Below are 225,912 nucleotides of genomic sequence, written 5' to 3' on the forward strand. Positions count from 1 at the left end.
CGCGGCGTCGACTGCTCCGGCAATTCGCCAAAAAATCCGTCGTCAGCCATCTCTCTCCCCGGCAATCAATCTGCCTAGAGAATCACATTCGCCCGACGCGCGGTACAAAAAGATTCACAGTCTCGTAGGATGGGTAGAGCGAAGCGAAACCCATCCCACAGGAGGCAGTCTGAGCTCTCAGCCGGCGCGCAGCCGAACGATCGATTGCGGCAGCGAGGCGAGAAACAACACTGCGCAGACGCAGAGCAAGACGATATCCTTGAACAGAAACTCGCCTGTCAGGTTCCACGCCATTGGATCGGATGAAAGGCTCCATTTGACGACGCCCGGCGTCGTGAAGAAGAACGACCAGGTGACTGCAAAGGTCACCATGCCCATCAATGAACCGAGCGCGGACAAGACTGGACTGAACGCGCCGGCGACGAGCAACGCCGCAATCGCGAATTCGGCAACGCCGAGGACATACGCCTCCCCTCTCAGGCCAAATACCGACAGCCAGGAGATGAATGGGCTGTTGCTGATGAACTGGGCGATGCCGTGCGCGGATTGCGGCGTGAATTTCTGCATCCCGAACGAGATGAAGATCACCACCATCACCCAGCGGAGAATGGCGAGCGGACGGTAAGAACCATCGCCCTTTTCGGCGACGTTGAATTCCTTCATGTGACGATTTCTCCCCGGCTTGCGCATATGTTTGCTGGCGAACGCAACGTTCGCTACGTGCTCTACGGCGAGGAGTTTCCGTCGTTACCCGCGGCCGGGGTTCCCCCGATCACAGCTGCGTGCAATTTAAGTGTCTGCGTCAGCAGGCCCGCATGCCGGACAGACAGGTCCTACGCCTCGCCGGGCCACGCCGCCATCGCCGCCTTGGCTGCGCCTCTGAGCTCCGCTGGCGTCGCGCCGTCCTTGGCCTGGATCGCCATGCCCTGGAAGACGCTCAGGTAAAACCGGCTTAGCGCATCGATGTCGGTTGTCGCCGGCAGTTCGCCGCTGGCGACCGCGCCTTCGATCCGCGCGCGCAGATTGCCGAGCATATCGAGGCGGACCTTCCTGATCGCGCGGGCGATGGTGGCCGGCCATTCGTCACTGACGGCGCCCAGCACGGCCATGCAGCCGGCCGGCGCGGTCCGGGATTTCGGCAGGGTCTCGGTCGCCCCGATCAGCAGGTTTTCGATGCCCTCACGCGCGGTTTTTCCGTCCGCGAGCTTATCCCACACCGGAGGTCCCTGGGTCCGGACGTAGTGCTCGATCGCCGCGAGATAGAGCGCTTCCTTGCTCTCGAAGGCCGCATAGAGGCTCGGCGAGCGGACGCCCATGGCCTCGCACAGGTCGTGCATCGAAGCCGCCTCGAACCCCTTGCGCCAGAACAGGAACATGGCGGCTTCGAGTGCTGCGTCGCGATCAAATTCCCGTGGCCGACCTGCCATCGCCCGCCTTTCTGTAATGATCAACACATAATTCACTTGACCATCGCGATCAAGACTCCACATATTCTGTGCCGATCATTACAGAATTGGAGAGATCAGATGACGCTGGCAGGAAAACGGGCCCTGGTGACGGGCGCTAGCAGGGGTATCGGGGCCGCCATCGCGAAGGCGCTCGCAGCCGAGGGCGCCGATGTCGCCATCACTTACGAGAAGTCCGCGGAGAGCGCCGCCAAGATCGTGGACGCCATCAAGGCGTCGGGGCGGAAAGCCGTCGCGATCCAGGCCGACAGCGCCGATGTCGCCGCCGTTCAGGCCTCGGTCGACAAGACCGTCAAGGAGCTCGGCGGGCTCGATATCCTGGTCAACAATGCCGGCATTCTCAGGCTGGGCGGCCTCAACGACATCTCGCTCGCCGACATCGATGCGCAGCTGAACGTCAATGTCCGTTCGCCGATCGTCGCAAGCAAGGCGGCGCTGCCCCATCTCGGCAAGGGCGGCCGCATCATCACCATCGGCAGCTATTTCGCCGACCGTGTCCCCTCGCCGGTGCTCGGTGTCTACGCCGCGACGAAGTCGGCGCTGGCAGCGTTCACGAAGGCGCTGGCGCGCGAGCTCGGTCCCCGCGATGTCACGGTCAATCTGGTGCAGCCGGGCTCGATCGACACCGACATGAATCCGGCGCACGGCCCGACCGCCGAGACCCTGAAGCAATTCATGGCGCTCGGCCGCTACGGCGCGACGGATGACATCGCGAGCGCCGTGGCGTTCCTCGCCAGTGCGAAAGCCAAGTATATCACCGGCACGACATTGACCGTCGACGGCGGCGCGAACGCCTGAGTATCCCATTCAGTTGCAAGAGGCCGCCCCCAAGGCGGCCTCTCGCTCGTGGCCGGTGTCGGATCGCTTTGTGCCGTCTGATCTAGCGTGGCCTTATTTCGTGTAGCCTTACTTCGTGTAGCCTTGGCTCGTACACCACCACATGGCGTCAGCCGAGGTTGCGGGTCTTGCCACAAGCGACAGCGACCCGGATTACGCTGCGCTCCATCCGGGCTACGAGAGCCTTACCTGAAATATCCCAGCACGAGATCGACATCCGAATTGCTGGCGGCGGTGCCGTTCAGCTCGGCGTCGATGACGCGGCGGCAGGCTGCGATCGCGGCCTGGTCGCCGAGATCGTTGGCGGCTTCCAGCACGAGCCAGGCGGCGTCGACGGACGCCTTCTCGGGAGCGGATCCGCTCGTGTCGGCAGTGAGGTTCTTGTTCTTGCGAACGGCGGTGCCGAATTGAGGCAACATTGCAAATACTCCCTCGATTTCCCGCTCAGTGGACCTGGAGCTCGGGCTGACGGCCCCCGGGGGCTTCGGCACCCGCGTTGTTCTTGCGCGACTGGTAGAACTTCAGAATGCTGCGCGAGGTCTCGATCTTGAGCCGGCCGAACTCGCGCTCATTGTCCTGGAGCTCCCGCGCCGTGATCAGGTGATCCTTGGCGCCGAGGAACAGCAGCGACATGGTCGTGTCCCAGGAGAAGTCGAGCGCCTTGCACAGCACCAGCAGCATCTCGCGGTTGCGGTCCATCAGCGCGCGCTCGATCACGTCGACCGGCAGCGCCGACAACAGCGACAGGCCGATCTGCACCTCGTCGAAGCGATGCTGGCGCGCATAGTTCGAGATCGAATCCTGGTTGAGGTTGCCCTGGCGATACTGCGTCGTCACCACGCGCTTGGCGACGAAATAGCTGCGCGAGGACGGGCCGAACTTGGATTGCAGATCGCCGGTGACCTCGGTCACCGAGCTCTGGATCTGCGCCATCATCTCGGGGCGCTCGGTCTCGAGCCGGCGGCGGACGTCTTCCGACGCCTTCGCGATCAACTGCTGGAAGATGTGCCGCGGCACGTCCTTGCGCAGGCCAAGCTGCTCGGCAAGGATCGAATCGCCTTCGGCGCGACGGACCATGTGCAGCAGGCCCGAGCCGGAGAAGCGCGCGCCCTCGTTCCTGGCGACCGAGGTCACGACCTCCTGGTCGCCGCGCTTGACCAGCACGTCGGTCACGGCCTCGCCGATCGACTGGCGCTGGGAGATCGCGAGCAGATGCGCCTGGCCCTTGGTCATGGCGCTCTTGACCAGCATCTTCTCGTCGATGCGGGTGGAGTCGCGCAGCACAGGACCTGCGACCTCGATCTCGTCGTCGAGCGCGAGCTTTTCGATGACGTTGAGCGGGGCGTGATCGCAGGCCGACATCAATTCGGAGAGCTGCGTCCGCGCGGCAACCTCGATCTCGTCGGCAAGCCGGCCGATCACCTCGCCGAACATGCTGATCTCGTCGTCGCTGTAGCGGCCGGTGATCAGAATGTCGGTCGCATGCCACAACGCACGCGTCCGGCTTTCGTCGGTGCCGCGCGCGATCGCATCGTCCAGGTCCTGCAGAAGCGTCTTCGCCCCGTTCATCTCATAACCCCAGTTCTTGGTCGTTCCTTGCCGGGCCATCCCGCTTGTGCAGGCGCGACGCCGACTTCCTCTGGGAACCGAGGTTAGAGATGAAACGCGATGATCCAGTAAAACCGGCAGATCAGTTTTGCTGACGAAAATTCGTTCAAATGCGAGGGAATGGGTTTACTGGCGGGCAATGCACCGGGCTGCGACCAGCTCGGCCTTCATGGTTCGAGACGCGCCGAAGACGGCGCTCCTCACCATGAGGGTCTTAGGATTTCGCCGCGAAACAAGGCCTCATCCTGAGGGGCACGCCGAAGGCGGGCGTCTCGAAGGATGGCCGCAAAGATGCTGCCACCTCACGGATTCGACGGCGTCAGCACCAGCGGCGGCTTGGGCTTCGGCTTGGCGGGCGGCGGGCCCGGCGCCGGCCGCACCTCGATCGGCGGCGGCAGCGGGGCGACCTGCTGGCTGGCGAGCGGCGGGTTTGTCAGTGCCGGGCTTGTCAGTGCCGGGCTTGGCGCCGCGGGCGCGGCTTGCGGGGCCTTCGGGGTCGGCGGCGCCCTCGGTTCGACCTTGGCCTTCGGCGCCGGCGCTCGGCGCGGATCGCGGCCGGGCATCGGCACATCCGTCAGCGAGGGCTCCGGCGCGGGATCGGGCGAGACCAGCGTCGGCAGCGCGGCGGTGGCCGGTGGCGGCTCGCCGCGCTCGATGGCGTCGAGGCGCCGCGTCTCGCGATCGATCGTGCGCACCGCGAGCCATGACGACAGCGGCGCCAGGTCCACGGTACGGTTGAGCTTGTCGGGCGGCCCCGCCGCGAACAGCTGGATCTCCGGCGGCGCGCCCGACAGCCCGGTCATGATCGGCGTCAGGCTGGCGCGGATGTCGGCCTGGTCGGCGGGAATGTCGTAGCCGCCGGAGACGATGGCGCGGGCATTCTTGGCTTCCAGCGGGGTTGCGCCGACGCGCAGGCGGCCGTCGCGGATCGTGAACGGGATCTGCGCCGAGGCAACCGCGATCGGTGCGGATGCCAGCGCAGGCTCGACGAGCTGCCGCAGCCGGTTGTCGTCACTGACCTGGCCGCCATCGCTGGCACGGATCGCGATCTCGAAGGCGCGCGGATTGAGGCCCGATATCTCGGCGGAGTCGAGCGTCACCGTGCCGTTGCCGGCGAGCGCGCCGGTCAAGGCCGCAACGCTACGGCCCTGGCTGTTCAACGCCATCTGCACCGAGGCGCGTCCCTTGGTCAGCGCGAGGTCGCGATAGCGCAGCGTCGTCGCATCGACATTGGTGAGATCGAGATGCAGATTCAGCGCAACGCCATTGGGGCCATTGCGCGCATCGAAGCTCGCCGACATCCCGCCACCGCCGACATTCCCCTTCAACCCATCGAGCGCGAGCGACTGGCCGTCGCTCCGGATCGTGCCGCCGAAAGGACGCAGTTCGAGCCCGCCGGGCAACGTGCCGCGCAGCGCCTGGAAGGCGATGCGGCCGCGCCAGCCACCGAGCAGCCCTGCGCTCAGCGGCTCGCCGGCATCGCGTCCGGCAGCACCGATCGCCATCGCCAGCGCCGGCATCACATCGAGCGTGTCGAGGCCGATCTCGCCGTCGACGCTCTTCTCCTGGTCGAGCGTCACCGCGAGATGGCCGCGCAGATGCGAGCCGGCCGCACTGCTGTCGAGATCGTCGAAGGTCAGGCGGTTGCCGGACAGGCCGACGCGCGAGGACAGGCTGACGCTCTGCGTCGACTTGTCCGCCGGGCTGGTCCCGAACAGCGGCGCAAGGTTGACGTTGCGCACGCGCAGATTCACGTTGGCCTTCGGCTCCGACAATTCGACGCTGCCTTGCGCGTCCGCATCGAGCCCGCCGCCACTGAGCTTTGCGTTCAATTGCAGCGGCCGGCGCCAGGCGCCGCTCAACCGGCCTTCGAATTGCGAAGCGCCCTCGCCTGCGGCTACCAGACGGTCGAGCCCGAGCAGCGCCAGCAATGCGCCCGCCTGCGGCGTCGAGACTTTCGAGTCCAGCGTGAAATCGCTGCTGCGCAATTTGTCGATGTCGATGCCGTTGACGGCCGCGATCGGTGTCTGCGCGGCCAGCGTCGCGGTGGCCTTGAGCTGCGGCGCATCGAGATCGAGCGTGGCGCGGGCGTCGCCGCGATCGGCATGCTCGGTGTTCTTGTCGAGGCTGAGATCGAGCTTGAGGCGGGTCGCACCCGGCAGCGACGGGAGCGCGTCCAACCGTGTACGCACCGCCGGCGCAAACGGCTCGATCAGCGCGGTCAGCTCGCGCAGCGAATTGGCCGAGGATTTCAGCGCAAGCTTGCCGGTGGCCTTGGTGCGATCAAAACTGCCGTTCGCCTCGGTGGTCACGCCGCCGGTCTGGCCGAACCGCAACTGCTCCAGCGACAGCGCATTCGGGCCATAGCCGAGCTTCGCCGCAAACGGCTTCAGCTCCTGACCGGCGGAGATCGCGCGGCCGACATCGAGCGAGAGTTTTACTTCCTCCGGCCATTCGCCCTGCGGTCCCGCCAGCGCGCGGACAAAACTCGCGGCGGCGTCGAGGTCGAGACGATCGGCCTTGAGCTCAGCATCGATCCGAGAGCCCTTGCTGGCGCCCGTCTGCACGAAGCCGATGCGGCCCTCCACCGTGCCGCCTTCGATGTCGGCCTTGAGCTTGTCGATGGCGAGATGGTTGGGAGCGATGGTCACGTCGCCTGCGAGCCGCAGCGGCCGCGTGCTGCGGCGGTTGACCTCGGTGCGGCCCTGCAGCCAGGCCACCAGCGTATCGGGATCGGAGGATTCGACGCTGAGGCGGCCGCTAAAGCTGTCGGCGCCGGGCGTCGCGCCGTTGAGCGAGAGCTGCGTCATGCCGGGTGCGCGCAGCTCGAGCCGCTGGAAGGTCCACGACCTGCCGCCGGTCTGGAGCTCGGCGGTGATGTTCTGCAGCGGACGGCCGCCGAGCATGATCTGATCGGAGTTGAACTCGATCTGCGCCGGGATCGGCGCCTGCGGGATCGCCGCCAGCCCCGCGCGCAGCGCCTGCAGCACGCGCTGCGGATCGCTATCGTCCTTGCCCGCCAGCTTGTCGGCATCGACCTGACGCGCCGACAGCACCGCGCGCAGCAGCGGCGAGGCGCCGAACCTGAGGTCGCCGACGCCGCCAACCTTCAACACGTTGTCTTCAGTGCCGAAGCTCGCATCGATCTGGTCGAACTTGGCGCCGGCCGGATCGGCCTTGAGCTTTGTCGTGAGCTTCCAGGGCGTCGGCCCCGCCTCGCCCGGCTTCTTCGGCGGCGGCACGGCAAGGATCAGCGCGCCGTCGAATTTCGGCAGGCGGTTGTCGAAGGCGAGCACGCCTTCGAGATCGGCGAGGATGGCGCGCTCGCCGGGATCGATATTGAGGTGGAGACGGGTGGCGCTGCCGTCGGCGCTCGGGCCGGAGGAGACGCGGAAGGGGTAGCGCACCTTGTTGGCGGTCAAGCTGCCGTCGCCGCGGACCGAGCCGGCCAGCGAGCGGACGTCGCCGGAGAAGACGATGTCGTTCAATTCCAGGGTCGAGCGGCTGGCGGCATCGTGCAGGGCGATGCGGCCGGTGAGGTTCAGCCGTTCGATCGCGAGCGAGGCGAGGTTGAAGGTGCCGCTGGCGGTGGACGGCAGATCGACCCGCCCGCGCGCATCGAGGCCGAGATCGACCGCCATGCCGTTGACGGTCAGCTCGGTGGCGCGCCATTCGCCGCGCATCAAGGAGCCCAGGCTGAACTCGACGTCGAGCTTGTCGGCACGCAGGCGGCCGAGATCGTTGTTGCCGCCGAAGGTGACCGAACGCAGCCGCAGGGTCGGCGCCGGCAGCAGCCGCGCGTCGAGCGCGCCCGCGACCCGTACCGGTACGCCGATGATCCGGCCAGCCTCCGCCTCGAACTGGGGCCTGAACTGGTTCCAGTCGATGAAGTAAGGCCCGATCAGCGCGGCCAAAAGCGCTAAGATGAAGGCAATCGCCAATCCGAGCAGCGTCGTCTGCACGGGTCTCCCCTCGGCCAAACCGGCCCGGGCCAAACCTGAGGGCCTCAGGCGCGCCGGAACAGCCCCTTATATAAGGGGAAGTGTGGCGAAGTCACAGCGACTGTTGCGCGCGGAGGTTAACGCCGGTGTGAGACCCTCACCCTGAGGAGGCCGCGGAACGCGGCCATCTCGAAGGGCGAGGCCCGGCTATCGCCGCATGGATGCAGCGGGGCCCTTCATCCTTCGAGACGCGCTGGCGCGCTCCTCAGGATGAGGACTGGCAGTTATCACCAGCTCGCCGGGAGCTGCGTCAGACCGCGCAGCACGAAGGTCGGCCGCCATTTGGGGTTTTCCACGTCGTCGATGCGCAGATCCGGTAGCCGCCGCAGCAGCGTGGCAATGGCGATCTCGGCCTCGATTCGCGCCAATTGGGCCCCCAGGCAGAAATGGATGCCGCCGCCGAACGACAGCGGCTTGACGTTCTGCCTGTTAACGTCCAGCCGGTCGGGGTGATCGGGGTAGACCGCCGGATCGCGATTGGCCGAGCCGAGCAGGCAGAGCACGGTCTCGCCCTTGGGGATCTTCTTGCCGCCGAGGTCGTCGATGTCCTCCAGCGCTACGCGCCCGGTCATCTGCACCGACGAATCGTAGCGCAGGAATTCCTCGATCGCGCCCACCATCAGCTCCGGCCGCGCCTTGAGCAGCGCGAGCTGGTCCGGATTGCGGTGGAGCGCGAGCAGGCCGTTGCCGATCAGATTGACCGTGGTCTCGTGGCCAGCGCCGAACAGCAGGATGATGTTGGCGGTCAGCTCCTCGTTGGTGAGCTTGTTGCCGTCCTCCTCCGCCTGCACCAGCTGGGTGATCAGGTCATCGCCGGGGTTTCGGCGGCGCAGCTCGAACAGCTGCTGGAAATACATCTGCGCCATCATGTTGCCGGCGTTGCCCTTGGCGATCTCCTCCGGCGAGAGCGGCACCGGATCGAGCAGCCGCCCGCCGTCGCGCGAGCTCTTGTAGAAGACCTCGCGATGGTCCTCGGGGATGCCGAGCATGTCGCAGATGATGGTAACAGGCAGGCGGAAGGCAAAATCCTCGATCAGGTCCATGTGGCCGCGGTCGATCACCGCATCGATGGCCTGGTCCACGATCTCCTGGATGCGCGGCCGCATGTCCTCGACGCGGCGGGCGGTGAAGGCCTTCACGACCAGGCCGCGCAGGCGCGTGTGATCGGGCGGATCGGACTGCAGCATCCAGTGGCTCATGCTGCGGAACACCGGCTCGTCCATGATAGCGGGGCTGTAGCGGCGCTTGGAGCGCTCGACGAAATCCTTGCCGAAGCGCTTGTCGCGCATCACGAGGCTGACGTCGGCGTGGCGGCTGGTGACGAACTGGCCGAACGGCGTGACATGGACCGGATCGGTCGTGCGCAGCCGGTCGTAATGCGGATAAGGATCGCGGATGAAGTCCGGCGACAGCGGGTTGAACAGCGGATCGCCGCCGGTGGGTTGCACTTGCTCGTTCATGGTGACCTCAACTCGGTTGCCGATGACACGAATACGCGAGGCAGCCCCACTGCCCGGCGTAACCATCCCTTTTGATTATCAACTCGATACATTGTTGTATCGAGTTGCATTCTGCCCTAACCTGCGCCGATGTCAAGGGTGAGAACCAGGCCGACCAGGGACGATACGCGCGACAAGCTGTTCGAGGCGGCCGCGCGCGTGTTCGAGGCGGACGGCATCGGCGGCGCCAGCATCGAGGCGATCGCGGCCGCGGCCGGCTTCACCCGCGGCGCGTTCTATTCGAATTTCAAGAGCAAGGACGAATTGATCATCGCCATGCTCGAGGACCATGTCGAGCAGTCGATCCGGCGCAACATGGACATCCTCGCGCAGCACGACAATCTCGACGATTTCATCGCCGCGCTGAAGTCGATGGACCGCACCAGGCAGGACCCGCTCGGCCGCTCGCCTCTCCTCCACATGGAGATGATCCTGTTCGTCGCGCGTGCCGAGAAGCGCCGCCCCGAGCTCGCAAAGCGCCTGCGCGCGCGGCGCAAGCTCGTCGCCGACATCGTCGAGGCGACGCTGAAGAGCAACGCGAAGGGTGACAATCTGAACCCGCCCTGGATGGCCTCCGTCGTGCTCGCGCTGGAAGACGGTTTTCGTTTGCACCGGCTGATCGATCCGGAGACCACGCCGGCCGACAGCTTTCTGCGCGCGATCATGGATTTGCGGCGGCGGACGGGGCTGGCGGGGGAGTAGGGTGTGCATGACGCCCAACCTGTGAATTCAAATCCAAGGTGCTGGGATCGGCGCCTGGCTACTGCGCAAGCGGGGCCCCATGTATTTCACCCATCGACGCCGGACGACGGGTCCGGAGAACAGGTCTGACGAAAGGGAGAGTACGATGGCAATCAACGACATCCTGCCCGGCAAGCTTGGCTTCGGCGCCGCGCCCCTCGGCAACATGTTCCGCGACATTCCCGAGGCCGAGGCGCAGGCGACGGTCGATGCCGCCTGGAACGACGGCATCCGCTATTTCGACACCGCGCCCTTCTATGGCGCAGGCCTCGCCGAGATCCGGATGGGACAGGCGCTCGCCGGCAAGTCGCGCGAGGCCTATGTCATCAGCACCAAGGTCGGCCGTGTCGTGCTCGACGAGATCGAGGAGAGCCCGCGGGACAATGGCGAAAAGGGCAGCGTGTTCGCGCATGGCCGCCGCAACAGGATAGTCAACGACTATAGCGAGGACGCGACCTACCGCTCGATCGAGGACAGCCTGAAGCGGCTCAAGACCGATCACATCGACATCGCCTTCGTCCACGACGTCGCGCAGGATTTCTACGGCGACGAATGGCTCAGTGTGTTCGAAAGCGCGCGCAAGGGCGCCTTCCGCGCCCTGCAGCGGATGCGCGACGAAGGCGTGATCAAGGCCTGGGGCCTGGGCGTCAACCGGGTCGAGCCGATCGAGCTGCTGCTCGAGCTCGACGAGCCGCGCCCCGACGTCTCCCTGCTCGCCGGCCGCTACACGCTGCTCGACCATGACCGGGCGCTCCAGCGCGTGATGCCTGTCGTCGCGGAGCGCAAGCTCGGAATTGTCGTCGGTGGCCCCTACAGCTCGGGTGCGCTCGTCGGAGGCCCGAACTTCGAATATGCGCCCGCGACGCCGGCGATCCTCGCCAAGGTCGCGGCGATCAAGGCGATTGCCGATCGGCATCGGATCAGCATGAAGGCCGCCGGTCTGCAATTCGCGCTGGCCAATCCTGCGGTTGCGGCCGTGATCCCCGGCGCCAGCCGGCCGAGCCGGATCGCCGAGGACCGCGCGGCGCTGCAGGAGACCATCCCCGCCGACTTCTGGCGCGAATTGCGCGCAGCCGGCCTGGTCAACCCGGCCGCTCCGCTTCCCATCGCGGGCTAACCCGCAAGTCCGATCACTGAGAATGCTCACCGGTCGAAGCCTCGCTTCGACCGGCCGGCCCCCCGCGTCCGCAATCGACGCATCCCGACTGAAGTGAAAAGGAGAAAGACCATGCGCGAACTCGAAACCGACAAGGCCGCCGATCCCAGCCGCCGCGACATGCTTCTGACCGCCGGCGCCGCGATGGTCGCGGGGGCAACCACGGCGGGCCCCGCAATTGCCGCCACGCCCCCGGCGGGCGGGATCAACCGGCTATCCGCAACCGATCGCAACGCCGGCCCGCTGGCGGTCCGCCTGCAGGGCGTTCAGCACTTCGGCTTGACGGTGCAAAACATGGAGCGCGCGTTCGAATTCTACACAGAGGTGCTGGGCGGCACGGAAGTGTTCCGCCACGGCGACTTCCAGGGCGACCAGGTGCAGAACACGCTGCTCGCCGACCAGGAGATCCGCGCAGGCGAGCTCCATGTCGATCCGCAGACGATCGGCGTGCCCAACCTTCGCGACGGCGACCAGCGCCTCGACGTCCGCTTCGTCCAGTTCGACAATGTCGTGATCGAGCTGCTGCAATATCGCAATTCGCAGGAGCCGATGGGCAGCGCCAACAGTTTTGCGCCACCGGTTCAGAACATGAGCCCGGCCTACCCGCGCATGATGCACATCTGCTTCTATGTGCGCGACGATGTCGACTTCAACAAGTTCATCACCGACCTCGAGGCGGAATCCACACGCCGCGGCATGACGCAGGTGCGGGCCAACCGCATCATCCGCGTCCGGACCGAAGCCGAGCGCAAATCCGCTCCCGAGAACACCAACACCAACAAGGTGACGGTCGCCCCGTCGGACGGCTGGGAGCTGATCTACTGCAAGGGCCCGGAGGGCGAGCAGCTCGAATTCGTCAAGGCGCTCGGGCCGGTGAAGCAGCGTTTTGCCGACGCGCACGCCACCCGGCAGCGCACGCTGACCGGACTGTGATTTGGCGGCTGCTGTCTGCTTTTCTCGAAATTGGAAGAACTGGAAATGAAATCTCGATTCGTGAAATCATGCTCACTCGCCATCCTGCTCGGAGCCGGCGCAATCGCCGCGTCCGCTCCGGTCGTGGCCAAGGAAGCGAGCGGCATCAGCTACGCCAAAATCCCGGCCGGCGCTTACTCGATCGTCGCCGAGGTGCGCGCCAAGCCCGGCAAGGAGGCCGAGCTGCGGGCCGCCACGCTGCCGCTGATCGCGCAGGTGCGCAGCGATCCCAAGAACCTCGTCTATTTCCTGCAGGAGGACCGGGAGCATCCCGGCCATTTCATCTTCTACGAGGTCTTCGTCACCAAGGATGATTTCGAGGCGCACAACGCGATGCCCTACGTCAAGGACTGGTTCGCCAAGCTGCCGGCACTTGCAGACGGCGGCGTCCAGGTGATGCGCATGGAGATCCTGGGGCGCGACCGGCGCTGACGCTGTTATGCGGCCGGGACGAACTCCACGCCCCGGCCGCGTCATCCTTCGGCGAGGAATTGCTGCATGCGCGGCACCGTGAAATCGAGGAAGGCCCGCACCCGCGCCGGCAAAAACTGCGCGCCGCGGAACAGCGCGTGGATCTCGTCGGTCGCACCGATATCGCTGTCGGCGAGCAGCTCGACCAGCTCGCCGCGCGCAATGGGCTGGCGCAGATGATAGTCGGCCGCCCGCACGATACCCACGCCCGCGATCGCCATCCGGCGAAGCGTCTCGGCATTGTTGGCAAGCAATGACCCGCTGAGCATCCGCTCGACGATGCGTCCGCCCTCGCGCATCGGCCACACCGGCATCGTGCGGCGGAAGTTGAAGCCCAGGCAATTGTGATGGACGAGGTCCTCCGGCGTCTTCGGCGTTCCGTGGCGCGCGAGATAAGCGGGCGAGGCGACGATGCGCCGCCGTGTCTCTCCGATCCTGCGCGCCATCAAATTGGAATCCGCCAGCTTGCCGACGCGGATCGCAACATCGGTGCGGTCGAGATAGAGATCGACCACCTCGTCCGACAGCGAGAGATCGACGACGATGCGCGGGAAGGCCTCGAAGAAGGCCGGCAGGATCGGCTCGAGCGCAGCAGCGCCAAATGTCACCGAGGAGGTCACACGAATAACCCCTTCGGCCTCCGCCCCACCTTGCGCGATCTGCTGCTCGGTCTGGTCGAGCGAAGCCAGCAGCGCCTGGCTGCGCTCGAAATAGAACTGCCCCTCGACCGTGAGCGCGAGCCGGCGCGTCGACCGTTCGATCAGGCGGACGCCGAGCCGGGCCTCCAGACGGGCGATCAGCTTCGAGACCGTGGACGGCGTCATCAGCATGAGACGGGCCGCTTCCGAGAAGCTGCCCGTCTCGACGACGCGCACAAACACCAGCATCTCGCCTGCACGATTGTCCATACCGCTCCTGCACATCGCTTTCGGGGATGCGCGGGAGACTAGCAAGGCGACATTGCGAAGTCGCCTCATCCACCAGGACTGGCGACACCAAATCGTGCGATTTGGATCAATCCGAATGCACCGTGCGACGAAAGGACGCCTACGCCGAGCGCTTCACCGCGCCGCGTTCCACCGGGCCGACGTGGAGCCGGCCCAACATCGCCCTCGCCTGCTCGGCGCAGTGCTCGATCAGCCAGCGTTCGAACGCGACGGGGGCGAGTGCGGGGGCGTAGAGGAAGCCTTGCACGACGTCGCAGCCGAGCTCGGCGAGCGTCCGGCGCTGGCCTTCGGTCTCGACGCCTTCGGCGACGACGGTCATCCCGAGGCCCTGGCCGACGCGCACCACGGCGGTGGCGATCGCAAGCGCGCCTGCGTCCTTCTCGATGTCGCGCATGAAGCTGCGGTCGATCTTCAATTCGCGGATCGGCAGGTGCGCGAGACGGCTGAGGCTGGAATAGCCGGTGCCGAAATCGTCCACCGAGAGCCCGACGCCGAGCTCGCGGATCGCATTCATGGTCTCGAGCGCGGCGACGCTGTCCTGCATGAACGCGCCTTCCGTGATCTCCAGCATCAGGGCATCCGGCGGCAGATCATATTCGGCGAGGATGTCCTTCAACCGCGCGGCCAGCGTGACGTTGCGGAAATTGATCGGCGACAGGTTGACCGAGACGCAGGGAATGTTGAGGCCGGCGCGGCGCCAGCTCGCCATCTGCCGGCAGGCCTCGCGCACCGACCACAGGCCGATCTGCTCGATCAGGCCGCACTCTTCGGCGAGCGGGATGAACTTTGCCGGCGAGACGTCGCCGAGCACGGCATCGTGCCAGCGCGCCAGCGCCTCGACGCCGTGAATGGCGCCGTCACAGCTGCGGATCTGCGGCTGATAGCTGAGGGTCAGCGCGCCCTCCGCGATCGCCTTGCGCAGCGCCGCGATCAGGGCCAGCCGTTGCTCGGCGAGCCCGTTCATCTCGGCGCTGAAGATGCGATGGGTCGAGCGGCCGGCCTGCTTGGCCATGTACATGGCGGCATCGGCCTGCTGCATCAACGTGTCAATGTCGGTGGCATGATCGGGATAGAGGCTGATGCCGATGCTGGCCGACATCGGCATCTGCTTGGACCCGAGCCTCAAGGGGGCGGCCAACGCTTCGGTGATTCCGGCCGCGACGCGCTCGGCGCCCTCGGCGGTGCGCTGCGGCAGCAGGATGACGAACTCGTCGCCGCCGAGCCGGCCCAGCATGTCTTCGGGACCGATGTGCTCACGCAGGCGCTGCGCGAGCTGGATCAGCAGCTCGTCGCCGGCGGCGTGACCGAGCGTGTCGTTGACGTCCTTGAAATGATCGACGTCGAGGAAAGCGAGCGCGACATGGCTGCCGGTCGGGCAGGCATCGATCGCGGTGGTGATGAGGTGACGGAGCTGCGCGCGGTTCGGCAGACCCGTGAGGATGTCGTGGTAGGCGAGCCGCGCGATCTCGGCGCGCGCCTCCTTGCGCTCGATCGCGAAGGCGCCGAGGTCGACGCAGGCCTCGACGATGCGGCGGTGCCAGTTGCTCGGTGCACGCGGCTCGTGGAAATAGAAGGCGAAGGTGGCGATGACCCGGCCGTCCTTGGCCTTGATCGGCGTCGACCAGCACGCCCGAAGGCCAATCGCCAGCGGCATCGCCTTGTAGGGCTGCCAGCGCGGATCGGTGTCGAGATCAGTGGCTAGAACCGGTTTGCCGTAGAAGGCTGCGGTTCCGCAGGAGCCGACATTGGGACCGATCGCGATGCCGTCCAATGCGCGGGAATAATCCTCGGGCAGGCTGGGACCGCCGAGCGGATGGACCAGGCCCGCGGCATCGACGTGAAGCAACGAACAGACGACATCGGGCGCGATCTCCTCGACGCGGCGACACAGCCTGTCGGAGATGTCGGTGATCGGCACCTCGTCGGCGAGCGCGCCCATGATGAGCTGCTGCAGCGAGCGCAGCTGCTTGGTCTCGGTGATGTCCTCGAGCAGCGCGAAGATGTGCTTGACCCGGCCCTTCTTGTCGCGGAAGGCGTCGATGCGGGCGCAGACCCAGATCTCCTCGCCGTCCTTGTTATAGACCAGCGTCTCGATTTCACCGCGCCGGCCGCCGCTCACCAGGCGCTTGACGAGTCTGGCGACGGCCTTGCGGTCGGTATGGCAGCCGGCGATGAGCTCGCCGGCGCGGCGGCCCTCGGCCTCGCCGTTGGTATAGCCGAACAGCGCCGTGAAAGCCGAGTTGACGTAGACGATGTTCTGTTCGACGTCGGTGATGATGACCGCGCGGTTGGTCTGGTCGGAGACGGCGTTGAGCAGCCCGATCCTGACGCGACGTTCCGCTTCGGCGGTGACGTCCCGTGCGAACACGATGCGGTGGGTTGCGCCGTCGATCATCATTGAAGACGACGACACCAGCGCCCTGATGCGGCTGCCGTCGCGCCGCACGAGGCTGATCTCCTCGCGGAAGTCCTTGGGCAGATCTCCTTGCAGGAATTTGAGCGAGAGAATTTCGGCGTCGCGGCCGAGCACGTCGGTGCGTGCGAGCTTCCAGATCCGTTCCGCAGCGGCGTTGAAATGCGTGATGCGATGATTGTCGTCGACGATGGCAATTGCATCGCTGGCGCATTCGAGCACGGCGCGCAGCACGTCCGGCATTTCCGTCACTGGGGCGTCGGAGGCAGACATCGTTAGAACCGGCAATATCGGGAACAAGCGGCAATCGGCCCAACGCTAACGCTCCGATGGTGTCCAAGACGTTCTTGCAAGCGCCCCGCGCCGCGCCAAGGCGCGACATGCTTAACGTTCCGCGAACACGGCAGAGGTAATCCGATGCGCGCGGAACCTATTCAGCGCCGATTCCCGCCGAAGGCCGGTGCAATCGGCCCGCGACGGCCCGCACCTTGCCCGGCGAGGCCCGCCACACCGACAGCGCCGACAAGCCGCTCACGGCCATGGCGATGACGAAGGCGAGCGTGTAATCGCCGGTGCGATCATAGAGGAGACCCGTGAGCCAGGGCCCAGCCGCGCCGCCAGCCAGTGCCGCGAGCATGATCATGCCGAAGATGCTGCCCTGGTGCCTGCCCTGGAAAATCTCGAACACCACGGCGCCCATGATCGAGGTGAGGCCGTAGCCGAGTGCGCCTTGCGTGAACACCATGATGTAGACCAGCCACAGCGACGGCTGGAACTTCAGCGCGATCAGCGCCGCGAAGCAGATCGCAAAACCCGCGCAACTGATCGCCCACACCGCTTCGCGCCCGATCCGGTCGGAGACATGGCCCAGCAGGATCTGGCCGGGAATGCCGAGCAGGCTGACCACGCCGAGCGCCCACACCGCGACATTGGGACTGAAGCCGATGTCGAGCAGGAATTTGGTTTGGTGCACCTGCACCGCGTACCAGATGTACAGGCCGGAGAAATAGCCGACCGCGATCCACCAGAATCGCGCCGTCGCCGCCGCGCGCTTCAAGGTCCAGTCGGTATTGACCCAGTCGTGATCGACGACGTTGGAGACCGGTTTTGCGGCGCCGGCGGCCGGCGCAGCATCGCCGTCCGGCCGAAGGCCGATATCCTCGGGGCGCTTGTGCAGAAACAGGTTGATCGGCGCCAGCACGATCAGGATCATCAGGCCCATCGCGGTGCAGGCGGTACGCCAGCCGGTCTGCTCGATCATGTGCTGCACCCAGGGCAGCAGCGTCACCGATCCGATGCCGACGCCGGCAAAGGCGATGCCGATGGCAAAGCCGCGCTTGCGGATGAACCAGTTCGGCAGGAACAGGGATTGGCCGGAATAGCCGAGACAGACGCTGCCGGCGCCGACCATGACGCCGAGAGTCATGTAGAGATGCCAGGGCACGCTGGTGAACGGGGCGAGCAGCAGCCCGCCGCCCATCAGCACGACGCCGAGCTCCATCACCGCGCGCGGGCCGGAGCGGTCCATCAGGCGGCCGATCAGCGGGCTCGCCACGGCCGAAGCGATGAAGCCGAAGGAGAAGGCGCCCGCGGTGACGCCGCGCTCCCAGCCGAACTCGGAGAGGATCGGAGGAAAGAACAATGAGAAGGCGGTGCGGGCGTTCACGCCGATGGCCATGGTGACGAAGGTCACCGCGACCACGACCCAGCCGTAGAAGAACGGAAGCCGCATGATGTGTTTGTTTCACCCCTAGATGGTGCTACCGACCATCCGGGGCCGCCTGGGTCAAGCGATTTTCGCGTGATGCGCGTTGAGCGGCAGTTTCGCTGCGGCGCATCCTTCGAGACGCCCGCCTCCGGCTGGCTCCTCAGGATGAGGTCACGTTTCGCGGTGAGATATCAGACCCTCATGGTGAGGAGCCCGCGAAAGCGGGCGTCTCGAACCATGAAGGCCGAGGTTCAGGCCGCGTCGCGCTGCGAGGACCGGGGAGATTCGTCGAGCGCGATCTGGTCGACCGGCTGCGGGCGTCCGAACAGATAGCCTTGCGCGAAATTGACGCCGAGCGCCGTCAGCCGCTCGAACTCCTCTGTTGTCTCGACGCCCTCGGCGGTCACCGACATGTCGAGGCCGCGCGCCAGCGTCACGATCGAGGCGATGATGGCGGAGCTGCGCGGCTGGTGCGTGAGGTTGCGGATGAACGACTTGTCGATCTTGATCTTGTCGAACGGGAACGCGGTCAGGTAGCTGAGCGAGGAATAGCCGGTTCCGAAATCGTCGAGCGCCAGCTCGATGCCGAGCTGCTTCAACCGTTCCATGAAGGCGAGGTTCTCGACGCCGCGCTCCAGCAGCACCGATTCCGTGATCTCGATCTCCAGCCGCTGCGGCGGCAGACCGGATGCCGTGAGCGCCGCGCAGATCATCTCGAACAGCTCGGCCTCCTTGAACTGGATCGGCGACAGGTTCACCGCAACCGCGAGGTCGCCGGGCCAGTTGGCTGCGTCGGCGCAGGCGCGCCGCAGCACGAATTCGCCGAGCGGAACGATCAGCCCGGTCTCCTCGGCCAGCGGAATGAACTGGTCCGGCGGGATCAATCCGCGCGTCGGATGCCGCCAGCGCACCAGCGCCTCGAAGCCGCGCCGTGCGCCGCTGAGAGCATCGACGAACGGCTGGTAGTGCACCTCGAGCTGGCAGCGCGCGATGGCGTCGCGCAAGTCTCCTTCCAGCGTGTTGCGCGCCTCGAGCTCGGCCGACATCACCTCGTCGTAGATGGTGAAGCAGTTGCGGCCGGCCGATTTCGAGCGATAGAGCGCAAGGTCGGCCTTCTTGAGCAACTGCTCCTGGTCGCGACCGTGTTCCGGCGCGATCGCGATGCCGATGCTGGTGCCGATCTCGACGCGATGTCCGGGCAGCAGGAACGGCTCGGACACGAGCTTCGCGATCCGCCCCGCCAGCTCGGTCGCGCAGGTGCGCTGATCCTCGGAAGCTTCCTGGATGATGGCGAACTCGTCGCCGCCGAGCCGCGCCAGCACATCGGTGGTGCGCAGCGCGGATTTCAGCCGCTGCGCCACCTGACGCAGCAGCACGTCGCCGGCACCGTGACCGAGCGAGTCGTTGACGTTCTTGAAGCGGTCGAGATCGAGCATCAGGATCGAGAAGGCCGAACCTGCATCGCCCAACTCGCCGTTGAGCTCGTCGAGCCGGGCGAGGAAGAAGGCACGGTTCGGCAGCCCGGTCAGGATGTCGGTCTGGGCAAGCTCCAGCACCCGGCGGTTGGCCAGCGACAGCCGCCGTGAATTGCGGCTTGCGAGCATCAGATAGGCCGACAGCGACAGCGTCAACAGCATGCCGACGATGAGGACTGCGGCCGCCCGATCGTAGGCCGTCTCGAGCGCGCCGCCGGCAGTCGGCATGGCGCGCACCTGCCAGTCGGTGTCGCCGATCTTGAGACTGCCGGACCAGTGCAGCCCACGCGCGACATCGCGCATCGACTGCGGCGCGGTTGCGGCCGACGAGAAGTCCGGCAGCATGTCTTCCAGGCTGACGATCTGCCCCGTGAAGGGCGGATAGATGTTGACGCTGACGGCAGGGCTCGCGCCGGTGGTCACGCGAATGGACTGGATCAGCAGCGGCAGGTCGAAGACGCCGACGACGAAACCGGCGAGGTTGCGGCGCCGGTCCGCGGCCGTCTCGCGCGAGGTGCCCTTGGCATAGACGGGAACGGCGACGAGGACGTCGGGCAGCCGGCCGCCTTCCTTGGGCTCATAGAGGCGCGTGCGGATGGAGGCGACGCGGTCGTTGTCGCGCGCGCGCTCCAGCGCCACACGACGTTCCGGGATGCTCGCATAGTCCATGCCGTAGACCGACGAGGTCTTCGGCTGGGTCGAGTAGAACACCGGGAAATATTCATCGCCCTGCGGCGCCGCCGCGAGGGCATCGCCCTGAAGCGACTTGATGCGATAGCCCGACACGCCGTCCGCAATCGCGGCGGCCTCGTATTCGGCGCGCTCCTTGCGGTTCACACGCGGCAGCCACGCAATCCGCAGCATTCCGGGATGGCGCTCGAACAGGCGCGCGCTGAAGGTCTCGAATTCGCTGCGGGTGATTTCCTCGTTGGTGGATTCGAACAGCGTGCGCAGCGCGACGAGCCGGGAAATGTACTCGCCCATGCCGTTCTGCATGACGATCGCTTCGGTCTCGGCCGCGTTCTCGAACTCGATCCGGTTGACGCGGTCTTCCCAGCGCGCAACGGCGGCGGCGCCCACGATCGAGAACAGAAGACCGACCGCAATCGCGACCAGCGCAGGGCGATACAGCCCGAGCAGCGGCGCGGCGCGCCACCATCCGGTCCTACGCTCCCGATCCTGATCGTTCTGATCGCGACCGCCCATCTTGATACGCACGTCCCCCTCGGCGCGGCGGCACGAACTTCTGGTTGAGCCGCCGGAACTGCTATCGGACAAGGAACGGGGTTAAGAACTGCACAATTTCGAAACCCGGGTATCCCGCATTGCGTGGCTTAGTTAATGATTGCCCTGCGGATCGCGGCAGTCTGGACATAAGTTGCCGGTTTTCCCCGGAGTCTTACGGAGCGGAAGTGCGGTGCGCCTTAGCGACCTGTTCAGCCCGCAGAATTATTGTTTCCGCGACCGCATCCCGCATCCAGCAAGCATCCACATGACACGATCGCGATCTGCGACATGGCTCGCCTTGACCATCGCCTTGCTGGCCGCCGCCGTGCTGCCTGCAAAGGGCGAGGAGGCCGGCGTCAGCGACGATGCGATCCTGTTCGGCCAGGCGGCCGCGCTCGAAGGCCCCTCCTCTGCGCTCGGACAACGCATGCGGCAGGGCATCGTCGCCGCCTTCACCGAGATCAACGAGAAGGGCGGCGTCTACGGCCGCAAGCTCCACCTCATCAGCCGCGACGACGGTTACGATCCCGATCGTTCGGTGGCGCAGACACTGCGGCTGATCGAGGACGACAAGGTGTTCGCACTGATCGGCGCAGTCGGCACGCCGACCGCGATCGCGACGATACCAATCACCAGCGTCAGGAACGTTCCCTTCATCGGCCCGTTCAGCGGCGCCGAATTCTTGCGCGACCTCGAACTCGCCAATGTCGTCAACATCCGCGCGAGCTATGGCGCGGAGGCCGAGGCCTGGGTCAAGCACCTCACCGAGGATCGCGGGTTCACCCGCATCGGCATCTTCTACCAGGACGATTCCTTCGGCCGCGACGGGCTCGCCGGCGTGAAGCGCGCGCTCGCCAAGCGCGGCCTCGAGCTTGCCGCCGAAGGCACCTTCGAGCGCAACACCCGCGCGGTCGCCGCAGCCTGGCGCATGATCAAGCGCGCCGAGCCCGAGGCCATCGTCATGGTCGGCACCTACGGACCCTGCGCCGAGTTCATCAAGCTCGCGCACCGCAGTGGCGCGCGCCCGACCTTCGTCAACATCTCCTTCGTCGGCGCCAATGCGCTCGCCCGGGAGCTCGGCCCCGAGGGCGAAGGCGTGATCGTCTCGCAGGTCGTGCCGTTTCCCTGGGACCGCTCGCAACAACTCGTCGCCGACTACCAGGCCGCACAGGAGGCGATCGACCCGACACTGACACCGGATTTCGTGTCGCTGGAAGGCTATCTCTCCGGCCGCCTCGCGGCCGCGGCACTGGTCAAGGCGGGGCCGCAACCGACGCGCGCGAGCCTGCTGCGCGCCATCAACGATGTCGGCCGCTTCGACATCAGCGGCAACGTCGTCACCGTCGGCATCCGCGCCATCGAGACGCCGCCGAAGGTGTTTCTGACGGTGATCCAGAAGGACGGGACGTTCAGGGCGGTCGATCGGCTTTAGGGGCGCCGCGTCCAGCGGTCGGCGTTGACGGCGCCTTGCGGGATCTCGCCTTTGACGATCGCTTCCACCTGCCGCACGGTTTCGAGCGACTGATATTCGATCGCCTGCGGCGTCAGTCCGCCAACATGCGGGGTGGCGATGACGTTGGGCAGCTTCGCCAGCTCCGGTGTCGGCATCTGGTCGGGCGCGCGGCCGACATCCATCGCGGCGCCCGCGATGCGGTTCTCGATCAGCGCCTTCGCCAGCGCGGCCTCGTCGACGAGATTGCCGCGCGAGAGATTGATGAAGACGGCGTGCTTCTGCATACGCGCCAGCGTCGCCGCGCCGATCAGGTTCTCGGTCTGCTCGTTGGCAATCGCGAGGCAGACGATGTAGTCCGACGCGGCGAGCAGCTCGTCGAGACCGACATGCCGGATCGCGCTGTCGCTGATGGTCGCGAAGGGATCGGCGACCAGCACCTCCATGCGCATCACCTTGGCGACCTCGGCCAGATAACGCCCGATGCTGCCATAGCCGATGATGCCGATCCTGCTGCCGGCGAGCTGCCGTCCCATCCGCGCTTCCGGCTTGCGGCCCGTCTGGTAGTCGGCGGTGGTGCGCGACACGCCGCGGGAGAGATCGACCATGAAGCCGATCGCAAGCTCGGCCACCGCCTGCACGAAGCCGGGACCGGCGCGGGTCACGAGCACGCCCGCAGTCGAGGCCGCATCGACATTGACGTTGCGGATATCGACGGCGCAGCGGACGAAGGCGCGCAGCCGCGGCAATTGCGCGAAGATCTCGCCGCGGCCTTCGGTCATGCGGTCGGCGACGATGATGTCGGCGTCTTGCGCCGCGCGAACGAGGCCAGCGGCGTCGAGCGTCTCATCGCGCTCGTGCAGGATCACCTCGGCAGCCGCGCGCAGGCCGTTCAGGCTGCGGTCGCCGTAGTAATTGCGCCGCATCTCCGGCGTATGCGCGAGCAGGACCTTCACGACAGGACTCCTTCAGTAGCCGAATGCCCGCGGCAGCGCGGTCGAGAGCCATGGCACGAAGGCGATGACGAGCAGGCAGAGGAACAGCAGGCCAAGATAGCCCATGATCGGCTTCACCGTCTGCTCGATCGGCACATTGCCGATCAGGCAGGCGCCGTAGAGCCCGAGCCCGAGCGGCGGCGCGAACAGGCCGATGCCCATGGCGATGACGAGCACGACGCCGAAATGCAGGGGATCGACGCCGAGCTGCACGGCCACCGGCAACAGCAGCGGCCCGAAGATGATCAGCGCCGCGGCGCCCTCCAGCACCGAGCCCATCACGATCAGCACGACGATGGCGAGCAGGATGAACATCCAGACGCCCGAGGTCCTGGACAGCGCCAGCATGAAATCGCCGACCGCATGCGGCACCTGCTGCAGGGTCAGCGTGAAAGCCAGCGACTGCGCCGCGGCGACGATGAACAGCACGAGGCCCGCGCGCGTTGCGGCCTGCACAAAGCTGTGCGCGGCCGTCTTGAAGCTGAGCTCGCGGAACACCAGGCTGCCGACGACGAGCGCATAGGCCACCGCGAACGCGGAGATTTCGGTCGCCGTGGCAAAGCCGCTCTTGAAGCCGAAGAAGATCATGAAGATCAGGCCGAACGCGGCGATCGCGCCGCTCCAGAGCCCCGATACGGGCGCCTGCGGTTCGACGTCCTCGCCTTCCGCCGGCGGCTTGCCGAAGATGATGGAGACGACGATCAGCACCAGCGCCATCAGCGCTGCCGGCAGCAGCCCGGCCATGAACAGGCCGCCGATCGACAGGTTCGCGACGAAGCCGAGAATGATCAGGTTGATACAGGGCGGAATCGTCTCCGCCATCACCGCGGAGGCCGCCAGCAGCGCCACGGCGCCGCCGGGATTCTGCTTCGAGCGGCGCGCCGCTGGGATCAGCACGGAGCCGACCGCGGCAACGTCCGCCATCTTCGAGCCGGAGATGCCGGAGAACAGCACCATCGAGGCGACCATCACGACGTTGAGGCCGCCGCGCATGCGGCCGACCGCGCGCTGCAACAGCTCGATCAGCCGCACCGACATGCCGTTGGCTTCCATGAGGTAGCCGACGAGGATGAAGAAGGGGATCGCGAGCAGCACGAAATTGTCGATGCCGCGCGCCATCTGCTGGGCGAAGATGACGCCGGGCAGCGCGCCCTCGACCCAGATAAAGATGAGCGCGGCGAGCGCCAGCGCAAAGCCGATCGGCAGGCCGCCGAACAGGGTCGCGAAGAAGCCGATCAGCATCAGCGTGCCTGCCGACGGCACGGTCGCCGGCGACAGATAATCCCAGGCGAGATAAAGCCCGGTGACGACGATGATCGCAATGAGGCCCCTGACGATCTCAGGGAGCGGCCGCGCGCAGAGATGGTCGATCGCGAACACGGTCATGAACAGCGCGCCGACGCCCATCGGGTAGAAGGTCAATTCCAGCGGCAGGCCGGAGCCGGTGGTCTGGCCAGCGGTCAGCGAACCCAGCTTGATGGCGTTGTAGGCGACATAGCCGGAGATCAGCACGATCAGCAGCGCGCCGGCGGCATCGACCAGCGCGCGCAGCCGCACCGGCAACAGGTCGCGGAAGAACGACACGCCGACATTCTCGCCGCGCGCGAGCGCGCTCGCCGCGCCGAAGAAGGCCGAGCCGACCATCAGGCCGCGCGCGACGTCATCCGACCATTCGACCGGCGCGTTGAAGAAGAAGCGCAGCAGCACGGAGGCGCAGACGACGATGAGATCGGCGGCCAGCAGGATGGCCGCGATCGCGTCGCTGAGGCGCAGCAGCTGGGTGATGCTCCCGTGGCGGCCGCCCGAGACGGGCACGGCGGCTGACATAGCCAGCTCAGATTTGGCCAGCTCAGATTTGGCCAGCTCAGATTTGGTCATCTCAGGCTTGCGTCGCGCGGATGATGTCGATGACGGCCTTGGATTCCGGCCGCGCCTTGATGAAGTTCTCGGACTGCGGCGCCACGCGCTTCTTGAAGGCTTCGCGGTCGCATTCGGCCACCGTGACACCCTTCTCGCCCAAGGTGGCCAGCGCCTCCTTCTCGACCGCAAGCCCGTGGGCACGGGTGTCCACCGCGGCCTTCTTCGCGGCGTCGAGGAAGCCCTCGCGCAGCTTCGGATCCATGCGGTTGTAGGTCATATCGCTGAAATAGATCGCAAGCGGCGAGAAATTATGCTGCGTCAGCGCGTAGAACTTTGCCGTCTCGAAGAACTTGCTGGCGAGGATCGTCGGCGGATCGTGCTCGAGGCCATCGAGCACGCCGGCCTGCAGCGCCGTGTAGATTTCGCCGAACGCCAGCGGCGTCGCGGCCGCGCCCATCAGGCGCAGGCATTCCGTGATGACCGGATTGGGCAGAGTGCGGATCTTGAGGCCGGCAAGGTCTTCCGGGGTCTTCACCGGCTTCTTCGCCAGCACGCTGCGCGAGCCGAAATTATAGGCCCAGGCAATGATGCGGATGTTGCCGCCCTTGAGCAGCGCGTCCTCGATCGGCTTGGCGGCGCCGGCCTCGAACGCCTTGGTCTGCTGCGGGAAGCTCGAGAAGAGGAAGCCGAGGTCGAAGGTGCCGACCAGCGGCACCAGATTGGCCGAGATCGACGAGCCCGAGACCATGAGATCGATGACGCCGAGCTTCACCGAATTGATGACGTCGATCTCCTGGCCGAGCTGGTTGTCCGGGAAGAAGGCGACCTCGACCTGCTCGCCGAGCCCGTTGCCCTTCAGGTTCTTGACGAGGTTGTCGTAGTAGACGCGGCCGTTGGCGTATTTGGGATCGTTCGGCAGCGAGGAGGAGCATTTCAGTTTCAGCGTCGCAGCTTCGGCGCGGCCGATAATCGCGGGAGAGAGCACGAGGCCGGCGCCGACCGCCGCCGATGACTTGATGAACGCGCGACGGTTCACGGGCACGATGGTCATGGTGCGGTCTCTCCCCAATATTTTTGTTCGCGGCCGCGATCATTGCCGCAACCTGTTGCGCGGACTGTATGGCGAAAGCGACGGCACAGGCAAGGGATGCGGCCCGGGGCGCCGCGATGGCACGAGTGGCATGCGCGCCGCCAGGGAGCGTCGGGGAACGCCTTTATTTATAGATGTTTTCGACGATTCCGCACGACAGCGACGAGGCCTGCCATGCAAGATTGACGCAGATCGATCCAATTCAGGCATGGATCAATGCCGAACGTAGATCAATGGAGGAGACGCAGCAAAAACATAAAAGCCGCGGGATCGTGATCCCGCGGCTTTTGCACTTGAAGAGATACGATGACGTCAGCGCGAATGTGCGGCGCTGAGCTGCCCGTTCGCCGCCGCGACATCGCGGGAGGGACGCAGCGCATAGGCGCCGTCGCCAAGCAGGGCCTGCGCCGCCAGCGCGATCGCCCAGAAGGCGGGGAATTCCCAGCCGCCCTTCGGATTGGTGAAGAAGAAGCCGGCGGCACCGTGCACGGTGAAGATCGCGCCGAGCAGGATCGGAATGCCGGCCAGCGCCGCGTAGCGGGTCCAGACGCCGAGGATCAGGGCAACGCCGCTGAGAACCTCCACAGTCATGATGAGGTAAGCGAGCTCGGGCGGGAAGCCGAGGCTGCCGAAGAACTTTGCGGTCCCGGCCGGCGTGAAGACGAACAGCTTCAGGCTGGCATGGGCGAGGAAGAGCGCGCCCAGCGTCACGCGCAGCACCAGCGCGGCGTAGGGAGCGGTACGGGAATCGATCATGGCGGTCTCCTTTGCTGCACTGCGCTATGATCTATTCCCATCCAAATGATAATCGGCTATTTTGGAATTATACCTCACACCAATAGAGTGAAGTCGATGCTCGACCGGCTGACCAGCCTGGAGGTCTTTGCCAAGGTGGCGGCGATCGGCAGCCTGTCTGGCGCGGCCCGGGCCATGGGCCTGTCCCAGACCATGGTGACCAAGCATGTCGCCGCCCTCGAGGCGCGGCTCGGCACAAGACTGTTCCACCGCACCACACGGCGCCTCTCCATCACCGAGGCCGGGCGGAGCTATCTGGAATCCTCCGAGCGCATCCTCGCCGACATGGAAGCCGCCGACGCCGCGGTCGCGCGCGAACGCGTCGAGCCGCGCGGGCTGCTGCGGGTCAACGTGCCCGTCGTGTTCGGCACGCGGCAGATCGCGCCGGCGATCGCGGCGTTTTCGGCAGCCCATCCCGAGGTCACGGTCGAGCTCGGCCTCAACGACCGTCTCGTCGATCTCGCCGAGGAAGGCTGGGATCTCGCGATCCGCATCGGCAAGCTGCGCGACTCCAGCATGGTCGCGCGGCGGCTCGCGCCGAACCGCCTCGTGGTCTGCGCCGCGCCATCCTATCTGGCCAAGCACGGCACGCCGCGCAGCGTCGCCGATCTCGCGGCGCATAATTGTCTCGGCTACACGCTCTCGCAGCAGGCGAGCGCGGCGGAATGGCTGTTCGGCGCCGATGGCGAGATCCGCGTCCAGGTCAGCGGCACCTTGCGCGCCAACAATGGCGATGCGCTGCGCGCGGCGACACTGGCCGGCCTTGGCCTCGCGCGGCAGCCGACCTTCATCATCGCCGACGATCTGCGCGCCGGCACGCTGGTCGCACTTCCGCTCGACCAGCCGGAAATCCAGACCTCGGCGGTGCATGCGGTGTACCTGCCCGACCGCCGGCCGCCGGCGAAGGTGCGCGCCTTCATCGACTTTCTCGCAGCGCGTTTTGCGCCTGTTGCGCCCTGGGACCGCGGACTGTTCTGACGGCACACGGACTGGCACGCCAGCTCCGGCAAATCCCCTGCCCCATTTTGCCGCACGCGCATGCGTGAGATAGCGCACAGACAGACTCATGGCGCACGACTAGAAAAGGTGAGATCCTCGCGCCCATTGCCGATGGAGGTGACACCATGCGCCGTCCAGTCCTCAGTCATTTATTCCTTGCGTCCAGCCTGCTTGCCCTCAGCCAGCTGATGACACCGACCGAGGCCGCCGCTGAAGCGCGGCTCGCGCTCGTCATCGGCCAGTCCGCCTATCGCACCGTGCCGGAGCTGCCCAACGCTGCCAACGATGCCAAGGGCATGACGGAGCTGCTCGGCAATGCCGGTTTCACCGTCTCCACGGCGGCCAATCTCGGGCAGAGCGAGATGCGTACCGCGATCTCGGATTTCGCAGGCAAGGTCAGCGCCAGCGGCGCCGACACCGTCGCGCTGGTGTTCTATGCCGGCCACGGCCTGCAGATCGACGGCGAGAATTATCTGGTGCCTGTCGATCTCGACCCCAAGCGCGAGGCGGATATCCCACTCCAGGGCGTGCGGCTGAACGATCTCCTCAACACGCTCGGCGCGCTGCCGACGCGGGCGCGCATCTTCATGCTCGATGCCTGCCGCAACAATCCGTTCCCCGCGCTCAGCGGCGCGGGCCATGGCCTCGCCATCGTCGACACCAAGGCCGGCGCACCCGGCTCGTTCATCTCCTACTCGACCTCGCCCGGCGCGGAGGCCGAGGACGGCACGGGCATCGACAGCCCCTACACCACCGCCGCGCTGACCATCGCCAAGCAGCCGAACCTGCCGATCGAGGAAGTGTTCAAGCGCATCCGCGTTGCGGTGGCGCAATCGACCGACGGCCGGCAGATCCCGTGGGAAAGCTCCTCGCTGACCACCGATTTCAAGTTCTTCGGCGGCGACAGCAGCAGTCAGCAGCCTGCTCTTCCGGGCGCGTCCGCGATGGCGCTCGCCAGCGGCACGCGCAGCGTCGCCGACTGGCGCAAGGATTTGCAGGGCAAGGACGCCAAGGTCGCCTATGAGCTCGTCATCACTGACGACACCGTGGAGGCGTATCAGGCCTATATCGAGCTCTACGCGCAGGACACCCGCACGCCGCGCATTCGCACGGTGCTGGAGCGCCGGCGCCAGATGCTGGCCTGGGAGCGCGCGACCGCGATCAACACCCGCGCCTCGTTCGAGGCTTATCTCAACAACTGGGACAACAGCGATCTCGCCGCGACCGCGCGAAGGCTGCTGCTCCGCGTGCAGAACCGCAACTATGCCGTGCCGGTGGCCGCTGCCGCGGCGCCTGCGCCGGTCGCCGTCGCGATGGCGCCGACCTGCCCGTGCTCGGCGCCATCGGCACCGGCAACGCCGGTCAATCCGACCGTCGCGCCTGTGATCAAGAAGCGCGTCGACGAGACCCCGCCCAAGCGCAAGGTGGTCGAAACGCCGCCGAAGCCGCGCCGTCCGCCGCCGGACGAGGTGGTCTATGAGCGCGCACCGCCGCCGGATCGCGGCCCGCCGCCCGAAGCCATCGGCGTCGGAATCGGGATCGGTCTCGGCATGGGAATGGGCATGGGCGGCCGCGGCGGCGGAATGGGACACGGCGACTACGGCAACCGCGGCAGGTACTGAGAGCACGTCGCGCACAACTCTCGTGCCCCGGACGCAGTGCAGCGCTTCCGGGACACGAGAGTTTCGGGTATTCTCCACCTATCACTTTCCGGAAATGCTGTAGTCTGATCGACCGACAGGCTTTCCGGGGACCTCGATGCCGCAAGACTCGCACGCCAAGCATGCATGGCCGCTGTTCCGCTCACTCGCGTCCTATTCCCTGCCGGGCGACCTCATGGCGGGGCTGACGCTGGCGGCGATTGCGATCCCTGAGCAGATGGCGACCGCGCGGCTCGGCGGATTTGCCCCGCAGATCGGCTTCTTCGCTTTCATGGCGGGATCGCTCGGCTTTGCCCTGCTCGGCGGCAATCGCTTTTTGTCTTGCGGTGCCGATTCCACGATCACGCCGATCTTCGCCGGCGGGCTCGCCGCACTCGCTGCCGCCGGGACGCCTGAATATCAGGGCCTTGCGATCGCGCTGGCGCTGATGGTCGGCGCGATGATGCTGGCCAGCGGCGCCTTCCGCCTCGGCGGCATCGCCAATTTGCTGTCGGTGCCTGTCATGGTCGGCTTCCTCGCCGGCATCTCCGTCCACATCATCGTCTCGCAATTGCCGGGCGTGCTGGGAGTGGAGTCGCCAAGCGGCCCGACGCTCGATCGCATCGGCGTGCTCGCCCGCGAGCTCGGCCACACCAATCCCTTCACGCTCTGCATCGGCTTCGGCGTGCTGGCCGCGGTCTTCATCTGCGAGACGATCAGCGCAAAGATTCCGGGCGCGCTGATCGGGCTGGTCGGCGCGACACTGGCCACCATCGCACTCGGCCTCGAAAGCAAGGGCGTCAACGTCGTCGGCGCCGTGCCGGGCACGCTGCCGCGGCCGACCTTGCCCGACCTCGCACCGGAGCTGTGGGTGCGCCTCGTCCCGCTCGCCTTCGTCATCACCGTCGTGGTGATGGTGCAGACCGCAGCGACGACACGGTCGTTTCCGTCCGATCCCGACAAGCCTGCCGATGTCGACCGCGATTTCCTCGGCGCGGGCGCCGGCAGTGCGCTGTCCGGCCTGTTCGGCGCGTTTCCGGTCAATGCCAGCCCGCCGCGCACCGGCATCGTCGCCGAGACCGGCGGGCAATCGCAGCTCGCGGGCCTTGCCGCAGCGGTGATCGTGCTGGCGCTGCTCGCCTTCGGCACGGGACTGTTGCAGCACGTCCCGGACGCGGCGCTCGGCGGCATCCTGCTGTTCGTCGCGCTGCGCATCATCCGCGTGCAGCAGATCGTGACGATCTATCGCCAATCGTTCAGCGAATTCCTGCTGATCGTCGCCACCGCCGCGCTGATCATCGTGCTGCCGATCCAGCAGGGCGCATTCCTCGGCATCGTGCTGTCGCTGCTGCACGGCATCTGGAGCACGACGCGCGCACGGCTGGTCGAGTTCGAGCGCGTGCCCGGCACCACGATCTGGTGGCCGGCGCATCCGCACATCACCGGCGAGCGCATCAACGGCGTCGCCGTGATCGGGCTGCAGGCGCCGCTGTCCTTCCTCAACGCGCCCGGCTTTCGCAGCGACGTGGCGAAAGTGCTGGGCACGGCGGCGCCGCAATTGCTCGTGCTGGAGGCCAGCGGCATGGTCGAGATCGACTTCACCGCGGCGCAGATCCTGCTCGACGTCTTCAAGGTCTGCAACGCGCAAGGAGTGACGGTGGCGCTGGCGCGGCTGGAATCCGTGCGCGCGCAGGACGCATTCGAGCGCTTCAGATTGTTCGACGCCCTGCCCCGCGAGCACGTCTTCCACAGCGTGGACGAGGCTGTGCGCAAGCTGGCGAGATGATCGCTCTCACTGCGCCAGTGTCGGGTGATCCCGCTGCACCGTCTCGCGGATCCAGGCGGCATGGATTGCGCGAAACAGGATCTGCGCGGTCTTGAGGTCGTTCGCGCGCATGCAGAGATTGACGATGCGGTGCACCGCGTCGTCGCGCATCAAGCCGTCGGAGATCTTCATCGCGATCTCCATCGCGACCTTGGCGGCGCGCTCATAGCGTTCGCTCCCGCGCTTGTCGCTGCACGCCAAGCCGGCGGCGCTGGAAGCCGCAGCGTCACAGATCGCGCGGATGCGCTCGGCGGCTTCGATGTCGCCGAGTGGTCCTTCGACCGTCTCATCCCAGATATCTTGTCGCGTTTTTGGCGCGAACCAGCGCATTGCCCACCATCCGCGACCTTCAAGCCGCCATGTCGCCGCACTTCAGCCTCTCCCCAGCATAGAGAGACCAATCGAGATCGGCGAGACGATTTTTCCGCATGCTCCGTCTTGACGTCTTCAGGACGTTCGACGTGGTCCGATGGCCTCGAACTGCGCCTTCTGCTCGTCATTGAGCGTGGCATAGAAATCCTCCAGCGCCGCGCGCACCGACTTGACGCTTTCGAGTATCACATCGAGCCGCTTGCGGACCGCGGCCATTCGCGCCGGCGGCGTCATCACCTCGCTCGGCTCGCAAGCCGCCTTGAGCGATGCGCTGACCCTGGCGCTGGTGTCCTGGAGCACCTGCAGCGCGGCACGCTGCGTGTCGTTGGGGTGAAGCCTTGCCTCGATGTCGGTGCCGGGCCAATCGAGCGCGGCAGACGCGCCGCAAGTCTGGACCAGCGATCCGCCGCTGCCGTTGCCAGCCGTCGTGCGGCGCTGATCGTCGGCTAGCGCATTGAACCGCGCTTTCTGCTCGTCGGTGAGCGAGCCATAGAATCCATCGAGGGCGGGCTGAACGAGATCGACGGCTTTCACCATCGCCTCGACACGCTGCTGCATCGCCGCCAGCCGACCGGGTGCTGTCGCCGCGACCTGCGATGGGCAGGACGCGCGGATCAGCGCTGCTGCGTCAATCGAGGCGTTGCCGAGCGCATCGAGATTGGCGCCTTGCGCCTCGGTCGGCTGCACCGCGGCGGCGATCTGGTCGATCGGCAGACCGACGATCTCGCGGCGGTCGCTGCCGCAGAGCTGATCCAGCGCAACGCCCCGCGCTTGCCGACGTCCCTGCGGGCGCTGCGGCAGATAGGCCGACAAGCCGTCATAGCCGTAGGGCCCGAAGAGGCCGGCATAAATGTCCGGATAGCCGTAGCCCCAGAAGCCGAGGCCGTCGCCCCAGATCGTGTAGTCGTAGAGATCGTTATAGGCGAACGGCCAGAACAGCGGTCCGACCCAGCCGTAACCGCCGCCCGCATGTTGCCACCATCCGCTGCTGGCGCCATGCCAGCCGGCGAGCGCGGCCGCGGCCGTGATGTGAGCGCGCGCCGCGGGATTGCTGATCAGGCGGCCGTTACGGAAGGCGCTGGAATGCGCGTTGAACGCGTTGCGGAAATGCGCAGGGCGGACGGACGCATTGCGGATCTGACCGAAGTTCGGACCGTGCCGAGCGCCGGTTGCAAACCGCATCGCGTGATGATGACCGCCACCATGCGCATGCCCAAAGCCGTGGCCGTGGAAATGGCCGCCGCCGTGATGGCCACCTCCATGCCCACCGCCGTGACCACCGCCATGGCCGCCACCGTGTCCGCCCTTGCCCAGAGCCGTCCCCGCCAGCATGCAGGCAAGCGCTATCACGGCAATTCCAATGACCGGTCGCAACATCGCATCCTCCCGCAAAGCCGCGCCATCGAGGCATCGGAAATTATCGGGAATTGGAACCGGCCGGGCCACAGAAAGTTCCGCGAGCAGGGCAGCGGACCGCTGCTATGCCTCCGGCACGATCTTGCCGGGGTTGAGGATGTTGAGCGGATCGAGCGCCTTCTTCAGCGCGCGCATCGCCTCGATCGCCTCGGGACCGAGTTCCGCCTCGAGATATTTCTGCTTGCCCTGGCCGATGCCGTGCTCGCCGGTGCAGGTGCCGTCCATCGCCTGCGCGCGCTCGACGAGGCGATGCATGAACTCCTCGCCGCGCGCCATCTCGGCGGCGTCGTTGGTGTCGCACACCAGCGAGCAGTGGAAATTGCCGTCGCCGACATGACCGACGATCGGCGACAACAGGTTGAGACGCTTGAGATCTTCCTCGGTCTCGCTGACGCAATCGGCAAGGCGCGAGATCGGCACGCAGACGTCGGTCGCGACCACGCCGATGCTGTCGCCGGGGCGCAGCGCCTTCACGGACCAATAGGCATCGTGCCGCGCCTGCCACAGTTTTGTGCGATCCTCCGGCTTGGTGGTCCAGGAGAAGTCACCGCCGCCGCACTCCTTGGCGATCTCGCCGAACGCCTTCGACTGCGCATCGACCTCGATCTCGCTGCCGTGGAATTCCATCAGCAGCAGCGGCGTCTCCGGCAGCGTCAGCTTCGAATAGGCGTTGCAGGCCTTCACCTGCGCCGTGTTGAGCAGCTCGATACGCGCCACCGGAATGCCGGTCTGGATCGCCATGATCACGGCCTGACACGCCCCGTGCACGGTCTCGAACGACACCGCGGCCGCCGCGATCGTCTCGGGGATGCCGCGCAGGCGGATGGTCAGTTCGGAGATGATGCCGAGCGTGCCTTCGGCGCCGACGAACAGATGGGTCAGATCGTAGCCCGCCGACGACTTCTTGGCGCGCGTGCCCGTGGTGATGATCTCGCCGTCGGCGCGCACGACCTTCAGCGCCAGCACGCTGTCGCGCATGGTGCCGTAACGCACCGCATTGGTGCCGGAGGCGCGGGTCGAGGCCATGCCGCCGAGCGAGGCATCGGCGCCGGGGTCGATCGGGAAGAACAGGCCCTGGTCGCGCAGATGCTCGTTGAGTGCCTTGCGGGTGACGCCGGGCTGGATCACGCAGTCGAGATCCTCGGCATGCACCGCCAGCACCTTGTTCATGTCGCGCAGATCGATCGAGATGCCGCCGGCGGGTGCGTTGACCTGGCCCTCGAGCGAGGTGCCGGTGCCGAAGGGAATGACGGGGACGCGATTTTTGGCGCAGATCCGCACCACGTCCTGGATGTCGGCGGTCTCCTGCGCCATCACCACGCCGTCGGGCGGCTGGTTGACGATCCATGTGGTGGTATGGCCGTGCTGCTCGCGGACGGCCTGCGAGGTGATGAGGCGGTTGCCGAAGCGTGCGGCAAGCTGCTCCAGCGCGCTCGCAAGGGCTTTCGGCTCCGGCCGCGGCGGATTATTGGTGATGGTGGTGCCCACGGAAATTCCTCCCGACGAGAAGAGACCGTGGCAAAGGACATATAACCGGTCAAGTCAAGGGACCGGACGCATAGCTTGGGAATGAAACATGCCGGAGAGTTCTATCACAGCCCCGACCGCCGAGCCGTTCCGCTCCTCGATCATGCAGATCGAGCCGCAATGGATCGACTATAACGGCCATCTCAACATGGCCTATTACAACGTGATGTTCGACCGGGCGATCGACGAGCTCTGGCTCGAGCTCGGCATGGGGCCGGCCTACAAGAAAGAGCGCCACGGCTCCACCTTCACCGCCGAATGCCATGTGCGCTATCTGCGCGAAATCCATCTCGGCGATCCCGTGCAGATCCTGATCTGGCTGCTGGAAACCGACAACAAGCGGCTGCACACATTCGAGGAGCTGCGTCACGCCACCGAGGGCTGGCTGTCGGCGACGTCGGAGAACATGTCGCTGCACATGGACATGAAGGCCCGGCGCGTGGCGCCGTTTCCGCCTGACGTTCAGGAGCGGGTTACGGCTGTCACCCACGCCCACGCCGCCGTAGCGCGCCCCGAGGGCATCGGCCGGAACGTGGCGATGCCCTCGAAGCGGAGTTAAGGAGCCCTCTGTACCTCCTCCTCATCCTGAGGAGCCCGCGAAGCGGGCGTCTCGAAGGATGCAAGGCCACAGTCGGGCCTTCATGGTTCGAGACGCGCGTTCCGCGCTCCTCACCATGAGGATCACCCGCTAGATCCTGCGTCCGCGGGCAAGGCCGACCACGGCCGAGACCAGGAACAGGACGATCGCGATGAAGAAGATGATCTTGGCGATTTCAATCGACGCGCCGGCGAGGCCGCCAAAGCCCAGAAGACCGGCGATCAGTGCGATAACCAGAAATGTCACAACCCAGCTCAGCATGGCCTTAACCTCTGTTTTGGTGTCTGTCTGCGATCGGCGCGGCTGGCGCGCCTCACTTGGACAAACAATCTCCAACTCGGAACATTGGTTCCGGCGTGCTGCGGCCGGAAATTCGTTCGGCCGGCAGGAACAAATCGCCCTGTCGCGCACGTGGAAAACCCCTCGCGGCCGCCCCATATAGGCGCTAATCCCTGTTATGAAGGCTCCCTTCCGCCACCCCGCGGTGCCATCGTGGGGCCAATGATTCGCATGACCGAGCCGAGCAAGATCAACAGCGTACCCGACCACCAGCCCGCAGCCGGCGGCATCGCCGCGCGTGCGCGCGCCTCCGTGGGCCCGAAATACCTCTCCGGGCTCAATCCCGAGCAGCGCGAGGCCGTGGAGACGCTGGATGGCCCGGTCCTGGTGCTGGCCGGCGCCGGCACCGGCAAGACGCGCGTGCTGACCACGCGCATCGCCCACATCCTGAGCCAGGGCCGCGCCCGCCCCGCCGAGATCCTGTCGGTGACCTTCACCAACAAGGCCGCGCGCGAGATGAAGCACCGGCTCGGCCAGATGCTCGGCCATGCCGTCGAGGGCATGCCGTGGCTCGGCACCTTCCACTCCATCGGCGGCCGCATCCTGCGTTTCCATGCCGAGCTGGCGCAGCTCAAGTCGAACTTCACCGTGCTCGACGTCGACGACCAGGTCCGGCTGCTCAAGCAGCTCCTGCAAGCCGAGAACATCGACGACAAGCGCTGGCCGGCGCGCATGCTGGCCGGCCTGATCGACGGCTGGAAGAACCGCGGCCTGATGCCGTCACAGGTGCCGTCGGGCGAAGCCGCGATGTTTGCCAACGGCAAGGGCGGCAAGCTCTATGCGAGCTACCAGGAGCGGCTGAAAATTTTGAACGCCGCCGATTTCGGCGATCTGCTGCTCGAGAACATCCGCATCTTCCGCGAGCATCCCGATATTTTGCGGCAGTACCAGCAACGCTTCAAATTCATCCTGGTGGACGAGTATCAGGACACCAACGTCGCGCAATATCTGTGGCTGCGGCTGCTGTCGCAAGCGCCGGCGAAGCAAACCACGCCCACCGTCATTCCGGGGCGGCTCGAAGAGCCCAACCCGGAATCCGGAGATGAGTCCACAGCTCGAGATTCCGGGTCTGCGCCTTCGGCGCATCCCGGAATGACGGTGGCTGCCGCTCCCCCCACCAAGAACATCTGCTGCGTCGGTGACGACGACCAGTCGATCTATGGCTGGCGCGGCGCCGAGGTCGACAACATCCTTCGCTTCGAGCACGATTTTCCGGGCGCGAAGGTCATTCGCCTCGAGCGCAACTACCGCTCGACCGGCCACATCCTCGCGGCCGCCTCGCACCTGATCGCGCATAACGAGGGCCGGCTCGGCAAGACGCTGCGCACCGAAGACCAGGACGGCGAGAAGGTCACCGTGACGGGCTCGTGGGATTCCGAGGAGGAAGCCCGCGGCATCGGCGAGGAGATCGAGCAGATCCAGCGTAAGGGCGAGAAGCTCAACGAGGTCGCCATTCTGGTGCGCGCGTCCTACCAGATGCGCGAGTTCGAAGACCGCTTCGTCACGCTCGGCCTGCCCTATCGCGTGATCGGCGGCCCGCGCTTCTATGAGCGCGCCGAGATCCGCGACGCGCTGGCGTATCTGCGCGTCATCAATTCGCCGGCCGACGATCTCGCCTTCGAGCGCATCGTCAACGTGCCCAAGCGCGGCCTTGGCGACGCCACCGTGCAGATGCTGCACGACCACGCCCGCAAGCGCCGCATTCCGCTGTTCGAGGCGGCGCGGGCCGTGGTCGAGACCGACGAGCTGAAGCCGAAGGCCCGCGGATCCTTACGTGACCTCGTGGCCCAGTTCGAGCGCTGGCGTGCCCAGCGCGAGGTCACCGCGCACACCGATCTCGCCCAGATCGTGCTCGACGAGAGCGGCTACACCGAGATGTGGCAGAAGGACCGCTCGGCCGACGCCGCGGGCCGGCTGGAGAACCTCAAGGAGCTCGTGCGCTCGATGGAGGAGTTCGAGAACCTGCAAGGCTTCCTGGAGCACATCTCGCTGGTGATGGACCGCGACGGCGGCGCCGAGGACGACGCGGTGTCACTGATGACGCTGCATTCGGCCAAGGGCCTCGAATTCGACAACGTGTTCCTGCCCGGCTGGGAAGAGGGCCTGTTCCCGAGCCAGCGCACGCTGGACGAACAGGGCCGCGCCGGCCTCGAGGAAGAGCGCCGGCTCGGCCATGTCGGCCTGACCCGCGCCCGCCGCCGCGCCATGATCTATTTCGCGACCAACCGCCGTATCCATGGCACCTGGTCGACCACGATCCCCTCGCGCTTCCTCGACGAATTGCCGGCGGCCAATGTCGAGATCACGGAATCCAAGGGCGGCTCGGCTTGGGGCGGCACCGGCGGCTACGGCGCCTCGCGCTTCGACGACATGGAGGCGTTCGGCTCGACCTATTCGACGCCGGGCTGGCAGCGCGCCCAGGCCAACCGCAACCGCGGCGGCGGCCGTAGTGGAGGCGGTGGTGGCGGTCGCGGCGGCTTCGAGGAAGAGGCCGCGACGTTCTCGTCCTCTTCGTCATCCGGCCCCGATTTCGGCAGCTTCTCCTCGCGCCGCCGCGGGCCCCTGACGATCGAGGGCGAGCTGGTCGCCAAGTCGACCGGCACGACCTCGGAATTCGCGCTCTCCGACCGCGTCTTCCACCAGAAATTCGGCTATGGCCGCGTCACCAAGATCGACGGCAACAAGCTCACCATCGCCTTCGACAAGGCCGGCGAGAAGAAGGTCGTGGACAGTTTTGTGCAGCGGGCCTGAAGCGGCCCTGCTCACAATGCCGTCCGCTCAGCCCTTCAGGATGTTGGCGCCCTGGTCGTAGATCAGCTGGTCGACATGCCCCGCACCGGGCGCGATCTCGAGCCGCCAGCCCAACCTCACATCGAGGCTTTTGGCCAGCTTCGTGCAGTGCTCGAAATGCCAGAGACCACGCGCAAGGCGATGCGGCCCCTGGGCCATCGCCTCGTCCCAGCGCGGCAGGTCGGGCGCATCAGGGTCGTTGTCGGCATCGCCCAGCAAGATGACGAGCGAGCGCCCCAGATACCTCCGCAAATCACGTGAGCTGAGGCCAATCCCTCCCATGCCGTCCGGATAGTCCTTGGCGAGGTCCGGCAGCATGTAGCAACCGCAATTGGCGGCAACGGCGATGTCGACGGAAGCGGCCTCGTTGAGCGCGAGATAGCGCAGCACGAATTGGGCTCCCGCGGAATTGCCGAACAGGCCGAAGGTCTCGCGGCTGGACCCGATCGCCCCTCGAACATAGTGAAACAGCCGGTCGATCACCCCGAAATTCCAGTGATCGCGCGGCAGAACCGAATTGTCCGGCGGCGGCCGCCGCACGCCACCGAAATTGTATGCGGCGATACCCGGGAACTGCTCCGGATCGAACTCCGGCACCAGCACGATTTGCCCGTTGCGTTCGGCCTGAGGAACAAGCAGATCGCGAAACGCCGCGGCCGCGCGATCAACGCCATGCATCGCCACGATGATGCGGGTGTGCGGACCACTCGATCGGGGGCAAAAGGAAAAGACCCGCATCGTGCGTGGCGAAGGGACGGCACCCTCATCGCGAAACACGAACGAGCCGGCGCCTTCAGCCAGAGTGAATTTGCTCAATTGCTTGCCTCCGAAGATGCGGTATTCATAATTGAATGAAACCCGGCGGCACAACCATCGAGGCCACCAGTCCTGCCATGCCTCACTACGTCGCCATCATCGAAGACGCCGGCCCCGACGACGCCGTCAGCCTGTGGTTTCCCGACCTGCCCGGCTGCATTTCCGGCGGCGATGACGTCGACGAGGCCCTGGAGAATGCGCCCGAGGCGCTCGCGTTCTATGCGCAGGAGCTGACCGAGGACGGCCGCGAGCTTCCTCCGCCGAGGACGCTGGAGGAACTCGAGGCCGATCCGGCATTTGCCGAGGACCTTGGGAAACACACGGCCGTCCTGATCGAATGGCCGCCCCCGTCTGAGGGGACCGAGTGAGGACTGTTCGCCGCACTGGCGCAACTCTCGACGGTTCTGGTCCGAACAGCCCTTGACCATCGCGAACTTCCCCGTATCAGATGCACATATGGTCCGGGGCTCCATCACACTGATCTTGCTGGTATTGGGGATGCCGTCGCTTGCGGCGGCGGAGACCATGAGCTTTGGCGATTCGATCGGGCTGCTGGCCAAGAGCTGCGGCCCCGAAATCGTCGCCAATTGCCGCGGCGTCAATCCGGACTCGACGCGGCTGAAGGAATGTCTGTCGCGCAACCGCGACGTGCTCTCCCAGCAGTGCCAGAGCGATTATCTCGGCGCCTTCGACGCCATCCAGAAGCGCGTCGCCGCGCGCGTGACGGTGGCGAACGCCTGCCAGCGCGAGATCGTCAAGGTCTGCGGCGGCTCGACCAAGGAGACCAGCAAGTCGATCCCCTGCCTGGTCTCGACGCCCAAGGGCATTAGCAACAACTGCCTGAAGGCCGTGGACGACGCGGGGTATCGCTGATGCGCGCGACCGCAATTGCCATCACGCTTGGCATTACACTTGGCCTTGCCCTGCTCGCGGGCGCGGCAGGCGCACAGACGGCAGCGCCGACCCAGACCGCGGCGCCGACCCGTGACGACATCGTCGGCAAGCTCAACCATTTTGAACAGGCCGGCGAGGTCGACCTGCCCGCGCTGAAGCAGCAGGTGATGGAGCGCGCCAAGGCCAGGATCAAGAACGATCCCGGTCCGGTGAACCGGCCGCTGATCGCGCCTGACCTCGCGAGCCTGCCAGCCTTCAACGCGCAGATCCAGTTCGACGCCGACACGCCGATCATCCAGCCAGCCTCCTACCAGACCGTCGGCCGCATCGCGGACGCGCTGGTCCATTCCTCGCTGCTGCCCTACACCTTCCTGATCGTCGGTCACGTCGAATCCAACACGAAGACGCGCGAGGCCAACGCGATCCTGAGCCAGCGCCGGGCCGATGCGATCCGTGACGTGCTGGTGAACACGTTCAAGATCTCGACCAAGCGGCTGCATCCGATCGGGCTCGGCGAAGAGCAGTTTCTCGACCGGGCCAAGCCGACCTCGCCCGTCAACGGGCAATTGCAGATCCTGACCTATGCCAAGGTACCGGAGGAAGCGCCTGCGCATCCGGCCGCGGCGCCTGCGCCTGCGGCGAAAAAGCCCGCCAAGAAGCGCTGAGGATGCGCGCCCCGGCGCCCGCCGGAACCCTTTGAAGTCTTGACCGTTTTGTGACCTGTCTCACAGCGCAGCCGCAGGGTTTCGCGCGACACTCGGGGCGGTTTGTGCACCGCCCTGTCCGGTGCTATAGCCTCTGTTCGTCCTTCCCCGCTCCCATGCTGCATGAGACTGAGATGGCTGGCTATTTTCAACGCCAACTGGCCGACTACGTCGAATATCATCGCGATCCCTGGAACTGCGCGATGCATGTCGTCGGCATCCTCCTGCTCTTCACCGGTGCGGTGCTGCCGCTGACCCTCGTGCATTTTTCCGTGTTCGGGGTCCAGGTGAGCCTGGCGGTATTCCTGGCCCTGCCGGTGCTGGTCTACTGGCTGATGCTGGACGCCGGGGTCGGCCTCGGCATCCTCGCCGCGATGATCGTGCTGCTTTCGGTCGCAACCGCAATCGGCAATCAGGTCTCGATCGTCATGATGTGGTCGATTTTTGCGGTGCTGATCGGATTTGGCGTCACAGCGCAGATCGTTGGCCACAAGGTTTTCGAGGAACGGCAGCCGTCGATGGTGGACCATCCTACGCATTTCCTGCTCGGACCGATGTTTGTCATGGCGAAATTGTTCATTGCATTGGGCTTCCGTCGCGACCTTGCCGCGATTCTGGCGCCTGTTCCGACCAACTCTCTTTCAACCCGATAGCTCTAGAAGCGAAACAGCAAACCTTCTGCATGGCTCTCGTACTGGTTACCGGTGGCAGTGGTTTCATCGGACATCATCTCGTAGAAGCGCTCCGCGCCCGTGGGCAGCGGGTACGCGTTCTCGATGTTCGTGCGCCGGCCGCGGCCAACGCCGACGTCGAACATATGCACGGTTCCGTGCTTGATGCCGCTGCCGTCGAGGCTGCGGTCGCGGGCGTCGATCAGGTCTATCACCTCGCCGGCCTGCCCGGCATGTGGGTCGCCAACAAGCAGGACTTCCACGAGGTCAATTGCCGCGGCACCGAAGTGGTGCTCGCCGCCGCGATGAAGCGCGGTGTCTCGCGCTTCCTGCACTGCTCGACGGAATCGATCCTGTTCCCCTACTCCAACCTCAACGGCGTTGCCGCCGAGGAGGCGCTGCAGCCGGCCGATGCGATGCCCGGCGCCTATACGCGGTCGAAGTCGCTCGCCGAGCACCACGCCGCCAAGGCCGCGGCCAGCGGCTTCCCGCTCGTGATCGGCACGCCGACCATGCCGATCGGGGCCGCCGACCACAATCTGACGCCGCCGACCGCGATGCTCTGGTACTTCCTCCAGAAGAAGGTGCAGCCGCATCTCAACTTCCTGGTCAATCTCGTCGACGTCCGCGACGTCGCCATGGGCCTCGTGCTGACCATGGAGCGCGGCCGCATCGGCCAGCGCTACATCCTCGGCGGCGACTGCGTTCCGCTCGGCAACATCCTGCGAATGATGTCGGCGATGAGCGGCCGCCGGCAGTATCCGGTCGTCGTGCCCGGCAAGATCGCGGAGCTGTCCGCGATCATGCTCGAATCCATCTCCGATCGCATCACCCACCGGCCGCCCAATGGCACCGCCGAGGGCGTGCGCATCGCGCTCGCCGCAAGCGACCTTTCGATCGGCAAGGCGCGCACCGAGCTCGGCTATGCGCCGCGACCGATCGAACCGGTGCTGCGCGAAACCATCACCCACCTGCTCGCCCGCAACGGCCAGCAGCCCTCCGGCGCCATCAAGCATCACGCGCTCTCCTCGCGCGCGAGCTGACGCCGCCGCCTAACGCAAAGAACCTTCATGTCCTTCGATTTCAGCAAGCTTCTCTCCGTGGCCTGGGGTGGCTGGACCACGACCTGGCCGACCGAACTCCTGGCTCTGATCTGGCTCGCCTTTCTCGCCAGCTGGGTGGGCGCCTCGTTCTGGCAGGGACGGACCAAGAAGCAGGTCATGACGCTGGAGTCGCAGCGCTATCGCCTGCCGATCCTGGTCGGCGGCATCCTGTACACGCCGTGGGTTGCGGAGATCCTCGGCTGGAAGCCGCTCTGGGTGCTCGGCAATACCGGCATCTCCATCGCTGCGGTCCTCTCGGTCGCCGGCATCGCCTTCGCCTGGTGGGGCCGCCTGCATCTTGGAAAGTTCTGGTCCAACACCATCACCCACAAGGAAGACCACCGCGTCATCGACACCGGCCCCTACGGCATCGTGCGCCACCCGATCTACACGGGATTGATCTTCGGCATGCTCGTCACCGGCATCGCGATCGGCACCGTCACGACGATCCTCGGCGCCATCCTGATCTCGCTCGGCATGTGGCAGAAGGGCCGGATGGAAGAGGTGTTTTTGTCGAAGGAGCTCGGCGAGGACGCCTACGGCGCCTATTGCCGCCGCGTGCCGATGATCATTCCGTTCCTGTCCCCGCGGTGAGAGCGGGCCTTCTCCCCTACCGCGTCCTCTCAGCAACGTTACTGCTAACCCCGTCATCCCCGCGCAATGGCGAAGCCATTGTCGCTGGAGGTGCGAGGTTCGCGATGCGCAGGCATCGCGAGCTGAGCCTCAGGATGACGGGGAACAGGACGCGCTCGCTCGTTCAGCCAGAAACCGCCCGCTCCTCTCCATGCAAATTTGGTCGGCAGCCATTCCGCGGGAATAGCCGTCCCTCGAGTTCCCTGGCGGTTGACCTTTTTACCGCCAACCAGTTGGATGCGCCCGCAACTGGGCATGACGACATCCATCGTGGATCTGGAGAGGTCGACGATCAGGCCTGAGCCCGCGCGGGGCCTTGGGCGATCTAGGACTGTGCCCCACGTTCAACAGGGGATTCTCAATGACGTTTTCCAGCATCTTCGCGCAGTTCGTCGCGCTCCTCGGCGGCATCGCGCTGCAATGGCGGAAGCTGTCGGGCAACACGCCCGCGCCGGCCTGGGGCCAGGCACCGGCCATTCCCGAAGCGAAGCCACAAGGCGCCATCCCGACCCTGAAGATGCCGACCGCGCGCGGCTGGAGCGAGGGCCAAAAGCCGACCACCGCGCCCGGGCTCAAGGTCAACGCGTTCGCGACCGGCCTCGACCACCCGCGCTGGATCGAGGTGCTGCCCAATGGCGACGTGCTGATCGCGGAAGCAACGCAGGTCGCAGGTCCCCCGCGCACGGTGTTTCACTATGCGATGCAGGCGACGATGCGGCGCGCCGCCGCGCTCGGCGTGTCCGCCAACCGCATCACGCTGCTGCGCGACAAGGACGGTGACGGCGTAGCTGAAGTCCGCGGCGCCTTCATGGAGAACCTCAACCAGCCGTTCGGCATGGCGCTGGTCGGCGACACCTTCTACGTCGGCAACACCGACGGCGTGATGGCCTTTCCGTACGTCGCCAATGCCGACCGCATCACGGCGCCGGGCAAGCGGCTCACCACCTTCAAGCCGAGCGGCCACTGGACGCGCAGCCTGCTCGCCAGCCCCGACGGCAAGAAGCTCTATGCCGGCGTCGGCTCGCTCAGCAACATCGCCGAGATGGGCATGGAGGTCGAGGAAGGCCGCGCCGCGGTCTACGAGCTCGATCTCGCCGCCGGCACGCATCGCATCTTTGGTGCCGGCCTGCGCAATCCGGTTGGCCTTGCCTGGGAGCCGAATACGAACGTGCTCTGGACCGTCGTCAACGAGCGCGACGGCCTCGGCGACGAGACGCCGCCGGACTATCTCACCTCGGTGCGCGACGGCGGCTTCTACGGCTGGCCCTATTGCTACTGGGGCAAGACGGTAGACGACCGCGTGCCGCAGGATGCGGCGATGGTCGCCAAGGCGCTTCAACCGGACTACGCGCTCGGTGGCCACACCGCTTCGCTCGGCCTGTGCTGGATGCCCGCAGGTACGCTGCCGGGCTTCCCCGACGGCATGGTGATCGGCCAGCACGGCTCATGGAATCGCAGCAAGCTGTCCGGCTACAAGCTGGTGTTCATCCCGTTCCAGAACGGAAAGCCCTCCGGACCCGGTCGCGACATCCTGTCGGGCTTCCTCGCTCCCGACGAGAAGGACTCCTACGGCCGCCCGGTTGGCGTCGTGATCGGCCCCGACAAGAAGTCGCTGCTGATGGCCGACGACGTCGGCAACGTGATCTGGCGCGTGACCGGCGCTTAAAGAATCACGTCCCCACGCACAACGTGGCGCGCTGCTTGCGCAGCAGCGCGATCACGGACAGGGCCGTGATCATCCCGGTCTTGGGATTCTCCGACGGGATGTTCTCGATGCCCATCGAGAACCGCGCCGAATCCGCTTCGACTTCGATGCGGTGAACGTTGCGCGTCACGGTCGGGTCGGCCCAGACCTGCATCTGGGTGCGATCGGGGCCAATGCCCGCCAGCGACAGCGCGACGGCGACATTGACGTTGGCCGGAAAGCCTTTCGCCGCGTCGCGCGCGCTGCCCTCGAACAGCTTGAGCGGCTCGCGCAGATTGTCGATGTCGATGTTGTTCTGGACGATGAACGGCGCGCCCTTCAGCCCGTCGACCGGTTTGCGCGTGACCATCTTCACCGAATGAATGGTGCCGACCGCGGCGGCGTTGACGGCGTCGAGTCCGATCAGCGCGCCGGTCGGCACGAGGATGCGACCGCCCCTGGCGCGGGCGAGATCGATCAGATCGTAATTGTCGAGCAGCCCGCCGGCGCTGACCACGACCGCGGCCTTGCCGCGCTTCACCGCGGGCTCGACGATCGCGCGCAACTGGCTGCTCGGCGCACACTCGACCACGATGTCGGCGGCCTCGCCGAGCTGGTCGATCGACATGATTTGCGGCTGATGGCGTAGACCGCTGAGAAAAGCCTGATGCTTGGCGGGATCGCGCACCGCGACGGCGGATAGCGTCAGTCCCTCGATGCCCTGATCGAGCGCGGTCGCGATCTTGGTGCCGATCGAGCCGAGGCCCGCGATGGCCACCCGCAATTCGCCTGCCGCTTTCTGTTCAGTCATCGCATCCACCTTTGATCCAGGCCCATGTCATAGCCGCTCAGGCCTCCCGCGCATAGCTGCGGAGGCGCGCCTCCAGCACCGCCAGCATGGCATCGCGGGCCGGATCGCGCGAGCCGCGCAGCCAGGCCGCCGCCAGCGGCAGCCGGCCGACGGGGCCGGTCTGCTTCGGCCGCAGCGGCACGAAGCGCACGCCGGTCACCGCCATGCGCGTGGTCCAGCGCGGCACGATCGCAACGCCGAGCTTCGTTGCCACCAGATGGATGATGGTCTGCTTCTCGTCGGCGACCTGCACGATACGCGGCGTCAGGCCGGCCTGCTCGAACAGCTTGATCGTCAGATCGTGGCTGTGCGGCCGCGAGCGGCGGTCCGGCACCAGCATCGCCTCGTCGGCGATGTCACCCAACGTGATCGACTTCTTCGCCGCCAGCGCATGCCGCTGCGGGAACGCGACGATCGCGGTCTCCAGCAGCAGATCGCGGAATTCGAGCCGCTTGTCCGCACTGTCGGGCGGACGGACGAAGGCGAGATCCAGCGCGCCGGTCAGGATCTTCGGCAGCAGCCGGACGGTCTTGTCCTCGAGCAGCTGCACCGCGATGTCAGGATGCTTGTCGCGGAAATCGCGCAGCAGCGGCGGCAGGAGTCCGGCCGCGGCGCTGTCGATGGCGCCGATCCGCAACCGCCGCACAGTCCCCGCACGCGAGCGGTTGCGTAGATTGTTCTCGACCGCCTCAACCTTGGCGAGGATGGCGCGGGCATCGCGCAGCAGCGTGGTGCCGTCCTCGGTGAGCGACACCGCACGCGTCGTCCGCGCGAACAGCCGGGTGCCGAGATCCTCCTCCAGCAGCCTGATCTGCCGGCCGAGCGCCGAGGGCAGCATCTGGAGCTGCTGTGCCGCATGGCCGAAATGCAGCTGCTCGGCCGCCGCCACGAAGCATCGAAGCTGATGCAATTCCATCCAAAGTCCTCTCGTCTCGCTTGGCGAGGATTATATCATTTTTTTGTATAAACCAGCGCCAATTGAGTATGCCTCCTGCCACCGCCTACGCTCGCTGTCGACGTGGACCTTTCGAAGTTTCCTCGGGGTCCGCCGAACAACAACAAACCGGAACTTGTGGAGGCCAGGGTGGCGAGCGAGATTCAGACGCGCGTGCTGCGCAAGATCACTTGGCGCATCGTCCCCTTCATCATGCTGCTGTACTTCGTGGCGTTCATCGACCGCGTCAACATCGGCTTTGCCTCGCTGACGATGAACAAGGACCTCGGCCTGTCGCCCGCGGTCTACGGCTTTGGCGCCGGCATCTTCTTCTGGGGCTATTTCCTGTTCGAGGTGCCCTCCAACATCATCCTGCACAAGGTCGGCGCGCGGATCTGGATCGCGCGGGTGATGATCACCTGGGGCATCGTCTCGGCCGCGATGGCCTTCGTGCAGGGCGCCACCAGCTTCTACATCCTGCGCTTCCTGCTCGGCGTCGCCGAGGCCGGCTTCTTCCCCGGCATCATTCTCTATCTCTCCTACTGGTTCCCGGCGCGCCAGCGTGCTGCGGTCACCGCGCTGTTCATGGCGGCCGCGCCGCTCTCGACCGTGCTGGGCTCGCCGATCTCGGGCGCGCTGCTGGAGATGGACGGCCTGCTCGGCTTCAAGGGCTGGCAATGGCTGTTCGTGCTCGAGGCGGTGCCGGCCGTGGTGCTCGGCTTCGTCGTGCTTGGCTTTCTGACCGATCGTCCCGAGAAGGCGAAATGGCTTGCCGACGATGAGCGGCGCTGGCTGATCGAGACCATGAATGTGGAGACCACCAGCAAGGCCGCGACCGCAAGCCACAGCATCTGGCGCGGGCTCGCCGATCCGCGCGTGCTGGCGCTGTCGCTGATCTATTTCGGCACCTCGGCCGGCCTCTACACACTCGGCGTCTGGGCGCCGCAGATCATCAAGCAGTTCGGCCTGTCCTCGCTCCAGGTCGGCTTCCTCAACGCGCTGCCGGCAACAGCCGCCGTCGTCGCCATGGTGCTGTGGGCACGGCATTCGGACCGCACCGGCGAGCGCACCTGGCACGTCGTGATCGCCTGCCTGATCGCGGCTGCGGGCCTCGCCTATGCGGGCCTTGCGGCGGGTGTCGTCGCGGTCCTCGTTGCACTGACGCTGGTCAACATCGGCATCTCCTCGGCAAAGCCGCCGCTCTGGAGCATGCCGACGCTGTTCCTGTCCGGCCCTGCGGCCGCGGCCGGCATCGCCACCATCAACTCGATCGGCAATCTCGGCGGCTTCGTCGGGCCCGCCATGATCGGCTGGATCAAGGACCAGACCGGCAGCTTTGTCGGCGGTCTCTATTTCGTCAGCGGCCTGCTCGTTCTCTCGGCGGTCCTGACCCTGCTATTGTCGCGCGCACAGACCGCGCCCGTCGAACCCGTCCCGCAATCCCACTGATCTCTCAAACGGAGCACATCCATGCGCACCCATTCGATCGCAGCCATTCCCGCCGACGGCATCGGCCCAGAAGTCATCTCGGCCGGCGTGCGCGTGCTGGAGGCTCTCGCAAAACGCAGCGGCGACCTCGCCTTCAACGTCAAAACCTTCGACTGGGGCTCGGACTATTACAAGAAGCACGGCGTGATGATGCCGGCCGACGGTCTCGCCGAGCTGAAGAAATTCGATGCGATCTATTTCGGTGCGGTCGGCGCGCCTGACGTGCCCGACCACATCACGCTGTGGGGCCTGCGCCTGCCGATCTGCCAGGGCTTTGACCAATACGCCAATGTGCGGCCGACCAAGATCCTGCCGGGCGTCGCCTCGCCGCTGCGCAATGTCGGCGTCGGCGATCTCGACTGGGTGATCGTGCGCGAGAATTCGGAAGGCGAATATGCCGGCATGGGCGGCCGCGCGCACAAGGGCCTGCCGGAAGAGGTCGGCACGGAAGTCGCCGTCTTCACCCGCGTCGGCGTCACCCGCATCATGCGCTATGCGTTTCAGCTCGCGCAGTCGCGGCCGCGCAAATTCCTGACCGTCGTGACCAAGTCGAACGCGCAGCGCCACGGCATGGTGATGTGGGACGAGATCGCGGCTGAAGTCGCGACCGAATTCCCCGACGTGACCTGGGACAAGATGCTGGTCGACGCCATGACCGTGCGCATGACGCTGCATCCGAAGAGCCTCGACACCATCGTCGCGACCAATCTCCACGCCGACATCCTCTCCGACCTCGCCGGCGCGCTTGCCGGAAGCCTCGGCGTGGCGCCGACCGGAAACATCGATCCGCAGCGCCGCTTCCCCTCGATGTTCGAGCCGATCCACGGCTCGGCCTTCGACATCACCGGCAAGGGCATCGCCAACCCGGTCGCGACGTTCTGGACCGGCGCGCAGATGCTCGAGCATCTCGGCGAGAAGGATGCGGCGTCACGGTTGATGAAGGCCGTCGAGCGCGTCTGCGCGGCCGGCGTGCTGACGCCCGATGTCGGCGGCAAGGCGACGACGAAGGAAGTCACGGACGCCGTGATCGACGCGATCCACGGCTCGAACGTCTAGCAGACTGGGGAGAGCTGGCTAAACCACGAACTCGACAACGCCCGCGGCCTAGCCTCACTGCATGCCATGGCGGGCGAAGTCATCGCCGATCTTGGCCTGGATGATCCTCGCAGCCGAGATATCGCTGTCGCCGCCGGCTTTGTCACCCTGCCTGAGCTTGGCAAGTCCGCGTCCATAAAGCGCGCTTGCCAGCTTCGGCTCGACGCGCAACGCCGAATTATAGTCGTCGATGGCTGCGGCGAGTTGCCCCATCTTCAGATGGATCAGCGCCCGCGAGTCGTAGGTCGCGGCATTGTCCGCCCCCGACTGGAGCGCCCTGTTGCAGTCTTCGAGCCCGGCCTCGAGATTGCCGAGGACGGCCCGTATCCAGCAACGTCCGTGCCAGGCATGATTCAAATTCGGATCCAGACGAATCGCCTCGTCGAAGTCGCGCGCGGCGCGCTCGTACTCGCTCATTTTAAGGTAGGCTTCGGCTCGGTTGACGAAGGCACCGCCATAATTGGGATTGAGCTTGATGGCCTCATCGAAAGCCTTCACCGCGACGTCATACGCCCCCTTCTTCAAATAGGCCACGCCGCGATTGTTGACCGGTTTGACGTAACCCGAGGCGAGTTCGATCGCCTGATCGAAATCCTTGATCGCGCGGTCGTACTCCGCTGTCACGACGTAGGCATTGCCACGATTGTTGTAGGCGACGGCCAGCGCGTCCGCATTGCCCTCGCCCGAACTGATGAGCGCCGTGCAGCCGGCGATCCTGGCTTGAGGCGGAACGCCCGCACCGTTGCACAGTTCGATGCTCTTGAGATTGCTGTTTTTCTGCGGCTGTCCCGCCGCTGCCGGTAAGCCGAGCAACAGCAACACGAGGATGGTCGCCGTGCCGTCGATGAGAGCGACCCTCATACTCATGTCCGTATCAGACCCCGCTGCAAATCGATGAAGCATCGCAAGTTCGCTTCAGCATCCTCTTCAGCATCCTCGGCAGATGGTCAGCTTGGGATTGGCTGCCTCTGTGGGCCGAGGCGGCGTGGCGGCTGCACGCTTCTTCAGCGCCTTGCTCTTGCCCTCTTCGATGAGGGTGGCGAATCTGGTGGAACCATCATCCGAGATTTCGATGTGCGGCGTGGTGCCCCGGATTCCCATGGTTGCCACGGGCGTATCGACCTTCATGTCGCCGGTCTTGGCGACCTTGCCGGCAACAAACGTGGCCGTTCCCTTGGTCAGACTGAAAAACGTCGCATTCGTCTTCCCCTCCGGCTCGTACACATACTCGTCCAACGTCATGCGAGCGTTGCTGGACAGATTGAACGACGAGCCATCGGTGAAGTTGATGCTGATACGGCTGTCGACCCCGGTTCGCACCAAATCGCCCAGATATACGACATCGCCAACCTTGGTTTGGGCGGCCTGATCGCCAAGGTTCGCCTGGACCACGACCGCACCCGTGTGCTCGATCGTGACCGCCCCGGTAACGCCGATGACCTTACCGATGGGTTTTGGCGCAACATCCTGGACGGCGGGCTTCACAGGATTGACTTGCGCTTGCGCGAGCCCAGGGAAAGTACTTGCAAACACCCAAACGAAACCGGTCACGAAAGCTGCAATCGTCTGTCTGCACATGACCCGCCCTCTCCGAGAAGATCTCGTTCGCGTGGCCGCTTGATGGCCTCTTTGAACCTTGGCGGCGCCCACACGTCGCGCATCGTCCAATCTACCACCTGGAGCGCTCCTATGGACCGGCCTACAAATGGAGTACTCCTTTTGCGCCCTCCATCTTCGCGCCGGGACGCTTAAGCTCGCAGCAAGGGGCCGTGCTCTTTGCCGGCCCCCGCAAAGATAGACTTGCATTATCAAAGCGTTTTCGGCGTGCAGGACCCAATTCGCCGACGCCAACGCATTTTGTTTCTGTGGCGTAGGCAAAACAAACAAGAGGACTGCGGCATCGCGCTGAGCCGGAATTGTCCAGCAGGCGAGGCCAAACGATGTTGGTTGCATCCAGCGTTGAACTCACGGATGAGGCCGTCGCGATCCCACCTCACCAGATCGTCGGCATCGTTCAGACGGTGATTGGTTGCGCAACTCTCGCGCGAGACAACTCCGCGGCAACACAAGTCAGCGTTGGCGACCCTGTCTGTTATGGTGACACGATCGAGACTGCCGCTGACGGGCAGATCGGAATTCGGCTCGTCGACGGCACCGTCTTCAACGTCGCCAGCAGCGCCCGGATCGAGCTGAGCGAATACGTCTACGACCCCAACGGCACGGTGCGCTCGATCGTGCTCGCGGTGACCAGAGGACGCTTTTCTTTCGCAGCCGGCCGGCTGGGCAACGGCGGCACTCTGACGGTCGACACGCCGATGGGAAGCCTTCGCGGCCGCTCCTATTCGAGTGGGTTCGGAATATTGACGCTTGCCGCGCTGACTTTCTCGACGATGCCGGACGCACACGCCGCGGACCCCGACTCCACATTCCTGGATGACGACAAGATCGACTACAAGGACCTTCAGCACGGCTCCTTCGAGCTCATCACCAAGGAAGCGGTACCGCGACACATCATCGTCGAGGATCCCGGCGAGACCATCGTTCTGAATAGGATCGGCTCCTCGGTCAACGTCAGTCAAGTCGCCAATAGCGCTGCGCGAATGGAGGAATTGCAGGCCGCGCAACAGGACGTCCTCGCCAATCTCACGCGGGGTCCGACAGGATCGAGCACACCCTCTTTCGGCGATCCAGTTTCGCTGGAGCATATCAATTTTACCCCGCATGACTCGATCACGCCGCAAGGCGTGCTTCCACCTCTGCCGATATTCGACTTCCCGGTTCCCGTCATCATACATCAGCCGCCGTCGCTCGGCTTGCCAGCCGGACCGGTCGAAATCGACACGATCCATTTCGACGAGTTCACCACGGCGAGCGGCACTTTCGCGGCCAGCAGTCCCGAGACCGGCATCATCCTGACCTTCGGCCTCAGTGGAGGAACGTCCGGCAGCACGACACTGAATGGAGTGACCTACAATCTTTCGCAGACGGGTCCCTTCGGCACTCTTTTCCTGAGCAGCACGTCCGGCGCCTACGCCTTCGTTCCGAACAACGATGCAATCAACGCCCTGCAGTCGCCGACGACGACAAGCTTCGTCATCACCGTCTCGGACGGTGCGCGCTCGGTGAGTCAGGTCTTCACGATCGGCATCGACGGTGCCAACGATGCGGCCATCATCTCAGGCGACGTCAATGCCACGGTGGCGGAAGCAGGCGGTGCCGCCAATGCGGCGCCTGACACGCCACCGGCAACCGGCACGCTCGCGGATGCGGACGTCGACAACCCGCCCGATACGTTCACGGCGGTCAGTTCGCCGACCAGAAGCACGGACGGCTACGGCTTCTTCACGATCACGGCAGCCGGCGTGTGGACCTATACGCTCGACAACACCAATCAGGCGGTCCAGGCCCTCAATGTCGGCGACACCCTGACCGACACCTTGACGGTGACCAGCGTTGACGGCACCCCTCAAGTCCTCACGATCACGATCCATGGCAGCAACGACGCCGCCATCGTCTCCGGCACCGCGGCCGGCTCGGTTGTCGAGGGCAGCACCGCGTCGCCCGGTACGTCGATCGCGACGGGCATGCTTGCCGATGTGGACGTCGACAATCCAGCCAACACCTTCGTGGCGACCGGCTTGCCGACGGCGAGCGCGAGCGGCTACGGCAGCTTTACGATGACAACCGCCGGCGTGTGGACCTACACACTCGACAATGCCAACACCAAGGTACAGGCGCTCAACGACGGCCAGACGCTGACCGACAGCTTCACGGTGATCACGATCGATGGCACCCCGCAGGTGGTGACGATCACCATCAACGGCAGCAATGATGCGGCCGTCATTTCCGGACAGACGACGGGCTCGGTGATCGAGGCCGGGGGCTGCGCCAACGGGAAGCCCGGGACGCCGGTCGCGACAGGTACGCTGACCGACACCGATCCCGACAATCCGTCAAACACCTTCGTGGCGGTGAGCTCGCCAAAGCCGAGCGCAGCCGGCTTCGGCACCTTCACGATGACGGCGCTTGGCACGTGGGCCTACACGCTCGACAACGGCAACAGCGCCGTGCAGGCGCTCAATGTCGGCGACACGCTGACCGACACATTCACTGTGACGACCGTCGACGGTACGCCGCAGGTGGTTTCCATCAAGATCATTGGCACGAATGACGCCGCCATCATTTCCGGCACTACGACAGGCTCGGTGCTCGAGGCAGGCGGAATCTCACCCGGCAAGCCAGTCGCGACGGGCACGCTCACCGATACCGACGTCGACAATCCGGCCAACACCTTCACCGCCGTGACCTGTCCGACTGCAAGCGACTGCGGCTACGGTACCTTCACGATAACGGCCGCCGGCGTATGGACCTATACGCTCGACAACTGCAACAGCGTGGTAAACGCCCTCGATGCCGGCGACAGGCTCACCGATCATTTCACGGTGACGAGCATCGACGGCACCAGGCAAGAGGTGACGATCTCAATTCATGGCGCCAGCGACGGCGACCCCAACGACTTCGACAATCTGGCCACAGGGACGACCGTGGTATCGGATCCTCCGTTCGTCTACGGGACCCCCGGACACGATAGCATCGCAGGTGGCGGCAATTTCACCCAGATCGCTTACGGTGGCGCCGGCGACGACACCCTCAACGGCACCGGTGTGTGTGACACCATCTTCGGCGGCTCGGGCAACGATACGATCAAGGGCAACAACGGAGATGACGTCATCTACGGCGGCTCGGGGCGAGACACGATCGACGGCTGCAACGGCGACGACACCATCATCGGCGGGTTCGGTGCGGACAAGCTCACCGGCGGCAATGGCAAGGACGTCTTCGTTTATCTGTCCGCGGTCGATTCCAGAGCGGGCCGGTTCGACACCATCAATGATTTCGCGCCTGGATGCGACAAGATCGATCTGACGGCGCTCGGCGCGCTCGGATTCGTGATCCTGGCCTTGGACTCCGCAAATACGTCCGTGCCGGCGCATACCATCGCCTGGCTGTACGACAGCTCGGCCAATGAGAGCGTCGTCTATGTCAATCCGACCAACCAGCCCCTCCAGATCGGTGATTCCAGCCTGGTGGAAATCCATCTACAGGGCATCGCGAGCATCGACTCGTCGGATTTCATCGTCGCCCCGCCCGCCGCGCCGGCGGTGGCCATGACTGACGCGATCGACCCGACTGCGACGACACAAGGTGACACCACCGTCGTCGCGGCCAGCACGTCCAGCCCCTCGACTGACACGACGGCTGAGACCCTCCCCGTCGAGCAGATCTCCGCGGCGCAAGCCGCCGAATTGAGCCATAGCCTCGATGCCGGTCAAAGCCGGACCGGGCGGAGCGACCATCCCGGCGCTTCCGATTCGAACGGGGCTGCGCCGCCGAGCCCCGTGGAAGTGGCAAGTGTTTCGCCATTGGCGGACTTCCATTTTGTCTTTGAACAAACTGGAAAGGGCGACAGCAACCAATCGAAGTCGATCAGTCCGGTTAGCACCGCAACCGAAAGTCATTCGGGACCGGCAATTCCGGTCAGCACGCCGGATGGCTTTCTCTTTGCATCTGACCAACACGCCAACAACGGCAAGGCTGCAGAGGCTCCTGGCCATGCGAGCGCCGCCGATACAGGGGGGGCGCTTGACGCCAGCCCGGCGAGCAAGCCCGGGAACGGCGGCAACGGTCATTCGCACTTGCCTCAAGCAAACGGACCCGGTCATGACGAGGCTGCGGGCCCCGGCGCGCTTGATACTCAGCCGCATTCCAAGACTGACGGCGCGTCCGGCTCAGAAGCAAATCCGCACGCAGCAGGTGATTCCTTTAAATTCCTGAATCGGGGTCACGAGAAATCGAGCACCACCACTTTGGACGAATTTCCATCACCGCTCGATCAGCACGGACATGCGAGAGAGGTCAAGGGACATGCCGACGCGGCGCCAATGATCGAGACTTGGCATATGGACAATGGCGCCCACAACGGACACGTCAACCACCACCTGCAGCACGATCTCATCGTGTGAGGTTGGTCCGCTGTGGAGCTCCTGATCCGCCGCGAGGTTACCGGCGGCCTGGCGGCGTTGCCATGGCAGCGGCCGGCTCGGGCGGCGTCAGATGGCGTGGAACGATGATGGTCTGGCCGGGCGTGAGCGGTGCGTTCTCGGCCAGCGAGTTGCTCTGCGCGAGCGACCACACCGGCACGCGATTGGCTGCCGCAATGCTCTCCATGGTATCGCCGCGGCGCACCGGCACCCGCACGCCGCTGTCCCATAATTCGACCAGCGTGTCGCCGGGCAGCAGATAGCGCAGCGGCACGGCATCGCCCTGGGTCTGCGGCTGGATGCGCGGCAGCTGCGTCACCATCTCGATGATCTGGCGGTGGATGTCGTCGGACTTCTCGATGTTGATGTGCGAGACGCGGCTGTTTTCCTTCAGGTCGTAGCTCGCGTAATGGCCGCGAAAGCCGGGGACGGCCACGACATCGCCGCCGCCGAGCACGCTGTCGGAAAGGAAGATGTTGATGAAGCGCTCGACATTGAGCGGCACGTCGCCGGTGGCATGGGCGGAATCGATGGTGATGACGAGGCTGATCGGAATGTTCTCCTTGGCCGCCATCTCGGAGATGACGACCGAGCAGAGCCCGCCCATGGAATGGCCGATCAGCACGATCGGCGCCGGGCTTTCCTTGTAGCTGGCGATGACACGGTTGCCGATCAGCCGGCAGATGGTGAATTCATAGACGTCGGCCGAGAAGCCGGCCTGCGTCAGCTTTTCGCTGAGCCGGTCCATGCCGGTCGAGAAGATCGGACCCATGGCGCCGCGGAACAGGTAGATCTTGGGCGGCGGCAGCGGCTCGACGGGCGCGGGCGGCAGCGGCGCGGGGGTCGTCACCGTCGCGCGCTTCGACTTGGCAGGCGACGCAACGGCCGTGCCGGTGCTCAAGGCGAGCAGCGCAACCGCTGCCAGCACGACGAGCCGCCTCAAATCCATCATCAGGTCAGAAGTCCCACCACGGGAAGCCGTCGCCCCCTCCGGGGCTTAGTGACCACCGATTGGGTGGATTTTGGGGCACGGAACCGGGGCCGTGACGTCTGGTGCGTCAATTGAACGGAATCCATGGCTGGGCCTCGCAGGCATCTACAATCACCGAAATCTCGATCCCCTTGTAGGCGTCATTGTCGAAAAAGACCGAATAGGCGGGCGATCTGCCGGCTGACGGGCCCCGCTGCCTCAGGCAGACGAAATACAATCCCGGCCCGTGGTCGGTTCGTCGGACCGCGGTTGTCTCGAGTCCCCCGGTCAGCTTGGCTTCTGCGGCCCCTTTTTTGACGCCCTCCTGCACCGCCTTGGCGCCCGGTGCACGTGGGGGCTGATAGGCAGGAGGTGGATTCGCACTCGTTGCGCATCCCGCGAGCAGCAGCGCCAGGACGGCTGACAGGGCCACCAGAGGGCGGCCGAAGACAGACCTTCGCCGGTCGCGCCGCGCCAACTCATATCGTGGAAACATCGCTTGCCCTCGGCGCCGAGCGCCTCATGCCTGGGTCAGGAAGAGATAGAGGCAGCCCGCGACGGTGGGCAGGAACGCGACGAGGGCGGTTATCCAGAAGCCTGGTTCGAGCATCGCGTCGTGGTCATCGGTCTCGCCGGCTGTGCGCCGATCCGCAGCCACGCGGCTCCACGCTTCGTCAGCAGTGAACAGGGGAATGCTCGTCGCATGCACATCGAGGCGCGTTGCGGTTCGGCGCACGGCGCGTTGGGCGGGACGGGTCATTTCTGATGTCAGCATGTCAGCTACTCTGGTCGGCTACTCGTATGCGAGCTGGATATCGGCGCGCAGTCGCATCACTGCGTCAGCGCCTGCTCTGAACTCGGCGCTGGCGGCGGTGATGCCGGGGGTGGAGTGTTGGCCAGACTCTCCTTGGCGCCGGAATCCGTCCAGGCCGGCGGCAGGCCGAGCCCCTGCCCCGCAAGGCCGGTCAGGCCTGGAAAGCGTCCGAACGCCTCGCACGCGACGTATTTGGGCGCGCCGCCGAGTCGCACGGGAATGCTGTCCATCGGCGGCAATGCAGGGACGCCGCCGAAGGGCGATTCACCGGTCGAGACCAGCTTGGCGAAGTCCGCACCGAAATCGGCGGCGAGATCGTAGGCATCGCCTTCGTTGGAAACCCGCGCGGAGTTCGAGATGGAATTGGCATTGCGCGCCCACACCATGGCGGCCTTCTGAAATCCGGCGAAGTCGCGCGCTTCCGCTTCGACCGAGAGGCTGCCGAGTCCGACCGGAAGCCGCGGAACCGGGACGGGCACGCCGGGAAGCGCGACGGTCTTGGCAATCGCCAGGGCTTTCGACGCGCCGGCGGCAGTCTCGCTGGTCGGCGTGGCATGCGTCACCGTCGCCTGCACCGTGAGATCGGCGTCGTCATCGGAGGTAACGATGCGGAAGCGCTCGCTCAAGCGCAGACACAGCTCGCGGCTGACGGCGTTGGCGACCAGGCGGCGCTCCTTGTCGTTGAAAGCAACGCCGGGGCGCGCGGGAAAGACGGTCGATGCGATCCGGATCGTCTTCGCTGCCAGCACATCCTTCTTGTTCACGCGGATCTTCGATCGCGTCACCAGACCGTTCGCATCCGACATCCGGTCGTAGCTTCTGAGCGAGCCGGCCTGTTCGAGCGGAGCGGTCGCACAGCCACCCAGCGCCAGCGTGACACACATCAGGGCCGTCGGTGGCAAGCGCATGGTCCCATTCCCGCATCGGCGGCTTATTAGAGAGATCGCTCTAATAATTACTCTCACGCACCGCAACGTCCGTCAACATAAATAGATGGAACTCTCTAATTTTGATTTTCTCGTGGCAAATCCTCGTGCTAAACGGGGCGAGTGTGAATGGAGATGTCCGGTTTGAGGAAAGTCGACCCCGTCAAGCATGAGCAGAAGCGCCAGGAGATCCTCGGCGCGGCGATCCGCTGCTTCATCAGGGACGGCTTCCGCGGCGCCAGCACGACGGACATCTGCACCGAGGCCGGCATCAGCCCCGGCCACCTCTATCACTACTTTCCGAGCAAGGAGGCGATCATCGAGGCGATGATCGATCTGGGTCTGGCCCGCTCGGCGGAGCGGTTTGAAAAGATTCTCGCCGCCGACGACGTCATCGAGGCGCTGCTCGTCGATATCGAGGACAACAGCCTGCGGTTTCGTCCCGCCCAGATCCTCAATCTGGATGGCCTCGCCGAGGCTGCCCGCAATCCGGACTTCGCAAAGATCATCGAACGGCACACCGCGGCGGTCCGCCGCATGTGGAGCGACTTCCTGCGCCAGGCACAAGATCGGGGACGGGTGGATCCAGGACTCGATCCGGATGCGACGGCGAACATTTTGATCGCCCTCATCGACGGATCCCGCGCGATGCCGATCCGCAATCCCAAGCTGGATATCAAGCAGAACGCCGAGCATCTGAGAACGATGCTCGCCCGCTTCCTGAAGCCACCCGAAGCGCAGACCACCGCGAGCAGGCCGCGTAGTCAAAAGACCAGCGGTCCGCTCAAGCTGGTCAGGAAGCGATAACAGGACTCGCCCGCGACCTCTCGCCTTCGCGTCTCGCCCGAGCGGCCATCTCTGCAAGCCGCATGGCGGCCCCTGCGTAGCGACCACACGGCGATGTGAACGGCCCCACTCCGGGGACTAACAGAAAGGCGTTGACTTAAGAGCATATGCACCTATCTTCGCGCATATAGGAGCATATGCTCTCAAATAGCCAAAGGAGCGGTGTCATGAGCGGAGCAACCATTCTGGTCAGCGGTGCGACTGGACGAACCGGAGGAGCCGCCGTCGACGAGCTGCTCAAGATGGACAAGAAGGTGCGCGCCTATGTGCGCTCGGACGGCGAGCGGGCGGCTGCACTGAGGCAGCGCGGCATCGACATCGCCATCGGCGATTTCACCGATATCGATGCCATTCGCGCGGCCATGGAGGGCATCCAATCGGCCTATTTCCTTCATCCGATTGCGCCGGGCATCATCGGCGCAGCCGCCTATTTCGCCCAAGCCGCGAAGGAAGCCGGCGTCAGCGCGATCGTTAACATGTCGCAAATTTCGGCCCGCCGGGAATCGGCAAGCCATGCGGCGCAGGATCACTGGGTTTCGGAGCGGGTGTTCGACTGGTCGGGTGTCGCGACCACGCATTTGCGTCCCACCTTCTTTGCCGATTGGCTGGTCTACCCGCATTTCGGCAAGGACATCTGGGCCAGGAAGAAGATCGAATTTCCGTTCGAGAACGGACGTCACGCGCCGATCGCCAGCGACGATCAGGGCCGTGTCATCGCCCACCTCCTGGCCAAGCCGCAAGGTCATGAAGGCAAGATCTATCCGCTGCACGGCCCGGTGGAGATGAATCACACCGAGATTGCAGCGGAGATGAGCGAGGTGCTCGGCAGCAAGATCGAATACGCGCCGACTTCGATCGCGGTGTTCAAGGAGAAGATGGAGAACCTCTACAAGTTTCCTCCATTCCTGGTGCAGCACCTGGTCGAAGTCGCCCAGAATTATCGCGACGGCATTTTCGCAGGCACAAACGACACCGTCGAAAAGATCACGGGAACACCGCCGCTCTCGGTCCGACAATTCATCGCGCAGAACCGCGCCGTGTTTGCCTAAGCACGATCAAAGCGAAACTGGGGTTTGAAAATGTCCCACAAACAAACCGAGCGTCACCCGTTTCTGGACGACCTGGCTGCTGATGCCGAATTGGTCAGCTCCGTGCTGCGCGGTCCTGTCACTGGACGCGACGACATCCGCCGCGTCGTCGATGCCGTCGGAACCTTCTACGCGTCGCAATCGCCGAAATTTCTTCAGAGCGTCAGCTCGCGACTGTTTCTCGAATACGAGGCCGTTCTGACGGGCGGAGAGAAGCTGAGCGCGACCGTCATCGTCGACCACAATCCCGACGGATCGGTGCCGCGAGTCAGCGTGCGGATGAGCCCGCTCGGCGCAGTGCTGTCTCTCGCCGCCGGCCTGCGCGAACGGCTTTCGAAACAACTGCCGGAACATCTTTTTCTCTGAATTGAAGATGGGCCGGCGGCACGAACAAGCTTCCTGGCACCAGAATCTGGAAAGGTAGACCATCATGGACATCAAGAACGCAACCGTCTTCATCACCGGTGCCAATCGCGGCCTGGGCCTGGCATTTGCGCGCGAGGCACGGCGCCGCGGCGCCGCGAAAGTCTACGCAGGCATGCGCAAGACGGACGGCTTCAATGAGCCCGGTATCATCCCGGTCAAGATCGACGTCACCGATCCGGCATCGATCACCGCAGCCGCCGCGCTGGCGACCGACACGACGGTGCTGATCAACAATGCCGGCATTGCCGCCCTGATCGACGGCCCGCTGGCGGCCGACGTCGCGGCACAATCGGCCCGTATGTTCGATACCAACTATTACGGTGTCGTGCGCGTTACACAGGCCTTCGAGCCGATCTTGTCGACCAAGCCGGACGCCGCCATCATCAACGTGCTCTCCGACATCGTCTGGCTGCCGCGGCCGATCTTGACACCCTATGCCGCCTCGAAGGCCGCAGCATGGAGCTATACCAACCAGCTTCGCTTTCATTTGCGCGAGCGCGGCGTCCAGGTTCTCGGCCTGCATGTCGGGTTCGTGGATACCGACCTGACCAACGGCATTGACGTGCCGAAAGCGAGCCCTGCAGACGTGGTGAGCGCGACCTATGATGCGCTCGCCTCCGGCAAGAGCGAGGTGATGGCCGACAAGGGAACGGCCGTGCTGAAGAATACGCTTGCGGCCGAAGAGCCCGGCTATATCACCCCGCCGCAAGGGTTTTAAGAAAGGGTTCTGAGAATATCGCTGCGCCCGCGCCGCGCTTATATTCGCGGCGTGGGCCTTCGACGGACATGAAGGACAAGGAGATGCTGCCGGTGAACAAGCCTCTGGGAATCGATCAATGCAACTGCTCCGCCATGAGGAAGGCCAACCGTCAGATCTCGCGCTTCTATGATGCCCATCTCGAGCCGGTAGGCCTGCGCATCACGCAATTCCTCACCTTGGCGGCGCTGAACGAGCTCGGCGACGCAGCCGTCAATGCGCTCGCCGAGCAGCTCGACATCGAGCGTACCGCAATGGGCAAGATGGTCGGCTTTCTGGAGCGGGACGGCCTGGTCCGAATCCGCCCCTCGCCGACCGATGGAAGAAGCCGCCTCATCGAACTCACCGATGCCGGGCGGCGTCTTCACGACAAGGCCGCGCCGCTTTGGCAGCGCGCCCAGCGGGAATTCGAGCAACTGAACGGCGCGAAAAATGTTGCCGCGCTGCGGGGCGCCCTGCGAGACATGGTCGTCGGCGACATGAAGCCGGACTCATCCGAGGACTGAGCGCAGCGATCCGATGGCGGAGAGCGAGGCCAGAGACCCGGGCCCTGGCCCGGGTCTCGCCTTATGAGCCCCTCACTGCCTGCTCTTGAGCCGGCTGCGATGTGCGGCCTGCTTGGCGCGATTGCCGCAGACCGCCATGATGCACCATCGCCGCGCGCGCCTGCGCGTGTGGTCGGCGAACAGCATCGTGCAGTGATGGCCCTCGCATGCCTTCACGTCGGAAAAATCTTCCTCGCAGACGAACTTCGCCATTGCCTCGCCGATCGGCAGCAGCAGGGATCGGGATGATGGCCAGCGCCGCATCGTCCGTAACGCAAGGCCATGATGGCTGTCGCCGGACCGCGGCTCGATCCGGCTGAACACCTCGTCCTGCTCCAGGAGCTTGTTCAGCGGATCGAGCGCCTGCAGCGCGGCCGGGCCAAGCGGCCGGCCCGCATGCTCGCGAACAAATCCCCGGAACCATTCGCGCAGCGCGCGCGCCTCGCTCGCGACCTTGTCGAGCTCGTCCGGCTTCGCCCGCGCCTTCAGCGCGTCGAGCTCATCGGGGGGCACCAGCTTGGCCTGCGCCAGCCAGTCGAGCAGGCCATCGCCATCGTCGAGCCAATCGACGGGCGTATCGACCGGCGTCGCCAGCGAGTTGAGAAAATCGAGGCCGAGCGTGTCGGCGATGAACATGGCGGGCGGGCGGTCCATGCGCGGTCCCTGAGTGGTCCTTGGCCGTCTGGATGAGGCCCGCCTTAGTAACCACTAAAATAGTCATTGACAAGTTACGAACCATATACGTAACCTGCATTTAGCCATTTAAAAGGTTACTATCAGCAATGGAGACGGCCATGCCCCCGACCACCTATCGCACTGCAGACGTCGATGGCTTCAAGGTGTTCTATCGCGAGGCCGGCCCTAAGGGCGCGCCAAAGCTCCTGCTGCTGCACGGCTTCCCGAGCGCCGGCCACATGTTCCGCGACCTGATCCCGCTGCTCGCCGACAAGTTTCACATCGTCGCTCCCGATCTGCCGGGCTTCGGCCAGTCCGACATGCCTTCGCGCGAAACCTTCCGCTACACCTTCGACAACGTCGCGCATGTCATCGAGCGCTTCACCGAGGTGATCGGTTTCGATCGCTTCGCCGTGTACGTCTTCGACTATGGCGCGCCGACCGGCTTCCGGCTCGCGCTGAATCATCCCGAGCGGATCACGGCGATCATCTCGCAGAACGGCAACGCCTATGAGGATGGCCTCAGCGACGGCTGGACTCCGATCAAGGCCTATTGGCAGGCCCCCTCGCCTGCCAACCGTGATGCATTGCGCGGCTTCCTCGCGCCGGAGGCAACACGCTGGCAGTACACGCATGGCGTCCCCGATCCGACCCTGGTGTCGCCGGACGGCCAGAACCTCGACAATTTCTATCTCGCGCGGCCGGGCTCGGACGACGTGCAGCTCGACCTGTTCGGCGACTACAAGAGCAACGTTGCGCTCTATCCGTCATTCCAGAATTACTTCCGCACGCACAAGCCGCCGTTCCTGGCGGTCTGGGGCAAGAACGATCCGTTCTTCATTCCGCCCGGCGCCGAAGCCTTCAAGCGGGACAACCCCAACGCGGTGGTTCAGTTTTTCGACACCGGCCATTTCGCCCTGGAAACGCATGCGCGGGAGATCGCGGACAGCATTCGCACGTTTCTGACAAACACTGCGGCACGGCCCTAGAACGGCAAAATCCGGTTCAGCAATTCAAGCAAGCTGCGCTGCTCGGCCTCGCTGAGCGGCGCCAGCATCTTCTGATTATACGGCTCCGTCAGCCTTGCCCCCTCGGCAATGAGCTTTGCGCCCTTGGGCGTGAGCATGAGCTCGACGGCGCGGCGATCCGCTTTCGAGCGGTTGCGCTTGATGAAGCCGGACGATTCCAGCTCGTTCAGGATCTTGATCAGGTTCGGCAGGCGCAGCCGCAGCAGGCTGGCAAGACCGCTCGGCGGCACGCCGGGATTGTCGCGAATGACGACGAAGATCGCATAGGTTGCGGGCGTCAGGCCGAGCGCGGCGAACTCCTCGTAGAAGCCCTCGAAGAATTTCAGCTGCGCAAGGCGCAGCATGAAACCGGGCGTCCGCTGCAGCGCGCGCAGGTCCAGCGATTTCTCCAGCGCCTGCGCGGACTTCGCTCCGGGTCTTGCGGTTTTCGGGCTCATCATCCTCACGCCTCAGGGCCAAAAATCGGCCGAATTGACACTCTCAAAAATAGATATAAAATATAACTATTATTCAGCGGCACCAAGACCGCCCATGGGAGGGAGACAATGAACAGCAAATTCCTGCATAAATTGTGCATCCTGGCCGCGATGCTGGCCGCCGCGCCTGTCTTCGCGCAGGACGTCGTGAAGATCGGGGTCCTGAACGACCAGTCGGGTCCGTTCGCGAGCTATCAGGGCATCGGCTCGGTGGTCGCGGCAAAAATGGCGGTCGAGGACTACGGCGGAAAGGCCGGCGGCAAGCCGGTCGAGGTCGTCGCGGCCGATCATCAGAACAAGACCGATATCGGGATCGGCATCGCCCGGCGCTGGTACGAGAACGACGGCGTCGATGCGATCTTCGACATTCCGAACTCGTCGATCGCGCTCGCCGTCGCCGGCATGAGCGCCGAGAAGAACAAGGTCTTCGTCGGCTCCGGCGCCGGCACGGTGCTGCTGACCGGCGAGAAGTGCACGCCGAACACGGTGCACTGGACCTACGACACCTATGCCTATGGCCGCGGCCTCGGCAAGGCGATCGTGCAGCAGGGCGGCAAGAAGTGGTTCTTCATCACCGCCGACTACGCCTTCGGTCACGATCTGGAGAAGCAGGCCGCGGAGGCCGTGAAGGCGTCCGGCGGCGAGGTGCTCGGCAGCGTGCGGCATCCGCTGGGAACGGCCGACTACGCCTCGTTCCTGCTCCAGGCCCAGGCATCGGGCGCCAACGTCGTCGGCTTCGCCAATGCCGGCGACGACACCATCACGTCGATGAAGCAGGCCGCCGAGTTCGGGCTGACCAAGGACCACAAGCTCGTCGGACTGATCCTCGGCATGAACGGGCTTCCCGCGCTCGGCCTGAAGTTTGCGCAGGGCGCCCAGATCATGAATCCGTTCTACTGGGATCTGAACGACGGCACACGCGCTTTCGCCAAGCGCTTCGCCGAACGCATCCCATCGAAAGCCTATCCGAACGACATGCAGGCCGGCGTCTATGCTTCGGTCATTCACTACCTCAAGGCAGTCGACAAGGTCGGCAGTGCCAAGGACGGCAAGGCGGTCGTCGTTGCGATGAAGGAGATGCCGACGGACGATGCGTTGTTCGGCAAGGGCTATATCCGCAAGGACGGACGCAAGATCCACCCGCTCTACCTGTTGCAGGTCAAGTCGCCCGAGGAATCGACTTCGGCCTGGGATCTGCTGAAGGTCGTCGCCACGATCAAGGGAGAGGACGCCTTTCGCTCCGAGAGCGACGGCCAGTGCCCGCTCGCGAAGCAATAGCGGATCGGAGCCGAGCATGAGCGGCATTGCATCCAGTCCGGCCGATCCGTTTGCGCCCGACTTCCTGATGAATCCCTATCCCGCCTATGAGGCGCTGCGCGCGCTCGCGCCGGTCTTCGAGCTGGAGCGCTACGGCGTGTGGGCGATGGCAGGCTACGCCGAGGTCGAGCCGGCGCTGAAGGACTGGAAGACGTTCATCAGCGGCGAGGGTGTCGGGCTCCACGGAATGAACCCGGCGCTGCCCAAACCGCTGACGCTCCAGATCGATCCGCCCGATCATGACAAGGGCCGCCGGGTGCTCGGCCGCACGCTGTCTCCGGGCGTTGCAAGGAAGCTGCGCGAGACGTTTCAGCGGGAGGCGGAGAAGAAGGTCTCCGAGCTGATCGACAAAGGTAGCTTCGACGCCGTTGCCGACCTCGCCGAAGCCTTTCCGATGAAGGTGTTTCCTGATGCGATCGGCATCCGTCCGGACGGCCGCGAGAAGCTGCTGGCGTGGAGCACGTTCGTGTTCGACAGCTTCGGCCCGGAGAACGAGATGCTGGCCGCATCGCGCAAGGCGGGTCTCGCGGCGCAGTGCTGGATCATGGACTGTTGCGCCCGCGAGGCGCTACAGCCCGACGGGCTCGGCATGATGATCTACCAGGCCGCCGACGACGGCGAGATCACCGAGCACGAGGCAACGCATCTGGTGCGGCCGTTCCTCACCGCCGGCATCGACACCACCGTCAACGGCATCGGCAACACCCTGCTCGCGCTTGCCACGCATCCGGATGAATACCGCAAGCTCCACCACAGACCTGAGCTGGCCCGCAATGCCTTCGAGGAAGGCCTGCGCTACGATTCACCGGTGCAGACGTTCTTTCGCACCACTTCGCGCGACGTCGAGATCGGCAGCGGCGTGATTCCGGCCCACCGCAAGGTGCTGCTGTTCATGGCCTCCGCCAACCGCGATCCCGCCCGATGGGACGGGCCCGACCGCTTCGACGTCGAGCGGGTCGCAACCGGACATGTCGGCTTCGGCGCCGGCATCCACGCCTGCGTCGGCCAGATGATCGCGCGACTGGAAGGCGAACTGATCTTCAGCGAGCTCGCAAGGCGCGTGAAGACCATCGAGCTCACCGCAGAGCCGAAGCGCAGGCTCAACAATTCCCTGCGCGGGCTGGAGAGCATGCCGGTCCGGGTAACGGCCGCTTAAGGCCGTTTCAGCCCGGACGTCGCTCTCGGTTTCTTAGCCCTCAGTTCCTTGGCCCTCAGTTCCTTGCCGGAGCCGTCGCGGCGGCGGCACGTGCGGACCGCGGTGCGCCGGGTTCGGCGACCGGAGCTGCCGGGGCGCGCGAGCGCATGATCGCGGCGTCGATCTCGCCGATGACGCGGCGCTGGATCGCCTCGCTCTTGTCGATCGAGATGTGGCCGACGCCGGTGCCGCGGACGTCGACATTGTCGAGCTTGCCGCGCAGGCCGTCCGCGGCGCGAACCGGCTCGCCGGGGCCGTCGCCGATATAGATGTTGATGTAGCGCTCGGCACCGGTCGAGAGCCTGGTCTTGAACACGGAATCGAGGCCGATCGCGAGCTTCACGGGCACGCCGAGCTGGTTGAGCTTGGCGATCATGTCAGGCAGCGCGGTCGCGCCCGAGGAATGGCCGACCAGGATGATGGTCTTGACGCGGCCGGCCCGGTAGTTGGCGGCGGCTTCATCGGCGAGCGAGGACCAGGACACGAAGTTCGCGACGGTCACCGGGATGCCCTGGGCCTGGAGGCGGGCGCCGATCGTGTCGAGCCCGAGCGAGAAGATGTTGAGCACGCCGCGCAGCAGGTAGACATGCGTGGTCGCGACAGCGGCCTGGCTCGGTGCCGCCTTGGCGGCGGTCGGGCTCATGGCAACAGCTGACAGCAGGAGCAGGCCCATCGCCCACGCACGGAGGGCGGACAACTGGCTGGCGCCGGCGGTGTGACGGCGGTTCGGTCTCATCGATGTTTTCCCTGGGGACAATACGCTTTGCGATTGGCCGGAATCGTAGCCACGGCCCGCTCGCAGACGCAACAAAGAGGCGCGTGAGTGGCAATCTTAGCAGCAAGCCGTGACCATCGCGCAACACTTGCCCGCAACCTGCCACCGAAGGGCCTGTTTTGAGACCATTTTTCTCCGGGCAATTGCGGCCGGGCAAGGCCATTCCTATCTCAGGGCTCCGCTGACCGCCCTCCCGGGCCGGTTCCAGCCTCCCCTTCCCCAGTCTTTGCCCTTCAGCCCTGGCCATCATGTCATCCATCATTTCCGTCGCCGATCTGTCGAAGACCTATGGGTCCGGCTTCAAGGCGCTCAAGAACGTCAATCTCGACATCAGGCGCGGCGAGATCTTTGCGCTGCTCGGGCCGAACGGCGCCGGCAAGACCACGCTGATCTCGATCATCTGCGGCATCGCCAATCCGAGCGAAGGTCGCGTCCTCGTCGGCGGCGAGAACATCCAGACCTCCTACCGCAAGGCGCGCTCGCTGATCGGTCTTGTGCCGCAGGAATTGCACACCGACGCCTTCGAAAGCGTGTGGGCGACCGTGAGCTTCTCCCGCGGCCTGTTCGGCAAGCCGAAGAATCCTGCGCACATCGAGAAGGTGCTGAAGGACCTCTCGCTCTGGGACAAGAAGGACAACAAGATCATCACGCTGTCCGGCGGCATGAAGCGCCGCGTGATGATCGCAAAGGCGCTCTCGCACGAGCCGCAGGTCCTGTTCCTGGACGAGCCTACCGCCGGCGTCGACGTCGAGCTGCGCAAGGGCATGTGGGAGGTGGTGCGCACCCTCCAGCAATCCGGCGTCACCATCATCCTCACCACGCACTACATCGAGGAAGCCGAGGAGATGGCGGACCGCATCGGCGTCATCAACAAGGGCGAGATCGTGCTGGTCGAGGACAAGGCGACCTTGATGCAGAAGCTCGGCAAGAAGCGGCTGACGCTACATCTGCAGGGCAAGGTCACGGCACTGCCGGACAGCCTCGCCCATTACGAGCTCGACCTCTGCGACAACGGCGCGACCCTGGTCTACGACTACGACACCAAGGGCGAGCGCACCGGCATCACCAGCCTGCTAAGCGACCTGCGCACCGCCGGCATCCGCTTCAACGATCTCGACACGACGCAGTCGTCGCTCGAGGACATCTTCGTCGACCTCGTGAGGACGTCATGAACCATCGCGCCATCCGCGCCATCTATCTGTTCGAAATGGCGCGCACCTGGCGCACGCTGCTGCAAAGCATCGTCTCGCCTGTCGTTTCGACCTCGCTCTATTTCGTGGTGTTTGGCGCCGCGATCGGCTCGCGCATCAGCCAGGTCGAGGGCGTCAGCTACGGCACTTTCATCGTGCCGGGCCTGATCATGCTCTCGGTGCTGACGCAGAGCATCGCCAATGCCTCGTTCGGCATCTACTTCCCGAAATTCACCGGCACGATCTACGAGATCCTGTCGGCGCCGATTTCCTACTTCGAGATCGTGCTCGGCTATGTCGGCGCGGCCGCGACCAAGTCGATCATCCTGGGCCTGATCATTCTCGCCACCGCCGGCCTGTTCGTGCCGCTGCATATCCACCATCCGGTCTGGATGCTGACCTTCCTGGTGCTGACGGCGGTGACGTTCAGCCTGTTCGGCTTCATCATCGGCATCTGGGCCGACGGCTTCGAAAAGCTGCAGATGATCCCGATGCTGGTAGTGACGCCGCTGACCTTCCTCGGCGGCAGCTTCTATTCGATCGACATGCTGCCGCCCACCTGGCGCTCGGTCGCGCTGCTGAACCCGGTCGTCTACCTGATCTCGGGCTTCCGCTGGAGCTTTTACGAGATCGCCGATGTCAGCGTGTCCGTCAGCATCGGCATGACGATAGCATTCCTGGTGATCTGCCTCGCCGTGATCTGGTGGATTTTCCGGACCGGGTATCGGCTGAAGAACTGACGGACGCGTCTGTAGCCCGGATGGAGCGCAGCGAAATCCGGGACCAGTGTCGCTTCAAGCGATGGCGGCCCCGGATTGCGCTGCGCTCCATCCGGGCTACGGCGACATCACCTGTAGCAATGAAAGCGATGATACCCGTCATAGTACCCGCGGCACCGGTAATGGCGGTGATGTGGAATGCCGAACACGCCCTCGACCGCCCCTACAGCCCCTCCAACGCCGGCGCCGACCGCGCCACCAACGACACCGCCCACGGGGCCGGCGATCCGGTTACCTTCGTAAGAACCCTCCTGGGCCCCGCGCACGATACCCTGGGCGTGGCTGGCGTGCGGCAAAGCCAGCAGCGCGAGCAGGATGGCGGCAGCGGCGAACAGCAGGCGGACAGGCAGACCGGCCGGCAATTGCGCGGCGGCGATACGGGCTTTGTTCATCTTCAATCCCAAGGGAAATACACGGGGTAAGTGGCGGCGGACGCCGCCTGTCGGGGTGGCCATGATCAACGCCCGAAGCAGCCAAATGGTTGCGCCTTTGTGACGAATTGTCGGCGTTGTGAACGCACGTCCGCTCGCGAAAATGTCAGCATTGCCGCTGGCAGCGTGGCACAAAGCGGCCTTGCTTACGCCCGGCATCACGTTAACGATGGGCAGGCAGGCCGCTGGAACGGAAGCCGGATTGCAGGCATATTGCACGCCGGGGGACGGAGAGCCGCGGCGTTATTGTTTGAGCATGATCTTTCGGAAAACCGCTACACACTTTTCCGGATCATGCTCCAGCGTGAACAGGCCGGAGGCCAGGACTCAAATGCGTTTCCAGATGCGTTCATTTTTGATCGCTTTCACCTCCCTGATGCTTTTGAGCGCGGGCACCGCGCAGGCCAAGGTCGAGATCACCGTCGACAAGGACAATCAGCAGATGACCGTCGCCGTCGACGGCGTCGCGCGTTATCGCTGGCCGGTGTCGACCGGCATCCCCTCGCGCGAAACGCCGAGCGGCTCATTCCGCACCTTCCGCATGGAAGAGGATCACTACTCCAAGGAGTTCGACGACGCGCCGATGCCGCACGCGATCTTCTTCACCAAGGTCGGGCACGCCATCCACGGCACGGATTCGGTCGGCCGGCTCGGCTCGCCCGCCTCGCATGGCTGCGTGCGGCTGTCGCGGCAGAACGCTTCGACGCTTTACGCGCTGGTGCAGCAGCAGGGCGTGCTCAACACCACGGTGACGCTGACCGGCTCGGCGCAGGTGGCGCTCGCCCGCAATCCGCGCGGCCGCGCCAACACGGCGGTGGCCCGCGCGCCCCAGCAGCCTGTCGAAGAGCAATACGCCACGTCAGGCGATCCCGTGAACCTCGCGCCGCCGGCGCAGCCCGCCCGCCGCTACATGCCGCAGGACGACAATTACATCTATCCGGCCGACGGCAGCGACACCGGCGCGCGCTATCCTGCGCCGCGCGGTAACCGCCCGCTCTACGACGCGCAGGTCTATCAGCAGCAGCAGCCGCAGCAACAGTATTACAATCAGGGCTACGGCCAGCAGGGCTATTATTATCAGCCGCAGCAGCCCCGGCAGGTTTATCAGCCGCGCGGCTATTACTATCAGAACTGACGCTTTCCGGGTCGTGCTCTATCTGAACGCGGCCTCGCCGCGTTCGACGATCTTTCGCGCAGCACCGACGAAGGCGCGCGCGACCGGCTCGAGAATGTCGGGCCCGGTCGCGGCGACATCGTCCGACGGCGTGTGGAACGTCCGATGGCGGCCGGCCATGCCGAGGAAATTGGCATAGCCCGCCGCGTGCACATCGCGTAGCTCGCCGACCGCCTGCTTCTCCGTCACCAGACGTTTCGCCGCAACGCCAACGAAGGCTTCATCGGTCAGGGCGACCGCGGATCTGCTCAGCACGAGGTAGCGTTCTTCCTCGGGGCGATCGGTGCGGGCTGCTTCCGCGAAGCCATAGCAGGCGTTCGACGAACCGAAGTGAATCCACGCCAGCGTATCCTTCGGCGGCGGCGCGCCCTGCTTCAGGAACAGCTCCATGCCACCGTGACCGATCTCGTGACCAGCGGTGGCGATGAAGACGAAATGCGCCGGCCATTTTTCCGCAGCGACGGTGCGCGCAAGCGCGAGGAAGTTGGCGATGCCGGGGCCGCGCTCGCAGACGCAAGTGTACCAGCCGGTCATCGGCGTGGAGACGACGATGGTCGGGCCGCGGCCCTTGCCGGTCTCGGCGATGACGTTACGGCCGGCGACATCGCGTTCGTAATGGCCTTTGACGTCGAAGGTGATAGCCGCGCCCGAGGCGAGCGCACGCTCGAATGCCGGCCGGGACTTCGCGCCGACCACGATCACCGGCACCGGCCAGGGCGCATCCTCCTGCGTGACGTTGTAGGCAAAGCGATCGTCGGCGGGATTGCCGATCGTCAGGAGGATGGCGGCGGGTTTCTTCGCCGCCGCTTCGTTGATCGCCGCGCGATGGACGGGGCCGAGATAGGCGCCGCGATCGAACGGCAGGTCGAGCAAGAGGATCTTTCCGGCAACATCGCCATCGCGCGCGAGCGGAGCCGTGAGATGGAAGCTCGCTCTGTCCTCCGGCGGCCACCAGAACGGCGTCGCCTCGACGCGCGTACCGCCGGCCTCCGCGCTGGCCTGCTCGACGACATATTGGCGGCCGAGCACGACAGCCTGGAAGCTGACGTCGAACCCCGCCTGCTTCATCTCGCCGGCGATCCAGTCGGCGGTGGCGCGGTCACCGAGCGAACCGAAGCGGTGCAGGCCGAAGGACGCGTAGCGCGCGACATCGGCATAGAGAGCTGCGCCCGAAAGCGCATCCTCGGCTGCCGCTTGTCCGACCATGAGAACCGCCATCGCTGCGATCAAGATGAGCCGCATGTCTGTCCCTCCCGGAACCGATCTTCTTTTGAGGATCAGTTTCGCTTGTTCGCAGCCGCCGTCAACCGCCCTCGCCGACCAGCACGAACGGCGCCCACACGGCGGGATCGGCATTGCGCGGCGAAGACAGGTCCGCGATCAGGGCCCTCATCGACCGCCGCAGCGCCTCGGCACGGCCGATGCCGGGATGCGCGGTCAGCTCGGAGAACGCACCCGTCGTCAGGCGCACGGCAGCGTCGGAATCGACCGGCCAGTGCGAGACCAGAAGCGCCCGCGCGCCAGCGTAGAAGAATGCGCGTGCGAGGCCGGACAGGCCCTCGGCCCCAGGTCTGTCGCCCGCCGCCGTGTTACAAGCCGAGAGCACCGCCCAGTCGGCATCGAGCCTGAGCTTCGCAATGCGGCTCGCCGTGAGCAGGCCGTCGTCGTCGCTGGTCGGCTTGTCCGGAAGTGTGAGCACGAGCGCGGGCTCGCTGAGGCCGTTGACCTCGCCGGCGACGAGCCCGTGAGTGGCGAAGTCGACGACGCGGTATTGATCCAGCGGCAGGGTGCTCACGCTCGTCACGGTCGCGGCCGGGCCAAGCTTGACGTCGTCCTGCGGCGAAGCACCGAGCGCGCGCGCCACGGCCTGAAGCTCGCCCGCGGTCTCCGGCAGCGCCGGCAGGCCGGTGCGCAGCCTTTCGAGGTCAACGGCCGAGCCATCGTAGTAGCTCTGGTACGGCTGCACGTTGCGCCCCGCGCGCCTGTCGCCCGACGCGCGCTGCAACACCGGATCGCCGAAGCCGATGAACGGCTTTTGCGCTCGTGACTCCTTGGCGAAGCTACGCAGCGCGCGGAGGCTCGGGATCGACGGCAGCACCGTGATGGCGCGCTCGTTGAGCAGCCACGCCGCCTGCCGGTAGCGATCGGGAGAGGTCGCATCGGGCTTCCTCGTCACCAGCACATGGAACGGGAGGCTGGTGAGCGCGCCGGCCGGGACGATCAACAGCTTCGGTTTGCCGGCGATATCGGCGGAGATCGGTCCGAACAGCGCGCTGGTGAGTTCGAAGGACGCGTCGAGATCGAACGATGATTGAGCGGCTTCCGGGTTGGCGAGGCCCTGCCGCAGATGCGCGACACGGTCGCTGATGTCGCGGCGGCCAAGAGACACCTGGCGCAGCGCGCTCGACTCGCGCGTCACCGCGAGAGCATAGGTCTTATCGTTGAGCGTAATGAACGCGACCAGCGCCTCGTCCGGCTTCAAAAGGCCTTGTGTCTGGGCGATCGATAGCGGCTGCGGATTGGACAAATCGGCGTATGCGGGAAAGCTGCGGTCGAGCTGCGCAGAGACGTCATCGAGCGATTTCTGCGTCTGCGCGATCTGTGCGCGCAGGTTCGCGATCAACGTGTCGTTTCGCTTGCCGTCGGCCTGACCCAGCTCGGACGTTACGCGCTTGTCCAGCGTTTCGAGGCTGGTCTTGAGATCCTGCTGCCGCCGCACCAGTCCGGCGATGGCGTCGTTGCCGGCGCCGAAGCGCGCTGCCATCTGCGACAGCGCGGCACCCGCGCTGGTCTCGTGGGCGCGTTGCGCGGCGCCAAAGGCCTCGTCCTTCGCAGCATTGTCCGGCTTGCCGTCCGAGACGCGCCAGATCGCATCGATCAGCCAGGGATCGAGCTCGGTGAAGCGGGTGAACTGCGCGTTGCGCTGGGCGTTGAGCGCGGTGGCGGCAAGCCGGAGCCGCGCCAGGCTGTCCTGCCATCTGCCGTCGCGGCGATCGACATCGGCAAGGTTGATCAGCGTGGCGATGGTGTCCTGATGGCGCGGTCCAAGCCTCTCCTGCGCGATCGAGAGCGCGCGGTCGAGCCGGGCGCGGGCCTCAACCAGATTGCCGGTCTTGAGATCGAGCAGCGCGACGCTGCGGAGGTCCTTGACGAGCTGGGGATGCCCGGGTTCGAGCACGCGTTCATCGATCTCGAGACACCGTAGCAGATACGGCCGGGCCTCGTCGGTCCGCCCCATATCCATCAAGGCGTGGCCGAGGGAGCCGGTCGCCAGCGCGCTCGCTCCGCTGCCTTCGCCGAACTTCCGCTCCATGACCGCCACAGACCGGCGAAAGAGATCGACCGCCGGATCGTTCCGCCCAAGGTTGGCGTAGCTGTTGGCGAGATTGTTCATCGCACGCCCGGCATCGGGGCTGTCGGCGCCGAACGCCTTCTCGTAGATCGCTAGCACACGCTCCTGGAGGCCCGCGGCCGCCTCGTTCTTTCCCTGCGCCGAATAGGCGTTGGCGAGATTGTTGAGCCCGATCGCCGTGGTCGGATGGTTGGGCCCATAGAGCCGTTCATAGGCCTGCAGCGTCTGCTGGTACAGTTTCTCCGCCTCGGCGTAGCGCGCTTCGTGTTCGAGCACGGTCGCGAGATTGCCGGTGGTTGCGGCGACGTTCGGATGGGTTTCGCCGCTGCGCGCCCGCGTGATCGCAAGCGAGCGCCGCATCACCGCCTCTGCGTCAGACAGACGGCCGGCATCGAGATAGAGGTTACCGAGATCGTTGAGCATCTTGTCGTAGTTGGGCACGGCCTCCGCGCCTTTGCCGAAGCTGCGGTCGAGCAGATCGATCCCCTGCTTGAGCATGCGCTCGCCGTCATCGAAGCGTCCGAGCAGGCCATAGATGTCGCCGAGATTGTCCATCGCGGATGCGATATCGAACGGCGGCGCATTGGCGGCCTGCAGGCCGGTGAGCGCCCGCTCGAAATAGCCGGCGGCTTCCCTGAAGTTCTCCTTGTCGCGCGCCAGCCCGCCGAGCGCCGACAGCGTGCCGGCGAGCCTGACGTCATTGGCCCCGAAGGCATTGGTGCCGAGCGCCAACGCCCGTTCGGCGACGGTGGTCGCCTCCGCCCGCCGGTCGAGCATGCCGAGCGATCCGACCAGGATGTTCGAGGTGCGTAGCGTGGAGGCGACGTCGTTGTTCCGCAGCTTGATCGCGAGCGCTGCATTCAGCTTGTCGACGGCTTCCGGGAAGCGGCCGAGATTGCGCAGATACATGCCCTCGTTATGCAGCACACCGGCGTAGTTCAGATTGTCGCTTCCCTGGCGGCGGCGCACCAGGTTCTCCAGCTTTTGGGCAATCGCGAGCCCGTCGGCCCAACGGCTGGTCTCCGTGGCCGCGTTCATCTGAGCGACCAGCGAATCAAAATCATTGCCGCGCTGGGCGGAGGCCGGCGGGGCAGCGAGCAGGACAAGGAAAAGGACTGGGAACAATCGGGCGGGGTTCATGCGACAATCCCGTCACGCGCGTCAAATCGGCAATCCCGGGAGGATATTGAGGGCTTTTCCCGCTGTCGACCGCCGGAAATCGCGCCCTGAAGTGCATCAATTGACCAGCTTACCGACGCAGGAAGGCAACAGTCCCCAACCTTCAACGCCGCGGCGTTTCGGCCAAATTGACAACCTTGGGGTCGCCCGTATTGTCATTCCCATTGTTTCTGGGAAATGACATGACACGCGAGCAGATTTCGGATTTCTGCGTTACGGCCTTGGCCAATATCCTGCGGATATCGAAGGAGAAGGTCGACACCGGCACCAAGTTCAACCGCCTCGGCCTCGATTCGGCGATGCTCGTCTATCTCATGATGGAGCTCGAGGAAAAGCTGGACCTCGAACTGTCGACGGACGACTTTTACGACCACCCTACTGTTGAGGCGCTGTCGCGATTTCTCGCCGACAAGCGCGCGATCCGTACCGCCGCCTGAGGGCGGCTGAACCGGCGCAGTCCAATGGAAACGTTCCGCTCGCTGGTGGCTGTACTGGCCCGGCGCGCGGCGGAGCAAGGCGACGACCGCGCCTATGTCTTCGTCTCCGATCGCGGGACCGAGGAAGCTTCACTCACCTTTCGCCAATTGCACGCCGCCGCAACCGCGCTCGCATCACGCCTGACTTTGGCCGGGCAACCCGGCGAGCGCGCCATCCTGGTGTTTCCGCCCGGTCTCGAATTTCTGGTGGCGTTCTTCGGCTGCCTGATGGCCGGTATCATCGCGGTGCCGATGATGATGCCGCGGCGGAACAGCGCGCGCGACGCCAGCGCCGCGATCCTCGCCAATTGCACGCCGGCGCTGGCGCTGACCACCTCGGCCTTCGCGCTCCGCGGCGATCTGCAAGCCCGCTTTGCGCAAGAGAACATCCGCTGGATCGAGGTCGATCTCACTGGTGATAGAGCAGCAGCCGATCTGCCCGATCCGGCGCCTGATGATATCGCCTTCCTGCAATATACATCAGGCTCAACGTCCGAGCCCAAGGGCGTGGTAGTGACCCACGCAAACCTGCTCGCCAATCTCGAGATGATCCGGCTTGCGCTCGGCAACAGCAGACATTCGACCTACGTCAATTGGGTGCCGCTGTATCACGACATGGGGCTGATCCTGAACGCGCTGCAGGCGCTCTATGTCGGAGCGACCTGCGTGCTGATGGCGCCGAACGCCTTCATGCAGCGGCCGCTCGGCTGGCTGCGTGCGATCTCGCATTACCGCGCGGAGGTCGCGTGCGGCCCCAATTTCGGCTTCGACCTCTGCGTCAGCCGCTATCGCCCCGACCAGATGGAGGGCGTCGATCTCTCCTCGCTCAAAATCGCGCTCAACGGCGCCGAACCGGTGCATGCAGAGACGATCGAACGGTTCGTCGCGACATTTGCGCCGCACGGTTTCGATCCGCGCGCGATGTATCCGGCATACGGCATGGCGGAAGCGACCTTGCTGATTTCAGGCGGGACGCGCGGCGGCGGTCACGTCACGCGAGGTGTCAGCCGCGCGGCGCTTCAGGCGCATGTGGCGGAGGCGCCACCCGGCGTGGACGATGCCCAGATCGTCGTCGGCTGCGGCCGAGCGCTCACCGGCGAGCGCATCGCAATCGTGGAGCCGGAGCACCGCATGCGCCTGCCCGCCGACCGCGTCGGAGAGATCTGGGTCAGCGGCGCCAACGTCGCCAGAGCCTATTGGCGCAACGACGAGGCGAGCCGCGACGGGCTCAATGCGGAAATCACCGGCGCGGACGGCCCGTGGCTGCGCACCGGCGACCTCGGCTTCCTCGACGCATCAGGCGAATTGTTCGTCACCGGGCGGATCAAGGACCTCATCATCATCCGCGGCATCAACCATTATCCGCAGGACATCGAGCGCACGGTGCAATCGCTGGACGCAGGCTTGCGCGAAAACTGCGGCGCGGCGTTTTCGGTGCCGGACGAGAGCGGCGAAGAAGCGCTGGTCATCGTGCAGGAGGTGGAGCGCACCGCGCGCCATTCGATCGACAGTGACGAGATCAAGGGCCGGATCCGCGAAGCCGTCGCCGACAGCCACGAGCTCTCCGCGCGTCACATCGCGCTGATCCGGCCAGGCAGCCTGCCGAAGACCACCAGCGGCAAGATCCAGCGCAAGCTGGCGCGCCGGCTCTGGCTCGACGGCGGCCTGGAGGAGATCGGCTAGAAGCTGATCTCGGCCGCCTCACCGGCGCGCAGGCTGGCGGCAATGCCCTGCTCTATCCTGCGCGCGATGACCGCGCGGTAGTGGATGAGATCGGTGAAATTGGCGGGATCCCGCGTCAGCGTATTGTCGACGCGGTAGTCGATCAGATTGCTGTTCGCGCGCCCGCTGACGATGGAGCGATAGGCCTCCTTACAGGCCGTGTGAGCTGCGGCGTCACGGCTGCCGGGAACGGGCACGATCGTGTAGAAGGTCGGCGGCATCACCAGCACGACGGACACGTCGCGCGGGAGTTTTCCGATCGCAGCGGCCAGCATCGCCGCGTAGGGAAACGGATCCGCGATCTTGCCCGTGAACGGCACCGCCTTCGCGGGCTCAGCGACTGCGGGATGCTTTGCGCCGGGTGCCCATAACTCCTCGTAATTCCAATAGCCATCGGCGCGGACCGGCTGGCGCGCGCCGCGCGCGATGGCGATGCGCTGGAACGAGCGATCGAGCGCGGCCCAGGTGAAGAGATTGCCGAGATGACGCAGCGTACCGCCCTCATAGAGCCAGTACGGAAACGGGTCCTTCGGCGGAGGCAATACGGTGTTGCTGCACCAGGGCCGATCGATCGAGACGACCAGCGCCCGGATCGTCTTGTGGTGTCTGGCGAAGTAATCGAGGATCGCCAGATCACCGCGCGGATCGGCGCCGGGCGCGACGAGCTGGACGAAGCGCAGGCCCGTGGCCTCGTCCAGCCTGGCGGGCTCGAGCAACTGCACGGTCGAATTGCCGAGGATGGCTGAATCAAACTGCGGGTCGCGGGCCCGGCTGATGTTGGCCGTCCAGGGATTGCGGTCGCTCACGCCGACGATGCCGAAGGCGTTACCAAACCGGCCGCTGTCGTAGGGATCGACGAGGATCACGAGGGTCGCAATCAGCGCAGCGCCGAGCGCGAGCGTGCCGAGGCAGGCCGCGATGGAGCGCCCCCACCCGGGTGAGACGTCAGAACTGGAAATAGACGAACTCATGAATCCCTCGTTCGCCGATCTGGATCAGCAGGGCCAGAATCCCGACACCGAGCAGGCCGGCCAGTACCAGATTCGGACGGCGGGTGAAGAATGCCACGATGTCCTGGCTCGCCGGCAACAGGAACGCGAATAGCGGCGCCGCCACCAGCGGCCACAATTGTCCGCCACGCGCCAGTGGCAATGGTTGGGCAAGCCCGGCGAAGACATGCCAGGCCGCCTCCACCGACCCTGCGCGAAAGATCACACCGGTCGCAAGCACGAACAGCACGGTGAGCGCCCAGCCGAGCCATGACGGGAAGCGCGGACCATAGCGCCGCCACAACGAACAAACGACCTGCGCGAGGCCGTGCAGAACGCCCCAAAGAACAAAAGTCCAGCTCGCGCCGTGCCACAGGCCGCACAGCGCCATGGTGATCATCATCGCGCCGAAGAACTGCACCTGCAGCCAGCGCCGCGGCAGCAGGCGCGTGTTGACCAGCGGGTAGAACACATAGTCGCGCAGGAACAGCATCAGCGTGATGTGCCAGCGCTGCCAGAAATCCTGGATGTTGGTCGAGCGCAGCGGCGTATTGAAATTGTACGGCAGCTGCACGCCGAACAGGAGGCCGAGGCCGATCGCGATGTCGGAATAGCCGGAGAAGTCGAACAGGATCTGGAACGAGAAGCAGAAGGCGAGCCAGGCATCGCCGCTGCGAAGCGGTCCGTTGGCCGCCTCCGCGTAGATGGGATCGAGCAGGTGGGCGAGGCTGTCGGCGATCACCACCTTCTCGAACAGGCCGAGCGCGATGAAGCAGGTCGCGATGCAGAACTGGCGCTGCCAGCCCGGCACGTAAACCTGCTTGCCGAACTGGTGCATCACCTCCGACCAGCGTGCCAGCGGCCCTGCGATCGCCTGCGGAAAGAAGGCGATGTAGAGCGCGTATCGGTCGAGCGCATAGAGCGGTGCCTTGCCGCGCTTCAGATCGACCAGATACATGATGTGGTGGAAGGTGAAGAAGGAGATGCCGAGCGGCAGCCCGATGTCGAGCGCCGGCAGTGTCGTGCCGAGTACGAGGCTGAGATTGGCGAGAAGGAAGTTGGCGTATTTGAACAGCGCCAGCACCGCGAGATCGAGCACGATCACGAGCGTCAGCACCGCCTTCCATTTCACCCGCCCGTAGGCGACCGAGGCGAGCCAGTTGATCGCGATCGAGGCGATCAGGAGCAGGATGAAGGACGGACTGCCCCAGGCATAGAAGGCGAGCGAGAGGGCGACCTGCACGCCGATCCGAAGGTGCGGATAGGGATCGGCCAGGCGGTAGATCAGCAACGCCGCCGGCAGGAAGACCAGGAGAAATGGATAGTCGTTGAAAAGCATCGGATCAAAGCCGCGCCATCACCGGCGCTCGCGCCGGTCGATGATGCTCAGCCCGTTTCCAGATCGGGCGCCGCATCGCCCGGCTGGCGCAGCATGCGCCGCGCGATCTTCTCCTCGCTCGGCACCTTGACGTCCCAGACAAGCCCGAGCGCTTCCAGCGTGCGGATGAAGATGAAGCCGGGATCGAACTCGAACCAGCGCAGGCCGAAGGCCGCGGAATACGGGAAGGCGTGGTGGTTGTTGTGCCAGCCCTCGCCCCAGCCGAGCCAGGCCATCACGCCGAGATTGCGGCTGTTGTCGTCACGGGTGACGAAAGGCTGCGTACCGAAAGTGTGCATGACCGAGTTGATGGCGGAGAAGGTCTGCTCGACCACGAACATGCGCACCACGCCGCCCCAGAGCAGACCCGTCAGCGCGCCCCACAGGCTCATCGTGGCAAGGCCGCCGATGATCGCCGGCAGCAGCAGGCCGAGCACGACCCAGGTGTAATAGTAGCTGTTGACGGCGACCAGCCTGCGGTCCGCCATCAAGTCAGGCACGTAATGCGCGACGTTGGGATAGTCGTGTTCGATCATCCAGGTCAGATGCGCGTGCAGGAAGCCGCGCAGGCGGCCGATCAGGCTGTCGCCATGCAGCCGCGGCGAGTGCAGATCGCCGTCGTGATCGGACAGTTCGTGGTGGCGCCGGTGCATCGCCGCCCAGGACAGCATGGAGCCGCGGCCCGCCATCGATCCCATGATGATCAGGATTGCGCTCATCGTCGCGGAGGTCGCGAAGGCGCGATGGGTGAACAGACGGTGGTAACCGACGGTGAGGCCAAGGCCGGTGATCAGCCAGAAGCCGAGGAACAGGCCGAGCTCCGTCACGCCGATCGGACGATAGAACAACAGGCCCAGCGCAACCAGCGAGCCGACAAAGGGCAGAATGTCGAAAATGATGAAATGCCGCCGCTGCATCTTGTGAAAATGCCGGCTGCGAATGATGCGGTGATCGCGTTTCTGTGGCACGGGCGGGTCCCAGGATGGCGTCCATGAGTACATACAAGCCGGGCGGGCGCAACCCAAGCCGCAGCCCAAGGTTTCAACAGGCGCAAAAGCCTGTAGAATGGGCCGTTCGTGCCGAAAAACGTTCAGATCCAGCCCTTTTCCGCTTGCCCGGCGAGCCGTCATGCCATCACGTGCTGCGACAATTCTAACGGTGATCTCGATCGTGATGGCGGGACGGGCAATGGGATTCGATCTCGAGGCGCATCGCGGCGGGCGGGCGCTGTTGCCGGAAAACACCCTGCCGGCCTTTGCCAACGCGCTGTCGATGGGCATCGACACGCTGGAGCTCGACGTTGGCGTCACCTCCGATGGCGAAGTCATCATCTCGCATGAGCGCGGGCTCAATCCCGATCTCGCGCGGGATGCGAGCGGCACCTATGTCACGTCGCCCGGCACGCCTTTCGTGAAGCTGCGGCTCGAAGAAGTCAGAGCCTACGACGTCGGCCAGATCCGTCCGGACAGTGCCTATGCCAAACAATTCCCCGAGCAACGCGCCGTGCCGGGGACGCGCATCCCCACGCTGGCGCAGCTGTTCGCACTGGTGCGAAAGTCCGGCAACGCGCGCGTACGCTTCAACATCGAAACCAAGATCGATCCGAACCGTCCGGACGAATCGCTCGACCCGCAGAGTTTCGTCGCAAAACTGCTCGGGGCGATCGAGGCGGAGAAATTTTCCGACCGTGTCATGATCCAGTCGTTCGACTGGAGGACCCTGCTGCTCGTCCAGCGGCAGGCGCCGAGCGTGCCGACGGTGTACCTGACGCTCCAGCGCGGTTCGGGCCAGACCGTCGCACTCGACAAGGCGACCAACTGGACAGCGGGTTTCAATCCGGCCGAGCACGGCGGGTCGCTGCCGCGAACCATCAAGGCTGCGGGCGGTGCGATCTGGTCGCCCTATTTCGGCGATGTGACCGCGGCGCTGATCGCTGAAGCCCATGCGCTTGGACTGCGCGTCGTGGTCTGGACCGTCAACAAGCCCGAGGACATGACGCGCATGATCGAGCTCGGCGCCGACGGCATCATCTCCGATCGGCCCGACCTGCTGCGGCAGGTCGCCGGCGAGAAGGGAATTGCGCTGCCGGTGGGGACACCGGCGGAGCCGTAGGTCTCGTGTCCCGGACGCGGCGCAGCGTGCAACGCTGCTCCGCAGAGCCGGGACCCAGAACGCCGCGCCATGGGCCCCGGCTCTGCAGCGCATCACTTCGTGCTGCGCAGCGTCCGGGGCACGAGAGGGCGGGTCGCCGCCCTACTCCCCGTCCCGCAGGCGCCGGTACAGCGCACCCAGGATGTTGGAGTAGTCATCCGTCCAGACCCGCACCCTGTCGTCCGCTTCCGTCAGCTCCCATGATTTGGACAACGCGAGCTTGCCGACATCTTCCTCCTCGCGCGCGGAGATGACGACGTCGGTCGAGAAGATGTAGTCGGAATCGCGACCCGAATCCTCGTTGAAGACCCAGCTCTTCAGATCGTTGGCGTCGGCGATGCCGACCACGACCGTCTCGAGATCGAGGTGCCGGTTGGAGACGTGCATCACCACGGCACCGTGGGGCGCGAGCTTGTTCTTGTAGATCTCCATCGCCTCTTCGGTGGCGAGATGAATCGGGATCGCATCGGACGAATAGGCATCGACGATGATGAGATCGTAGACGCCGTCCGGCTCCTTCGCGAAGGTGAGACGCGCATCGCCGATGACAGGCTTCAGGTCCGGCAGGCAGCTCGAGATGTAGCGGAAATTCTTGGGGTCGCGCGCCGCATCCACCATCGACTGATCGATCTCGAAGAACCTCCAGTCCTCGCCGGGTTCAGCTGCACAGGCGAGCGTGCCCGATCCGACGCCGATCGCGGCGACCTTGAGCGGTGCGCCCTTGCGCTCGCGGATCGCGGTGATGGCCTGACCGATGCCGCCGTCCTTGTGATAGTAGGTGATCGGCTCGGGCCGGCCGGTGACCGGCGTGCCGTCATTGTTGCGGAAACGCTCGGCGCCGTGGATGGTCGTGCCGTGCATCAGCACATGGAAATAGCCGCCCGGCGTCTCCACGATCTTGTGCACGCCGAAGAAGCTGCGCACGGTGGTGACGCGGCCTTCGTCGGCGGGATAAATGCGGATCAAAACCAGCGCGAGCGCGACGGTCGCAAAGATCTTCCAGCGGCCGGCATTGAGCGCCAGCGTCAGCAGCGCGGCGAGCACGCCGACGGCGCCGGCAACCCAGACGCGATGATCCTCGAACCAGGTCGAGAGTCCGCCGGTCGTGTACGAGGGCGCAACGAGTGCCACCGCGAGCGCGGCGAGCACGAGCCAATACCATTTGACGATGCCGGCAAGGCGCTCGTTCGCCGAGGGCCGGCACAGCGCCGCGAGCGCAATCAGGATCGGGTATTCGGCGATCCACGAGAAGGTGAAGGGCGCGACCAGGCCCGCAAACAGGCCGCCGACCATGCCGCCGAACGACAGCGCGACATAGAAGCCGGTGAGATATTTGGCCGCCGGCCGGGTTCGCGCCAATTCGCCGTGGCAGGCCATGGCGATGACGAAGAAGCATAATTGGTGGCCACCGAGCGTCAGCAGCAGATTTTGCTCGCCGCCGAAAGCCAGCAGGACGACCACGCCGGCAATGGCGACCGGCTGGAGCATCAGCATCCATTTGTGCGGCAACAGGGGCCGCGACTGGAACACCACCACCCAGGTGAGCAGATACAGCGACAGCGGCAGCACCCACAGCAGGGGCGCCGCCGCAACATCGGTCGAGATGTGCGCGGTAACCGCGATGAGCAGGCCTGACGGCACCGCGGCGAGGAAGATCCAGCGCAGCCGCATCACGATGCCAGGCGCCGGCGCATTGACGTCCTCGGTACGCGCGTCGGCCAAAGCCAGCTTCGGCGAGCGGAGCAGCAGCACGCCGCAGGCTGCGATCAGGACAATCAGCAGGCCGTAGCCGCCGGTCCAGAACCGGTTCTGCGTGTGCAGCGTGAACATCGGCTCCAGCAGGAACGGATAGGACAACAGCGCGAGGAAGCTGCCGATGTTGGAGGAGGCATAGAGGAAATAGGGATCGTGCGCGGCGGGATGGCCGGTGCGGACGAACCAGGCCTGCAGCAGCGGATTGTTGGCGGCGAGCGCAAAGAACGGCAGGCCGATCGAGACCACGAACAGGCCGAGCAGCCAGAACGCATAGCCAGACGCCGGCGGCTCGCCATAGGCGGTGGCGATGCCGAGCGGCAGCGTGGCGAAGGCCAGCACCAGCAGCAGCAGATGCACCACGACAGGCACGATGCGGTTCCGGACCTGCATCAACAGATGCGCATAGGCATAGCCCGCCAGCAGCAGCGACTGGAAGAACACCATCGCCACCGACCACACCGCCGGCGAGCCGCCGAGCCGCGGCAGCACCATCTTCGTGAACAGCGGCTGCACCGAGAACAGCAGCAGCGCGCTGACGAAGATCGCGGCGGTGTAGACCGTCAGCAGCAGCCGGTTGCGCGAGGCGGACGGCTGCTCCGTGGCGGCGGGTTGCACGATCGAATCCATGGAAGCTCCGGCAAAAGCGTTTTCCAGCGAAGTGGGCACCGGTTCACGCTGGAAAACGCGCCGGACAACGCCCCCGGCGGGCGCCGGACGCGCAATGGAGCACACCGCGCCTGAACGGGCAATAAAGGGGCTCGTGATGTTGCAGCGACGATTGCTTGATATAGAGATGTCATTCCGGGGCGATGCGAAGCATCGAACCCGGAACCTCGAGATTCCGGGTTCTCGCCTTGCGAGCCCCGGAATGACGGAAGACTGGGCCTCGAACCTTTCATGAGCGAAACCGACGTCGTCATCATTGGCGCTGGCCATAACGGCCTCACCTGCGCGGCCTATCTCGCGAGCGCAGGCCTGCGCGTGCGCGTGGTCGAGCGCCGCAAGGTGGTCGGCGGGGCCGCGGTCACGGAGGAGTTTCACCCCGGATTCAGGAATTCGGTCGCGGCCTACACGGTGAGCCTGCTCAATCCGCAGGTGATCCGCGATCTGGGCCTCGCCGAGCAGGGCCTGCGCGTGGTCGAACGGCGCGCGCAGAATTTCCTGCCTGCGCCTGACGGGAGCTACCTCCTCACGGGAGAGGGACGGACCAAGGCGTCGGTTGCGCGGCTGAGCGCGCATGACGCGGAGGCGCTCGACGGCTTTTCGCGCGAGCTTGAAGACATCGCCGACGTGCTCCGGCAATTCGTGCTGCGCGCGCCGCCGAACCTGCTGACCGGCATCGGCACGGCGGCAATCCGCGAGGCCGTGAACGCGCTGCAGAGCGCCAATATCCTGCGCGGCCTGACGCTGGAGCAGAGCCGCAGCCTGCTCGATCTCTTCACCCGCTCGGCCGGCGAGATGCTGGACGAGCGGTTCGAGCACGACCTCGTCAAGGCGCTGTTCGGCTTCGACGCCATCGTCGGCAATTATGCCAGCCCCTACGCGGCGGGCTCGGCCTATGTGATGCTGCACCACGCCTTCGGCGAGGTGAACGGCAAGAAGGGCGTCTGGGGCCATGCCATCGGCGGCATGGGCGCGATCACGCAGGCCATGGCGCGCGCCGCGCAGGCGCGCGGCGTCGCAATCGACACGGATGCGGGGGTGCGCGAGGTGATCGTCGAGCGCGACCGCGCCGTCGGTGTCGTGCTGGAGAGCGGCGAGACGATCCGCGCGAAATATGTCGCGGCCAACGTCAATCCAAAGCTGCTCTATACGCGGCTGATCGCGGCCGACGCCCTGCCGCAGGACTTCCTCGCCCGCATCCGCCACTGGAAGAACGGCTCGGGCACCTTCCGCATGAACGTGGCGCTGGACCGCCTGCCCTCCTTCACGGCGCTACCCGGCGACGGCGATCATCTCACCTCCGGCATCATCCTGGCACCAAGCCTTGGCTACATGGACCGCGCTTATCTCGATGCGCGCGCGCAGGGCTGGAGCAGCTCACCCGTGGTGGAGATGCTGATCCCCTCCACGCTCGACGACAGTCTGGCGCCCGAAGGAAAACATGTGGCGAGCCTGTTCTGCCAGCACGTCGCGCCGGAGCTTCCCGGCGGCAGATCCTGGGACGCGCATCGCGACGAGGTCGCCGATCTCATGATCGCGACGGTGGATAGCTACGCGCCGGGCTTTGGGACAAGCGTGCTCGGCCGCCAGATCCTCTCGCCGCTGGACCTCGAGCGGCAATTCGGCCTCCTCGGCGGCGACATCTTCCACGGCGCGCTGACGCTGAACCAGCTGTTCTCGGCGCGCCCGATGCTGGGCCATGCCGATTATCGCGGACCGCTGAAGGGCCTCTACCATTGCGGCTCCGGCGCCCATCCCGGCGGCGGCGTCACCGGTGCCCCCGGCCACAATGCCGCGCAGGCGATCCTGCGGGATCATCGCTCGCTGTTCGGAAGCCGTGGATAGGCTTGTGGATTGGGTGTGGACAAGGCTGTTGGCAGATCTGTGAGCACCGGCGCCAGCAGGCCGGACCCAGCCGGGTATAGGCAGTGGAGAAGCTGGGGATGAGCGGTGAGATACCCGGTGGATAACACGCGGAAAACCAGCGGACAGCCTGTGGGCATCTTCCAAGCGGCCCCCAAAACGATCTCGCCCGCCGGGGGCAATCCCCCGAGCGGGCGCTGATCTAGGAACAACCTATGAAGAAATCCGCTTCCGCTGGGAAACGGGAGGCGGAAATTACTTCAAGGAAGTGCTAATCGAACCGAACTTGTCGTTCAAAGTGGTGCCCAGGCTGTTCACAACGGTGATGATCGCCAGCGCGATACCGGCCGCGATGAGCCCGTATTCGATCGCGGTCGCACCGGATTCATCGGACCAGAACTTCAAAACCATGCGCTTCAAGACTCGCCTCCATTTCTAGGTGTGTTGTTTGGCTCCAACATCCGAAAATCTACGGGATACAACCTACGGGCAGGTTAATCCCGGCGTTGCAAGTTATGCGGAAAATTAGGAACAAAAGTTCCAAGAATTGAACTGATCGGAACCTTATGATGCAGCCTTCCCCCACCCATCGCGCCAGCTTTTCGATCGGCACCGAGGCCGCGGCCAAGCGCGTCGTCGACGTGCTGACCGAGGTGTTTTTCGAGGGCGATGCGGCGGTCGCCGCGTTCGAGCGGCCGGACGGACAATGGGACGTCACGTTGCATTTCGCCGAGGCGCCCGACCAGACATTGCTCAGCGAAATCGTTACAAATTCAGCGGGAAATGAGATCGCTGCGACCCTCGTCTTCGACACCGTCGAGGCCAAGGACTGGGTCAAGGCCAGCCTTGAAGATCTCGTCCCGGTGCCGGCCGGACGTTTCGTCGTGCACGGCAGCCATGATCGCGACCGCGTCGCTCCGAACAAGCTCAAGATCGAGATCGAGGCGGCGCTCGCTTTCGGCACCGGCCACCACGGCACCACGCGCGGCTGTTTACTGTTGCTTGACCATGTCCTGAAGAGCTCCCGTCCTAGGACCCTGCTCGACCTCGGCACCGGAACCGGCGTGCTGGCGATCGCCGCGGCGAAGGCGCTGCATCGCACGGTGCTGGCCTCCGACATCGACCCGCCGTCGGTGCGGGTCGCCGCCGAGAACGCGACGCTGAATGAAGTTGGTAACCATGTGCGGGTGATCCGCGCCACCGGCTTCGCCGCGCCGGATTTCGCCAGATGCGGCCCGTTCGACCTGGTGCTGGCCAACATCCTCGCCAACCCGCTGCGGCAATTGGCGAGCCCGATGGCGCGGCACCTGGCGCCAGGCGCCCGTGTCATCCTCTCGGGCCTGCTGACCCACCAGGCCCCCGCTGTGATCGCCGCCTACCGCGCGCGCGGCCTCGTGCCGCTGAAGCACCTCAGGATCGAGGGATGGAGCAGTTTGTTGCTGAAGAAGGTGTCGTAGGGCGGATTAGCGAAGCGTAATCCGCCTCTTCTCGCGCAACGACAAAAGTGGTGGGTTACGCCTCCGGCTAACCCACCCTACGGCATCACGATCGCCGCCCTACTCCGCCGGCTTGTCGTCCCGGCGCATCGCGGGCTCGCTCCGCAGGGCGCGCCTGGCGCGACGCTCGGCGAAACGATTGATCATCTGGCTGATGAGGCCGCGCGGCTTCTTGGGTGTCGTTGCGGCCGGGGCGCGGCGGGCCGGCGGCGAAATCTTCTCAAACGTGAACGCTGGCATCGTGTGTCCTCTCGCCGTTGAGATGAACCACTTGCTCGAATTTCCCTGTTATCCGGACGAAGCGCAACTGCTGCATCCTGTACTCCACTCAATTCGAATGGAACGTTTTCAAGCACACTCCATGCCAGATGCGCCGCAAATGCGTCCACATTGCGGACTGATCGCCCCGGTCGTAGATTGAGCCCATCATGTTCGAAGCACACTTCCAGACATTCGAAGAGCCCGAGGCCGGCGTCGCATTGACGGCGCGCCTTGCCGCGCTTCGCGAAGAACTCGCCCGCCGCAAGCTGACCGGCTTCGTCATTCCGCGCGCCGACCAGCAGCAGAATGAATATGTGGCGCCCTCGGAAGAACGGCTGGCCTGGCTGACCGGCTTTACCGGCTCGGCGGGATTGGCGGTGGTGCTGACGCATGAGGCCGCCCTCTTCGTCGACGGCCGCTACACGATCCAGGCTGCTAAGCAGGTCGACGCCAAGGCCTGGGCGGTGGAATCGCTGGTCGATCCGCCGCCGGAAAATTGGGTATCGGCGCACCTGAAAGCCGGCGACCGCCTCGGATTTGATCCGTGGCTGCACACTTCTTCAGCAGCCGAGCGTCTGGCCGCCGCCTGCGCCAAGGCCGGCGCGGAGCTGGTGGCGGTCGACAGCAACCCGGTCGATGCGATCTGGCAGGACCGGCCGCAGCCGCCGCTTGCCCCCGTTGCCGTGCACAGCCTGCAACATGCCGGCGTCGCCGAGGCCGACAAGCTGGCGCAAATAAGAAGTGAGATCGGCAAGCTCGGCACCGACGCGCTGGTGCTGTCCGACAGCCATGCGGTGGCCTGGACCTTCAACATCCGCGGCGCCGACGTCGCGCATACCCCGCTGCCGCTGTCCTACGCGCTGGTGCCGAAGGACGGCCGTCCCACCATCTTCATCGACCACCGAAAACTCTCCAACCTGACGCGCGACCATCTCGAACAGTCCGCCGACGTGCGCGAGCCCGATGCGATGGCGCCGACGCTGATGGCGCTGGCCAAGAGCGGCGCGGCCATCGCCCTCGACAATGCCACCGCGGCCGACGCGCTGAGCCGGCTGATCGCGGGTGCCGGCGGCAAGCCGGTGCGCGGCGGCGATCCGATTGCGCTGCTCAAGGCGGTCAAGAATGCGACCGAGATCAAGGGCACGAAGACGGCCCATGTCCGCGACGCCGTGGCGCTGGCGCGCTTTCTCGCATGGATCGACCGTGAAGCTCCAAGCGGCAAGCTCACCGAGATCGACGCCGTCGAGGCGCTGGAAACGTTCCGCCGCGACACCGGCGCCCTGAAGGACGTATCGTTCCCGACCATCTCGGGCACCGGTCCGAACGGCGCCATCGTGCACTACCGCGTCACGCGCAAGAGCAACCGGCGCATTGCACCCGGCGATCTGCTGCTGATCGATTCCGGCGCACAATATGAAGACGGCACCACCGACGTCACCCGCACCATGGCCGTGGGCGAGCCGACAGACGAGATGCGCGACCGCTTCACCCGCGTCCTGCGCGGACACATCGCGATCGCGCGCGCGGTGTTTCCCGACGGTACCACCGGCGCGCAGCTCGACACGCTGGCGCGGCAATATCTCTGGGCCGCCGGCGTCGATTTCGAGCACGGCACCGGCCACGGCGTCGGCAGCTATCTCTCCGTGCACGAAGGTCCGGCGCGCATCTCGAAGCTCGGCACCACGCCGCTGAAGCGCGGCATGATCCTCTCCAACGAGCCCGGTTACTACAAGACCGACGGTTTCGGCATCCGTATCGAGAACCTCGAGCTGGTGGTCGCCACCGACATCAAGGGCGCCGAGAAGCCGATGAACGCATTCGAGACGCTGACGCTGGCGCCGATCGACCGACGGCTGATCGACGTCGCGATGCTGAGCAAGGACGAACTCGACTGGCTGAACGCCTACCACGCCCGCGTGCGGGCCGAGGTCGCGCCGGCGCTGGATGAGGCGACGAAGGCGTGGCTCGACCAGGCGACGGCGGCGCTGACATAGCGCCGCGCATGGCGCTACGCGACCGGCGCAAGGCTTGACCGTTTTCGCCCGTACTCACGACGGGCTTTGCACGCTCCTGACGCAGTTTGCCCGTAAAATAACGGCCTCCTGCACACTGTTATTATAACAGTCCCGGAATCGGTATAGCCGCATTCCGAAACGCCGATGTCCGTCTTGTGCGAGCACGCTACAGTCGATTCGACTTCGAAAGACGGACATCTATGCACGGCATGATCAGCAGGCCGCCGGACGCGGCAAGGAAGAACATCGCGACCTCGCGCGTGGTGTTGCTGCTGCTGGTCGTCATGACCGGGATCGCGCCGATCTCGCTCTACATTCTGGTTCCGGCGCTGCCCATACTGGCGACGACATTCGGCCGCGACATCTCGATCGCGCAGATGACGGTATCGCTCTACATGGTCGGCATCGCGCTGTCGCAGCTGATCATGGGGCCGCTGTCGGACAAGTTCGGCCGGCGCCCGGTGCTGCTGGGCGGCCTCGCGCTGATGGTCGTGGCGAGCGTCGCCTGCATCTTCGCCGAAACCCTGCCGCAGCTGATCGCGGCGCGCTTCTTCCAGGCGCTCGGCGGCGCCTCCGGCATGGTGGTGAGCCGCGCCATCATCCGCGACATCTACGAGCGCGACCGCGTCGCCTCCATGATCAGCCTCGTGGTCGCCGCCCTGATGATCGGCCAGATGGTCTCACCGCTCACCGGCGGCCTGATCGAGACCGCGTTCGGCTGGCGCGCGATCTTCTACGCCGTCACGATCGGCGCGATCGCAGTCGCCGTCGGCATCGCGATCGCGCTGCCCGAGACGCGCCGCGACCGTGCGGTCGGCAGCGGCGGCTTTCGCAGCGATGTCGGCACCCTGATCAAGAGCCGCGCCTTCATCGGCTATGTGATGTGCCAGGTGCTGGCCTCGCAGATCATCTTCACCTTCGCCGGCGGCGGTCCCTACATCGTCGTGACGCAGATGGGCCGGACCAGCGCCGAATACGGCGCCTGGTTCGCGACGACGGGATTTGCGTACCTGGTCGGCAATTTGCTCTGCGTGCGTTTCGCGCCGCGGCACTCGCTGGAAAAGCTGATCTGGTTCGGGCTCGGCCTGCAGCTCTGCGGCAGCCTGTTGAACCTGCTCTGGAGCTTCACCGGCTGGAACGAAGCGCCGGCGTGGCTGTTCGGCACGCAGATGATCGTGATGGTCGGCAACGCCTTCGTGATGGCGAACTCCGCCGCAGGCGCCATCAGCATCCGCCCCGAAGCGGCCGGCACCGCGTCGGGCGCGATGGGCTTTCTCCAGCAGGGCATCGGCGCGCTGATGTCGCAGTTCGGCGCCTATCTCGGCGGCCATTCGGCCACGACACTGCCGCTGACCTCCGCGGTGCTCGCGATCTCGCTGCTCTGCGCCTGCATGATGATCTTCGTCGTCCCCCGCCGCGAATTGGTGGTGAGCGAGACATTGATCGAGCAGGCGGAGGAGGAAGAGACGGGGATGATGTAGTTGTTGCTTTTGCGCGGCGGCTGTCACAACACGCTCGGTGTCATCCCCCGCGCAGGCGGGGGATCCAGTACGCCGCGGCTTCTCCGTATCCTTCTGCTGTCTCTGGAATACTGGATCGCCCGGTCAAGCCGGGCGATGACAGCGGAGTGAGTGGCGTCAGCGCTCCTCGCAATGACGGGGAGAACCCTCACTCCCCGATCAGCGTCAGCCACTCGTCCTCGGTCAGCACCTTGACGCCGTGCTTGTTGGCATCCGCGAGCTTTGAGCCCGCACCCGGGCCGGCGACGACGAGGTCGGTCTTCTTCGATACAGAGCCCGACACCTTGGCGCCCAGCCGCTCCGCGGTCGCCTTGGCCTCGTCGCGCGTCATCTTCTCCAGCGAGCCCGTGAACACCACGGTCTTGCCGGCGACGGCCGAGTTGCTCTTCGGCTTCTCGGCGTCGACGATCTCGACCTCTTTCGTCAGCCGCTCGACGATGCCGCGGTTGTGGCTCTCGCCGAAATAATCCGCGATGCTCTTGATCACGGTGTCGCCGATCTGGTCGAGCGCGTCCATCTCGGCCATTGCCTCCTCGTCGCCCTTGGCGACCTTGAGGCAGGCATCGTGGAAGGCCTCCCACGAGCCGTAGCCGCGCGCGAGCGCCAGCGCCGTGGTCTCGCCGACATGCCGCATGCCGAGCGCATAGACGAAGCGCTCCAGCGCGATTTTGCGCCGGCTCTCGATCGCGCCGAACAGATTGCGCACCGAGGTCGCGCCGTAACCTTCGATCTCCTCGAGCTTCAGCTTCGCATTGCGCTTCTCCAGCGTGAAGATGTCGGCGGGCTCCTTGACCCATCCTTCATCGAAGAAATACTGGAGCTGCTTCTCGCCGAGCCCGTCGATGTCGAAGGCGCGCCGCGACACGAACAGCTTGAGATGCTCGATCTTCTGATAGGGGCAGGCGAACTCGCCGGTGCAGCGGGCGCGCGATTCCTCTTCGCCGGCGGCCGTCTCGCCGCGCACGACGTCGGTGTGCAGCGGGCACGGGCACTTCTTCGGGAAGTGGAATTCCTTGGCGCTCTTCGGCCGCTTGTCGAGGACGACGTCGACGATCTGCGGAATCACGTCGCCGGCGCGCTGGATCACGACGGTGTCGCCGATCCTGATGTCGCGCCCTTCGCGCAGCACCTCGCCCTTGTTGCCGATGCCCTTGATGTAGTCCTCGTTGTGCAGCGTAACGTTCTGCACGATCACACCGCCGACGCCGACCGGCTCGAGCTTGCCGACCGGCGTGAACGAGCCGGTGCGGCCGACCTGGATCTCGATGTCGCGCAGCACCGTCATGGCGCGCTCGGCCGGGAATTTGTGTGCGATGCCCCAGCGCGGCGTGCGCGAGACGAAGCCGAGCCGCTCCTGCCAGTCGATGCGATCGACCTTGTAGACGACGCCGTCGATGTCGTAGTCGAGCTCGGCGCGCTCCTCCTCGATGCTCTGGTGGAACGCGATCAGTTCCTCGACCGAGTGGCACAGCTTCGTCAGCGGATTGGTCTTGAAGCCGCAACGCTCGAACCAGTGGATCATGCCGCTCTGCGTCGCTTCCGGCATCGCGCTCATCTCGCCCCAGGCATAGGCGAAGAAGCCGAGCGGGCGCGAGGCGGTGACGGCCGGATCCTTCTGCCTGAGCGAGCCCGCAGCCGAGTTGCGCGGGTTGGCGAAGATGGTGTCGCCGGCCGCCTTCTGCCGCTCGTTGAGCGCCAGAAACGCCTTCTTGGTCATGTAGACCTCGCCGCGGACCTCGCAGATATCGGGGACGTTGCGGCCCTTCAGCTTCTGCGGCACGTCTTCGAGCGTGCGGATGTTGGCGGTGACGTCCTCGCCCTCCGCGCCGTCGCCGCGCGTCGCCGCGGTGACGAGCTCGCCGCCCTCGTAGCGCAGCGACATCGACAGGCCGTCGATCTTCGGCTCGGCGGAGAAATCGACCTTGTCGTCGTCGAGCTTCAGGAAGCGCACGATGCGGCCGACGAAGTCGCGCACATCCTCTTCGGCAAAGGCGTTGTCGAGCGACAGCATGGGCACCGAGTGCCGGACTTTTTTGAAGCGCCCTGACGGCGCCGCGCCGACCTTCTGCGACGGCGAATCTCCGCTGACGAAGTCCGGAAAGCGCTTTTCGATCGCATCGAGGCGCTGACGCAGGGCGTCGTATTCGGCGTCGGTGACGGTGGGGGCGTCGTCCTGATAGTAGCGCTCGTTGTGCCCCTCGATCTCGATCGACAGCCGCATGTGCTCGACCTTGGCCTGCGCCTTGGTGAGATCGGCGACGTCGCGAAGCGGTCTGGATTTTGCTGCTCTTGCCATGGTGCTTGGATACGACGGAGCGGGCGGGAGGGTAAAGGCGGTCAGAACCTTGTGTCCCGGCTCTGCGGAGCAGCGCTACGCGCTGCACCGCGTCCGGGACACGAGACCTACGCCGTCGCAGCCTTGAGCAGCCGGTCCGCGGCGGCCCGCGCCTCGGCGGTGATCTCGGCGCCGGCGAGCATGCGGGCGATTTCCTCGCGGCGGTGGTCGGCGGCGAGCGCATTGACGCGGGTGGCGACGCGCTTGCCCTTGTCGAGGGCGTCCTTGGAGATCAGGAGATGCTGGTCCGCACGCGCCGCGACCTGCGGGGCGTGGGTCACGGCCATGACCTGGACCTTGCCGGCAAGCCGCGCCAGGCGCCCGCCGATGGCGTCCGCGACCGCGCCGCCCACGCCGGTGTCGATTTCGTCGAAGACGAGCGTCGGCGCCGAGCCGCGGTCGGACAGCACGACCTTCAGCGCCAGCAGGAAGCGCGAGAGCTCGCCGCCGGAGGCGACCTTCATCATCGGGCCCGGCTTGGTGCCCGGATTGGTCTGCACCCAGAACTCGACGCGGTCGAAGCCTTGCGGACCTGGCGCGGCCTCGTCGGTCGCAACCTGGGTCATGAACTTGGCGCGTTCGAGCTTGAGCGGCGCGAGCTCGGCGTTGACGGCCTTGTTGAGTTTCTCTGCCGATTTCTGCCGCGCCAGTGACAGCTTCTTGGCAGCAGCGGCATAGAGCGCGTCGGCCTCGATCGCGGCCTGCTCCAGCTTTTTCAAGCGCGAGGCGCCGGCATCGATCAGCACGACGTCGGCGGCGTATTGGGCGGCCAGCGCCGCCAGCAGGTCGACCGGGGTCGAATATTTGCGCGAGGCGGCGCGCAGCGCGAACAGCCGCTCCTCGATGCGTTCGAGCTCGGCCGGATCGAAATCGGTTGCGGCGAGCGCGGCCAGGAGATGCTGGTCGGCTTCCTCCAGCGCATTGATCGCGATGTCGATCGCCTTCACGGCAGGCTCGACCAGCGCCGGCGAATTGACGCCGCGGCGCTCCAGCCGGCGCACGGCGGCCGAAAGGGCCGCGACCGGCGAATGATTGCCGCCGACCGCCTCCTGCGCCTCGCGCAGATCGGAGGCGATCTTCTCGCCCTGCATCATGGTGGTGCGGCGCGAGGCGAGCGAGGTCTCCTCGCCTTCCTTCGGCGCGAGCTGCTTCAGCTCGTCGGAGGCATGGCGCAGATAGTCGGCCTCGCGCGCGGCGCGCTCCATGCCGAGGCGATGCTCTTCCAGGGCCGTGTTGGCGGTGCGGCGTGCGTCCCAGAGCGCCTCGACCGCGGCGACATCCTTCTCGATACCGGCGAAGGCGTCGAGCAGGCGGCGGTGGGTGGCAGCATCGACCAGCGCGCGCTCGTCGTGCTGGCCATGGATCTCGACCAGGGCGGCGCCGACCGCCTTCAGTGTCTGCACGCTGATCGACTGGTCGTTGATGAAGGCGCGGGTGCGGCCGTCGGCGAGCTGGACGCGGCGGAGAATCATCTCGCCGGTGTCCTCCAGGCCGTTCTCGGCGAGGATCTTCGCCGCAGGGTGATTCTTGGGGATATCGAAGACGGCAGTGACCTGCCCCTGCTCCGCGCCGTGGCGCACGAGGCCGGCGTCGCCGCGGCCGCCGAGCGCCAGCGCAAAGGCATCAAGCAGGATGGATTTGCCCGCACCGGTTTCGCCCGTCAAAACCGCAAGGCCGGTGGCGAATTCGATATCGAGCCGTTCGATCAGGACGATGTCACGGATCGACAGACGCGCCAGCATGGAACCAAATTTCCTAGCCGAGGCCCATCTTCTTGAAGGTCTTGCTGATCCAGGACCCCTGATTCTCGCTCGGCTCGAGACCACCGGATTTTACAAGATTATAGGCGTCCTTGTACCAGCGGCTGTCAGGAAAATTGTGGCCAAGCACGGCAGCCGCGGTCTGCGCCTCGCCGACGATGCCGATCGCCATATAGGCCTCGGTGAGCCGGAACAGCGCCTCCTCGACGTGGCGCGTGGTCTGGTACTGCGTGACGACGGTCTTGTAGCGGTTGATCGCCGCCGTGAAGTCGCGCTTCTGCGCGTAATAGCGGCCGACATTCATTTCCTTGCCGGCGAGCTGGTCGCGCGCACCTTCGATCTTGGCCTTGGCGGAGGTCGCGTATTCGGAGGTCGGATATTTGCGCACCACCTCTTCCAGGGAGGCGATCGCCTTCTCGGTGCGGCTCTGGTCGCGGCTGATGTCCGGGATCTGGTCGTAATGCGAGGCGGCGATCAGATATTGCGCATAGGCCGCGTCCGGACTGCCGGGATGCAGCGTGACATAGCGGGTGGCCGCGCCGATGCAGCCGTCATAGTCGCCGCCCTGGTAGGACGCATAGGCGGACATCAGCAGCGATTTGCGAGCCCAATCGGAATAAGGATGCTGGCGGTCGACCTCTTCGAACTTCTTGTTCGCCGCCTTCATGTCCTTCTTCTCGTTCATGAGGTACAGGCCCTCATTGTAGATCTTGTCGGCGGGCTCCTCGACGAAGGTGTCGTCCTTGGCGGTGAACTTGTCCCAGAGCGAACCGGTGCCGCAGCCGGCCAACGGCAGCGCGAGCATGATGAAGGTGACGGCCTGGAGCATCCCGCGGGCGAAAGGCGAGATCGAGAGGTATCCGCGCGTCATACGCTGTGCCGACATGAGTATTGCCCTGACGCCCTGTGATGCGGTGCCCGCCAGCCCGTGAACCCCGTCACGGGCGCGAAATGTAGCCGTGTCGCCTGCCATGCGACCACGCCGGTGTAACCGAAAAACGATCGTTAACCCACCGGATAGGCAGGCATTCCGCCCGGATTAAGGCGAAAACGCCGCAATGCTAGCCGATCATGGTTACCAGGAGTTTCCCGGGGGAAAGCCGCCGCACGCCTGCGGCGGCAAGGCTCTTAGAACAAGGCTCTTAGAACAAGGCTCTTAGAACAAGTCTCTCAGGACACGTCCGGGCCGTAGGCCGCGGCAACCCGGCCGCCGACGATGCCACGACCAACCTCGGCCACGGGACGGGAGCTGCGGCGGACGGCCTCGCCCTCGACCACCCGCCAGGCGGTACGGTCGGCAAGCAGCGCAGTCAGGACGGCGTGGTTGAGCTTGTGGCCGCCACGCACCGAGCGATAGGCGCCGAGCAGCGGCAGGCCGGCCAGCGCGAGGTCGCCGATCACGTCCAGCACCTTGTGGCGCGCACATTCGTCGGCGTAGCGCAGGCCCTCGGTGTTGAGCAGCCGCTCGTCGTCGAACACGACGGTGTTGTCGAAGGAGGCGCCGAGCGCGTAGCCAGCGCTCCAGAGCCGGGCGACGTCGCACATCTGACCAAACGTCCGGGCCCGGCCGACTTCGCGGCGGAAACGCTCCGCGCTGAGTTCGAAGGCGTAGCTCTGCTGACCGATGACGGGATTGGTGAAGTCGATCTCGACCTCGACGCGGAATCCGTTGGTATGGGGCCGGATCTCGCCGAAGGAGTCGCCGATCTTGACGGAGATCGGCTTCAAAACCTGGATGAACCGGCGCTGCGCCGGCTGGGTGACGATGCCGGCCTGGTCGATCGCCGCAACAAAGGCCGCGGCGCTACCGTCCATGATCGGTACTTCCGGACCGTCGATCTCGATGGTGGCGTTATCGACGCCCATGCCCCGCAGCGCAGCGAGCACGTGTTCGGCGGTGGAGACGAGCGGCCCGTTGCGATCGCCGAGAACGGTGGCGAGATCGGTTGCGATCACCTGATCGGCGGTCGCCTGAACTTCGCGGTCGCTTCCCTCAAGACCGGTGCGGACAAAAATAAAACCTGCATCGACAGGCGCAGGCCCCAGCGTGAGAGTGACCGGAAGACCGGAATGAACGCCGACGCCTGCCACAGTGGCTTGCGCACGAAGCGTTGTTTGCCGGCTAAATTTCATCAGGAACCGCCCCACTACGACTCATTGCGACTTATACTTGCCCGAACCAAGCGACCGTGGCCGCCCGTCCGAATCCGTATCCCCAAGTCACGCCAAACCATAGTCACTGCCTCAAACAGCGCCAACTCACGCTTTTTTACCGATTGTTACCCCAAACCTGCCGTATTCGCGCCAAGGCTTAACCAAATTGCGCCGAGTTTTGGGACCGTTACCGGCGGTTCTACTGAACCACCGAATACGTAATTAATCATTTAAAATCAGTTGTTTGCCCGCGCAATCCGGGCATGCAGGGGAGAAAAGGAAAGGTCCCGGCGAGCATCTCGCCGGGACCTTTTTGCGTCCGCCTTGTTGTAACAATCCTCACGTCGCCTGCCGCCGCAGGAAGGCCGGGATATCAAGATGGTCGTCGCCCTGTGGCGCCGGCGCAACAGGCGCCGGGCGGCCATGCATGTCCAGGCCCTGGGGCGCGGGACGACGGGCATACTCCGATACCGGCTCGCTGGCTGCGATCTGCTGAGCCACGGTCTTCTGCGGACGGCGATCGGGCAGCGGCGGCATCGCGGGACCCGCGGTGCGGGCGGCGACCGGCGGCTCGCTCTCCTCGTCGCGACGGCCGAGGCCGACATTGGCGAGGCGCTGCAGCAGCGACAGGCGGGTCTTCTGAGGGGTCTCTTCTTCCGCCTCACCGCGGGCCTGGCGAAGCTCGGCCTGGGCCGGCATCGGCAGCTCCTCGATTCGCGGCATGCGCGGTGCGCGGACCGGCGGACGCTCGGCCTGCGGCGGAATGAAGTTTTCCGGCATCATCGGCTCCTGCATCGCGACCGGGGCCATGTCGGGTTCCGGGAACAGGGTCGGCTTCTGCGCGATCGGACGCACGGTGACGTCACCGTAGGTCTGCGGCGCGGGCGCCTGCGGAACTTCCGAGACGGCAGCGGCGATGGCGGCGAGCGCGGCGCGCTCGACGTTCGGGCGCGGCGCGGCCGGCGCGGCAGCAACCGGAGCCGCGGCCGGGATCTGCGATTCCAGCTTCTGGGCGCGTTCGGCCAGGCGCTGGTTGTCGGCGCGCAGACGCGCGGTCAGGTCGGCGAGACGGCTCTCGGCAGCGGCGGCCGGAGCGGCGGGCGCCTGTTGCATCTGCTGCGGCGCAGCGTTCGCGACCGGAGCGGAGGTACCCTGGGCGTTGCGGGCGATCGCGGCCTGCTCGATGCCGGTGGCAACGACCGAGACGCGGATCAGGCCGTCGAGCGCTTCGTCGAAGGTGGCGCCGACGATGATGTTGGCGTCCTGGTCGACTTCCTCGCGGATGCGGGTCGCGGCTTCGTCCACCTCGAACAAGGTGAGGTCCTTGCCGCCGGTGATCGAGATGAGCAGGCCCTTGGCGCCCTTCATCGAGCTGTCGTCGATCAGCGGGTTGGCGATCGCGGCTTCCGCGGCGGTCAGCGCGCGCTTATCGCCCGAAGCTTCGCCGGTGCCCATCATCGCCTTGCCCATCTCACGCATCACGGCGCGGACGTCGGCGAAGTCGAGGTTGATCAGGCCTTCCTTGACCATCAGGTCGGTGATGCAGGCAACGCCGGAGTAGAGCACCTGGTCGGCCATCGCGAAGGCATCGGCGAAGGTGGTCTTCTCGTTGGCGACCCGGAACAGGTTCTGGTTCGGGATGATCAGGAGCGTGTCGACGACCTTGTGCAGCTCGTTGATGCCGGCTTCGGCGGTGCGCATGCGGCGGCCGCCTTCGAAGTGGAACGGCTTGGTGACGACGCCGACGGTGAGGATGCCCATGTCGCGCGCGGTCTTGGCGATGACGGGAGCAGCGCCGGTGCCGGTGCCGCCGCCCATGCCGGCCGTGACGAACACCATGTTGGCGCCCGAGAGATGATCGCGCAGCTCGTCGATGACTTCTTCCGCGGCGGCAGCGCCGACGTTCGGCTGCGAACCCGCGCCCAACCCTTGCGTGACCGCCGTGCCCATCTGCACGATGCGCTGCGCCTTCGACATCGTCAGCGCCTGCGCGTCGGTGTTGGCGACCACGAAGTCGACGCCCTGGAGGCCCGCCGTGATCATGTTGTTGACGGCGTTGCCGCCGGCCCCGCCGACGCCGAACACGGTGATGCGGGGCTTCAGTTCGTGAATATCAGGAACATTGATGCTGATGGTCATGGTTGCCTCTCGATCACGCGCGCGTGGGTTCGCCCCGGCCACCGGCCGCGGGAGTTGGTGAAAATGAGAAATTGCGGAAAGCGATCATCAGAAGCCCTCGCGTAGCCATCGTCCGACCTTTCCGAAATATCCGCCGGTCCCTGTCCTGACCTGCTGCCGCGTATGCCGCGGTTCGACATGTTCCTGGTGAACATATTGCGGGTAGACCAGAAGTCCGGCCGGCACCGCGAACGCGGCGTTCTTCGCCTCGTTGGGCAGCCGGCCAAAACCGAGCGGACGTCCGACCCGAACGGGCCGGCCGAGAATGCGTGTGCCGAGCTCGACGAGGCCGGTGAGCTGGGAGGCGCCGCCCGAGAGCACGACGCGGCCGTTCGGCTCTGAGGCGAAGGGCGAATCCTTCAGCTTGTCCCGAACCATTTCGAAGACTTCCTCGGCACGGTGCTTGACGATGTTGGCGATAGTGGCGCGAGAAACGATCTGCGGCAGATCCTGCTCGTCACCGGCTGTCGGTACAGACATCAGCTCACGCGAGTCCGATCCGCCGGTGATGACGGTCCCGTATAACGTCTTGATTCGCTCGGCATCGGCAATGGTCGCGGAGAGTCCGCGCGCGAGATCCATCGTGATGTGTTGCCCGCCGACCGCAAAACCGGCCGCGTGCACGAAACGGCCGCCGGCATAGACGGCCATCGTGGTGGTGCCCGCGCCCATCTCGACGACGGCAGCGCCGAGATCGGCCTCGTCGTCGGTCAGCACCGACAGGCCGGCCACATAGGGGCTTGCCGCCATGGCTTCGACATTGATGTGGCAGCGTTCCACCGCGAGCATCAGGTTCCGCGCCACGGTGGCGTCACAGGTGACGACGTTCATGTCGACGCCGAACTGGTGCGCGACCATGCCGCGGGGATCACGGATGCCCTTGACGCCGTCGAGCGTGTAGCCGACCGGCAGCGCGTGCAGCACGGTGCGGCCCTCGCCGGTGGCGTGGCGCATGCCGGTGGAGGTGACGCGGCTTACATCGGCCGGCGTCACGGCGCCGCCACGGATGTCGGCGGCGGCTTCGACCAATTGGCCGGAGACCCGGCCGCCGGACACCGACAGCAGCACGGAATCGACCCGCACCTTGGCCATCTTCTCCGCAAGCCCGACGGCCTGGCGCACCGCCTGCTCGCATTCGCCGAGATCGACCACCGCGCCGGCCTTCATGCCGCGCGACTGGATCTGGCTGTAACCGATCAGTTCCACCGCATGGGTGCGGCCGCGCAGCGCATCGCTCGGCGCCGACGGCTTCAGCCGGGCGATCATGCAGGCGATCTTGCTGGTGCCGATGTCGAGACAGGCGACCAGGCCGCCGCGCTTGTGCGGCATCTGGCGGGTCTTCGGCGTCTGGGTGCGATCAAGACCGGTCATGCAGCGTCCCCGGCCTTCTTTTTCTTCTTGTCCTTGAACTGATCTTCGCGCGCCTTGGCGGCGTCGTCGGACAGCTGCACCACCAGGCGGTCAGGCAGGCGCATGTCCACGGCGACGATGTCACGCGAGAACAGCCGGTCTTCCTTGTCGAGCCTGGACAGCATCGCCAGCGCGTTGCCGACGTCCTGCTCGGGCAGGCGGATGTCGAGGCCGTCCTTGAGCCTGAGGTTCCAGCGCCGCTCGCCGACATAGATCGCAGCCTTGGTCACCGCTTTGACCTGCGGATAGCGCGCCAGCAGCGCCAGGAAATCGCGCGCCTGCGTGTCGGCGCCCTTTCCGACCACGAGCGGCAGCGACAGGAACCGGCGCGAGACATAAGGCTCGAGCACGGCGCCGTCCTCGGCGATGACGGAGAGGCGGCCGCCCTCCTGCCACAGCGCGAAGGCCTGGCGCTCGGTGATGTCGATCATCAGCCGGCCCGGATAGAGCTTGAGCACGGTCGCGTCCGCGATCCAGGCATTGGCCTTGAGCTTCTCGCGCACCACGTCGGCGTCGAGGAACAGCAGCGAGGAGCGGCCGCTGACGCCGCCAATGGCGAGGATCTCGTCCTGGCTGAGCTGCTTGCGGCCGTTGATCACGACCGAGGTGATACGGAAGCCGGCGGAATTGGCCATCGCGTTGCGGGCATCGCTGACCGCCGTGATGAAATCCTGCAGATGGCCGCCCTTGACGATGCCGAAGCCGCAGCTTCCGATCAGCAGCAGCGCGGTCATGGCGATCCCGACCCGGCGCGGCGCATAGCGCTCGACCAGCGCGACGATGCGCGGCGGCGGCTCGCGCTCGATGACGGGCTTGGCTTTGGCCTTGATCTTGGCCTGGTCGGCAGCGCGCTTCTCGGCACGCTTGTCCTGGACCCACTCGCGCAGAAGCACGACCGCTCCGATAGCGGCCGCCTTCAGGTCAGCTTGGGGCCTCAGCGATCTCAGAAACGACCGGGTGAGGCTTCCTGCACCATCCATTGCACGAGCTCGTCAACAGTTTGCCCGCGACATCGCGCGGGTCCTGGCGAACATGACGTCTCGGACGTACCGGGCCGGGTCAGCAGACGAAGCCTCTCCCTTCAAAGCGTTCGCTGGAGGTGACATCACCGCAACAGCTCACGCGCCGGCAGCCAAAGCGCCATATGCGCCGCCAGCGTTAACCTTCGGATGTCCTGGTAAACAAAAGGTAAACTTCGTTAACGACTTGAGCTTTTTGCCCAGCCCTGTGAGGCATTTATGCCGCGATGTCCGGCATTTTACCGGTTTTGGGTTCCAAAACGGCCTGTTTCGGCCGTCCGGCCGTTAACCAGTTCTAATTATTTCCACGCGCCCCGCCCCGCGAGCTCGACCAGGCCGCGCAGGAAGTCGACGAACGCGATGCCCTCGGCCTTCAGCGCCTTGGGGTAGAGCGATGACTTGGTCAGCCCGGGCAGCGTGTTGGTTTCGAGATAGACGAGGCCCTTGGGCGAGACGATGAAGTCCGAGCGGGAATAGCCGGTACAGGACATCGCCCGGTGCGCCAGCATCGCCTGCTCCTTCAGCGCAGCGGTGATTTCGGGGGTGAAACGGCCCGGGCAGATCTCCTGGGTCGATTTCAGGAGATATTTTGCCGCGTAATCGAAATTGCCCTCGCCCGGAATGATCTCGATCGGCGGCAGCGAGATGATCGAACCGTCGGCGCGCTCCAGCACGCCGCAGGTCGCCTCGACGCCGGCGATGTAGGGCTCGATCACATATTCCTCGTGCTTGGCGGCATTGCGGACCGCGACGAGGTCCTGCCTGGCGTTGACGAAGATCAGGCCGTAGCTCGAGCCGTCGCGCGCGGGCTTGGCGATCAGCCTGCCATATTCGGCGAAGGCCTCGTCGATGTTCTCCAGCGCAACGTTTTCCGGCGGCGTCACGCCACCGAGCGCGGCGAAATGCTTGGCGGCGATCTTGTCGAAGGCGAGATGCGAGGAGGCCGAGCCCGAGCCGGTGAACGGCACGCCGCGCGCCTCGCACATCACCTGCAATTCGCCGTTCTCGGCGCGACCGCCATGCAGGCCGAGCACCAGCACGCGGCCTTCGGCCTTGGCCTGGTCGAGCGCCTGCGCCAGCGGAATGCCGCGCGTGCCGGGCTTGAACTCATCCTCGAACGGACGGGCATGTTCGAGCAGTTGCTTCGACTGCACCACATGCACCTTGTCCTGGACGTCCCACCACCAGAGATCGGCCTCGGGCAGTGCCTGGTGCAGCGCCTGGGCTGAGGCGACCGAAACCAGACGCTCGCGGTTGGAGCCGCCGAAGAGGATGGTGATGCGCATGTTCTCTCGTCCGTCACCTGTCTGTATTCGTCATTCCGGGGTGATGCGCAGCATCGAACCCGGAATCTCGAGATTCCGGGTTGCGCTGCGCGCCCCCGGAATGACACTCACGCGGAAACCCCGATCCGCTTGATTTCCCAGTGCAGCTCAATGCCGGAATGCGCCTTCACGCGTTCGCGCACGGTCTCGCCGAGCGTCTCGATGTCGTGCGCGGTGGCATCGCCCGTGTTGATCAGGAAATTGCAGTGCATCTCCGAGACCTGTGCGCCGCCGACGCGCAGGCCGCGGCAGCCGGCGGCGTCCACCAGCTTCCAGGCGGAATGGCCGGGCGGATTCTTGAAGGTCGAACCGCCGGTCTTTTCGCGGATCGGCTGCGCGGTCTCGCGGTGGGTCTGCACCTCCGCCATCCGCGCGCGGATCGCCTCAGCATCCCTGATCTCGCCGCGAAAGCGCGCGGAGGTGAAGATGATCGAGGGATCGACGCCGCTGTTGCGGTAGACGAATTTCATCTCGGCGTTGGTGAAGGTGTGCCTGGTGCCGTCGCGCCCGACGCCGCGCGCCTCGATCAGCACGTCCTTGGTCTCGCCGCCATTGGCGCCCGCGTTCATGCGCAGCGCGCCGCCGATGGTGCCGGGAATGCCGAAGTAGAATTCGAGGCCGCCGATGTTGGCGGAGGCAGCAACTTCCGCCACGCGCTTGTCGAGCGCGGCAGCCCCCGCGGTGACGACATCTCCGCTCGCAGTGGCTTCACCGAAAGCGCGCGGCGCAAGGCGGATCACCACGCCGGCGATGCCGCCGTCGCGCACGATCAGATTGGAGCCGACGCCGACGACATAGACCGGAATATCGCTGGCGAGATGCGCGAGAAAATGAGCGAGATCGTCCTCATCCGCCGGCGTGAACAGCACCTGCGCCGGACCGCCGACGCGAAACCAGGTCAGCTCGGCCAGCGACTGGTTCGCCAGCAGCCGGCCGCGCAAGTCTGGCATCGCGGCTTTGAGCGCGGACGTGATGTCGGGAAATCCCACCGCCCTACCCCAGCGCCTTCAATTCGCCGGGCAATGCGTACGCCCATTGCGTGATGTTGCCCGCGCCGAGGCACACGACGAGATCGCCCGACTTCGCCAGTCCCTTGACGATACCGGCAAGCTCCGAGGACTCCGGCAGCGGCACCACCTCACGATGGCCGTGCGCGCGCAGGCCCGCGACGAAATGATCGCGATCGATGCCCGCAATCGGCGCCTCGCCGGCGGCATAGACATCGGCGACGACCACCGCATCGGCATCGTTGAAGCAGCTGCAAAATTCCTCGAACAGCGATTGCAGGCGGGTGTAGCGATGCGGCTGCACCACGGCGATGATCTTGCCGTTGGTGGATTCCCGCGCCGCCTTCAGCACCGCCGCGATCTCGACGGGATGATGGCCGTAATCGTCGATCACGGTGACACCGTTCCACTCGCCGGTCTTGGTGAAGCGGCGCTTGACGCCGCCGAAGCCGGCAATCGCCTTGCGGATCGCATCGTCCGACACGCCGAGCTCGCGCGCGACCGCAATCGCAGCCGTCGCGTTGGAGGCGTTGTGGCGGCCCGGCATCGGCAGTGTGAGATCGGCGATCTCGTGCACGTCGCCTGTCTTGCGATCACGGAACGCAACCTTGAATTTCGATCCGCCGCCCATCGGCGTGAGGTCGAGCAGCCGCGCGTCGGCCTGCGAGCTCTCGCCGTAGGTAATGATGCGGCGATCCTCGATCTTGCCGACGAGGTTTTGCACCACGGGATGATCGATGCACATCACGGCAAAACCGTAGAACGGCAGGTTCTCGACGAAATGCCGGAACGCGTCCTGCACGGCGTCAAACGTCTTGAAATGATCGAGATGCTCGGGGTCGACATTGGTGATAATCGCGACATCGGTCGGCAGCTTCAGAAACGTGCCGTCGCTCTCGTCGGCCTCCACCACCATCCAGTCGCCGGCCCCTAACCGCGCGTTGGAGCCGTACGCGTTGATGATGCCGCCGTTGATCACGGTCGGATCGAGCCCGCCGGCATCGAGCAGCGTTGCGACCATCGTGGTGGTCGTGGTCTTGCCATGCGTGCCGGCAATCGCGACGCAGCTCTTCAGCCGCATCAGCTCGGCCAGCATCTCGGCACGGCGCACCACGGGAATGCGCCGCTCGCGCGCCGCCATCAGCTCCGGATTGTCGCGCTTGATCGCGGTGGAGACCACGACGACCTCGGCGCCGTCGACATTCTCCGCCTTGTGGCCGACCGACACCTTCGCGCCCTTCTTGCGCAGGCGGTCGAGATTGTAATTGTCGGAGGCGTCCGAGCCCTGCACGGCATAGCCGAGATTGACCAGCACCTCGGCGATGCCGCTCATGCCGATCCCGCCGATCCCGACGAAGTGGATGGGTCCGATCTCGCGCGGCAGTCTCATGCTCTGTTCCCTGACCTTGCCGCCGGAAAAGGCGGCATCTGGCGAAGGTCACGGCCAAATCGGCCGCGCCGTTATTACTGGATGCCCCGCTTTAGAAGGCGAAGACAAGGGCTTTTTCGCGTCAGATTCCAGCGACTTTGACCACCAGATCGGCCAGCCGCTCGGCGGCATCGAGCCGGCCGGCGCTGCGGGCGGCCTGCGCCATGGCCGCGAGGCGCGCGGGCTCGGCGGCGAAGGCGGAGATCTCGGACGCCAGACGATCGGAGGTAAACTCGGTCTGCGGGATGCGGATGGCGCCGTCGACCTTGGCCAGCACGCCGGCATTGGCGAACTGGTCCTGGTCGATCGAGCCGGGCAGCGGCACCAGGATCGAGGGCCGGCCGATCGCGGCGAGCTCGGCCACGGTGCCGGCGCCGGAGCGCGACACCACCAGGTGGTTCGAGGCAAGCCGCGCCGGCAGATCGGTGAAGAACGGCGCGAGCTCGGCATTGATCTTGAGCTTGTCGTAGACCGCGCGGACGCGGGTCATGTCCTCGTCGCGGACCTGCTGGGTGAGGATGAGCCGGCTCCACAGCGCGGGCTCGAGCCGCTCGATCGCGCCCGGCACGATGTCGGCCATGATGCGCGCGCCCTGGCTGCCGCCGACGACAAGCAGGCGCAGCGGGCCGTTCACCTCGGGTGCGGCATAGGACACGGCAGCCGCGGCGAGCACGGCCGGGCGCATCGGCGTACCGACGGTCGTCGTCTTGCCTGCCAGCGCCGGATCGCGGTCCAGCGCGCCCGGCAGCGATGTCGCGATGGCGCGGACGCGGCTCGACAGAAACCGGTTGGCGCGGCCGAGCACGGCATTGGCGTCGTGGATGATGCTGGGCACGCCGGCGAATTTTGCCGCGACCAGCGGCGGCAGCGTCGGGTAGCCGCCGAAGCCGACGACGGCCACCGGCCTCAAACGCTTGATCAGGCTGTAAGCAGACAACGTGCCGGTGGCGAGCGTGAGGCCGGCATAAGCAAGCTGGAACGGATTGCGCCCGCGCGCGGTCTCGCTCGCGACGACGTCGATCATGTCCTTGGTGAACAGCCCGCTATAGCGCAGCGCGCGCTCGTCCGTGACGAGGCGGACGCGAAAGCCGCGCCGGATCAGCTCGACGCCGAGCGCCTCGGCCGGAAACAGATGGCCGCCGGTACCGCCCGCGGCGAGAAGAATCAGGGGGGACGTGTCCATGGTGAGGGACTTTTACCGGGACTTTTCGGTCATTGCGAGACGTCTGCACGATGCTCGTGCCCCGGGCGCAGCGCAGCGCGCCGCCTTTCGGCGTGGTGCGCTGCTGAACCGGGGCCCATGGTGCGGCATTCCGGGTCCCGGATCTGCGGAGCGTCACTTCGTGCCGCACCGCGTCCGGGACACGAGACCTTCACGCGTAACTCCGCATCGCGTCGGCGTGGCCGCTGGCCTCGACCTCGGTGCGCGGGCGCAGGCGCGTCAGGGCCAGCATCATGCCGACGCCATAAGCGAGCGACACGATCGAGGAGCCGCCGTAGGAAATGAACGGCAGCGTCATGCCCTTGGCGGGGATGAGTTGCAGGTTCACCGACATGTTGATCGCCGCCTGCACGCCGAACAGGATCGCAAGACCGGACGCTGCAAAGCGCGAGAACATGTCCTCGTTGGCATAGGCGCGCGACAGCGTGCGGATGACGACGAAGGCGAACAGCGCCAGCATGGCGAGGCACAGGATGATGCCGAACTCTTCGGCGGCAACTGCGAATACGAAGTCGGTGTGGCTATCAGGCAGGCTGCGTTTGGCGATGCCCTCGCCCGGCCCGAGGCCGAACCAGCCGCCATTGTAGAAGGCCTCCATGGCGGTATCGACCTGGAAGGTGTCGCCCGAGGCCGGATTCATGAAGCGCTTGATGCGGCCGGCGACGTGCGGAACGAACAGATAGGCGCTGAACAGGCCGGCCGCGGCGGCGCCGGCGAGGCCGAACACCCAGATCATGCGCATGCCCGCGATGAAGAACAGCGAGCCCCACACCATCAGGATCAGCATGGTCTGGCCGAAGTCCGGCTCCATCACCAGCAGCGACACCAGCATCAACAGCAGCACCAGCGCCATCGAGGTCGCCGGCATCTCCGGCCGCTTGGTCGATTCCGCGAACAGCCAGGCGGCGATGACGACGAAGGACGGCTTTGCGATCTCGGAGGCCTGGATGTTGACGCCGAGCAGCGTGATCCAGCGCCGCGAGCCCTTCACCTCGGGGCCGATCGCGAGCGTCACCACGATCAGGATGATGCTGATGGTGAAGATGATCAGCGCGCTGCGGCGGATCGCGCGCGGCGACAGGAAGGACACCCCGAGCAGCACCAGGCAGGACGGCGCCAGGAACATCACGTGGCGGCTGAAGAAATGGAACGGATCGAGCCCGATGCGGGTCGCAACCGGCGGGCTCGCCGCCAGCGACAGGATCACGCCGGTCAGCATCAGCGCCAGGATCGCGCCCATCAGCGGCTTGTCGACGGTCCACCACCACTCGGAAAAGGGGGTGCGTTCTTCACGGGAGAGCATGGGCAGCCGCCTTCGGACAGAGGTCAGCCCATTGGTCGCCGAGGTTGGTTACCGGGGGGTTAAGGAAATGCGGATGTTTGGAATTGTAGGATGGGTAGAGCGAAGCGAAACCCATCAATCCGAGGGGCGCGATGGGTTTCGCTTCGCTCTACCCATCCTACGGGTCTCATCGCCTACTCGTAATTGATCGCGACATCTCCCGCGCGCTGATCGCGCTTGTCGACCTGGCCTGGCTCGGGAATGAAACCGATCCTGACCGCCCGTTCGCTACTCCAGGCGGCGACGACCTCGATATGCCCGCGCACGCTGAGAAAGGTCGGCGTGCTCTCGGGCGAGAACGTCCTGCCGCGCGCTATGATGCTGGCTTGCGTGCTGTCGGGCACCGACCCGCCGCACGACTTCCAGACCACAACGACCAATTGGCTACCGCTTGGCGAGGCGAACGCGCGCTGGCGAACGACACGGCATGCGCCGAATTCGTGCATGACGCTGTCAACGAGGACGACGCCGAGAAAACCTATTGGAACAGCAAGAGCGACGATAATTCCGATCCAGCGCCGCCGCGACATTACACGACCGGCTTCACACCCGGCAGCGCCTGCACTAGCTCGCGGAACCTGGTGCCGCGGATCTCGAAGTTGCGGTACTGGTCGAACGACGCGCAGGCTGGCGACAGCAGCACGACCGCGTCGGCGAGGCCGGATGCTTCCGCATCGCGCGCGGCGTGCTCGACGGCGACGTCGAGCGTCTGGCTGATCTCGTGCGCGACCTCGCTGCCAAGCGTGCCCGAAAATTCCTGCGCAGCCTCGCCGATCAGATAGGCCTTGCGGATGCGCGGGAAGAAACCGGTCAGGCTGGTGATGCCGCCCGCCTTGGGCTTGCCGCCGGCGATCCAGAAGATGTCTGAAAAGGACGACAGCGCATGCGCGGTAGCGTCCGCATTGGTGCCCTTGGAATCGTTGACGAACAGCACATTGCCGCGGCGGCCGACCTGCTCCATGCGATGCGCAAGGCCGGGAAAGCTGCGCAGGCCGTTCTGCAGCACGTCGAGGCTGATGCCCATCGCGAGCGCGGCAGCGGCCGCGCAGGCAGCGTTTTGTGCATTGTGCTGGCCACGCAGCGAACCGATGCCACCGAGCTTTGCGACTTCGCTGCGCGCACCGCCCGCGGTGCGCACGATGGTGCCGTGCTCGACGTGAATGCCGGAAGCCAGCGGATTCCTGACGGAGATGCGCACCACATTCTTGCCGGCGCGATCGAGCCGGTCGGCGATGTCGCGGCAGAAACCGTCATCGACACCGACGATCGAGGTGCCGCCGGCCTGCACGCCGGCGACGAGCCGCTCCTTCACCTCGGCGTAGTGCTCGATGGTGCCGTGACGATCGATATGGTCCTCGCTGACGTTGAGCAAGATGCCGACGGAGGGATCGAGCGAAGGCGTGAGGTCGATCTGGTAGGACGACATCTCGATGACGTGGACGCGGCCCATGCGCGGCGGCTCCAGCGACAGGATCGCGGTGCCGATATTGCCGCCCATCTGGGTGTCGTAGCCGGCGACCTTGGTCAGGTGCGCGATCAGCGCCGTCGTGGTCGACTTGCCATTGGTGCCGGTGATGGCGACGAACGGCGCGTTCGGCGCATGCCGCCGCCGCTCGCGGCAGAACAGCTCGATGTCGCCGATCACCTCGACGCCGGCCTCGCGCGCCTTCAGCACGCTCCAGTGCGGCACCGGATGGGTCAGCGGCACGCCGGGCGCGAGCACCAGCGCTGCGAAATTCGCCCAGGAGACGTTGCGCAGATCGGCGGTGATGAAACCGGCCTGCGCAGCCTTGGCGACGTTCTCGGCATTGTCGTCGGCCGCGATCACCTCGGCACCGCCAGCCTTCAGCGCGTGGCAGGAGGCGAGCCCCGAGCCGCCGAGCCCGAACACCGCGACCGTCTTGCCGGCGAAGGATGTGACGGGGATCATCGTGGTACCGTCAGCGCAGCTTCAGGGTGGAGAGACCGGCGAGCGCCAGCATCACCGAGATGATCCAGAACCGGATCACGATCTGCGGCTCGGTCCAGCCGAGCTGTTCGAAATGGTGATGGATCGGCGCCATCCGGAAGATGCGCTTGCCCGTCATCTTGAACGACACCACCTGCACGATGACGGAGACCGCCTCCAGCACGAACAGGCCGCCGATCACCGCGAGCACGATCTCGTGCTTCACCGCGACCGCGATGGCGCCGAGCATGCCGCCGAGCGCGAGCGAGCCGGTGTCGCCCATGAAGATCGAAGCTGGTGGGGCATTGAACCAGAGAAAACCGAGACCGGCGCCCAACAGCGCGCCGCAGAGCACGGCAAGTTCGCCGGTGCCGGCAACATATTTGATCTGGAGATAGTCGGCGAACACGGCGTTGCCGGCGAGATAGGCGATCATCGCAAAGCTCGCGGTCGCGATCATCACCGGCACGATAGCAAGGCCGTCGAGACCATCGGTGAGGTTCACCGCGTTGCCGGCGCCGACGATGACGAAGGCGCCGAAGACGACGAAGAACCAGCCGAAATGCAGCACCGTGTCCTTCAGGAACGGAATCGTCAGCGCGGTCGATGCGGGATCGCGGTTCAGCCGCACCAGCGCATAGCAGGCAACCAGCGCGATCGCCGCCTCGATCAGCAGGCGCAGCTTGCCGCCGAACCCGGTCGTGGTCTGCTTGGTCACCTTGAGGTAGTCGTCATAGAAGCCGACGAAGCCGAAACCGAGCGTCACGGCCAGCACGATCCAGACATAGGGATTGAGCGGATTGGCCCACAGCACGGTGCCGACGGTGAGGCCGGACAGGATCATCAGCCCGCCCATGGTGGGCGTGCCCTTCTTGCTGAGATGCGATTGCGGACCGTCGGTGCGGATCGGCTGGCCCTTGCCCTGGCGGATGCGCAGATGATCGATGATCCAGGGTCCGAACAGGAACACGAACAGCGCGCCGGTGACGATGGCGCCGCCGGTGCGGAAGGTGATGTAGCGGAAGACGTTCAGAACGGAGCGTACCGCACCGAAACCCGGAAATGTGTTGGAGAGCTCGATCAGCCAGTAAAACATTCAGTCGGTCCTATGGCGCCTTTCGCACGAGAGTGTGCTTCACGCGCATTCACTGGTCTTCATGAGGTCGGGCGACCTCAAAGCAACCGGGCGGCGGCGCGCCGCAAAGGGTGGGATTCGGGAACAGCGCCTTCCAAGCAGTTTACGCCTTTGCCTGCAAGGCGGCCACTAGGCCCGGCACAAACTTGTTGACCCAGAACATCTTCTTGCTGCCCTTGACAACCACGACATCGCCTGCCTTCAGCAGGTTCGCGACCTCGGCCGGCTTCAGCGTCGCGGGATCGTCGTGCCAGCCGAGCCCCTTGCCGGCCGGCAATACGTCGAACAGGTGGCGCATCAGCGGGCCGACGCAATAGACGCCGTCGATACCGTCGAGATGCTTGGCAAGGCCGGTGTGATAGCCCGGCGCGGCGTCGCCCAGTTCCAGCATGTCGCCGAGCACCGCAATGCGGCGGCCACCGGTCACGGGGCGCGCCTGCAGGCTCTGCAGCGCGGCAGCCACGCTGGCCGGGTTGCCGTTGAAGCTGTCGTCGATCACGGTGATGCCGCCGATCGCCTCCTCGACGCCGCGGCCGGTCATGATGCCGACGCGGTCGAGCTTGATCGCGAGCGTCGCCGCATCGAGGTTGGCGGCACGGATCGAGGCGAGCGCGGCCAGCGCATTCTGGACACGGTGCGGCGCGCCCGGTGTCAGGCTGAAGGCGATCTCCTTCTTGCCGATCATGGCCACGACCTGCCAGCTCTCGCCATGCGGCGCGTGCGCGACCTCGTGCACCTCGGCGTGCTCGCCGAAGCGCACCACCTTGCCTTTCCATTCGGACGCCTTGAGCCCGGCAGGCAGCACCAGCACGCCGTCCTCGGGCAGGCCGAGCGCGATCGAGACCTTTTCGCGGCGGATCGCTTCGAGCGAGCCGAGCTTTTCCAGATGCACCGGCTGGACGTTGACGACGAGCGCAACCGTCGGGCGCGTCAGCTCGCTGAGCCGCGCGATCTCGCCGGTCTGGTTCATGCCCATCTCGACGACCCAGAGGCTGGCATCGGGCCGCGCATTGCACAGCGTCAGCGGCACGCCCCAGAAATTGTTGAAGCTCGAGGGGCTGGCATAGGCGTCGGGGTAAGCGGCGAGGAATTCCTTGGTGCTGGTCTTGCCGGCGCTGCCGGTGAGCCCGATCACCGGGCCGTTGAAACGCGCGCGTGCGGCGCGCGCGAGGCCCCAGAGGCCGTCGATCAGCGTGTCCTTCACGATGATCTGGGGAACGCGGATGCCTGCGATCTCGTGCGGCACGATCATCGCGACCGCGCCGGAGGCTTCCGCCTTGTCCGCGAACTCCCAGCCGTCGCGCGCGCTGGCGAAGGCCGAGATGAAGCCGCCGCTCGGCGTGCCGCTCAACGCGACGAACAGGCTGCCCGGCTTCACCAGCCGGCTGTCCTGCGTGACGAAATCGATCGGCGTGTCCGGGAACGATCCGGCAGCGCCCAGCGCACGCGCGACTTCGGCAACCGTCCATATTGGCGCGCTCATGCTGTCCTCGACGCTAATGCGGCCGCGACCGCCTCGTGATCACTGAAGGGCAGCACCTGGCCGCCGACGATCTGCCCGGTCTCATGGCCCTTGCCGGCGATCAGCAGCGCATCGCCGTCCTGAAGCTCCTCGATCGCGACGCGGATCGCAGCGGCACGGTCGCCGATTTCGCGGGCGCCCTTGGCGGCGGCAAGGATCTCGGCGCGAATGGCTTCCGGCTTCTCGCTGCGCGGATTGTCGTCGGTGATGATGACGCCGTCGGCATTGTCGGCCGCGATCCCGCCCATGATCGGCCGCTTGCCGGCATCGCGATCGCCGCCGGCGCCGAACACGACGACCAGCCTGCGCCTGGCGTAGGGACGCAACGCCTGCAGCGCCTTGGCCAGCGCATCGGGCTTGTGCGCATAGTCCACGAAGATCGGCGCACCGTTGCGCTCGCCGACGCGCTCGAGCCGGCCCTTGGCGCCTTCGAGATGTTCGAGGCTCGCAAACACATTGGCGGCATCGCTGCCGGTGCCGATGGCGAGTCCGGCCGACACCAGCGCGTTCTCGATCTGGAATTCGCCGACCAGCGGCAGCCGGATCGCATATCGCTTGCCGTGATGCTCGACCGTGAGCTTTTGTGCAAAGCCCTCGACTTCAGCGTCGGCAAGACGAATGCCTTCACCACCGTCGCCGTTACGGCCAACCGCCATGACGCGCAGGCCGCGCGACTTGGCGGCCTCGATCGCTTCCGCCGAACAATCATGATCGGCCGAGATCACCGCCGCGCCACCGGGCGCGACCAGCTCGCGGAACAGCCGGAGTTTTGCCGCGAGGTAGTGCGCGACGGTCGGATGGTAATCCATGTGGTCGCGTGAGAGGTTTGTGAAGCCACCGGCGGAGACGCGCACGCCGTCGAGGCGATACTGGTCGAGCCCATGCGAGGACGCCTCGAACGCAAGATGCGTCACACCCTCGCGCGCGATCTCATCTAACTGCCGGTGCAGCGCGATCGGATCCGGCGTCGTCAACGAGCCATAGACCGTGCGCTTGGGCGAGACGAGACCGATGGTTCCGATGCTGGCGGAGGCATGGCCCAGCCGCTCCCAGATCTGGCGCGTGAACGCGGCGACCGAGGTCTTGCCGCTGGTGCCGGTCACTGCCGCAATCGTCGCCGGCTGCGCCGGGAAAAATCTTGCCGCGGCCAGCGCCAGCGCACGGCGCGGATTGGCCACGGTGACGAACGGCACCTTGCCGGCTGCCGGAACATGGTCGCCGACGACCGCCACCGCGCCTGCCGCGACGGCGGCATCGATGAAACGCGCGCCGTCGGTCTTGCTGCCCGCGAGTGCAAAGAAGAGCTCGCCCGGCTTGACCACGCGGCTGTCGAGCGCAACGCCACTCACCTCGAGCGCCGCGACGGCAGGCTCGAGTGCGGCGTCATTGCCTAAGAGGTCACGCAGCTTCATGGTCTTCCAGTCGCCGCACCGAAAAGCCGAATCTTGAGGAAAATCCCCGACTCAGCAGCTGTTACGGCCTACCCGATTGATTACTGGGTTGTCCTGGATGCTGCAAGAATAAGGCGGTCCGCGGGCGGCAGGTCGAAACGGGGCTCGACCCCGAGCAGCGGTGCGATACGGGCGATGACCTTGCCCCCCGTCGGCACAGCATTAAAGCCCGACGTGATGAAACCATACGTTTCCGGCAACGGTTGTGGCTCGTCCAGCATGACGAGAATCTGATATTTTGGATCGTCGGAGGGCATAATTGCGGTGAAGGAGTTGAGCACCCGCTTCTTGGCATAGCGGCCATTGATGACCTTCTCGGACGTGCCGGTCTTGCCGCCGACATAATAGCCCTTGACGTCGGCGGACTTGGCGGTTCCGATTTCGGCATTGAGCCGCATCAGATACCGCATCTTCTCACTGGTCTCCGGCTTAATCACGCGCTTGGCCATCGCCGCCGCTTCTTCTTCGCTGCGCTTGAGGAAGGTCGGAGGAATCAAATAGCCGCCGTTCATCAGGGCGTTGATGCCCATCACGGCCTGGAGAGGCGCGACCGACAGGCCCTGACCGAACGCGATGGTGACCGTGTTCAGCTCGCTCCAGCGCCGCGGCACCAGCGGCGCCGCGCTCTCCGGCAGCTCGGTGCGCAGTCGTGTCAATTGGCCCATCTTGGCGAGGAACGCCTTGTGCGCCTCGACGCCCTGGCTGAGCGCGATCCGTGCCGCGCCGATGTTGGACGAGTAGGTGAACACTTCCTTGGTGTTGATGAAACGTCCAAGCGAATGGCTGTCGTGAATGGTGAACTTGCCGTAGTGCAGGTTTCCGCGCGCATCCCACGACGAGTTCAGATTGATCTTGCCGGAATCGAGCGCCATCGCCAGCGTGAACGCCTTGAAGGTCGAGCCCATCTCGTAGACGCCAGTGGTCAGGCGGTTGATGCGATCGGGGTCGTGCGCTTCCTTCGGATTGTTGGGGTCGAAGTCCGGCAGGGAGACCATTGCCACGATCTCGCCGGTCTTGACGTTGGAGACGATGCCGGACGCCGCCTTGGCGTGGAACTTCTCCTTGGCCTTCAACAGCTCGTCGCGCAGCGCGTGCTCCACGCGCAGGTCGATCGAGAGCTCGATCGGCTTCTGCAACCGGTCGGTGGCAAAGCCGGCGCGGTGGAGATCGGCGAGGCCCTGGTTGTCGAGCCACTTCTCCATGCCGGCGATGCCCTGGTTGTCGATGTTGACGAGACCGATGAGGTGGGCGACCTCGTTGCCGGTCGGATAGACCCGCTTGTTCTCGCGCAGGAAGCCGATGCCGGGAATGCCGAGCTTGTGGATGTCCTGCTGCTGCTTCGCCGTGACCTCGCGCTTGAGCCAGACGAAACCCTTGCGGCCCGACAGGCGCTCGCGCACCTCGGCTTCGTCGAGATCGGGCACGGTCGCCGTCAGCAGCTCGATCGCCTCGTCCTTGTCGATGATGCGGCGCGGCTCGCCGAACAGGCTCGCGGCCTTGACGTCGGTCGCAAGGATCGCGCCGTTGCGGTCGACGATGTCGGGCCGCGCGGTCGCGACCACCTCCTGCGACGCCGCACGGCGCGCACTGTGGGCGTCGGCGCCGATCGCGAACATCACGAGCCGGCCGCCGATCAGGACGTAGACCGAGGTGAAGGCGAGCATGGCGAGGCCAACGCGCGCGCGGGCTTTCGCCTGGCGGTCGACATTGCGCCCGTAGAGCAGGCTGCGGATCAGCCGCTGCCGCCAGGGTTCGGTCGGCTTGGGTTTGGCCGGAGTCGCAGCGCTCATTGCTTGTCCCCGGGCTGAGGCACGGAGCCCGTTACGGTATCAGGGTCACTCGCGGCTTCGATGGTGTTGAGCATGGCGCCGATCGGATCGGGCTCGCCCGGCCTGAACATCCGCGGCGGACGCTCCGGCAGGTTCTTCAGCGAGTCATATTGCGTGCCGTTGACCGGCTTGAGCGGCAGATGGCGCTCGGACAGGCCCTGCAGGCGCAGGGGCGCATCGAGCTTGGCCCATTCCGAGCGCAGCGATGCGATCGCATCGCGCTGCTCGCGGATCTCTGCATGCAGCCGCAGCACCTTCTCGGTGCGCGCGGTCGAGTCCATCTTGATCCGGTAGACATAGGCCGCCGCAAAAATCAGCGCGCCGATGACGAGGAGGTGGATGAAGCGCATGTGCTAGCCGCCCCTCATCACGTCGGAAAGTTTTGGCCAGGACGACGCCTCGTCGTCGTGATGCGCCGGCGCCGAGGTGCGCTCGGCGGCGCGCAGCTTTGCGGAACGCGCGCGCGGATTATGCGCGACCTCCTCTTCGCCCGCGATCACGGGGCGGCGGGTCAGAAGCTGGAAGCTCGGCGCGGTCTGCGCCACCTCCGGCAGATGCCGCGAGCCGCCGCCGGTCTTGCTGCGCTCGGCGAGGAAATTCTTGACGATGCGGTCTTCCAGCGAATGGAACGAGACCACGACGAGACGGCCGCCGGGCTTGAGCACGCGCTCGGCCGCGGCGAGCGCGGTCTGCAGCTCTTCCAGCTCTTCGTTGACGAAGATGCGCAGCGCCTGGAACGTCCGCGTCGCCGGATGAATGTCGCCGGGCTTGGAACGGACCACCCTGCCGACAAGATCGGCGAGCGCGCGCGTGGTCGTGAACGGCGTCTCCTGCCGGTCCGCGACGATGGCGCGGGCGATGCGGCGCGACTGCCGCTCCTCGCCGAAGAGATAGATGATGTCGGCGAGATCGCCTTCGGAGGCGCGCGCGACGATGTCGGCGGCGGTCGGTCCGGTCTGCCCCATCCGCATGTCGAGCGGGCCGTCGAGACGGAACGAGAAGCCGCGCCCGGCCTGGTCGAGCTGCATCGAGGACACGCCGACATCCATCACGACGCCGTCGATCCCATCGACGCCTTGCGCCGCGCAGACCTCGGCGAGATTGGAGAAGCGGTCCTCGACCAGTGTCAGCCTACCGGCGGAACGCGCGACCAGCTCGGCGCCGCCGGCGATGGCGGTGCGGTCGCGATCAATGGCAATGAGCCGGGTTCCCGGCACGTCGAGAATGGCGCGGCTGTAGCCGCCGGCGCCAAAGGTAGCGTCGACATAAATACCGCCCTCGCGCGGAGCGAGGTGGTCGATGGCCTCGCGGCCGAGAACGGGGATGTGCGGAGCCGAACTCATGTGCCGCGCCTGCCGAACGCCCGTGCGAGATTGGGGGCGAGCAAGCCCATAACGCCTCGAATTGTTCCCCGTCGCGGCGGTTCCACGACTAAGCCCTTGTCCAGCATGGTTACCGAGCCCGGTCGTCCCGGGCCGCCAACCCAGTGTTCCCAGTGGAATTTGTCGGGCAGCCATGGGATTTCGAGCCAAAATACGCTTTGGCCGCCTCCGGACGCGGGTCGGCTCTTCATCCCTCAGTAACGGCCCTTAGCGTTAAGAAAGCGTTGATCGGCGCGTTACAAGTCGAAAAGGTGACAGGCCGGTGATGCCTCATCCACACACCCGGTCCAAAATGCATCCGTTAACCGAGACGTGCAATTGCGCACGCCGGAGGGTAAAGGAATAGTAAAGAGAAGGGCTTGATCCACTCTTCGTCCGACTCGAGCTGTTAATGTCGTCCGGTTCGCCCACGCCGCCAGGTTCTGATTCGAAGCGTCAACGTGTTCTCCCGGTTCCCAAGGCCGCGGCGAGCATGCGGACGTTCGACCCGGATTCGTCGATCGTCTCCGACATCATTCCCTCTCCGAACCATGGCGAGCGCAACAGGGGACGGCAGCCCGACATGATCGTGCTGCACTACACCGGCATGCCCGACGTCGAGGGCGCGCTGGCGCGGCTGTGCACGGCGGGCACGGAAGTCTCGGCCCATTATGTCGTGCTGGAGGATGGCCGCATCGTGCAATGCGTGCCGGAGGCGCGGCGCGCCTGGCACGCCGGCGTCTCGTCCTGGGCCGGCGAGGACGACATCAACTCCTGCTCGATCGGCATCGAGATCATCAACCGCGGTCACGACTGGGGCTATCCGGAATATCCGCTGCGCCAGATCGCCGCCGTGATCGCGCTGTGCCGCGGCATCATGCTCCGCCGCAAGGTCGCGCCGCAGCGGGTGCTCGGCCATTCCGACGTTGCGCCCGCGCGCAAGAAGGACCCCGGCGAAAAGTTTCCGTGGCACTCGCTGGCCAATTCCGGCGTGGGTCACTGGGTGACACCCGCGCCCGTCGTGCGTGGCGAGACCCTGATGCTCGGCACCATCAGCGACGCGGTGCTGAGCCTGCAGCAGGCACTCGCGAAATACGGCTATGGCGTGCCGCTGACCGGCAAATACGACGCCGCGACGATGGAAGTCGTCACCGCCTTCCAGCGCCATTTCCGCCCGGCGCGGCTCGATGGTGTCGCGGATCACTCGACGCTGACGACGTTGCAGGCGCTGCTGGCGAGCCTCCCGGCGGACGAGACCACGGTCGCGTCCAAGTGATGCCTTCGCGCCTGCTTCCATAGAACATCCTCCGCTCTTCGCTTGAATGTGATCACGCGACCGTCGCTGCAATTGCAGGGGTCAGGCTATTCTCCGGCGATCGCGCGCGAGCTGGACAAACGAAGCCATGCAGATGGATCGCAAGCCACTGATTGACCGGCTCGCCGCCTTTCCACGCCTGGGCCTGGCCGATCTTCCCACGCCACTCGAGCCGATGAAGCGGCTGACAGCCCATCTCGGCGGGCCGCGGCTGTGGATCAAGCGCGACGACGCGACCGGGCTCGGCTTCGGCGGCAACAAGCTGCGCAAGCTCGACTACGTCCTGCACGATGCCGTTTCAAATGGCGCCGACACCATCGTCTCGGGCGGCGTCGTACAATCGAACAGCCAGCGGCAGGTCGCGGCGGTTGCCGCCAAGCTTGGCCTCCCCTGTCATCTGGCCGTCTATCACGGCCGGCTCGCGCCACCGACGCCGGAATACGAGACCTCGGGCAACGCCTTTCTCAATCGGCTGTTCGGCGCGCAGTTGCATGACGTGCCGTGGACCGGCGATCGCAATGCGGCCATCCGCGCGCTCGTCGACGATCTCCGGGCGCAGGGACGCAAGCCGTATTTCGTGCCGTACGGAGTTTCGAATGCGCTGGGCGCGGTCGCCTACGCCACGACGATCTGCGAAATCGAGCAGCAGGCGGCGCGGTCGGGCTTCAAGCCGGCCGCCATCGTGCATTGCACCGGAAGTGCCGGCACGCAGGCCGGTCTCGTCATTGGCACGGCCGCAGCCATGCCGGACACGAAAATCGTCGGTATCGATATCGATGCGGAGCCCGCGCGGGTGCGCTCCGATGTGGTCGCCCTTGCACGGCAAGCGGCGGATCTGCTCGGCGTGGACTTCGACGAGGCCATGGTGGAAGTGGTCGCCGGCCATGCCGGACCGGCCTATGGTGTGCCGCACCAGGCCACGATCGAAGCGATCCGGCTTGCGGGGCAGACCGAGGCGCTTGTGCTCGACCCCGTCTATTCGGGCAAGGGGCTCGCCGGCCTGATTGCGATGATCCGCCAGGGGCGATGGCACAACGACGAGGACGTCATCTTCCTGCACACCGGCGGCGCTCCCGCGCTGTTCGCCTACCAGAGCGCGCTCGGTATCTAGAGCATGATCCGGAAAAGTGTGCAGCGGTTTTCCGGAAAGATCATGCTCAAATAACAACCTGAAGCGCGATGACGATTCATCCTAATCTCATCGCGCTTTAGTCCAGCTCGCGCACCCGTCGCACATAGAGCCGCCGCAGCGGCTCGAGCTGCGTTGCCTCCGTCGCCAGACGATAGGCCTCGCGCGCTTCGTCCTTCCGTCCCAGCCGTCGCAGCAGGTCCGCGCGCACGGCGGGCAACAGCTCGTAGCCGTCGAGCCCGCCGCGCGCGGCGATCGCATCGACCAGATCGAGCGCACGTGCCGGGCCGTCGACCATCGACACCGCGGCGGCGTGATTGAGCTCGATCACCGGCGATGGGTTGATGCGCAGCAGCACCTCGTAGAGCCCGGCGATCTGCGGCCAGTCCGTCTGCTCGTAGCTCGGCGCGCGGGCATGCAGCGCGGCGATCGCGGCCTGCACGGCGTAGGCTTGCGGCCGGCCGGGCACACGCAGCGCATCGTCCACCAGCCGGAGGCTCTCCTCGATCTGCTTGCGGTCCCAGAGCCTGCGGTCCTGCTCCTCCAGCAGCACGATGTCACCGGCCGACGTCTCGCGCCCGGCGCGGCGCGCATCGTGCAGCAGCATCAGGGCCAGCAGGCCCTTGATACCGGTGCGATCGGGCATCAGCCGGTCGAGCAGGCGGGCGAGCCTGATGGCCTCGACCGCGAGATCCGGCCGCATCAAATCCGCGCCCGATGTCGCGACATAGCCTTCGGTGAAGACAAGATAGATCACGGCGAGCACGCCATCGAGCCGCGGCGCCAGCGCATCGCGCTCCGGCACCTCATAGGGGATACCGGCGAGCCTGATCTTCTGCTTGGCGCGAACGAGCCGCTGCGCCATCGCGTCCTCGCCGACGAGAAAAGCGCGCGCGACCTGCGCGGTCGAGAGCCCGCAGACGGTGCGCAGCGTCAGCGCGACCTGGACCTCGGGCGCGAACGCAGGGTGGCAGCAGGTGAAGATCAGCCGCAGCATGTCGTCGTCGAGCATCGCCGGCGGCTCGTCGGCAGCTTGCGCGTTCAGCTCGAGCTCGTGCACGAGCTGCCGCTGCTTGCCGCGGAAGGCAGCCTGGCGGCGGATGCGGTCGATCACCTTGTTGCGCGCGACGTTGACCAGCCAGGCGCGCGGATTGTCCGGGATCTCGCATGCCGACCAGCGCTCCAGCGCGACGGCAAAGGCGTCCTGCAACGCCTCCTCGGCGAGATCGAAATCGCCGACGAGGCGGATCAGCGTGGCCAGCGCCCGCCCCGCCTCGTCGCGGAAGATTCTGTCAATCTCGCCCGGAGTCATGCGTCGATGCGCAAGGGCGCGGTCACTTGTCGTAGACCCAGATCGGGCGCACCTCGATCGAGCCGATGCGCGCGCTCGGAATGCGTGCCGCGATCTCGATCGCCGCGTTCAGGTCCTTGGCCTCGATCAAATAGTAACCGCCGAGCTGCTCGCGCGTTTCGGCAAACGGGCCGTCGGTCGTCAGCATCTTGCCGTCGCGCACGCGGACCGTCGTCGCCGTGGTGGTCGGCTGCAGCCGGTCGCCGGCCTTGAAATTGCCGCTCTGGACGATGCCTTGGGTAAAGGCCTGGTACTCGGCCATCATCTTCTGGGCCGTGGCAGCGTCGTTCTTCGCGTATTCGACCTCGTTCTGGTAGATCATCAGCAGATATTGCATGGCTCAACTCCTGTTGTTCGGGGGGATCACCGACATCCAGTCGAACGGGACACGCTCCAAACGACATCTTCAGGATAAATTATTTCGGCCACCGCGTGCACGGCGATCCCGGCTTGACGGAACCGTCACAAATGCTCCATGCGTAGGGCGTCAGTCGGCCGGACGGCCGCTCCGGCAGGTGCCGAAAGGCCGCCGGGGAGGAAAGTCCGGGCTCCCTTGACATGCGGTGCCGGATAACGTCCGGCGGGGGTGACCCCAGGGAAAGTGCCACAGAGAACGAACCGCCCGCCTTCGCCCTTTGGGCTTCGGCGCGGCAAGCCCTCGGGCCTGCCGTGCCGTAGCAGCGCAAGCTGCGCAGGCAGGTAAGGGTGAAAAGGTGCGGTAAGAGCGCACCGCGGATCCGGCAACGGAGCCGGCATGGTAAACCCCACCGGGAGCAAAACCGAATAGGGACGGCGTAGCGGGCTGTTCGCGAAAGCGATAACGCCGCGGGGCGATGTCAGGCCCGCCGTCCGGGTAGGTTGCTCGAGGCCATGTGCAAACATGGTCCCAGAGGAATGGCCGTCACGTACCGTTCGCGCAAGCGGGCGGTGCCCTACAGAACCCGGCTTACAGGCCGGCTGATATTCTAAAGCGCTTTCGAGCGAAGTGGAGTTCCGGTTCGCGTGAAGAAAGCGCGTCTTAACTAGGAAGCAACGAGGGGTTCGATGCTAACGCATCGGGCCCCTCACCATTTTCACAGATGTCATTCCGGGGCTCGCGACTTCGTCGCGCCCCGGAATGACGACTGTGAGTTAGGCGACTATCTTCTCCAACACACCCATCAACGCCTCCGGCGCCGTGACATTCGGCGCGTGGCTGGCATCGAGCTCGAAATAGCGCCAGCCCTCCTCGCTCTTCGCGCGCTTCGCGAATTGCCCGAACACATCGCCCGGCGGAATCCGCTTGCAGTAGATGTAACTGCGCGGCATCGCCGGCTCGCCGTGCTCCAACTGCAGCTTCGTCTCGCAGCATTTGATCGGCATGTCGACGCGGCGCGCGTCCAGCCAGTCGAGATCGGCCTGCGGCGTGTCCGGCGGCGGCGGGTTCGGCGGGATGCGGTAGCCGTCTCCCGCGGCCGCCGCCTTGCGCATCGGCTCGCGCCCGCCTTCGTTGAGATCGAACAGCGATTGCCCGTCACGCGGCACGAAGGCATCGAGATAGATTAGCTGCGTCACGCGTTCGCGGGCGCGATCGGCCACGCCGGTGGCGACCATGCCGCCATAGCTGTGGCCGAGCAGCACGATGTCATTGAGATCCTCGAACTTGATGACGTTCAGGATATCCTGGATATGCGTGTCGAGATCGATTCCAGGACTGGCGAGATGTTCACGCTCACCGAGCCCGGTATAGGTCGGCGCCACCAGGCGGTGACCGGCCTGTGCCATCAGCGGATGCATCTTCTTCCAGGACCATCCGCCGGACCATGCGCCATGACAGAGCAGAAAAATCTTCGAGCGTCCGGCCATCTGTATTTTCCATCGTAAGTGTCGGTACGGTGGAGTGTAGTGGTCGGTCGCGCAAAATAAACTTCACGACCACTTCAGGCCGCGCGCGAGTCCTTCACAAGTACCGGAGCGAGCTCGGTGGCCTCGCGCCGCAGCTTGCCCGCCTCGAAGCCGTGCATGCCGAGCTGCCATTGCAGGCCGACGATGGCGCCCTTGGTCGGTTGCAGCAGTGCAAGCGAGGCAAACAGCGTCACCGGCAACCACACCGCCAGCTGCAGCCAGACCGCCGGCGCATAGGCGGTCTCGACCGCGAGGATCGCCGGCACCACGAGGTGGCCGACCACGACCATCACCAGATAGGCCGGGAAATCATCGGCGCGCTGATGGAAGAGCTCCTCACCACAATGGTCGCAGCTGTCCGCGACTTTCAGGAAGCGCCCGAACATATGTCCTTCGCCGCAGTTCGGGCACTTGCCCAGGAAGCCGCGCCACATCGCCTTTGAGAGAGAGACTGAACCGGTCGCCATGACCACACCTCTTCCTTTTTGCTGATCCATACAATAATATCTTGCATCCATACATTCAAAGGATATGGGCCTAAATTGCATGGATTGGACCCCTACAATCTCGGAGCTGTCAGGGCCGCGCTATCAGCGCATCGTCGATGCCATGGAGGCCGATATCGCCGCGGGCCGGCTGGTGCGCGGCCAGCAATTGCCGACGCAGCGCGCGCTGGCGAAGGCGCTCGGCATCGACCTCACCACGGTGACGCGCGCCTACACCGAGGCGCGCCGCCGCGGCATCATGGAAGCCCGCGTCGGCCAGGGATCGTTCGTGTCGGAGACCAGCGCGCGCCGCGCGGTCGACCTGCCGCATCCCGTCGCGATCGACCTCTCGATGAACGTGCCGCCGCATCCGCTGGAGGCGCAGCTCGACGAGCGTATCATCGCCGGCATGGAAGCTCTCCGCGCCCAATCGGGCCTGACCGCGTTCCTGAACTACCAGCCGCCCGGCGGCAGCGCGCATGAGCGCGAGGTCGCGGCGCGCTGGATGCGCGCACGCGTGCCGCACGCCCATGCCGACCGGCTCGTGATCTTTCCCGGCGCGCAGACGATCCTGTTCAACCTGCTCGCGCACCTGGCGCGGCCCGGCGACGTCGTGCTGACGGAGGCCCTCACCTTCCCCGGCATCAAGGCCGCCGCAGCGCAGCTCGGCGTCAAGCTCGTGAGCGTCGCCATGGATGACGGCGGCATTCTGCCCGATGCGCTGGCGAAGGCGTGCCGCGCGCACAGGCCGAAAGCCGTCTATCTCATTCCGACGCTGCACAATCCGACCACGGCGACGCTCTCTCCCGAGCGCCGCGACGCTATCGCGAAGATCATCGGCGATGCCGAAACGATCCTGATCGAGGACGACGCCTACGGCCTGCTCGATCGCGCCGCCTCGCCGATCGCCAACCTCATTCCGGAACGGACCTATCTGGCGACCACGCTGTCCAAATGCATCGCGCCGGCACTGCGCGTCGCCTATCTCGTCACGCCCGACAGCACCGCGCAGCAGCAGATGCGTACCTATTTGCAGGCGACGGTGCAGATGCCGGCGCCGCTGATGGTCGCGCTGGTGACGCACTGGATCGAGAGCGGCATTGCCGATCGCATCGTCGCCGCCATTCGCAACGAGGCGGTCGGGCGCCAGCAGCTCGCACAGCGCGCACTGAAGGGATTTCAGTTCCTGGCCAAACCCGCCGCCCATCATCTGTGGCTGCGGTTGCCTGAGGGCCGGCCCGACGTCGCGGGTTATCTGTTGCGCAATGGCCTTGCGGTCGTCGCCGGCGATGCCTTCACCGTGGACGGAACGCCGCCACATGCGGCGCGCCTCTCACTCGGGGCAGCGCGCAACAGGGCGGAGTTGACCGAAGCGCTGCGCATCCTGGTCGGCGCGCTGCACAGGCCCGCCGACACCAGACAAATCGTCTAGATCACTGGTGATGACGGCGATGATGCGGTCGAACGACCGGTGCAACGCCTGACGGATAAGCCGCATAGGCTTCGCTCGGCACCGCCGTCTCGCCGCGAGCCGCTCTGCCTGCCGGCGTGAGCTGGCCGCCATTGAGCACGTCACGGTCGGGATGGGCAGCCTGATAGGCCGCGGGCTCGGAAAACTGCGCCTGCGCCATTGTCGGCATCAGGGCCGCCATCGACAGCAGCGCGGCCGCGGCAGCAATGTTCAAGCGGGTCATGGTGCTTCTCCGTCATCTCGTTCAGGGACAGGCGGAGCGCATGACGGCGTCGGGCAGCCCCCTTATTGCAGTACGGCCAACATCTAGGCACGTCTTCCGCGAACGCCCGCCCTGGGTCGGTCCCCGGGGATCACGCTTGCGTGCGGTTTTGAAATTGACCTCCACGGCCGAAGCCGTGCTATGCGGGCAGTGGCGATCAACAGTTCGGGATCGCCCATTGCGGCAAGGATAATCGGTTGGAAACGTCCACTTACGCGCTGCTGCTGTTCGGCGCACTGGCCGGCGGCTTCGTCTCGGGGCTGGCCGGATTCGGCACCGCGCTGATGGCGCTCGGCATCTGGCTCTACGTGCTGCCGCCCTCGCTCGCGGTGCCGCTGGTGCTGATCTGCTCGGTGATCGCACAGAGCTCGACGCTGCCGTCGATGTGGAAGACGTTCGATCTCTCGCTGGTCTGGCCGTTCCTGATCGGCGGGCTGATCGGCGTTCCGCTGGGAACCATGCTGGTCGCCTCGGCCGATCCGAAAGTGTTCAAGCTGAGCATCGGCGTGCTGCTGCTGGTGTTCTCGACCGCGCTCTATCTGAACAAGAAGCCGCTCGCCATCGCCTTCGGCGGCCGGATCGCCGACGGCGCGATCGGTTTTGCCGGCGGCATTTTGGGCGGCCTTGCCGGGTTGTCCGGGCCGCTGCCGATCCTGTGGGCCAATATCCGCGGCTGGAACAAGCACGAGCGACGCGGCATCTTCCAGCTCTTCAATTTCACGGTGCTCGCGACCGCGCTGGTGTTGCAGACGGCGTCGGGCCTCGTCGCGTTCAAGGTGGTCTGGCTCGCGCTGGTCGCGTTTCCCGGCACACTGATCGGCGCATGGGCCGGCGCGCGCGTCTATCACGCGCTGAGCGACAAGCATTTTGGCGATGTCGTGCTCGGCCTGTTGTTCCTGTCGGGCGCCACTCTGGTCTGGAACAGCATCGGCGCGTTCTAGCCCTTCGCCCTCTTCACGGCGAGCGCCATGCCGCCGGCAACGCCGACGCCGAGCACGTACACTCCTTTGACCGTCCCCACGGCGCGACAAATTAGCCGGAGCCGTGGGGAGGTCACAAGCCATCTCTACGCAGGCGCACGAGCCGGAGGCGCGACCGGCTCACTGCTCGCCGGCTCGGCCGCCTTCTGCTCCGGCGACGCCAGGCGTTTCCTGAACTCGCGGCGCAGCAGCCACAGGCTCAAGGCCGCCTGCAGCGTGGTCGCCGCGATCGAGAGGTACCAGACATACTCCATGCGGAAGCCCGGTCGCGTCGAGAGCCAGATCGCCGGCAGCGAGTAGGTGAACACGCGCGTCGCCGAGCTCAGCAGCACCGGCTTGGTGTTGCCGAGACCCTGGAACATGCTTGAGCAGGTGAAGATCAGGCCCTGCGCCACCATGTTGAACGAGATGATCCGCAGGAACAGATAGGCGATCGTCATTGTCTCCTGGTCGTTGGAGAATCCGGCGAGCAGGAATTCCGGCTTCAACTGCGCAAGGAGCAGGAAGCCGGCCATCACGACGGTGGTGATCAGCGCCGACTTGACGAAGGTCTCGCGCACGCGCGCGCTATTGCCGGCGCCGAAATTCTGGCCGGCGATCGGCCCGGCCGCGAGCGCCACCGCAAGCGCCGGCATGTGGATCAGGCCGAGCATCCGCTGCCCGATGCCGAATCCCGCCTGCGCCGCCGCGCCGAAATCGCTCAGCACGTAATAGACCACCCCCATGAAGATGAACATCATCACGAACTCGCCGCCGGCCGGCAGGCCGACATTGAGAATGCGCATCAGATGGCGCGGCTGCGGACGCCACTGCGCCGGATCGAAGGCGACATAGCGCTCGACTTTGCGGAAATACGCCAGCAGCATCAGGGTGCCGATCGTCACCCCGATCGAGGTCGCGAGCCCCGCCCCGGCGACACCGAGCGCATAGCCGGTGCCCCAGCCCGAGATCAGCACCGGCGCCAGCGCGATGTTGATGACGACCGCAAGGACCCGCATCAGCATGGCGGGGCGCACGATGCCGGTCGCGCGCAGCGCGGATGCCGTCACCTGCATGACGAATTCCAGCGCGAGCGCCGGCGTGAGCCACAATAGATAGATGGTTCCCGCCTCGATCGTGGCCTCGTCCGCGGCGACCGAACGCATATAGAGGCGCGACAGCGCCGCTGCCGCGACCAGGGTCAACAGGCCGAACAGCACCGACAGCGCAACCGACTGGTTGAAGATCAGATTGGCGTCCGCCCGATCCTTGCGTCCGACGGCATGCGCGATCAGCGCCACCGCGCCGACGCCGAGCACCTGCAACAGCGCGTTGACGAGAAAGCCGGCATTGCCGGCCGCGGCGACACCCGCGACGGCGGCATCGCCTAGTCCCGACACGAAGTACAGATCGACCAGTTGGCAGACCATGATCGAGATCATGCCGGCCATGATGGGCGGTGTCATCGCCAGGATGTGTCTCACGATGGAGCCGTGCGTCAGGTCTTTCATCTCATTCCATCCTCAGGCGACGTGACGGCGGGACGTTCGTCCCGCCGCCGCGCGCCTCATTCCGCTGCAGCGATCTGTCCGAGCTCCACCACCTGGCGCTCGAACAGGCCGCGATAGATGCCGCCGGGCTTGCCCGCGAGCATGGCATGGGTGCCTTGCTCGACGATCTCGCCGCGGTCGAACACCAGGATCCGATCGAGACTGCGCACCGTGGACAGCCGGTGCGCGATCACGATCGAGGTGCGCCCCTTCATCAGGCGTTCCATCGCCTGCTGGATCAGCGCCTCCGATTCCGAATCGAGGCTGGAAGTCGCCTCGTCCAGGATCAGCACCGGCGCGTCGGCCAGGAAGGCGCGCGCCAGCGCCACGCGCTGCCGCTCGCCGCCCGACAGTTTCACGCCGCGCTCGCCGACGAGCGTGCCGTAGCCCTTCGGCAGGCGCAGGATGAAGTCGTGCGCATTCGCCAGCCGCGCCGCCTGCTCGATCGCCTCGAGGCTGGCACCGGGCCGGCCATAGGCGATGTTCTCGGCGAGCGTGCGGTGAAACAGGATCGGGTCCTGCTGCACGATCGCGATCTGGCTGCGCAGCGATTGCTGCGTCGCCTTCGCGATGTCCTGCCCGTCGATCAGCACGCGTCCATCGGTGACGTCGTAGAGCCGCTGCACCAGCTTGACGAAAGTCGTCTTGCCGGAGCCGGAGCGGCCGACCAGGCCGACACGTTCGCCGGCGCGGATCGTCAGCGACAGCCCGTCATACAGCGGCGCGCGATGGCCGCCATAATGGAACGTGACGTCGTCGAACACGATCTCGCCGCCCTCGATCGCGATCGGCCGTGCACCGGCCGAGTCGGCAATGCCGATCGGCTCGTCATGGATCGCCACCAGTTCCTCCATGTCGTTGACCGAGCGCTGGAGGTTGTTGATGTGCATGCCGACGTCGCGCAAATACGCGTGGATGACGTAGTAGCTCGTCAGCACGTAAGTGACGTCTCCGGGCGTGGCATGCCCGTACATCCACAGCAGCACCGAGCCGCCGATCACGGATCCCCGCAAGCACAGCAGCAGCGAAAGCTGGGCCATGGCGGTGTAGTTGTAGCGAAACCACGTCCGCCGCACCCGCACGCGCCAGCGCTTGATGACGCGGGTCAGCCGCGCCTCCTCGCGCATCTCGGCGCCGAAGGATTTCACCACGGCATTGCAGGTCAGCGAATCCGCCAGCGTCCCGCCGACCTTGGTGTCCCAGGCATTGGAGACACGCGCAGCCGGCGCGATGTAGCGCGTCGAGAACAGCACCGTCATCGCGACATAGACCAGCGCGCCGAGCGCGATCACCGCGCCGAGTGAAGTCCAGTGCACGCCGAGCAGGATCATCGACCCGATCAGCACCACCAGCGACGGCAACAGCGCCAGCAGGATGGTGTCATTGAGCAAGTCCAGCGCCCACATACCGCGCGTGATCTTGCGCACGGTCGAGCCCGCGAACGAGTTGGCGTGCCAGTCGGTCGAAAAGCGCTGCACGCGCATGAAGGCATCCTGCGCGACCTCCGACATGATCTTCAGCGTGAACGGCACGATCGCCTGCAGCCCTGCAAGCCGCAGCACCATCGAGGCCGCGCCCAGCGCTACGATCGCGCCGAAGGCGACCAGCGCCGCATGGCGCGCCTCGGGATCGGACGGCCCGCGCGTCAGCGCGTCGATCAGGTGTCCGGAGAAGACCGGCATGAACAGGTCGGCGGCGGTCGCACCGAGCAGGCCAACGACGATCGCGAGTGTTCGCCCCGGCTGCTTCAGCCAGTGCCGGAACACGAAGGGCAGAACCACGCGTATCGCCGCGGGCTTCTTTGAAAGAGCGGTCATGACCTCATCCGGCCGCTTCTCGGGCGGGCCGGCTCCATCGATGGACGCACACCGGCAGCGAAGGCCGAGACGGCGTCACTTAGGACTGATTTTGACTTGGGAAGTGGAGCGATCGGGACTTGGTGCCCAATCGAAGCTGGCGGAAAGGACCTCTTACGAGGTCGAGGACATACCGAGCCAGAAGGTCATCGAGCGCGGAAATGCGATCTGCGAATGCGACGAAATCATGCAAATCTCTCCCCGGTTCGAATGAATGAGGTGCGCTTTATAGATGTGCCGTTTGCGCTTTGCAACGGGGCTCCTGTGAGATCACGAGCGAGTGTTGCAATTTGGTGCGGGGGCGGCTGTCACGCTCCGCCGCCGCCTGAGCCTCTGCGGTCATGCCCCGCGAAGGCGGGGCATCCAGTACGCCGCGGCGGATGTGGTGAGCGCGAACTCCCCAACGCCGGCCTCTGGAATACTGGGTCGCCCGGTCAAGCCGGGCGACGACACCGAGCGTATAGCGCGCCCAATGTGCGTAGCCGCCTCAATGCGCGTCGCCGCCGCCGGCGAGTGCGGCCGGCTTGTTCAGCAGCGTGACCAGCAGGCTGAGGCCGAGATAGAACACCGTCAGCACGAAGAAGGCATCGCCGAAGCTCATCACCACCGCCTGGCGGTGCACGATCTGGCTGAGCTGCTTCATCGCCATCAGCGTGGAATCGCCGAGCCCCTGGAACTTCTGCATGAGCATGGTCAGGGTTTCGGTCGCGGTCGCATTGCCCCAGGTCACGCGCTCCTGCAGGCGCGTGATGTGCAGGTCGGTGCGGTCGTTGAGCACGGTGTTGATGACGGCGAGGCCCACGGCGCCGCCGAGATTGCGCATCAAATTGAACAGGCCGCTCGCGTTCTTCACCCTGTCGGGCGCCAGCGTGCCGAGCGCAATGTTGTTGGTCGGCACCATCGCGAACATCATGCCGATGCCGCGCAGGATCTGCGGTATGAGCAGCTCGTAGAAATCGTAGTCGCGCGTGATCCAGGTCATCTGGTAGGAGCCGATCGCGAACACGATCAGGCCGAACGCGATCATGTAGCGCATGTCGATCTTCACCATGAGCCGGCCGACCAGCGGCGCGACCAGGAACATGGTGATGCCCGAGACGAACATGGTCTCGCCGATCATCAGCGCGCTGTAGCCGCGCACCTCGGCGAGATAACGCGGATAGATGTAGGTCAGGCCGTAGAGGCCGATGCCGATGCAGAACTGCAGGACGCAGCCGACCGCGAAATTGCGATTGGAGAAGGTGCGTAAGTTGACGATCGGCTCGGCCGCGGTGAAGACGCGCCAGAAGAAGGCGATCGCGGAGACCGCGCAGATCCAGGCGCAGATCGCCACCGAGGTGTCCTGCATCCATTCATGCTGCGGGCCTTCCTCCAGCACATATTCCAGCGTGCCGAGGAAGCCGGCCATGAACAACAGGCCCCACCAGTCGAAGCGATCGAGCAGCTCGAAATGCGGCTCGTCGAAATCGACCAGCGCCAGCACGCCGAGGGTGATGCCGATGCCGGGCACGACGTTGATGAAGAACAGCCAGTTCCATGACATCAAATCGGTGATGTAGCCGCCGACCGTCGGGCCGATCGTAGGCGCCAAGGTCGCAACAAGCCCGATGATCGGGCCGACGATGTGAAATTTCGAGCGCGGAAACACGGTGTAGGCCGAGGCGAACACCGTCGGGATCATGCCGGCGCCGAGGAAGCCCTGCAGCGCGCGCCAGACGATCATCTCCTCGATGCTCGTGGCAAAGCCGCAGAGCAGGCTCGAGGCGGTGAAGCCCGCCGCCGAGATCGCGAACAAGAGCCGCGTGCCGAAGGCGCGCGACAGGAATCCCGACAGCGGGATCGCGATCACCTCGGCGATCAGATAGGCGGTCTGGACCCAGGCGACTTCGCTCGAGCTTGCCGACAATCCGGCCTGGATCTCACTGAGGGACGCCGAGACGATCTGGATGTCCAGGATCGACATGAACATCCCGAACACCATGATGATGAAGGCGAACAGCCGCTTCGGCGCGATGCGCTCCGAAGCGGGGGCTGCCATCATGGCAGGTGAAGCGGTGGTGGCGTTGGCCATGGCCTGACCTCGCAGCGCTCAGCTTCAGTTACTGCGGGTGGATCGCGGTGGGATCGTCGAGATCGATCTCACTGTCGGCGTCGGCCGCGCCCTTGTTGGTGTCGACGGTCGCATAGACCGACATGCCGGCGCGGAGCAGGTTCTGCTTGGCCACCGATTTCGGCACGCGGATGCGGACCGGCACGCGCTGCACGATCTTGGTGAAGTTGCCGGTGGCATTGTCGGGCGGCAGCAGCGTGAACACCGAGCCTGCGCCCGCTGCGATGCTGTCGACGACGCCGGAGAACTTGCGCATGCCATAGGCATCGACCTTGATCGTCACGGGCTGGCCGGGACGGATGCGCTTGAGTTGCGTTTCCTTGAAGTTGGCGTCGATATAGACGTCGTCGAGCGGCACGACATTGCCGAGACGCTGGCCGACCGAGATGAAGTCGCCGGCGTTGACCAGACGGTTCGAGAACGTGCCGTCGACCGGCGCGCGCACCGCCGTGAAGGCGAGGTCGCGCTCGGCCTTGGCGAGCGAGGTCTTGAGCTCAGCGAGCTGCGCCTGCGCTTCGGCCTGCTGCGCCTTGGTGACGTCGACATTGCTGACGGCGACGTCGAAGGCGGCCTGCGCGGCCTTGACCGCGGCGGCGCCCTGGTCGCGTCCGGCTTCCGAGCTTTCGAACGTGGCGCGCGAGGCAAAGCCCTTGCTGCTCAGCGCCTGCTGGCGCTCATAGTCGAGATCGGCACGCTTGAGGCCGGCTTCGGCCGAGACGAGCTGCGCCTTGGCCTGCGCCACCTGGCTCTCGAGCGCGGCGACCTGGCGGCCGATGCGATCGATCGTGGCCTGCTGGGTCTTGATCCTGGTCGCGGCGGCGTCGACCGCGATCTTGTAGTCGCCGTCGTCGATGCGGAAGATGATGTCGCCGGCCTTCACCGTCGTGTTGTCGCCGGCAAGGATCGAGGAGATGTGGCCGGCAACGCGCGCGCCCAGCATGGTATTGTTGGCGCGGACATAGGCGTCGTCGGTCGAGACGTAGAAGCGGCCGACCAGCGTGTAGTAGCCGGCATAGCTCGCGGCCGCGAGCGCCAGCACGAGGCCGACGCCCATCAGCACGAATTTGCGTTTGCCGGATTTCGGCGCGCCGGCGGCGGGCGCGTCCGGCGCGGCTGCGGCCGGCTTGTCGGTCACGGGCTTCTCCGGCGCCTCATTGGTGCGGCGCTTGGTTTCCTCGGCGACATGGGAGCGCAACTGCTCGGCCAGGGCTGCCGGCGCCTCGGCCGCAGCGTCGGCATTCGCCGGATTCGTCTCCACCGCTTCCTGGCGAAGGACGCGCGCAGCCTGGTCTCTCGATACGGCCATAACGGCCTCCCCAAAAAAAGCGCGACCAGGGGCGGCCGTCCAGCGGCAGGTCCCTCTCGCTCATCCCAAATATCATTGACCGAACGGTTCGGTCAATATAGATAATATTCCCGCGTAGACCCTAGGGACCCGAATCCTTTATTCGGGTTTCCCAGTCCGGGCCCCGACCCAAAAACCTTCCGAGACCCTGAACCAATGGTTGTAGCCGGCCGCGAACAGCTGCACGTCCTCCAGGAGGAGGACAGCTCCAAGCGCCGCCAGATTCTGGCCGGTGCCCGCAAGGTGTTCATGGATCTCGGTTTTGACGGCGCCAGCATGGGTGAGATCGCGCGCGCGGCGCAGGTCTCCAAGGGCACGCTCTACGTCTACTTCGCCGACAAGTGCGCGCTGTTCGAAGCCATTCTCGAGGAGGAAGCGCTCTTTCACGGCCAGGTCGTGTTCAATTTCGATCCGGCCCGCGACGCCGAGACCACGCTGAAGGATTTTGGCCAGGCCTACATCCACCTGCTCTGCCGTCCCGGCGGCGGATCGGCGATCCGCACCGTGATGGCGATCGCCGAGCGCATGCCGGATGTCGGCCGCCGTTATTATCTGCGCGTGCTGGACAAGACCATCAACCGGCTCTCCGAATACCTCAAGATTCACGTCGCTTCCGGCGATCTCGCGATCGACGATTGCGACCTTGCGGCCTCGCAATTCATGGAACTGTGCAAGGCCTCGCTCTTCCTGCCCTTCGTCTTCCAGGCCGCGCCGCCGCCGTCGGAACAGCGCATGACTGAAGTCGTCGACAGCGCGACGCGGATGTTTCTGGCATCGTATCGGGCGAAGTAAGACGTAACGGCAAGCACGCCGCGCGTTGCGCGGGCGGGAGCCGCAGCCCTATATTGCGGCCATGTCCCGTGATCTTCGCCCGCCTGTCGATATCCTCCATTACGAGATCGTCCAGGAACAGGCCTCAGCGCTTGGACGGATGGGCCGCACGCTCGAGCAGGCGCTGACGCGCTTGCGCGAGTTCGACGCCGCGCACGCGCTGCCGGAGGTGCCGGCCGCGATGCAGCCGGCAAGGCGCAAGCTGGTGGTGGAAGCAGGTCAAGCGCTCTGGATGTTCGTCGTGCAGCGCGAGTCATCCGGCCTGCGCGACAGCCGCCACATCATGCGGACCTACAACGTCCCAAGCGAGGTGCAGCGCTGCATGGGATTGGCGCCGGCACCATTGAAGCCGACCTCGAAGTGACTTTCCGGCAGCGCTGGAGCTACGCCTCGATCTCTTCCAACCGTCGCCAGCCGTGCAGGATCTGGCGCGTCTCGCGCGCGAACGCGAAGACGTGGCCACCGCCTGCGGGCTGATCATAGGCGCGATCGATCGGACGGCCGGCGACGTGGCAGAACAGCAGCGTGCCGACGGCGCCGTGGCCAACGAAGAGAACGTCGCCCGCGCGGTTGCGGGACAGCACCGCCTCCGCCTCGCACACGATCCGCGCCTGCGCATCGATGGCGCGCTCCCAACCACGGACGCTGATATCAGGCTGCGCGAAGAACTGATCGGCGACCGCTTCGAACTCGGTCGGCTTCAGGAAGCCGGTCGCGGAGCGGTCGTTCTCGTGCATCGCCTCGCGTATGTCGATCGTGATGCCGAGCTCTGCGGCGATGATCTCGGCGGTCTCGACCGCCTTGCGCTCGCCGCTGGAGATGATCTGCGTGGTGTTCGCCAGCCAGCTTGCGTCCGCCACGGCCTCGGTGCGCGCGCGACCGACCGGGCTGAGGCCCCATTGCGGCACCGGCACGTCGGGATCGATTTGCACTTGCGGATGGGTGAGATAGCGGACGATGGACATTCGGTTGACGCAGTCGTAGCCCGGACGAGCGAAGCGATACCCCGGGGAATCCACTCACAGAAATCCCGGATATCGCTTCGCTCATCCGGGCTACAAGGGAAATCGCGTTCCCTAGTCGTCGGCGTAGTCGTCCTCTTCCTGCTTGCGCGACGTGCTCTTGCGGGCACCGAGCGAACCGGTGACGGACGGATCGCGCGCACTCGCGTAAGGCCTGCGCGACTGCGCCCGCGCGGCGACCTCGTCGCCGGAGACGGCGGCGGGCTGGCAGATCAGCCGGCGGCTGGCGCGGCGCATCAGGTCCACATGGATGTGGTCGTAGTGATAGACATTGGAGCCCGGCGCGAGCACCGTGGTGAAATGCGCGCAGGCACCCGACTGCACGTCGCGCAGAAAGCCCTGCTCTTCCGGCATGCCGCGCCAGCCATCCTTCACGGTGACGCGGCGGCCGTCGGCGAGCACGAAGGCCGCAATGTCGAGCGCATTGCCGAAGGCGTGCTCGGAGATGTGGGAGTGCGGGTTGCCGTTCATGCCGCGGCAGGAATAGGCGGAGATCTGCTTGATCTCGACGACGCGGGCGCCGAACCAGCGCATCGCCGACGGCTGCACGGTATCGGCGAGCCAGCGGTCGAGCTCGGACACGATCGGACAGGCCAGCGTCGCCGTCGGCTTCACCGCAACCGGGCCGACCGCGGTGACGGGATTGCCCTGTGCGGGGCCAAGCCGCGGCGGCGGCTGCTGTGTAGGTGCCTGCGAATAAGGTGCGGGCTGCCGCGCAGGATAGCTCGGCGCATTCATGTAGCGCGCCGCGCCCGCGGCATCGGTGCCCTCGGGCGGCAGGTCGATCTCGTCCTCCTGCGGCGCCACGCCGGGTGCATTCAACGACATCGGTCCGGGCTGTGCGCCGTAGCCGGAAGGCTGACGCACCGCGCTCTCGGGATAGTTCGACCGCTGCGGATAGGACGAGGCCGGATAATTCTGGCTCTGCGGATAATTCGATCGCGGCTGCGTCACCGGCCAGCGCGGCTGACCGCCGATGCTGCCGGGCGGGCGCAGCTCCTCGTCGGCAAAGCCGTAGCTGCCGGAGGCCTCGCCGATGGCTGCGACCTTCAACGGATACTCGGCGCCGCACATGCCGGGGCCGGAAATCGGATCGATGCGAACGAGATCCGGACCCTCCTTCACTGCGCCCGATTTCAGGCATGCGGCTTCGGCCTCGGCCCGCCACGGTTCACGTTCGGCCTGGAACAAGCCGCGTCCGCAACCCGCGAGCGAAACAAGGACGATGGAGCCGACGAGATACAAGCGAACTCCGCGCGTCATGCACGCACGTTCGATGATTTTACTTAAAGACTCTTCAACACGTTGATTTCAATGTTCTTTAACCATACCGGCGCGGGCACACAGAAACGCGGCGAATGCCGAGCGGCAGCACGGCTTACTTTTTCGCGCCGAGACTCTCTGTTAACCATAACGCCAGCGCGCAAAGCGGCGCGCATGGAGCAAGCTCATGACCCTCGCCGGGAAGCTGAGCGTTGTCACCGCTTATCTGGCCTTGGCCTTTGTCGGCGCCATCGTGCTCGGCATGATCTAGGACTCACATTGCATCACCCGCTTGCCCCGGCGCCAGATCATTTCGCCGCCGGGCGCCCTGCTGCGCTCGAAAATTCGAGCAGGACGATCCCGTCACGCCGCCGATCTTGCAAGGGGAGAGGGTAAAAAACCCTACGACCGCGCGCCCCACTGACGCAAGGTCGTGATCACCTTCTCGCGCGGCGTCTCAATCCGCGTCCAGTCGTTGCCGGAGCACCAGAAGCGGCCGATCGCGCAGGCTTCGACATGGAGCTTGCCGGAGTTCGTCAACGTCATCGTGCCATAATAGGTGCTGCCGCTGGAGCGGCTGTAGATGCTGCCGCTCCAGACGTCGTGCGCCTTCGGCTTCATGTTGACGAGCACGCTCTCGCCCCTGCTCGACGCGTCGGTCAATACATAGCCGCAGAGCGCCGGGCCGCAGCGTTCGATCCGGACCGTGCCCTTGGCACCGGAACTCTCCCATTCGCCGAGCGGCAGATAGGCCGGCTCGTCGTCACTGCGCTGTGCGATCGGTGTCGTTTGCTTGATCTCGGGACTCGGCACGACGATCGGCGCAACAACCTTCGGCGCTTCGACGCGCTGAAGATCAACCCGCGGCGGATTGGGGCTCGGGGTTTCAAATCCCGGAGCTTCTGATTTTGGCGCTGGAGGCGGCACAACCGGCTGCGACGCCGTCGCGGCAAGGACGGGCGCTGGCGGCGGGGGTGCCGCGACCACAGCCGGCTGCGGCGGACGAACCGGGGCCACCGGATTGACCGGCTGCGGCGCCTGCATGACCGGCGCGGGCGCAGGCGGCGGTGTTGGGACGCTGCGGGCCTCCTCTGTCGGCCGGAGGCTGCGACTGGAGACCGAAACACAGGAGGTCGATCGGCAATTCCTGGGCGCTTCGACATGGAACCGGTGCCCGCCGATCGAGAAGGAGTAGGAGCCGGCCTGGGCCGCGGGCGCAGCCACCGTCAATGCGATCAATGCACCAAGCGAAGTCGCGAGCCGTTTCATCGGGTTCCCCTCCGTGTCGCGATGACCTTACGTAGGAAGGACTGCGGCTGAATGTGCGCTGCCTCACCCAGCGTCGCCAGGCGGTTGTGACGACCATCACAGAACGCCCCGCCAGCCCGGCGTAGGGTCCAACCACGCTTCATCCACCAGCGACTTCAATCCATACCGGGACCACGCATCCCTCGGAGGTTGTCATGAACAAGCTCACCATCGCCGCCACCGCGCTCTTCCTGGCTTCGACCGCCGCTGCCCATGCCGGCAATACGATCTCGTTCCAGATCGAAGGCCAGCACATCCGCATCGAGACGCCGCGCAACTGCGCCTCGCTCAACTGCGTGACCATCGTGGCGCCGGGCCTGTCCGACAAGCCGATCAAGCTGAACAACATCAACCTCAAGGGCCTCGGCGGCTCCAAGGATGATGACGTCGACACCGCGCCGGCTCCGGCGCCGGCCGCTCAACCCGCGCCGGCTCCGGTGCAGCCGCAGCCCGCGCAGCAGGCTCCGGTGCAGGCGACCGCGCCGGCCGCGCCCGTCGCTGCACCCGCCGCCCCGGTCGTTGCCGCCGCGCCGTCCGTCGACACGACGCCGCAGCCCGCTCCGGTCGCAACTACCCCGGCTCCCGCTTATGTCCCCGCGCCTGCTCCGGCTCCGGTCGCCGCCGCGCCCGTGGCAGCGCCGACCTCGCCGATCGGCATCTGGGCGACCGAAGAGAACAAGGGCAATGTCCGCGTCGAACAGTGCGGCGCCAATCTGTGCGGCTATGCCGAGAAGACCAACGAGCGCATCCTGATCAACATGAAGCCTGACGGTGCGAAGTGGAGCGGCCGCATCCATGACCCCGACTCCGGCCGCAACTACGACTCGACGATCGCGATGAAGGGCCCGAATGCGATGCGCGTGCAGGGCTGCGCCTTCGGCGGCATGTTCTGCGGCGGCCAGACCTGGAAGCGCGTGAGCTGACAGCGAACGCATCGCGGCTGACAAGCCTTCTTGTTCTTATGATGGCGCCACGTCCCTGACACCGGGACGTGGCGCTTGAACGTTCGCTCCTCCCCTGCGACATATGTTCATCCGCCATTCAGCCTGATGCGGCTGATATCGGCGGACCTCGCCTCGCGTTCTCACCGGGACCTCATTCGTGGCTTTGATGGTGGCTTGGCGCCGCTTTGTGCTTGCTGTCCCGCTGCTGGCCTTGCCGCTGGCCGGCGCGAACACCGCATCCGCATCCGATGCTATTGAGCTTGCGCAAGCACAGGCGCAGCCGAGCCCCGCGCCCTCCCCGACGCCATCGGCCTCGCCGACGCCGTCGGCAACACCTGCTCCGACGGCGGACGCGCAAACCACCGCCGTCGAGCCGATCGGCAACGTCGCGACGGTGACGGGGATCGCGACCGTGATCCGCGACAAGAACTCCTATCCGCTGCGCGTGCGCGACGACATCTATCTCAACGACGTCGTGCAGACCTCGTCGAACTCCTCGCTCGGCATCACCTTCAACGACGCCACCACGTTCAATCTCTCCGCCAGCGCCAGGATCACCATCGACAATTACGTCTATGAGGACGGCGGCAAGCAGAATTCGGCGATCTTCGATATCGGCAAGGGCACCGTCGCCTTCGTTGCCGCGGCGGTGGCGAAGACCGGCGACATGAAGATCGCAACGCCGACCGCGACGCTCGGCATTCGCGGCACCACCGGCGTCGTCGACGTGCCCGAGGGCGCGGCGGCAACCGGCACCAACAACGTCAACATCAAGCTCTATCCCGACGCCGATGGCCGCGTCGGCCACATCGAGGTCAACGACCGCACCAGCGGCACGCGGCTCGGCGCGCTGACGCAAGGATCAAGCGGCTTTGCGATCCGGCCCGGCCCGGCCGGCGGCGGCATGCGCTTTGCCGCGGTGCCGATCACGATTCCCGCGCAGCAGATCGCGCGCGACCGCGGCTTCGTCAGCCAGGTGCATCTGGCGCAGACCACCGGCCGGCAGATCGTCACCGAGCAGCGCGACTTCCGCCGCGCCAATCCGGCCGCGATCAGCCGCATTCCGCGCCCGGCGCAGCCGCCGCAGCAACAGCAATTGCGGCCGAACGTGGCGCCGGGCCAGCAACCGCAACGTCCCAACGGCCAGCCCGGCCAGAACAACCGTCCGGGTCAGCAGCAGCCGGGTACGCCGGAGCGCCAAGGGACGCAACAAGGTACACAGCCGCCGCAGCGACAGGGACAACAAGGCGGCGCCGTGCAGCCGGGCAACCCGCGCGCGGGCCAGGGGCAGCAAGGTCAGCAGCAACCCGGCCAAGGCGCCGGACGTCCCGGTGCACCGCGCGCAGGACAAGGGACTCAACAACCCAACGGCACGCCGCGAACCCAGCCGCAACGCGGCGGGCAGACTCAGCCCGGCGGCGCCATGCCGCCACAGCCAAGCGGAACGCCGCAGCCGCAACCGCCGCGCACCGGCATGCAGCCCGGCCTGCCGCCTGCAGCCCAACAGCCGGGCCTGCAACGCCCCGGCGGCTTCCAGCAGCGTGCTCCCGCCACACAGCGCCCTGCCGCTCCGCGCAAGCCCGCGCCGGCTCCGAAGGAGAAGAAAGAGCGGCGGTGACAGCTTCGTCATTGCGAGCGCAGCGAAGCAATCCAGAGTCCCGCCGCGGAAAGATTCTGGATTGCTTCGCTGCGCTCGCAATGACGGCTTGGAGCGAGTTGGCTTTACGCGAGCCAACTAACTTGCGGATGCAGTTTCATTCGTAAGCCGAACGCTGCACGGCACGATACAACCTCACGCCTCGCCGCGCAGCCAGGCCTTCACCTTCTGCAACAGGCCGTGCTGCAATTCTTCGACCGAAGCCGCCTCGGCCGGCGTCAGAGTCTGCAAGGCAGCATCGATATCGTCGGCCGCCAATGGCGAGTTCGGCTCGGGAACGGGTGCCGGCTCGGCAACAACCGCAAGCGCCGGCCCCGCCGCGGCGAGCGCGATCGGGCCGACCTGCGTGAGAAACGCGCGCTCATATTCGCGCGACAGGCGGACGAGCGCGTCGTCCAGCGTCAGCCAGTCCACCGCCTTGATGTCGTTCATCAGCTTGCGGACGGGACCGCCGTCGGCCTCCATGCGCCAGAAATGCACGACCTTGGAGCGCCCACCGGACTGATAGACCAGGGTGCCCAGAAATTCGTGCAAGGCGACGTCGTGGCCGGTCTCTTCCAGCACCTCGCGATGCGCGGCTTCCTTCGGCGTCTCGCCGTCGTCGAGCTTGCCCTTGGGCAGAACCCATTCGTTGCGCTTGCGCTGGCGCACGATCGCGATCAGCGGCACAGCTCCGCGCCGCAGCACAATCCCACCCGCTGCCATGACCGGCGCCCGCGCCATCATCAGATCCGTAATCGTAGGCTCGTTCCCGCCGACCATATAGGCGGCGGGAACGGCAGATTGAAGGCTACTTTCTTCTGAGCAGCGCTTGACCGGCGCGGATGCGCGTACCCTCGGCGATGCCGTCGCAGAAGGTAAAATCGCCGGGCGCCAGGATGATGATGGTCGAGCCGTGCTCGAACCAGCCGAGCTCCTCGCCCTTGCTCACGTTGACATCGCAGGGGAAATTGACCGGACCGCGCGTCTGCGCGTTCAACACCATGTCGAGGAAATGCAACCGGATGCTGGCAACCAGGATGGCTGCAACCGGCACTAGCGTTACGGCCTCGCCAGTCGACAGATGCGTGCGGATCACCGCGCGCTCGTTCTTGCAGAAGAGACGCTCGACCCGCTTCAAGGCGATCGGGTTGACGTTCCAGACGTCACCATGGATCAGCGTGACCCGCTCGATATGCGCGTCATAGGGCGCGTGGAAACGATGGTACATGCTCGAGGTCAGCCGCAGCGTGACGAAGCTTCCGTTGCGATGCTGGTCGACCAGCGCGGAATCGCCAAGCAGGTCGAGCAGCGAGTAAGGCGCGCCCTTGACCTGGAACAGCTCGGTGTCGGCGATCCGGCCATGGGCGCCGACGATGCCGTCGGAAGGACTCGCAACGACCGCCGGATCGGGATCGAACGGCCGCAGGCCCGGCTTGAGCTCCCGGGTGAAACAGTCGTGCAGGCTCTTGAAGTGGGTCTTGCGCGCCTCCGACAAATCGAGGTCGGAGAACAGCTTCCACAGCGCGATCGAGAAGTCCCGCACCAGCGGGTTCTCGATCTTGGAGAACCAGCCCATGAACCGGGTCAGGGCCGCGCGGGGGATGCGGTTGGTCAACAGGAAGTTGAGGTCTTCCTGCTGGGTGAAAGAGGCGATGAGGGCTTTGACTGTCATGAATCTGTCAGCTCACAGTATTAGCGCTTGTTGTCATGGAAACGACACTCCCGATTCTCTCGATGTCCGTGGCCGCCGCAGCGTCTGCTGCCGCCGTCTTCCCGAAGATCAAGGCGCGGGTCGAACTCTCCCGCGCCAAGCACCGGTCGCTCGCCGGGCACTCCAAGATGTCGCGGCGGGTGGCAAAACTGCTCCCGTTCTACGAGTTCGAGGGCGACAAGTATTTCGGCTGCGACGGCGCGCCCGACAACGTGGTGAAGCAGCGCAAGGACGCCTTCTTCCGCCTCGCAGCTCTCTACGCCGATCGCTACCCCAAGGGCCGCGCGATGACGAAGGAAGCGGCCGAAACGATCTCCGATCTCAACTTCACCGAAAGCTACCGCGTGCCGTTCCAGTTCGCGCGCCTCGTCCGCGAACATCTGGGCACCTCGACCTTCATGGAGTCCTCCAGCGGCGTCACCGTCACTGACGTCGACGGCAACACCTCCTACGACCTCACGGGCTCCTACGGCGTCAACATCTTCGGCAACGACTTCTACAAGGAGTGCATCGAGGGCTCCGAGAAGCGGGCGCATGCGCTGGGTCCCGTGCTCGGCCCCTACCACCCCGTCATCCTCGAGAACGTGCAGCGGCTCCGCCAGATCTCCGGCCTCGACGAAGTCTCGTTCCACATGTCCGGCACCGAAGCCGTGATGCAGGCGGTGCGGCTGGCGCGCTACCACACCAAGCGCACGCACCTCGTCCGCTTCGCCGGCGCCTATCACGGCTGGTGGGGCGACGTGCAGCCCGGCGTCGGCAACCCGATCGCCGCGCACGAGACCTACACGCTCTCCGAAATGTCCGAGAAGACGCTGCACGTGCTGCGCACGCGCAAGGACATCGCCTGCGTGCTGGTCAATCCGCTGCAGGGCCTGCATCCGAACGTCAACGCGCCCGGCGATTCCTCGCTGGTCGATTCCTCGCGCGGCGGCAATTTCGATCGCGCGGCGTACACCGAATGGCTGAAGAAGCTGCGCGAGGTCTGCACCGAGCGTGGTATCGTGCTGATCTTCGACGAGGTGTTCGTCGGCTTCCGTCTCGCGGCCGGCGGCGCCCAGGAGTATTTCGGCGTCAAGGCCGACATGGTGACCTACGGCAAGAGCCTTGCCGGCGGCCTGCCGGTCGGCGTTGTCTGCGGCAAGAAGGAGTTGATGCGCCGCTTCCGCGACGATCGTCCCGCCGACATCTGCTTCGCCCGCGGCACCTTCAACTCGCATCCCTACGTCATGACGGCGATGGACGAGTTTTTGAGCCGGCTCGCAAGCCCGAACTTCCGCGCCATCTATGACGGCCTGGAGGCGACCTGGAACGGGCGCGTCCAGAAGCTCAACCAGATGATGACCGACGCCAGGCTGCCGGTGCAGTTCGCCAACTTCTCGTCGATCTGGACGGTGAAATACACCACCCCGTCCCGCTACAACTGGATGCTGCAGTACTATTTGCGCGCCGAGGGCCTGTCCCTGAGCTGGGTCGGCACCGGCCGGCTGATCTTCAGCCTCAACTACACCGACGCCGATTTCAGCGAAGTCGCCGACCGCTTCGTCCGTGCCGCCGAGAAGATGAAGGCCGACGGCTTCTGGTGGCACGACGGCGTGCTCACCAACAAGAATATCAAGCGGCAGATCTTGAAAGAGATGCTGGCCAAGCGCTTTGGGCGCTGAGGCTGGGCCTTTCCACATAGCCACTGTCATTCCGGGGCGGCTCGAAGAGCCGAACCCGGAATCTCGAGATTCCGGGTCTGGTCCTTCGGACCATCCCGGAATGACGGCGTCTGTGGCAGCGCTCGATCCTACTCCCCCGCACGCGGAGAGAGGCGAAGGAGCAGCCCCCAAGACGTGGATGCCCGGCACGAGGCCGGGCATGACGTAACCATCAGACATCGGAGTGTGTGGTGTGCGCAAGCGCGCTCAGGCGTGCTGCTCTTCGAGCGTGGGCTCGGAGATGAGGCCCAGCGTGTGCTCGGGGTTGAGGTGCAGGCCGGGGTCCATCAGCTCGCCGCGCATCAGAGCGAGCGGAGCGCTGCGATAGAGCATCAGGTCGTGGAAGGGATCGGTCAGGATCTTGGTCATCCAGACGAGGCCGGTCTCGACGTCGCGGATGAAGAACAGGTGCACGGTGCGGAACAGGAGACCGCCGCCGCCGATCACCAGCCAGATCTTGGCAACCTGCCGCATGAAGTCGGTCGCGCTCGCCCAGGGCGTGAACAGGCCGAACAGGGTGGGATCGACGAACAGCACCAGCGGGGACGCGGCCCAGATTGCCATCAGCACCACCTTGCGCTGAAGGTTGTAGCCGACCTTGATCTCTTCCTTGTGCTCGTGCGTCGCCTGGTTGATGTGGTCGTAATCGTGCGGCTCGAAGAAGAAGTGACCGGCCTGGCGCGAGGTCATCGAGACCAGCCAGCCAACCAGCGCCGAGATCATGGGATCGACGAACAGCCAGACATAGGCGAAGAGGAAGCTCAGCGCGCTGACGAAGTGCAGGCTCTGATTGATGCGGCTGTGGTGATAGTAGCGATGGTCGTCCCAGCGCTGGATCCGCAGCTGCTCGAGATAATTCTTGATCATGCTCTCCCCCAAAATGCTTTCGGGTTCAGGATTTACAGGGATTCGATGTACGCCATGTGACATCATCATTTTGTCATGTGACGATGTGCAGCGGCGCGATGACGCACGTCTTACTCTGTCGCCTCATCCTGAGGAGCGCGGAACGCGCGTCTCGAAGGATGAAGGCCGAGCTGCAGCAGCGCGGGCCTTCATGCTTCACCGAGCGATGCGAAGCATCGTCCGAGAGACGGCGCTGACGCGCCTCCTCACCATGAGGAGCAGCGGTCAGGCTGCCTTGGCGACGTCGACCTTGCGGAAGCGCACCAGAGAGAAATGACCGAGCGGCGGGATCAGGCGGCGCTCGGCGAGCTCGATGCCATGCGCGCCGGCCAGCCACTTCGTATAGCGCGACCAGGCGAACTCGGCGGTGCGGAAGCCGAGCGGACGCACCACCGGCTGGAGCTTCTGCTCGATGAAGCGGCGCATGCCGGTGTCGGCGCTGACGCGGGTGAGGATGATCAGCTCGCCGCCGGGGCGCAGCACGCGGGCGAATTCGTCGAGCGCCTTCTCCGGGTTCGGCACGGCGGTGACGACATACTGCGCCATCACGACGTCGAAGGAGTTGTCAGGGAATTCGAGCTTCTCGGCATCCATCACCGCCAGGCCCTCGACATTCTTGAGATTGCCCTCGGTGACGCGCTGGCGCGCCTTGTCGAGCATCGCTTCCGAAATGTCGGTGCCGAAGATGCGCAGATGCGGCGCGTAGAGCGGCAGCGAGATGCCGGTGCCGACGCCGACCTCCAGCACGCGACCGCCGATCTTGTTGGTGGCCGCGATCGCGGCCGCGCGGCCCTTGGCGAACACACCGCCGAACACGAGATCGTAAACGGGCGCCCAGCGATCGTACGCCTGCTCGACCGTGCCGCGGGTGAGGTCGATCTGCTGGGTGCCGTCAAGGTTCATGATCTTAGCCATCGATGAGGTTCTCGCTGTGGTTCGAACGTTGCTGATCAACCGCGCACCGGCCGCCGCGCCATGACCGGCGAGGCACGCAGGATGCGGCTGGGCTGAAGTGAGGTGAGGTTTCCGACGAACTGGCGCGCGCTGTTTTCCCAGGAACGTTCCAGCGCGAAGTTGCGGCAGGTCTCGCGCGACATGGTGAGTGCGCGCAGGCACGCGGTACGCAGATCATGGTCGATCGCGCCGATCGGATGATCGGCGATGACGTCCTTCGGGCCCGTCACCGGAAACGCCGCAACCGGCGTGCCGCAGGCGAGCGCCTCGAGCTGCACCACGCCGAACGTGTCGGTGAGGCTCGGAAACACGAAGACGTCGGCGGCAGCGAGATGCGCGGTGAGATCCGCGCCCTTCTTCTCGCCGAGGAAGACGGCGTCGGGATACTTCTTTTCGAGCGCCGCCCTCTGCGGACCGTCGCCGACCACGACCTTGGTGCCGGGCAGGTCGAGCGAGAGGAATGCTTCGAGATTCTTCTCCACGGCGACGCGGCCCATGGTCATGAAGATCGGGCCCGGCAGGTCGAGCTTGGCGGGACTGTCGGGATGGAACAGCTCGGTGTTGACGCCGCGCGTCCAGAAGCCGAGCCGCTTGAAGCCGCGCTCGGACAGCTCCTGCCGCAGCGACGCCGTCGCCACCATGGTCATCGCGGCAGCATCGTGGAAGTGGCGCAGCACGGCGTAGCCGACGGCATCGGGGATGCCGGTCCGCACCGAGACATATTCCGGAAAGCGCGTCGTATAGGAGGTGGTGAAGGCAAGGCCGTTGCGGCGGCAATAGGCGCGCGCGGCCCAGCCGATCGGTCCTTCGGTCGCGATGTGCAGCGCTTCCGGCGCGGCCTTCTCGATCCGCCGCGCGATCTCCTTGCGGCTCGGCAGCGCGATGCGCAGGCCCGGATAGGTCGGCAGCGGCCAGGACCGAAATCCTTCCGGCGTCAGGAAGTCGATCTCGACGTCGAGGGCCTTGGCCGCGTTCGCCAGCGAGGTCAGCGTCCGCACCACACCGTTAACCTGCGGATGCCAGGCGTCAGTCGCGATCAATACCCGCATGGGGAATCCCAAGAGTTGATGATTCTCGGGTTAGGACCATCAACGAAGGATATTTCAGGCGTGTGACGTCACAGAAGTGTCGGCCCACTGTTTTGTTCGTTAACGGACCCCTGCGGCCACGAAACTGTCATGAAACAATCCTTGCCGCGATGAAACCGTTTTCGGTTTTCCGCGCAAACGTCCCGAAACTTCTTTCCGTTAGTGAATTAGGCAACGGAGCACCGAAACGGTGCCGGGGTGACCAAGAAACACCGCGCAAACAGGGGCGACCAATGTTCAATCTGGACACGTTCAAGACGTATTCGCGCGCCGTTGCTTTTGGCGCAGCCGCGATTTCCGCAATCGCGTTCGCAGGCCCGGCCAACGCCGCGCCGGTGCAGCTGTTCCCCTTCTTCCAGCCGCTGCCGCCGATGGCCGCGCCGCAGCCGATCCAGCCCTATCAACCGTACCAGGCAGCGCCCTCCCAGGCCGCGCCGTCCGAGGATCAGGGCACCGTCGAGATGCCGGCGCGCTTCCGCCGCCAGACCGTGGCCTACGCGACGCGTGAGGCGCCGGGCACCATCATCATCGATACGCCCAACACTTATCTCTATCTCGTGCTCGGTAACGGCCAGGCAATGCGCTACGGCATCGGCGTCGGCCGCGACGGCTTCACCTGGTCCGGCACGCAGTCGGTGACCAAGAAGGCCGAGTGGCCCGATTGGACCCCGCCGCCGGAAATGATTGCCCGCCAACCCTATCTGCCGCGCCACATGGCCGGCGGCCCCGGCAACCCGCTCGGCGCCCGCGCCATGTATCTGGGCGGCACCATCTACCGCATCCACGGCACCAACGCCCCCGACACGATCGGCAAGCACGTCTCGTCCGGCTGCATCCGCCTGACCAACGACGACGTCACCGACCTCTATTCCCGCGTCAACGTCGGCACCAGGGTGATCGTGCTGCCGATGACGGAGCGCCGCGCGGATCTCGGATCTGCCACGCGCTAAGCGACAGGACATTGTGACGCAAACGGCCCCGGAACAGACCGGGGCCGTTTTCGTTTGCAACATGCTCTCGGAGCGTCTGCGCTTGGAGAAGCAGTCCGCGGAGGACGCGGCGAAGGTGGTTGCCTATCTGCAGGCGGCGGGAGGGCAATAGTGATCGCACAGACGAGCAGATCCTCATGGGCACTTGCCCAGCGCAGCGACTGCCAGTTAGCCTCATCCTGAGGAGACCGCGAAGCGGTCGTCTCGAAGGATGGGGCGGGCACGATGACAGACGGCGCGTACCTCTACATTCTCAAATGTGCCGATGGCAGCTATTACATCGGCACGACGCGGACCGAGTTCGAGCTCAGGATCGCCCAACACAACGCCGGCACCTTCGGCGGCTACACAAAGTCGCGTAGGCCTGTAACGCTCGTCTTCTCGCAATGGTTCGATCGGGTCACCGACGCGATCGAATGCGAACGCAAGCTGAAGAAATGGAGCCGCGCCAAGAAGGAAGCCTTCATGCGCGGCGACTTTGCCGAGCTGCAAGAACTGGCAAAGCGCGGATCACATCATCCTTCGAGACGCCCGCCTGTAGCGGGCTCCTCAGGATGAGGAGCGGAATGTGGGGCTCGCGGTATTGTGGCAACGGCTCCGCCTCCCAATGCCTGCCTCAGCTCGCGAGGCGCCAGTTAAGCCTCATCCTGAGGAGCCGCGTCAGCGGCGTCTCGAAGGACGAGCGGGCGCGACCGCAGACATTACGGCCAACGCAGGAGATAGGGTCGAGATGCCGCGCCTGCGGAGCGTAACACTCCCCATCCTTCGAGACGCCCGCCTATGGCGGGCTCCTCAGGATGAGGATACTGAGTTCGCGGCATTCTGACGATCCCAACGGACACCGCCCCAACATGACGCCCGTTCATCACGCCGCCGCCCCAGCGATCAAACTGCTCACCCCCGCCGATGCCGCGCCCTACCGCACCGTTCGTCTGGAAGCACTCGCCACCCATCCCGAGGCTTTCACCAGCACGTTCGAACGCGAGCAGTAAAAGCCGCTTGCCTGGTTCGAGGAGCGCCTCACGGCATCGGACGTGTTCGGCGCGTTCATCGCGGGCGAGCTGGTGGGGACCGCCGGCTTCCGTCGCGAGGACGGTGCGAAGACCGCGCACAAGGCGGTGCTGTGGGGCATGTATGTGCAGCCCGGCGCGCGTCGGTCCGGCACGGGACGGCTGCTTGTCGACGCAGTGGTCGCGCACGCCGCAAAGCGGGTCGAGCAGCTCCAGCTCGTCGTCGTCAGCGAGAACGAGGCCGCCTTGCGCCTCTACGCGGCAGCCGGTTTCGTCGAATACGGCCGCGGCGTGAAGGCGCTGAAACACAACGGCCGATACTACGATGAAACCCTGATGGCCTTGTTCTTCGACGACGGCGGCGCGACGCAGCCCCGATAAGGCCGGGGCCGCTCACGCTTGCGCCGCTCAACGGCCTGCCGCACGCCGCCGCGAGAGCAGTCTCAGCCAGGCTGCCGAATGAAACGCGCTCATCAGCAGATACATCGGCACCATCCCGCCCGGCGACAGCCCATGTCCGTTTGAGCAGAGCATGTCCGCCGGGCCGCCGCCGAGCACGGCCGTCAGCACGGCCATGATCGCGAAGGTGGGCGTGGCCGCCAGGCCCAGCCATCGGGCGAGGTGAGATGCGGCCTCCCCGCCGTCACGGCTGGTGCCGGCAGGATGGACGTCGCTCACTGCGCCCCCGGCGTGCGGAGCGCGATTTCGCCGGCGTCGGACACCTCGACCCATTTCTTGTCGGGCGCCGCACCCGCCTCGTAGCTGTCGTGCCAGTTCCACCATTTGTAGGTTGGGGTCTGCGGATAGCCGGTCGGCGAGTCCTCCCAGACCTCCTGACGGCCGAGCGGGGTGATGTCGAGATAGTTCCAGGTGCCGCCCATCTGCTCGTCGCCGCGGCTCTTGATCAGATAGGTGCGGAAAATCTGATCGCCGTCGCGGTAGAACACGTTGGTCCCGTGCCATTCGTCGACACCGAAATCGGCGTCAAAGCTGTCGGTGACGGTGACCCACGGCATGGTCCAGCCCATCCGCGCCTTCAGGCGGATGATGTCGGCCTGCGGCGCGCGCGAGGCGAACACCAGCGTGGTGTCGCGGGCGTTGAGATGCGAGACATGGGCGACCTGGTCGGCCACCATCGAGCAGCCGCGGCAGGCATGATCGGGCCAGCCGAACACGCCGGGCTCGAAGAAGGCACGGTAGACGATCAGCTGCTTCCGTCCCTGGAACAGATCGATCAGACTGACCTTGCCGCCGGGCCCCTCGAACGCATAGGTTTTGGTGACTTCCATCCACGGCATGCGCCGGCGCTCGGCGGCGAGGGCGTCGCGGGCACGGGTATGCGCCTTTTCCTTCACGAGCAGTTGCTGACGGGCTGCTTCCCAGTCCTGCGGCGACACCACCGGCGGTGTCTGCATGGCGGCGTTGGTTCCTGCTTTTTCGACTGATGTCATGATAACTCTCCAAACCTCTTACCTGACCTGTTGGGGCGATCGCTCCGCGTCGTGCGGAACCCCTCGCCCCTCGCCGCAACGTGTCGGCCGTCAACGATTTCTGGCACCAAGCGGTTGCGCAGTGGGAGTAACAAGTGTGGCGGGATATTCATGGAGTCGCTGATCACGGCCGCCGCGCGCGCGCTCGAGGCCGGCGATCCACTCGGCGCGCTGAACCGCGTTGCGCTGCGCAACGATGCACCGTCGCTGGCGCTGCGCGGCATCGCGATGGCGCAGCTCGGCGATCTCGCCAAGGCGAAGACGCTGCTGCGCAGCGCCGCACGCGCCTTCGGTCCGAGGGAGGCCGTGGCACGCGCAAGATGCGTGGTGGCCGAAGCCGAGATCGCGCTGGTCTCGCGCGATTTGAGCTGGCCGGCGAAGACGCTCGCCGCCGCGCGCGCGACACTCGAAAAGCATGGCGATCTCGCCAACGCCGCTCACGCCGGCCACATCGAAGCGCGCCGGCTTCTCCTCGTCGGGCGCACCGACGAGGCCGAGCAGACGCTGGCCGCGCTCATCTCGTCCCCGCTCCCGCCTGCATCCCAGATCGTCCGCGAGCTCGTGGTCGCCGGCATCGCCATCCGGCGCCTCAAAACGCAAGACGCGCGCACCGCGCTCGACCGCGCAGCCCGCGCGGCGCGGCAGGCCAAAATTCCCGCGCTCATGGCCGAGGTCGACAGCGCGAACCTCATCCTGAATACGCCCGCGGCACGCCTGATCGCGCGCGGCAGCGAGCACCCATTGCTGCTCGGCGAGGTCGAACGACTGGCGAGCTCGAAGGCGCTCGTCGTGGACACGTTCCATCATGTCGTTCGCCGGCAGGGCATTGCCGTGTCGCTCGGAACGCGACCGGTGCTGTTCGCGCTCGCCCGTCTGCTGGCGCAGGCATGGCCCGCGGATGTCTCGCGTGAGGTGCTGATATCAGGCGCGTTCCGGGCGAAGCACGCCGATGAATCGCACCGCGCGCGCCTGCGCGTCGAGATCGGACGGCTCCGCACCCAGCTCAAGCCGCTGGCCGATGTCAGCGCGACGAAGCAGGGCTTTGTGCTGGCGCCGCGCAAGACGCGCGACGTCCTCGTGCTGGCCCGGCCCGTCGAGGAGAAGCACGCCGCGGTCCTTGCCTTTCTCACCGACGGCGAGCCGTGGTCGAGCTCGGCGCTTGCGCTTGCGCTTGGAACGAGCCCGCGCACGGTGCAGCGGGCGCTCGACGAGCTGGCGCGGTCGAACAAGGTGCAATCGTTCGGACACGGCCGCGCGCGGCGCTGGATGACGCCGCCCGTCCCGGGTTTCCCGACAGGCTTGTTACTCCCCGGACCTCTCTTGAAGACGTAGGATGGCGACATCACAGGAACCGAGCACATGAAACGTTCAGCCGCCGAGATCGTCAGGGAGTACGGACCGTTTGCGGGCGTCGAAGCCGTGCATGGGGTGACCTATGACGGCACGCACGTCTGGTTCGCATCCGGCGACAGGCTGAATGCGGTCGATCCCGACAGCGGCAAGATCGCACGCTCGATCGACGTCGCCGCGCATGCGGGGACGGCATTCGACGGCCGGCACCTGTTCCAGATCGCCGAGGACCGCATCCAGAAGATCGACGCGGCCACGGGCAAGATACTCGGCACCATCCCCGCGCCCGGCGGCGGTGGCGATTCCGGGCTTGCCTGGGCCGAAGGCTCGCTCTGGGTCGGGCAATATCGCGAGCGCAAGATCCACCAGATCGATCCCGAGACCGGCGCGGTGCTCCGCACCATCGAGAGCAAGCGCTTCGTCACCGGCGTGACCTGGGTCGACGGCGAGCTCTGGCACGGCACCTGGGAGGGCGAGGACAGCGACATCAGGCGGGTCGACCCTGAGACGGGCAAGGTGCTGGAGCAGCTCGACCTGCCCGCGGGGACCATGGTCTCGGGCCTGGAATCCGATGGCGGCGACCGCTTCTACTGCGGCGGCGGAGATCGCGGCAATGTGAGGGCGGTCCGCCGTCCCCGGCGCGGCTAGCCGCGCCGACGGCCCGAATGCAACGGCGCGGTCGCGGCCGTTAACACATTCGCCCCAATTCCACCCCACCGGTGCGCTCTAGCGGCCTCCTCGCCCGCCCTGTAAAACCCCTGCCGGGGCGGCTTGGGGGATTGATGCGACTAGCGTTGAACGTAAAGACTATCCTGATTGCCGTGGCGGTGCTCGCGGTGTCGTTTTTCGTCAGCCTGAAGGCGATGGACTTGCTGTCGCCGCGCGCGACGAACTCCGCCCCGCCGGTCGCGCAATTGCCGCCGCTGCCGCCGGCCTCGAAGAGCTCGATCGTGGTGGCGCCGGTCGCCATCGCGATCTCGGCGATCCGCGAGCAGGCCGAGAAGGCCGCCCCGCGCAATTTCGCCGGCAAGGCCGACAACCCGATCTCGCAGATCCTGGAGAACGCCGACATCGGCTGGACCGCCTCGCGCGGGCCGATGGCGGCTGCCGGCGACAAGGACGTGCTGACGATCTCGACGCCGCTCAGCGGCAGGCTGAACGTGACGGGCTCGCTGTCGTCGAAAGCCACCGGCGCGCTCGGCGATGCGCTCGGCAGCGTGCTCGGCGGTGACGCCGCAAAGCGCATCGGCGCGGTCAACATCAAGAATCTGAACGCCAGCGCCGAGATCAAGGGCAACGTCATCGTCACCTCGCGCCCGAAGCTCGCGGCCAACTGGCATCTCGAGCCCAATCTCGGCGCCCAGGTCAATCTCGGCGACACCAACCTCAACGTCTCCGGCGCGAAGGTCAACGTCCCCGCGCAGGTGAAGCCGCTGATCGACAAGAATGTCGGCGAGCAGATCAACGTCGTCGCCGAGCGCATTCGCAACGATCCGTCGCTGCGGGAGAATGCGAAGCTGCAATGGGCCAAGGCCTGCCGCTCGATCCCGCTGCAGGGCGCGGGCTCCCTGCCGCCGCTCTGGCTCGAGATGAAGCCGACCCGCGCCATCGCCGCGCAGCCCCGCGTCGATGCGCAGAACGTGACCTTGCTGCTCGGCCTCGAGCTCGAGACGCGCGTGACCTCGACGCCGTCGAAGCCGGATTGTCCGTTCCCCGAGAAGATCTCGATCGTGCCGCCGACCGGCACCGGCGTGAACATCGGCGTTCCCATCGACGTGCCCTTCACCGAGATCAACAAGCTGATCGCCGCGCAGATGGTCGGCCACACCTATCCCGAGGACGGCTCCGGCCCGGTCGACGTCACCGTGAAGAGCGTCAACGTGATCCCGTCGGGCGAGCGGCTGCTGATCTCGCTGCTGGTGCGCGCGAAGGAAAAGAAGAGCTGGCTCGGTCTCGGCGCCGAGGCGACCGTGCACATCTGGGGCCGGCCGATGCTCGACCAGGCACAGCAGACGCTGCGGCTCGCCGACATCCAGCTAGCGGTCGAGTCCGAGGCCGCCTTCGGCCTGCTCGGCGCCGCGGCGCGCGCGGTCGTGCCGCAGATGCAGCAGGCGCTGGTGCAGAAGGCGACGCTCGACCTCAAGCCGATCGCCGCCAACGCCCGCGAGAAAATCGCAACCGCGATCGCCGGCTACCAGAAGAGCGAGGACGGCCTCAAGGTCGACGCCAGGATCGACAGCCTGACGCTCGCCGACATCGCCTTCGATTCCAAGACGCTGCGCGTCGTCGCGGAGGCCGGTGGCTCGCTCAACGTGTACGTGACCAAGCTGTCGGGGATGTAGCGCGCCCTCGCACGCTGCTTCCCGCGCTCTCTCGTCGCTTGCGCCGCTGGCATTCTCGTCGCAGGATGCTAAGCTGTTTCACGCAACCTCGAACGAGGTGCTGACAGCAACGTAGCTGATACGCGAGGACGAGATGGAAGCCGGCATGGTCACGCCTGCGCCGGCACTGGTAAGGTTTTCCGGCATTCAGAAGACCTATGATGGCGAGCACCTCGTGGTGAAGAACCTCGATCTCGACATCAGGAGGGGCGAGTTCCTCACCCTGCTCGGCCCGTCGGGCTCGGGCAAGACGACCACGCTGATGATGCTGGCCGGCTTCGAGGTTCCGACCCAGGGCGAGATCTATCTCGCGGACCGGCCGATCAAGAACGTGCCGCCGCACAAGCGCGACATCGGCATGGTGTTCCAGAACTATGCCCTGTTTCCGCATCTGACGATCGCGGAGAACATCGCCTTCCCGCTCTCCGTTCGCAAGACGAACAAGGCCGAAGCGCAGGAGCGCGTCAACGCGGCGTTGCGCATGATCAAGATGGAAACCATGGCGCAGCGGCGGCCCGGGCAGCTCTCCGGCGGCCAGCAGCAGCGCGTGGCACTGGCCCGCGCGCTGGTGTTCAATCCGCAGCTCGTGCTGATGGACGAGCCGCTCGGCGCGCTGGACAAGCGCCTGCGGGAGCAGATGCAGCTCGAGATCAAGCAACTGCACGAGACGATGGGCATCACAATCGTCTACGTCACCCACGATCAGAGCGAGGCGCTGACCATGTCGGACCGCATCGCCGTGTTCAACGACGGCGTCGTGCAGCAGATCGACCGGCCCGACGCACTGTATGAGCGTCCGGTCAACAGTTTCGTCGCCCACTTCATCGGTGAGAACAACGTGCTTGCCGGCACTGTCGAGTCGATCGAGAAGGACTATTGCCGCGTCGCGCTGGCCGGCGGCGGCGCCGTGACCGCACGCGCTGTGAACGTCTCAGGCGCGGGCGCATCGACCTCCCTGTCGGTGCGGCCGGAGCGGATCGCCATTGTCTCCGACGGCGCCTGCAGCGACGGACCGAACCGGCTGCCGGCCACAGTGCAGAACACCATCTATCTCGGCGACCACGCGCTGGCCGTGCTCGATGTCGCCGGCAATGCCGAGTTCATGGTCAAGCTTCAGCCAGGCGTGCAGGCCAGCCTGGCGCACGGCGAAAACATCTTCATCACCTTCCGCCCCGAGGATTGCCTCGCCCTCGATCCGGTCTGATCAAGCGATCAACATCAACGCAACGCACATGAAGAAGGAACTAGGACCATGCTGAAGCGCAAGATTGGCAAGATTGCTCTGGGTTTCGCCGCGGCGTTCAGCGCCAGCGCTGCGCTGGCCACGGTCGCGCAGGCGCGTGACCTCACCGTCGTCTCATGGGGCGGCGCGTATCAGGATGCCCAGAAGAAAGTCTACTTCGAGCCGTTCAAGAAGGCATCAGGCGTTGCCATGAATGACGAGTCCTGGGACGGCGGCGTCGGCGTGTTGCGCGCCAAGGTCCAGGGGGGCGCGGCCACCTGGGACGTCGTCCAGGTCGAGAGCGACGAGCTCGCGGTCGGCTGCGAGGAAGGCCTGTTCGAGAAGCTCGACTATTCCAGGATCGGCGGCGAAGCCGCTTACATCCAGCCGTCCGTCAATCCCTGCGGCGTCGGCGCCATCCTCTACGATTTCGTGCTCGGCTACGACAAGGACAAGCTGAAGGAGGCCCCCAACGGCTGGGCCGACTTCTTCGACATCAAGAAGATCCCGGGCAAGCGCGCCCTGCGTCAGGGCCCGAAGACCACGCTCGAGATCGCGCTGATGGCCGACGGCGTCGCACCGAAGGACGTCTACAAGGTGCTGGCGACCGACGAGGGCATCGAGCGCGCGTTCAAGAAGCTGGACACCATCAAGGGCGACATCGTCTGGTGGAAGGCCGGCGCCCAGCCGCCGCAATTGCTCGCCTCCGGCGAGGTGGCGATGACCTCGGTCTATAACGGCCGCATCGACACCGCGAACAAGAACGACAAGAAGAACTTTGGCATGGTGTGGGACGGCGCGCTTTTCACCCTCGACAGCTGGGTCATCCTGAAGGGCAGCCCGAACAAGGACGCCGCCTACAAGTTCCTGGATTTTGCCGGCAAGGCGGAGAACCAGTCGAAGCTGTCGGAGAACATCGCCTATGGCACGTCGAACAAGGACGCGGCCGCCAAGCTGCAGCCCGCCGTTCTGAAGGATCTGCCGACGGCGCCTGACAACATCAAGAACGCGGTCGAGATCAACGTCGGCTTCTGGCTCGAGAACATCGACCGCCTGACCGAGCGCTTCAACAAATGGGCTGCGAAGTAGCGCGCGGCCCGACCGGCGTGCGGCGCGCATCGAGCGCAGTTTCGTTGCGGCCATCCTTCGAGACGCCCGCCTTAGGCGGGCTCCTCAGGATGAGGGCGGAGTGTGCGGCAGCCATGTCACATGCACCGCTGTCGATGAGCCTCATCCTGAGGAGACCGCGAAGCGGTCGTCTCGAAGGACGAGGCGCTCGCCCAGATGTCCGGTCGAAGAGGCGCACGCCATGACAGCAGCGTCCCTGGCTGACTCCGAGCCCAAGGTGCCGCTCAAGCGCCGCCTGAGGCAAGCGGAGCGCGCGCGCCAGCTCAAGGCGCTGGCGCTGGTTGTGCCGCTGCTGCTGTTTCTGCTCTTCACCTTCGCCGGGCCCATCGCCGGCATGCTGTGGCGCGCGGTCGATGATCGCGAGGTGCGTCAGGTTCTGCCGCAAACCATCGCTGCGCTCGCCGATTGGGATGGCAAGGACCTGCCGGACGAGAAGGCCTACGCGGCGCTGGCAAGCGACATCCAGGCGGCGCGCGCCGCCGGCACCATCGCCGTCTCGGCCAAGCGGCTCAATTACGCGCTGAACGGCTTTCGCACGATCCTGACCAGCACGGCACGCAATCTGAAGACGGTGCCGGAAGCGGGGACGGCTAAAGAGACGCTCGGCAAGATCAATCCAGCGTGGCGCGAGCGCACGACATGGACCACGATCAAGAATGCCAGCGGCCCGATGACCGGCTTCTACCTTCTGGCGGCGCTCGACCTGACGCGCAACGCGGACGGCGCGATCGTCGCGGCGTCACCGGATCAGGCGATCTACCGCGACATCTTCGCCCGCACCTTCCTCATCAGCCTCGGTGTTACCGCACTCTGCCTGATCCTCGGCTTCCCGGTCGCCTACCTCCTGGCGGCGCTGCCGCCGGGCAGGTCGAACCTGCTGATGATCTTCGTGCTGCTGCCGTTCTGGACCTCGCTGCTGGTCCGCACCTGCGCCTGGATCGTGCTGTTGCAGAGCAAGGGCGTCGTGAACGACAGCCTGCACTGGCTCGGCATCATCGACGAGCCGTTGCGCCTGATCTACAACCGCTTCGGTGTCTGCGTGGCCATGACCCACGTGCTGCTGCCGTTCATGATCCTGCCGCTCTACAGCAGCATGAAGGCGATCTCGCCGGCCTACATGCGGGCCGCAGCATCGCTCGGCGCGCCGCCCCTCACCGCTTTCTTAAGGATCTATCTGCCGCAAACCCTGCCCGGCATCGGCGCGGGAAGCCTGCTCGTCTTCATCCTGGCGCTCGGCTACTACATCACGCCGGCGCTCGTCGGCGGCGCCGCCGACCAGATGATCAGCTACTTCATCGCGCTCTACACCACCGAGACCGCGAACTGGGGTCTTGCCTCGGCGCTGGGTGCGGTGCTGCTGCTCGCCACACTTCTACTCGCTCTCGTCTACGGCAAGCTGGTGCAGGGCCAGCAGGTCACGGGAGGGATGAAGAATTGAGCGACAATCCTTCCCTCCGCACGCCCAGCCAGCGCATCGCATGGACCGCGACCATCGTCATCTCCACGCTGGTGTTCATCTTCCTGATCGCGCCGATCCTCGCGATCATGCCGCTGTCCTTCAGCTCGGGCTCGTACCTGACCTATCCGCTGCCGGGCCTCTCGTTGCGCTGGTACGACGACTTCATCAATTCACCGCGCTGGATGAATTCGCTGAAGAACAGCATCATCATCGGCGTCGCCTCGACCTTGCTGTCGATGGTGCTCGGCACGCTCGCCGCGCTCGGGCTCGCGCAGTGGAAAAGCCGGTTCAAGCCGCTGGTGCTGGCGTTCGTGCTGTCGCCGGTCGTCGTGCCCGGTGTCATCACCGCGGTGGGTCTGTATTTCTTCTTCGCACCGATCGGCCTGACCGGCAGCTATCTCGGCCTGATCCTGGCCCACACCGCGCTGGCGACGCCCTTTGTCGTGATCACGGTCGGCGCGACACTGCAGAGTTTCGACACCAATCTCGCACGCGCCGCCGCCTCGCTCGGTGCCTCGCCGCTTCAAGCGTTCCGCCGCGTGATCCTGCCGCTGATCCTGCCCGGCCTTGCCTCGGGTGCACTGTTCGCCTTCGCGACCAGTTTCGATGAAGTGGTGATCGTGCTGTTCATGGCAGGACCCGAGCAGCGCACCCTGCCGCGCGAGATGTTCAGCGGCATCCGCGAGAACATCAGCCCGACCATCACGGCCGCGGCTGTGATCCTGACGACGGTCTCGGTCATCCTCCTCGCCACCCTGGAAGGCCTGCGCCGGCGCAACGAACGCCTCAAGGGCGGCGAAGGCTGAGCGGAACACTCTTCTTCCTTCTCCCCTTGTGGGAGAAGGTGGCATAGGCGGCCTTCGGCCGCCGTTCTTAAGAACGCCGAAGCGAAGCTTCAGCTGTAGCGCCGGATGAGGGGTATCTATCCGCCCATTCAATGAGAGTTGGATACGCGGAGAGAGCCCCTCACCCGTCTCGCCGCTGCGCGGCGAGCCACCCTCTCCCACAAGGGGTCCCACAAGGGGAGAGGGCAAGAACACCGCCGCGCCTTGCAAATTCGCTGGCCCCTCACGCATCTTTGGCTTAACTGCCGCGACCGTTTGTCGCTACAACGATCCCCGCAACAAAAACCCAAACAACAACGCTGAGGGAACAACCATGCAAAAACTCATCGCCGCGGTCGCGGCCGGCCTTGCGCTCGCCGCCATGTCAGGCGCGGCGCAGGCGCAGATTTCCGACAATGTCGTCAAACTCGGCGTGCTCACTGACATGTCGAGCCTCTATGCCGACGCCACCGGCAAGGGCTCGCTCGCCGCTGTCGAGATGGCCGTCGCCGATTACGGCGGCAAGGTCGCGGGGGTGCCGATCGAGATCGTTTCCGCCGACCACCAGAACAAGCCCGACGTCGGCGTCAACATCGCCCGCAACTGGTACGACAACGACAAGGTGGACGCGATCCTCGACGTGCCGACGTCCTCGGTGGCGCTGCCGGTCTCGGCGCTGACGCGCGAGAAGAACAAGATCAACATCAATTCCGGCGGCGGCTCGTCCGACATCACCGGCGCGCAATGCTCGCCCAACACGGTGCACTGGACCTACGACACCTATGCGCTGTCGAACGTCGCCGGCAAGGCGATGGTGAAGCGCGGCGAGGACACCTGGTTCTTCGTCACCGCCGACTACGCGTTCGGCATGGCGCTGCAGCGCGACGCCGCCAACGTCGTCAAGGAGACCGGCGGCAAGGTGCTCGGCGAGGTCCGCCATCCGCTCAATTCGTCGGATTTCTCGTCCTTCCTGCTGCAGGCCCAGGCCTCCAAGGCCAAGGTGGTCGCGCTGGCGAACGCCGGCGGCGACACCACCAACGCACTGAAGCAGGCGTCCGAGTTCGGCCTGACGCAGGGCGGCCAGAAGATGATCGCGCTGCTGCAGGAGATCACCGACACGCATTCGCTCGGCATCAAGGCGACGCAGGGCCTGATCGTCACCGATGCCTTCTACTGGGACATGAACGAGGAGACGCGCGCCTTCTCGAAGCGATTCAACGAGAAGGTGGGACACATGCCGACCATGATCCAGGCCGGGCTCTATTCGGCGACCATGCACTATCTGAAGGCGATCGAGACCATCAAGACCGACGAGGCGCCGAAGGTGATGGAGCAGATGCGCAAGACGCCGATCAACGACTTCTTCGCCAAGAATGGCAAGATCCGCATCGACGGCCGCATGGTCCACGACATGTATCTGTTCGAGGTCAAGAAGCCCGAGGAGTCCAAGGGCGAGTGGGACCTCTACAAGCTGATCGCCACCGTGCCCGGCGACGAGGCCTTCCGTCCGCTCGACAAGGGCGGCTGCCCGCTGGTGAAGTGAGACCAAGCGGCCGACCGGCCGGTGCCAATTCCTCATCCTGAGGAGCTTGCGAAGCAAGCGTTTCGAAGGATGAAGGCCCCGCCGGTGGCCTCGCCCTTCGAGACGCGCGCCGCTGGCGCGCTCCTCAGGGTGAGGATCGACATCTCGCAATGACGGTAGAAAAAAGCGACACGACAGCGCGCCCGGTGAAAGCCGGGCGCGCTTCGTTTAGGCTATCGCGCGATCCGCATTTACTCCGAGTACTTGAACTCGGGCATGTTCTTCAGCTCGTCCTTGCTCGCATTGAACACGGCATGGTCCGGATACCACCTCGAGCCCGACGCCGTCGCCGTGGTCGTCGTGGTCTTCTCGGTGCCGGTCGCAGCGCCCGTGGTCGTGGTCGTCGCGGGCTTGGTCGTGGTCGTCGAAGCAACGGCCTGGTTGACGAATTTCAGCTTCTCATAGGGCACGGCGACCAGATGCTCGCCCATGCCGAGGAAGCCGCCGACGCCGATCACGGCGATCTTGACGTTGCCGCTCTTGTCCATCAGCAGATCGTTGATCGAGCCGATGTTCTCGTTGGCATCGTTATAGACCTTGATTCCGTCCATCTTGGACGTACGCCACTCACCCGACGCGGTCGTGGTGGTGGTCGTCGCGGTGGCAGCAGGCGCGGCCTTGTCGGTGGTGGTGGTCGGCGATTGCGCGAACGCAACGGTCGCAAGAAATGCCGTGCCGGCAAGGCCGGCGGCGATCGATTTCATCAACATGTTTGTCCTCTCCTTCAGCAGAAAACGCATGCGGGGAGAACAGCGTTGATCACGTGCAGTTCCTAAGATGCGGCGATTTCGTCGCGCAACAATGGCGCTGCGTTGCGACGAAGGTTCCTGCGCGCGGGAACGTTCCAGATGCACAGTTCCCCGCCGACGATCGTGCGCCCTGGGTGAAGCACGAGCGTGGCGGGGAACGCGCCGACCTGCGTCGCCAGGCCAGCTCTTAAAGGTCAGCTCTTTAAAAGTCCGCTCTTGAGATCAGCTCTTGAAGTCGATGAGGAGCGCGGAAAAGTCCGAGCTGCTCGATGAGCTGCCGTTGGATCCGTACGACGAGCTCGAAGATTGCGACTGCTGCAGCGCCTGGAGAAACTGCTGGAGAATCTCCGCCGTGGTGGAGTCGGTCGATGAGCTGCTGGTCGAATCCGTTGACGTCGACGAATCCGAAGAGCTGTCGTCCGGCGGCGGGCCGGGCGGCGGTCCGCCTGCACCACCGGGACCGCCCGCGCCGTTGGCGAAGGCGGATTGAAACACGCCCTTGAGCTCGTCGGCCTGGTCCGAGGTCAGCGTCCCGTTCGACACCTCGCTCGAGATGAGGTCGTCGATCTTCGACTTCAAGTCGTCCTTGGAGGGACGCGTGCCGCTCGACTGGTCGCTCGACCGGCTCTGCTGGAGCGCCGTGTCGATGTCGGTCAGCGCCGTCGAGAGCGCGGACTGGTCCGACGACGAGACCGTGCCGGCGGAGACTTCCGATTGCAATTCCTGCTGCAGACGCTGTAGCGGCGACTGGTAATTACCGGCGGAAGCCGCCGAAATGGAGGTCATGATCGCACCGTGGTTTTTGCGGGGTTTCGTACGTGACTGCGCCACGGTATGGTTAACGGCCTTAACGAGACCTTGCCGCTCCACCACCCGGACGTGTCCCCACGTTGCGGAAACGGCAGTGGAAACAATCTGAAACAAAAATCTTCGCCTTTTGGCCCGAATCTTGGACAAACAAAGCGCATGGCCATTCCCAATCCCAACATCCTGGTCGTCGAGGACGACCGCGAAACCCGGACGTTGATTGCGAAGTACCTGCGCAACAACGCCTGCAACGTCACCGCCGTGAGCGATGGCCGCGAGATGTCGCGCGCCATGGCCGATCACCGCGTGGACCTCATCATTCTCGACGTCATGCTGCCCGGCGAGGACGGCCTGAGCCTGTGCCGCAAGGTGCGCTCGGAGGCGCAGACGCCGATCATCATGCTGACCGCGCGCGGCGAGGACGTCGACCGCATCGTCGGCCTCGAGATGGGCGCGGACGACTATCTGCCGAAGCCGTTCAACCCGCGCGAGCTGCTCGCCCGCATCAACGCGGTGCTGCGCCGCCAGGCCGCCGCGCAGGCGGCAAGCTCGATCGAAGGCGCGAGCACGCTCGCCTTCGAGGGTTGGCGCATCGATCTGCGCCTGCGCGAATTGCGCAATCCCGAAGGCGCGCGCGTCGCGGTGACCAGCGCCGAGTTCGATCTGCTGAGGACGTTCTGCGAACGGCCCGGCCGCGTGCTTTCGCGCGACAGCCTGCTCGACCTCACGCAGGGCCGCAACACCGGCTCGTTCGAGCGCTCGATCGACGTGCTGGTCAGCCGCATCCGCCGCAAGATCGAGCCCAATCCGGCCGACCCCACCATCATCAAGACGGTGCGTTCCGGCGGCTATCTGTTCACGCCCAGAACTGAAGTGCCGAGAGCTGAAGCAGCGAGCAACGAAGCGGTCGCGGCGCCCCTGAGCAGCTAGGGGTGCGTCGACGATGAAGCCGTTCGGGTTCTTTCACCTCAAGGGTATCGGCGGGCAGATCGCCGCGCTGGTGCTGGCTTCGACCGTCGCGCTCCATCTCGTCGTCACCGTCGCCTTCCTGATCACCCGCCCCGATCGTCCGGACACGCCGCCGGACGGCGCCCATCAACTGACCGACGCCGCGCTGCTGCTCGGCTCGGCTGATTCCGGCGAGCGGCCGCGCCTCGTCGCCGATCTCACGCGCGCCTTTCCCAAGCTCGGCATCGAGATGCTTGCGCCCGGCACGGCCGATGTCGTCGAGGACAGCGACAACCAGCATCTGCACGGGATGCGCCGTCATCTCGGACACGGCTACAAGGTGGTGCAACTCGGCGGCCCCGCGCACCGCATCGGCGTCGAACTGCCCGACGGCAGCGTGATCGCCGGCCGCGTCGACGGCGGCGGTCCGCGGCCGTGGTTCTGGGGCGCGCCCTGGCTGGTGACGCTGATGACGGCGTTCATCTGCATCACGGTGCTTGGCCTGTGGGCGGCCCGCGCGCTGGCGACGCCGCTGTCGTCCTTCGCCAAGGCCGCCGAAAATTTCAGCCTGGACGGTGGGGCAGAGCCGCTGCCCGAGCGCGGCCCGGAGGAGATCCGCTCAGTGGCGCGCGCGCTCAACCGCATGCATGAGCGGATCGCGCGGCTGATGTCGGACCGCACCAGAATGCTGGCGGCGATCAGCCACGATCTGCGCACGCCGATCACGCGGCTGCGGCTGCGCGCCGAGTTCATCGAGGACGAGGGCAACCGCAAGCGCATGCTGATCGATCTCGACCAGATGCGCTCGATGCTGGAAAGCGTGCTGTCGCTGCTGCGCAACGACCGCAAGATCGAGGCGGTGACGCTGGTCGACATCGCCAGCACGCTGCAGCTCATCGCCGACCAGTTCGGCGACATGGGCCATGTCGTGCACTACGAGGGGCCGCTGTCTGCGACCGCCGCCGCGCGTCCGGACGATCTGCATCGCGGCATCACCAACCTCGTCGAGAACGCGGTGCGCTTCGGCGCCGAGGTGACGATCCGCCTCGACGTCGCCGGCAGCAAGCTCGTCATCGACGTCGAGGACGACGGCCCCGGCATTTCGGATGCGCGCAAGCAGGAGATGCTGGAGCCGTTCGTGCGCGGCGACGACGCGCGCACCATGGACGATTCCACCGGCTTCGGCCTCGGCCTGTCGATCGCGCGCGCGATCGCGCTCGCCCATGGCGGCGAGCTGTCGCTGCACGACCGCGAGCCGCACGGCCTGATCGTGCGGATGCAGCTGCCGGTGTGGCAGCAGCCGCGGCTGGCGGCTTAGGGCATGATCCGGAAAAGCGTGAAGCGGTTTTCCGAAAAGATCATGCCCTCTTAAGACGACAATTCAGGCGGCAAGCCGCGGATAGTGGACCGCCGGGGGCCGGTCGAAGATCGCGATCGCCTCGAAGCGATAATTGCAGGCGTGGCAGGTCCAGAGATAGGAGACGCGCCCTTCGCCCGGCTCGATCCAGTCGGGTGCTGCGATCGGCGTACCGCACTGGGCACATGGATTCTGCGTGGGGATGTCATCGCTGTGGGTGTTGACCATGGTTGTTTTTGTCATGGCACCTCTCCCGATTCGCTGGCCGCTTCTTACTCGCTTTCGCATGCTTGTGCGAATAGACAGGCGTGCTGCCGCGAGTTGTCCGCCTGAGGGAACTCCTACGCCAGCTTTGAGTCGTAATGACGGCTCAGCGCCGCAAAATCGCGACTGGCGGCGTTTGGTCACATCATCGCCGCGTTCGGGAGGCCTAACGGCAACCGGACGCAGGTTGCTCAGGGATTTCCGGAGTATCTGATGAAAATTTTAAGCGCTGCCGCGCTGCTCGCGGCCGGACTGATCGCGCCGCAGGCCGCTATTGCGGGCCAGGCCGAATATGCCGAGATGGTCGCGACGCATGCGCGCGCCAACGGCGTGCCGGAGGCGCTGGTGCATCGCGTGATCATGCGCGAGAGCCGCTACCAGCCTGGCCTGGTCGGCCACGGCGGCACCATCGGCCTGATGCAGATCAAGCTCGCGACCGCCCGCGGGCTCGGCTACACCGGCGATGCCGCCGGCCTGCGCGATCCCAACACCAACCTCACCTATGCGGTGAAGTATCTCGCCGGCGCCTACCACGCCGCCAATGGCGACCACACACGAGCTGTGCGTTATTTCGCGGGCGGCTATTACTACGTCGCAAAGCAGCAGCGCCAGCATCAGCAGGCGATGGTGCAACAGGCCAGCAACGAGACCTGGCTCGAGCCGAACGGCAATCCGCAGCCGATGTTGAGTGCCACGCCGCACAAGAAGCTCGCCCAGCGCGTCCGCAACGCCCGGGCGCAGGCGCCTCACGACTGATCGTCATTCCGGGGCGGCTCGAAGAGCCAAACCCGGAATGACTGGGCTGCAGCTTGCGCGTTGACACCAGCCGTCACTGGCATACATTAGAGCCGTTCCGAGGGGTGCTCCGAGGAGGAGCTGAGATACCGCTAAATGGGCAAATCCGCCCAAGACCGCGGTGACCCTTTGAACCTGATCCGGGTCATGCCGGCGAAGGGACAGGGATGTTGCAGACGACCAAGCGACCGGATTCACCGGTATCCATCATCGGCGCAGGCATCGCAGGCGCCTGGCAGGCGCTGTTGTTCGCGCAGGCCGGCCACGCCGTGACCCTACACGAGCGCGGTGACGCCACCATGACCGACGCCACCAGCCATTGGGCCGGCGGCATGCTGGCGCCCTATTGCGAGGCGGAGGTGGCGGAGCCCATCATCTCACGCCTCGGCCAGCGCTCGCTCGACATCTGGCGGCGCGAGCTGCCCGATACGCCCTTCAACGGCTCCCTCGTCGTCGCCCATCCGCGCGAGCGCAACGATTTCGAGCGTTTTGCGCGCATGACCGAGGAGCACCACCGGCTCGATGCCGCCGGCCTTGCCGAGCTGGAGCCCTCGCTGGAAGGCCGCTTTCGCGACGCGCTGTTCTTTCCGAACGAGGGCCATGTCGAGCCGCGCCGCGTGCTGCCGAAACTGCATGAGCGCATCAAAGCTGCCGGCGGCACCATCAAGTTCGACAGCGACGTCACCGCGGCCGATCTCGCAAACCTTGATCCCAAGGGCATCGTGATCGACTGCCGCGGCATCAGTGCGCGCGAGGAACAACCCGAGCTGCGCGGCGTCAAGGGCGAGATGATCCTGATCGAGACCAGCGAGGTGCAACTCGCGCGCCCGGTGCGGCTGATCCATCCGCGCTGGCCGCTCTACGTGATCCCGCGCGAGGACAATCTGTTCATGCTGGGCGCGACCTCGATCGAGGCCGAGGACACCGGCGTCAGCGTGCGCTCGGCGCTGGAGCTGCTCGGCGCGGCCTACACGGTGCATCCGGCGTTCGGCGAGGCCCGGATCGTCGAATTCGGTTCGGGCCTGCGCCCGGCTTTCCCCGACAATCTCCCGCGCATCGGCATTCGCGACGGCAGGATCAGCGTCAACGGCCTCTACCGCCACGGCTTCCTGATCGCACCTGCGCTCGCCGAGCTGACGCTCGCTTATGTCCAGCGCGGCCAGATCGACAATGAGGTGATGCAATGCGGGTGATCGTGCAATGCTTGTGATCGTCAACGGCGAGCAGCGCGAGGTGAACTCCGCCAGCGTCGATGCGCTGCTCAGCGAGCTCGACTACGAGGGCACGCATTTCGCGATCGCGCTCAATTACGACGTCGTGCCGAAGAGCCGCTGGGCCGAGACCCACCTCAAGGCCGGCGACGAGATCGAGATCATCACGCCGCGGCAGGGAGGGTGATTGATGATGCTTTCACTCCACACTCCGCTGTCATCGCCCGGCGAAAGCGCGAAGCGCGTCTTAGAAAACAAGACCGGGCGATCCAGTACGCCGCGGCTCCTCCGGATCGCGGCACGGCCTCTGGAATACTGGATCCCCGCCTTCGCGGGGATGACAGTTGTATTTGAGGAGACACCTTCATCATGGTGACCTTCTACGGCAAGCAATTCGCCTCCCGCCTGCTGATCGGCAGCGCGCTGTACCCCTCGCCCGCCATCATGCAGGCGGCGATCCGCGCGTCCGGCTCGAACATCGTCACGGTGTCGCTGCGCCGTGAATCTGCCGGCGGCAAGACCGGCGACGCGTTCTGGAAGCTGATCCGCGAGCTCGACGTCGCCGTGCTGCCGAACACCGCCGGCTGCCGCAGTGTGCGCGAAGCGGTCACCACCGCAAAGCTCGCCCGCGAATTGTTCGGGACGTCCTGGATCAAGCTCGAAGTCATCGCCGACAACGACACGCTGCAGCCCGACGTCGTTGGCCTGGTTGAGGCCGCCGCCATCCTGATCAAGGACGGCTTTGAGGTGTTCCCCTATTGCACCGAGGACCTCTCGGTCGCCAATCGCCTGGTCGACGCCGGCTGCAAGGTGGTGATGCCGTGGGCCGCGCCGATCGGCAGCGCCAAGGGCATCATCAACCGCGACGCGCTGAAGCTGCTGCGCGAGCGGCTGCCCGACATCACGCTGGTGGTCGACGCCGGCATCGGCGCCCCCTCGCATGCCGCAGAAGCGCTCGAGCTCGGCTATGACGCCGTGCTGCTCAACACCGCGATCGCAAAGGCCGCCGATCCCGTCGCGATGGCCAACGCCTTCCGCCTCGGCTGTGATGCCGGCCGCACCGCGTTCGAAGCCGGGCTGATGAACGCCCGCGACTTCGCCTCCCCCTCCACCCCTGTCGTTGGGACCCCGTTCTGGCATGCCGTATCCTGATCGCAACGCGTATCCTGATCGTTTCTATCCTGTCGTCGACAGCCTCAAATGGGTCGAGCGCCTGACCAGGCTCGGCGTCGGCACCATTCAGCTCCGCAGCAAGGAGCTCAACGACGCCGACGCGCTGCAGATCGTCACCGATGCGCTGGCGATCACGGAGGGCACGCAGGCCAAGCTCGTCGTGAACGACTATTGGCGCGCGGCGATCGTCGCCGGTGCAAAATATCTGCATCTCGGCCAGGAGGATCTCGCCGACGCCGACCTCAAGGCCATCCGCGAGGCGGGCCTGTCGCTTGGCATCTCCACCCATGACGATGCGGAGCTTGCGACCGCGCTCGCCGCAAAGCCCGATTACGTCGCGTTGGGCCCGATCTTCTTCACCACGCTCAAATCGATGCGCTTCGAGCCGCAGGGCATTCCCAAGATCACGGAATGGAAGAAGCGCATCGGCAGCATCCCGCTGGTCGCGATCGGCGGCATCAAGTTCGAGCACGCCGCGGAGATCTTTGCGGCGGGCGCCGACTCTATCGCCGTCGTCAGCGACGTCACCCAAAATGCCGACCCGGATGCCCGCGTGCAGCAGTGGCTCGGCCAGTCGAAGGAGGCTGCGTGATGCGCACGGTCTCTCTCCACACTCCACTGTCATCGCCCGGCTTGACCGGGCGATCCAGTACGCCGCGGCCTCTCGGCTCTAGCCGCACCGCCTCGGAGTACTGGATCCCCGCCTTCGCGGGGATGACAGCGATATTTGCCTCTCGCACAGCGACATCAACAAATTAAACCGGAGGATCCCATGAACATCCGCTCCAACCCCGACAAGACCGTTCCCGCCGTCACCACCGGCCCGCTGACCTCCTCGCGAAAAATCTTCGCATCGCCCGACGCCGCGCCCGACCTGCGCGTGCCGCTGCGCGAGATCATCCTGTCCGAGGGCGCCGGCGAGCCGAACCTGCCGGTCTACGACACCTCGGGCCCGTACACCGATCCGTCCGTGACCATCGACGTCAATGCCGGCCTTGCCCGCAGCCGCAAGCAATGGGTGCTGGAGCGCGGCGGGGTCGAGGAATATGACGGGCGCCAGATCAAGCCGGAGGACAATGGCAGCGTCTCCACCGACAAGGCCGCGCGCGCCTTCTCGGCCTATCACAAGCCGCTGCGCGGCCTCGACGGCCAGAAGATCACGCAGCTCGAATTCGCCCGCGCCGGCATCATCACCAAGGAGATGATCTACGTCGCCGCCCGCGAAAATCTCGGCCGCAAGCAGCAGCTCGAGCGCGCGGAAGCAGCGCTCGCCGACGGCGAAAGCTTCGGCGCCGCGGTGCCCGCCTTCATCACGCCGGAGTTCGTGCGCAGCGAAATCGCGCGCGGCCGCGCCATCATCCCCTCCAACATCAACCATTCCGAGCTCGAGCCGATGATCATCGGCCGCAACTTCCTGACCAAGATCAACGCCAATATCGGCAACTCGGCGGTGACCTCATCGGTCGAGGAAGAGGTCGAGAAGATGGTGTGGGCGATCCGCTGGGGCGCCGACACCGTGATGGACCTCTCGACGGGCCGCAACATCCACACCACGCGTGAATGGATCCTGCGCAACTCGCCGGTGCCGATCGGCACAGTGCCGATCTATCAGGCGCTGGAGAAGTGCAACGGCGATCCTGTCAAGCTGACCTGGGAGCTCTACAAGGACACGCTGATCGAGCAGTGCGAGCAGGGCGTCGACTATTTCACCATCCACGCCGGCGTGCGCCTGCAATACATCCACCTCACCGCCAGCCGCGTCACCGGCATCGTCTCTCGCGGCGGCTCGATCATGGCGAAGTGGTGCCTGGCGCATCACAAGGAGAGCTTCCTCTACACGCATTTCGACGAGATCTGCGACCTCATGCGCAAGTATGACGTCTCGTTCTCGCTCGGCGACGGCCTGCGTCCTGGCTCGATCGCCGACGCCAACGACCGCGCACAATTCGCGGAGCTGGAGACGCTCGGCGAATTGACCAAGATCGCGTGGGACAAGGGCTGCCAGGTCATGATCGAAGGCCCCGGCCACGTGCCCATGCACAAGATCAAGATCAACATGGACAAGCAGCTCAAGGAATGCGGCGAAGCGCCGTTCTACACGCTTGGACCGCTGACCACCGACATCGCGCCGGGCTATGACCACATCACCTCAGGCATCGGCGCGGCCATGATCGGCTGGTTCGGCTGCGCCATGCTCTGCTACGTCACGCCGAAGGAGCATCTCGGCCTGCCCGATCGCAACGACGTCAAGACCGGCGTCATCACCTACAAGATCGCCGCCCACGCCAGCGATCTCGCCAAGGGCCACCCCGCAGCCCAACTGCGCGACGACGCCCTCTCCCGCGCCCGCTTCGAATTCCGCTGGACCGACCAGTTCAACCTCGGCCTCGATCCGGACACGGCAAAGAACTTCCACGACGAAACCCTGCCGAAGGAAGCCCACAAGGTCGCCCATTTCTGCTCGATGTGCGGCCCGAAGTTCTGCTCGATGAAGATCACCCAGGACGTGCGGGATTACGCCGCGACGCTGAATGATCCGAACTCGGTGGGGATGTCGATCAGCGGCACCGCCGAGGACGGCATGGCCAAGATGAGCGCGAAGTTCAAGGAGATGGGCAGCAGTGTTTACCTGGATGCGGAGAAGGTGAAGGAAAGTAATCGGGTGTTGTGATCCGCTCCGCTCACGGGCGCGCCAATTAGGCTCGGAGACTAGATTGAAAGCCGGACTAATGTCCGGCTTTCGCGTTTGGTATCGGTGGCAACTATGCTACCTTTGATAGAAATTGCGACCAGCTAATTTCAAATCAAAGGACGAGCCATGGAGGAGTACGCAAATCTCCTAACAGCCACAGCTGCTTTCATTGGAGCAATTGCTTGGCCCGCAACAGCATTGGTAGTTGTGTCACTCTTTCGCCGGGAACTGCAATCAACGTTAGGTAAACTACCGTTGATGTTGGATCGGGTCAGAAAGGCGACTATTCCGGGCGTCGCTGTCGAGCTCGACCGCATTGCAGACGCCGAAGCGAATAACGATAAGGACAAGGGCGGCAGGATAACGCCGAGGCAAATCGAAGCGGCGGCCCGAATTGAAGTACAAGCTAGGGGTGTCGGTTCAGAGGAGTTGCTTCGCGAGCTGGATCGGCTTTGCTTAGAATACGACTCTTTGAGGCGAGCACTACCACCAGGAGCCGACCGTACCGAGGCCATGACTCGCGTCGTCGTAAAGATGCGATCCCTTGCACCAAGCGTCCTGGATTCGATTGACCTGTACAAGGGCTCGGGATGGCAAGGGAGCAGACTCGCTGCCATCACCATGATGCAAATGGTTCCGCGCGTTGCAGACCTTGCCTGGTTGGGGGAACGTTTCTCGATAGAGCTGCAGGCGTTTCTTCTTTATCACGCCGCACTTGCCCTACAGAGCGTGGCGAACATTAGCGACACAGAGGAGAAGCGCGCGCGCCTGCAGCACGTCGCTGAGGAGGCTCTAGCGAAAGTAAAAAGCTCGGGTATTCCGGATCAAGGAACGGTTCAGGTGCTGGAGACGCTACTGTCCACCTTCCACCGCTGATGGACGTTGATTTTGCCTACCCCCTCTTCCCACCGCCTCCCCGACCAGTTCCGCTCCGACCTCCGCCTCGTCTTCGTCGGCACTGCCGCCTCTACGCGCTCGGCCGAACTCGGGCACTACTACGCCCATCCCGGCAACCGCTTCTGGCGCGCGATCCATGAGGCCGGGATCACGCCGCGGCGTTATCAGCCGAGCGAGTTCGCGGCGCTGATCGAGCTCGGGATCGGCTTCACCGATCTCTCCAAGTCGGGCGCGGGGATGGATCACCAGATCGCGGCGGAGACGATCGACGTGCCGGGGTTCAGGGCCAAGATCGAGAAGTACCGGCCGCGGACGGTTGCGTTCACGGGCAAGAAGGCGGCGAGCTTGTTTTATGGCAGGCCGTCAGCTGCGATTTCGCTGGGGCGGCAACCACGCGATGACAACTTGCCGGAGATTTTCGTGCTGCCGTCGCCGTCCGGCGCGGCGTCGGGGCATTGGACGCTGGAGCCTTGGCGGGAGTTGGCGAAGTGGATTGCTCGCACGAGCTAGGCGGCTCAGCCGCGGATTGGCCCTGCTCTCGTGTCCCGGGCAAGCGCAGCGCAGACCCGGGACCCAGAGGCTCCGGCACGGATGCGGCATGGGCCCCGGCTCTGCAGCGCATCACGCCGCACGCGGCGCGCTGCACTGCGTCCGGGGCACGCCAGCATCCGCCTTCACCCCGCATACGCCCTGTCGAGATCCGCGATCACGATCTTCCGCATCCCCATCATCGCCTGCAGGACGCGGTTCGCCCTGGTGCGGTCGGGATCGCCGAGGTAGCGGCCGAGCGCGGTCGGGATCACCTGCCAGGACAGGCCGAACTTGTCCTTGAGCCAGCCGCAGCGGGATTCCTCGCCGCCGTCGGCGGTAAGCGCTTTCCAGAAGTAGTCCACCTCGCCTTGCGTCTCGACGCTGATGAAGAACGACACCGCCTCGTTGAAGCGGTATTGCGGGCCGCCGTTGAGCGCGTTGAAGCGCTGGCCTTCGAGTTCGAACACCGCCATGAAGTCGCTGACGGTCTCGACTTCAGCGTTGGGAAACACCGATTTGTAGAACGCGACGGCTTCGGGGACGTTGTTGTCGAACCAGAGGAACGGCGTGATGGAGGTCATGAGCGGGGATCCTTCTCGGCTCAGGCGGGTGTTCCAAGGACGCGAGCGGGAGGGACGTTCCGACATGGAGAAGCGGGATTTTTTCGGCCGGCCGTAGGATGGGTAGAGCGCAGCGAAACCCATCAATCGGGCCGACGCCAGGCGCGGCGGTTCAATGGCGCCGTGACGAAGCGATGGGTTTCGCTGCGCTCTACCCATCCTACGCACCGGAAATCGCGCTAGCCTGTCGGAAACCGCCCCCTCCGTTCGTCCTCTGGACCGAAGCCCCCACCACCCCGGAGCTCCCCGATGCGCCCCACAATCACCGCCTTCAAAAGCTCGCCCGACCGCGGCCGCGGGCAGGCGCGCGACATGCGGGTTCGCTGGGCGCTGGAGGAAGCTGGCCTTCCTTACGACGTTCGCCTGGTGTCGTTCGCGGCGATGAAGGCGCCGGCGCATCTTGCGCTGCATCCGTTCGGGCAGATCCCGACCTTCGAGGACGGCGATCTTGCGCTGTTTGAGTCCGGCGCGATCGTGCTGCATATCGCCGAACATCATGGCGGGTTGCTCCCGACGGATGCGAGTGCGCGCAGCCGCGCGATCGCGTGGATGTTCGCTGCGCTGAGCACGATGGAGCCGCCGATCGTCGAGCTCGGCATGGCGATGCTGTTCGAGCGCGACAGGAGGTGGTATGCGGAGCGCCTGCCGATGCTGCAGGATCGCGTCCGTATCCGGCTCGGCGAGTTGTACCGTCGCCTCGGCGATGCCGACTGGCTCGACGGCGCGTTCAGTGCCGGCGATCTCATGATGGTGACAGTGCTGCGCCGCTTGAACACATCGGGCCTGCTGGAGGACTATCCCGATATCGCCGCCTATGTCGGGCGCGGCGAAGCGCGGCCGGCGTTCAGGCGGGCGTTCGATGCGCAACTGGCGGTGTTCGAGGCTGCGTTGCGTTCGCAAAATGGCTCAGCGGGCGGCTCACCCTAGCGCGATCAGCGACGGCGGAAAGCAGGTCCGGCGCCCATTGCGTCCACCACCACGCCCATGCATGCTGCCGCCGCCAACGGAGGAGCCTGCCCATGCTGACCCTCTATTCCTACCCTGAGCTGTTCGGCGTCGCCGACAACAACGGCTACGGCCTCAAGGTCTACGCCTTCCTGAAGCTCGCCGGCGTGCCGTTCGTGCATGAGCATGTGTTCGATGCCTCCGCCGCGCCGCGCGGGCAGCTGCCTTACGTGGTCGACGACGGCGAGACCATCGGTGACAGCGAGACGATCATCGCGCATGCGATTACGAAGTATCGCCTCGGCATCGATGCCGCGCTGTCGGCGGAGCAGCGGCGGACCAATCATCTGGTCACGCGCATGCTCGACGACCTCTATTGGGTGATGTCCTATTCGCGCTGGAAGGACGAGCGCTTCTATCCGGCGTTCCGCGACGCCTTCATCGCGCAGCATCCGCAGATCAATGCCGAGGGGTTCGAGAAAGCCAAGGCCTACAACGCGCAGCGCTATCACTACCAGGGCATCGGCCGCTACACGCCCGAGCAGGCCTACGCGCGAGGCCTCAGCGATCTGCAGGTGCTGGCGGAGATCGTCCCTGCCGCGGGCTTCGTGCACGGTGCGGCGCCGACCAGCTGTGATGCCGGCATCTACGGTTTTGTCGCCAACATCTATTATTTTCCGATCCCGACGCCGCTGAAGGCGTTCGTCGATGCGCAGAAAAACCTCGTCGCGCATTGCGAGCGGGTGCATGCGATGGTGAGCGGGTAATCCGCAGACCGTAGCCCGGATGAGCGAAGCGACATCCGGGGCCGAGAGTAGACCCGCATATCGCTGTCGCTCATGCGGGCTACGAAATGAGGCGAATTCGCCTACCGCATCGTGATCGCGAGGCCGCTGAGATCCGCGTTCGCCATCAGGCCGACCTGCGTGCCGGTCAGCTCCAGCACCGCGCCCTTCTGGTTGGTGAGCACGATGGCGCGGGCGCCGCGGCCCACCGCGAGGCCGGCACCGGCCGCACCGTAGACGCCGGCAACGTCCGACGGGCGGTTGATGTTGGAGACGCGGCCGCGCAGCACGGTCTTGGAGCCGCCGAAGACGAGGCCGTAATCGAGCCCGCCGGTCGAGAGCCCATAGGAGCGGCCGCGGAAGTTGAGCACGCCGGAGCCACCCGAGCCGCCGATGATCCAGCCCGCCTTGTAGATCGTCAGCACCACGGTGCCGCCGTCGGCCATCGCCGAGGTCGAGAGGCCGGCCAAGGCGGCAATGGCGACCAGCGCGGCGCGAAGGGTGGTGGCGATCTTCATGGGGAAGCTCCGGAGCTATTTTTCAAGGGGAGAACGAATCAGACGAGATGAATTTACCCGATGGATCGCGGCGGCAACATGATGGGGTGACGTGAGACGAGCTCTTCGCCGCGCCCACAACTGTCATCGCCCGGCTTGTGCGCAATTGCGCACTGGACCGGGCGATCCAGTATTCCAGAGACGCTGGTTATTGAACCGAGAGGCCGCGGCGTACTGGATGCCCCGGTCCCGGCTCCGCCAAGGCTACGCCGAGGCCCACACGAGCGCTCGGCACGCCGAAGCTTCAGCGAAGGCGGCAAGCCGGGGCATGACAGCGGAGCTTGAGGCCGCACACCGACGCGACCGCCATCATGCCATTCTGCTCCTGTTTTGCCCGACGGAGCAAGTAATAATTTCGTCTTTCCCGAATTTCAAAAAGCCCAATGATTTCCGCTTGGTTTCTACTGTGCATGGGGTTGTTTTCGCATCTTTTGTTTTCGTCCCCTCTCTCCATATCGATTGCAACTCCCCCGCATCCCGCTACGCTCACGCTCCCGACCCGCACCGAGGTGATCCCATGACGATCCAGCATTTCGCGCCGCCCCCGCACGTCAAGGCGCCGCCGCTGTCCTTTGCGACGCGCGTCGGCGACCTCCTGTTCGTCTCCGGCATTCCCGGCTTCGACGCGAACGGCGCGCTGCCCGACGGCTTTGAAGCGCAGTTCGCCAATGTCGTCGTCAACATCAAACGCGTGCTCGACGATGCCGGTGCAACCGTCCGCGACCTCGCCAAGGTCAACGTGCTGCTCACCCGCGCCTCCGACGTCGCCGCCATGAACGCGCTCTATGCCGGCGCCTTCGGCCCGCCGCCTTATCCGGCGCGCACCACCTGCGTGGTGCACGCGCTGCCCGATCCGAAGATGCTGATCGAGATCGAGGCGGTGGCATCGCTGGCAAAATGAGCTGCGTGTGACTTGCCGGGCACGCGGCCAAACCAAGTGCCCGGCTCCGGCTGACATATCCGTGAAACGGCCGGTCGGCGGCTTGCCAAGGGCCTGCTTTTCCCGCACGAATTTTCACGTCCCACGTCCCCCCAAAGGAGCTCCTTCATGCGTCGCGTTCTCGCCCTCTGTGCCATTGCCGGCATCGCCAGTTCCGTGTTCGCCATGCCCGCATCCGCTGCGGTCGGCTATTACGTGATCCGCTGGGACAACACCGGCATCTGCCAGGTCTGGAACGAGAACTTGAAGTACAAGCCGTTCCAGTGGGGCGCCTCGACCTACAAGGTCGTCAGCAAGCCGCTCCCGACCTTCACGGCCGCCTCCGACCTGCAGATCAAGATGCGCGCCGAGCGCCGCTGCACGCTCTAGGCTTGAAGCGACAGACGAGATTTAGAGGGCGGTTTGCGCAAGCGAGCCGCCCTCCTTCGTTTGGCGGACAGCCCATTTTTTCAGCCGAAATCCCGCATCTGCGGCGCGCGCGCTTTGAACCTCATGCGCATGCGGAACTACTCACTCCTTGTCCGGGGCGCTACCCCCCAGCGTCCCGCACCACTCCTCCCCTCATTGTCGGGAGGCGCATCACATCTTTCATTTGAGGAGCTGATCATGCGTCGTATTTCCGTGCTGTGCGCTGCCGCCGGCCTTGCCATTGCCGCGTTCGCCGCCACCAGCCAGGCCGAGGCCGGCTATCATCTGATCCGCTGGCAGAACGGCGGCTTCTGCCAGATCTGGGACGAGAGCATCCCGACCACGCCGTGGCCCGCCGATTACACCCGCGTCAGCGCCACCGTGCCGACCTTCGTCGATGCGCTGATGCTGAAGGACCATGCGCTGAAGGACGGCCACTGCACCTGGTAAGAATTCGATCGGCGGACGACAAGGGTCGGGCAAGGATGCGATGCTAGCATTCTTGCCCGATCGCGTTTCTATTCCCTCCTTTCGGGATTCATCGATGCGCACGCTCACCGCGACAGCCACCCTCCTCAGTGTATCGCTCGCGCTCGTCTCCACTGCGCCGGCGCAGGCACCGCAATCCTTCCGCGTGATCTCGCCGATCTTCGACCAGCTCGTCAGCTTCGCGATGCCGTCGAACTTCACCGCCGTGTTCGAGAACACCAAGGGCGGCCACTACATCCGCGAAGCCGTGCTGAAGGGCGAGACGCCCGAGCGCTGGACGCAGATGATCACGGTTACCGGCGAGAAGGGCATGACGCTGACGCGCGGTGCTTCGCCGGAGATGTTCGCGGGAACCATCGCCGGCGGCTTCAAGTCGGCCTGCCCCGACAGCTTCGCGGCGCAGCCGCTCGGCGCCATGACGTTCGGCCGCTTCGAAGGCTTTGCCGCCGTGATCGGCTGCGGCCGCATCGACAGCGGCCCGACCCGCCACAGCGAGACCGCGCTGCTGATCGTGCTGAAGGGCTCGACCGACTACTACACCATCCAGTGGGCCGAGCGCGGCCCCGAAAGCGACGAGCCACAGGTCAAGGACGCACGCTGGCAGGCGCGCATGAACGACCTCGGCCCCATCACCCTCTGCCCGATCGTTACAGGCGAAGCCGCGCCCTATCCGAGCTGCGTGAACAAGAGCTGAGGCGGACCCTCCGTAGCCCGGATGAGCGAAGCGACATCCGGGGCTGCTCCGCCCTCAGATCATGCTTCCTCCGCCCGCTCACCAAAAGCATCGCCACTCTCACCGGCGTCCCCGGCCCAGTCCTTTGGAAGCACTGCCGTCCACACGTAGCGATGAAAAGAGGAATACGGCCAATCGCCGACACGCCGCAGGTAGCCGTGCTTGACCGGGTTGAAGTGAATGTAATCGACATGCCGGGCGAAATCATCTTCGTCGCGGATCGTGTGTTCCCAATACCGTCGCTGCCATAGCGCCAGTTCTCCGTTGGAATGGCGAGCGATCTCGACACCGGCGTGAAGCAAGGCGCTGCTGAAACTCCCATTGATCCTCCGCCAACGGCCGGCAAAGTCAGCATCATCCAACGGGAGCTTCAGCAGGACATGCAGATGATCCGGAAGGATCACAACTGCATCAATCTCGAATGGACGCTCCTTCCGAGCGGCGCGAAAAGCATTACGCAGAACATCGACGTTTTCAATCAGGAGGCTCGACCGTCTGTCGAAAAGCGCCACTGTGAAAAAGTAAGTGTCGCCCGGAAGAAAATTTCTTCTGTACAGAACCATAGGATAGACCTGTCCCGGATGTCGCTTCGCTCATCCGGGCTACAGGGTAGCATATGTGGCGCTCTCACGCGTCCTTGTGCGCGCCGGGATGGATCAGGATGTCGCGCGCGGCGGCGAGGTCGATGAAGGCCTCATTGCTGCCGCCCTGGTCGGGATGCATGCCCTTGGCGGCGCGGCGATAAGCCTGGTTGATGTCCTCGCAGGTGAGCTGCACCGCGAGCGGCAGGCCGAGCACCTTGCGGGCGCGATCCTCGCGCGACAATTTCTTCGGCGCGGCATTGCGGCGGCCGAAGCGCGGCGCGGTCAGGCCATGGACGACCTCGAGCACGACGCCGATGCGGCGCTGCGCCGCCAGCGTGACGCTGTGATCGTCATTGTCGACGGCCTGGCGCAGCACCGGAAGCGCCTGCTCGGCCGCCTGGCGCAGCATGGTGTCGGTGCTCATCCGCGCGATCTCGGCCACGAGCCGACCCGCCTCGGCCCAGTCGGCGGCACCCGCCGACCGCAGGCGTTCGAGAGCGAGTTTCCAGGATTCCAGCCGTTCCATCATGCGCGCAACGTTTAGCAATGCGGAGCAGTATGCCAAGGCGGCCGTTTCCGACCCCTTAATTTCGGGTTAGCCTTTCATGAAACTTAGAAACGAAATCGGGAGGAAATTGTCATGGCATTGCTCGCAAACCACATCGCCGTCGTCACCGGCGCCGGATCCGGCATCGGCCGGGCGATCGCGGCCGGCTATGCGCGGGAAGGCGCGCAAATGGTACTGCTCGACGTCAATGCCGACACCGTCGCGGAGGCCGCGCAGGAGATCCGCAAGGCCGGCGGCAAGGCCGAGAGTTTTGCGCTCGATGTGACCAAGCGCGATGATTGCTTTGCGCTGGCAAGGCAGGTCGCCGACAAGGTCGGGCAGGTCTCGATCCTCGTCAACAATGCCGGCATCACCCGCCGCAACGCCTTTACCGCCGAAACCGAGACGGTGGCGAAGGACTGGAACGACATCATCTCGCTCAACCTCAACGGCGTCTTCAACATGACGCAGGCGTTCCTCGCACCTCTGCGCGCGAGCAAGGGCCGCATCGTCAATATCGGCTCGATCCAGTCCTTCGTGCATCTGCGCACGCCGAGCTCTGCGGCGTATACGACGTCGAAGCACGGCGTGCTCGGCTTCACCAAGGCGCTCGCGGTCGAGCTCGGCAAGGAAGGCGTGCGCGTCAACGCGATCGGGCCGGGCTTCATCGAGACCAACATCAATGCCAATGTGCGCGCCACCAATCCGGCGCTGGTGCAGGCCTTCGTCGATCACACCCCGCTGGCGCGCACCGGCAAGCCCGAGGACATCGTCGGCCCCGCGATCTTCCTCGCTTCGGATCTGTCCGCTTATGTCACGGGAACGATCGTGATGGTGGATGGTGGGTATCGGACGGTGTGAGGCGCGAGGCGGAGGAGCCGCGGCGTACTGGATGCCCCGCCTTCGCGGGGCATGACACCTGCTTTGCCGCGCGAGATCGTCCCGCCTCGCTATGCATCTCGTGCCAATCGCGGCGCCATCGCGGCAATCCCAAGGTCAATTGGTGCGATGGCGCGAGATTAACCTTTCATTAACCAAACCCGCCCACCGTGGTTCTACGGCTTGGGGGTCGTTTGTTCTCGATCCGCTTCCAGCGAAGGAAGCGGGCGTTGATCGGGGTGTGTTGATGACCACTGTTCATGTCGCGGCGGCGCAGGACGCACAAATCCTCGCACCTAACCAGATCGTTCCGCTGCTGATCGGCGCAACTGTCGACGAGGTCGAGCGCGAGCTCGTGCTCCAGACGCTCGCGCGCTGCGACGGCAACCGCACGCGCGCATCGCGTGTGCTCGGCCTGTCGGTGCGCACGCTGCGCAACAAGATCAGGATCTATGCCGCCTCGGGCATCGAGGTGCCCGCCTATCACGACTAGCGCGTCACGGTGCGGCGGATCAGTCCGCCGGCCAGAAACGCAAGCGCGATGATGGAAACGGCGGCCGCGATCAGCTCGATGGCGCGGAGCACAAAGGCCGTCATGACGGCCCATGACGATTGCGGCTCCTCGGCAAAGCCGACCGGCACCACATCGGGCACGAGCAGATGCGCAAGCCCGACTGCGAGGGCAAGGATGACGGCCGACAGGCAGAAGATTGTCCACGCAGCTCGCATCGCGCGCTCCTCGAAAAGGTGGTGGCCGCGCGCAATTCAATGACACGGCGCCCCGTGCCGCCGATTGATGTTGATCAAGCCTGAGGCGATGCACAGGCGGAATTGCTGCTGTCGTCAAACGCCGCTAAGTAGCTTGCTTCCGGTCAAGGGAGCAGTGGCGTGGCAGACGATCAGGGACGGCAGGGACCTCAGGGGCCGCGCGGGCGGCAGGGCGAACCGGGACGGCCGGGACCGCAGGGTCACCCCGGCAAACGGGGACCGGACGGTGCGCGCGGCAAGCCGGGACCGCAGGGCAAGCCGGGGCTGGTCGGCAAGGCCGGACCGCTGGGCAAGGCCGGACCGCAAGGCAAGCAGGGCGAAGCCGGTCTGCGTGGCGCCGCCGGCGCGCAGGGACCCGTCGGGCCGCAAGGGCCAGTGGGGCCGCAGGGCCCGCGCGGCGAGGCCGGACCGCCCGGCCAGTTGCCGTCGATCGAGCAGGTGCTGCCGTGGCTCGAGCAGCTCTTCGATGCCTGGGACGAACGCCGCCGCCAGCGCGAGCGTGAGGCCGCCGAGCGGGACGCCCAGGAAGCCGCCGAACGCGCGGCGCTGGAAGCCGCCGTGCAGGAGGTCGACGAGACGCACGACGAGTACGAGGACGACGACAGCGAAGGCGACGGGCACAAGAAAAAGAAGAAAAAGAAGAAGCACGGCCACAAGGACTAGCCGCTGGTGCCCCGGACGCGGCGCAGCACGCAGTGATGCGCCGCTGAGCCGGGGCCCACGTTACAGAGGCCTGCGCTAAATCATTTCTGGGTCCCGGCTCTGCGCAGCAGCGTTGCACGCTGCAGCGCGTCCGGGACGCGAGCCTCGTTCAGGAGGCTGGTGATGAATCATCTTTGCGCGGCAGCATGCCCATGCGCTCGAACTGCCAGCGCATGGCGCGATACCAGAGATAGCCGACCGCCGCGCCGCACAGCGCCAGGATGACGACATTCGCGCTCGAGAACGAGCCGCTCCACCACATCATCCACGCGGTCCACAGCAGCGTGAAGACGATGGCACCTGCTTTCAGCGGAAGAAGGGGGCGGCTCATGATCGGGCTCCGGGCTGTCAAAACCCCGGCGCACATCATCTCAAACCGAGGCGGCCGATACCGTGAGCCAGATCACGGAAGGCTTGCGCTAACCGAAGCGCAGCCGCGAACGCTCCTTCGCCTTCTCCGCCTCGACCTCGCGGTCGCGCGCCGGCGCATGGGTCTGCAGCGAGGTCAGCAGCTTTCGCGCGGCCTCCGAGACCTCGGCCACGGCGAGGTCGAAGGCCGCCTCATTGGCCTGCGAGGGCTTGTTGAAGCCGGAGAGCTTTCGCACGAACTGGAGCGCGCTGGCATGGATCTCGTCCTCCGTTGCCGGCGGCTCGAAATTGAACAGCGTCTTGATGTTGCGGCACATGCAGTCTCTCCCGATGATGTCCTCATAAGACGAACGGCGGAGCCGAAATCCTACATCCTTACCGATCCTTCTGCTAAGGTCCGCGCCAACGCGGCCGCCGGATATGAGCCGCATGGGAGAGGAACATGAAAGCTTCTTGCGCGGCGCTGTCGGCCGTTCTGCTGTCGATTTCGGCATCGGCATTCGCCGCCGACTATCCGGCGCCGAAACAGGGCGATTGGGTCGCCAAGGATTTCAAGTTCCATACCGGCGAGGTCATGCCGGACCTGAAGCTGCACTACACCACCGTCGGTGAGCCGACCGGACAACCCGTGCTGGTGCTGCACGGCACCGGCGGCTCGGGCGCGAGCATGCTGACGCCCGCCTTCGCCGGCGAATTGTTCGGCGCGGGGCAGCCGCTCGATGCATCCAAATATTACATCATCATTCCCGATGCGATCGGCCACGGCAAATCGTCAAAACCGTCGGACGGCATGAAGACGGGCTTTCCGAAATACAATTACGACGACATGGTCGAGGCGCAGCATCGCCTCGTGACCGAAGGCCTCGGCGTCAAGCATCTGCGGCTCGTGATCGGCAACTCCATGGGCGGCATGCAGACCTGGCTGTGGGGCGAGAAATATCCCAAGGACATGGACGCGCTGATCCCGATGGCCTCGCAGCCGACCGAGATGGCATCGCGCAACTGGATGATGCGGCGGATCATGCTCGACACCATCCGCAACGATCCCGACTACAACGGCGGCAATTACACCGGCCAGCCCCGCATGATGAAATACGCGATCACCGCCTACGGCATCGCCAGCATCGGCGGCACCCTCGCCTATCAGCAACAGGCGCCGACCGCGGCCAAGGCCGACAAGATCGTCGACGAGCGGCTGGCGGCACCGGTCACGGCGGACGCCAACGACTTCCTCTACCAGTGGGGCTCCTCGCAGGACTACAACGCCGGCGAAAAGCTCGAGCAGATCGAGGCGATGCTGCTGCTGATCAACTCCGCCGACGACGAGCGCAACCCGCCGGAGACCGGCATCACGGACGCTGCGATGAAGCGCGTCAAGAACGGCAAGCTGTATCTGATCCCCGCGAGCACGGAGACGCGAGGCCACGGCACCATGGGCAACGCGAAATTCTACGTCGAGCAGGTCAGGCAATTGCTGCAAACCGCGCCGCAGCGGACGATGTAAGCGTCGTCAATCGCCCATATCGCAACGCATCATGTGCGGCGCCTCGGCGCCGCATATTATTTGAGCATGCAATGCGCTGACAGCTCGGGCTTAATCGCGTCAACGATACGAATCGAAACGCGACGGAGGATCGCATGCACAGGCTCGCGCTGTGCGTCTGGCTGGCCGCGACGATGGCGCTGACGAGCGCGGCGTTCGCGTTCGACAACGGCCAGTACGACCATGTCCCGCCTGACATCCGCGCCTGGTTCAAGAGCGTGATCGCACCGAACGGCGTGCCCTGCTGCGACATCTCCGATGGTCATCGCACCGACTACGACGTGCGGGGCGGCACCTATTGGGTGCCGATCGAGGGACAGTGGATGGAGGTCCCCGCGCGCGCCATCATCCGCGATCGCGGCAACCCGGTCGGCCAGGCCGTAGTGTGGTACGTCCACCACCGCGGCGCCATCATCATCAGTTGCTTCGTGCCCGCGGACGCGGTGTAGGCCAATCAGGCCTTGAGGTCTCGCTTGGGCGAGGCCTCGACGTATTCGATGTCGTCACCGAAATCGCCGAGCGCGGCGCGAACGGATTTGGCATCGGCCTCGGCGACGGTGTAGATCGCAGCGAGGCTTTGCCGCTTCTGTCCGGGAAACAGACTCTCGGCCGCATAGCCGGCATCACTGAGCGTCTTGATGATCAGGCGCCGCCGGCGCTGATCGACACGATCGTGAAATTTGAACTGCACGGACATGCACAACAAGCTAGCCGTTCACGGCGCCCGATCAAGGCCGCGGCGCCTATTTTCGTCGCTTCCTCGCCGGCTTCACGCGGCCGAGCGCAGCGGCAACATCGAGGAGGCCGGCGCCGTATTGGGGCGTAAAATCCTTGCCCCGCATCGCCGGCAATTTGGTCGCCGTCGCGACCAGGCGCCTTGCAACCGCAAGCCCGGCCGCCCGGGATTTCGACTTGCTGATGTAAACGAGCGCAGCGGCACCCGTCACATGCGGCGTTGCCATCGACGTGCCGGGCCAGGAATCGTATGTCACGTGATCGGCGAAGCTCGCCTTCACCCGGGGCACCGTCGACAGGATATTGACACCAGGCGCGACCAGCTTGATGTGTCTTCCCGTGTTGGAGAACGAGGCCCGCCGATGAGATTCGTCGACGGCGCCGACGCCGATCGTGTCAGGATAGCCCGCCGGATATTCCTTCGGATTGCCGTCCTCGAACTCGTTGCCCATCGCGGTCGAGATGACGACGCCGGCATCGACCAGCTCGGCGAAGATCGCAGCTTCCGCCTTGGAATGATCCTCGCCGCCAATGCTGAGATTGATGACCTTGATGTTGGAATCGAGCGCAGCCGCGAGCGCCTTGCTGTAGAACTCGAAATTGAAGTTCTCGTCGTCGCCGGCGCGCTTGGGATCGTCGAACACCTTCCAGCAGTGCAGCCGGCAATTGGCAAGGCCCGCGATACCGACCGAATTGTTGACCACGGCCGCGATCGTGCCGCCGACATGCGTGCCGTGGCCGAGAAAATCGCGCTCGCCGTTGCCGTCGTGCCGGTACTCTTCGATCGCGCCTGCAAGATCGGGATGTCCGGCATCGACGCCGCTGTCGAGCACAGCGACATGGACGCGCCCCGCGCCCGGCCGCGGCCTGTCGAACCATCTGATGGCGCGAAGGCCCCATTGCCTGATCTTCATGGCATCGGCGGCGACATTGAGCCAGCGGTTGGGAACGGGCTCGACCAGCTCCACGGCCTTGGAGGCACTGAGCCGCTTCAAGACCGACGCACCGATCTTCTTGTCCTTCACCTCCATGATCTGAAATCCGGCCAGCGCCTCGCGCGGTGCCGCCGTCGCAGAGTGTACAATCGAGCGATGAACCGCGGCCAGAGCCTGCGGCCGCGCCGGCGCGTCGCCGCCACCGTCGACCACGAACAACGGCTTCATTGACTGCAGCCCGAAATTGTCGTGCAGGAAATTGAACGGCCCGCTGACCTCGTCGGGCAACGCCGCCATCAGCGCGCGCGGCGTTGCCGCCCGAGGCGAGGTCGCCGCAATCTGGCGAGCGACGGCCGGCTTCAAGCGAACGATGAGCTGTCCTGGAACATGCTTGCGACGGCGCGGCCGATCGCCAGCGACCCGCATTGCCTGCGTGGAGGCCATGACGAATTCCCTCCCTGAAAGCGTTAAAGTATGCCACCCGTTATAAGCGAAATTGTTGTGCCAAGCTACCGCGCCATCCGGCACGATCGATTGGCGGTTGCGGCGCGACAAAGAGGGATAGCGATCGGGCCAAAGGATGCTAATCTCGCATCCTCAATCAAGGAGACCTTCGTGACCGATCTTTGCGCCGAAGACCTCGCCACCATCTATGCCAAGCCAAGCCCGCGCGTGATCGCGAAGGCGCGTCCCGCGATTGATGCGCATGCGAAGAAATTCATCGAGATGTCGCCGTTCTGCGTGCTCGCGACTTCTGGCACCGACGGCAGCGTCGACGCTTCGCCGCGCGGCGGTGGCATCGGCTTCGTCCGCGTCGCCGGCCCCAATCAGCTGCTGATGCCCGACCGCTCCGGCAATAACCGGATCGACAGCTTTCGCAACGTCGTCGAAGGCTCGGGCTTCGTGCACATGCTGTTCTTCGTGCCGGGGATCGACGAGACGCTGCGCGTCGGCGGCCGCGGCACGCTGTCGGCCGATCCGGATCTGCTCGCGTCCATGGTGGAGTTCGGCAAGCCGCCGCGCGCGCTGCTGAACGTCGCGGTCAGCGAAGTCTATTTCCACTGCGGCAAGGCGCTGATGCGCTCAAAGCTGTGGTCGCCGGAGAAGGTGCAGCGCTCGGTGATGCCGAGCATCGGCCAAGTCATTCACGACCAAACAGGCCTGGGCGAGCCGGAGAGCCAGGAGATCGTGGAGGCGCGTTACAAGACGCAGTTGTAACTGCGCCCCGAACAAAAATGTCGTCCCAGCCTACGCCGGGACGACATCGAAATGCACGACTGACGTCAACGCCGGAGCTTAGTGCCCCTCGCCCTCGAGCCCGCCGACGTGCTTCTGGGTGTAGAGCTCGAGGCCGATGCGGCCGATCAGGTCGAGCTGGGTCTCGAGGAAGTCGATGTGGTGCTCCTCGTCGCTCATCAGCTTCTCGAACAGGTCACGCGTGACGTAGTCCTTGACGCCGTGGCAGTAGGTCGCCGCTTCCTGATAGAGCGCCCGCGCGCTCATCTCGGCGGCAAGATCGCACTCGATGATCTCCTTGACGTTCTGGCCGATGCGCAGGGGATCGAGCACCTGCATGTTCGGGAAGCCGTCGAAGAACAGGATGCGCGCGGTGAGCTTGTCGGCGTGCTCCATCTCCTCGATGGACTCCTTGCGCCAGACCTTGGCCATGTCGAGGAGGCCCCAATTGTCGAGAAAGCGATAGTGCAGCCAGTACTGGTTGATCGCAGTCAGCTCGTGACGCAGCGCCTTGTTGAGATAGTCGATGACTTTTGCGTCGCCCTGCATGGTTCACTCCAGCTCTTGCAGTCCAAATCGGACCTATCCGACTTTAGAATGTTTCTAAATGAGATTAAACACGAGGGCAACCGGCTACGGGGACGCAGCCGGGGAAAAGCTCAGCCGACGGTGGGGAAAGTTTCAGCAGGCCGCGAGGGCGAACTGGGCGGGCTCGACCGTCTCGTCATTGGCGGCGACGGTATGGCTGTGCGGGCAGCCCGAGCAGCAGGACTTGGCACAGGGGCCGAGGGCTTCGTCGATGATGGTCTTGATGGTGCGGGCACAGCGGCCGCATTCAGCGCTGCAGCCAAGGCATCCGTAGACCTGCTTGGCATGACGCACGGCATCGTCGGACTCGGCGACAGCGGCGCGGATGTCGTCATCGCTCAGCACGTTACAGGAACAAACGATCATGGAAGCGGTAGGCCCTTCGGTGATGCGCCATCATCGATATTTAACGGGCCGTCCGGATGCAAAGGGAAAAACCGGTATTTGAAGCTATTCCAAACTGGCCGAAAAACAGCTTAGAACGGCCCTAAATCAAGCTGTTGCGCTGGATCAAGATTGCGGTGGATCTAGTCCCCGCCACCGCCTCCACCACCGTCGCCGCCGCCTCCGCAATCCCCGCCGCTGCTGCCGCTATCGCTCGAGGAACAGCTGTCGCTTGAGCTTCCGGAGCTGTCGCTGGAAAACCAGCTCCCCAGCGAGAAGCCGTCGCTGGTGCCTGAATAGCTGTCGCCACCGCTGCTGCTGCTTCCATCCCCGCCGGCCGATGCCCGCGAGCGCCGGTTGCGGTTCTGGAGATGGGTGAACCAGCCATAGCCGATCGCAAAGACGACCCCGGCGGCGATCAAAGCGTTAATCATCCCGTTGCCCATTCAACGCCTCCCTCTGATCCATACCAATTGGTCGCACTCTGCGAAGGTGCCGTTCATTGATCGTTCAAACAGAGTATGGAACCTAGGATCCCAAAGAGTTCCGCGTATGAAGAGGTCAAACCAATGAAGAAGTCGCTCCTGGCAATTGCTGCCGTCGCCGCGCTGGCCCTGACGGCCGTAACGCCAGCCCATGCCCAGCGCGGGGTCGCCGCGGGCGTCGCCGCCGGGATCATCGGTGGCGCCATCGTTGGCGGTGCGCTGGCCTCTCCGTATTATTACGGACCCGGCCCTGCTTACGGTTATGGCCCAGGCTACGGCCCAGGCTACGGCCCCGGCTACTATCCGCCGCGCTACTACGCGCCGGGTCCGGGCTATGTCGCTGACGACTACTATGGCGACGGCTGCGTCTGGCAGAAGCAGCGCTTCTGGGACGGCTACGCTTGGCGCGTTCGCCGCGTCCGCGTCTGTGGCTGAGGCGACTCGAAGCGCGGTTCGCTGCGACTGATTCAGTTGGGCCGGTTCACTACGGATATGCTGTTCATCTCCGAGCCCGAAAAAGACCGCTTTTCCGCGTCACAGCTCCGTGTGCGTTTACCGTGGATTGACCATTTGCGCGCTTCCTAGCTGCAAGGCCAATTCCATCAGAGTGTGCGTGAACCTTTGAACCCCGGACGCCTCTAACAAGAGGATTCCATCTCCCAGGAGAGCCAAGAGCATGAAGAAGACTTTTGTTGCCGCCCTCACGGTTGCGACGATCGCCGGTTCGCTGGTGACCGCCACTCCGCCCGCCAAAGCCGGTGACAACATCGGCGCCGGCATCGCGGCCGGCCTGATCGGCGGCGCCATCGTCGGCGGCGCGATCGCATCGAGCCGTCCGGCCTATGGTGGCCCGGTTTACGTCGCCGAGCCCGGCCCGCCGCCCCCGCCCTGCTACTGGCAGCGCCAGCGCTATTGGGATGGCTACGGCTGGGTCGTTCGCCCGGTTCGCGTTTGCTACTGATCTGATCGCCCTGGCGCATGCGCGCCGCGATCGAAGCCCGGCCGAGACCATCGGCCGGGCTTTTTCTTTGGCGAAAGAGTCTCGCTAGCGCGCCGCCTGGATCGAGCGCAGCACCTCTTCGCTCGGCCAGCAATCGACCTTGAGGCCTGCCGACTTCTGGTAGGCGCCGAGCGCGGCGCGCGTCTGCATGCCGGCCTTGCCGTCGATCTTGTCCTTGTAGAGCCCGACGCGCGTGAGCCCGCGCTGCATGGTCTCGACGTCCTTGGTGCGCAGTTGCTTCGAGGCCGCCCACGGCGTTGCGAACGGCAGCGGGCTCGTCATGCGGTCGCTGAGATGGCCGACGAACAGCACGTAGAGGTCGGAGAAATTGTATTCCTTGATGACGAAGTAGTTCTTCGTCGTCAGGAATGACGGACCATAGATGCCTTCCGGCTGGAGCAGCGAGGCCGGCTGCGCCTGCTCGGCAGCGCTGAGCTTTTGCCCGCGCACCGGCACAAAGCCTTCGCGCAGCCACTGGCCGATCGGCTTCGTCACCTCCGGCACGCCACTGGTGCAATCGACCTTCGCCGGCGCCTGCACCTCGTAGGCCCAGCGGACGCCGCTCTGCCAGCCCTTGTTGACGAGTTGCTGCGCGGCGGAGGCGAGCGCATCCGGCACCGAGTGCCAGATGTCGATGCGGCCGTCGCCGTCGAAATCGACGCCGTGCTTGTAATATTCCGACGGCAGAAACTGCGTGAGGCCGGTGGCGCCGGCCCAGGACGAGCGCATGTCCTTGCGCGTCACCACGCCCTCGCCCAGAATTTTCAGCGAGAGGATGAACTCGTTGCGATAGGTGTCCTTGCGGCGACCGACATAGGCCTGCGTCGCCAGCACGCGAACGAGATCATAGGGCAGCGTGTAGCGGCCGTAGTCGGTCTCGCGGCCCCAGATCGCGAGCATGACAGTCGAAGGTACGCCGGACTTCTGCTCGATCTCGCTCAGAGCGGGGCGATATTTCTGCAGCAGCCGCTGTCCCTCGCCCGCAAGCCGCGCGATCGAGGCTTCCTTGACGTAGTCCGCCGGCACCTGCACGAACTCGGCCTGCGACGGCGCACCGGTCGCGGGCCGTCCGGGCAGGATCAGATCGGGCAGCTTGTAGTCGGGCTCGAGCCCGCGCGTCTGCTCGTCGAACGTCTTGCGCGAAACACCGGCAGCCTGCGCATCCGGCCAGAGCGAGGCGATAAACTGCGTGAAGGCGGCGTCGGCGGCGCGGGCGGACGACCATCCGCAGGTGACGACAATCACCGCCGCGATGAGCGCCCGCCGCATCATGCCGATATCACCGCGTCAGCTTCTTGTACTTCACGCGGTGCGGAATGATGCTGTCCTGGCCGAGCCGGCGCATCTTGTCCTTTTCGTAGTCCTGGAAGTTGCCTTCGAACCATTCGACGTGGCTGTCGCCCTCGAAGGCCAGGATGTGGGTCGCGATGCGGTCGAGGAACCAGCGATCGTGGCTGATGATGACGGCGCAGCCGGCGAAATCCTCCAGCGCCTCTTCGAGCGCGCGCAGCGTATCGACGTCGAGGTCGTTGGTCGGTTCGTCGAGCAGCAGGACGTTGGCGCCGGACTTCAGCATTTTTGCGAGATGGACGCGGTTGCGTTCACCGCCGGAGAGCGCGCCGACCTTCTTCTGCTGGTCGGCGCCCTTGAAGTTGAACGACGAGCAATAGCCGCGCGAGTTCACTTCCTTCTTGCCGAGCAGGATCAGCTCGTTGCCGCCGGAGATCTCCTCCCAGACGTTCTTGCTACCGTCGAGCGCGTCGCGCGACTGGTCGACATAGCCGAGATGCACGGTCTCGCCGACCGTGATGGTGCCCTTGTCCGGGGTCTCCTGCTTGGTGATCATCTTGAACAGCGTGGTCTTGCCGGCACCGTTGGCGCCGATCACGCCGACGATGCCGCCGGGCGGCAGCTTGAAGGTGAGATCGTCGATCAAGAGGCGATCGCCATAGCCTTTGCTGAGGGCTTCGAAATCGACCACGTTGGCGCCGAGGCGTTCGGCGACGGGAATGATGATCTGCGCGGTCTGGGTCTGCTTCTCGCTCGCCTGCTTGAGCAGATCCTCATAGCGCTGGTAGCGCGCCTTCGACTTGGCCTGGCGTGCCTTCGGCGAGGACGCCACCCATTCCTGCTCGCGCGCAATCGTCTTCTGGTGCGCGGCGTCCTCGCGGCCTTCCTGCTCCAGCCGCTTCTGCTTCTGCACCAGCCAGGACGAATAATTGCCCTCGTAGGGAATGCCCTTGCCGCGATCGAGCTCGAGGATCCAGCTCGTGACGTTGTCGAGGAAGTAGCGATCGTGGGTCACGATCAGGATCGCACCGGGATAGGTGCGCAGATGGCCTTCGAGCCACGACACCGACTCGGCGTCGAGATGGTTGGTCGGTTCGTCCAGCAGCAGCAGTTCGGGCTGGTCGAGCAGCAGCCGGCACAGCGCGACGCGGCGGCGCTCACCGCCGGAGAGCTTGGTGACGTCGGCATCGTCGGGAGGACAGCGCAGCGCGTCCATGGCCTGATCGACCTTGCTGTCGAGATCCCAGAGGCCCTGGGCCTCGATCTCGTCCTGCAGCTTGGTCATCTCATCGGCGGTTTCCTCGGAGTAGTTCATCGCCAATTCGTTGTAGCGATCGAGGATGGCCTTCTGCTTGGCGACGCCCAGCATGACGTTCTCACGCACGGAGAGCTTGGCATCGAGCTGCGGCTCCTGCTCGAGATAGCCGACGCGGGCGCCCTCGGCGACCCAGGCCTCGCCGGTGTATTCCTTGTCGAGGCCGGCCATGATCTTGAGCAGGGTCGACTTACCGGAGCCGTTGACGCCGAGAACGCCGATCTTGGCGTCCGGGTAGAAGCTCAGCCGAATGTTGTCGAGCACCTTGCGGGTCGGGTAGCTCTTGGTCAGGCCGTCCATGAAGTAGACAAATTGGCGCGCCATCGGTCCCGTGAAACCTTCAATTTGAGGAGATTTGCTTGCTGCCGATGTAGCGATCCCGCCCCCAAAGGGCAATGTTTTCCCTCCGTTCACCACGGATGAATACTGGGCGGACACCATCCGGACCCGAATCCGGACAATTGAAACTATCTTTTAATAAATCAGGCCAAAGCTCGGTTTCGCGCGGAAACAGCGCCACCCGCTCAGAATGCACGGGGAGAACAGCGAGACAGCGTCATGGCTCTGATCGAGACCCATTCATTCCCCGTTCCGGCCGAAGCCGGGAACGCGACCGGCCTCGTCTCCGAGGTCCGAGGTTTCTGGAAGCGCTTCTTCGCCACCGTCTTCAACCCCTACCGCCCCGAGCTGCACTACATGCGCGGCCCCGGCCCCGCCTGGCGCGCCAAGCACGGCATGGATGCGCCGCTCCGGCTGAAGCCGCGCGACCGCTAAGCCTGCCTCTCCTATCGGATTTTTGAAGACGCCAGCCGCTTGCGCACCGGCGCGATTGCGCGCAACCATGGCCCTATTCCGACGATGGCGCCCACCGCCCAGCGCCGTCCCTCTCGCCATCAACTCTGGCCCTGGATGAACGCTGATGACGCGGCTGCGCTGTGCAATTCTCGACGACTATTTCAACCTTGCTCTGGACGTCGCCGACTGGTCGAAACTGTCCGACCGCGTCGACACAACTGTGTTCAGCCATCCCTTCGCCTCGGAACAGGCCGCGGCGAGTGCGCTGGCCGATTTCGAGATCATCTGCGCCATGCGCGAGCGCACCGCGTTCCCCAAGAGCCTGTTCGAGAGCTTGCCGAAGCTGAAGCTGCTGCTCACGTCCGGGATGCGCAACGCCGCGATCGACATGGAGGCGGCGAAGGCGAAGGGCGTCGCCCTCGGCGGCACGCAATATTCGCGTGATCCGACCGCGCCGCTGACCATGGGCCTGATCCTGGAGCTGACCCGCGGCATCGGCCGCGAGAACGCGCGCATGCATGCCGGCGAGCCCTGGCAGACCTTCGCCGGCGTCGAGATCGAGGGCCTCACGCTCGGAATCATCGGCCTCGGCAAGCTCGGCACCAAGATGGCCGGCATCGCCAAGGCCTTCGGCATGAACGTGATCGCCTGGAGCCCGAACCTCACGCCCGAGAAGTGCGCGGCGGCCGGCGTCGGCTATGCCACCAAGGAGGAGCTGTTTGCCAACGCCGATATCGTCACCATCCATGTGGTGCTGAGCGATCGCTCGCGCGGCCTCGTCAGCCGCGCCGATCTGGCGCGGATGAAGCCGACCGCCTTCCTCGTCAACACCGCGCGCGGGCCGATCGTGGACGAGCAGGCGCTGCTCGAGGCCTTGCGGCAGAAGAAGATCGCGGGCGCCGGGATCGACGTGTTCGCGGTCGAGCCGCTGCCGGTCGACCATCCCTTCCGCAAGCTCGACAATCTCGTGCTGACGCCGCATCTCGGCTACGCGACCGAGGATGGCCTGCGCATCCATTACGGCCAGATGGTCGAGGCGATCGACGCCTTCACCAAAGGTGGCGAGCTGCCGCGGAAGCTGGCCTGAGACGACGCAAGCCTCAAACGTCAAAGGGCGTGCCGATGCACGCCCTTTTGCAATCCGTTGTCGCGAAGCGCTTAGCGCACGGTGACGGGCGCGGGCAGCGGCGGCACGACGGTCGGCTGGGTGCCCGGGACGGGGCCAGCCGGGGCCGCGCCCGGTGCAGGGGCAGCCGATGCGGTCGCCGTTCCCGGCGCAGTACCGCCCGGCATCACCACCACGCGGGTGCCGACCTTGGTGCGCTCGAACAGATCCGAGACGTCCTCATTCAGCATGCCGATGCAGCCGGAGGAGACGAACTTGCCGATCGTCGAGGGCTGGTTGGTGCCGTGGATGCGGTACACGGTCGAGCCGAGATACATCGCGCGGGCGCCGAGCGGATTGCCTTCGCCGCCGGCCATGAAGCGCGGCAGATAAGGCTGGCGCTCGATCATTTCCGCCGGCGGGTGCCAATCCGGCCACTCGGCCTTGCGGGTGATCTTCTGCACGCCGGTCCAGGTGAAACCGTCGCGGCCGACGCGGACGCCGTAGCGAATCGCCCGGCCGTTGCCGAGGACGTAATAGAGGTAGGTGTTCGGGGTATCGACCACGATCGTACCGGCCGGCTCCTTGGTCTGGAACGCGACTTCCTGACGGCGCAGGTTCGGCGCCAACTGCGCCGGTGCCGCGTCAGGCTGCTCCTCGGGCGGCAACAAGGCGACCGACATCGGACGGCCATCGGCGCCCAAGGCGGGCTGGCCGGACTGAACCGTTCCGGTCGCGGCGGGACCACCGACCGCCTCCGGCGGACGAAGACCGTCATTGGCGGGCGCCTGGCCCTGACCCGGACGATTGGCGTAGATCACCGGCGGCGGGCCGGCGGGGCGGCCGTAGCGGGGATCGTCGGGCGACATCACCGGACCCTGCGGCGCGGCGGAATAAACGGGCGGAGCGCCGGCGGGACGGCCATAACGCGGATCATCCGGCGACATCACCGGGCCCTGCGGCGGAGCGGCGGAGTAAACGGGCGGGCCGGGCGGGCGGCCATAGCGCGGATCGTCGACCGGACCGGGCGGCGGCAGCGAAGCCTGCGGCATCGCGTCGTCCTCGTCGTCCAGCGAGTCGAAACTCGGCGTGCGGTCGCCGGGGCGGTATTCGGCCGGCGCGCCATAGCTTGGCGCCTGCTGGACCGGATAGCTCTGGGCCTGTGCAAGCGAGGTTCCCGCCGCAGCGACTGTTGCGGCAGCGCATATCGTCAGAAAATGTTTGATCATCATCGCTCTTGCATCGTCCCCGGGCCCCGTCCGAGCCGTCAACGGCCAGATGACCGAAGATAGCGGCACATTCAAGACATAACAGGCCGATTTGGGCCGATTTAGCGATTTGTGATGCAATCGCACACAGTTGCCCCGTTGCATCACGGGGATGGAAATCGCATCACGCCGGAGATCGCCGGAGTCTGCGACCCGATTTTTACGGAACGGCGCAGAGACGTTGCGATATGGTCGAATCAGCCTGATTCGCCACCGATTTGAGCTCGGATCTAGCGTGGCGAACGCGGCAATCAGTACCGTCACCGCGTTCAGATGGCTCTTGGGCCCTGGCTACCCACACCGCCCGGGCGGAAATTCGCAATCCCTCGATGCTTCCCGGCTTTCGCTTCCTGCTTGCCGCGATCCTGCTGTCAACCTCCATCCTGGTGTTCGGGCTAGGTGCCGCCGCGCTGCTGCGGGCAACCCATGAGCAGTATGTCAGCAACCCCTCCTGGCGGAACGGCCCGCAGGAGCAGGTGTTCGCACAGGCTCCCGAGCCGGCCCAGCCGGTGCTCGCGGTCTTGCGCGCCGAGCCGGCGGTGGCCGCCGCGCCCGCGCCGTCGCTGCGCGACCAGGTGCCGACCATCGGATTGCCGGAGACCCAGCCCGAGCAGATCGCCGCGCTGGCGACCGAGACCGACCCGCAGCCGCAGCCGCAGGCAACTGAAGTCGCGCCTCCGGCCGCCGAGCCGGCCGAAGCTGAGACCAAGGCCGAGATAACCACGGGCGCCCCCGCGCCGGCCCCCACCGACACGCTCACCCCGGCGGACACCACGGCATCGATCCCCGAGCCTAAGCCGGAAGTTAAGCCGGCCGCGACCGCCAGCGAGCCGGCCCCCGCCGACCCCAGCACCGCCCTCGCCTCCTCGGCACTCGATGCCACCTCGGCCAAGCTGGCCGCGCTGAACGATCCCGCGACCACGGCCTGGAAGGATCCGCCGGCGAAGGCCAAGGCAGATGCCGCCACGCCGGACAGCAAGGCGATCAAGCGCAAGGCGAAGGCGAAGAAGCGCCATCGTATCGTCAGGCGTCCGCCGCCTCAGCAGTTGCAGCAGCAGCTCGATCCGTTCGGTCAACAGCAGACCTTCGCGACAACGACCACGCGCCCGCGGTGATCTTGCTTCACCTCGCCCCGCAAGCGGAGCGAGGGAGTGCATCGTCGCCGTTGCGACGAGCTCAGGCCGGTCCGGTGGCGATCGGTGGGCCCTTCTCCTGCCCCCATTCCGACCACGAGCCGTCATAGAGCGCGGTGTCGGTGATCCCCAGGCGATAGAGCGCGAGCGTCAGCACGCCGGCGGAGACGCCGGAGCCGCAGCTCGTCACGATCGGCGCATCGAGCTTGACGCCTGCGCCGGTGAACGCGGCGCGAAGATCGTCGAGCGGCTTCATCGTGCCGGTCGCGGCATCGAACAGCTGGTTGTAGGGCACGTTGCGCGCGCCGGGGATGTGGCCGGAGCGGATGCCCGCGCGCGGCTCCGGCGCACGGCCTTCGAAGCGATCGGCCGCGCGAGCGTCAATCACCTGCTCGGCGCGGCTTTCGACGTTGGCGACCAATTGCTGCATGCTGCGCACGCGCTTCGGATCGTAGCTCGCCTTGAACGTCGCAGGTTTCGGCTTGACCTCGCCGCTCTCCACGGAGCGTCCCTCGGCGCGCCACTTCTTCAGGCCGCCATTGAGGATGCGCACATTGTTGTGGCCGAACGCCAGGAACATCCACCACGCGCGGGGAGCAGCGACCCAGCCGCCGGCATCGTAGAGCACGACGGTGTCGCTATTTCCGATGCCGAGATTGCCGATATCACGACCGAACTGCTCGGCGCTCGGATACATGTGCGGCAGCGGATTGGAATGATCCGACACCGCATCGACGTCGAAGAACGCCGCGCCCGGCAGATGCGCGGCGAGATAGTCATCCTTCGGCAGCGGCAGCACACCCGGCAGCTTGAAGCTGGCGTCGAGCACCTTGACGTTGGCATCGTTGATGTGGGCGGCGAGCCATTCGGTGGAGACGAGGGGGTCGGTGGCCATGCAAAATGTTCCTTGTCATTCCGGGGCGTGCGCAGCACGAGCCCGGAATCCATCGTGCGGCAGTGTTGGTGGATGAATGGATTCCGGGCTCACGCTTCGCGCGCCCCGGAATGACGGGTGGAGAGAGCGGTGACGCCCCCTCACCCCTTCTTCTTCGGCTCCCATTGCTCCGTGGGACCGCCGGCATCGCGCCACGCGGCGTAGCCGCCGGCGATGTGGGCGACGGGCTTCAGACCCATGTCCTGCGCGGTCTTGGCGGCGAGCGCGGAGCGCAGGCCGCCGGCGCAATGGAAGACGAACTTCTTGTCCTCCTGAAAGATCGGCTTCGCGTAGGGGCTTTGCGGATCGATCCAGAATTCGAGCATGCCGCGCGTGCAGGCGAATGCGCCGGGGATGCGGCCGTCGCGCTCGATCTCGCGGGGGTCGCGGATGTCGACGATGACGACGTCACCGTTCTTGGAGATCTCGATGGCGTCCTTGGCGTTGAGCGTCTCGATCTCGGCATTGGCCTCGTCGATCAGCGCCTTGATGCCGCGGGTGATGTTCTGGGGCATGGGTCTTCCCTTCTTCTCTTCCGTCGTTCCGGGGCGATCGCGAAGCGAGCGAACTATGGTGCGCACTTGCGAACCTGAGAACCTCGAGATTCCGGGTTCGCGCGACGCGCGCCCCGGAATGACAGCAATCAGTGCGTCAATTCCTTCATCGCACCTTCCAGCCCCTCGATGGTGATCGGGTACATGCGGTTGGCGAAGATGCGTTTGATGATGGTGGTCGATTCCGAATAATCCCAGTGCTTCTGCTGCACCGGATTCAGCCACACCGTATGCGGATAGGTGCGGATGATGCGATCGAGCCAGACCGAGCCGGGCTCCTCGTTGACGTGCTCGACCGAGCCGCCCGGCACCATGATCTCGTAAGGCGACATCGAGGCATCGCCGACGAACACGACCTTGTAGTCGTGCGGGTATTTGTGCAGCACGTCCCAGGTCGGCGTGCGGTCGGTGAAGCGGCGCTTGTTCTGCTTCCACACGCCTTCATAGAGGCAGTTGTGGAAGTAGAAATACTCCATGTGCTTGAACTCGCTCTTCGCCGCCGAGAACAGCTCCTCGACCTGCTCGATATGCGAATCCATGGAGCCGCCGATGTCGAAGAACACCAGCAGCTTCACCGCATTGCGCCTTTCGGGGCGCATGTGAACGTCGAGATAGCCGTGGTTGGCGGTCTCGCGGATGGTGGTGTCGAGATCGAGCTCGTCCGGCGCACCGGTGCGGGCGAACTTGCGCAGGCGGCGCAGCGCCACCTTGATGTTGCGGATGCCGAGCTCGACATTGCCGTCGAGATCCTTGAACTCGCGCTTGTCCCACACCTTCACGGCGCGGTTGTTGCGGTTCTTCTCCTGGCCGATCCGGACGCCTTCGGGATTGTAGCCGTGCGCGCCGAACGGCGAGGTGCCGGCGGTGCCGATCCATTTCGAGCCGCCCTGGTGGCGGCCCTTCTGCTCCTCGAGGCGCTTCTTCAGCGTCTCCATGAGCTTGTCCCAGCCCATGGCCTCGATCTGCTTCTTCTCTTCCTCGCTGAGGTATTTTTCGGCGAGCTTCTTCAGCCACTCCTCGGGGATCTCGGCCTTCTCCATGGCGTCGAGCAGGCTTTCCAGCCCCTTGAACACCGTGCCGAAGACGCGATCGAACTTGTCGAGGTTGCGCTCGTCCTTCACGAGGGAGGCTCGGGAGAGATAGTAGAAATTCTCGACCGAATAGTCCGACAGATCAGCGTCGAGCGCCTCCATCAGCGTGAGGTATTCGCGCAGCGTCACGGGGACCTGCGCATCGCGCAGAGAAGTGAAGAATTGCAGGAACATGGGTGACAGATTGCCCGTCGGGTGGCGAACGTCAAGGGGCGGAGGCCGTCGCCGGGCGCTGGACCCCTGTGGTTTTTGCTCTAGAATTGGCCGCCTCGAGGGGTTGTTTTGGGGACGTTTGCAATGGGAATTCTCGCAGCACTCATCATTGGCGCGATCGCCGGCTGGCTCGCCGGCAAGATTGTCCACGGGGCGGGATTTGGGCTGATCGGCAACATGGTCGTCGGCATCATCGGCGCGCTGGTCGCAGGCTGGGTGCTGCCGCAGCTCGGCATTGCGCTGGCCACGGGCACGCTGGGCTCCATCATCGACGCGACGGTCGGCGCGGTGATTGTGCTCGTCATCCTTTCGCTGATAAAACGGGTCTGAAAGCCTGACCGAACCAGGAACGGCCGCCATGCGCGGCCGTTCCCATGTCGCGACCGGGGCAATGAAATTGGCAATGCCTGGGACGACGACCAACAAGGACGCGCAATGAAATTTACCGGCACCAAGGACTATGTTGCGACCGACGATCTCAAGGTCGCCGTCAATGCCTCGATCGTGCTGGAGCGCCCGCTCCTGGTGAAGGGCGAGCCCGGCACCGGCAAGACGGTGCTGGCGGAGGAAGTGGCGAAGGCGCTGAACGCGCCGCTGCTCACCTGGCACATCAAGTCCACCACCAAGGCGCAGCAGGGCCTCTACGAATACGACGCGGTGTCGCGCCTGCGCGACAGCCAGCTCGGTGATAGCAGAGTCTCCGACATCAAGAACTACATCAAGCGCGGCAAGCTGTGGGATGCCTTCACCGCCGAGCAGCGCCCGGTGCTGCTGATCGACGAGATCGACAAGGCCGACATCGAATTCCCGAACGACCTGCTGCTTGAGCTCGACCGCATGGAATTCCATGTCTACGAGACCGGCGAGACGATCAAGGCCAAGCAGCGCCCGATCATGATGATCACCTCCAACAACGAGAAGGAGCTGCCCGACGCCTTCCTGCGCCGCTGCTTCTTCCACTACATCAAGTTCCCCGACGCCGACACCATGGGCCGCATCGTCGACGTCCACTTCCCCGGCATCAAGAAGCGCCTGGTCGAGGAAGCCCTGCGCATCTTCTTCGAGGTGCGCGAGGTCCCCGGCCTGAAGAAGAAGCCGTCCACGTCGGAGCTGCTCGACTGGCTGAAGCTGCTGCTCAACGAGGACATGAGCGTCGAGCAGCTGCGCGAGCGCGACCCGCGAAAACTGATCCCGCCGCTGCACGGCGCGCTGCTCAAGAACGAGCAGGACGTGCATCTGTTCGAGCGGTTGGCGTTCTTGAGCAGAAGGGAAGTGTAGGGGAACTTGTAGGATGGGTAGAGCGAAGCGAAACCCATCACGCTCATTCCGGGACGAGCGGCCGATGGGTTTCGCTGCGCTCTACCCATCCTACGATCTCGCATCTCTACTTCAGACACACCTTCGCAGCCTCGCGGCTCATCTCGCCCGAGCTTTGCTTCAATCTCGCTCCCTCATCAAACAGAGGGCGCAGGGAAGGCCGGGTGCCGGCTGGCACCCGCGGTCCGCTGTGCGCAGGTCGCGCAAAAGGACTGCACAGCGGCATACAGGTGAAGCCCAACACACGGCCTTCCCTGCGCAGTGGTCGGACGGCTTATGCCGCGCTCTCCCGGGAGCCGAATTCCTTCTGGCCTCCCTCACCTTCGCGAATTGACGATGCCGTCCGCCCGGTTGGGCTCGCGCGCATCTCCACGAAAGCTTGACCGTAGCAACGACGGTCAGGACCACACGGTTTTGCCGTACGCGCTCAGCGCCGTCCGTCCACACGTGGCCGCGGACTCACAGGGACTACCCGCCCTGCCCGCAACCGGTCGTGCCGACGCTGCCGCGTCCACCGCAACCCGGCCCGCGCTTCGAACGACTCGCGAACCGCCCCTCTTCGTCGGGCCGGGCTGTTTCGATGTATGCCGCAATTCCGAATTTCGGTAAAGTGGAATATTTTCACAAGATGGGGTTGACGCGTTGCGGGGTGTTTTGCCCGACGGGCAGTTTCGTAGGATGGGTAGAGCGCAGCGAAACCCATCACCTTGCCAAGATCACCGAGGCACGATGGGTTTCGGCTTCGCTCTACCCATCCTACGGCTCCTTCAACTGCGCTCACCGAACTTGGCAACGTCGTCGCGTTGCGACTGATCGCCGGCCCAATCTGCTGGATAGACCCCGAGTTCTACATGGCGATGAAACGACGAAGGCGCCCAATCGCAGACACGATCGACCAGGCCGTGCTTGACGGGATTGATATGCACATAATCGATATGGCGGGCATAATCCTCCTCGTCGCGAATGGTGTGCTCCCAATAGCGGCGCTGCCAAATACCGCGCTCTGCCTTGCCCGCGCGGCTCGCTGAGATCACTTCGTCGGTCACAAGGCTACGAGAGAAGGCGGATTTGATCTGTCGCCAGCGCGTTGCAAAATCACCGTCTCCGTCGGGCATCGTCCAGACGGTGTGAAGATGCTCAGGCAGCACCGCGATCGCGTCGATCGTGAACGGATGCCGTTGACGCGTTTCGCGAAAGGCCGCCCGCAACAGGTCGATGTTCGCCGTCAAGAGCGATTGCCGGCGGTCAAGCAGGTTGACGGTGAAGAAGAAGCTTCCGCCGGGAACGAAGTTGCGCCGATAGGAGGTCATGCCCTACCTTAGCGCAACTTTCGGTAGAATTCACCAATCGTAGGATGGGTAGAGCGCAGCGAAACCCATCTTGCTTCGCGAACGCTGCATGATGATGGGTTTCGCTGCGCTCTACCCACCCTACGAAATCCACCTCACGCCACCGCGGCATCCGGAATGCGCGCGGCTTCCATCGGCGCCTTGCCGCGGATCAAATCCGAGGCGCGGTCGGCGATCATCATGGTCGAGGCGTTCAAATTCGCCGAGATCATGCGGGGCATGACGGAGGCGTCGATGACACGCAGGCCCTCCAGCCCGTGGACGCGGAGCTGGTCGTCGACGACCGCCCAGGTCGAGTCCGCCGGGCCCATGCGGCAGGTGCAGCCGGGGTGGAAGGTGGTGGTGCCGCGTTCGGTGGCGGCGTGCAAAAGTTCGTCGTCGGTGTTGACGTTGGGGCCGGGGAAATCCTCGTAGGCGTAATAGGGCGACAGCGGCGCGGATTTCAGCAGGTTGCGCGCGAGCTTCATGCCGCCGACGATGACGCGGCGGTCGAGCTCGGCGTCGAGATAGTTGGTCTGGATGATCGGCGGCGCGAACGGATCGCTGGAGCGGATGCGGACATAACCGCGGCTCTCCGGGCGCTGCTGCCAGGAGGCCACCGTCATGCCGGGCTCGTCCTCGAGCTGGCCCTGCACGCCTTCCTTGTAGCTCGCCGGCGTGAAGGTGAGCTGGAGATCGGAGCTGTCGGCGCTCTCGCCGGAATGCCAGAAGCAATAGACCATGGTCGGCGACAGCGAGAGCAGGCCGCGGCGCGCAGTCGCCCATTTCAGCGCCTCGATCCACAGCGAGAAGCCGCGGCGAAGCTCGTTGATGGTCTTGATGTCCTTGACGCGCGCCACTGTGCGCGGGGCGTAATGGTCCTGCAGGCCCTCGCCGACCGGCAGCGCGTGACGCACCTGGATGCCGTGGGCGTTCAGCAGATCGGGCGAGCCGACGCCGGAGAGCTGCAGGAGCTGCGGCGAATTATAGGTGCCGCCGGAGAGGATCACTTCCTTGTTGGCGCGCACCTCCACCGGCGTGCCGCCACGGCCGCCCTTGGTGTAGCGCACGCCGACGGCGCGCTTGCCTTCAAAGATGATCTCGGTCGCGTGCGCATGCGTGTGCACATGCACGTTGGGCCGCTTCATCGCCGGCTTGAGGAACGCGGTCGAGCCGGAGACGCGCAGGCCCTTGTCGATGGTGCGCTGGCAGTAGGAGACGCCTTCCTGTTTCGCGCCGTTGTAATCGGGATTGCGGGGAATGCCGAGCGAGACGGCGCCTGCCATGAAGGCTTCGCAGAGCGGATCGCGCCAGTCCATCGTGGTGACCGTCAGCTTGCCGTCGCGTCCGCGAAAAGTATCCTCGCCCTCGCCGACCCGCTTCTCCAGCCGCTTGAAGTAAGGCAGCACGTCGGCATAGCCCCAGCCGCGATTGCCCATCTGCGCCCAGGTGTCGAAATCCATCCGCTGGCCGCGGTTGTAGATGTGGCCGTTGATCGAGGACGAGCCGCCGAGCGTCTTGCCGCGCGGGGCGTAGATGCTGCGGCCGCCGGTGTAGGGACCGGGCTCCTGCTGGTAGGCCCAGTTGATGCTCTTCATGTGGAAGGTCTTGATGAAACCCGCCGGCAGGTGGATGTAGGGATGCCAGTCGCTGGGCCCGGCTTCGAGCACGCAGACGCTGGTGTCGGCATCTTCGCTCAGCCGGCTGGCGAGCACGCAACCCGCCGAACCCGCGCCGATGATCACATAGTCAAATCTATCCATGGTGCCTCGGCCGCCCCTAGCGCGGCTTTTCGTTGAGTTGATAGTTCAGATGCGTTTTCACCGTCGGCCATTCGGCCGCGGTGATGCTGTAGACCACGGTGTCGCGCAGCGTGCCGTTCGGCGCGATCTGATGGCTGCGCAGAATGCCGTCCTGCTTGGCGCCCAAGCGCTCGATGGCGCGGCGGCTCTGGTGGTTGAAGAAGTGCGTGCGGAATTCCACCGCGATGCAATTCAGCGTCTCGAAGGCGTGGGTCAGCAGCAGCAGCTTGCACTGGGTGTTGAGCGGGCCGCGCTGGGCACTCTTGCCATACCAGGTCGAGCCGATCTCGACGCGGCGGTTGGCGGCATCGATGTTCATGTAAGTGGTCTGTCCCACGATCTTGCCGCCGGCGTCGAACACGGTGAACGGCAGCATCGAGCCCGCAGCCTGAAGGCCGAGGCGACGGTCAATCTCCTTGGCGACGTTTTCCGGCGTCGGGATCGCGGTGTACCAGATCGTGTAGAGATCGCCGTCCTTCACGGCCTCCACCAGCCCCTCGCGGTGCTCTTTCGACAGCGGCTCCAGACGGGCGTGCTGTCCACGCAGGGTGATCGGATCAGGCCAGGGCATTGAAGTCTCTCTCCGTTGTCATTGCGAGCGAAGCGAAGCAATCCGGACTGCCAGACCCTCATCCTGAGGAGCTTGCGAAGCAAGCGTCTCGAAGGATGAAGGCCCCGCTGGTGGCCTCGCCCTTCGAGACGCGCGCCAGATGCGCGCTCCTCAGGGTGAGGGTCTGAGAGTTGCCTCGCCTCCCGTACAATGAGGGCTTGGCTCACTTATTCAGAAAATTCAACGGCAAACCGCCGCGCGGCCAGTCCATGGCGATCAGTTCACCCTTGCCGGACAGTGTGATATAGGCGGTTTTCAGCTCGGGGCCGCCGAAGGCGATGTTGGTGGTGACGCGGTCGCCGGTCGGGACCTGCTCGACCAGGGTGCCGTCAGGCGCGATCACCGAGATGCAGCCGGACACGAGGGTGGCGACGCAGACATTGCCGTTCGCCTCGACCGCGAGCGAGTCGAACATCTGGTAGCCGCCGAGGCCGCAGATCGGCTTGCCGCGCTCGCCGCGATAGATCACGTCGCGCGGCTTCAGCGTGCCGGGCGCGGACAGATCGTAGGCCCAGAGCCGCCCCGTGGGCGTCTCCGCGATATAGACGGTGTTCTCGTCCGGCGACAGGCCGATGCCGTTGGCCGGCAGCACGCCGTGCACGACCTCGACGATCTCCTTCATGCCGGGCTTGAGATAGTACATGCCGCCGACGTCCATCTCGCGGGGGCGGCGCTTGCCGAGATCGGAGAACCAGAGGCCGCCATGCTTGTCGAACACCAGATCGTTCGGCCCGCGCAGATCGTGCTCGCCGCATTTGGTGACGACGGTCTCGACCTTGCCGGATTGCAGATCGACGCGCTGGATCGAGCCGCCGAGATAATCCTCGGGCTGCGGGCCCGGCATGATCATCTTGCCGGTCGGGATCCAGGAGAAGCCGCCATTGTTGCAGATGTAGATTTTTCCGTCGGGGCCCATCGCCGCACCGTTCGGGCCACCCGGCACCTTCGCGACGATCTCCTTGCGGCCGTCGGGATGGATGCGGGTCAGGCGCTGGCCGCGGATCTCCACCAGCACCACCGAGCCGTCAGGCATCACGACCGGCCCTTCGGGAAATTCGAGGTCGGTGGCGAGAACGCGGACGTTGGGCGTGGCAGTGGACATGGGTACCTCCCGGCTTGCTTGTTATGGCTTGCACGGGATGTCCGGCGTCGGCCCCTCACGCAAGGTTTGCCTGAGGTTATGACAAAGCCGCTTCCGCTTGCCAAGCAAGCCGGACGGTATGCCAGCGTTGCAACGCAAGGCGCGATGAGCGGCATCGCGCCTTGCATTCTTGTTTGAGCATGATCTTTTCGGAAAACCGCGTCGCACTTTTCCGGATCATGCTACTCTCTTACAGGTATCCAAATCTCGAAGCCGCCATTGCCGGTCGCTGGATCGAACTTTTCGTCATAGCGCTCGAAGTTCGGCGCGTCCGCGGCCTTCAGGCCCGAGGCCGGCAGCCATTGATTCCAGATCGTGTTGACGGTGCGGCGGATCGAGGCGACGTGGTCGGTGTGGGTGAACACCGCATAACGCTGCTCGGGGATGCGGATGCGGCCGAAGCGGCGCGGCAGGTCGGAGAAATCGGCGACCTCGACGCCGGCGATGTAGTCGAAATTGCCGGCATCGTCGCCATTGCAGCAGACGCCATAGGCGACTTGATTTTTCCCTTGATTCTTCCCTTGGCCGACCCGCGCCGGAATATCGGCGACCTCCTGGTGGAAGCGGTGCCACAGGCCGGGAATGGCAGCGCCATTGTCGCAGGAGATCCGCTCGGCGGGACCGGCGACGAGGATGGCCTTTGCGCTTTCGAAACGCGGGGCTTTGAGATTATCGATCATGGTGGAGTCCATGAGGATCGGCTCCTGCAGCTTGAGGTGGCTGACGCATGTCGCGGCCCTGACCGCTTCCGGCGTGGTGCCGAACTGGTCGCGGAACGCGCGGGTGAATGCTTCGTGCGAGCCGTAATCCGCCTCCAGCGCCAGCGACAGAATGTCGGGCGCGCCTTTCGCGAGACTGCGCGCCGCCTCACTCAGCCGCCGTGCGCGCACGTAGCGCATCACCGGATGACCGGTGGCTGCGGCAAACGCGCGCACGATGTGGAACCGCGACACGCCCGAGATCGCAGCGATCTCGTCGAGCGTCATCGGCTCGGCCAGATGGCTCTCGATGTACCAGAGCGCGCGCTGGGCTGGGTTCATGGTGGCCCTCGTTCGAAGCGATCGCGATGATGCACTTGCATTCTCCGCTGCGCTTGATCGGCATTGCTGTCGGCGCATGAGGATAGTCCGGGAATAGCGTCTGGCAACGCCCCGGCATTCCCAGCTACACTGCCTGGAACCGCTCGCCAGAAAGCATGTCACCAAAAGGCTTGGAGGAACCGCGTCATGGAAATCACCGATGTGCGGGCGCACCATATCCGCATCCCCTATGACGCCGGTGTCGCGAGCTTTCGCCAGGGCGCATCCGCAATCTCCGCGCTCGACATGGTGCTGGTCGAGGTGACCACCGATGCCGGGCTGACCGGCTGGGGCGACGCCTTTGCCTATGTCAGCCCGCGCACCACGCGCAGCGCCGTCGAGGAGATGATCGCGCCGCAGGCGCGCGGGCTGAAGGTGCCCGATGCCGCCGGCATTCCCGCGGCCCTGGAACAGATCCAGCGCAACCTGCATCTGTTCGGCCGCTACGGCATCACCATGTTCGCGATCTCAGGGCTCGACATCGCGCTGTGGGACCTGGCCGCGAAGGTCGAGGGCGTGCCGTTGCACCAGCTGTTCGGCGAGACCAGGCGCGCGAAGATTCCCGCCTATGCGAGCCTGCTGCGGATCGGCTCGCCCGAGAACATCGCCGGCGAATGCAGGAAGGCGCTCGCGCTCGGCTATGGCGCGATCAAGCTGCACGAGACCACGACACCAGCGGTATTTGCCGCACGCGAGGCGATCGGGCCCGGCATTCCGCTGATGGTCGACATGAACTGCCCGCTCACAGGCGAGCAGGCGATCGCGTTCGCGAAGGCGTGCAAGGACGCGCAGCCGATGTTTCTGGAAGAGCCGGTCTGGCCGCCGGAAGATTTTGCTGCGCTTGCCGAGGTCCGCAGCAAGGGCGGGCTTGGCGTCGCCGCCGGCGAGAACGCCTGCACCGAATATCAATTCCGCCAGATGATGGAGGCGGGCGCGGTGAGCCATGCGCAACCATCCGTGACCAAGGTCGGCGGCATCACGGAATTCTTGAAGGTTGCGCGGCTGGCCGATCAGCTCGGCGTCAAGATCGTCCCGCACTCCCCTTATTTCGGTCCAGGACTACTGGCGACGCTGCATCTGCTCGCGGGACGCGACGAGGGGCTCGTCGAGATGTTCTATCTCAAGCGCGAGGCCTGCCTCTGGGGCGGCCGCGCCGACGTCGATGCGACCGGCCATGTCGCAGTACCTTCGGGGCCGGGGCTTGGCTACGAGCCCGATCGCGGCGTGATGGAGCGCTATCGCGTGGCGTGATCGCCACGCTTATTTCGCCGCATCCTTCGGCGGCGGCGCGTCCTGCTTCTTCTTCAAATCCTCCGCGAGCTTCGCTTGCGCGGCCTGCAGATCGCCGAGCGTCTTCTGCAAGCCCGCCACCGTCACCTTCAACGCGTCGATCTGGCGACCCGCGGCATCCAGCTTCTGCTGATGATCGAGGTTGAGCCTGGTGATCGTCTTCTGCAGGAAGTCGACATTGCTCTGCAGGCAGCTCGTGCGCCGCTCCATGGTCTTCTCGACCGTGCAGATCTCGATGCCGGGTACGTCCTGCGCCCGGACCGGCGGGGCCGCCAGCGCGGTGAGCAGCAACATCACGACACAAACGCCGGCACTTCGATGCGGCATGCAGGGTTCCTCGTCAAATTGATCACGGCAATGTGCGCTGTTTGCGCACAGCCGTGCGAGGCTACCACACTCGTACCGCATTCTCGCGTTGAGCTTGGCCCTGTTTCCTCGGACGGGGAACGATGATCCGCATGCGGGAGAGTTGGGCGCTCTGTCCGCGGCTTTGTTTAGGGGAGATTTTTGGAATGGCAACGCGCGATAGACGTCTGGCGGAATTCGATGGCGCCGGAGAGCCGCCACCAGGACTGCCGGTCGAAGTCCTGTGTGAGGACCACAGCGGAACGTATCAACTGCCGTTCGCCTGCCGTTACGTCGAAGGACGCTGGCAGAACCACGTTGCCGGCGTCGCGGTCGAAGCGACCGTGATCGGCTGGCGCCTTCCACGCGTGAAGCAATCGGGCCTCGCCTGACGCTCCTGTTTCAAAATGCAACGGGGCCGCGCTCCGGCTTAACGAACGGAACGCGGCCCGAACGAATCACGTCCGAATCAGCCGAATAGTTCCGTACGCGGCTGTTCACGGCTAGATGTCGGCATAGGTTTGCCGGCGCGCACAATATCTATCGGACCGTTGGACTGGCCCGGCCCCGCCGCCGGCGCCAAAGGTTAACGGCGGAAAGGGCATGGCTCCCCTCGCCGCCCCGGGCGACCCCCGCCCCCGAAACGGGCAGCGTGGCGCGAGGCCTGCCTAATATTCGACCTCGAGCTCCTCGATCTCGGCCGGCTCTTCCTTGGCCGCCGCGATCCATTCCTTCATCTCGGGCATGGCCATGATGGTATCGGCATAAGCCTTCAGGCGCGGCTCGAGCTTGACGTCATAGGTCACGAAGCGCGTCACCACGGGCGCGTACATCGCATCCGCCATGGTGCGCCGCGCACCGAACAGGAACGGGCCGCCGGACTTCTCCAGGCAGTCGCGCCAGATGAACCAGACGCGGTCGATGTCGGCCTGCGCGCGCGACCAGATCTTGAAGCCGGGGAAGTGACCCTTCAGGTTGACCGGCAGCGAGGCGCGCAGCGTGGTGAAGCCGGAATGGATTTCGCCGCAAATCGAGCGGCAATGAGCGCGCTGGACGCGGTCGTCGGGCAACAGCCCGGCGTCCGGCATCGCCTCGTTGAGATATTCGGCGATCGCCAGCGTATCCCAGACGACGGCACCCTCGTGCCGCAGGCACGGCACCAGGATCGACGACGACAGCAGCAGGATCTCCGCGCGCGCGGAGGCGTCGTCCGGCGCGGTCACGATCTCCTCGAAATCGAGCCCGGAAAACTTCGTCAGCAGCCAGCCACGCAGCGACCAGGACGAGTAGTTCTTGCTGCTGATGGTCAGTGTCGCCTTCGCCATTGGGCCCTTCCTCAACGCCTGTCACTGGCAGCCCGCCCCGGCTCGCGGCGTGCCCATTACCTGTGCTTCCCGCGAAAGGAGCAGCAAGCGACGTGCCAATTTTGCGGGCGGCCCGGCTCCCGTCTGGCTCCGATATTGCATGGCAGCAGGGGATAGGTGGGCGCTTCAGTATGATGTCGATGTATTATCAGGCTTTTCAGAACCAGATGGACCTGACGGCGCCGTGGCGGGCGGGAGCCTCGTCCGCGCTGAAATTCCTCCATCTGGTGCCGCAAGGCGTGTCGGATCAGGTGGTTGGACGGCTCTCGGCGGCGCTGGAGCTGATCTCACGCTCCACCCTCACCTATAACCGACCCGCCTATGGCATCGACAGCGTCATGGTGGGCAACCGCGAGATCGGCATCACCGAGGAGGTCGCCTATGCGACGCCGTTCGGCTCGCTGCTGCATTTCAAGAAGAATGGCGCGCCGGAGCAGCCGCGCATGCTGCTGGTGGCGCCGATGTCCGGCCATTTCGCTACGCTCTTGCGCGGCACCGTGAAGACGCTGCTGCAGGACCACGACGTCTACATCACCGACTGGCACAATCCGCGCGACATCCCGCGCAGCGAAGGCCGCTTCGGGCTCGACGACTACACCGATCACCTCATCGACTTCCTCGGCCAGCTCGGCCCGCGCCCGCACATGGTGGCGATCTGCCAGCCGTCGGTCTCCGCGCTCGCGGCCGCCGCGGTCATGTGCGAGGGCAATCATCCGTCGCGGCCGGCGACGCTGACGCTGATGGCAGGTCCCATCGACACGCGGATCCAGCCGACCAGGGTCAACGAATTCGCCAAGAGCAGGCCGATCGACTGGTTCGAGCAGAACCTGATCAACTACGTGCCGGTGCAGTGCCGCGGCGCGCTGCGCAAGGTCTATCCCGGCTTCGTGCAGCTCACCGCCTTCGTGTCGATGAACCTCGAGCGCCACATCAAGCAGCACATGGATCTCGCCAACCACATCGCCAAGGGCGAGAAGGACAAGGCGGCGACGATCAAGACCTTCTACGACGAATACTTTGCCGTGATGGACCTGCCGGCCGAGTTCTACATCGAGACCGTGCGCGACGTGTTCCAGGAGCATCTCCTGCCGCAGGGCAAGCTGATGCACCGCGGCCGTCCCGTGAACACCAAGGCCGTCAGCCGCATGGGGCTGATGACGGTCGAGGGCGAAAAGGACGACATCTGCTCGATCGGCCAGACGCTGGCCGCGCAGGACCTCTGCACCGGAGTGCGCGCCTATCGCCGCGTCCACCACATGCAGGCCGGCGTCGGCCATTACGGCGTGTTCTCCGGCAAGCGCTGGAACAACGAGATCTATCCGCTGCTGCGGGATTTCGTGCACGTCAATTCGTAACTGTCATTCCCCGCCGCCAGGACGACCCGCCAGGGAAACGGCGCGCGCCTCATGCTCTTGCGCGAGCAGCTCTTTCGCTTCCACCAATTCGGGAAGGTTGCGCTCCGCCTCGAGCCCGGCGAACACCGGCGCGAGCGCTTCGGATACCGCACCCGCCCGGCCGTTCGTCTTGTGCAGGCGGGCAAGTTCAAGCACGCTGCGCAGCTCGAAGGTCTTCGTCTGCTGGTGTCGCGCGATTTCGAGCGCTCGCTTGATGTCGAGTTCGGCACCGGATTCGTCTGGCGAATCATGACGCCATAGAAGCTTTCCGCGGACACGATACAGCTCGGCATCAAGCCAATGCTGGCCGGACTGTCCGGTCCGGGCGATCAGTTCGTTCAGGATGTCGAGCCCTGCTTCGACCTGGCCCATCTCTGCATTCGCCACCGCGACATGCAGCCCCCAAAACGGTTCGCAGAGGTAGCAATCGTTCTCGTGCAGCAAGGTCCAGCCGTGACGCATATCCGCCAGTCCGGCCGTTCGGTCGCCGGCACGCCACCTGGCCAGTCCATTCAGATAGGTGCCCGCGGCCACATACAGCGGCATCGTGTGGTCGCGCGCGAGACCGAGCGCCAGGATCGTCTCTGTCTGCTGCAGCATGCCGCCGCATACGCCGTCGAACACGGCGCGATGAACCAGCGCATTGGCCCGGGAAAGCGCCCGGGTTTCTCCCGACGCCCCCACCGCTTCGGCGGCGAGCTTGCGCGCGCGTGCAGTGAGACCGAGCGGCCAGAGCACCAGGGCAAGAAATCTCATGATCACGAACGGCAGATCCAGCGCCGAAGCCCTGAATGTCGAGGGATCCGGCTCGGCACCATAGATGGCCAGCGCCTTCTCGAGATGCGTTCGCGCGTTCACATATTCGCCGCCGAACCAGCAAGTGACGCCGCTCGTCCAATGGGCAACCACGGCCGCCACCGGCGAGTCCGGTCGTCGGTCAGCGACGCCCCTGATGGCATCCACAAGCTCCCGCATCGGAGCCAATTCGCCGTGTGTCAGGCAGGCATTGAAAAGGCCCGAATGAACAGGCGCAAGTTCAACGGGATCATCGATGTCGGCTGCGAACCGGCGCGCACGCGTCCATGCCGCGATCGTTTCGGGAGCGCTGTGCCCGAGGCTGCCCCTGAGTGCACGGCCATACGAGATTTGAAGATGCAGCCTGGTCATCATCCGGCGGGGCTCGTCAGGCAGTTCGTCGGCGGCCGCAACGGCCTTGCCGAGATGCGCGACCGCCTCGGAATAGGCAGAACGTTTCAGCGCCTGCTGGCCCGCCTTGCGCCACCATTCGAGGGCGACCTCGCTCAGCCCCGCTTCAGTGAAGTGATGCGCCAGAACTTCCGGCTCGATCTCGGCGACGACCGGAAACTTCTCACGCAGGACCTCGCCAATTCTGGTGTGAAGCAGGTGCCGTTTGCTCTTGAGCAGACTCTCGTAGGCTGCTTCCTGCACGAGGGCGTGCTTGAAACTATAGTTTGCGTCGGGCGGAGCCCCGCGGCGAAGCAGCAGTTCGGCCTCTTCAAGTTGTGCCAGCGCCGCACTCAGCGTCAGATCATCGCGTCCCGCCACGTGCTTCAGCAGCGCGTATGAGAAGTCGCGACCGATGGCGGCGCCTATCTGCGCCACTTCCTTGACTGGAGCGAGCCGGTCGAGCCGCGCCATCAGCGAATCCTGCAACGTGGCGGGAATAGCGAGCGGCGGCAGCGGACTATTCAGGCGATAGCGCCCGGCATCTTCGACCAGCAGGCCGGACTCCAGCACCATCTTGGTCAGTTCCTCGACGAAGAGCGGGACGCCATCCGTCCTGTCGATGATCTGCTTCATCATCTCGCGTGGCAGCTGGCGACCGACGACCACCTGTTCCACCAGCGCGCGCGTGTCCTGCCGATCGAGCCGGTCGAGCCGCAACAGGCCGACATTGGCAAGGCCCGACCAGGAAGGCTCGAACTCCGGCCGGGATGTCATGAGCACGAGGATCGGCAATGCCCTGATCCGATCGACTGCGAGATCAAACAGCTCGAGGCTCGTGGCATCGGCCCAATGCAGATCCTCGCAGATGATCAGCAGGGGCTGATCTCGCGCCAACCCCTCGAGCTGATCGAGAAGGGCGGCAAATGTCTGTCGCCGCTGCTGCGCCGGACTCAAGCCGAGAGGCGGGCAATGGTCGCCGGTTGGAATCGAAAGCAGAGCCGCAATGAGCGGTGTTGCCCGGGCGACCTGCTGTGTTCCAAGCGCCAGCATTGCCTCGAGCTTGTCGAGCCTTTGCTCCGGCGTGTCGTGCGAGCGGATTCCGGCGGCGCGCTCGAGCTGCGCGACAAAGGGATGAAGCGCGCTGTTCGTATGATAAGGCGAACACTGATATCGTACCCGGCGGTGCGTTCCCAACGAGGGGCTTTCGGACAGCGTTGCGACGATGCGCGACTTGCCGATGCCCGCCTCGCCGGAGATCCATACGATCTGGCCGTGGCCCTGCCATGCCTCCCGCTGGCGCGAGAGAATGAATTCGATCTCGTCCTTGCGGCCGACAAAGCCGATCGAGCGCGCGGCACGGACCGCCTCGAAGCGGCTCTCGGACGCGGTCGCTCCTTCCACCGCCCACACCGCGATGGGTTCGCCGATCCCCTTGACTTCGCGGCGGCCGAGATTGCGGAAAGTGAAAAGATCGCCAAGCAGCCGGCGCGTCGATGACGCAACGACGACCGCCCCGGGCTCGGCGAGGCTCTGAAGCCGAGCAGCGAGATTTGGCGTATCGCCGACGGTCGCGTGCTCCTCCGACGCATCTCCACTGATGAGGTCGCCCACCACGACGAGCCCGGTCGCAACTGCAATCCGCAGCTCCACCCGTTCGCCGGCGCCTGTTCTGAGCTGGCCAATTGCGGAGATAATGTCGAGGCCCGCGCGCACCGCACGCTCCGCGTCGTCTTCGTGGGCGCGCGGATAGCCGAAATAGACGAGTATTCCGTCACCGACGAACCTGGCTATGCTGCCGTCGTAAGCGGCGATGACCCGCGCGCATGCGGCGCGGTAGACCCGGATCACTTCCCACATATCCTCGGGATCGAGGCGCGCCGAGAGCACGGTCGAGCCGACCAGATCGCAAAACATGACGGTGAGATGGCGCCGCTCGGCGTCGTGAGGCGGAGCCGGCGATGCGATCAATGCGGCCGGATCGAGGTCGGCAATGGCTCGCTGCATCTTGCGGCGATGACCGAGCAGGACTCCGAGCTTGTCAAAGTCCGCGTCCATCAGCTCGGGGAGGACGCCAACGTCGATCCCGTTCTGGGCAAAACGCTCCGCGTATTGCCCAAGCCCCAGCTTCTCGAGCCACTCCGCAATCTGCATGGCTCACCCATCTCATGGCTGGCGATTAGCAGAATTTGGACCACGGCCGCGCCGAGACAATATCCCAACGCCACCATGATGGCACGTCTTTGCTTTCCGAAAATTAGGTTACTCGTTACCGATGACGCTTCGGTCGGGACACGACCCGATGCGAACGGCCGTGCTACCAAACATCGCCGGCACGCAGCGTTTGATTGCAGAGGTTGCGATGAGCCTTGACGACTCACTCCCGATCTGAAGCCAATCGGCACCGCGCCTTGTGCTCGCATACAATGCCGAGGGGGCGCATTCCGTCATTGCTCGTTCATCGGCGCTTCCTGGCCGCGAGCCATCGTGCCCGCGACAACCTGAAGCGAAGAACCAATCGCCCAGCAGCCGGCAACAAAGCCTATCAGGGCGTTGGATAGATTTTGATCAAGCACAAGAATGCTTATGGAAAGAGTTGCGGCAATCGCCGCGCCGAACGTTCCGGCCGCACTCATGAGTTCAGCCGGCTCGGAACCGTTCCATTCTTCCGAGATGCTCGATTTCGGCCGCCGTGCGGCATTGCCGGACAAATCAATTCCGACATAGTAGCTGAGAGCTCCGTAGAGCATCGTGATCAGCACGATCCAGCCGCTCTCGAACAGCCCGCCTTTCTGACGCAACAGGGTCGCCCCCACATAGAGGCCGCAAGAGGCTCCAACGGCCGCCAGCCCAATTCTTTCAAGGATATGGGCCGACTTGATCAGACTGGAACGGGCGATCCCAAGGCCGCTGAGGTACCTTGTGAGGGAAGATGCGCTCGAAATTGCACTGGTGATCTTCATTGGGGGCTCCTTCTGAGTAATCGGCAGCCTGCCGGCCGACCCCGAATTGAATCTGCCGGGACGCGGTTCTCGATGCCCTTGATTCCAATTTCAGAAAGATCTGTGCTGAGTGATGGGGCTGACTTGCTCGCGAAGGCGAGAGCCAATCCGGGGCTGCGCGCACACCGCCGCGCAGGCATTGCAACTCACCCGTGTCTGTCAGCTAATTCCGGGTGCGGCAATTTCTTCGGGGAGTTGTAGTTCAAAACGTGAGGGATGGACTATGAAGCGGTTCACAGAGCGCTGTTCTCTGTCGCTCCATCCGGTCACAATCTCCGGAGCACGTGTGAAGCTCGCGATCAGGCCGACCACTCCTCGCCCCAGACCTGCACGACATGACCGGGCGAGACTTCGCGGTATTGCCGAACCGGCGGCTGGTAATCCGGCGCACGCACCGGGCTTCTGATCTCGTCGTTGGCGGCTTCGCGCCTGGTGCCGCGACGTGACGGGTCGGGCACCGGCACCGCGGCCATCAGCTTCTTGGTGTAAGGATGCTGCGGATTGCCGAACAACGCAGCGCGCGGGCCGATCTCGACGATCTCGCCGAGATACATCACCGCGACGCGGTGGCTCATGCGTTCCACCACTGCGATGTCGTGGGAAATGAAGAGATAGGCGAGACCCATGCTGGCCTGCAGGTCGAGCATCAGGTTGACAACCTGCGCCTTGACCGAGACGTCGAGCGCGGAGACCGCCTCGTCCGCAACGATCAGCTTGGGCCCGAGCGCGAGCGCGCGCGCGATGCAGATGCGCTGGCGCTGGCCGCCGGAGAATTCATGCGGGAAGCGCGCGGCCATGTCGGCGGTGAGGCCGACGCGCACGAGCAAATCGGCGACCTTGTCGCGCGCCTGCGACGCCGTGGCGAGGCCGTTGGCCAGCAAGGGCGCGGCGATCGCCGTCCCCACCGACATGCGCGGATTGAGGCTCGCGAACGGATCCTGAAACACGATCTGCATGTGCTTGCGGAAGTCGCGCAAGGTGCGGGCGTTCATGGTCAGGACGTCCTGGCCGTCGATCAGGACCGTGCCACTGTCGGGCTCCGTCAGCTTGAGGATCGAGCGACCCGTCGTCGACTTGCCGCAGCCGGACTCGCCGACCAGCGCCAGCGTCTCGCCGGCACGCAATGTGAAGGAGATGTTTTCGACCGCATGGACGCGGCCCGAGACCTTTCCGAACAGGCCCGAGCGGATCGGAAAGCGCGTGGTGAGACCCGCGACTTCGAGCAGCGGACGCTCGGCAGTCGAGACCGTGTCGGGCGTCTCTGTCGGCTCGTCCGAGGTGCCCGTCACCTTGTCGACGATCGGAAACCGCATCGGCCGCGTGCGTCCGTCCATCGAGCCGAGGCGCGGCACGGCGGCGAGCAGTGCGCGCGTGTAGTTATGTGAGGGCGCAGCGAAGATGCGCGCGGTCGCATCGGTCTCCACCGCCTGGCCGCCATACATCACCACCGTGCGGTCCGCGATCTCGGCGACCACGCCCATGTCGTGGGTGATGAAGAGGATCGACATCCCCTCCTCCTGCTGAAGCTCTTTCAGCAGCTCCAGGATCTGGGCCTGGATGGTGACGTCGAGCGCGGTGGTCGGCTCGTCCGCGATCAGCAGCTTCGGCTTGCAGGCCAGCGCCATCGCGATCATCACGCGCTGGCGCATGCCGCCGGAAAAGCGATGCGGATGCTCGTGGAAACGCGATTTCGCCGCGGGGATGCGGACGCGGTCGAGCAGGCGGATCGTCTCCGCCTCCGCCGCCGCACGCGACAGGCCGCGATGCTGGATCAGCGCCTCCGCGATCTGGAAGCCGATGGTGAGCACCGGATTGAGGCTCGTCATCGGCTCCTGGAAGATCATCGCGACATCGTTGCCACGGATGTCCTTCATATCAGCTTCGGGCAGCGTCAGCAGATCGCGCCCGGCCAGCATGATTCGGCCTTCGCTACGGCCGTTCTCCTTCGGAACGAGCCGCATGATCGAGAGCGCGGTGACGCTCTTGCCCGAGCCGGACTCGCCGACGATCGCCACGGTCTCGCGCGGCGCGATCTCGAACGAGACGTTGCGGACAACCGGGATCCATTGCCGCTCGCGCAGGAAGGACGTGGTCAGGCCCGCCACCGACAGAACCGGCGTCTGCGCCTCGGCCACGACTTGATCAGATCTGGTTGCGCCGATGCTCATGCGAAGCCCCTAATAACCCCGCGTGCGATCGACACGCCCCGGCAGCTCCTCGCCGCGGCGGTGGCGCGCGATGACGTCGAGCACGAAATCGACGGCCGTATCCGGCGTGGTCATGCTGGCGTTGTGCGGCGTCAGCAGGATGCGCGGGTGGCTCCAGAACGGATGGCCTGCCGGCAGCGGCTCGGGATCGGCGACATCGAGCACGGCACCGGAGAGCGCACCGCTGTCGAGCGCGGCAAGAAAGTCGGCTTCGACGAGATGCGGGCCGCGTCCGACATTGACGAGCCCCGCACCGCGCGGCAGGCGCGCGAACAGATCGGCGTTGAGGATGCCGCGGGTCTCGTCGGTCAGCGGCAACAGGCAGACGAGGATGTCGGCCTGCGCAAGGAATTCCGGCAAGGTGTCGGCGCCGGCGTAGCAGCTGACGCCTTCGATCTCGCGTGGTGAGCGGTTCCACCCCGACAGCGGAAAGCCGAATGCCCTCAGGCGTTCGAGCACGGCCTGGCCGAGCTGGCCGAGCCCCATCACACCGACGCGCCGGCGCCTGGCCGGCGTGATCCGGATCTCGCGCCAGACCTGCTCCTTCTGCTGATTGATGAAGTGCAGGAGATCGCGATGCAGCCCGAGCACGGCCATGGTGACGTACTCCACCATGGTCTCGGCGATCCCCGGCTCCAGCATGCGGACCAGCGGAATGTGTGCCGGGACCTTGGTGGTGTCGAATTGATCGACGCCGGCGCCGACCGAGAAGACCAGCTCGAGATTGGGAAAATTCGTCGCGATGTCATCCGGCGGCACCCAGGCCACGAGATAGCGCACGTCAGCGGGATTGCCGATGTCGGGCCAGAGCCGGAACGGCACATCCGGCGCACGCTCGGCGAAGAAGGTCGCCCATTCCGCACCGCGCACCATGTTGGCCTTGTAGAGAACGCTCATGCCGCCCTCAGAACGGGCTGACCGGCGCAAGCCGACGGCCGTCGATCATGCGCTTGTGGCTGTAGGGCTCGGGATCGACCAGCGGCGTCGCGCCGGTGACGATGTCGGCGGCAAGCTTGCCGGCGGCGGGGCCGATGCCGAAACCGTGACCGGAGAAGCCAGTGGCGAGGAAGAAACCCGGCAGCGCGTCCACCGGCGAGATCACCGGGATCGTGTCGGGCGTGCAATCGATGGTGCCGCCCCAGGCTTCGGCGATCTCGATGTCCTTCAGTTCCGGGTTCGCCTTGATCAGCGAGGCCAGCGCCGCATTGACCAGCGACATGTCGGGCGCGGGATCGCGCACGCGCTCGGTCTCGAACGGCGACGGCTTGTCGAGGCTCCAGCTGGTGCCGCGCATGATCTGGTCGAAGAACGACTTGCCGAACGAGAGCTTCAGCCCGTTCTTGCGATGCAGATAGGTCGGCCAGAAGGTGCGCGCATAGCGGAACAGGTCGGGCGACAGCTCGACCGTGCCGCGGTTGCGCAGCGCCAGCGTGAAGCCGCCGTCGAGGCGGCGGCGGATGCAGTAGAAATCGGTGCCGAGCGCGCCGGACGTGATCTCCGGCGCCGGCGTGGTCCGGCATGCAGTGGCGTTGACGAGACCGATCGGCAGCTCGATGCCATGGCGGCGGCAGAACAGCGACGACCATGCGCCGCCCGACAGCAGCACCGCCTGCGTGCGAATGGTGCCCTTTTCGGTGACGACGGCGCTGACCTTTCCGCCGGTCGTCTCCAGCCCGCGCGCGGCGCAGCCTTGATGAATGGTGACACCGTGCTTGCGCGCGGCGGTGGCGAGCGCAGGCACGGCCATCGACGGCTCGGCGCGGCCATCGCTCGGCGTGTGCAGGCCGCCGACCCATTTGTCGGTATTGCCCGGCATCCGCTCGGCGACCTCGGCCGGGGTCAGCACGGTGGAATGAACCTGCATCTCGCGCGCGACCGCGGCCCAGCGCTCCCAGCTCGCGAGCTCGTCCTTGCTCTTGGTCAGGAACAGCACGCCGGTGCGGCGGAAGCCGGCATCGACGCCGGCATCGTTCTGCATGTCCCCCCACAGCCGCAGCGCCTCGCGGGCGAGCGGGATCTCCTCACGCGCACGCCCCTGCTGGCGGCACCAGCCCCAATTGCGGCTCGACTGCTCGCCGCCGACATGGCCCTTCTCGACGAGGGCAACGGAGAGGCCCTTCTTCGCGAGATGATACGCCGCGGAGACACCGATCACGCCGCCGCCGATGACGACGACGTCCGCCTGCGCCGGCAGGCGTTCGTCGCTGTTGATACGGGTGAGCGGCGGGGACATGGTGCACTCCTGAAGGTCAGTTCGATCGAGATCTTGTCACGGGATGTTCAGGCGCGGGTCGAGCGCGTCGCGCAGGCCGTCACCGAGGAAATTGAAGCTCGTCACCGCCAGCGTGATGGCAACGCCCGGCGCGATCGCGAGCCATGGCGCGCTGGTCAGGTAGATCTGCGCGTTGTTGAGCATGTTGCCCCAGCTCGCGGCCGGCGGCTGGATGCCGTAGCCGAGATAGCTGACATAGGATTCGAGCAGGATCGCCTTGGCGACGTTCAGCGTCGCCGCCACGACGATCGGCGCGATCGCGTTGGGCACGAGCTCGCGAAACATGATGCGCAGGTTCGACGAGCCGAAGGCGAGCGCGGCGACGGCGAACTCGCGCTCCCGCAGCGATCGCACCTGGGCCTCGACCACGCGCGCCACAGCCATCCACGCGGTGGCTGCGATCAGGATGGTGGTGGTGACGAGGCCGGGCTCGGTGAGCGCGGCGAGCGCGAGCAGCAGGAAGATGGTCGGAAAGCACAGCACGGCATCGACGAGCCGCATCAGGACCGCGCCGACGACGCCGCCGTAGAATCCGGCGAAGGCGCCGACGGCGATGCCGACTGCCATCGCGATCACCATGGCGACGATGCCGATCGAGAGCGAGACGCGTCCGCCCATCATCAGCCGCGCCAGCACGTCGCGACCGAGTTCGTCGGTGCCGAGGATGTGCGCGCCCGACAGCGGCGGCGCGAACCGCTTCATGATGTCGATATAGGTGTCGTCGAACGGCAGCAGGTAAGGCCCGAGCGCCGAGCCGAGCACGAGCACCAGGATGATCACGGCGCCCGCGAGCGCGAGCCGATGCCGGCAGAAGCGCCGCCACGCGGCCTGGCCGGGCGCGACCTGAACGGTGGAGAGTGTCGCAGCCGTCATGCTAGCCCACCCGGATGCGCGGATCGACGACGGCATAGAGGATGTCGGCAATCAGCGAGCCGATCAGCACCATGGTCGCGGAGAACATCAGGATGCCCATCACCACGGGATAGTCGCGATAACCGATCGAATCCAGGAACAGCCGGCCCATGCCGGGCCAGGTGAACACGGTTTCGGCCACCAGCGCGCCGCCGAGCAGGGTCGGAAACTGCAGGCCGGCGACCGTGATCATCGGCAGCAGGGCGTTGCGGAGTGCGTGCACGGTGAGGATGCGCCATTCCGGCATGCCCTTGGCGCGCGCGGTGCGGATATAATCCTGGCCGATCACCTCGAGCATGGAGGAGCGCATGAAGCGGCCCCACATCGCGGTCTCGACCAGCGCCAGCACCATGGCCGGCGCGATCAGGTGATGCAGCAGGTCGAGGAAGGAGCCGTCGCCGATGGTGTGGCGGTTGCCGGCCGGCAGCCAGCCGAGCTTGACGGAGAAGACGTAGATGGCGACGAGGCCGAACCAGAAGGTCGGGATCGACAGCGCGATCATGGCACCGACCGTGGCGAGCGAATCGAACAGCGAGTAGCGCCGGAGCGCGCCTGATATCCCGATCCAGCAGCCCAGCAGCACGGCGATGATGGTCGCCGTCGTCATCAGCTCCAGCGTCGCACCGAGATGCGAGGAGATCACCGACAGCACCGCCTCGCCGTCGCGGTACGACTTGCCCCAGTCGCCTTTCAGCATGCGGCCGAACCAGTCGAGATACTGGATCGGCAGCGGGCGATCGAGGCCGAGCTGCTGGGTGACGCGGTCGAGATCTTCCTGCGTCATCTGCGCCGATGCCGCGAATTGCGACAGCGGACCGCCGGGCGCGAGATGCAGGATGGCAAAGCCGATCGCGGAGACGATCACCAGCAGCATGACCGCCTGCGCCAGACGGTTGATGACGTAACGGGCCATCTCAGGCGATCCAGCCAGCCTGAGGCATCAGGCCCAGTACCATTCGCGGATGTTCCAGCAGTTGATGGACGTGTTGACGTTGGGCCGGAAGCCCTGCAGCCCCTCCTTCACGCCCTCGGCGATGAAACCCTGGAACAGCGGCAGGATCGCGAGATCGTTGCGGATCAGCTTTTGCAGCTCGCCATAGGTCGCCTTGCGCTGCGCCAGGTCGAATTGCCTGGCACCTTCGGCAAGAAGACGGTCGGCCTCTGCGCTCTTGTACTGATAGGTGTTGTAACCGCGGCCGCCCTTGGCGGGAATCGAGCCGGAGCCGAACCGCGGCGTCACGTCGGGATCGCTGCCGAGCATGAAGTTCACGTTCACCAGCACCGAGTTGAACTTCGACTGCTGCCAGAAATCGCCCCAGATCACGGCGGCCGGCATGTTGTTCACGCGCATCGCCGCGCCGATCGCGCGCCAGTCCTGGATCAGAAGCTGCTGGGTCTGCTCGCGCACCGCATTGCCTGAGGTGGTCGAGTTGGTGAATTCGAGCTTCACGCCGCCCTTCTCGCGGACGCCGCCGGAGCCGCGAACCCAGCCGGCTGCATCGAGCAGCGCATTGGCCTTGGCGGGATCGTATTTGTGCTGCGGCAATCCCTGCTGGAACGACCAGGCCTGCTGCGGCACGAAGCTCTCGGTCTGCGTCGGCAGGCCGTAGTTCAGCGCATCGATGATCGCCTGCTTGTTGATGGCGAGATACAGCGCCTCGCGCACCGTGCGGTCGGCGAAGGGACCGAATTCGAGGTTGGGTGCGATATGCTCCACCGAGGACGTCGACGAGACGAAGATCTTGCGGCCCTTCAGCGTCTTCGCCTCCTGCACGAAGTTCGGCAGGATGCCTTGCAGGCCGGTGTAGTCGACCTGACCGGTGCGGAACTGGGTGTAGAGCACGGTGAGGTCGGGGATGTACTTGAAGACCACGCGTTCGACGTAAGGTCCCTTGCCGTGATAGCCGGTGTGCGCGTTCAGCTGGATGTGGTCGCCGGGCACGCGCTCGGCCCAGCGGAACGGGCCGGTGCCGACGGGGGCGTTGTGGAACGGCGAGGAATTCGGGTCCGACACCTTCTCCAGGATGTGCTTGGGCACGATGAAGGTGAGCGACAGGATCGACATGTAGGGCGAATAGGGAGCTTCCATCCGCCAGTGGATCTCGTCGGGCGCGACGACCTTGATGTCCTTGACGAGGTTATGGCCGACGCGGTTGCGGACGCGGAAGTCGGGATTGTTGATCAGCTCCAGCGAGAACTTGACGTCCTCGGCCGTGAACGGCGTGCCGTCGTGCCATTTCACGTCGCTGCGCAGCTTGATCTTCCAGGTCAGGCCGTCCGCCGACAGGCCGCCATTCTCGACCGTCGGCACCTCGCGCGCCAAATCAGCGACGAACTTGCCGTCGGGCTCGATGAACCAGAGCGGCGAGAACACCTGCCACCAGATGCCCTGATCGACCTCGATGCCGGGCATCAAGGGATGGAACACGGTCGGCTCCTGCGACAATGCCGCGATCACCTGCCCGCGCGGCTTGTCCGGCGGATTGGTGGGTCGCTCGGTCTGCGCGAACGCATTGCCCGAAAGCGTCCATCCCGCCGCGGCGCCTGCGCCGAGCTGGAAGAATTGTCGGCGAGTAGGAATGCCGAAATGACGCAGTCCCCCAACGCCGAACTTGCCGGTGCTGTCTGCCATAATCAGTCTCCGTTCCCGCACGCGGCACCTCTCCCGCGCCCCGAGACCCCGGCAAAGGGACAGGAGTGGGCTTTAGTGCTTCTAAATTTTTCAGCCAAAATTTCATCATGACTAAATACAGCTGTCAATCACATTGCTAGGATGCGCGACCTTTTCACACCGCCGCCGGCTATTCCGGCGGCGCGGGAATGCATGGGAGAGCGACATGGATGGTCGCGGCGATACCAACGGTCCGAAGGACGCCCCGGCGATCGAGGCCGACGATGCGGTCGACCAGCGGCTCGGCGAGACCGTGCGGCTGCTGCGCCAGCGCGCGGGCCTGTCGATCCAGGACGTCGCCAACAAGACCGGCCTGTCCAACGGCATGATCAGCCAGCTCGAACGCGCGCGCGCAATGCCGTCGATCCGCACGCTGCGCCTGCTCAGCATCGCGCTCGAGGTTCCCATCTCCTATTTCTTCGAGACCAGCGATCCCGCCGATGTGCAGCGCTACATCGTGCGCAAGAACAACCGGCGCCTGTTGCGGCTCACCGCCAGCGGCGTCGTCAAGGAGGCGCTCACGCCGGAAGGCAAGGGCCAGATGGAGCTCTACGAGCTCACGCTCAATCCCGGCGCCTCCTCCGGTACCGACTTTTTGCAGCACACCGGCGAGAAGGCCGGCTACATCCTGTCCGGCAGCCTGCGGCTGTGGCTCGACAACCAGGCGCATCTGCTGGAAGCCGGCGACAGCTTCCGCTTTCCGAGCATCGTGCCGCACATGTTCGACAACCCGACCCAGCAGTCGGCGCGTGTGATCTGGGTCACGACGCTGCGGCAGACCGATTCGCCGGCAGGTTGAGGCGGAGATTGACCCTCGACGCAGCCGCGGGGAGACTGTAGCTCACGTGAGGCCGGAGCAATCTCCAGGGCGGACGCGGGGGTCCGCAACTGACGTCGTTGGTGTGGGACCATGAAACTCAGGGGGCTTCTGACACTCGCGATGGCCGCGCAGGTCGTCGTCACAGCGGCGGCCCTCCTCGCCTCCTATGCCGTGAGCGGACCGGGATTGGGCATTGCCCAGATCGTCGCCCTCATCGCCAGCGCCGCTGTTGCGGTGCTGCTCGCGCGGCGTTGCACGCGCATGATCGAGGCGTCGCAGGAAAAACGCACCGCCGTGCAACTCGCCGAGCAGGCGCAGATCAGCGCGCAAGTCACCCAAGCCGTCATCAAGACCGCGCTCGATGCCTTCGTTCAAACCGACGAAAGGGGTATCGTCCTGGAGTGGAGCTTTCAGGCCGAGGCGCTGACCGGATGGACGCGAGAGGAGGCGCTCGGCACCGACGTCGTCAACCTCCTCATTGCCGAGCCGCTCCGCGACGGTTTTCGCCAGCGCATGATGCGGCTGCTGCCGGAACTGTCGAACACGCCGATCGGCATCCGGTTCGAGGCGACCCTGCTGCACCGGGAAGGCGACGAGATCCTGATCGAGGCGTCGAGCACGGCGCTCCAGATCGGCGGGCGCACCATCATCAACAACTTCGTCAAGGACGTCACCCAGAAGCGTGCCGCCGAGGAGCAGTTGATCCAGGCGCAGAAGATGGAGGCGGTCGGCCAGCTCACCGGCGGCATCGCCCACGAATTCAATAATATGCTCACCGTGATCACGGGCACGATCGAGATCCTCGCCGACGCCGTGAAGGACAATCCGCCGCTCGCGACCATCACCAAGCTGATCAGCGAGGCCGCCGACCGCGGCGCCGCGCTGACGTCGAGCCTGCTGTCCTTTGCACGCAAGCAGGCGCTGCAGCCGGCCGAGATCGACGTCAACGAGCTGCTCGAAGAGCTCGCGAAGCTGCTGCTGGCGACCTTCGACAAGAAGATCGAGATCGTCACGAAGCTCGACCGCAATATCTGGCTCGCCTTCGCCGACCGCGGCCAGCTCAGCTCGGCGCTGCTCAACCTCGCGATCAACGCCCGCGACGCGATGCTCGATGGCGGGAAGCTGACGCTGACGACGCGCAACGTCGTGTTCGGCGTGCGCGAGGCGGTGGCGGTCGGCGCGGGCTATGCCGGCCACTATGTCGAGATCGAGATCGCCGACAACGGCACCGGCATTCCGCAAGCCATTCTCGAGCGCATCTTCGATCCCTTCTTCTCGACCAAGGATGTCGGCAAGGGCACCGGCCTCGGGCTGAGCATGGTGTTCGGCTTCGTCAAGCAATCCGGCGGCGGCATCAAGGTCAGCTCCGCCGAAGGCCGCGGCACGACCTTCACCATCTATCTGCCGAAGGCCGAGACCAGCACGCTCCGTCCGGCCGGCTATGACGAACGCAAGATCGTGGGCGGAACGGAGACGATCCTTTGCGTCGAGGACGACCGCGACGTCCGCCAGTTCGTCACGGTCCAGCTCGAAAGCCTCGGCTACAAGGTGATCCCCGCCATCAATGCCGCCGACGCGCTCGCCATCGCGGCCAAGGGCACGCCGTTCGATCTGCTCTTCACCGATATCGTGATGGCCGGCGCCCTGAATGGACGGGAGCTCGCCGACCAGATGGTGGCCACGCGCCCCTCGCTGCGGGTGCTGTTCACCTCGGGCTATGCCCACGACGCGCCGCACGGGCCGGGACACGCCACCATGGGCGCACCGCTCCTGACAAAGCCCTATCGCAAGGCGGAGCTCGCCCGCATGCTGCGCCGCTCGCTCGACACCGCGGTCGATTCCGTGGGCGATCCGATCCCGACGCCCTATTCGGTGCAGGCGGAGATGGAAGGCTTCTTGCGCAGGCAAGCCGCCGAAGACGACGACGTAACGCGATCGCGGAAGTAGATTGTCCCGCGACGCGCGCTAGCTCATCCGCCGCCGCAGCGTCGCCGACGGCGTCTCGCCGAATTTTTCGCGGTAGGCACCGGCCATGCGGCCGAGATGGGTGAAGCCGAGGTCGAACGCGATGTCGGTGATGGACGCATCGGGCGCTGCCTGCGCGAGCCGCGCGTGCAGACCGGCAAGGCGCATGTCGAGCAGCATCTGCGAGATCGACACGCCGAAGTGACGGCGGAAGCCGAGCTGGAGCGCCCGGATGCCGATGCCGGCGGCGCAGGCGAGCTGCGCGAGGTCGAGCGGCTCGCCGGCATTGTCGGAAAGATGGTCCCGCGCGGCGCGGAGCGCGCGCGGCAGGCGTTCGGCTCGCCCCGAAAAAGTTCGGATCGCATCCGACTGGTCATGCCGCTGGCCGTTGAGGAGATGATCGAGCAGCAATTCGCGCCAATCAGCCACCGCAACCGGTGAAAGCCTGCCGGAGGGCCCGAGACGTTCGGCGAGCCGCATCAGCTCGGCAAGGCTGGTCCGCAAGGCTTGCCCTGATGGTGCGTCGAGGTCGATCACCGGATCGAACTCGACCGCGCCGGCCACCCTGCCCGACAACGCCGCGGCGCGCTGCTCGACCATGCGGCGGTCGAGCAGCAGGATCGCCTGCGCGCAGTCGCGCCACATCATCCGGGTCGGGATGGTCGGCGACAGCAGCGAGGCCGTCCGGTCCGGCGCGGCATCAAATTCGCTGATACCCGCGCGAATGTTCGCCGCGCCAGCAAGCGGGATCTGCACCAGGAAGAAGCGTTCGAGACAGCCGGGATCGATGCTGACCGATCCGCCATAGGCGACGTAGTTGATGGAGAAACCGTCGAACGCCGCGCAATTGTGCCGGGCAGAGAAGCCGATTGTGCGCGTCTGCGCCGGCCTGAGATCATGGGGACAGAAGATGCGCCCGATCTGCTCGGCCGCCTCGTCGACATCATCCGTGGTGACGCGGGCGAAGTCCGCAAGCCGTTCGGCCTGGGACGCGCTTGCATTCATTTCCAGCACGGCTGCGGACATCGTCGACCACGCTTCGCGTCACGGAATTGCTTTAAGCCTATAATAGTTCCCCGGACGCGAAAAGGGCCGCGCCTGCAAAATCGTTCGTGCTGCAGGGCAATAGCGAGGTCCGGATTCGTTTAGCGGATAGACAGGCGGCCCGTCGCTGGCGGAAGCTCCCTCGCCGGATTCATGAGGAGGCGAGCCATGACTGCACTCGAAAAGGGCATTACCGCAAACGGCACGGGCTATGGCGGCAAGACCTGGAACATCCTGGGTCAGGTCTATTTCCCCAAGGCCGTCACCGACTCCACCTTCGCGTTCGAAACCAACAGCGATCCCGGCCAGTTCGTGCCGGTGCACATCCATCCGACCCAGGACGAGTTCATCCTGGTGCAGGAGGGCACGCTCGACCTCAAGCTCGACGGCCAATGGGTCAAGGCCCATGCCGGCGATCTCGTGCGCATGCCGCGCGGCATTCCGCATGGCTATTTCAACAAGTCCGACAAGCCGTGCCGCGCGCTGTTCTGGGTCTCGCCGAT

Annotated in this window: 210 protein-coding genes, 1 other RNA gene and 1 riboswitch (1 of these 212 only partly in view); of the genes, 96 read left to right on the top strand and 115 right to left on the bottom strand. The window is 65.4% G+C overall.

What is annotated here, in order from left to right; genetic code table 11:
• Positions 1-177 precede the first annotated feature (177 nt).
• Together VGR99_RS30745 and VGR99_RS30750 are read right to left on the bottom strand one after the other, a co-directional pair.
• The gene (locus tag VGR99_RS30745; protein ID WP_326903697.1) at positions 178-663 is read right to left on the bottom strand and encodes a YkgB family protein; all 486 of its coding nucleotides are present in this window, start codon (positions 661-663) and stop codon (positions 178-180) included.
• 170 nt (positions 664-833) lie between these two features.
• Positions 834-1,427 carry a TetR/AcrR family transcriptional regulator gene (locus tag VGR99_RS30750; protein WP_326903698.1) on the bottom strand — a complete coding sequence of 198 codons (594 nt, stop codon included), beginning with the start codon at positions 1,425-1,427 and terminating at the stop codon, positions 834-836.
• 99 nt (positions 1,428-1,526) lie between these two features.
• Between VGR99_RS30750 and VGR99_RS30755 the strand changes: the two genes are divergently transcribed.
• On the top strand, positions 1,527-2,264 hold the full coding sequence (locus tag VGR99_RS30755; protein WP_326903699.1) for a 3-oxoacyl-ACP reductase family protein: 738 nt from the start codon (positions 1,527-1,529) through the stop codon (positions 2,262-2,264).
• Between the two features lie 224 nt (positions 2,265-2,488).
• Here VGR99_RS30755 and VGR99_RS30760 read toward each other — a convergent pair whose 3' ends face one another.
• The 4 genes from VGR99_RS30760 to VGR99_RS30775 all read right to left on the bottom strand — a co-directional run bounded on the left by VGR99_RS30760 (position 2,489) and on the right by VGR99_RS30775 (position 9,372).
• Positions 2,489-2,722 carry a hypothetical protein gene (locus VGR99_RS30760; RefSeq protein ID WP_326903700.1) on the bottom strand — a complete coding sequence of 78 codons (234 nt, stop codon included), beginning with the start codon at positions 2,720-2,722 and terminating at the stop codon, positions 2,489-2,491.
• A gap of 25 nt (positions 2,723-2,747) precedes the next feature.
• Positions 2,748-3,872 (bottom strand): DUF2336 domain-containing protein, encoded by a 1,125-nt coding sequence (locus VGR99_RS30765; RefSeq protein ID WP_326903701.1) that lies wholly within the window; start codon positions 3,870-3,872, stop codon positions 2,748-2,750.
• 341 nt (positions 3,873-4,213) lie between these two features.
• The gene (locus VGR99_RS30770) at positions 4,214-7,873 is read right to left on the bottom strand and encodes an AsmA-like C-terminal region-containing protein (RefSeq protein ID WP_326903702.1); all 3,660 of its coding nucleotides are present in this window, start codon (positions 7,871-7,873) and stop codon (positions 4,214-4,216) included.
• Between the two features lie 266 nt (positions 7,874-8,139).
• Entirely contained in the window at positions 8,140-9,372 is a 1,233-nt protein-coding gene (locus tag VGR99_RS30775) for a cytochrome P450 (RefSeq protein WP_326903703.1), read from the bottom strand.
• A 129-nt stretch (positions 9,373-9,501) separates the two neighbouring features.
• Between VGR99_RS30775 and VGR99_RS30780 the strand changes: the two genes are divergently transcribed.
• The 4 genes from VGR99_RS30780 (at position 9,502) to VGR99_RS30795 (ending at position 12,712) form a co-directional block, all read left to right on the top strand.
• Positions 9,502-10,113 carry a TetR/AcrR family transcriptional regulator gene (locus VGR99_RS30780; protein WP_326903704.1) on the top strand — a complete coding sequence of 204 codons (612 nt, stop codon included), beginning with the start codon at positions 9,502-9,504 and terminating at the stop codon, positions 10,111-10,113.
• 145 nt (positions 10,114-10,258) lie between these two features.
• Positions 10,259-11,269, top strand: a complete 1,011-nt coding sequence (locus tag VGR99_RS30785; protein ID WP_326903705.1) for an aldo/keto reductase — start codon at positions 10,259-10,261, stop codon at positions 11,267-11,269.
• Positions 11,270-11,380: 111 nt separating this feature from the next.
• Positions 11,381-12,241 carry a VOC family protein gene (locus VGR99_RS30790; protein WP_326903706.1) on the top strand — a complete coding sequence of 287 codons (861 nt, stop codon included), beginning with the start codon at positions 11,381-11,383 and terminating at the stop codon, positions 12,239-12,241.
• Positions 12,242-12,286: 45 nt separating this feature from the next.
• Entirely contained in the window at positions 12,287-12,712 is a 426-nt protein-coding gene (locus tag VGR99_RS30795; protein ID WP_326903707.1) for a putative quinol monooxygenase, read from the top strand.
• Positions 12,713-12,753: 41 nt separating this feature from the next.
• On the opposite strand, the gene VGR99_RS30800 is transcribed toward VGR99_RS30795, so the two are convergent.
• The 4 genes from VGR99_RS30800 to VGR99_RS30815 all read right to left on the bottom strand — a co-directional run bounded on the left by VGR99_RS30800 (position 12,754) and on the right by VGR99_RS30815 (position 20,500).
• Complete coding sequence (locus VGR99_RS30800) at positions 12,754-13,659, bottom strand: LysR family transcriptional regulator (RefSeq protein WP_326903708.1); 906 nt, start codon at positions 13,657-13,659, stop codon at positions 12,754-12,756.
• Between the two features lie 139 nt (positions 13,660-13,798).
• A complete protein-coding gene (locus VGR99_RS30805; protein WP_326903709.1) occupies positions 13,799-16,384 on the bottom strand; it encodes an EAL domain-containing protein in 2,586 nt (861 codons plus the stop codon).
• 157 nt (positions 16,385-16,541) lie between these two features.
• Positions 16,542-17,843: an MFS transporter gene (locus VGR99_RS30810; protein WP_326903710.1), complete on the bottom strand. Its 1,302-nt coding sequence runs from the start codon at positions 17,841-17,843 to the stop codon at positions 16,542-16,544.
• A gap of 227 nt (positions 17,844-18,070) precedes the next feature.
• Positions 18,071-20,500: a bifunctional diguanylate cyclase/phosphodiesterase gene (locus VGR99_RS30815; RefSeq protein ID WP_326904074.1), complete on the bottom strand. Its 2,430-nt coding sequence runs from the start codon at positions 20,498-20,500 to the stop codon at positions 18,071-18,073.
• A gap of 286 nt (positions 20,501-20,786) precedes the next feature.
• Between VGR99_RS30815 and VGR99_RS30820 the strand changes: the two genes are divergently transcribed.
• Positions 20,787-21,953 (top strand): ABC transporter substrate-binding protein, encoded by a 1,167-nt coding sequence (locus VGR99_RS30820; RefSeq protein WP_326903711.1) that lies wholly within the window; start codon positions 20,787-20,789, stop codon positions 21,951-21,953.
• Here the strand turns inward: VGR99_RS30820 and VGR99_RS30825 are convergent.
• From VGR99_RS30825 to VGR99_RS30840, 4 genes are all read right to left on the bottom strand, one after another.
• Entirely contained in the window at positions 21,950-22,927 is a 978-nt protein-coding gene (locus tag VGR99_RS30825) for an NAD(P)-dependent oxidoreductase (protein WP_326903712.1), read from the bottom strand. The genes VGR99_RS30820 and VGR99_RS30825 overlap by 4 nt on opposite strands.
• 12 nt (positions 22,928-22,939) lie before the next feature.
• Entirely contained in the window at positions 22,940-24,793 is a 1,854-nt protein-coding gene (locus VGR99_RS30830; protein ID WP_326903713.1) for a TRAP transporter large permease subunit, read from the bottom strand.
• 52 nt (positions 24,794-24,845) lie between these two features.
• Positions 24,846-25,877 (bottom strand): TRAP transporter substrate-binding protein, encoded by a 1,032-nt coding sequence (locus tag VGR99_RS30835; protein WP_326903714.1) that lies wholly within the window; start codon positions 25,875-25,877, stop codon positions 24,846-24,848.
• Between the two features lie 351 nt (positions 25,878-26,228).
• A complete protein-coding gene (locus tag VGR99_RS30840; protein ID WP_326903715.1) occupies positions 26,229-26,672 on the bottom strand; it encodes a DoxX family protein in 444 nt (147 codons plus the stop codon).
• Positions 26,673-26,768: 96 nt separating this feature from the next.
• Between VGR99_RS30840 and VGR99_RS30845 the strand changes: the two genes are divergently transcribed.
• The 3 genes from VGR99_RS30845 (at position 26,769) to VGR99_RS30855 (ending at position 31,136) form a co-directional block, all read left to right on the top strand.
• Positions 26,769-27,689 carry a LysR family transcriptional regulator gene (locus VGR99_RS30845; RefSeq protein ID WP_326903716.1) on the top strand — a complete coding sequence of 307 codons (921 nt, stop codon included), beginning with the start codon at positions 26,769-26,771 and terminating at the stop codon, positions 27,687-27,689.
• Between the two features lie 146 nt (positions 27,690-27,835).
• On the top strand, positions 27,836-29,332 hold the full coding sequence (locus VGR99_RS30850) for a caspase family protein (RefSeq protein WP_326903717.1): 1,497 nt from the start codon (positions 27,836-27,838) through the stop codon (positions 29,330-29,332).
• A 136-nt stretch (positions 29,333-29,468) separates the two neighbouring features.
• Positions 29,469-31,136 carry a SulP family inorganic anion transporter gene (locus VGR99_RS30855; RefSeq protein ID WP_326903718.1) on the top strand — a complete coding sequence of 556 codons (1,668 nt, stop codon included), beginning with the start codon at positions 29,469-29,471 and terminating at the stop codon, positions 31,134-31,136.
• Positions 31,137-31,142: 6 nt separating this feature from the next.
• Here VGR99_RS30855 and VGR99_RS30860 read toward each other — a convergent pair whose 3' ends face one another.
• The 3 genes from VGR99_RS30860 to VGR99_RS30870 all read right to left on the bottom strand — a co-directional run bounded on the left by VGR99_RS30860 (position 31,143) and on the right by VGR99_RS30870 (position 34,451).
• Positions 31,143-31,505, bottom strand: a complete 363-nt coding sequence (locus VGR99_RS30860; RefSeq protein WP_326903719.1) for a hypothetical protein — start codon at positions 31,503-31,505, stop codon at positions 31,143-31,145.
• Positions 31,506-31,622: 117 nt separating this feature from the next.
• A complete protein-coding gene (locus VGR99_RS30865) occupies positions 31,623-32,924 on the bottom strand; it encodes a Spy/CpxP family protein refolding chaperone (protein ID WP_326903720.1) in 1,302 nt (433 codons plus the stop codon).
• Positions 32,925-33,026: 102 nt separating this feature from the next.
• Complete coding sequence (locus tag VGR99_RS30870) at positions 33,027-34,451, bottom strand: FAD-binding oxidoreductase (RefSeq protein ID WP_326903721.1); 1,425 nt, start codon at positions 34,449-34,451, stop codon at positions 33,027-33,029.
• Between the two features lie 88 nt (positions 34,452-34,539).
• On the opposite strand from VGR99_RS30870, the gene VGR99_RS30875 reads away from it, so the two are divergent.
• Positions 34,540-35,049 (top strand): thioesterase family protein, encoded by a 510-nt coding sequence (locus VGR99_RS30875; protein WP_326903722.1) that lies wholly within the window; start codon positions 34,540-34,542, stop codon positions 35,047-35,049.
• A 129-nt stretch (positions 35,050-35,178) separates the two neighbouring features.
• On the opposite strand, the gene VGR99_RS30880 is transcribed toward VGR99_RS30875, so the two are convergent.
• On the bottom strand, positions 35,179-35,349 hold the full coding sequence (locus tag VGR99_RS30880) for a DUF1328 family protein (RefSeq protein ID WP_326903723.1): 171 nt from the start codon (positions 35,347-35,349) through the stop codon (positions 35,179-35,181).
• Between the two features lie 240 nt (positions 35,350-35,589).
• Between VGR99_RS30880 and VGR99_RS30885 the strand changes: the two genes are divergently transcribed.
• Positions 35,590-38,178, top strand: a complete 2,589-nt coding sequence (locus tag VGR99_RS30885) for an ATP-dependent helicase (protein ID WP_326903724.1) — start codon at positions 35,590-35,592, stop codon at positions 38,176-38,178.
• A gap of 27 nt (positions 38,179-38,205) precedes the next feature.
• Here VGR99_RS30885 and VGR99_RS30890 read toward each other — a convergent pair whose 3' ends face one another.
• A complete protein-coding gene (locus VGR99_RS30890) occupies positions 38,206-39,033 on the bottom strand; it encodes a hypothetical protein (RefSeq protein ID WP_326903725.1) in 828 nt (275 codons plus the stop codon).
• Positions 39,034-39,110: 77 nt separating this feature from the next.
• On the opposite strand from VGR99_RS30890, the gene VGR99_RS30895 reads away from it, so the two are divergent.
• From VGR99_RS30895 to VGR99_RS30925, 7 genes are all read left to right on the top strand, one after another.
• A complete protein-coding gene (locus VGR99_RS30895) occupies positions 39,111-39,401 on the top strand; it encodes a type II toxin-antitoxin system HicB family antitoxin (protein WP_326904075.1) in 291 nt (96 codons plus the stop codon).
• Between the two features lie 88 nt (positions 39,402-39,489).
• Positions 39,490-39,906: a hypothetical protein gene (locus tag VGR99_RS30900; protein ID WP_326903726.1), complete on the top strand. Its 417-nt coding sequence runs from the start codon at positions 39,490-39,492 to the stop codon at positions 39,904-39,906.
• Complete coding sequence (locus tag VGR99_RS30905; protein WP_326903727.1) at positions 39,906-40,592, top strand: OmpA family protein; 687 nt, start codon at positions 39,906-39,908, stop codon at positions 40,590-40,592. The genes VGR99_RS30900 and VGR99_RS30905 overlap by 1 nt, the downstream gene beginning before the upstream one ends.
• A 155-nt stretch (positions 40,593-40,747) precedes the next feature.
• On the top strand, positions 40,748-41,284 hold the full coding sequence (locus tag VGR99_RS30910; protein WP_326904076.1) for a DUF962 domain-containing protein: 537 nt from the start codon (positions 40,748-40,750) through the stop codon (positions 41,282-41,284).
• Positions 41,285-41,313: 29 nt separating this feature from the next.
• On the top strand, positions 41,314-42,345 hold the full coding sequence (locus tag VGR99_RS30915) for an NAD-dependent epimerase/dehydratase family protein (protein ID WP_326903728.1): 1,032 nt from the start codon (positions 41,314-41,316) through the stop codon (positions 42,343-42,345).
• A gap of 27 nt (positions 42,346-42,372) precedes the next feature.
• Positions 42,373-42,999, top strand: a complete 627-nt coding sequence (locus tag VGR99_RS30920) for an isoprenylcysteine carboxylmethyltransferase family protein (RefSeq protein WP_326903729.1) — start codon at positions 42,373-42,375, stop codon at positions 42,997-42,999.
• A 400-nt stretch (positions 43,000-43,399) separates the two neighbouring features.
• On the top strand, positions 43,400-44,704 hold the full coding sequence (locus VGR99_RS30925; RefSeq protein WP_326903730.1) for a sorbosone dehydrogenase family protein: 1,305 nt from the start codon (positions 43,400-43,402) through the stop codon (positions 44,702-44,704).
• Positions 44,705-44,708: 4 nt separating this feature from the next.
• On the opposite strand, the gene VGR99_RS30930 is transcribed toward VGR99_RS30925, so the two are convergent.
• Positions 44,709-45,533: an aspartate dehydrogenase gene (locus VGR99_RS30930; RefSeq protein WP_326903731.1), complete on the bottom strand. Its 825-nt coding sequence runs from the start codon at positions 45,531-45,533 to the stop codon at positions 44,709-44,711.
• 37 nt (positions 45,534-45,570) lie between these two features.
• Positions 45,571-46,488, bottom strand: coding sequence for a LysR family transcriptional regulator (locus VGR99_RS30935; RefSeq protein WP_326903732.1), 918 nt, complete (start codon positions 46,486-46,488; stop codon positions 45,571-45,573).
• Between the two features lie 168 nt (positions 46,489-46,656).
• On the opposite strand from VGR99_RS30935, the gene VGR99_RS30940 reads away from it, so the two are divergent.
• Together VGR99_RS30940 and VGR99_RS30945 are read left to right on the top strand one after the other, a co-directional pair.
• Complete coding sequence (locus tag VGR99_RS30940) at positions 46,657-47,955, top strand: MFS transporter (RefSeq protein WP_326903733.1); 1,299 nt, start codon at positions 46,657-46,659, stop codon at positions 47,953-47,955.
• A gap of 21 nt (positions 47,956-47,976) precedes the next feature.
• On the top strand, positions 47,977-49,050 hold the full coding sequence (locus tag VGR99_RS30945; RefSeq protein WP_326903734.1) for a tartrate dehydrogenase: 1,074 nt from the start codon (positions 47,977-47,979) through the stop codon (positions 49,048-49,050).
• Positions 49,051-49,104: 54 nt separating this feature from the next.
• Here the strand turns inward: VGR99_RS30945 and VGR99_RS30950 are convergent, their stop codons facing one another.
• Positions 49,105-49,992: a tetratricopeptide repeat protein gene (locus tag VGR99_RS30950; protein WP_326903735.1), complete on the bottom strand. Its 888-nt coding sequence runs from the start codon at positions 49,990-49,992 to the stop codon at positions 49,105-49,107.
• A gap of 24 nt (positions 49,993-50,016) precedes the next feature.
• On the bottom strand, positions 50,017-50,667 hold the full coding sequence (locus VGR99_RS30955; protein ID WP_326903736.1) for a FecR family protein: 651 nt from the start codon (positions 50,665-50,667) through the stop codon (positions 50,017-50,019).
• A gap of 362 nt (positions 50,668-51,029) precedes the next feature.
• Here VGR99_RS30955 and VGR99_RS30960 point away from each other — a divergent pair, with 362 nt between their 5' ends.
• Positions 51,030-55,112: a VCBS domain-containing protein gene (locus VGR99_RS30960; protein WP_326903737.1), complete on the top strand. Its 4,083-nt coding sequence runs from the start codon at positions 51,030-51,032 to the stop codon at positions 55,110-55,112.
• 37 nt (positions 55,113-55,149) lie between these two features.
• Here the strand turns inward: VGR99_RS30960 and VGR99_RS30965 are convergent, their stop codons facing one another.
• The 4 genes from VGR99_RS30965 to VGR99_RS30980 all read right to left on the bottom strand — a co-directional run bounded on the left by VGR99_RS30965 (position 55,150) and on the right by VGR99_RS30980 (position 57,798).
• On the bottom strand, positions 55,150-56,082 hold the full coding sequence (locus VGR99_RS30965; RefSeq protein WP_326903738.1) for a LysM peptidoglycan-binding domain-containing protein: 933 nt from the start codon (positions 56,080-56,082) through the stop codon (positions 55,150-55,152).
• Positions 56,083-56,188: 106 nt separating this feature from the next.
• Positions 56,189-56,533 carry a hypothetical protein gene (locus VGR99_RS30970; RefSeq protein ID WP_326903739.1) on the bottom strand — a complete coding sequence of 115 codons (345 nt, stop codon included), beginning with the start codon at positions 56,531-56,533 and terminating at the stop codon, positions 56,189-56,191.
• Positions 56,534-56,620: 87 nt separating this feature from the next.
• On the bottom strand, positions 56,621-56,875 hold the full coding sequence (locus VGR99_RS30975; RefSeq protein ID WP_326903740.1) for a hypothetical protein: 255 nt from the start codon (positions 56,873-56,875) through the stop codon (positions 56,621-56,623).
• A 56-nt stretch (positions 56,876-56,931) separates the two neighbouring features.
• Complete coding sequence (locus VGR99_RS30980) at positions 56,932-57,798, bottom strand: DUF3313 domain-containing protein (RefSeq protein ID WP_326904077.1); 867 nt, start codon at positions 57,796-57,798, stop codon at positions 56,932-56,934.
• Between the two features lie 171 nt (positions 57,799-57,969).
• Here VGR99_RS30980 and VGR99_RS30985 point away from each other — a divergent pair, with 171 nt between their 5' ends.
• The 5 genes from VGR99_RS30985 to VGR99_RS31005 all read left to right on the top strand — a co-directional run bounded on the left by VGR99_RS30985 (position 57,970) and on the right by VGR99_RS31005 (position 61,463).
• Positions 57,970-58,647, top strand: a complete 678-nt coding sequence (locus tag VGR99_RS30985) for a TetR/AcrR family transcriptional regulator (protein WP_414645203.1) — start codon at positions 57,970-57,972, stop codon at positions 58,645-58,647.
• 206 nt (positions 58,648-58,853) lie between these two features.
• Entirely contained in the window at positions 58,854-59,735 is an 882-nt protein-coding gene (locus VGR99_RS30990; RefSeq protein ID WP_326903742.1) for an NmrA family NAD(P)-binding protein, read from the top strand.
• Positions 59,736-59,765: 30 nt separating this feature from the next.
• On the top strand, positions 59,766-60,140 hold the full coding sequence (locus tag VGR99_RS30995; protein WP_326904078.1) for a hypothetical protein: 375 nt from the start codon (positions 59,766-59,768) through the stop codon (positions 60,138-60,140).
• A gap of 64 nt (positions 60,141-60,204) precedes the next feature.
• On the top strand, positions 60,205-60,918 hold the full coding sequence (locus VGR99_RS31000; protein WP_326903743.1) for an SDR family oxidoreductase: 714 nt from the start codon (positions 60,205-60,207) through the stop codon (positions 60,916-60,918).
• Positions 60,919-61,001: 83 nt separating this feature from the next.
• Positions 61,002-61,463, top strand: coding sequence for a MarR family transcriptional regulator (locus tag VGR99_RS31005; protein WP_349256789.1), 462 nt, complete (start codon positions 61,002-61,004; stop codon positions 61,461-61,463).
• 72 nt (positions 61,464-61,535) lie between these two features.
• On the opposite strand, the gene VGR99_RS31010 is transcribed toward VGR99_RS31005, so the two are convergent.
• A complete protein-coding gene (locus tag VGR99_RS31010) occupies positions 61,536-62,156 on the bottom strand; it encodes a CGNR zinc finger domain-containing protein (protein WP_326903745.1) in 621 nt (206 codons plus the stop codon).
• Between the two features lie 140 nt (positions 62,157-62,296).
• Between VGR99_RS31010 and VGR99_RS31015 the strand changes: the two genes are divergently transcribed.
• Positions 62,297-63,166: an alpha/beta hydrolase gene (locus VGR99_RS31015; RefSeq protein WP_326903746.1), complete on the top strand. Its 870-nt coding sequence runs from the start codon at positions 62,297-62,299 to the stop codon at positions 63,164-63,166.
• Here the strand turns inward: VGR99_RS31015 and VGR99_RS31020 are convergent.
• Entirely contained in the window at positions 63,163-63,645 is a 483-nt protein-coding gene (locus tag VGR99_RS31020) for a MarR family transcriptional regulator (RefSeq protein WP_326903747.1), read from the bottom strand. The genes VGR99_RS31015 and VGR99_RS31020 overlap by 4 nt on opposite strands.
• 105 nt (positions 63,646-63,750) lie before the next feature.
• Between VGR99_RS31020 and VGR99_RS31025 the strand changes: the two genes are divergently transcribed.
• Complete coding sequence (locus VGR99_RS31025) at positions 63,751-64,959, top strand: ABC transporter substrate-binding protein (RefSeq protein WP_326903748.1); 1,209 nt, start codon at positions 63,751-63,753, stop codon at positions 64,957-64,959.
• 16 nt (positions 64,960-64,975) lie between these two features.
• Positions 64,976-66,154, top strand: coding sequence for a cytochrome P450 (locus tag VGR99_RS31030; RefSeq protein ID WP_326903749.1), 1,179 nt, complete (start codon positions 64,976-64,978; stop codon positions 66,152-66,154).
• Between the two features lie 55 nt (positions 66,155-66,209).
• Here VGR99_RS31030 and VGR99_RS31035 read toward each other — a convergent pair whose 3' ends face one another.
• On the bottom strand, positions 66,210-66,929 hold the full coding sequence (locus VGR99_RS31035) for a hypothetical protein (RefSeq protein ID WP_326903750.1): 720 nt from the start codon (positions 66,927-66,929) through the stop codon (positions 66,210-66,212).
• A gap of 287 nt (positions 66,930-67,216) precedes the next feature.
• On the opposite strand from VGR99_RS31035, the gene VGR99_RS31040 reads away from it, so the two are divergent.
• Positions 67,217-68,140: an ABC transporter ATP-binding protein gene (locus VGR99_RS31040; protein WP_326903751.1), complete on the top strand. Its 924-nt coding sequence runs from the start codon at positions 67,217-67,219 to the stop codon at positions 68,138-68,140.
• Complete coding sequence (locus tag VGR99_RS31045) at positions 68,137-68,898, top strand: ABC transporter permease (RefSeq protein WP_326903752.1); 762 nt, start codon at positions 68,137-68,139, stop codon at positions 68,896-68,898. Before VGR99_RS31040 ends, VGR99_RS31045 begins: the two co-directional genes overlap by 4 nt.
• Positions 68,899-69,005: 107 nt before the next feature.
• On the opposite strand, the gene VGR99_RS31050 is transcribed toward VGR99_RS31045, so the two are convergent.
• Positions 69,006-69,329, bottom strand: coding sequence for a hypothetical protein (locus tag VGR99_RS31050; RefSeq protein ID WP_326903753.1), 324 nt, complete (start codon positions 69,327-69,329; stop codon positions 69,006-69,008).
• A gap of 382 nt (positions 69,330-69,711) precedes the next feature.
• Between VGR99_RS31050 and VGR99_RS31055 the strand changes: the two genes are divergently transcribed.
• On the top strand, positions 69,712-70,503 hold the full coding sequence (locus VGR99_RS31055; protein WP_326903754.1) for a L,D-transpeptidase: 792 nt from the start codon (positions 69,712-69,714) through the stop codon (positions 70,501-70,503).
• Positions 70,504-70,521: 18 nt separating this feature from the next.
• Here the strand turns inward: VGR99_RS31055 and VGR99_RS31060 are convergent, their stop codons facing one another.
• Complete coding sequence (locus VGR99_RS31060) at positions 70,522-71,784, bottom strand: hypothetical protein (protein ID WP_326903755.1); 1,263 nt, start codon at positions 71,782-71,784, stop codon at positions 70,522-70,524.
• Between the two features lie 61 nt (positions 71,785-71,845).
• Positions 71,846-74,932, bottom strand: coding sequence for a CHAT domain-containing tetratricopeptide repeat protein (locus VGR99_RS31065; RefSeq protein ID WP_326903756.1), 3,087 nt, complete (start codon positions 74,930-74,932; stop codon positions 71,846-71,848).
• A gap of 323 nt (positions 74,933-75,255) precedes the next feature.
• Between VGR99_RS31065 and VGR99_RS31070 the strand changes: the two genes are divergently transcribed.
• Together VGR99_RS31070 and VGR99_RS31075 are read left to right on the top strand one after the other, a co-directional pair.
• Positions 75,256-75,510 carry an acyl carrier protein gene (locus VGR99_RS31070; RefSeq protein WP_326903757.1) on the top strand — a complete coding sequence of 85 codons (255 nt, stop codon included), beginning with the start codon at positions 75,256-75,258 and terminating at the stop codon, positions 75,508-75,510.
• A gap of 24 nt (positions 75,511-75,534) precedes the next feature.
• Positions 75,535-77,232 (top strand): fatty acyl-AMP ligase, encoded by a 1,698-nt coding sequence (locus VGR99_RS31075; RefSeq protein WP_326903758.1) that lies wholly within the window; start codon positions 75,535-75,537, stop codon positions 77,230-77,232.
• Here the strand turns inward: VGR99_RS31075 and VGR99_RS31080 are convergent.
• The 3 genes from VGR99_RS31080 to VGR99_RS31090 are packed head-to-tail and all read right to left on the bottom strand — an operon-like array spanning position 77,229 to position 80,606.
• A complete protein-coding gene (locus VGR99_RS31080; protein ID WP_326903759.1) occupies positions 77,229-78,242 on the bottom strand; it encodes a hypothetical protein in 1,014 nt (337 codons plus the stop codon). The genes VGR99_RS31075 and VGR99_RS31080 overlap by 4 nt on opposite strands.
• Positions 78,217-79,599 (bottom strand): MBOAT family O-acyltransferase, encoded by a 1,383-nt coding sequence (locus VGR99_RS31085; RefSeq protein ID WP_326903760.1) that lies wholly within the window; start codon positions 79,597-79,599, stop codon positions 78,217-78,219. Before VGR99_RS31085 ends, VGR99_RS31080 begins: the two co-directional genes overlap by 26 nt.
• A 47-nt stretch (positions 79,600-79,646) precedes the next feature.
• Entirely contained in the window at positions 79,647-80,606 is a 960-nt protein-coding gene (locus VGR99_RS31090; protein WP_326903761.1) for an acyl-CoA desaturase, read from the bottom strand.
• Between the two features lie 160 nt (positions 80,607-80,766).
• Between VGR99_RS31090 and VGR99_RS31095 the strand changes: the two genes are divergently transcribed.
• Positions 80,767-81,750, top strand: a complete 984-nt coding sequence (locus tag VGR99_RS31095; protein ID WP_326903762.1) for a glycerophosphodiester phosphodiesterase — start codon at positions 80,767-80,769, stop codon at positions 81,748-81,750.
• Between the two features lie 141 nt (positions 81,751-81,891).
• Here VGR99_RS31095 and VGR99_RS31100 read toward each other — a convergent pair whose 3' ends face one another.
• Complete coding sequence (locus VGR99_RS31100; RefSeq protein ID WP_326903763.1) at positions 81,892-84,171, bottom strand: fused MFS/spermidine synthase; 2,280 nt, start codon at positions 84,169-84,171, stop codon at positions 81,892-81,894.
• A gap of 270 nt (positions 84,172-84,441) precedes the next feature.
• On the opposite strand from VGR99_RS31100, the gene VGR99_RS31105 reads away from it, so the two are divergent.
• The gene (locus tag VGR99_RS31105) at positions 84,442-86,052 is read left to right on the top strand and encodes an NAD(P)/FAD-dependent oxidoreductase (protein ID WP_326903764.1); all 1,611 of its coding nucleotides are present in this window, start codon (positions 84,442-84,444) and stop codon (positions 86,050-86,052) included.
• A gap of 273 nt (positions 86,053-86,325) precedes the next feature.
• Here VGR99_RS31105 and VGR99_RS31110 read toward each other — a convergent pair whose 3' ends face one another.
• Positions 86,326-86,481, bottom strand: a complete 156-nt coding sequence (locus tag VGR99_RS31110; protein ID WP_414645205.1) for a Flp family type IVb pilin — start codon at positions 86,479-86,481, stop codon at positions 86,326-86,328.
• Positions 86,482-86,639: 158 nt separating this feature from the next.
• On the opposite strand from VGR99_RS31110, the gene VGR99_RS31115 reads away from it, so the two are divergent.
• On the top strand, positions 86,640-87,527 hold the full coding sequence (locus tag VGR99_RS31115; RefSeq protein WP_326904079.1) for a 50S ribosomal protein L11 methyltransferase: 888 nt from the start codon (positions 86,640-86,642) through the stop codon (positions 87,525-87,527).
• Positions 87,528-87,626: 99 nt separating this feature from the next.
• Here the strand turns inward: VGR99_RS31115 and VGR99_RS31120 are convergent, their stop codons facing one another.
• Positions 87,627-87,806 carry a hypothetical protein gene (locus VGR99_RS31120; protein WP_326903765.1) on the bottom strand — a complete coding sequence of 60 codons (180 nt, stop codon included), beginning with the start codon at positions 87,804-87,806 and terminating at the stop codon, positions 87,627-87,629.
• Between the two features lie 188 nt (positions 87,807-87,994).
• Between VGR99_RS31120 and VGR99_RS31125 the strand changes: the two genes are divergently transcribed.
• Together VGR99_RS31125 and VGR99_RS31130 are read left to right on the top strand one after the other, a co-directional pair.
• The gene (locus VGR99_RS31125) at positions 87,995-89,821 is read left to right on the top strand and encodes an aminopeptidase P family protein (protein ID WP_326903766.1); all 1,827 of its coding nucleotides are present in this window, start codon (positions 87,995-87,997) and stop codon (positions 89,819-89,821) included.
• A gap of 221 nt (positions 89,822-90,042) precedes the next feature.
• Positions 90,043-91,323, top strand: coding sequence for a multidrug effflux MFS transporter (locus tag VGR99_RS31130; protein WP_326903767.1), 1,281 nt, complete (start codon positions 90,043-90,045; stop codon positions 91,321-91,323).
• Between the two features lie 187 nt (positions 91,324-91,510).
• On the opposite strand, the gene ligA is transcribed toward VGR99_RS31130, so the two are convergent.
• From ligA to rsmH, 20 genes are all read right to left on the bottom strand, one after another.
• Positions 91,511-93,658 (bottom strand): NAD-dependent DNA ligase LigA, encoded by a 2,148-nt coding sequence (gene ligA / locus VGR99_RS31135; RefSeq protein ID WP_326903768.1) that lies wholly within the window; start codon positions 93,656-93,658, stop codon positions 91,511-91,513.
• Between the two features lie 107 nt (positions 93,659-93,765).
• Positions 93,766-95,439, bottom strand: coding sequence for a DNA repair protein RecN (gene recN, locus VGR99_RS31140; RefSeq protein WP_326903769.1), 1,674 nt, complete (start codon positions 95,437-95,439; stop codon positions 93,766-93,768).
• Positions 95,440-95,452: 13 nt separating this feature from the next.
• Positions 95,453-96,343: an outer membrane protein assembly factor BamD gene (locus VGR99_RS31145; protein WP_326903770.1), complete on the bottom strand. Its 891-nt coding sequence runs from the start codon at positions 96,341-96,343 to the stop codon at positions 95,453-95,455.
• 284 nt (positions 96,344-96,627) lie between these two features.
• Entirely contained in the window at positions 96,628-97,590 is a 963-nt protein-coding gene (gene lpxC / locus VGR99_RS31150) for a UDP-3-O-acyl-N-acetylglucosamine deacetylase (protein WP_326903771.1), read from the bottom strand.
• Positions 97,591-97,950: 360 nt separating this feature from the next.
• Positions 97,951-99,750, bottom strand: coding sequence for a cell division protein FtsZ (gene ftsZ / locus VGR99_RS31155; protein WP_326903772.1), 1,800 nt, complete (start codon positions 99,748-99,750; stop codon positions 97,951-97,953).
• 87 nt (positions 99,751-99,837) lie between these two features.
• Positions 99,838-101,160, bottom strand: coding sequence for a cell division protein FtsA (gene ftsA, locus VGR99_RS31160; RefSeq protein ID WP_326903773.1), 1,323 nt, complete (start codon positions 101,158-101,160; stop codon positions 99,838-99,840).
• The gene (locus VGR99_RS31165) at positions 101,157-102,179 is read right to left on the bottom strand and encodes a cell division protein FtsQ/DivIB (protein WP_326903774.1); all 1,023 of its coding nucleotides are present in this window, start codon (positions 102,177-102,179) and stop codon (positions 101,157-101,159) included. Before VGR99_RS31165 ends, ftsA begins: the two co-directional genes overlap by 4 nt.
• Before the next feature lie 338 nt (positions 102,180-102,517).
• Positions 102,518-103,504, bottom strand: coding sequence for a D-alanine--D-alanine ligase (locus VGR99_RS31170; protein WP_326903775.1), 987 nt, complete (start codon positions 103,502-103,504; stop codon positions 102,518-102,520).
• Between the two features lie 107 nt (positions 103,505-103,611).
• Positions 103,612-104,532 carry a UDP-N-acetylmuramate dehydrogenase gene (gene murB, locus VGR99_RS31175; RefSeq protein WP_326903776.1) on the bottom strand — a complete coding sequence of 307 codons (921 nt, stop codon included), beginning with the start codon at positions 104,530-104,532 and terminating at the stop codon, positions 103,612-103,614.
• A gap of 4 nt (positions 104,533-104,536) precedes the next feature.
• Positions 104,537-105,940 (bottom strand): UDP-N-acetylmuramate--L-alanine ligase, encoded by a 1,404-nt coding sequence (gene murC, locus VGR99_RS31180; protein ID WP_326903777.1) that lies wholly within the window; start codon positions 105,938-105,940, stop codon positions 104,537-104,539.
• A 121-nt stretch (positions 105,941-106,061) separates the two neighbouring features.
• Positions 106,062-107,162 (bottom strand): undecaprenyldiphospho-muramoylpentapeptide beta-N-acetylglucosaminyltransferase, encoded by a 1,101-nt coding sequence (murG, locus tag VGR99_RS31185; RefSeq protein WP_326903778.1) that lies wholly within the window; start codon positions 107,160-107,162, stop codon positions 106,062-106,064.
• A gap of 190 nt (positions 107,163-107,352) precedes the next feature.
• Positions 107,353-108,504, bottom strand: coding sequence for a putative lipid II flippase FtsW (gene ftsW / locus VGR99_RS31190; protein WP_326903779.1), 1,152 nt, complete (start codon positions 108,502-108,504; stop codon positions 107,353-107,355).
• Positions 108,505-108,677: 173 nt separating this feature from the next.
• On the bottom strand, positions 108,678-109,073 hold the full coding sequence (locus VGR99_RS31195; RefSeq protein WP_326903780.1) for a hypothetical protein: 396 nt from the start codon (positions 109,071-109,073) through the stop codon (positions 108,678-108,680).
• The gene (gene murD, locus VGR99_RS31200; RefSeq protein ID WP_326903781.1) at positions 109,073-110,473 is read right to left on the bottom strand and encodes a UDP-N-acetylmuramoyl-L-alanine--D-glutamate ligase; all 1,401 of its coding nucleotides are present in this window, start codon (positions 110,471-110,473) and stop codon (positions 109,073-109,075) included. Before murD ends, VGR99_RS31195 begins: the two co-directional genes overlap by 1 nt.
• 10 nt (positions 110,474-110,483) lie before the next feature.
• A complete protein-coding gene (mraY, locus tag VGR99_RS31205) occupies positions 110,484-111,587 on the bottom strand; it encodes a phospho-N-acetylmuramoyl-pentapeptide-transferase (RefSeq protein WP_326903782.1) in 1,104 nt (367 codons plus the stop codon).
• Between the two features lie 142 nt (positions 111,588-111,729).
• On the bottom strand, positions 111,730-113,109 hold the full coding sequence (locus VGR99_RS31210) for a UDP-N-acetylmuramoyl-tripeptide--D-alanyl-D-alanine ligase (protein ID WP_326903783.1): 1,380 nt from the start codon (positions 113,107-113,109) through the stop codon (positions 111,730-111,732).
• Positions 113,106-114,560, bottom strand: a complete 1,455-nt coding sequence (locus VGR99_RS31215; RefSeq protein ID WP_326903784.1) for a UDP-N-acetylmuramoyl-L-alanyl-D-glutamate--2,6-diaminopimelate ligase — start codon at positions 114,558-114,560, stop codon at positions 113,106-113,108. Before VGR99_RS31215 ends, VGR99_RS31210 begins: the two co-directional genes overlap by 4 nt.
• 80 nt (positions 114,561-114,640) lie before the next feature.
• Positions 114,641-116,389 (bottom strand): penicillin-binding protein 2, encoded by a 1,749-nt coding sequence (locus VGR99_RS31220; protein WP_326903785.1) that lies wholly within the window; start codon positions 116,387-116,389, stop codon positions 114,641-114,643.
• Positions 116,386-116,778, bottom strand: a complete 393-nt coding sequence (gene ftsL, locus VGR99_RS31225; protein WP_326903786.1) for a cell division protein FtsL — start codon at positions 116,776-116,778, stop codon at positions 116,386-116,388. The genes VGR99_RS31220 and ftsL overlap by 4 nt, the downstream gene beginning before the upstream one ends.
• 3 nt (positions 116,779-116,781) lie before the next feature.
• On the bottom strand, positions 116,782-117,771 hold the full coding sequence (gene rsmH / locus VGR99_RS31230; RefSeq protein WP_326903787.1) for a 16S rRNA (cytosine(1402)-N(4))-methyltransferase RsmH: 990 nt from the start codon (positions 117,769-117,771) through the stop codon (positions 116,782-116,784).
• A 511-nt stretch (positions 117,772-118,282) separates the two neighbouring features.
• Between rsmH and VGR99_RS31235 the strand changes: the two genes are divergently transcribed.
• Together VGR99_RS31235 and VGR99_RS31240 are read left to right on the top strand one after the other, a co-directional pair.
• Positions 118,283-119,065 carry an N-acetylmuramoyl-L-alanine amidase gene (locus tag VGR99_RS31235; protein ID WP_326903788.1) on the top strand — a complete coding sequence of 261 codons (783 nt, stop codon included), beginning with the start codon at positions 118,283-118,285 and terminating at the stop codon, positions 119,063-119,065.
• Positions 119,066-119,198: 133 nt separating this feature from the next.
• Complete coding sequence (locus tag VGR99_RS31240) at positions 119,199-120,215, top strand: D-cysteine desulfhydrase family protein (RefSeq protein WP_326903789.1); 1,017 nt, start codon at positions 119,199-119,201, stop codon at positions 120,213-120,215.
• Between the two features lie 97 nt (positions 120,216-120,312).
• Here the strand turns inward: VGR99_RS31240 and VGR99_RS31245 are convergent, their stop codons facing one another.
• Together VGR99_RS31245 and VGR99_RS31250 are read right to left on the bottom strand one after the other, a co-directional pair.
• A complete protein-coding gene (locus VGR99_RS31245) occupies positions 120,313-121,545 on the bottom strand; it encodes an RNA polymerase sigma factor (RefSeq protein ID WP_326903790.1) in 1,233 nt (410 codons plus the stop codon).
• 22 nt (positions 121,546-121,567) lie between these two features.
• Positions 121,568-121,921 (bottom strand): YciI family protein, encoded by a 354-nt coding sequence (locus VGR99_RS31250; RefSeq protein ID WP_326903791.1) that lies wholly within the window; start codon positions 121,919-121,921, stop codon positions 121,568-121,570.
• 150 nt (positions 121,922-122,071) lie between these two features.
• Here VGR99_RS31250 and rnpB point away from each other — a divergent pair.
• Positions 122,072-122,549: RNase P RNA component class A (rnpB, locus tag VGR99_RS31255), an RNA gene on the top strand.
• Positions 122,550-122,715: 166 nt separating this feature from the next.
• Here rnpB and VGR99_RS31260 read toward each other — a convergent pair.
• On the bottom strand, positions 122,716-123,429 hold the full coding sequence (locus VGR99_RS31260) for an alpha/beta hydrolase (RefSeq protein WP_326903792.1): 714 nt from the start codon (positions 123,427-123,429) through the stop codon (positions 122,716-122,718).
• A gap of 74 nt (positions 123,430-123,503) precedes the next feature.
• Positions 123,504-123,965 carry a DUF983 domain-containing protein gene (locus tag VGR99_RS31265; RefSeq protein WP_326903793.1) on the bottom strand — a complete coding sequence of 154 codons (462 nt, stop codon included), beginning with the start codon at positions 123,963-123,965 and terminating at the stop codon, positions 123,504-123,506.
• A 49-nt stretch (positions 123,966-124,014) separates the two neighbouring features.
• Between VGR99_RS31265 and VGR99_RS31270 the strand changes: the two genes are divergently transcribed.
• Positions 124,015-125,385 carry a PLP-dependent aminotransferase family protein gene (locus VGR99_RS31270; RefSeq protein ID WP_326903794.1) on the top strand — a complete coding sequence of 457 codons (1,371 nt, stop codon included), beginning with the start codon at positions 124,015-124,017 and terminating at the stop codon, positions 125,383-125,385.
• A gap of 1 nt (position 125,386) precedes the next feature.
• Here VGR99_RS31270 and VGR99_RS31275 read toward each other — a convergent pair whose 3' ends face one another.
• Complete coding sequence (locus tag VGR99_RS31275) at positions 125,387-125,647, bottom strand: hypothetical protein (RefSeq protein WP_326903795.1); 261 nt, start codon at positions 125,645-125,647, stop codon at positions 125,387-125,389.
• Positions 125,648-125,883: 236 nt separating this feature from the next.
• Here VGR99_RS31275 and VGR99_RS31280 point away from each other — a divergent pair, with 236 nt between their 5' ends.
• Positions 125,884-126,627, top strand: coding sequence for a sulfite exporter TauE/SafE family protein (locus VGR99_RS31280; protein ID WP_326903796.1), 744 nt, complete (start codon positions 125,884-125,886; stop codon positions 126,625-126,627).
• 125 nt (positions 126,628-126,752) lie between these two features.
• On the opposite strand, the gene VGR99_RS31285 is transcribed toward VGR99_RS31280, so the two are convergent.
• From VGR99_RS31285 to VGR99_RS31300, 4 genes are all read right to left on the bottom strand, one after another.
• Positions 126,753-128,156 carry an MATE family efflux transporter gene (locus tag VGR99_RS31285; RefSeq protein WP_326903797.1) on the bottom strand — a complete coding sequence of 468 codons (1,404 nt, stop codon included), beginning with the start codon at positions 128,154-128,156 and terminating at the stop codon, positions 126,753-126,755.
• A gap of 56 nt (positions 128,157-128,212) precedes the next feature.
• Complete coding sequence (locus VGR99_RS31290; protein WP_326903798.1) at positions 128,213-130,012, bottom strand: ABC transporter ATP-binding protein; 1,800 nt, start codon at positions 130,010-130,012, stop codon at positions 128,213-128,215.
• Positions 130,013-130,538: 526 nt separating this feature from the next.
• Positions 130,539-132,122: a DHA2 family efflux MFS transporter permease subunit gene (locus tag VGR99_RS31295; protein ID WP_326903799.1), complete on the bottom strand. Its 1,584-nt coding sequence runs from the start codon at positions 132,120-132,122 to the stop codon at positions 130,539-130,541.
• A gap of 28 nt (positions 132,123-132,150) precedes the next feature.
• On the bottom strand, positions 132,151-133,467 hold the full coding sequence (locus VGR99_RS31300) for an HlyD family secretion protein (protein WP_326903800.1): 1,317 nt from the start codon (positions 133,465-133,467) through the stop codon (positions 132,151-132,153).
• Between the two features lie 195 nt (positions 133,468-133,662).
• Here VGR99_RS31300 and VGR99_RS31305 point away from each other — a divergent pair, with 195 nt between their 5' ends.
• A complete protein-coding gene (locus tag VGR99_RS31305; RefSeq protein ID WP_326903801.1) occupies positions 133,663-134,298 on the top strand; it encodes a TetR/AcrR family transcriptional regulator in 636 nt (211 codons plus the stop codon).
• 61 nt (positions 134,299-134,359) lie between these two features.
• Entirely contained in the window at positions 134,360-134,701 is a 342-nt protein-coding gene (locus VGR99_RS31310) for a DUF6665 family protein (protein ID WP_326903802.1), read from the top strand.
• A 19-nt stretch (positions 134,702-134,720) separates the two neighbouring features.
• Here VGR99_RS31310 and VGR99_RS31315 read toward each other — a convergent pair whose 3' ends face one another.
• The 3 genes from VGR99_RS31315 to VGR99_RS31325 form a co-directional block, all read right to left on the bottom strand.
• Entirely contained in the window at positions 134,721-135,302 is a 582-nt protein-coding gene (locus tag VGR99_RS31315) for a histidine phosphatase family protein (RefSeq protein ID WP_326903803.1), read from the bottom strand.
• Between the two features lie 111 nt (positions 135,303-135,413).
• Positions 135,414-136,622: an extensin family protein gene (locus tag VGR99_RS31320; protein WP_326903804.1), complete on the bottom strand. Its 1,209-nt coding sequence runs from the start codon at positions 136,620-136,622 to the stop codon at positions 135,414-135,416.
• A gap of 402 nt (positions 136,623-137,024) precedes the next feature.
• On the bottom strand, positions 137,025-137,891 hold the full coding sequence (locus tag VGR99_RS31325) for a DUF2147 domain-containing protein (RefSeq protein WP_326903805.1): 867 nt from the start codon (positions 137,889-137,891) through the stop codon (positions 137,025-137,027).
• Between the two features lie 194 nt (positions 137,892-138,085).
• On the opposite strand from VGR99_RS31325, the gene VGR99_RS31330 reads away from it, so the two are divergent.
• Positions 138,086-138,853: a DUF2147 domain-containing protein gene (locus VGR99_RS31330; RefSeq protein ID WP_326903806.1), complete on the top strand. Its 768-nt coding sequence runs from the start codon at positions 138,086-138,088 to the stop codon at positions 138,851-138,853.
• Between the two features lie 187 nt (positions 138,854-139,040).
• Complete coding sequence (locus VGR99_RS31335; RefSeq protein WP_326904080.1) at positions 139,041-140,492, top strand: FecR domain-containing protein; 1,452 nt, start codon at positions 139,041-139,043, stop codon at positions 140,490-140,492.
• 174 nt (positions 140,493-140,666) lie between these two features.
• On the opposite strand, the gene VGR99_RS31340 is transcribed toward VGR99_RS31335, so the two are convergent.
• Complete coding sequence (locus VGR99_RS31340) at positions 140,667-141,254, bottom strand: NUDIX hydrolase (protein WP_326904081.1); 588 nt, start codon at positions 141,252-141,254, stop codon at positions 140,667-140,669.
• Between the two features lie 67 nt (positions 141,255-141,321).
• Positions 141,322-142,185, bottom strand: coding sequence for an archaetidylserine decarboxylase (asd, locus tag VGR99_RS31345; RefSeq protein ID WP_326903807.1), 864 nt, complete (start codon positions 142,183-142,185; stop codon positions 141,322-141,324).
• Between the two features lie 35 nt (positions 142,186-142,220).
• On the opposite strand from asd, the gene VGR99_RS31350 reads away from it, so the two are divergent.
• Positions 142,221-143,885, top strand: a complete 1,665-nt coding sequence (locus VGR99_RS31350) for an aminotransferase class III-fold pyridoxal phosphate-dependent enzyme (RefSeq protein WP_326903808.1) — start codon at positions 142,221-142,223, stop codon at positions 143,883-143,885.
• A gap of 246 nt (positions 143,886-144,131) precedes the next feature.
• Here the strand turns inward: VGR99_RS31350 and VGR99_RS31355 are convergent, their stop codons facing one another.
• The 3 genes from VGR99_RS31355 to VGR99_RS31365 form a co-directional block, all read right to left on the bottom strand.
• Positions 144,132-144,791 carry a hypothetical protein gene (locus tag VGR99_RS31355; protein WP_326903809.1) on the bottom strand — a complete coding sequence of 220 codons (660 nt, stop codon included), beginning with the start codon at positions 144,789-144,791 and terminating at the stop codon, positions 144,132-144,134.
• Between the two features lie 264 nt (positions 144,792-145,055).
• Positions 145,056-145,745: a class I SAM-dependent methyltransferase gene (locus VGR99_RS31360; protein WP_326903810.1), complete on the bottom strand. Its 690-nt coding sequence runs from the start codon at positions 145,743-145,745 to the stop codon at positions 145,056-145,058.
• 35 nt (positions 145,746-145,780) lie between these two features.
• Positions 145,781-146,833, bottom strand: a complete 1,053-nt coding sequence (locus tag VGR99_RS31365) for a glycosyltransferase family 1 protein (RefSeq protein WP_326903811.1) — start codon at positions 146,831-146,833, stop codon at positions 145,781-145,783.
• 272 nt (positions 146,834-147,105) lie between these two features.
• On the opposite strand from VGR99_RS31365, the gene VGR99_RS31370 reads away from it, so the two are divergent.
• From VGR99_RS31370 to VGR99_RS31385, 4 genes are all read left to right on the top strand, one after another.
• Positions 147,106-147,822 (top strand): L,D-transpeptidase, encoded by a 717-nt coding sequence (locus VGR99_RS31370; RefSeq protein ID WP_326903812.1) that lies wholly within the window; start codon positions 147,106-147,108, stop codon positions 147,820-147,822.
• A 264-nt stretch (positions 147,823-148,086) separates the two neighbouring features.
• Positions 148,087-148,419 (top strand): GIY-YIG nuclease family protein, encoded by a 333-nt coding sequence (locus VGR99_RS31375; RefSeq protein ID WP_326903813.1) that lies wholly within the window; start codon positions 148,087-148,089, stop codon positions 148,417-148,419.
• 293 nt (positions 148,420-148,712) lie between these two features.
• Complete coding sequence (locus tag VGR99_RS31380) at positions 148,713-148,853, top strand: hypothetical protein (RefSeq protein ID WP_326903814.1); 141 nt, start codon at positions 148,713-148,715, stop codon at positions 148,851-148,853.
• A gap of 42 nt (positions 148,854-148,895) precedes the next feature.
• On the top strand, positions 148,896-149,252 hold the full coding sequence (locus VGR99_RS31385; protein WP_326903815.1) for a GNAT family N-acetyltransferase: 357 nt from the start codon (positions 148,896-148,898) through the stop codon (positions 149,250-149,252).
• 27 nt (positions 149,253-149,279) lie between these two features.
• Here VGR99_RS31385 and VGR99_RS31390 read toward each other — a convergent pair whose 3' ends face one another.
• Both VGR99_RS31390 and VGR99_RS31395 read right to left on the bottom strand, forming a co-directional pair.
• Entirely contained in the window at positions 149,280-149,549 is a 270-nt protein-coding gene (locus VGR99_RS31390; protein WP_414645204.1) for a hypothetical protein, read from the bottom strand.
• Positions 149,546-150,322, bottom strand: a complete 777-nt coding sequence (locus VGR99_RS31395) for a thioredoxin family protein (RefSeq protein WP_326903817.1) — start codon at positions 150,320-150,322, stop codon at positions 149,546-149,548. Before VGR99_RS31395 ends, VGR99_RS31390 begins: the two co-directional genes overlap by 4 nt.
• A 150-nt stretch (positions 150,323-150,472) precedes the next feature.
• Between VGR99_RS31395 and VGR99_RS31400 the strand changes: the two genes are divergently transcribed.
• The 8 genes from VGR99_RS31400 to VGR99_RS31435 all read left to right on the top strand — a co-directional run bounded on the left by VGR99_RS31400 (position 150,473) and on the right by VGR99_RS31435 (position 160,268).
• Entirely contained in the window at positions 150,473-151,693 is a 1,221-nt protein-coding gene (locus VGR99_RS31400; RefSeq protein WP_326903818.1) for a helix-turn-helix domain-containing protein, read from the top strand.
• A gap of 27 nt (positions 151,694-151,720) precedes the next feature.
• A complete protein-coding gene (locus VGR99_RS31405; protein ID WP_326903819.1) occupies positions 151,721-152,359 on the top strand; it encodes a glutaminyl-peptide cyclotransferase in 639 nt (212 codons plus the stop codon).
• Positions 152,360-152,493: 134 nt separating this feature from the next.
• Entirely contained in the window at positions 152,494-154,053 is a 1,560-nt protein-coding gene (locus VGR99_RS31410) for a DUF4403 family protein (RefSeq protein WP_326903820.1), read from the top strand.
• A 133-nt stretch (positions 154,054-154,186) separates the two neighbouring features.
• The gene (locus tag VGR99_RS31415; RefSeq protein WP_326903821.1) at positions 154,187-155,296 is read left to right on the top strand and encodes an ABC transporter ATP-binding protein; all 1,110 of its coding nucleotides are present in this window, start codon (positions 154,187-154,189) and stop codon (positions 155,294-155,296) included.
• A gap of 48 nt (positions 155,297-155,344) precedes the next feature.
• Positions 155,345-156,403, top strand: coding sequence for an ABC transporter substrate-binding protein (locus VGR99_RS31420; protein ID WP_326903822.1), 1,059 nt, complete (start codon positions 155,345-155,347; stop codon positions 156,401-156,403).
• A gap of 220 nt (positions 156,404-156,623) precedes the next feature.
• Entirely contained in the window at positions 156,624-157,880 is a 1,257-nt protein-coding gene (locus VGR99_RS31425) for an ABC transporter permease (protein WP_326903823.1), read from the top strand.
• Entirely contained in the window at positions 157,877-158,707 is an 831-nt protein-coding gene (locus tag VGR99_RS31430) for an ABC transporter permease (RefSeq protein WP_326903824.1), read from the top strand. Before VGR99_RS31425 ends, VGR99_RS31430 begins: the two co-directional genes overlap by 4 nt.
• A 352-nt stretch (positions 158,708-159,059) precedes the next feature.
• Entirely contained in the window at positions 159,060-160,268 is a 1,209-nt protein-coding gene (locus VGR99_RS31435) for an ABC transporter substrate-binding protein (protein WP_326903825.1), read from the top strand.
• A 230-nt stretch (positions 160,269-160,498) separates the two neighbouring features.
• Here the strand turns inward: VGR99_RS31435 and VGR99_RS31440 are convergent, their stop codons facing one another.
• Entirely contained in the window at positions 160,499-161,017 is a 519-nt protein-coding gene (locus tag VGR99_RS31440; RefSeq protein WP_326903826.1) for a PRC-barrel domain-containing protein, read from the bottom strand.
• Positions 161,018-161,278: 261 nt separating this feature from the next.
• Positions 161,279-161,842 carry a hypothetical protein gene (locus VGR99_RS31445; protein ID WP_326903827.1) on the bottom strand — a complete coding sequence of 188 codons (564 nt, stop codon included), beginning with the start codon at positions 161,840-161,842 and terminating at the stop codon, positions 161,279-161,281.
• A gap of 180 nt (positions 161,843-162,022) precedes the next feature.
• Here VGR99_RS31445 and VGR99_RS31450 point away from each other — a divergent pair, with 180 nt between their 5' ends.
• Together VGR99_RS31450 and VGR99_RS31455 are read left to right on the top strand one after the other, a co-directional pair.
• Positions 162,023-162,793, top strand: coding sequence for a response regulator (locus VGR99_RS31450; RefSeq protein WP_326903828.1), 771 nt, complete (start codon positions 162,023-162,025; stop codon positions 162,791-162,793).
• Positions 162,794-162,806: 13 nt separating this feature from the next.
• Complete coding sequence (locus VGR99_RS31455; protein ID WP_326903829.1) at positions 162,807-164,129, top strand: ATP-binding protein; 1,323 nt, start codon at positions 162,807-162,809, stop codon at positions 164,127-164,129.
• A 63-nt stretch (positions 164,130-164,192) separates the two neighbouring features.
• On the opposite strand, the gene VGR99_RS31460 is transcribed toward VGR99_RS31455, so the two are convergent.
• Positions 164,193-164,411 carry a hypothetical protein gene (locus VGR99_RS31460; RefSeq protein WP_326903830.1) on the bottom strand — a complete coding sequence of 73 codons (219 nt, stop codon included), beginning with the start codon at positions 164,409-164,411 and terminating at the stop codon, positions 164,193-164,195.
• Between the two features lie 234 nt (positions 164,412-164,645).
• Between VGR99_RS31460 and VGR99_RS31465 the strand changes: the two genes are divergently transcribed.
• The 8 genes from VGR99_RS31465 to VGR99_RS31500 all read left to right on the top strand — a co-directional run bounded on the left by VGR99_RS31465 (position 164,646) and on the right by VGR99_RS31500 (position 171,710).
• Positions 164,646-165,188: a lytic transglycosylase domain-containing protein gene (locus VGR99_RS31465; RefSeq protein WP_326903831.1), complete on the top strand. Its 543-nt coding sequence runs from the start codon at positions 164,646-164,648 to the stop codon at positions 165,186-165,188.
• A 90-nt stretch (positions 165,189-165,278) separates the two neighbouring features.
• Positions 165,279-165,407: riboswitch (TPP riboswitch) on the top strand.
• Positions 165,395-166,420, top strand: a complete 1,026-nt coding sequence (locus tag VGR99_RS31470) for an FAD-dependent oxidoreductase (protein WP_326903832.1) — start codon at positions 165,395-165,397, stop codon at positions 166,418-166,420. (Overlaps the previous riboswitch by 13 nt.)
• 7 nt (positions 166,421-166,427) lie before the next feature.
• On the top strand, positions 166,428-166,625 hold the full coding sequence (thiS, locus tag VGR99_RS31475; protein ID WP_027529428.1) for a sulfur carrier protein ThiS: 198 nt from the start codon (positions 166,428-166,430) through the stop codon (positions 166,623-166,625).
• Between the two features lie 182 nt (positions 166,626-166,807).
• Positions 166,808-167,590: a thiazole synthase gene (locus tag VGR99_RS31480; protein ID WP_326903833.1), complete on the top strand. Its 783-nt coding sequence runs from the start codon at positions 166,808-166,810 to the stop codon at positions 167,588-167,590.
• Complete coding sequence (locus tag VGR99_RS31485; protein WP_326903834.1) at positions 167,577-168,203, top strand: thiamine phosphate synthase; 627 nt, start codon at positions 167,577-167,579, stop codon at positions 168,201-168,203. Before VGR99_RS31480 ends, VGR99_RS31485 begins: the two co-directional genes overlap by 14 nt.
• Before the next feature lie 180 nt (positions 168,204-168,383).
• On the top strand, positions 168,384-170,282 hold the full coding sequence (thiC, locus tag VGR99_RS31490; RefSeq protein WP_326903835.1) for a phosphomethylpyrimidine synthase ThiC: 1,899 nt from the start codon (positions 168,384-168,386) through the stop codon (positions 170,280-170,282).
• 147 nt (positions 170,283-170,429) lie between these two features.
• Positions 170,430-171,179, top strand: a complete 750-nt coding sequence (locus tag VGR99_RS31495) for a hypothetical protein (RefSeq protein ID WP_326903836.1) — start codon at positions 170,430-170,432, stop codon at positions 171,177-171,179.
• Positions 171,180-171,191: 12 nt separating this feature from the next.
• Complete coding sequence (locus VGR99_RS31500; RefSeq protein ID WP_326904082.1) at positions 171,192-171,710, top strand: mismatch-specific DNA-glycosylase; 519 nt, start codon at positions 171,192-171,194, stop codon at positions 171,708-171,710.
• A 164-nt stretch (positions 171,711-171,874) separates the two neighbouring features.
• Here the strand turns inward: VGR99_RS31500 and VGR99_RS31505 are convergent, their stop codons facing one another.
• Entirely contained in the window at positions 171,875-172,312 is a 438-nt protein-coding gene (locus tag VGR99_RS31505) for a VOC family protein (RefSeq protein WP_326903837.1), read from the bottom strand.
• Positions 172,313-172,600: 288 nt separating this feature from the next.
• Between VGR99_RS31505 and VGR99_RS31510 the strand changes: the two genes are divergently transcribed.
• Together VGR99_RS31510 and VGR99_RS31515 are read left to right on the top strand one after the other, a co-directional pair.
• On the top strand, positions 172,601-173,278 hold the full coding sequence (locus VGR99_RS31510) for a glutathione S-transferase family protein (protein ID WP_326903838.1): 678 nt from the start codon (positions 172,601-172,603) through the stop codon (positions 173,276-173,278).
• Between the two features lie 92 nt (positions 173,279-173,370).
• Positions 173,371-174,063 (top strand): glutathione S-transferase family protein, encoded by a 693-nt coding sequence (locus tag VGR99_RS31515; protein WP_326903839.1) that lies wholly within the window; start codon positions 173,371-173,373, stop codon positions 174,061-174,063.
• Positions 174,064-174,164: 101 nt separating this feature from the next.
• On the opposite strand, the gene VGR99_RS31520 is transcribed toward VGR99_RS31515, so the two are convergent.
• Positions 174,165-174,599, bottom strand: coding sequence for a hypothetical protein (locus VGR99_RS31520; protein WP_326903840.1), 435 nt, complete (start codon positions 174,597-174,599; stop codon positions 174,165-174,167).
• Between the two features lie 556 nt (positions 174,600-175,155).
• Here VGR99_RS31520 and VGR99_RS31525 point away from each other — a divergent pair.
• The 4 genes from VGR99_RS31525 (at position 175,156) to VGR99_RS31540 (ending at position 177,169) form a co-directional block, all read left to right on the top strand.
• A complete protein-coding gene (locus VGR99_RS31525; RefSeq protein WP_326903841.1) occupies positions 175,156-175,539 on the top strand; it encodes a RidA family protein in 384 nt (127 codons plus the stop codon).
• A gap of 147 nt (positions 175,540-175,686) precedes the next feature.
• On the top strand, positions 175,687-175,947 hold the full coding sequence (locus VGR99_RS31530) for a hypothetical protein (protein ID WP_326903842.1): 261 nt from the start codon (positions 175,687-175,689) through the stop codon (positions 175,945-175,947).
• 237 nt (positions 175,948-176,184) lie between these two features.
• A complete protein-coding gene (locus tag VGR99_RS31535) occupies positions 176,185-176,436 on the top strand; it encodes a hypothetical protein (protein ID WP_326903843.1) in 252 nt (83 codons plus the stop codon).
• Positions 176,437-176,530: 94 nt separating this feature from the next.
• Entirely contained in the window at positions 176,531-177,169 is a 639-nt protein-coding gene (locus VGR99_RS31540; protein ID WP_326903844.1) for a hypothetical protein, read from the top strand.
• Positions 177,170-177,228: 59 nt separating this feature from the next.
• Here the strand turns inward: VGR99_RS31540 and VGR99_RS31545 are convergent, their stop codons facing one another.
• Positions 177,229-177,771: an REP-associated tyrosine transposase gene (locus VGR99_RS31545; RefSeq protein ID WP_326903845.1), complete on the bottom strand. Its 543-nt coding sequence runs from the start codon at positions 177,769-177,771 to the stop codon at positions 177,229-177,231.
• Between the two features lie 64 nt (positions 177,772-177,835).
• Positions 177,836-178,321: a J domain-containing protein gene (locus VGR99_RS31550; RefSeq protein WP_326903846.1), complete on the bottom strand. Its 486-nt coding sequence runs from the start codon at positions 178,319-178,321 to the stop codon at positions 177,836-177,838.
• 111 nt (positions 178,322-178,432) lie between these two features.
• Here VGR99_RS31550 and VGR99_RS31555 point away from each other — a divergent pair, with 111 nt between their 5' ends.
• Positions 178,433-179,200, top strand: a complete 768-nt coding sequence (locus VGR99_RS31555; protein ID WP_326903847.1) for an SDR family NAD(P)-dependent oxidoreductase — start codon at positions 178,433-178,435, stop codon at positions 179,198-179,200.
• A gap of 265 nt (positions 179,201-179,465) precedes the next feature.
• Positions 179,466-179,711 carry a helix-turn-helix domain-containing protein gene (locus tag VGR99_RS31560; protein WP_326903848.1) on the top strand — a complete coding sequence of 82 codons (246 nt, stop codon included), beginning with the start codon at positions 179,466-179,468 and terminating at the stop codon, positions 179,709-179,711.
• Here VGR99_RS31560 and VGR99_RS31565 read toward each other — a convergent pair.
• Positions 179,708-179,947 carry a hypothetical protein gene (locus tag VGR99_RS31565; RefSeq protein ID WP_326903849.1) on the bottom strand — a complete coding sequence of 80 codons (240 nt, stop codon included), beginning with the start codon at positions 179,945-179,947 and terminating at the stop codon, positions 179,708-179,710. The two genes, VGR99_RS31560 and VGR99_RS31565, sit on opposite strands and share 4 nt — an antisense overlap.
• Positions 179,948-180,106: 159 nt before the next feature.
• On the opposite strand from VGR99_RS31565, the gene VGR99_RS31570 reads away from it, so the two are divergent.
• Complete coding sequence (locus VGR99_RS31570) at positions 180,107-180,649, top strand: collagen-like protein (protein ID WP_326903850.1); 543 nt, start codon at positions 180,107-180,109, stop codon at positions 180,647-180,649.
• 148 nt (positions 180,650-180,797) lie between these two features.
• Here VGR99_RS31570 and VGR99_RS31575 read toward each other — a convergent pair whose 3' ends face one another.
• A complete protein-coding gene (locus VGR99_RS31575) occupies positions 180,798-181,019 on the bottom strand; it encodes a hypothetical protein (RefSeq protein WP_326903851.1) in 222 nt (73 codons plus the stop codon).
• Positions 181,020-181,107: 88 nt separating this feature from the next.
• Entirely contained in the window at positions 181,108-181,374 is a 267-nt protein-coding gene (locus VGR99_RS31580) for a DUF2277 domain-containing protein (RefSeq protein ID WP_326903852.1), read from the bottom strand.
• 125 nt (positions 181,375-181,499) lie between these two features.
• On the opposite strand from VGR99_RS31580, the gene VGR99_RS31585 reads away from it, so the two are divergent.
• Both VGR99_RS31585 and VGR99_RS31590 read left to right on the top strand, forming a co-directional pair.
• Positions 181,500-182,561 carry an alpha/beta fold hydrolase gene (locus VGR99_RS31585; protein ID WP_326903853.1) on the top strand — a complete coding sequence of 354 codons (1,062 nt, stop codon included), beginning with the start codon at positions 181,500-181,502 and terminating at the stop codon, positions 182,559-182,561.
• Between the two features lie 134 nt (positions 182,562-182,695).
• Entirely contained in the window at positions 182,696-183,049 is a 354-nt protein-coding gene (locus VGR99_RS31590; RefSeq protein ID WP_326903854.1) for a hypothetical protein, read from the top strand.
• A gap of 5 nt (positions 183,050-183,054) precedes the next feature.
• Here VGR99_RS31590 and VGR99_RS31595 read toward each other — a convergent pair whose 3' ends face one another.
• Positions 183,055-183,297, bottom strand: a complete 243-nt coding sequence (locus tag VGR99_RS31595) for a hypothetical protein (protein WP_326903855.1) — start codon at positions 183,295-183,297, stop codon at positions 183,055-183,057.
• A 46-nt stretch (positions 183,298-183,343) separates the two neighbouring features.
• A complete protein-coding gene (locus VGR99_RS31600; protein WP_326903856.1) occupies positions 183,344-184,714 on the bottom strand; it encodes a S8 family peptidase in 1,371 nt (456 codons plus the stop codon).
• Between the two features lie 171 nt (positions 184,715-184,885).
• On the opposite strand from VGR99_RS31600, the gene VGR99_RS31605 reads away from it, so the two are divergent.
• A complete protein-coding gene (locus tag VGR99_RS31605; RefSeq protein WP_326903857.1) occupies positions 184,886-185,488 on the top strand; it encodes an MSMEG_1061 family FMN-dependent PPOX-type flavoprotein in 603 nt (200 codons plus the stop codon).
• Positions 185,489-185,566: 78 nt separating this feature from the next.
• Here VGR99_RS31605 and bfr read toward each other — a convergent pair whose 3' ends face one another.
• From bfr to VGR99_RS31620, 3 genes are all read right to left on the bottom strand, one after another.
• Entirely contained in the window at positions 185,567-186,055 is a 489-nt protein-coding gene (gene bfr, locus VGR99_RS31610) for a bacterioferritin (protein WP_011089420.1), read from the bottom strand.
• A gap of 132 nt (positions 186,056-186,187) precedes the next feature.
• Positions 186,188-186,460, bottom strand: a complete 273-nt coding sequence (locus tag VGR99_RS31615; RefSeq protein WP_326903858.1) for a (2Fe-2S)-binding protein — start codon at positions 186,458-186,460, stop codon at positions 186,188-186,190.
• A gap of 161 nt (positions 186,461-186,621) precedes the next feature.
• Positions 186,622-186,924: a hypothetical protein gene (locus VGR99_RS31620; protein ID WP_326903859.1), complete on the bottom strand. Its 303-nt coding sequence runs from the start codon at positions 186,922-186,924 to the stop codon at positions 186,622-186,624.
• Positions 186,925-187,047: 123 nt separating this feature from the next.
• On the opposite strand from VGR99_RS31620, the gene VGR99_RS31625 reads away from it, so the two are divergent.
• A complete protein-coding gene (locus tag VGR99_RS31625) occupies positions 187,048-187,398 on the top strand; it encodes a hypothetical protein (protein ID WP_326903860.1) in 351 nt (116 codons plus the stop codon).
• A gap of 241 nt (positions 187,399-187,639) precedes the next feature.
• Positions 187,640-187,924, top strand: coding sequence for a hypothetical protein (locus VGR99_RS31630; RefSeq protein WP_028152321.1), 285 nt, complete (start codon positions 187,640-187,642; stop codon positions 187,922-187,924).
• Positions 187,925-188,008: 84 nt separating this feature from the next.
• On the opposite strand, the gene VGR99_RS31635 is transcribed toward VGR99_RS31630, so the two are convergent.
• A complete protein-coding gene (locus tag VGR99_RS31635; RefSeq protein ID WP_326903861.1) occupies positions 188,009-189,235 on the bottom strand; it encodes a lytic murein transglycosylase in 1,227 nt (408 codons plus the stop codon).
• A 7-nt stretch (positions 189,236-189,242) separates the two neighbouring features.
• Positions 189,243-190,892, bottom strand: coding sequence for an energy-dependent translational throttle protein EttA (gene ettA, locus VGR99_RS31640; RefSeq protein WP_326903862.1), 1,650 nt, complete (start codon positions 190,890-190,892; stop codon positions 189,243-189,245).
• Positions 190,893-191,126: 234 nt separating this feature from the next.
• Here ettA and VGR99_RS31645 point away from each other — a divergent pair, with 234 nt between their 5' ends.
• Both VGR99_RS31645 and VGR99_RS31650 read left to right on the top strand, forming a co-directional pair.
• On the top strand, positions 191,127-191,342 hold the full coding sequence (locus tag VGR99_RS31645) for a hypothetical protein (RefSeq protein ID WP_326903863.1): 216 nt from the start codon (positions 191,127-191,129) through the stop codon (positions 191,340-191,342).
• A gap of 145 nt (positions 191,343-191,487) precedes the next feature.
• The gene (locus VGR99_RS31650) at positions 191,488-192,450 is read left to right on the top strand and encodes a D-2-hydroxyacid dehydrogenase family protein (RefSeq protein WP_326903864.1); all 963 of its coding nucleotides are present in this window, start codon (positions 191,488-191,490) and stop codon (positions 192,448-192,450) included.
• A gap of 71 nt (positions 192,451-192,521) precedes the next feature.
• Here the strand turns inward: VGR99_RS31650 and VGR99_RS31655 are convergent, their stop codons facing one another.
• Positions 192,522-193,697 (bottom strand): L,D-transpeptidase family protein, encoded by a 1,176-nt coding sequence (locus VGR99_RS31655; RefSeq protein ID WP_326904083.1) that lies wholly within the window; start codon positions 193,695-193,697, stop codon positions 192,522-192,524.
• Positions 193,698-194,065: 368 nt separating this feature from the next.
• Here VGR99_RS31655 and VGR99_RS31660 point away from each other — a divergent pair, with 368 nt between their 5' ends.
• A complete protein-coding gene (locus VGR99_RS31660; RefSeq protein WP_326903865.1) occupies positions 194,066-194,851 on the top strand; it encodes a hypothetical protein in 786 nt (261 codons plus the stop codon).
• Positions 194,852-194,912: 61 nt separating this feature from the next.
• Here the strand turns inward: VGR99_RS31660 and sseA are convergent, their stop codons facing one another.
• The 3 genes from sseA to VGR99_RS31675 all read right to left on the bottom strand — a co-directional run bounded on the left by sseA (position 194,913) and on the right by VGR99_RS31675 (position 197,622).
• Positions 194,913-195,764 carry a 3-mercaptopyruvate sulfurtransferase gene (sseA, locus tag VGR99_RS31665; protein ID WP_326903866.1) on the bottom strand — a complete coding sequence of 284 codons (852 nt, stop codon included), beginning with the start codon at positions 195,762-195,764 and terminating at the stop codon, positions 194,913-194,915.
• A gap of 140 nt (positions 195,765-195,904) precedes the next feature.
• Positions 195,905-196,318 (bottom strand): rhodanese-like domain-containing protein, encoded by a 414-nt coding sequence (locus VGR99_RS31670; protein WP_235544204.1) that lies wholly within the window; start codon positions 196,316-196,318, stop codon positions 195,905-195,907.
• A gap of 128 nt (positions 196,319-196,446) precedes the next feature.
• Positions 196,447-197,622, bottom strand: a complete 1,176-nt coding sequence (locus VGR99_RS31675) for a VWA domain-containing protein (RefSeq protein WP_326903867.1) — start codon at positions 197,620-197,622, stop codon at positions 196,447-196,449.
• A 123-nt stretch (positions 197,623-197,745) separates the two neighbouring features.
• Here VGR99_RS31675 and VGR99_RS31680 point away from each other — a divergent pair, with 123 nt between their 5' ends.
• The gene (locus VGR99_RS31680) at positions 197,746-197,991 is read left to right on the top strand and encodes a GlsB/YeaQ/YmgE family stress response membrane protein (protein ID WP_326903868.1); all 246 of its coding nucleotides are present in this window, start codon (positions 197,746-197,748) and stop codon (positions 197,989-197,991) included.
• A 105-nt stretch (positions 197,992-198,096) separates the two neighbouring features.
• Positions 198,097-198,939 (top strand): MoxR family ATPase, encoded by an 843-nt coding sequence (locus VGR99_RS31685; RefSeq protein ID WP_326903869.1) that lies wholly within the window; start codon positions 198,097-198,099, stop codon positions 198,937-198,939.
• Positions 198,940-199,745: 806 nt separating this feature from the next.
• On the opposite strand, the gene VGR99_RS31690 is transcribed toward VGR99_RS31685, so the two are convergent.
• The 5 genes from VGR99_RS31690 to VGR99_RS31710 form a co-directional block, all read right to left on the bottom strand.
• Positions 199,746-200,288: an REP-associated tyrosine transposase gene (locus VGR99_RS31690; protein ID WP_326903870.1), complete on the bottom strand. Its 543-nt coding sequence runs from the start codon at positions 200,286-200,288 to the stop codon at positions 199,746-199,748.
• Between the two features lie 134 nt (positions 200,289-200,422).
• Entirely contained in the window at positions 200,423-202,069 is a 1,647-nt protein-coding gene (locus tag VGR99_RS31695) for a GMC family oxidoreductase (RefSeq protein ID WP_326903871.1), read from the bottom strand.
• A 16-nt stretch (positions 202,070-202,085) separates the two neighbouring features.
• A complete protein-coding gene (locus VGR99_RS31700) occupies positions 202,086-202,679 on the bottom strand; it encodes a GNAT family protein (RefSeq protein WP_326903872.1) in 594 nt (197 codons plus the stop codon).
• A gap of 202 nt (positions 202,680-202,881) precedes the next feature.
• Positions 202,882-203,820, bottom strand: coding sequence for an SMP-30/gluconolactonase/LRE family protein (locus tag VGR99_RS31705; protein WP_326903873.1), 939 nt, complete (start codon positions 203,818-203,820; stop codon positions 202,882-202,884).
• Between the two features lie 221 nt (positions 203,821-204,041).
• Complete coding sequence (locus VGR99_RS31710; RefSeq protein ID WP_326903874.1) at positions 204,042-204,899, bottom strand: AraC family transcriptional regulator; 858 nt, start codon at positions 204,897-204,899, stop codon at positions 204,042-204,044.
• 186 nt (positions 204,900-205,085) lie between these two features.
• Here VGR99_RS31710 and VGR99_RS31715 point away from each other — a divergent pair, with 186 nt between their 5' ends.
• Positions 205,086-206,189, top strand: a complete 1,104-nt coding sequence (locus tag VGR99_RS31715; RefSeq protein WP_326903875.1) for a mandelate racemase/muconate lactonizing enzyme family protein — start codon at positions 205,086-205,088, stop codon at positions 206,187-206,189.
• 9 nt (positions 206,190-206,198) lie between these two features.
• Here the strand turns inward: VGR99_RS31715 and VGR99_RS31720 are convergent, their stop codons facing one another.
• Entirely contained in the window at positions 206,199-206,555 is a 357-nt protein-coding gene (locus tag VGR99_RS31720; protein ID WP_326903876.1) for a hypothetical protein, read from the bottom strand.
• 185 nt (positions 206,556-206,740) lie between these two features.
• On the opposite strand from VGR99_RS31720, the gene VGR99_RS31725 reads away from it, so the two are divergent.
• Complete coding sequence (locus tag VGR99_RS31725; RefSeq protein WP_326903877.1) at positions 206,741-206,965, top strand: hypothetical protein; 225 nt, start codon at positions 206,741-206,743, stop codon at positions 206,963-206,965.
• Positions 206,966-207,241: 276 nt separating this feature from the next.
• On the opposite strand, the gene VGR99_RS31730 is transcribed toward VGR99_RS31725, so the two are convergent.
• On the bottom strand, positions 207,242-207,898 hold the full coding sequence (locus VGR99_RS31730; RefSeq protein WP_326903878.1) for a glutathione S-transferase family protein: 657 nt from the start codon (positions 207,896-207,898) through the stop codon (positions 207,242-207,244).
• 170 nt (positions 207,899-208,068) lie between these two features.
• On the opposite strand from VGR99_RS31730, the gene VGR99_RS31735 reads away from it, so the two are divergent.
• Complete coding sequence (locus VGR99_RS31735; protein WP_326903879.1) at positions 208,069-209,292, top strand: polyhydroxyalkanoate depolymerase; 1,224 nt, start codon at positions 208,069-208,071, stop codon at positions 209,290-209,292.
• Between the two features lie 3 nt (positions 209,293-209,295).
• Here the strand turns inward: VGR99_RS31735 and VGR99_RS31740 are convergent, their stop codons facing one another.
• The 8 genes from VGR99_RS31740 to VGR99_RS31775 all read right to left on the bottom strand — a co-directional run bounded on the left by VGR99_RS31740 (position 209,296) and on the right by VGR99_RS31775 (position 221,541).
• Complete coding sequence (locus VGR99_RS31740) at positions 209,296-212,670, bottom strand: adenylate/guanylate cyclase domain-containing protein (protein WP_326903880.1); 3,375 nt, start codon at positions 212,668-212,670, stop codon at positions 209,296-209,298.
• Between the two features lie 293 nt (positions 212,671-212,963).
• Entirely contained in the window at positions 212,964-213,479 is a 516-nt protein-coding gene (locus tag VGR99_RS31745) for a hypothetical protein (RefSeq protein WP_326903881.1), read from the bottom strand.
• Between the two features lie 338 nt (positions 213,480-213,817).
• A complete protein-coding gene (locus tag VGR99_RS31750; protein WP_326903882.1) occupies positions 213,818-215,686 on the bottom strand; it encodes an ABC transporter ATP-binding protein in 1,869 nt (622 codons plus the stop codon).
• Between the two features lie 9 nt (positions 215,687-215,695).
• The gene (locus VGR99_RS31755; protein ID WP_326903883.1) at positions 215,696-216,622 is read right to left on the bottom strand and encodes a glyoxylate/hydroxypyruvate reductase A; all 927 of its coding nucleotides are present in this window, start codon (positions 216,620-216,622) and stop codon (positions 215,696-215,698) included.
• A gap of 7 nt (positions 216,623-216,629) precedes the next feature.
• Positions 216,630-217,958 (bottom strand): FAD-binding oxidoreductase, encoded by a 1,329-nt coding sequence (locus VGR99_RS31760; RefSeq protein WP_326903884.1) that lies wholly within the window; start codon positions 217,956-217,958, stop codon positions 216,630-216,632.
• Between the two features lie 36 nt (positions 217,959-217,994).
• Positions 217,995-218,870, bottom strand: coding sequence for an ABC transporter permease (locus VGR99_RS31765; protein WP_326903885.1), 876 nt, complete (start codon positions 218,868-218,870; stop codon positions 217,995-217,997).
• A 1-nt stretch (position 218,871) separates the two neighbouring features.
• The gene (locus VGR99_RS31770) at positions 218,872-219,822 is read right to left on the bottom strand and encodes an ABC transporter permease (RefSeq protein ID WP_326903886.1); all 951 of its coding nucleotides are present in this window, start codon (positions 219,820-219,822) and stop codon (positions 218,872-218,874) included.
• 27 nt (positions 219,823-219,849) lie between these two features.
• Complete coding sequence (locus VGR99_RS31775; RefSeq protein WP_326903887.1) at positions 219,850-221,541, bottom strand: peptide ABC transporter substrate-binding protein; 1,692 nt, start codon at positions 221,539-221,541, stop codon at positions 219,850-219,852.
• Positions 221,542-221,746: 205 nt separating this feature from the next.
• On the opposite strand from VGR99_RS31775, the gene VGR99_RS31780 reads away from it, so the two are divergent.
• The gene (locus VGR99_RS31780) at positions 221,747-222,379 is read left to right on the top strand and encodes a cupin domain-containing protein (protein ID WP_326903888.1); all 633 of its coding nucleotides are present in this window, start codon (positions 221,747-221,749) and stop codon (positions 222,377-222,379) included.
• A 111-nt stretch (positions 222,380-222,490) separates the two neighbouring features.
• Positions 222,491-224,347 (top strand): ATP-binding protein, encoded by a 1,857-nt coding sequence (locus VGR99_RS31785; RefSeq protein ID WP_326903889.1) that lies wholly within the window; start codon positions 222,491-222,493, stop codon positions 224,345-224,347.
• Positions 224,348-224,365: 18 nt separating this feature from the next.
• Here the strand turns inward: VGR99_RS31785 and VGR99_RS31790 are convergent, their stop codons facing one another.
• Positions 224,366-225,391, bottom strand: a complete 1,026-nt coding sequence (locus VGR99_RS31790) for an AraC family transcriptional regulator (RefSeq protein ID WP_326903890.1) — start codon at positions 225,389-225,391, stop codon at positions 224,366-224,368.
• 186 nt (positions 225,392-225,577) lie between these two features.
• Here VGR99_RS31790 and VGR99_RS31795 point away from each other — a divergent pair, with 186 nt between their 5' ends.
• Positions 225,578-225,912, top strand: partial view of a cupin domain-containing protein gene (locus VGR99_RS31795; protein ID WP_212485295.1) — the 5' portion only. 115 nt of this gene lie beyond the right edge of the window; only the first 335 of its 450 coding nucleotides appear in the window; it begins with the start codon at positions 225,578-225,580; the stop codon falls past the right edge of the window.

It is taken from the genome of Bradyrhizobium sp. (assembly GCF_035935975.1).
Lineage (GTDB): Bacteria > Pseudomonadota > Alphaproteobacteria > Rhizobiales > Xanthobacteraceae > Bradyrhizobium.

Excerpts from the sequence above, each read along its gene's own strand:
- VGR99_RS31010 (WP_326903745.1), bottom strand. The coding sequence starts at position 62,156 with ATGGACCGCCCGCCCGCCATGTTCATCGCCGACACGCTCGGCCTCGAT.
- VGR99_RS31120 (WP_326903765.1), bottom strand. The coding sequence starts at position 87,806 with ATGCCAGCGTTCACGTTTGAGAAGATTTCGCCGCCGGCCCGCCGCGCC.
- VGR99_RS31620 (WP_326903859.1), bottom strand. The coding sequence starts at position 186,924 with ATGGGCAACGGGATGATTAACGCTTTGATCGCCGCCGGGGTCGTCTTT.
- VGR99_RS31460 (WP_326903830.1), bottom strand. The coding sequence starts at position 164,411 with ATGACAAAAACAACCATGGTCAACACCCACAGCGATGACATCCCCACG.
- VGR99_RS30845 (WP_326903716.1), top strand. The coding sequence starts at position 26,769 with ATGCTCGACCGGCTGACCAGCCTGGAGGTCTTTGCCAAGGTGGCGGCG.
- VGR99_RS31685 (WP_326903869.1), top strand. The coding sequence starts at position 198,097 with ATGAAATTTACCGGCACCAAGGACTATGTTGCGACCGACGATCTCAAG.
- VGR99_RS31005 (WP_349256789.1), top strand. The coding sequence starts at position 61,002 with ATGCTGCCGGTGAACAAGCCTCTGGGAATCGATCAATGCAACTGCTCC.
- lpxC (WP_326903771.1), bottom strand. The coding sequence starts at position 97,590 with ATGAAATTTAGCCGGCAAACAACGCTTCGTGCGCAAGCCACTGTGGCA.
- VGR99_RS31055 (WP_326903754.1), top strand. The coding sequence starts at position 69,712 with ATGCGTTCATTTTTGATCGCTTTCACCTCCCTGATGCTTTTGAGCGCG.
- VGR99_RS31315 (WP_326903803.1), bottom strand. The coding sequence starts at position 135,302 with ATGTCCATCGTCCGCTATCTCACCCATCCGCAAGTGCAAATCGATCCC.
- murG (WP_326903778.1), bottom strand. The coding sequence starts at position 107,162 with ATGGACACGTCCCCCCTGATTCTTCTCGCCGCGGGCGGTACCGGCGGC.
- VGR99_RS31470 (WP_326903832.1), top strand. The coding sequence starts at position 165,395 with ATGTTGCAGACGACCAAGCGACCGGATTCACCGGTATCCATCATCGGC.
- thiC (WP_326903835.1), top strand. The coding sequence starts at position 168,384 with ATGAACATCCGCTCCAACCCCGACAAGACCGTTCCCGCCGTCACCACC.
- ftsZ (WP_326903772.1), bottom strand. The coding sequence starts at position 99,750 with ATGACCATCAGCATCAATGTTCCTGATATTCACGAACTGAAGCCCCGC.
- VGR99_RS31520 (WP_326903840.1), bottom strand. The coding sequence starts at position 174,599 with ATGAAGATCGCCACCACCCTTCGCGCCGCGCTGGTCGCCATTGCCGCC.
- VGR99_RS31290 (WP_326903798.1), bottom strand. The coding sequence starts at position 130,012 with ATGACCGCTCTTTCAAAGAAGCCCGCGGCGATACGCGTGGTTCTGCCC.
- thiS (WP_027529428.1), top strand. The coding sequence starts at position 166,428 with ATGCTTGTGATCGTCAACGGCGAGCAGCGCGAGGTGAACTCCGCCAGC.
- VGR99_RS31380 (WP_326903814.1), top strand. The coding sequence starts at position 148,713 with ATGACGCCCGTTCATCACGCCGCCGCCCCAGCGATCAAACTGCTCACC.
- VGR99_RS31760 (WP_326903884.1), bottom strand. The coding sequence starts at position 217,958 with ATGTCCCCGCCGCTCACCCGTATCAACAGCGACGAACGCCTGCCGGCG.
- VGR99_RS31370 (WP_326903812.1), top strand. The coding sequence starts at position 147,106 with ATGTTCAATCTGGACACGTTCAAGACGTATTCGCGCGCCGTTGCTTTT.
- VGR99_RS31300 (WP_326903800.1), bottom strand. The coding sequence starts at position 133,467 with ATGGCCGTATCGAGAGACCAGGCTGCGCGCGTCCTTCGCCAGGAAGCG.
- VGR99_RS31040 (WP_326903751.1), top strand. The coding sequence starts at position 67,217 with ATGTCATCCATCATTTCCGTCGCCGATCTGTCGAAGACCTATGGGTCC.
- VGR99_RS31485 (WP_326903834.1), top strand. The coding sequence starts at position 167,577 with ATGCCGTATCCTGATCGCAACGCGTATCCTGATCGTTTCTATCCTGTC.
- VGR99_RS31625 (WP_326903860.1), top strand. The coding sequence starts at position 187,048 with ATGAAGAAGTCGCTCCTGGCAATTGCTGCCGTCGCCGCGCTGGCCCTG.
- VGR99_RS31525 (WP_326903841.1), top strand. The coding sequence starts at position 175,156 with ATGACGATCCAGCATTTCGCGCCGCCCCCGCACGTCAAGGCGCCGCCG.
- VGR99_RS31425 (WP_326903823.1), top strand. The coding sequence starts at position 156,624 with ATGACAGCAGCGTCCCTGGCTGACTCCGAGCCCAAGGTGCCGCTCAAG.
- VGR99_RS30780 (WP_326903704.1), top strand. The coding sequence starts at position 9,502 with ATGTCAAGGGTGAGAACCAGGCCGACCAGGGACGATACGCGCGACAAG.
- VGR99_RS31305 (WP_326903801.1), top strand. The coding sequence starts at position 133,663 with ATGGTTGTAGCCGGCCGCGAACAGCTGCACGTCCTCCAGGAGGAGGAC.
- VGR99_RS31215 (WP_326903784.1), bottom strand. The coding sequence starts at position 114,560 with ATGAAGCTGCGTGACCTCTTAGGCAATGACGCCGCACTCGAGCCTGCC.
- VGR99_RS31770 (WP_326903886.1), bottom strand. The coding sequence starts at position 219,822 with ATGGCCCGTTACGTCATCAACCGTCTGGCGCAGGCGGTCATGCTGCTG.
- VGR99_RS31060 (WP_326903755.1), bottom strand. The coding sequence starts at position 71,784 with ATGCGGCTCATCTTGATCGCAGCGATGGCGGTTCTCATGGTCGGACAA.
- VGR99_RS31405 (WP_326903819.1), top strand. The coding sequence starts at position 151,721 with ATGAAACGTTCAGCCGCCGAGATCGTCAGGGAGTACGGACCGTTTGCG.
- VGR99_RS31670 (WP_235544204.1), bottom strand. The coding sequence starts at position 196,318 with ATGCCCCAGAACATCACCCGCGGCATCAAGGCGCTGATCGACGAGGCC.
- VGR99_RS31780 (WP_326903888.1), top strand. The coding sequence starts at position 221,747 with ATGGATGGTCGCGGCGATACCAACGGTCCGAAGGACGCCCCGGCGATC.
- VGR99_RS31355 (WP_326903809.1), bottom strand. The coding sequence starts at position 144,791 with ATGATCAAGAATTATCTCGAGCAGCTGCGGATCCAGCGCTGGGACGAC.
- VGR99_RS30755 (WP_326903699.1), top strand. The coding sequence starts at position 1,527 with ATGACGCTGGCAGGAAAACGGGCCCTGGTGACGGGCGCTAGCAGGGGT.
- VGR99_RS31100 (WP_326903763.1), bottom strand. The coding sequence starts at position 84,171 with ATGGATTCGATCGTGCAACCCGCCGCCACGGAGCAGCCGTCCGCCTCG.
- VGR99_RS31740 (WP_326903880.1), bottom strand. The coding sequence starts at position 212,670 with ATGCAGATTGCGGAGTGGCTCGAGAAGCTGGGGCTTGGGCAATACGCG.
- VGR99_RS31235 (WP_326903788.1), top strand. The coding sequence starts at position 118,283 with ATGCGGACGTTCGACCCGGATTCGTCGATCGTCTCCGACATCATTCCC.
- VGR99_RS31715 (WP_326903875.1), top strand. The coding sequence starts at position 205,086 with ATGGAAATCACCGATGTGCGGGCGCACCATATCCGCATCCCCTATGAC.
- VGR99_RS30955 (WP_326903736.1), bottom strand. The coding sequence starts at position 50,667 with ATGTGCAGACAGACGATTGCAGCTTTCGTGACCGGTTTCGTTTGGGTG.
- VGR99_RS31395 (WP_326903817.1), bottom strand. The coding sequence starts at position 150,322 with ATGACATCAGTCGAAAAAGCAGGAACCAACGCCGCCATGCAGACACCG.
- VGR99_RS31675 (WP_326903867.1), bottom strand. The coding sequence starts at position 197,622 with ATGTTCCTGCAATTCTTCACTTCTCTGCGCGATGCGCAGGTCCCCGTG.
- VGR99_RS30750 (WP_326903698.1), bottom strand. The coding sequence starts at position 1,427 with ATGGCAGGTCGGCCACGGGAATTTGATCGCGACGCAGCACTCGAAGCC.
- VGR99_RS31440 (WP_326903826.1), bottom strand. The coding sequence starts at position 161,017 with ATGTTGATGAAATCGATCGCCGCCGGCCTTGCCGGCACGGCATTTCTT.
- VGR99_RS31445 (WP_326903827.1), bottom strand. The coding sequence starts at position 161,842 with ATGACCTCCATTTCGGCGGCTTCCGCCGGTAATTACCAGTCGCCGCTA.
- VGR99_RS31745 (WP_326903881.1), bottom strand. The coding sequence starts at position 213,479 with ATGAAGATCACCAGTGCAATTTCGAGCGCATCTTCCCTCACAAGGTAC.
- VGR99_RS30875 (WP_326903722.1), top strand. The coding sequence starts at position 34,540 with ATGCCGGAGAGTTCTATCACAGCCCCGACCGCCGAGCCGTTCCGCTCC.
- VGR99_RS31645 (WP_326903863.1), top strand. The coding sequence starts at position 191,127 with ATGGCTCTGATCGAGACCCATTCATTCCCCGTTCCGGCCGAAGCCGGG.
- VGR99_RS31515 (WP_326903839.1), top strand. The coding sequence starts at position 173,371 with ATGCTGACCCTCTATTCCTACCCTGAGCTGTTCGGCGTCGCCGACAAC.
- VGR99_RS31550 (WP_326903846.1), bottom strand. The coding sequence starts at position 178,321 with ATGATGGAACGGCTGGAATCCTGGAAACTCGCTCTCGAACGCCTGCGG.
- VGR99_RS31585 (WP_326903853.1), top strand. The coding sequence starts at position 181,500 with ATGAAAGCTTCTTGCGCGGCGCTGTCGGCCGTTCTGCTGTCGATTTCG.
- VGR99_RS31535 (WP_326903843.1), top strand. The coding sequence starts at position 176,185 with ATGCGTCGTATTTCCGTGCTGTGCGCTGCCGCCGGCCTTGCCATTGCC.
- asd (WP_326903807.1), bottom strand. The coding sequence starts at position 142,185 with ATGACAGTCAAAGCCCTCATCGCCTCTTTCACCCAGCAGGAAGACCTC.
- VGR99_RS31600 (WP_326903856.1), bottom strand. The coding sequence starts at position 184,714 with ATGGCCTCCACGCAGGCAATGCGGGTCGCTGGCGATCGGCCGCGCCGT.
- VGR99_RS30840 (WP_326903715.1), bottom strand. The coding sequence starts at position 26,672 with ATGATCGATTCCCGTACCGCTCCCTACGCCGCGCTGGTGCTGCGCGTG.
- VGR99_RS31635 (WP_326903861.1), bottom strand. The coding sequence starts at position 189,235 with ATGATGCGGCGGGCGCTCATCGCGGCGGTGATTGTCGTCACCTGCGGA.
- VGR99_RS31630 (WP_028152321.1), top strand. The coding sequence starts at position 187,640 with ATGAAGAAGACTTTTGTTGCCGCCCTCACGGTTGCGACGATCGCCGGT.
- VGR99_RS30930 (WP_326903731.1), bottom strand. The coding sequence starts at position 45,533 with ATGACTGAACAGAAAGCGGCAGGCGAATTGCGGGTGGCCATCGCGGGC.
- VGR99_RS30920 (WP_326903729.1), top strand. The coding sequence starts at position 42,373 with ATGTCCTTCGATTTCAGCAAGCTTCTCTCCGTGGCCTGGGGTGGCTGG.
- VGR99_RS30810 (WP_326903710.1), bottom strand. The coding sequence starts at position 17,843 with ATGCGGCTTCCGTTCTTCTACGGCTGGGTCGTGGTCGCGGTGACCTTC.
- VGR99_RS31435 (WP_326903825.1), top strand. The coding sequence starts at position 159,060 with ATGCAAAAACTCATCGCCGCGGTCGCGGCCGGCCTTGCGCTCGCCGCC.
- murD (WP_326903781.1), bottom strand. The coding sequence starts at position 110,473 with ATGATCCCCGTCACATCCTTCGCCGGCAAGACGGTCGCGGTGTTCGGG.
- VGR99_RS31220 (WP_326903785.1), bottom strand. The coding sequence starts at position 116,389 with ATGAGCGCTGCGACTCCGGCCAAACCCAAGCCGACCGAACCCTGGCGG.
- VGR99_RS31365 (WP_326903811.1), bottom strand. The coding sequence starts at position 146,833 with ATGCGGGTATTGATCGCGACTGACGCCTGGCATCCGCAGGTTAACGGT.
- ligA (WP_326903768.1), bottom strand. The coding sequence starts at position 93,658 with ATGGCAAGAGCAGCAAAATCCAGACCGCTTCGCGACGTCGCCGATCTC.
- VGR99_RS30990 (WP_326903742.1), top strand. The coding sequence starts at position 58,854 with ATGAGCGGAGCAACCATTCTGGTCAGCGGTGCGACTGGACGAACCGGA.
- VGR99_RS30980 (WP_326904077.1), bottom strand. The coding sequence starts at position 57,798 with ATGTGTGTCACGCTGGCGCTGGGTGGCTGTGCGACCGCTCCGCTCGAA.
- VGR99_RS31725 (WP_326903877.1), top strand. The coding sequence starts at position 206,741 with ATGGCAACGCGCGATAGACGTCTGGCGGAATTCGATGGCGCCGGAGAG.
- VGR99_RS31450 (WP_326903828.1), top strand. The coding sequence starts at position 162,023 with ATGGCCATTCCCAATCCCAACATCCTGGTCGTCGAGGACGACCGCGAA.
- VGR99_RS30855 (WP_326903718.1), top strand. The coding sequence starts at position 29,469 with ATGCCGCAAGACTCGCACGCCAAGCATGCATGGCCGCTGTTCCGCTCA.
- VGR99_RS31575 (WP_326903851.1), bottom strand. The coding sequence starts at position 181,019 with ATGAGCCGCCCCCTTCTTCCGCTGAAAGCAGGTGCCATCGTCTTCACG.
- VGR99_RS31530 (WP_326903842.1), top strand. The coding sequence starts at position 175,687 with ATGCGTCGCGTTCTCGCCCTCTGTGCCATTGCCGGCATCGCCAGTTCC.
- VGR99_RS31115 (WP_326904079.1), top strand. The coding sequence starts at position 86,640 with ATGCAGCCTTCCCCCACCCATCGCGCCAGCTTTTCGATCGGCACCGAG.
- VGR99_RS31690 (WP_326903870.1), bottom strand. The coding sequence starts at position 200,288 with ATGACCTCCTATCGGCGCAACTTCGTTCCCGGCGGAAGCTTCTTCTTC.
- VGR99_RS31030 (WP_326903749.1), top strand. The coding sequence starts at position 64,976 with ATGAGCGGCATTGCATCCAGTCCGGCCGATCCGTTTGCGCCCGACTTC.
- VGR99_RS31495 (WP_326903836.1), top strand. The coding sequence starts at position 170,430 with ATGGAGGAGTACGCAAATCTCCTAACAGCCACAGCTGCTTTCATTGGA.
- VGR99_RS31655 (WP_326904083.1), bottom strand. The coding sequence starts at position 193,697 with ATGATCAAACATTTTCTGACGATATGCGCTGCCGCAACAGTCGCTGCG.
- VGR99_RS30790 (WP_326903706.1), top strand. The coding sequence starts at position 11,381 with ATGCGCGAACTCGAAACCGACAAGGCCGCCGATCCCAGCCGCCGCGAC.
- VGR99_RS31705 (WP_326903873.1), bottom strand. The coding sequence starts at position 203,820 with ATGTCCACTGCCACGCCCAACGTCCGCGTTCTCGCCACCGACCTCGAA.
- sseA (WP_326903866.1), bottom strand. The coding sequence starts at position 195,764 with ATGGCCACCGACCCCCTCGTCTCCACCGAATGGCTCGCCGCCCACATC.
- ettA (WP_326903862.1), bottom strand. The coding sequence starts at position 190,892 with ATGGCGCGCCAATTTGTCTACTTCATGGACGGCCTGACCAAGAGCTAC.
- VGR99_RS30830 (WP_326903713.1), bottom strand. The coding sequence starts at position 24,793 with ATGTCAGCCGCCGTGCCCGTCTCGGGCGGCCGCCACGGGAGCATCACC.
- VGR99_RS31785 (WP_326903889.1), top strand. The coding sequence starts at position 222,491 with ATGAAACTCAGGGGGCTTCTGACACTCGCGATGGCCGCGCAGGTCGTC.
- rsmH (WP_326903787.1), bottom strand. The coding sequence starts at position 117,771 with ATGAGTTCGGCTCCGCACATCCCCGTTCTCGGCCGCGAGGCCATCGAC.
- VGR99_RS31750 (WP_326903882.1), bottom strand. The coding sequence starts at position 215,686 with ATGAGCATCGGCGCAACCAGATCTGATCAAGTCGTGGCCGAGGCGCAG.
- VGR99_RS31165 (WP_326903774.1), bottom strand. The coding sequence starts at position 102,179 with ATGGATGGTGCAGGAAGCCTCACCCGGTCGTTTCTGAGATCGCTGAGG.
- VGR99_RS31070 (WP_326903757.1), top strand. The coding sequence starts at position 75,256 with ATGACACGCGAGCAGATTTCGGATTTCTGCGTTACGGCCTTGGCCAAT.
- VGR99_RS31105 (WP_326903764.1), top strand. The coding sequence starts at position 84,442 with ATGAGCGAAACCGACGTCGTCATCATTGGCGCTGGCCATAACGGCCTC.
- VGR99_RS31260 (WP_326903792.1), bottom strand. The coding sequence starts at position 123,429 with ATGGCCGGACGCTCGAAGATTTTTCTGCTCTGTCATGGCGCATGGTCC.
- VGR99_RS30985 (WP_414645203.1), top strand. The coding sequence starts at position 57,970 with ATGGAGATGTCCGGTTTGAGGAAAGTCGACCCCGTCAAGCATGAGCAG.
- VGR99_RS31130 (WP_326903767.1), top strand. The coding sequence starts at position 90,043 with ATGCACGGCATGATCAGCAGGCCGCCGGACGCGGCAAGGAAGAACATC.
- VGR99_RS30975 (WP_326903740.1), bottom strand. The coding sequence starts at position 56,875 with ATGCTGACATCAGAAATGACCCGTCCCGCCCAACGCGCCGTGCGCCGA.
- VGR99_RS31540 (WP_326903844.1), top strand. The coding sequence starts at position 176,531 with ATGCGCACGCTCACCGCGACAGCCACCCTCCTCAGTGTATCGCTCGCG.
- VGR99_RS31195 (WP_326903780.1), bottom strand. The coding sequence starts at position 109,073 with ATGTCGCGGCGGCGCTGGATCGGAATTATCGTCGCTCTTGCTGTTCCA.
- VGR99_RS31735 (WP_326903879.1), top strand. The coding sequence starts at position 208,069 with ATGATGTCGATGTATTATCAGGCTTTTCAGAACCAGATGGACCTGACG.
- VGR99_RS30765 (WP_326903701.1), bottom strand. The coding sequence starts at position 3,872 with ATGAACGGGGCGAAGACGCTTCTGCAGGACCTGGACGATGCGATCGCG.
- VGR99_RS31680 (WP_326903868.1), top strand. The coding sequence starts at position 197,746 with ATGGGAATTCTCGCAGCACTCATCATTGGCGCGATCGCCGGCTGGCTC.
- VGR99_RS31095 (WP_326903762.1), top strand. The coding sequence starts at position 80,767 with ATGCCATCACGTGCTGCGACAATTCTAACGGTGATCTCGATCGTGATG.
- VGR99_RS31240 (WP_326903789.1), top strand. The coding sequence starts at position 119,199 with ATGGATCGCAAGCCACTGATTGACCGGCTCGCCGCCTTTCCACGCCTG.
- VGR99_RS30925 (WP_326903730.1), top strand. The coding sequence starts at position 43,400 with ATGACGTTTTCCAGCATCTTCGCGCAGTTCGTCGCGCTCCTCGGCGGC.
- VGR99_RS31065 (WP_326903756.1), bottom strand. The coding sequence starts at position 74,932 with ATGAACGCGGCCACGGAGACCAGCCGTTGGGCCGACGGGCTCGCGATT.
- VGR99_RS30760 (WP_326903700.1), bottom strand. The coding sequence starts at position 2,722 with ATGTTGCCTCAATTCGGCACCGCCGTTCGCAAGAACAAGAACCTCACT.
- VGR99_RS31505 (WP_326903837.1), bottom strand. The coding sequence starts at position 172,312 with ATGACCTCCATCACGCCGTTCCTCTGGTTCGACAACAACGTCCCCGAA.
- VGR99_RS31250 (WP_326903791.1), bottom strand. The coding sequence starts at position 121,921 with ATGCAATATCTGCTGATGATCTACCAGAACGAGGTCGAATACGCGAAG.
- VGR99_RS31590 (WP_326903854.1), top strand. The coding sequence starts at position 182,696 with ATGCACAGGCTCGCGCTGTGCGTCTGGCTGGCCGCGACGATGGCGCTG.
- VGR99_RS30805 (WP_326903709.1), bottom strand. The coding sequence starts at position 16,384 with ATGTCTGCCTCCGACGCCCCAGTGACGGAAATGCCGGACGTGCTGCGC.
- VGR99_RS31510 (WP_326903838.1), top strand. The coding sequence starts at position 172,601 with ATGCGCCCCACAATCACCGCCTTCAAAAGCTCGCCCGACCGCGGCCGC.
- VGR99_RS30775 (WP_326903703.1), bottom strand. The coding sequence starts at position 9,372 with ATGAACGAGCAAGTGCAACCCACCGGCGGCGATCCGCTGTTCAACCCG.
- VGR99_RS31080 (WP_326903759.1), bottom strand. The coding sequence starts at position 78,242 with ATGAGTTCGTCTATTTCCAGTTCTGACGTCTCACCCGGGTGGGGGCGC.
- VGR99_RS31695 (WP_326903871.1), bottom strand. The coding sequence starts at position 202,069 with ATGGATAGATTTGACTATGTGATCATCGGCGCGGGTTCGGCGGGTTGC.
- VGR99_RS31375 (WP_326903813.1), top strand. The coding sequence starts at position 148,087 with ATGACAGACGGCGCGTACCTCTACATTCTCAAATGTGCCGATGGCAGC.
- VGR99_RS31085 (WP_326903760.1), bottom strand. The coding sequence starts at position 79,599 with ATGCTTTTCAACGACTATCCATTTCTCCTGGTCTTCCTGCCGGCGGCG.
- VGR99_RS31710 (WP_326903874.1), bottom strand. The coding sequence starts at position 204,899 with ATGAACCCAGCCCAGCGCGCGCTCTGGTACATCGAGAGCCATCTGGCC.
- VGR99_RS31480 (WP_326903833.1), top strand. The coding sequence starts at position 166,808 with ATGGTGACCTTCTACGGCAAGCAATTCGCCTCCCGCCTGCTGATCGGC.
- VGR99_RS31170 (WP_326903775.1), bottom strand. The coding sequence starts at position 103,504 with ATGCGCATCACCATCCTCTTCGGCGGCTCCAACCGCGAGCGTCTGGTT.
- VGR99_RS30860 (WP_326903719.1), bottom strand. The coding sequence starts at position 31,505 with ATGCGCTGGTTCGCGCCAAAAACGCGACAAGATATCTGGGATGAGACG.
- VGR99_RS30785 (WP_326903705.1), top strand. The coding sequence starts at position 10,259 with ATGGCAATCAACGACATCCTGCCCGGCAAGCTTGGCTTCGGCGCCGCG.
- VGR99_RS31295 (WP_326903799.1), bottom strand. The coding sequence starts at position 132,122 with ATGGCCAACGCCACCACCGCTTCACCTGCCATGATGGCAGCCCCCGCT.
- VGR99_RS30865 (WP_326903720.1), bottom strand. The coding sequence starts at position 32,924 with ATGTTGCGACCGGTCATTGGAATTGCCGTGATAGCGCTTGCCTGCATG.
- VGR99_RS30950 (WP_326903735.1), bottom strand. The coding sequence starts at position 49,992 with ATGCTTCATCGATTTGCAGCGGGGTCTGATACGGACATGAGTATGAGG.
- ftsL (WP_326903786.1), bottom strand. The coding sequence starts at position 116,778 with ATGCGCTTCATCCACCTCCTCGTCATCGGCGCGCTGATTTTTGCGGCG.
- VGR99_RS31580 (WP_326903852.1), bottom strand. The coding sequence starts at position 181,374 with ATGTGCCGCAACATCAAGACGCTGTTCAATTTCGAGCCGCCGGCAACG.
- VGR99_RS31335 (WP_326904080.1), top strand. The coding sequence starts at position 139,041 with ATGGTGGCTTGGCGCCGCTTTGTGCTTGCTGTCCCGCTGCTGGCCTTG.
- murC (WP_326903777.1), bottom strand. The coding sequence starts at position 105,940 with ATGAGACTGCCGCGCGAGATCGGACCCATCCACTTCGTCGGGATCGGC.
- VGR99_RS31125 (WP_326903766.1), top strand. The coding sequence starts at position 87,995 with ATGTTCGAAGCACACTTCCAGACATTCGAAGAGCCCGAGGCCGGCGTC.
- VGR99_RS31360 (WP_326903810.1), bottom strand. The coding sequence starts at position 145,745 with ATGGCTAAGATCATGAACCTTGACGGCACCCAGCAGATCGACCTCACC.
- VGR99_RS30880 (WP_326903723.1), bottom strand. The coding sequence starts at position 35,349 with ATGCTGAGCTGGGTTGTGACATTTCTGGTTATCGCACTGATCGCCGGT.
- VGR99_RS31245 (WP_326903790.1), bottom strand. The coding sequence starts at position 121,545 with ATGACTCCGGGCGAGATTGACAGAATCTTCCGCGACGAGGCGGGGCGG.
- VGR99_RS31000 (WP_326903743.1), top strand. The coding sequence starts at position 60,205 with ATGGACATCAAGAACGCAACCGTCTTCATCACCGGTGCCAATCGCGGC.
- VGR99_RS30820 (WP_326903711.1), top strand. The coding sequence starts at position 20,787 with ATGACACGATCGCGATCTGCGACATGGCTCGCCTTGACCATCGCCTTG.
- VGR99_RS31025 (WP_326903748.1), top strand. The coding sequence starts at position 63,751 with ATGAACAGCAAATTCCTGCATAAATTGTGCATCCTGGCCGCGATGCTG.
- VGR99_RS31075 (WP_326903758.1), top strand. The coding sequence starts at position 75,535 with ATGGAAACGTTCCGCTCGCTGGTGGCTGTACTGGCCCGGCGCGCGGCG.
- VGR99_RS31730 (WP_326903878.1), bottom strand. The coding sequence starts at position 207,898 with ATGGCGAAGGCGACACTGACCATCAGCAGCAAGAACTACTCGTCCTGG.
- VGR99_RS30960 (WP_326903737.1), top strand. The coding sequence starts at position 51,030 with ATGTTGGTTGCATCCAGCGTTGAACTCACGGATGAGGCCGTCGCGATC.
- VGR99_RS31415 (WP_326903821.1), top strand. The coding sequence starts at position 154,187 with ATGGAAGCCGGCATGGTCACGCCTGCGCCGGCACTGGTAAGGTTTTCC.
- VGR99_RS30795 (WP_326903707.1), top strand. The coding sequence starts at position 12,287 with ATGAAATCTCGATTCGTGAAATCATGCTCACTCGCCATCCTGCTCGGA.
- VGR99_RS31285 (WP_326903797.1), bottom strand. The coding sequence starts at position 128,156 with ATGAAAGACCTGACGCACGGCTCCATCGTGAGACACATCCTGGCGATG.
- VGR99_RS31410 (WP_326903820.1), top strand. The coding sequence starts at position 152,494 with ATGCGACTAGCGTTGAACGTAAAGACTATCCTGATTGCCGTGGCGGTG.
- VGR99_RS30995 (WP_326904078.1), top strand. The coding sequence starts at position 59,766 with ATGTCCCACAAACAAACCGAGCGTCACCCGTTTCTGGACGACCTGGCT.
- VGR99_RS31210 (WP_326903783.1), bottom strand. The coding sequence starts at position 113,109 with ATGAGCGCGCCAATATGGACGGTTGCCGAAGTCGCGCGTGCGCTGGGC.
- VGR99_RS31615 (WP_326903858.1), bottom strand. The coding sequence starts at position 186,460 with ATGATCGTTTGTTCCTGTAACGTGCTGAGCGATGACGACATCCGCGCC.
- VGR99_RS31545 (WP_326903845.1), bottom strand. The coding sequence starts at position 177,771 with ATGGTTCTGTACAGAAGAAATTTTCTTCCGGGCGACACTTACTTTTTC.
- VGR99_RS31045 (WP_326903752.1), top strand. The coding sequence starts at position 68,137 with ATGAACCATCGCGCCATCCGCGCCATCTATCTGTTCGAAATGGCGCGC.
- bfr (WP_011089420.1), bottom strand. The coding sequence starts at position 186,055 with ATGCAGGGCGACGCAAAAGTCATCGACTATCTCAACAAGGCGCTGCGT.
- VGR99_RS31020 (WP_326903747.1), bottom strand. The coding sequence starts at position 63,645 with ATGATGAGCCCGAAAACCGCAAGACCCGGAGCGAAGTCCGCGCAGGCG.
- VGR99_RS30900 (WP_326903726.1), top strand. The coding sequence starts at position 39,490 with ATGGTCCGGGGCTCCATCACACTGATCTTGCTGGTATTGGGGATGCCG.
- VGR99_RS31595 (WP_326903855.1), bottom strand. The coding sequence starts at position 183,297 with ATGTCCGTGCAGTTCAAATTTCACGATCGTGTCGATCAGCGCCGGCGG.
- VGR99_RS31050 (WP_326903753.1), bottom strand. The coding sequence starts at position 69,329 with ATGAACAAAGCCCGTATCGCCGCCGCGCAATTGCCGGCCGGTCTGCCT.
- VGR99_RS31035 (WP_326903750.1), bottom strand. The coding sequence starts at position 66,929 with ATGAGACCGAACCGCCGTCACACCGCCGGCGCCAGCCAGTTGTCCGCC.
- VGR99_RS31790 (WP_326903890.1), bottom strand. The coding sequence starts at position 225,391 with ATGTCCGCAGCCGTGCTGGAAATGAATGCAAGCGCGTCCCAGGCCGAA.
- VGR99_RS30850 (WP_326903717.1), top strand. The coding sequence starts at position 27,836 with ATGCGCCGTCCAGTCCTCAGTCATTTATTCCTTGCGTCCAGCCTGCTT.
- VGR99_RS31015 (WP_326903746.1), top strand. The coding sequence starts at position 62,297 with ATGCCCCCGACCACCTATCGCACTGCAGACGTCGATGGCTTCAAGGTG.
- VGR99_RS31650 (WP_326903864.1), top strand. The coding sequence starts at position 191,488 with ATGACGCGGCTGCGCTGTGCAATTCTCGACGACTATTTCAACCTTGCT.
- VGR99_RS30910 (WP_326904076.1), top strand. The coding sequence starts at position 40,748 with ATGCTGCATGAGACTGAGATGGCTGGCTATTTTCAACGCCAACTGGCC.
- VGR99_RS30965 (WP_326903738.1), bottom strand. The coding sequence starts at position 56,082 with ATGATGGATTTGAGGCGGCTCGTCGTGCTGGCAGCGGTTGCGCTGCTC.
- VGR99_RS31325 (WP_326903805.1), bottom strand. The coding sequence starts at position 137,891 with ATGAAACGGCTCGCGACTTCGCTTGGTGCATTGATCGCATTGACGGTG.
- VGR99_RS31400 (WP_326903818.1), top strand. The coding sequence starts at position 150,473 with ATGGAGTCGCTGATCACGGCCGCCGCGCGCGCGCTCGAGGCCGGCGAT.
- VGR99_RS30815 (WP_326904074.1), bottom strand. The coding sequence starts at position 20,500 with ATGGGCGGTCGCGATCAGAACGATCAGGATCGGGAGCGTAGGACCGGA.
- VGR99_RS31700 (WP_326903872.1), bottom strand. The coding sequence starts at position 202,679 with ATGCCCTGGCCTGATCCGATCACCCTGCGTGGACAGCACGCCCGTCTG.
- VGR99_RS31560 (WP_326903848.1), top strand. The coding sequence starts at position 179,466 with ATGACCACTGTTCATGTCGCGGCGGCGCAGGACGCACAAATCCTCGCA.
- VGR99_RS31310 (WP_326903802.1), top strand. The coding sequence starts at position 134,360 with ATGTCCCGTGATCTTCGCCCGCCTGTCGATATCCTCCATTACGAGATC.
- VGR99_RS31145 (WP_326903770.1), bottom strand. The coding sequence starts at position 96,343 with ATGTCGGCACAGCGTATGACGCGCGGATACCTCTCGATCTCGCCTTTC.
- VGR99_RS31765 (WP_326903885.1), bottom strand. The coding sequence starts at position 218,870 with ATGACGGCTGCGACACTCTCCACCGTTCAGGTCGCGCCCGGCCAGGCC.
- VGR99_RS31110 (WP_414645205.1), bottom strand. The coding sequence starts at position 86,481 with ATGGTTTTGAAGTTCTGGTCCGATGAATCCGGTGCGACCGCGATCGAA.
- VGR99_RS31455 (WP_326903829.1), top strand. The coding sequence starts at position 162,807 with ATGAAGCCGTTCGGGTTCTTTCACCTCAAGGGTATCGGCGGGCAGATC.
- VGR99_RS31555 (WP_326903847.1), top strand. The coding sequence starts at position 178,433 with ATGGCATTGCTCGCAAACCACATCGCCGTCGTCACCGGCGCCGGATCC.
- VGR99_RS31775 (WP_326903887.1), bottom strand. The coding sequence starts at position 221,541 with ATGGCAGACAGCACCGGCAAGTTCGGCGTTGGGGGACTGCGTCATTTC.
- VGR99_RS31720 (WP_326903876.1), bottom strand. The coding sequence starts at position 206,555 with ATGCCGCATCGAAGTGCCGGCGTTTGTGTCGTGATGTTGCTGCTCACC.
- VGR99_RS30745 (WP_326903697.1), bottom strand. The coding sequence starts at position 663 with ATGAAGGAATTCAACGTCGCCGAAAAGGGCGATGGTTCTTACCGTCCG.
- VGR99_RS31330 (WP_326903806.1), top strand. The coding sequence starts at position 138,086 with ATGAACAAGCTCACCATCGCCGCCACCGCGCTCTTCCTGGCTTCGACC.
- VGR99_RS31265 (WP_326903793.1), bottom strand. The coding sequence starts at position 123,965 with ATGGATCAGCAAAAAGGAAGAGGTGTGGTCATGGCGACCGGTTCAGTC.
- VGR99_RS30945 (WP_326903734.1), top strand. The coding sequence starts at position 47,977 with ATGCGCACCCATTCGATCGCAGCCATTCCCGCCGACGGCATCGGCCCA.
- VGR99_RS30895 (WP_326904075.1), top strand. The coding sequence starts at position 39,111 with ATGCCTCACTACGTCGCCATCATCGAAGACGCCGGCCCCGACGACGCC.
- recN (WP_326903769.1), bottom strand. The coding sequence starts at position 95,439 with ATGCTGGCGCGTCTGTCGATCCGTGACATCGTCCTGATCGAACGGCTC.
- VGR99_RS30835 (WP_326903714.1), bottom strand. The coding sequence starts at position 25,877 with ATGACCATCGTGCCCGTGAACCGTCGCGCGTTCATCAAGTCATCGGCG.
- VGR99_RS30800 (WP_326903708.1), bottom strand. The coding sequence starts at position 13,659 with ATGGACAATCGTGCAGGCGAGATGCTGGTGTTTGTGCGCGTCGTCGAG.
- VGR99_RS30905 (WP_326903727.1), top strand. The coding sequence starts at position 39,906 with ATGCGCGCGACCGCAATTGCCATCACGCTTGGCATTACACTTGGCCTT.
- VGR99_RS31465 (WP_326903831.1), top strand. The coding sequence starts at position 164,646 with ATGAAAATTTTAAGCGCTGCCGCGCTGCTCGCGGCCGGACTGATCGCG.
- mraY (WP_326903782.1), bottom strand. The coding sequence starts at position 111,587 with ATGTTTTACTGGCTGATCGAGCTCTCCAACACATTTCCGGGTTTCGGT.
- ftsW (WP_326903779.1), bottom strand. The coding sequence starts at position 108,504 with ATGCTCTCCCGTGAAGAACGCACCCCCTTTTCCGAGTGGTGGTGGACC.
- VGR99_RS31420 (WP_326903822.1), top strand. The coding sequence starts at position 155,345 with ATGCTGAAGCGCAAGATTGGCAAGATTGCTCTGGGTTTCGCCGCGGCG.
- VGR99_RS31755 (WP_326903883.1), bottom strand. The coding sequence starts at position 216,622 with ATGAGCGTTCTCTACAAGGCCAACATGGTGCGCGGTGCGGAATGGGCG.
- VGR99_RS31565 (WP_326903849.1), bottom strand. The coding sequence starts at position 179,947 with ATGCGAGCTGCGTGGACAATCTTCTGCCTGTCGGCCGTCATCCTTGCC.
- VGR99_RS31270 (WP_326903794.1), top strand. The coding sequence starts at position 124,015 with ATGGATTGGACCCCTACAATCTCGGAGCTGTCAGGGCCGCGCTATCAG.
- VGR99_RS31340 (WP_326904081.1), bottom strand. The coding sequence starts at position 141,254 with ATGGCGCGGGCGCCGGTCATGGCAGCGGGTGGGATTGTGCTGCGGCGC.
- VGR99_RS31660 (WP_326903865.1), top strand. The coding sequence starts at position 194,066 with ATGCTTCCCGGCTTTCGCTTCCTGCTTGCCGCGATCCTGCTGTCAACC.
- VGR99_RS30915 (WP_326903728.1), top strand. The coding sequence starts at position 41,314 with ATGGCTCTCGTACTGGTTACCGGTGGCAGTGGTTTCATCGGACATCAT.
- ftsA (WP_326903773.1), bottom strand. The coding sequence starts at position 101,160 with ATGACCGGTCTTGATCGCACCCAGACGCCGAAGACCCGCCAGATGCCG.
- VGR99_RS31275 (WP_326903795.1), bottom strand. The coding sequence starts at position 125,647 with ATGACCCGCTTGAACATTGCTGCCGCGGCCGCGCTGCTGTCGATGGCG.
- VGR99_RS30885 (WP_326903724.1), top strand. The coding sequence starts at position 35,590 with ATGATTCGCATGACCGAGCCGAGCAAGATCAACAGCGTACCCGACCAC.
- VGR99_RS30935 (WP_326903732.1), bottom strand. The coding sequence starts at position 46,488 with ATGGAATTGCATCAGCTTCGATGCTTCGTGGCGGCGGCCGAGCAGCTG.
- VGR99_RS31320 (WP_326903804.1), bottom strand. The coding sequence starts at position 136,622 with ATGACGCGCGGAGTTCGCTTGTATCTCGTCGGCTCCATCGTCCTTGTT.
- VGR99_RS31350 (WP_326903808.1), top strand. The coding sequence starts at position 142,221 with ATGGAAACGACACTCCCGATTCTCTCGATGTCCGTGGCCGCCGCAGCG.